The sequence below is a fragment of the Rhodococcus sp. SBT000017 genome, assembly GCF_003688915.1.
GTDB lineage: Bacteria > Actinomycetota > Actinomycetes > Mycobacteriales > Mycobacteriaceae > Rhodococcoides.
This window is the reverse complement of sequence record NZ_REFU01000001.1, coordinates 2410067-2634327: the sequence shown is the minus strand read 5'-3', so window position 1 is coordinate 2634327 and position 224261 is coordinate 2410067. Positions and strand designations below refer to the sequence as shown.

Annotated in this window: 225 protein-coding genes, 4 pseudogenes and 1 riboswitch (2 of these 230 running past the window's edge); of the genes and pseudogenes, 112 read left to right on the top strand and 117 right to left on the bottom strand. The window is 64.7% G+C overall.

Going from position 1 to position 224261, the window contains the following annotated elements; genetic code table 11:
- On the top strand, nt 1-161 hold the 3' portion of the coding sequence (locus tag AYK61_RS12140; RefSeq protein ID WP_094653559.1) for a hypothetical protein. The gene continues 67 nt to the left of window position 1, outside the view; 161 of the gene's 228 nt are visible here — the last part of the coding sequence; its start codon lies off the left edge, out of view; the stop codon is at nt 159-161.
- Here AYK61_RS12140 and AYK61_RS12135 read toward each other — a convergent pair.
- The 6 genes from AYK61_RS12135 to AYK61_RS12115 form a co-directional block, all read right to left on the bottom strand.
- A complete protein-coding gene (locus tag AYK61_RS12135; protein WP_141215153.1) occupies nt 137-1411 on the bottom strand; it encodes a hypothetical protein in 1275 nt (424 codons plus the stop codon). The two genes, AYK61_RS12140 and AYK61_RS12135, sit on opposite strands and share 25 nt — an antisense overlap.
- 125 nt (nt 1412-1536) lie before the next feature.
- Entirely contained in the window at nt 1537-1884 is a 348-nt protein-coding gene (locus tag AYK61_RS12130; RefSeq protein WP_032400201.1) for a helix-turn-helix transcriptional regulator, read from the bottom strand.
- Nucleotides 1884-2426 (bottom strand): tyrosine-type recombinase/integrase, encoded by a 543-nt coding sequence (locus AYK61_RS27840; RefSeq protein WP_255183324.1) that lies wholly within the window; start codon nt 2424-2426, stop codon nt 1884-1886. Before AYK61_RS27840 ends, AYK61_RS12130 begins: the two co-directional genes overlap by 1 nt.
- The gene (locus AYK61_RS27835; protein ID WP_230593440.1) at nt 2423-3016 is read right to left on the bottom strand and encodes a hypothetical protein; all 594 of its coding nucleotides are present in this window, start codon (nt 3014-3016) and stop codon (nt 2423-2425) included. Before AYK61_RS27835 ends, AYK61_RS27840 begins: the two co-directional genes overlap by 4 nt.
- Nucleotides 3017-3093: 77 nt before the next feature.
- Entirely contained in the window at nt 3094-3558 is a 465-nt protein-coding gene (locus AYK61_RS12120; RefSeq protein ID WP_052047650.1) for a VOC family protein, read from the bottom strand.
- A gap of 148 nt (nt 3559-3706) precedes the next feature.
- A complete protein-coding gene (locus tag AYK61_RS12115) occupies nt 3707-4030 on the bottom strand; it encodes a hypothetical protein (protein ID WP_037190622.1) in 324 nt (107 codons plus the stop codon).
- A 145-nt stretch (nt 4031-4175) separates the two neighbouring features.
- Here AYK61_RS12115 and AYK61_RS12110 point away from each other — a divergent pair, with 145 nt between their 5' ends.
- From AYK61_RS12110 to AYK61_RS12085, 7 genes are all read left to right on the top strand, one after another.
- Nucleotides 4176-4925, top strand: coding sequence for an ArdC-like ssDNA-binding domain-containing protein (locus AYK61_RS12110; RefSeq protein WP_230598247.1), 750 nt, complete (start codon nt 4176-4178; stop codon nt 4923-4925).
- A gap of 371 nt (nt 4926-5296) precedes the next feature.
- Nucleotides 5297-5533: a hypothetical protein gene (locus AYK61_RS12105; RefSeq protein ID WP_121870956.1), complete on the top strand. Its 237-nt coding sequence runs from the start codon at nt 5297-5299 to the stop codon at nt 5531-5533.
- A gap of 45 nt (nt 5534-5578) precedes the next feature.
- Nucleotides 5579-5878, top strand: a complete 300-nt coding sequence (locus AYK61_RS12100) for a hypothetical protein (protein WP_121870955.1) — start codon at nt 5579-5581, stop codon at nt 5876-5878.
- A gap of 67 nt (nt 5879-5945) precedes the next feature.
- On the top strand, nt 5946-6254 hold the full coding sequence (locus AYK61_RS12095) for a hypothetical protein (RefSeq protein ID WP_121870954.1): 309 nt from the start codon (nt 5946-5948) through the stop codon (nt 6252-6254).
- Nucleotides 6251-6415, top strand: a complete 165-nt coding sequence (locus tag AYK61_RS27300; protein WP_155288773.1) for a hypothetical protein — start codon at nt 6251-6253, stop codon at nt 6413-6415. Before AYK61_RS12095 ends, AYK61_RS27300 begins: the two co-directional genes overlap by 4 nt.
- 257 nt (nt 6416-6672) lie before the next feature.
- Nucleotides 6673-6876 (top strand): hypothetical protein, encoded by a 204-nt coding sequence (locus AYK61_RS12090; RefSeq protein WP_141215061.1) that lies wholly within the window; start codon nt 6673-6675, stop codon nt 6874-6876.
- A 77-nt stretch (nt 6877-6953) separates the two neighbouring features.
- Complete coding sequence (locus AYK61_RS12085; RefSeq protein ID WP_052061711.1) at nt 6954-7754, top strand: DUF6924 domain-containing protein; 801 nt, start codon at nt 6954-6956, stop codon at nt 7752-7754.
- 51 nt (nt 7755-7805) lie between these two features.
- Here the strand turns inward: AYK61_RS12085 and AYK61_RS12080 are convergent, their stop codons facing one another.
- From AYK61_RS12080 to AYK61_RS27035, 3 genes are all read right to left on the bottom strand, one after another.
- The gene (locus AYK61_RS12080) at nt 7806-8522 is read right to left on the bottom strand and encodes a hypothetical protein (RefSeq protein ID WP_052061712.1); all 717 of its coding nucleotides are present in this window, start codon (nt 8520-8522) and stop codon (nt 7806-7808) included.
- A gap of 115 nt (nt 8523-8637) precedes the next feature.
- Nucleotides 8638-9636 (bottom strand): NucA/NucB deoxyribonuclease domain-containing protein, encoded by a 999-nt coding sequence (locus tag AYK61_RS12075; RefSeq protein WP_032401328.1) that lies wholly within the window; start codon nt 9634-9636, stop codon nt 8638-8640.
- Nucleotides 9637-10139: 503 nt separating this feature from the next.
- Nucleotides 10140-10808: a hypothetical protein gene (locus AYK61_RS27035; RefSeq protein WP_141215302.1), complete on the bottom strand. Its 669-nt coding sequence runs from the start codon at nt 10806-10808 to the stop codon at nt 10140-10142.
- Between the two features lie 531 nt (nt 10809-11339).
- On the opposite strand from AYK61_RS27035, the gene istA reads away from it, so the two are divergent.
- Together istA and istB are read left to right on the top strand one after the other, a co-directional pair.
- Nucleotides 11340-12971 (top strand): IS21 family transposase, encoded by a 1632-nt coding sequence (gene istA / locus AYK61_RS12070; RefSeq protein WP_121869745.1) that lies wholly within the window; start codon nt 11340-11342, stop codon nt 12969-12971.
- The gene (istB, locus tag AYK61_RS12065; RefSeq protein ID WP_121869744.1) at nt 12968-13771 is read left to right on the top strand and encodes an IS21-like element helper ATPase IstB; all 804 of its coding nucleotides are present in this window, start codon (nt 12968-12970) and stop codon (nt 13769-13771) included. Before istA ends, istB begins: the two co-directional genes overlap by 4 nt.
- A gap of 151 nt (nt 13772-13922) precedes the next feature.
- Here the strand turns inward: istB and AYK61_RS12060 are convergent, their stop codons facing one another.
- From AYK61_RS12060 to AYK61_RS27295, 5 genes and pseudogenes are all read right to left on the bottom strand, one after another.
- The gene (locus AYK61_RS12060) at nt 13923-14732 is read right to left on the bottom strand and encodes a F510_1955 family glycosylhydrolase (protein ID WP_032401329.1); all 810 of its coding nucleotides are present in this window, start codon (nt 14730-14732) and stop codon (nt 13923-13925) included.
- A 383-nt stretch (nt 14733-15115) separates the two neighbouring features.
- The gene (locus tag AYK61_RS12050) at nt 15116-15955 is read right to left on the bottom strand and encodes a hypothetical protein (protein WP_094656082.1); all 840 of its coding nucleotides are present in this window, start codon (nt 15953-15955) and stop codon (nt 15116-15118) included.
- Nucleotides 15956-16193: 238 nt separating this feature from the next.
- A pseudogene (locus AYK61_RS12045) lies at nt 16194-18536 on the bottom strand (transglycosylase domain-containing protein).
- Nucleotides 18536-19366 carry an N-acetyltransferase gene (locus AYK61_RS12040; protein ID WP_128645572.1) on the bottom strand — a complete coding sequence of 277 codons (831 nt, stop codon included), beginning with the start codon at nt 19364-19366 and terminating at the stop codon, nt 18536-18538. The pseudogene AYK61_RS12045 and the gene AYK61_RS12040 overlap by 1 nt, the downstream one beginning before the upstream one ends.
- Nucleotides 19367-19457: 91 nt before the next feature.
- On the bottom strand, nt 19458-19835 hold the full coding sequence (locus tag AYK61_RS27295; protein WP_155288774.1) for a hypothetical protein: 378 nt from the start codon (nt 19833-19835) through the stop codon (nt 19458-19460).
- A gap of 115 nt (nt 19836-19950) precedes the next feature.
- On the opposite strand from AYK61_RS27295, the gene AYK61_RS27290 reads away from it, so the two are divergent.
- From AYK61_RS27290 to ccsB, 3 genes are all read left to right on the top strand, one after another.
- Complete coding sequence (locus AYK61_RS27290; protein ID WP_155288775.1) at nt 19951-20118, top strand: hypothetical protein; 168 nt, start codon at nt 19951-19953, stop codon at nt 20116-20118.
- A gap of 342 nt (nt 20119-20460) precedes the next feature.
- A complete protein-coding gene (locus tag AYK61_RS12030; protein ID WP_183130247.1) occupies nt 20461-22113 on the top strand; it encodes a cytochrome c biogenesis protein ResB in 1653 nt (550 codons plus the stop codon).
- Nucleotides 22114-22117: 4 nt separating this feature from the next.
- The gene (gene ccsB / locus AYK61_RS12025; protein ID WP_032375699.1) at nt 22118-23089 is read left to right on the top strand and encodes a c-type cytochrome biogenesis protein CcsB; all 972 of its coding nucleotides are present in this window, start codon (nt 22118-22120) and stop codon (nt 23087-23089) included.
- A 9-nt stretch (nt 23090-23098) separates the two neighbouring features.
- Here the strand turns inward: ccsB and AYK61_RS12020 are convergent, their stop codons facing one another.
- On the bottom strand, nt 23099-23230 hold the full coding sequence (locus AYK61_RS12020) for a DUF3703 domain-containing protein (protein ID WP_080733457.1): 132 nt from the start codon (nt 23228-23230) through the stop codon (nt 23099-23101).
- Nucleotides 23231-23384: 154 nt separating this feature from the next.
- Here AYK61_RS12020 and AYK61_RS12015 point away from each other — a divergent pair, with 154 nt between their 5' ends.
- Both AYK61_RS12015 and AYK61_RS12010 read left to right on the top strand, forming a co-directional pair.
- Nucleotides 23385-24017: a TlpA disulfide reductase family protein gene (locus tag AYK61_RS12015; RefSeq protein WP_080736598.1), complete on the top strand. Its 633-nt coding sequence runs from the start codon at nt 23385-23387 to the stop codon at nt 24015-24017.
- On the top strand, nt 24014-24835 hold the full coding sequence (locus AYK61_RS12010) for a cytochrome c biogenesis CcdA family protein (RefSeq protein WP_032375700.1): 822 nt from the start codon (nt 24014-24016) through the stop codon (nt 24833-24835). The genes AYK61_RS12015 and AYK61_RS12010 overlap by 4 nt, the downstream gene beginning before the upstream one ends.
- 316 nt (nt 24836-25151) lie before the next feature.
- On the opposite strand, the gene AYK61_RS12005 is transcribed toward AYK61_RS12010, so the two are convergent.
- The 3 genes from AYK61_RS12005 to AYK61_RS11995 form a co-directional block, all read right to left on the bottom strand.
- Nucleotides 25152-25718 (bottom strand): DUF305 domain-containing protein, encoded by a 567-nt coding sequence (locus AYK61_RS12005; protein ID WP_310886822.1) that lies wholly within the window; start codon nt 25716-25718, stop codon nt 25152-25154.
- A gap of 196 nt (nt 25719-25914) precedes the next feature.
- Nucleotides 25915-26337: a DUF6153 family protein gene (locus AYK61_RS28250; RefSeq protein WP_353806439.1), complete on the bottom strand. Its 423-nt coding sequence runs from the start codon at nt 26335-26337 to the stop codon at nt 25915-25917.
- 100 nt (nt 26338-26437) lie between these two features.
- On the bottom strand, nt 26438-27094 hold the full coding sequence (locus AYK61_RS11995; protein WP_121870953.1) for an NlpC/P60 family protein: 657 nt from the start codon (nt 27092-27094) through the stop codon (nt 26438-26440).
- Nucleotides 27095-27785: 691 nt separating this feature from the next.
- Between AYK61_RS11995 and AYK61_RS11990 the strand changes: the two genes are divergently transcribed.
- Complete coding sequence (locus AYK61_RS11990; protein ID WP_176457804.1) at nt 27786-28289, top strand: hypothetical protein; 504 nt, start codon at nt 27786-27788, stop codon at nt 28287-28289.
- A gap of 16 nt (nt 28290-28305) precedes the next feature.
- Here AYK61_RS11990 and AYK61_RS11985 read toward each other — a convergent pair whose 3' ends face one another.
- The 6 genes from AYK61_RS11985 to AYK61_RS11965 form a co-directional block, all read right to left on the bottom strand.
- On the bottom strand, nt 28306-29034 hold the full coding sequence (locus AYK61_RS11985; RefSeq protein ID WP_045841173.1) for a TVP38/TMEM64 family protein: 729 nt from the start codon (nt 29032-29034) through the stop codon (nt 28306-28308).
- A gap of 86 nt (nt 29035-29120) precedes the next feature.
- The gene (locus AYK61_RS11980; protein WP_032375786.1) at nt 29121-29459 is read right to left on the bottom strand and encodes a metal-sensitive transcriptional regulator; all 339 of its coding nucleotides are present in this window, start codon (nt 29457-29459) and stop codon (nt 29121-29123) included.
- Nucleotides 29460-29482: 23 nt separating this feature from the next.
- Entirely contained in the window at nt 29483-29650 is a 168-nt protein-coding gene (locus tag AYK61_RS27285) for a hypothetical protein (protein WP_155288777.1), read from the bottom strand.
- A gap of 108 nt (nt 29651-29758) precedes the next feature.
- Complete coding sequence (locus AYK61_RS11975; protein WP_032375703.1) at nt 29759-32023, bottom strand: cation-translocating P-type ATPase; 2265 nt, start codon at nt 32021-32023, stop codon at nt 29759-29761.
- Between the two features lie 29 nt (nt 32024-32052).
- Nucleotides 32053-32316 (bottom strand): hypothetical protein, encoded by a 264-nt coding sequence (locus AYK61_RS11970; protein WP_032375704.1) that lies wholly within the window; start codon nt 32314-32316, stop codon nt 32053-32055.
- Nucleotides 32317-32348: 32 nt separating this feature from the next.
- Nucleotides 32349-32552: a heavy-metal-associated domain-containing protein gene (locus AYK61_RS11965; RefSeq protein WP_032375705.1), complete on the bottom strand. Its 204-nt coding sequence runs from the start codon at nt 32550-32552 to the stop codon at nt 32349-32351.
- Between the two features lie 403 nt (nt 32553-32955).
- Here AYK61_RS11965 and AYK61_RS11960 point away from each other — a divergent pair, with 403 nt between their 5' ends.
- Entirely contained in the window at nt 32956-33195 is a 240-nt protein-coding gene (locus AYK61_RS11960) for a DUF4396 domain-containing protein (RefSeq protein WP_032375706.1), read from the top strand.
- A gap of 147 nt (nt 33196-33342) precedes the next feature.
- Here AYK61_RS11960 and AYK61_RS11955 read toward each other — a convergent pair whose 3' ends face one another.
- The 4 genes from AYK61_RS11955 to AYK61_RS11940 form a co-directional block, all read right to left on the bottom strand.
- Entirely contained in the window at nt 33343-34632 is a 1290-nt protein-coding gene (locus tag AYK61_RS11955) for an MFS transporter (protein ID WP_032375707.1), read from the bottom strand.
- Nucleotides 34629-35759, bottom strand: a complete 1131-nt coding sequence (locus AYK61_RS11950; RefSeq protein ID WP_121870952.1) for a PLP-dependent cysteine synthase family protein — start codon at nt 35757-35759, stop codon at nt 34629-34631. The genes AYK61_RS11955 and AYK61_RS11950 overlap by 4 nt, the downstream gene beginning before the upstream one ends.
- A 108-nt stretch (nt 35760-35867) precedes the next feature.
- Complete coding sequence (locus tag AYK61_RS11945) at nt 35868-36287, bottom strand: hypothetical protein (protein ID WP_230593569.1); 420 nt, start codon at nt 36285-36287, stop codon at nt 35868-35870.
- 46 nt (nt 36288-36333) lie between these two features.
- On the bottom strand, nt 36334-36534 hold the full coding sequence (locus AYK61_RS11940; protein WP_141215005.1) for a hypothetical protein: 201 nt from the start codon (nt 36532-36534) through the stop codon (nt 36334-36336).
- Nucleotides 36535-36776: 242 nt separating this feature from the next.
- On the opposite strand from AYK61_RS11940, the gene lnt reads away from it, so the two are divergent.
- Nucleotides 36777-38375, top strand: coding sequence for an apolipoprotein N-acyltransferase (lnt, locus tag AYK61_RS11935; protein ID WP_121870951.1), 1599 nt, complete (start codon nt 36777-36779; stop codon nt 38373-38375).
- A 163-nt stretch (nt 38376-38538) separates the two neighbouring features.
- On the top strand, nt 38539-39324 hold the full coding sequence (locus AYK61_RS11930) for a M23 family metallopeptidase (protein ID WP_259468023.1): 786 nt from the start codon (nt 38539-38541) through the stop codon (nt 39322-39324).
- A gap of 201 nt (nt 39325-39525) precedes the next feature.
- On the opposite strand, the gene AYK61_RS27825 is transcribed toward AYK61_RS11930, so the two are convergent.
- Complete coding sequence (locus AYK61_RS27825; RefSeq protein WP_259468022.1) at nt 39526-40704, bottom strand: M23 family metallopeptidase; 1179 nt, start codon at nt 40702-40704, stop codon at nt 39526-39528.
- 457 nt (nt 40705-41161) lie between these two features.
- Between AYK61_RS27825 and AYK61_RS11920 the strand changes: the two genes are divergently transcribed.
- The 5 genes from AYK61_RS11920 (at nt 41162) to AYK61_RS27280 (ending at nt 45143) form a co-directional block, all read left to right on the top strand.
- Nucleotides 41162-41788, top strand: a complete 627-nt coding sequence (locus AYK61_RS11920; protein ID WP_032375710.1) for a TlpA disulfide reductase family protein — start codon at nt 41162-41164, stop codon at nt 41786-41788.
- 97 nt (nt 41789-41885) lie between these two features.
- Nucleotides 41886-43385 carry a multicopper oxidase family protein gene (locus AYK61_RS11915; RefSeq protein ID WP_032375791.1) on the top strand — a complete coding sequence of 500 codons (1500 nt, stop codon included), beginning with the start codon at nt 41886-41888 and terminating at the stop codon, nt 43383-43385.
- Between the two features lie 121 nt (nt 43386-43506).
- Nucleotides 43507-43863 (top strand): BlaI/MecI/CopY family transcriptional regulator, encoded by a 357-nt coding sequence (locus AYK61_RS11910; RefSeq protein ID WP_032375711.1) that lies wholly within the window; start codon nt 43507-43509, stop codon nt 43861-43863.
- Complete coding sequence (locus tag AYK61_RS11905) at nt 43860-44822, top strand: M56 family metallopeptidase (protein WP_032375712.1); 963 nt, start codon at nt 43860-43862, stop codon at nt 44820-44822. Before AYK61_RS11910 ends, AYK61_RS11905 begins: the two co-directional genes overlap by 4 nt.
- 174 nt (nt 44823-44996) lie before the next feature.
- Nucleotides 44997-45143, top strand: a complete 147-nt coding sequence (locus AYK61_RS27280; protein WP_156516238.1) for a hypothetical protein — start codon at nt 44997-44999, stop codon at nt 45141-45143.
- Nucleotides 45144-45498: 355 nt separating this feature from the next.
- On the opposite strand, the gene AYK61_RS11895 is transcribed toward AYK61_RS27280, so the two are convergent.
- Both AYK61_RS11895 and AYK61_RS11890 read right to left on the bottom strand, forming a co-directional pair.
- Complete coding sequence (locus tag AYK61_RS11895) at nt 45499-45975, bottom strand: rhodanese-like domain-containing protein (RefSeq protein ID WP_231578189.1); 477 nt, start codon at nt 45973-45975, stop codon at nt 45499-45501.
- Nucleotides 45976-45992: 17 nt separating this feature from the next.
- Nucleotides 45993-47288 carry a prolipoprotein diacylglyceryl transferase family protein gene (locus AYK61_RS11890; RefSeq protein ID WP_230595438.1) on the bottom strand — a complete coding sequence of 432 codons (1296 nt, stop codon included), beginning with the start codon at nt 47286-47288 and terminating at the stop codon, nt 45993-45995.
- Nucleotides 47289-47584: 296 nt separating this feature from the next.
- Here AYK61_RS11890 and AYK61_RS11885 point away from each other — a divergent pair, with 296 nt between their 5' ends.
- From AYK61_RS11885 to AYK61_RS11875, 3 genes are all read left to right on the top strand, one after another.
- Complete coding sequence (locus AYK61_RS11885; RefSeq protein WP_032401334.1) at nt 47585-47836, top strand: hypothetical protein; 252 nt, start codon at nt 47585-47587, stop codon at nt 47834-47836.
- 666 nt (nt 47837-48502) lie between these two features.
- Entirely contained in the window at nt 48503-48796 is a 294-nt protein-coding gene (locus AYK61_RS11880) for a hypothetical protein (RefSeq protein ID WP_032375714.1), read from the top strand.
- Nucleotides 48793-50988 carry a heavy metal translocating P-type ATPase gene (locus AYK61_RS11875; RefSeq protein ID WP_032401336.1) on the top strand — a complete coding sequence of 732 codons (2196 nt, stop codon included), beginning with the start codon at nt 48793-48795 and terminating at the stop codon, nt 50986-50988. The genes AYK61_RS11880 and AYK61_RS11875 overlap by 4 nt, the downstream gene beginning before the upstream one ends.
- 106 nt (nt 50989-51094) lie before the next feature.
- Here AYK61_RS11875 and AYK61_RS11870 read toward each other — a convergent pair whose 3' ends face one another.
- From AYK61_RS11870 to AYK61_RS11795, 17 genes and pseudogenes are all read right to left on the bottom strand, one after another.
- Complete coding sequence (locus AYK61_RS11870; protein ID WP_008720034.1) at nt 51095-51739, bottom strand: DUF305 domain-containing protein; 645 nt, start codon at nt 51737-51739, stop codon at nt 51095-51097.
- An 85-nt stretch (nt 51740-51824) separates the two neighbouring features.
- Complete coding sequence (locus AYK61_RS11865) at nt 51825-52247, bottom strand: DUF6153 family protein (RefSeq protein ID WP_027494146.1); 423 nt, start codon at nt 52245-52247, stop codon at nt 51825-51827.
- Between the two features lie 73 nt (nt 52248-52320).
- Entirely contained in the window at nt 52321-52977 is a 657-nt protein-coding gene (locus AYK61_RS28245; RefSeq protein WP_397485469.1) for a rhodanese-like domain-containing protein, read from the bottom strand.
- A gap of 145 nt (nt 52978-53122) precedes the next feature.
- The gene (locus AYK61_RS28240) at nt 53123-53680 is read right to left on the bottom strand and encodes an MBL fold metallo-hydrolase (RefSeq protein WP_397484790.1); all 558 of its coding nucleotides are present in this window, start codon (nt 53678-53680) and stop codon (nt 53123-53125) included.
- A gap of 56 nt (nt 53681-53736) precedes the next feature.
- Nucleotides 53737-54006 (bottom strand): annotated as a pseudogene (locus tag AYK61_RS11855) (metal-sensitive transcriptional regulator).
- Between the two features lie 77 nt (nt 54007-54083).
- A pseudogene (locus AYK61_RS28165) lies at nt 54084-54551 on the bottom strand (TSUP family transporter); the annotation flags it as partial.
- Nucleotides 54552-56139: 1588 nt separating this feature from the next.
- Nucleotides 56140-57627, bottom strand: a complete 1488-nt coding sequence (locus AYK61_RS11845) for an SCO6880 family protein (protein ID WP_121870948.1) — start codon at nt 57625-57627, stop codon at nt 56140-56142.
- Nucleotides 57628-57692: 65 nt separating this feature from the next.
- A complete protein-coding gene (locus AYK61_RS27275; protein WP_121870947.1) occupies nt 57693-59258 on the bottom strand; it encodes a hypothetical protein in 1566 nt (521 codons plus the stop codon).
- The gene (locus tag AYK61_RS11835) at nt 59255-60124 is read right to left on the bottom strand and encodes a hypothetical protein (protein WP_241259768.1); all 870 of its coding nucleotides are present in this window, start codon (nt 60122-60124) and stop codon (nt 59255-59257) included. Before AYK61_RS11835 ends, AYK61_RS27275 begins: the two co-directional genes overlap by 4 nt.
- Nucleotides 60124-60798: a hypothetical protein gene (locus AYK61_RS11830; RefSeq protein WP_121870946.1), complete on the bottom strand. Its 675-nt coding sequence runs from the start codon at nt 60796-60798 to the stop codon at nt 60124-60126. Before AYK61_RS11830 ends, AYK61_RS11835 begins: the two co-directional genes overlap by 1 nt.
- Before the next feature lie 47 nt (nt 60799-60845).
- Nucleotides 60846-61082, bottom strand: coding sequence for a hypothetical protein (locus AYK61_RS11825; protein WP_032393575.1), 237 nt, complete (start codon nt 61080-61082; stop codon nt 60846-60848).
- Nucleotides 61083-61092: 10 nt separating this feature from the next.
- On the bottom strand, nt 61093-61374 hold the full coding sequence (locus AYK61_RS11820) for a hypothetical protein (RefSeq protein WP_121870945.1): 282 nt from the start codon (nt 61372-61374) through the stop codon (nt 61093-61095).
- Complete coding sequence (locus AYK61_RS11815) at nt 61371-62021, bottom strand: DUF6668 family protein (RefSeq protein WP_259468021.1); 651 nt, start codon at nt 62019-62021, stop codon at nt 61371-61373. Before AYK61_RS11815 ends, AYK61_RS11820 begins: the two co-directional genes overlap by 4 nt.
- Nucleotides 62018-62905, bottom strand: coding sequence for a ParA family protein (locus tag AYK61_RS11810; protein WP_147458314.1), 888 nt, complete (start codon nt 62903-62905; stop codon nt 62018-62020). The genes AYK61_RS11815 and AYK61_RS11810 overlap by 4 nt, the downstream gene beginning before the upstream one ends.
- Nucleotides 62902-63678, bottom strand: a complete 777-nt coding sequence (locus AYK61_RS11805) for a hypothetical protein (protein ID WP_094650848.1) — start codon at nt 63676-63678, stop codon at nt 62902-62904. The genes AYK61_RS11810 and AYK61_RS11805 overlap by 4 nt, the downstream gene beginning before the upstream one ends.
- Nucleotides 63679-63736: 58 nt before the next feature.
- On the bottom strand, nt 63737-65299 hold the full coding sequence (locus AYK61_RS11800) for a cutinase family protein (RefSeq protein WP_259468020.1): 1563 nt from the start codon (nt 65297-65299) through the stop codon (nt 63737-63739).
- Nucleotides 65296-66372 carry a hypothetical protein gene (locus tag AYK61_RS11795; RefSeq protein ID WP_143537089.1) on the bottom strand — a complete coding sequence of 359 codons (1077 nt, stop codon included), beginning with the start codon at nt 66370-66372 and terminating at the stop codon, nt 65296-65298. The genes AYK61_RS11800 and AYK61_RS11795 overlap by 4 nt, the downstream gene beginning before the upstream one ends.
- 1194 nt (nt 66373-67566) lie before the next feature.
- Here AYK61_RS11795 and AYK61_RS11790 point away from each other — a divergent pair.
- Nucleotides 67567-68019, top strand: a complete 453-nt coding sequence (locus AYK61_RS11790) for a helix-turn-helix transcriptional regulator (RefSeq protein ID WP_094650845.1) — start codon at nt 67567-67569, stop codon at nt 68017-68019.
- Nucleotides 68020-68117: 98 nt separating this feature from the next.
- Here the strand turns inward: AYK61_RS11790 and AYK61_RS11785 are convergent, their stop codons facing one another.
- Nucleotides 68118-69119 carry a GAF domain-containing protein gene (locus AYK61_RS11785; RefSeq protein ID WP_094650844.1) on the bottom strand — a complete coding sequence of 334 codons (1002 nt, stop codon included), beginning with the start codon at nt 69117-69119 and terminating at the stop codon, nt 68118-68120.
- Between the two features lie 54 nt (nt 69120-69173).
- A complete protein-coding gene (locus AYK61_RS11780) occupies nt 69174-69968 on the bottom strand; it encodes an SDR family oxidoreductase (RefSeq protein WP_237669138.1) in 795 nt (264 codons plus the stop codon).
- Between the two features lie 394 nt (nt 69969-70362).
- Here AYK61_RS11780 and AYK61_RS11775 point away from each other — a divergent pair, with 394 nt between their 5' ends.
- The 3 genes from AYK61_RS11775 to AYK61_RS27270 all read left to right on the top strand — a co-directional run bounded on the left by AYK61_RS11775 (nt 70363) and on the right by AYK61_RS27270 (nt 73224).
- A complete protein-coding gene (locus AYK61_RS11775) occupies nt 70363-71505 on the top strand; it encodes an integrase (RefSeq protein ID WP_249277103.1) in 1143 nt (380 codons plus the stop codon).
- Nucleotides 71506-71731: 226 nt separating this feature from the next.
- Nucleotides 71732-72595 (top strand): nucleotidyltransferase, encoded by an 864-nt coding sequence (locus tag AYK61_RS11770; RefSeq protein ID WP_147458313.1) that lies wholly within the window; start codon nt 71732-71734, stop codon nt 72593-72595.
- Complete coding sequence (locus tag AYK61_RS27270) at nt 72595-73224, top strand: hypothetical protein (protein WP_094650840.1); 630 nt, start codon at nt 72595-72597, stop codon at nt 73222-73224. The genes AYK61_RS11770 and AYK61_RS27270 overlap by 1 nt, the downstream gene beginning before the upstream one ends.
- 1046 nt (nt 73225-74270) lie before the next feature.
- Here the strand turns inward: AYK61_RS27270 and AYK61_RS11760 are convergent.
- From AYK61_RS11760 to AYK61_RS11735, 6 genes are all read right to left on the bottom strand, one after another.
- Complete coding sequence (locus AYK61_RS11760; RefSeq protein WP_121870942.1) at nt 74271-75269, bottom strand: DUF368 domain-containing protein; 999 nt, start codon at nt 75267-75269, stop codon at nt 74271-74273.
- Between the two features lie 235 nt (nt 75270-75504).
- Nucleotides 75505-76821 (bottom strand): CdaR family transcriptional regulator, encoded by a 1317-nt coding sequence (locus AYK61_RS11755; RefSeq protein ID WP_121870941.1) that lies wholly within the window; start codon nt 76819-76821, stop codon nt 75505-75507.
- The gene (locus AYK61_RS11750) at nt 76818-78251 is read right to left on the bottom strand and encodes an NAD(P)/FAD-dependent oxidoreductase (protein ID WP_121870940.1); all 1434 of its coding nucleotides are present in this window, start codon (nt 78249-78251) and stop codon (nt 76818-76820) included. Before AYK61_RS11750 ends, AYK61_RS11755 begins: the two co-directional genes overlap by 4 nt.
- Nucleotides 78248-80125, bottom strand: coding sequence for a DUF3556 domain-containing protein (locus tag AYK61_RS11745; protein ID WP_121870939.1), 1878 nt, complete (start codon nt 80123-80125; stop codon nt 78248-78250). The genes AYK61_RS11750 and AYK61_RS11745 overlap by 4 nt, the downstream gene beginning before the upstream one ends.
- Nucleotides 80126-80219: 94 nt before the next feature.
- The gene (locus tag AYK61_RS11740; RefSeq protein ID WP_121870938.1) at nt 80220-81695 is read right to left on the bottom strand and encodes a class I adenylate-forming enzyme family protein; all 1476 of its coding nucleotides are present in this window, start codon (nt 81693-81695) and stop codon (nt 80220-80222) included.
- A gap of 209 nt (nt 81696-81904) precedes the next feature.
- Nucleotides 81905-82819, bottom strand: coding sequence for an aldo/keto reductase (locus AYK61_RS11735; protein ID WP_121870937.1), 915 nt, complete (start codon nt 82817-82819; stop codon nt 81905-81907).
- A gap of 115 nt (nt 82820-82934) precedes the next feature.
- Between AYK61_RS11735 and AYK61_RS11730 the strand changes: the two genes are divergently transcribed.
- On the top strand, nt 82935-83357 hold the full coding sequence (locus tag AYK61_RS11730) for a phosphate acetyltransferase (protein ID WP_121870936.1): 423 nt from the start codon (nt 82935-82937) through the stop codon (nt 83355-83357).
- Nucleotide 83358: 1 nt separating this feature from the next.
- Here AYK61_RS11730 and AYK61_RS11725 read toward each other — a convergent pair whose 3' ends face one another.
- From AYK61_RS11725 to AYK61_RS11715, 3 genes are read right to left on the bottom strand one after another with little or no spacing between them, the layout of a single operon-like run.
- The gene (locus tag AYK61_RS11725) at nt 83359-84627 is read right to left on the bottom strand and encodes a triacylglycerol lipase (RefSeq protein ID WP_121870935.1); all 1269 of its coding nucleotides are present in this window, start codon (nt 84625-84627) and stop codon (nt 83359-83361) included.
- A gap of 37 nt (nt 84628-84664) precedes the next feature.
- The gene (locus AYK61_RS11720; RefSeq protein ID WP_121870934.1) at nt 84665-85657 is read right to left on the bottom strand and encodes a phytanoyl-CoA dioxygenase family protein; all 993 of its coding nucleotides are present in this window, start codon (nt 85655-85657) and stop codon (nt 84665-84667) included.
- Entirely contained in the window at nt 85648-86460 is an 813-nt protein-coding gene (locus AYK61_RS11715; RefSeq protein WP_183130246.1) for a bifunctional 2-polyprenyl-6-hydroxyphenol methylase/3-demethylubiquinol 3-O-methyltransferase UbiG, read from the bottom strand. Before AYK61_RS11715 ends, AYK61_RS11720 begins: the two co-directional genes overlap by 10 nt.
- Nucleotides 86461-86523: 63 nt before the next feature.
- Here AYK61_RS11715 and AYK61_RS11710 point away from each other — a divergent pair, with 63 nt between their 5' ends.
- From AYK61_RS11710 to AYK61_RS11695, 4 genes are all read left to right on the top strand, one after another.
- Nucleotides 86524-87384 (top strand): bifunctional 2-polyprenyl-6-hydroxyphenol methylase/3-demethylubiquinol 3-O-methyltransferase UbiG, encoded by an 861-nt coding sequence (locus AYK61_RS11710; RefSeq protein ID WP_147458312.1) that lies wholly within the window; start codon nt 86524-86526, stop codon nt 87382-87384.
- A gap of 159 nt (nt 87385-87543) precedes the next feature.
- Complete coding sequence (locus AYK61_RS11705) at nt 87544-89052, top strand: diguanylate cyclase domain-containing protein (RefSeq protein WP_259468019.1); 1509 nt, start codon at nt 87544-87546, stop codon at nt 89050-89052.
- 576 nt (nt 89053-89628) lie between these two features.
- On the top strand, nt 89629-90807 hold the full coding sequence (locus AYK61_RS11700) for an acyl-CoA dehydrogenase family protein (protein WP_121870931.1): 1179 nt from the start codon (nt 89629-89631) through the stop codon (nt 90805-90807).
- Between the two features lie 26 nt (nt 90808-90833).
- Nucleotides 90834-91277: a VOC family protein gene (locus AYK61_RS11695; RefSeq protein WP_121872688.1), complete on the top strand. Its 444-nt coding sequence runs from the start codon at nt 90834-90836 to the stop codon at nt 91275-91277.
- Nucleotides 91278-91298: 21 nt separating this feature from the next.
- On the opposite strand, the gene AYK61_RS11690 is transcribed toward AYK61_RS11695, so the two are convergent.
- From AYK61_RS11690 to AYK61_RS11675, 4 genes are all read right to left on the bottom strand, one after another.
- Nucleotides 91299-92804 (bottom strand): YdiU family protein, encoded by a 1506-nt coding sequence (locus AYK61_RS11690; protein WP_121870930.1) that lies wholly within the window; start codon nt 92802-92804, stop codon nt 91299-91301.
- 61 nt (nt 92805-92865) lie between these two features.
- Nucleotides 92866-93687 (bottom strand): ABC transporter ATP-binding protein, encoded by an 822-nt coding sequence (locus AYK61_RS11685; protein ID WP_121870929.1) that lies wholly within the window; start codon nt 93685-93687, stop codon nt 92866-92868.
- Nucleotides 93684-94682 (bottom strand): FecCD family ABC transporter permease, encoded by a 999-nt coding sequence (locus AYK61_RS11680; RefSeq protein WP_397484778.1) that lies wholly within the window; start codon nt 94680-94682, stop codon nt 93684-93686. Before AYK61_RS11680 ends, AYK61_RS11685 begins: the two co-directional genes overlap by 4 nt.
- A 65-nt stretch (nt 94683-94747) precedes the next feature.
- Nucleotides 94748-95794 (bottom strand): ABC transporter substrate-binding protein, encoded by a 1047-nt coding sequence (locus tag AYK61_RS11675; RefSeq protein WP_259468018.1) that lies wholly within the window; start codon nt 95792-95794, stop codon nt 94748-94750.
- 180 nt (nt 95795-95974) lie between these two features.
- Between AYK61_RS11675 and AYK61_RS11670 the strand changes: the two genes are divergently transcribed.
- The 7 genes from AYK61_RS11670 (at nt 95975) to AYK61_RS11640 (ending at nt 101835) form a co-directional block, all read left to right on the top strand.
- Entirely contained in the window at nt 95975-96394 is a 420-nt protein-coding gene (locus AYK61_RS11670; RefSeq protein ID WP_121870928.1) for a nitroreductase/quinone reductase family protein, read from the top strand.
- A 99-nt stretch (nt 96395-96493) separates the two neighbouring features.
- Nucleotides 96494-97606, top strand: a complete 1113-nt coding sequence (locus AYK61_RS11665; RefSeq protein ID WP_259468017.1) for a diguanylate cyclase — start codon at nt 96494-96496, stop codon at nt 97604-97606.
- 46 nt (nt 97607-97652) lie between these two features.
- Nucleotides 97653-98957 carry a hypothetical protein gene (locus tag AYK61_RS11660; RefSeq protein ID WP_121870926.1) on the top strand — a complete coding sequence of 435 codons (1305 nt, stop codon included), beginning with the start codon at nt 97653-97655 and terminating at the stop codon, nt 98955-98957.
- A gap of 293 nt (nt 98958-99250) precedes the next feature.
- Complete coding sequence (locus AYK61_RS11655; protein ID WP_121870925.1) at nt 99251-99715, top strand: hypothetical protein; 465 nt, start codon at nt 99251-99253, stop codon at nt 99713-99715.
- Nucleotides 99716-99731: 16 nt separating this feature from the next.
- Nucleotides 99732-100187: a nuclear transport factor 2 family protein gene (locus tag AYK61_RS11650; protein ID WP_121870924.1), complete on the top strand. Its 456-nt coding sequence runs from the start codon at nt 99732-99734 to the stop codon at nt 100185-100187.
- 62 nt (nt 100188-100249) lie between these two features.
- Nucleotides 100250-100846: a TetR/AcrR family transcriptional regulator gene (locus tag AYK61_RS11645; protein WP_147458311.1), complete on the top strand. Its 597-nt coding sequence runs from the start codon at nt 100250-100252 to the stop codon at nt 100844-100846.
- 122 nt (nt 100847-100968) lie between these two features.
- Entirely contained in the window at nt 100969-101835 is an 867-nt protein-coding gene (locus tag AYK61_RS11640) for an alpha/beta hydrolase (RefSeq protein ID WP_121870922.1), read from the top strand.
- 27 nt (nt 101836-101862) lie between these two features.
- Here AYK61_RS11640 and AYK61_RS11635 read toward each other — a convergent pair whose 3' ends face one another.
- On the bottom strand, nt 101863-102477 hold the full coding sequence (locus tag AYK61_RS11635; RefSeq protein ID WP_121870921.1) for an NAD(P)H-dependent oxidoreductase: 615 nt from the start codon (nt 102475-102477) through the stop codon (nt 101863-101865).
- Between the two features lie 80 nt (nt 102478-102557).
- Here AYK61_RS11635 and AYK61_RS11630 point away from each other — a divergent pair, with 80 nt between their 5' ends.
- Nucleotides 102558-103133, top strand: a complete 576-nt coding sequence (locus AYK61_RS11630; RefSeq protein ID WP_121870920.1) for a TetR/AcrR family transcriptional regulator — start codon at nt 102558-102560, stop codon at nt 103131-103133.
- A 9-nt stretch (nt 103134-103142) separates the two neighbouring features.
- On the opposite strand, the gene AYK61_RS11625 is transcribed toward AYK61_RS11630, so the two are convergent.
- From AYK61_RS11625 to AYK61_RS11615, 3 genes are read right to left on the bottom strand one after another with little or no spacing between them, the layout of a single operon-like run.
- Nucleotides 103143-103934 carry an ABC transporter ATP-binding protein gene (locus AYK61_RS11625; protein ID WP_121870919.1) on the bottom strand — a complete coding sequence of 264 codons (792 nt, stop codon included), beginning with the start codon at nt 103932-103934 and terminating at the stop codon, nt 103143-103145.
- A complete protein-coding gene (locus tag AYK61_RS11620) occupies nt 103931-104908 on the bottom strand; it encodes an iron ABC transporter permease (protein ID WP_121870918.1) in 978 nt (325 codons plus the stop codon). Before AYK61_RS11620 ends, AYK61_RS11625 begins: the two co-directional genes overlap by 4 nt.
- Nucleotides 104905-105894 (bottom strand): iron ABC transporter permease, encoded by a 990-nt coding sequence (locus AYK61_RS11615; protein ID WP_183130245.1) that lies wholly within the window; start codon nt 105892-105894, stop codon nt 104905-104907. Before AYK61_RS11615 ends, AYK61_RS11620 begins: the two co-directional genes overlap by 4 nt.
- Before the next feature lie 31 nt (nt 105895-105925).
- Between AYK61_RS11615 and AYK61_RS11610 the strand changes: the two genes are divergently transcribed.
- The 6 genes from AYK61_RS11610 (at nt 105926) to AYK61_RS11590 (ending at nt 111713) form a co-directional block, all read left to right on the top strand.
- Nucleotides 105926-106855: an ABC transporter substrate-binding protein gene (locus tag AYK61_RS11610; RefSeq protein WP_183130244.1), complete on the top strand. Its 930-nt coding sequence runs from the start codon at nt 105926-105928 to the stop codon at nt 106853-106855.
- A 108-nt stretch (nt 106856-106963) separates the two neighbouring features.
- Entirely contained in the window at nt 106964-107077 is a 114-nt protein-coding gene (gene amiA, locus AYK61_RS27815; RefSeq protein WP_254924168.1) for a streptamidine family RiPP, read from the top strand.
- Between the two features lie 52 nt (nt 107078-107129).
- Complete coding sequence (locus AYK61_RS11605) at nt 107130-107807, top strand: hypothetical protein (protein WP_121870916.1); 678 nt, start codon at nt 107130-107132, stop codon at nt 107805-107807.
- Entirely contained in the window at nt 107804-109135 is a 1332-nt protein-coding gene (locus AYK61_RS11600) for a CocE/NonD family hydrolase (RefSeq protein ID WP_121870915.1), read from the top strand. Before AYK61_RS11605 ends, AYK61_RS11600 begins: the two co-directional genes overlap by 4 nt.
- Nucleotides 109132-110490: a YcaO-like family protein gene (locus AYK61_RS11595; protein WP_121870914.1), complete on the top strand. Its 1359-nt coding sequence runs from the start codon at nt 109132-109134 to the stop codon at nt 110488-110490. Before AYK61_RS11600 ends, AYK61_RS11595 begins: the two co-directional genes overlap by 4 nt.
- Entirely contained in the window at nt 110487-111713 is a 1227-nt protein-coding gene (locus AYK61_RS11590; protein ID WP_183130243.1) for an MFS transporter, read from the top strand. Before AYK61_RS11595 ends, AYK61_RS11590 begins: the two co-directional genes overlap by 4 nt.
- Here the strand turns inward: AYK61_RS11590 and AYK61_RS11585 are convergent.
- Both AYK61_RS11585 and AYK61_RS11580 read right to left on the bottom strand, forming a co-directional pair.
- The gene (locus AYK61_RS11585) at nt 111663-112406 is read right to left on the bottom strand and encodes a SagB family peptide dehydrogenase (protein ID WP_121870912.1); all 744 of its coding nucleotides are present in this window, start codon (nt 112404-112406) and stop codon (nt 111663-111665) included. The genes AYK61_RS11590 and AYK61_RS11585 overlap by 51 nt on opposite strands.
- A gap of 71 nt (nt 112407-112477) precedes the next feature.
- Nucleotides 112478-112723, bottom strand: coding sequence for a hypothetical protein (locus AYK61_RS11580; protein ID WP_121870911.1), 246 nt, complete (start codon nt 112721-112723; stop codon nt 112478-112480).
- Between the two features lie 160 nt (nt 112724-112883).
- On the opposite strand from AYK61_RS11580, the gene AYK61_RS11575 reads away from it, so the two are divergent.
- The 4 genes from AYK61_RS11575 to AYK61_RS11560 all read left to right on the top strand — a co-directional run bounded on the left by AYK61_RS11575 (nt 112884) and on the right by AYK61_RS11560 (nt 116836).
- A complete protein-coding gene (locus AYK61_RS11575; protein ID WP_145977556.1) occupies nt 112884-113414 on the top strand; it encodes a hypothetical protein in 531 nt (176 codons plus the stop codon).
- Nucleotides 113415-113593: 179 nt separating this feature from the next.
- The gene (locus AYK61_RS11570) at nt 113594-115069 is read left to right on the top strand and encodes a PepSY domain-containing protein (RefSeq protein WP_259468016.1); all 1476 of its coding nucleotides are present in this window, start codon (nt 113594-113596) and stop codon (nt 115067-115069) included.
- The gene (locus AYK61_RS11565) at nt 115066-115620 is read left to right on the top strand and encodes a copper chaperone PCu(A)C (protein WP_121870908.1); all 555 of its coding nucleotides are present in this window, start codon (nt 115066-115068) and stop codon (nt 115618-115620) included. Before AYK61_RS11570 ends, AYK61_RS11565 begins: the two co-directional genes overlap by 4 nt.
- The gene (locus AYK61_RS11560) at nt 115613-116836 is read left to right on the top strand and encodes a Dyp-type peroxidase (RefSeq protein WP_121870907.1); all 1224 of its coding nucleotides are present in this window, start codon (nt 115613-115615) and stop codon (nt 116834-116836) included. Before AYK61_RS11565 ends, AYK61_RS11560 begins: the two co-directional genes overlap by 8 nt.
- A gap of 10 nt (nt 116837-116846) precedes the next feature.
- Here AYK61_RS11560 and AYK61_RS11555 read toward each other — a convergent pair whose 3' ends face one another.
- Both AYK61_RS11555 and AYK61_RS11550 read right to left on the bottom strand, forming a co-directional pair.
- Nucleotides 116847-117968 carry a TIGR03364 family FAD-dependent oxidoreductase gene (locus AYK61_RS11555; protein ID WP_121870906.1) on the bottom strand — a complete coding sequence of 374 codons (1122 nt, stop codon included), beginning with the start codon at nt 117966-117968 and terminating at the stop codon, nt 116847-116849.
- Between the two features lie 27 nt (nt 117969-117995).
- Nucleotides 117996-118709 (bottom strand): GntR family transcriptional regulator, encoded by a 714-nt coding sequence (locus AYK61_RS11550; RefSeq protein WP_121870905.1) that lies wholly within the window; start codon nt 118707-118709, stop codon nt 117996-117998.
- A 108-nt stretch (nt 118710-118817) separates the two neighbouring features.
- Between AYK61_RS11550 and AYK61_RS11545 the strand changes: the two genes are divergently transcribed.
- From AYK61_RS11545 to AYK61_RS11520, 6 genes are all read left to right on the top strand, one after another.
- Nucleotides 118818-119516 carry a phosphonatase-like hydrolase gene (locus tag AYK61_RS11545; protein WP_121870904.1) on the top strand — a complete coding sequence of 233 codons (699 nt, stop codon included), beginning with the start codon at nt 118818-118820 and terminating at the stop codon, nt 119514-119516.
- 61 nt (nt 119517-119577) lie between these two features.
- Nucleotides 119578-120546, top strand: coding sequence for a phosphate/phosphite/phosphonate ABC transporter substrate-binding protein (locus AYK61_RS11540; protein ID WP_121870903.1), 969 nt, complete (start codon nt 119578-119580; stop codon nt 120544-120546).
- Nucleotides 120546-121352, top strand: a complete 807-nt coding sequence (phnC, locus tag AYK61_RS11535; protein ID WP_183130242.1) for a phosphonate ABC transporter ATP-binding protein — start codon at nt 120546-120548, stop codon at nt 121350-121352. The genes AYK61_RS11540 and phnC overlap by 1 nt, the downstream gene beginning before the upstream one ends.
- A 104-nt stretch (nt 121353-121456) precedes the next feature.
- Nucleotides 121457-122941, top strand: a complete 1485-nt coding sequence (gene phnE / locus AYK61_RS11530; protein ID WP_397485467.1) for a phosphonate ABC transporter, permease protein PhnE — start codon at nt 121457-121459, stop codon at nt 122939-122941.
- Nucleotides 122917-123933, top strand: a complete 1017-nt coding sequence (locus tag AYK61_RS11525) for a zinc-binding dehydrogenase (protein WP_121870901.1) — start codon at nt 122917-122919, stop codon at nt 123931-123933. Before phnE ends, AYK61_RS11525 begins: the two co-directional genes overlap by 25 nt.
- Nucleotides 123934-123979: 46 nt before the next feature.
- A complete protein-coding gene (locus AYK61_RS11520; RefSeq protein ID WP_121870900.1) occupies nt 123980-124774 on the top strand; it encodes a DNA-formamidopyrimidine glycosylase family protein in 795 nt (264 codons plus the stop codon).
- 123 nt (nt 124775-124897) lie between these two features.
- Here AYK61_RS11520 and AYK61_RS11515 read toward each other — a convergent pair whose 3' ends face one another.
- Both AYK61_RS11515 and AYK61_RS11510 read right to left on the bottom strand, forming a co-directional pair.
- Nucleotides 124898-125617: a GAF and ANTAR domain-containing protein gene (locus AYK61_RS11515; protein WP_121870899.1), complete on the bottom strand. Its 720-nt coding sequence runs from the start codon at nt 125615-125617 to the stop codon at nt 124898-124900.
- A gap of 192 nt (nt 125618-125809) precedes the next feature.
- On the bottom strand, nt 125810-125980 hold the full coding sequence (locus tag AYK61_RS11510) for a CsbD family protein (protein WP_121870898.1): 171 nt from the start codon (nt 125978-125980) through the stop codon (nt 125810-125812).
- Between the two features lie 146 nt (nt 125981-126126).
- Here AYK61_RS11510 and AYK61_RS11505 point away from each other — a divergent pair, with 146 nt between their 5' ends.
- The 12 genes from AYK61_RS11505 (at nt 126127) to AYK61_RS11450 (ending at nt 137072) form a co-directional block, all read left to right on the top strand.
- On the top strand, nt 126127-127122 hold the full coding sequence (locus AYK61_RS11505; RefSeq protein ID WP_183130241.1) for a YihY/virulence factor BrkB family protein: 996 nt from the start codon (nt 126127-126129) through the stop codon (nt 127120-127122).
- A gap of 478 nt (nt 127123-127600) precedes the next feature.
- The gene (locus tag AYK61_RS11500) at nt 127601-128599 is read left to right on the top strand and encodes a substrate-binding domain-containing protein (protein ID WP_121872682.1); all 999 of its coding nucleotides are present in this window, start codon (nt 127601-127603) and stop codon (nt 128597-128599) included.
- 34 nt (nt 128600-128633) lie between these two features.
- Entirely contained in the window at nt 128634-129623 is a 990-nt protein-coding gene (locus AYK61_RS11495) for an ABC transporter permease (RefSeq protein ID WP_121870897.1), read from the top strand.
- A complete protein-coding gene (locus AYK61_RS11490) occupies nt 129620-130402 on the top strand; it encodes an ATP-binding cassette domain-containing protein (RefSeq protein WP_121870896.1) in 783 nt (260 codons plus the stop codon). The genes AYK61_RS11495 and AYK61_RS11490 overlap by 4 nt, the downstream gene beginning before the upstream one ends.
- Nucleotides 130383-131306, top strand: a complete 924-nt coding sequence (locus AYK61_RS11485; protein ID WP_121870895.1) for a PfkB family carbohydrate kinase — start codon at nt 130383-130385, stop codon at nt 131304-131306. Before AYK61_RS11490 ends, AYK61_RS11485 begins: the two co-directional genes overlap by 20 nt.
- On the top strand, nt 131296-131946 hold the full coding sequence (locus AYK61_RS11480) for a nucleoside/nucleotide kinase family protein (RefSeq protein ID WP_121870894.1): 651 nt from the start codon (nt 131296-131298) through the stop codon (nt 131944-131946). The genes AYK61_RS11485 and AYK61_RS11480 overlap by 11 nt, the downstream gene beginning before the upstream one ends.
- A gap of 54 nt (nt 131947-132000) precedes the next feature.
- Entirely contained in the window at nt 132001-133026 is a 1026-nt protein-coding gene (locus AYK61_RS11475; RefSeq protein WP_259468015.1) for a LacI family DNA-binding transcriptional regulator, read from the top strand.
- 8 nt (nt 133027-133034) lie between these two features.
- Complete coding sequence (fbaA, locus tag AYK61_RS11470; protein ID WP_121870892.1) at nt 133035-134057, top strand: class II fructose-bisphosphate aldolase; 1023 nt, start codon at nt 133035-133037, stop codon at nt 134055-134057.
- Nucleotides 134058-134152: 95 nt separating this feature from the next.
- Nucleotides 134153-134560 (top strand): YciI family protein, encoded by a 408-nt coding sequence (locus AYK61_RS11465; protein ID WP_121870891.1) that lies wholly within the window; start codon nt 134153-134155, stop codon nt 134558-134560.
- Nucleotides 134561-134568: 8 nt separating this feature from the next.
- Nucleotides 134569-135732, top strand: a complete 1164-nt coding sequence (locus AYK61_RS11460; RefSeq protein ID WP_121870890.1) for an RNA polymerase sigma factor — start codon at nt 134569-134571, stop codon at nt 135730-135732.
- Between the two features lie 61 nt (nt 135733-135793).
- On the top strand, nt 135794-136798 hold the full coding sequence (locus tag AYK61_RS11455) for an alpha/beta hydrolase family protein (protein WP_259468014.1): 1005 nt from the start codon (nt 135794-135796) through the stop codon (nt 136796-136798).
- Between the two features lie 58 nt (nt 136799-136856).
- Nucleotides 136857-137072 carry a DUF2945 domain-containing protein gene (locus tag AYK61_RS11450; protein ID WP_121870889.1) on the top strand — a complete coding sequence of 72 codons (216 nt, stop codon included), beginning with the start codon at nt 136857-136859 and terminating at the stop codon, nt 137070-137072.
- Between the two features lie 56 nt (nt 137073-137128).
- Here the strand turns inward: AYK61_RS11450 and AYK61_RS11445 are convergent, their stop codons facing one another.
- Together AYK61_RS11445 and AYK61_RS11440 are read right to left on the bottom strand one after the other, a co-directional pair.
- Entirely contained in the window at nt 137129-139135 is a 2007-nt protein-coding gene (locus AYK61_RS11445; protein ID WP_121872680.1) for a hypothetical protein, read from the bottom strand.
- 41 nt (nt 139136-139176) lie between these two features.
- Entirely contained in the window at nt 139177-140418 is a 1242-nt protein-coding gene (locus AYK61_RS11440; protein WP_121870888.1) for an acetyl-CoA carboxylase biotin carboxylase subunit family protein, read from the bottom strand.
- A gap of 215 nt (nt 140419-140633) precedes the next feature.
- Between AYK61_RS11440 and AYK61_RS11435 the strand changes: the two genes are divergently transcribed.
- From AYK61_RS11435 to AYK61_RS11425, 3 genes are all read left to right on the top strand, one after another.
- Nucleotides 140634-140975, top strand: a complete 342-nt coding sequence (locus AYK61_RS11435; RefSeq protein WP_121872679.1) for a GNAT family N-acetyltransferase — start codon at nt 140634-140636, stop codon at nt 140973-140975.
- 82 nt (nt 140976-141057) lie between these two features.
- Entirely contained in the window at nt 141058-141993 is a 936-nt protein-coding gene (locus tag AYK61_RS11430) for a pirin family protein (protein ID WP_121870887.1), read from the top strand.
- Between the two features lie 28 nt (nt 141994-142021).
- The gene (locus tag AYK61_RS11425; protein WP_121870886.1) at nt 142022-142597 is read left to right on the top strand and encodes a hypothetical protein; all 576 of its coding nucleotides are present in this window, start codon (nt 142022-142024) and stop codon (nt 142595-142597) included.
- On the opposite strand, the gene AYK61_RS11420 is transcribed toward AYK61_RS11425, so the two are convergent.
- The gene (locus AYK61_RS11420) at nt 142591-143526 is read right to left on the bottom strand and encodes a DAPG hydrolase family protein (RefSeq protein ID WP_183130240.1); all 936 of its coding nucleotides are present in this window, start codon (nt 143524-143526) and stop codon (nt 142591-142593) included. The two genes, AYK61_RS11425 and AYK61_RS11420, sit on opposite strands and share 7 nt — an antisense overlap.
- Nucleotides 143527-143606: 80 nt before the next feature.
- Between AYK61_RS11420 and AYK61_RS11415 the strand changes: the two genes are divergently transcribed.
- The gene (locus AYK61_RS11415; RefSeq protein ID WP_121870885.1) at nt 143607-144221 is read left to right on the top strand and encodes a TetR/AcrR family transcriptional regulator; all 615 of its coding nucleotides are present in this window, start codon (nt 143607-143609) and stop codon (nt 144219-144221) included.
- A 7-nt stretch (nt 144222-144228) separates the two neighbouring features.
- Here AYK61_RS11415 and AYK61_RS11410 read toward each other — a convergent pair whose 3' ends face one another.
- The 7 genes from AYK61_RS11410 to AYK61_RS11380 are packed head-to-tail and all read right to left on the bottom strand — an operon-like array spanning nt 144229 to nt 150762.
- Entirely contained in the window at nt 144229-144954 is a 726-nt protein-coding gene (locus tag AYK61_RS11410) for a YoaK family protein (protein ID WP_121870884.1), read from the bottom strand.
- 50 nt (nt 144955-145004) lie between these two features.
- A complete protein-coding gene (locus AYK61_RS11405) occupies nt 145005-145757 on the bottom strand; it encodes a TauD/TfdA family dioxygenase (RefSeq protein ID WP_121870883.1) in 753 nt (250 codons plus the stop codon).
- Nucleotides 145754-146776: a D-alanine--D-alanine ligase gene (locus tag AYK61_RS11400; RefSeq protein ID WP_121870882.1), complete on the bottom strand. Its 1023-nt coding sequence runs from the start codon at nt 146774-146776 to the stop codon at nt 145754-145756. The genes AYK61_RS11405 and AYK61_RS11400 overlap by 4 nt, the downstream gene beginning before the upstream one ends.
- Nucleotides 146776-148062: an ATP-grasp enzyme gene (locus AYK61_RS11395; protein ID WP_121870881.1), complete on the bottom strand. Its 1287-nt coding sequence runs from the start codon at nt 148060-148062 to the stop codon at nt 146776-146778. The genes AYK61_RS11400 and AYK61_RS11395 overlap by 1 nt, the downstream gene beginning before the upstream one ends.
- Nucleotides 148059-148838, bottom strand: a complete 780-nt coding sequence (locus AYK61_RS11390) for an O-methyltransferase (RefSeq protein ID WP_121872677.1) — start codon at nt 148836-148838, stop codon at nt 148059-148061. The genes AYK61_RS11395 and AYK61_RS11390 overlap by 4 nt, the downstream gene beginning before the upstream one ends.
- A gap of 17 nt (nt 148839-148855) precedes the next feature.
- A complete protein-coding gene (locus AYK61_RS11385) occupies nt 148856-150067 on the bottom strand; it encodes a sedoheptulose 7-phosphate cyclase (protein WP_121870880.1) in 1212 nt (403 codons plus the stop codon).
- Between the two features lie 29 nt (nt 150068-150096).
- Nucleotides 150097-150762, bottom strand: coding sequence for an HAD-IA family hydrolase (locus AYK61_RS11380; RefSeq protein WP_121870879.1), 666 nt, complete (start codon nt 150760-150762; stop codon nt 150097-150099).
- A gap of 262 nt (nt 150763-151024) precedes the next feature.
- Here AYK61_RS11380 and AYK61_RS11375 point away from each other — a divergent pair, with 262 nt between their 5' ends.
- From AYK61_RS11375 to AYK61_RS11360, 4 genes are all read left to right on the top strand, one after another.
- Nucleotides 151025-151930: a diiron oxygenase gene (locus tag AYK61_RS11375; RefSeq protein ID WP_121872676.1), complete on the top strand. Its 906-nt coding sequence runs from the start codon at nt 151025-151027 to the stop codon at nt 151928-151930.
- A gap of 38 nt (nt 151931-151968) precedes the next feature.
- On the top strand, nt 151969-153465 hold the full coding sequence (locus tag AYK61_RS11370) for an FAD-dependent oxidoreductase (protein ID WP_121870878.1): 1497 nt from the start codon (nt 151969-151971) through the stop codon (nt 153463-153465).
- A 99-nt stretch (nt 153466-153564) separates the two neighbouring features.
- A complete protein-coding gene (locus AYK61_RS11365; protein WP_183130238.1) occupies nt 153565-154662 on the top strand; it encodes a ferredoxin reductase in 1098 nt (365 codons plus the stop codon).
- 24 nt (nt 154663-154686) lie between these two features.
- Nucleotides 154687-156129, top strand: a complete 1443-nt coding sequence (locus AYK61_RS11360) for an acyl-CoA desaturase (protein ID WP_121870876.1) — start codon at nt 154687-154689, stop codon at nt 156127-156129.
- Between the two features lie 92 nt (nt 156130-156221).
- On the opposite strand, the gene AYK61_RS11355 is transcribed toward AYK61_RS11360, so the two are convergent.
- Entirely contained in the window at nt 156222-157574 is a 1353-nt protein-coding gene (locus AYK61_RS11355) for an MFS transporter (protein WP_121870875.1), read from the bottom strand.
- A gap of 110 nt (nt 157575-157684) precedes the next feature.
- The gene (locus tag AYK61_RS11350; protein ID WP_121870874.1) at nt 157685-158572 is read right to left on the bottom strand and encodes a DUF5996 family protein; all 888 of its coding nucleotides are present in this window, start codon (nt 158570-158572) and stop codon (nt 157685-157687) included.
- Between the two features lie 141 nt (nt 158573-158713).
- On the opposite strand from AYK61_RS11350, the gene AYK61_RS11345 reads away from it, so the two are divergent.
- Nucleotides 158714-159535 carry a class I SAM-dependent methyltransferase gene (locus AYK61_RS11345; RefSeq protein WP_121870873.1) on the top strand — a complete coding sequence of 274 codons (822 nt, stop codon included), beginning with the start codon at nt 158714-158716 and terminating at the stop codon, nt 159533-159535.
- Between the two features lie 4 nt (nt 159536-159539).
- Here the strand turns inward: AYK61_RS11345 and AYK61_RS11340 are convergent, their stop codons facing one another.
- A complete protein-coding gene (locus AYK61_RS11340) occupies nt 159540-159980 on the bottom strand; it encodes an SRPBCC family protein (RefSeq protein WP_121870872.1) in 441 nt (146 codons plus the stop codon).
- Nucleotides 159981-160003: 23 nt separating this feature from the next.
- Nucleotides 160004-160471 carry an SRPBCC domain-containing protein gene (locus AYK61_RS11335; protein ID WP_121870871.1) on the bottom strand — a complete coding sequence of 156 codons (468 nt, stop codon included), beginning with the start codon at nt 160469-160471 and terminating at the stop codon, nt 160004-160006.
- 190 nt (nt 160472-160661) lie between these two features.
- On the opposite strand from AYK61_RS11335, the gene AYK61_RS11330 reads away from it, so the two are divergent.
- Together AYK61_RS11330 and AYK61_RS11325 are read left to right on the top strand one after the other, a co-directional pair.
- Entirely contained in the window at nt 160662-162842 is a 2181-nt protein-coding gene (locus tag AYK61_RS11330; RefSeq protein ID WP_121870870.1) for a glutamine synthetase III, read from the top strand.
- Between the two features lie 199 nt (nt 162843-163041).
- Nucleotides 163042-164115 carry an alkene reductase gene (locus AYK61_RS11325; RefSeq protein WP_121870869.1) on the top strand — a complete coding sequence of 358 codons (1074 nt, stop codon included), beginning with the start codon at nt 163042-163044 and terminating at the stop codon, nt 164113-164115.
- A 61-nt stretch (nt 164116-164176) separates the two neighbouring features.
- On the opposite strand, the gene AYK61_RS11320 is transcribed toward AYK61_RS11325, so the two are convergent.
- From AYK61_RS11320 to AYK61_RS11310, 3 genes are read right to left on the bottom strand one after another with little or no spacing between them, the layout of a single operon-like run.
- Nucleotides 164177-165682: a tripartite tricarboxylate transporter permease gene (locus tag AYK61_RS11320; RefSeq protein WP_121870868.1), complete on the bottom strand. Its 1506-nt coding sequence runs from the start codon at nt 165680-165682 to the stop codon at nt 164177-164179.
- Between the two features lie 16 nt (nt 165683-165698).
- Nucleotides 165699-166235, bottom strand: a complete 537-nt coding sequence (locus AYK61_RS11315; RefSeq protein ID WP_121870867.1) for a tripartite tricarboxylate transporter TctB family protein — start codon at nt 166233-166235, stop codon at nt 165699-165701.
- Nucleotides 166232-167221, bottom strand: a complete 990-nt coding sequence (locus AYK61_RS11310) for a tripartite tricarboxylate transporter substrate binding protein (protein ID WP_121870866.1) — start codon at nt 167219-167221, stop codon at nt 166232-166234. The genes AYK61_RS11315 and AYK61_RS11310 overlap by 4 nt, the downstream gene beginning before the upstream one ends.
- A gap of 143 nt (nt 167222-167364) precedes the next feature.
- Here AYK61_RS11310 and AYK61_RS11305 point away from each other — a divergent pair, with 143 nt between their 5' ends.
- The 3 genes from AYK61_RS11305 to AYK61_RS11295 all read left to right on the top strand — a co-directional run bounded on the left by AYK61_RS11305 (nt 167365) and on the right by AYK61_RS11295 (nt 170267).
- Complete coding sequence (locus AYK61_RS11305; protein WP_121872675.1) at nt 167365-167727, top strand: universal stress protein; 363 nt, start codon at nt 167365-167367, stop codon at nt 167725-167727.
- Between the two features lie 120 nt (nt 167728-167847).
- Complete coding sequence (locus AYK61_RS11300) at nt 167848-169251, top strand: hemolysin family protein (RefSeq protein WP_121870865.1); 1404 nt, start codon at nt 167848-167850, stop codon at nt 169249-169251.
- On the top strand, nt 169248-170267 hold the full coding sequence (locus AYK61_RS11295) for a hemolysin family protein (RefSeq protein ID WP_121870864.1): 1020 nt from the start codon (nt 169248-169250) through the stop codon (nt 170265-170267). Before AYK61_RS11300 ends, AYK61_RS11295 begins: the two co-directional genes overlap by 4 nt.
- Nucleotides 170268-170610: 343 nt before the next feature.
- Here the strand turns inward: AYK61_RS11295 and AYK61_RS11290 are convergent, their stop codons facing one another.
- Entirely contained in the window at nt 170611-171090 is a 480-nt protein-coding gene (locus tag AYK61_RS11290) for a DUF6764 family protein (RefSeq protein ID WP_121870863.1), read from the bottom strand.
- 208 nt (nt 171091-171298) lie between these two features.
- Between AYK61_RS11290 and AYK61_RS11285 the strand changes: the two genes are divergently transcribed.
- Nucleotides 171299-171649 (top strand): VOC family protein, encoded by a 351-nt coding sequence (locus AYK61_RS11285; RefSeq protein WP_121870862.1) that lies wholly within the window; start codon nt 171299-171301, stop codon nt 171647-171649.
- Nucleotides 171650-171659: 10 nt separating this feature from the next.
- Here the strand turns inward: AYK61_RS11285 and AYK61_RS11280 are convergent, their stop codons facing one another.
- Nucleotides 171660-172034 (bottom strand): helix-turn-helix domain-containing protein, encoded by a 375-nt coding sequence (locus tag AYK61_RS11280; RefSeq protein ID WP_037194476.1) that lies wholly within the window; start codon nt 172032-172034, stop codon nt 171660-171662.
- Between the two features lie 113 nt (nt 172035-172147).
- On the opposite strand from AYK61_RS11280, the gene AYK61_RS11275 reads away from it, so the two are divergent.
- Nucleotides 172148-173002, top strand: a complete 855-nt coding sequence (locus AYK61_RS11275) for an SDR family oxidoreductase (RefSeq protein WP_121870861.1) — start codon at nt 172148-172150, stop codon at nt 173000-173002.
- 59 nt (nt 173003-173061) lie between these two features.
- Nucleotides 173062-173646 carry an FKBP-type peptidyl-prolyl cis-trans isomerase gene (locus AYK61_RS11270; RefSeq protein WP_121872674.1) on the top strand — a complete coding sequence of 195 codons (585 nt, stop codon included), beginning with the start codon at nt 173062-173064 and terminating at the stop codon, nt 173644-173646.
- A 58-nt stretch (nt 173647-173704) separates the two neighbouring features.
- On the opposite strand, the gene AYK61_RS11265 is transcribed toward AYK61_RS11270, so the two are convergent.
- Together AYK61_RS11265 and AYK61_RS11260 are read right to left on the bottom strand one after the other, a co-directional pair.
- Nucleotides 173705-174334: a lipocalin family protein gene (locus AYK61_RS11265; RefSeq protein ID WP_121870860.1), complete on the bottom strand. Its 630-nt coding sequence runs from the start codon at nt 174332-174334 to the stop codon at nt 173705-173707.
- Nucleotides 174331-176358 (bottom strand): MMPL family transporter, encoded by a 2028-nt coding sequence (locus AYK61_RS11260; protein ID WP_183130434.1) that lies wholly within the window; start codon nt 176356-176358, stop codon nt 174331-174333. The genes AYK61_RS11265 and AYK61_RS11260 overlap by 4 nt, the downstream gene beginning before the upstream one ends.
- A 207-nt stretch (nt 176359-176565) precedes the next feature.
- On the opposite strand from AYK61_RS11260, the gene AYK61_RS11255 reads away from it, so the two are divergent.
- Both AYK61_RS11255 and AYK61_RS11250 read left to right on the top strand, forming a co-directional pair.
- Nucleotides 176566-177045 carry a MarR family winged helix-turn-helix transcriptional regulator gene (locus tag AYK61_RS11255; RefSeq protein ID WP_121870859.1) on the top strand — a complete coding sequence of 160 codons (480 nt, stop codon included), beginning with the start codon at nt 176566-176568 and terminating at the stop codon, nt 177043-177045.
- Between the two features lie 215 nt (nt 177046-177260).
- Nucleotides 177261-177662, top strand: coding sequence for an STAS domain-containing protein (locus tag AYK61_RS11250; RefSeq protein WP_121870858.1), 402 nt, complete (start codon nt 177261-177263; stop codon nt 177660-177662).
- A 151-nt stretch (nt 177663-177813) separates the two neighbouring features.
- Here AYK61_RS11250 and AYK61_RS11245 read toward each other — a convergent pair whose 3' ends face one another.
- The 3 genes from AYK61_RS11245 to pruA form a co-directional block, all read right to left on the bottom strand.
- Nucleotides 177814-178002 carry a hypothetical protein gene (locus AYK61_RS11245; protein WP_121870857.1) on the bottom strand — a complete coding sequence of 63 codons (189 nt, stop codon included), beginning with the start codon at nt 178000-178002 and terminating at the stop codon, nt 177814-177816.
- A gap of 185 nt (nt 178003-178187) precedes the next feature.
- Entirely contained in the window at nt 178188-179132 is a 945-nt protein-coding gene (locus AYK61_RS11240; RefSeq protein ID WP_121870856.1) for a proline dehydrogenase family protein, read from the bottom strand.
- Nucleotides 179129-180778 carry an L-glutamate gamma-semialdehyde dehydrogenase gene (pruA, locus tag AYK61_RS11235; protein WP_121870855.1) on the bottom strand — a complete coding sequence of 550 codons (1650 nt, stop codon included), beginning with the start codon at nt 180776-180778 and terminating at the stop codon, nt 179129-179131. Before pruA ends, AYK61_RS11240 begins: the two co-directional genes overlap by 4 nt.
- Before the next feature lie 99 nt (nt 180779-180877).
- Here pruA and AYK61_RS11230 point away from each other — a divergent pair, with 99 nt between their 5' ends.
- Complete coding sequence (locus tag AYK61_RS11230; protein WP_121870854.1) at nt 180878-182449, top strand: CdaR family transcriptional regulator; 1572 nt, start codon at nt 180878-180880, stop codon at nt 182447-182449.
- Nucleotides 182450-182496: 47 nt separating this feature from the next.
- Here AYK61_RS11230 and AYK61_RS11225 read toward each other — a convergent pair whose 3' ends face one another.
- The 8 genes from AYK61_RS11225 to AYK61_RS11190 all read right to left on the bottom strand — a co-directional run bounded on the left by AYK61_RS11225 (nt 182497) and on the right by AYK61_RS11190 (nt 190821).
- A complete protein-coding gene (locus AYK61_RS11225) occupies nt 182497-183507 on the bottom strand; it encodes a LacI family DNA-binding transcriptional regulator (RefSeq protein ID WP_121870853.1) in 1011 nt (336 codons plus the stop codon).
- Nucleotides 183508-183598: 91 nt separating this feature from the next.
- Nucleotides 183599-184930: a multiple monosaccharide ABC transporter permease gene (gene mmsB, locus AYK61_RS11220; RefSeq protein WP_121870852.1), complete on the bottom strand. Its 1332-nt coding sequence runs from the start codon at nt 184928-184930 to the stop codon at nt 183599-183601.
- Entirely contained in the window at nt 184927-186465 is a 1539-nt protein-coding gene (mmsA, locus tag AYK61_RS11215) for a multiple monosaccharide ABC transporter ATP-binding protein (RefSeq protein ID WP_121872672.1), read from the bottom strand. Before mmsA ends, mmsB begins: the two co-directional genes overlap by 4 nt.
- An 8-nt stretch (nt 186466-186473) precedes the next feature.
- Nucleotides 186474-187610, bottom strand: coding sequence for a multiple monosaccharide ABC transporter substrate-binding protein (chvE, locus tag AYK61_RS11210; protein WP_121870851.1), 1137 nt, complete (start codon nt 187608-187610; stop codon nt 186474-186476).
- Between the two features lie 210 nt (nt 187611-187820).
- Nucleotides 187821-188624, bottom strand: a complete 804-nt coding sequence (locus tag AYK61_RS11205) for an ABC transporter (protein WP_121870850.1) — start codon at nt 188622-188624, stop codon at nt 187821-187823.
- Between the two features lie 32 nt (nt 188625-188656).
- A complete protein-coding gene (locus AYK61_RS11200) occupies nt 188657-188971 on the bottom strand; it encodes a multidrug efflux SMR transporter (RefSeq protein WP_121870849.1) in 315 nt (104 codons plus the stop codon).
- A 12-nt stretch (nt 188972-188983) separates the two neighbouring features.
- Nucleotides 188984-189046, bottom strand: a riboswitch (guanidine-III (ykkC-III) riboswitch).
- Between the two features lie 36 nt (nt 189047-189082).
- Nucleotides 189083-189820 carry a TIGR03943 family putative permease subunit gene (locus tag AYK61_RS11195; RefSeq protein WP_121870848.1) on the bottom strand — a complete coding sequence of 246 codons (738 nt, stop codon included), beginning with the start codon at nt 189818-189820 and terminating at the stop codon, nt 189083-189085.
- Nucleotides 189817-190821, bottom strand: a complete 1005-nt coding sequence (locus AYK61_RS11190; protein WP_121872671.1) for a permease — start codon at nt 190819-190821, stop codon at nt 189817-189819. The genes AYK61_RS11195 and AYK61_RS11190 overlap by 4 nt, the downstream gene beginning before the upstream one ends.
- Before the next feature lie 116 nt (nt 190822-190937).
- On the opposite strand from AYK61_RS11190, the gene AYK61_RS11185 reads away from it, so the two are divergent.
- Together AYK61_RS11185 and AYK61_RS11180 are read left to right on the top strand one after the other, a co-directional pair.
- Nucleotides 190938-191645 (top strand): response regulator transcription factor, encoded by a 708-nt coding sequence (locus tag AYK61_RS11185; RefSeq protein ID WP_237669507.1) that lies wholly within the window; start codon nt 190938-190940, stop codon nt 191643-191645.
- Entirely contained in the window at nt 191642-193054 is a 1413-nt protein-coding gene (locus AYK61_RS11180) for a HAMP domain-containing sensor histidine kinase (protein ID WP_272913881.1), read from the top strand. The genes AYK61_RS11185 and AYK61_RS11180 overlap by 4 nt, the downstream gene beginning before the upstream one ends.
- Here the strand turns inward: AYK61_RS11180 and AYK61_RS11175 are convergent.
- The 3 genes from AYK61_RS11175 to AYK61_RS11165 are packed head-to-tail and all read right to left on the bottom strand — an operon-like array spanning nt 193034 to nt 195975.
- The gene (locus AYK61_RS11175) at nt 193034-194152 is read right to left on the bottom strand and encodes an AbrB family transcriptional regulator (RefSeq protein WP_121870846.1); all 1119 of its coding nucleotides are present in this window, start codon (nt 194150-194152) and stop codon (nt 193034-193036) included. The genes AYK61_RS11180 and AYK61_RS11175 overlap by 21 nt on opposite strands.
- Nucleotides 194149-194559 carry a universal stress protein gene (locus AYK61_RS11170; RefSeq protein ID WP_121870845.1) on the bottom strand — a complete coding sequence of 137 codons (411 nt, stop codon included), beginning with the start codon at nt 194557-194559 and terminating at the stop codon, nt 194149-194151. Before AYK61_RS11170 ends, AYK61_RS11175 begins: the two co-directional genes overlap by 4 nt.
- A gap of 33 nt (nt 194560-194592) precedes the next feature.
- Nucleotides 194593-195975: a CitMHS family transporter gene (locus AYK61_RS11165; protein ID WP_121870844.1), complete on the bottom strand. Its 1383-nt coding sequence runs from the start codon at nt 195973-195975 to the stop codon at nt 194593-194595.
- A gap of 168 nt (nt 195976-196143) precedes the next feature.
- On the opposite strand from AYK61_RS11165, the gene AYK61_RS11160 reads away from it, so the two are divergent.
- Together AYK61_RS11160 and AYK61_RS11155 are read left to right on the top strand one after the other, a co-directional pair.
- On the top strand, nt 196144-197808 hold the full coding sequence (locus AYK61_RS11160) for a sensor histidine kinase (protein WP_121870843.1): 1665 nt from the start codon (nt 196144-196146) through the stop codon (nt 197806-197808).
- Nucleotides 197805-198461 (top strand): response regulator, encoded by a 657-nt coding sequence (locus tag AYK61_RS11155; protein WP_121870842.1) that lies wholly within the window; start codon nt 197805-197807, stop codon nt 198459-198461. Before AYK61_RS11160 ends, AYK61_RS11155 begins: the two co-directional genes overlap by 4 nt.
- On the opposite strand, the gene AYK61_RS11150 is transcribed toward AYK61_RS11155, so the two are convergent.
- Entirely contained in the window at nt 198444-199859 is a 1416-nt protein-coding gene (locus tag AYK61_RS11150; protein ID WP_121870841.1) for an MFS transporter, read from the bottom strand. The genes AYK61_RS11155 and AYK61_RS11150 overlap by 18 nt on opposite strands.
- Before the next feature lie 74 nt (nt 199860-199933).
- On the opposite strand from AYK61_RS11150, the gene AYK61_RS11145 reads away from it, so the two are divergent.
- On the top strand, nt 199934-200458 hold the full coding sequence (locus AYK61_RS11145) for a helix-turn-helix domain-containing protein (RefSeq protein ID WP_121870840.1): 525 nt from the start codon (nt 199934-199936) through the stop codon (nt 200456-200458).
- 20 nt (nt 200459-200478) lie between these two features.
- Here AYK61_RS11145 and AYK61_RS11140 read toward each other — a convergent pair whose 3' ends face one another.
- On the bottom strand, nt 200479-200904 hold the full coding sequence (locus AYK61_RS11140; RefSeq protein ID WP_121870839.1) for an HIT family protein: 426 nt from the start codon (nt 200902-200904) through the stop codon (nt 200479-200481).
- A gap of 124 nt (nt 200905-201028) precedes the next feature.
- Between AYK61_RS11140 and AYK61_RS11135 the strand changes: the two genes are divergently transcribed.
- From AYK61_RS11135 to AYK61_RS11120, 4 genes are all read left to right on the top strand, one after another.
- Nucleotides 201029-202282, top strand: a complete 1254-nt coding sequence (locus AYK61_RS11135) for a bifunctional glycosyltransferase family 2/GtrA family protein (protein WP_121870838.1) — start codon at nt 201029-201031, stop codon at nt 202280-202282.
- Complete coding sequence (locus AYK61_RS11130) at nt 202279-204303, top strand: glycosyltransferase family 39 protein (RefSeq protein WP_121870837.1); 2025 nt, start codon at nt 202279-202281, stop codon at nt 204301-204303. Before AYK61_RS11135 ends, AYK61_RS11130 begins: the two co-directional genes overlap by 4 nt.
- Before the next feature lie 78 nt (nt 204304-204381).
- Complete coding sequence (gene purD / locus AYK61_RS11125; protein WP_121870836.1) at nt 204382-205632, top strand: phosphoribosylamine--glycine ligase; 1251 nt, start codon at nt 204382-204384, stop codon at nt 205630-205632.
- Between the two features lie 177 nt (nt 205633-205809).
- Nucleotides 205810-206970 carry a pyridoxal phosphate-dependent aminotransferase gene (locus tag AYK61_RS11120; RefSeq protein WP_121870835.1) on the top strand — a complete coding sequence of 387 codons (1161 nt, stop codon included), beginning with the start codon at nt 205810-205812 and terminating at the stop codon, nt 206968-206970.
- An 18-nt stretch (nt 206971-206988) separates the two neighbouring features.
- Here AYK61_RS11120 and AYK61_RS11115 read toward each other — a convergent pair whose 3' ends face one another.
- Nucleotides 206989-207741 (bottom strand): low specificity L-threonine aldolase, encoded by a 753-nt coding sequence (locus AYK61_RS11115; protein WP_259468013.1) that lies wholly within the window; start codon nt 207739-207741, stop codon nt 206989-206991.
- Between the two features lie 74 nt (nt 207742-207815).
- Nucleotides 207816-207932, bottom strand: a pseudogene (locus AYK61_RS27810) (beta-eliminating lyase-related protein); the annotation flags it as partial.
- A 136-nt stretch (nt 207933-208068) separates the two neighbouring features.
- Here AYK61_RS27810 and AYK61_RS11110 point away from each other — a divergent pair.
- Entirely contained in the window at nt 208069-208707 is a 639-nt protein-coding gene (locus tag AYK61_RS11110) for a TetR/AcrR family transcriptional regulator (RefSeq protein WP_052048002.1), read from the top strand.
- Nucleotides 208708-208814: 107 nt separating this feature from the next.
- On the opposite strand, the gene AYK61_RS11105 is transcribed toward AYK61_RS11110, so the two are convergent.
- On the bottom strand, nt 208815-209465 hold the full coding sequence (locus tag AYK61_RS11105; protein WP_121870834.1) for a DsbA family protein: 651 nt from the start codon (nt 209463-209465) through the stop codon (nt 208815-208817).
- 125 nt (nt 209466-209590) lie between these two features.
- On the opposite strand from AYK61_RS11105, the gene purB reads away from it, so the two are divergent.
- Nucleotides 209591-211015, top strand: a complete 1425-nt coding sequence (gene purB, locus AYK61_RS11100; RefSeq protein WP_121872669.1) for an adenylosuccinate lyase — start codon at nt 209591-209593, stop codon at nt 211013-211015.
- Here purB and AYK61_RS11095 read toward each other — a convergent pair whose 3' ends face one another.
- The gene (locus AYK61_RS11095; protein ID WP_121870833.1) at nt 211016-211807 is read right to left on the bottom strand and encodes an HAD-IIA family hydrolase; all 792 of its coding nucleotides are present in this window, start codon (nt 211805-211807) and stop codon (nt 211016-211018) included.
- 68 nt (nt 211808-211875) lie between these two features.
- Here AYK61_RS11095 and AYK61_RS11090 point away from each other — a divergent pair, with 68 nt between their 5' ends.
- Nucleotides 211876-212301: an HIT family protein gene (locus AYK61_RS11090; RefSeq protein WP_121870832.1), complete on the top strand. Its 426-nt coding sequence runs from the start codon at nt 211876-211878 to the stop codon at nt 212299-212301.
- Here AYK61_RS11090 and AYK61_RS11085 read toward each other — a convergent pair.
- Complete coding sequence (locus tag AYK61_RS11085; RefSeq protein ID WP_121870831.1) at nt 212288-213403, bottom strand: ABC transporter substrate-binding protein; 1116 nt, start codon at nt 213401-213403, stop codon at nt 212288-212290. The genes AYK61_RS11090 and AYK61_RS11085 overlap by 14 nt on opposite strands.
- Before the next feature lie 346 nt (nt 213404-213749).
- On the opposite strand from AYK61_RS11085, the gene AYK61_RS11080 reads away from it, so the two are divergent.
- The 5 genes from AYK61_RS11080 (at nt 213750) to AYK61_RS11060 (ending at nt 218934) form a co-directional block, all read left to right on the top strand.
- Nucleotides 213750-215021, top strand: coding sequence for a lysine N(6)-hydroxylase/L-ornithine N(5)-oxygenase family protein (locus AYK61_RS11080; RefSeq protein WP_121870830.1), 1272 nt, complete (start codon nt 213750-213752; stop codon nt 215019-215021).
- A gap of 17 nt (nt 215022-215038) precedes the next feature.
- Nucleotides 215039-216091: an iron chelate uptake ABC transporter family permease subunit gene (locus tag AYK61_RS11075; protein ID WP_259468012.1), complete on the top strand. Its 1053-nt coding sequence runs from the start codon at nt 215039-215041 to the stop codon at nt 216089-216091.
- Nucleotides 216088-217155 (top strand): iron chelate uptake ABC transporter family permease subunit, encoded by a 1068-nt coding sequence (locus tag AYK61_RS11070; protein ID WP_121870829.1) that lies wholly within the window; start codon nt 216088-216090, stop codon nt 217153-217155. Before AYK61_RS11075 ends, AYK61_RS11070 begins: the two co-directional genes overlap by 4 nt.
- The gene (locus AYK61_RS11065; protein ID WP_121870828.1) at nt 217152-217958 is read left to right on the top strand and encodes an ABC transporter ATP-binding protein; all 807 of its coding nucleotides are present in this window, start codon (nt 217152-217154) and stop codon (nt 217956-217958) included. Before AYK61_RS11070 ends, AYK61_RS11065 begins: the two co-directional genes overlap by 4 nt.
- A gap of 82 nt (nt 217959-218040) precedes the next feature.
- Complete coding sequence (locus tag AYK61_RS11060; RefSeq protein WP_121870827.1) at nt 218041-218934, top strand: siderophore-interacting protein; 894 nt, start codon at nt 218041-218043, stop codon at nt 218932-218934.
- On the opposite strand, the gene AYK61_RS11055 is transcribed toward AYK61_RS11060, so the two are convergent.
- Nucleotides 218931-220130 carry an FAD-dependent monooxygenase gene (locus tag AYK61_RS11055; protein ID WP_121870826.1) on the bottom strand — a complete coding sequence of 400 codons (1200 nt, stop codon included), beginning with the start codon at nt 220128-220130 and terminating at the stop codon, nt 218931-218933. The two genes, AYK61_RS11060 and AYK61_RS11055, sit on opposite strands and share 4 nt — an antisense overlap.
- Nucleotides 220131-220248: 118 nt before the next feature.
- On the opposite strand from AYK61_RS11055, the gene AYK61_RS11050 reads away from it, so the two are divergent.
- The 3 genes from AYK61_RS11050 to AYK61_RS11040 are packed head-to-tail and all read left to right on the top strand — an operon-like array spanning nt 220249 to nt 223916.
- On the top strand, nt 220249-221292 hold the full coding sequence (locus AYK61_RS11050) for an iron ABC transporter substrate-binding protein (RefSeq protein ID WP_121870825.1): 1044 nt from the start codon (nt 220249-220251) through the stop codon (nt 221290-221292).
- 3 nt (nt 221293-221295) lie between these two features.
- Complete coding sequence (locus tag AYK61_RS11045) at nt 221296-222864, top strand: iron ABC transporter permease (RefSeq protein ID WP_259468011.1); 1569 nt, start codon at nt 221296-221298, stop codon at nt 222862-222864.
- The gene (locus AYK61_RS11040; RefSeq protein ID WP_121870824.1) at nt 222861-223916 is read left to right on the top strand and encodes an ABC transporter ATP-binding protein; all 1056 of its coding nucleotides are present in this window, start codon (nt 222861-222863) and stop codon (nt 223914-223916) included. The genes AYK61_RS11045 and AYK61_RS11040 overlap by 4 nt, the downstream gene beginning before the upstream one ends.
- Here AYK61_RS11040 and AYK61_RS11035 read toward each other — a convergent pair.
- Nucleotides 223913-224261, bottom strand: the 3' portion of a protein-coding gene (locus AYK61_RS11035) for a CG0192-related protein (protein ID WP_121870823.1). The gene runs 218 nt beyond the window's last position; only the last 349 of its 567 coding nucleotides appear in the window; the start codon falls outside the window, past its right edge — the gene reads right to left on this strand; the stop codon is at nt 223913-223915. The genes AYK61_RS11040 and AYK61_RS11035 overlap by 4 nt on opposite strands.

The window sequence follows — 224261 nt, the reverse complement described above, 5'->3', positions numbered from 1 at the left end:
TGCACACCTCGATCACCGACAAGGTAGCCGAGCTGACCAGCTCCGACACCTGGCGCGCGTACCTCGACCACGTGGCCTCGTTCCACTCCTACAGCACTGGCAGGGTTGCCGTATTCGACCCTGCGAATAGCGAGACTCAGGAGTGGCGGTCGGCGGCGTAGTTCGCCCATTGGCCGCTGGCTCGGAGCGTGTGCTGCGCGACGGTGTGTGCGTTCAGACCCAGCATCGCGGCGAGTGCGCTCGGTGGGAGCTCTCGGGTGAGGTGGGCGATGGCGGACAGTCTCAGGGCCTGCGGACTGATACCGATGCGACGCAACCGGTTACCGAGCGCCGTCGCCGTGAGTGGTATGTCAGCACGGTGACCGGGGAAGAGCCATGTCTGAGGTATCTGCTCGGCGGTTCCTGCGCGTCGTGGTCGGGGTAGTTGCAGTGCGATCTGGGCGAACGGATCCGGTAGCAGAAGCGTGTCGGCGCTGCCGAGCCGCAGTTCCACCCCGGCGTCGGTTTCGGTGACGTGGGCAGTGGTGAGTCCGGCGATACGGGTCAGTGGTTGGGCGAACAGCGCGATCAAGGCGCCGGCGAGCCGGTCGGCGGGGTCCAGAGACTCGTCGTGGACGAGGCGTCGGCAGATCTGCCACCTCTCGTCGTCGTCGGTGGGGACTTCCGCTCGGCCTCGGTAGCTCGAGGGGAGGGTGAGTGTGCGGGGTAGGTGCCGGTTGCGTCGTGCCCACGTCAGGAAGGACCGCACGCGCCAGTGGGCGGCTCCAGGCGCGCTGAACCAGGTGTCGATGTCGTGTTGTGTGCACTCGCCGAGCTCTGTCGAGCGCTGCTGCAGCAAGTCGAGGAACAGTGCCGATTGGCGAATCTGTGAGCGAGCGTTCTGGGCGCCGACATGGCCTTCCCGCTTCTCGGTCGCCGCGCGCAATCTGGGGAGTACGGCCCACTGTGTCCACCGGGTCAGGAGTGCGCGGTGGTTCGGGGTCAGGCTGCTCAGTAGTTGGGGGAGTTGGGCTTCGAGGCGGCGCAGGCTGCGGTCGAGGTCCGGGCCGAGGATGCCGGTGGCGACGAGGAGTGAGCGCAGGTGCTCGACCGACTTCGGGTGCGGGAGGGTGTCGAACGAGGTGTGTGTGAGGGCTGTGCTGCCGTCCTGGATGGAGAGCAGCAGGGGTGTGGTGCGGATCAGCCACCGGCGGGTGGTGACGGGTTCGGCGTGCAGGAGCGGCTGCCGCAGCGGTGCGAGGGGGCCGTCGGCATGAGGAGGGATTATCGCGTCGAGGCGGCGGGTCAGTGTGCACCGGTGACAGAGGGTGTCGCCTTCGGCGCCGGTGAGAGCTGATCCTGTTGCATCGCAACAGGTGCAGGTGCGACGCGCCTTCTGGCGGCACCACCGGCAGGTGTCGGCGTCGTCCAACAGTTTGTCCGGCTTTCTGCAGCCGGCGCACGTACCGCGGTGCTGCGTGGCTCGTTTTCTGCAGCGGTCGCACACCGTCATGCCGCGAACCTCGGCGGTGGTGCAGATGCGACACCGTCCTGCGATCACTGTCGCCGGATGTCGGCGCGTCGTGGTGTGCGGGTCTTGGCGCGGGTGGTCGCGGCAGCGGTGTCGGGGCGGTGTGTCGATGTTCCGGTCGCGGTCCCTGTGGCGGGTTCGGCGATCGGTTCGATGAGGTCGTTGGGTGTGCAGGTGAGGATGTCGCACAGTGCCATCAGCGTGCGCAGGCTCAGACGTTCGGGTGTCCCGGTGACCAGGCGATACACCTGTGCTTCGGAGAGTGTGATGCCCCGTTCGGCGAGGAGGGGTCCGAGTCCGGTGGTCGCGAAGATGCCCTGGTCGGCCAGGAGGCGGCGCAGATGCCACTGGTAGTTCAGCTGCGGGTGCGGCATCAGTTCTCCTCGTCGGTGCTCGCGGTGGTGAACGCCCGACTCAGTGCTCGTCGGAGGGCGTTGTTCTTGTAATCGGTGCCGACGCTGGTGTAGATCGCGGTGGTCGATCCCCAGGAGTGTCCGAGTTGTTGTTGGACGAAGAGGTGATCGAACCCGTCCTCGAGCAGATGTGTCGCATACGAGTGGCGCAGACAGTGCGGGCCGAGGTGCTTCTCGAGCCCGACGGCGTCGCGGTACTCGGCGAACCGTTGGGAGATCGACACCGCTCCCACCCGTGCGCTGCGCTCGGTGGGCCAGAGGGCGAGTTGGTCGGAGTCGTAGAGGGGCCGGATCTCGGTGACCCACTCGTCGACGGCCTCGGCGGCCCATTCCATGGTGGTCAGGACCGTGCGGCGCCGCGGCGGTCCGCCGGAGAGGGCTTTGCCGTGGCGCACCGACAGCGCCCCGTAGCGGCCGAACTCGGTGGCCGCGGGGTTGGCGGTCCAGTCGACGGTGTCGAGCATCGAGGCCTCCCGGCGGCGTAGGCCCCAGGCGTAGATCACCTTGAACAGCGTGGCGTCGCGATAGCTCGCCAGCCATCCTTTGCGGCCGGAGGCGCGCCGACCCGGTTCACCCGGGTGTCGCAGTAGTCGAAGAACGCCTGCAGCTCGTCGCGGGTCAGCGGCCGATTGCCGGGTCGCCCTTCATAGTCGCTGCGGTGCACGACCATGTTCCACTCGTGGAAGATCTGCACCGGGTGCACCCCGAAGTGCCGCTCACAGACCTCGTGCCACCGGTAGCGGACGTCGGAGATGTAGCTGCAGAAAAGCGATGCCGCCATCTGATACAGCCGCACCGTCGAATGCGCGGCTCCCGACTCCACCAGATGCGTCGTCCACTCCTCGACGTCCGCCGACGACCACTGCCACGGGTAGTCGTTGGTGAAGACCACCAACCGGCGCACGATCTGTGTCCGCCGCTCGATGGTCAGGTTCGCGAGCATCCGCGAGCGCTGCTGTTGCTCCCACCCTTCGATCATCGCCGCGAGCACGGTCTCCTCGGGCGCGAGCAGCGACAGACCGTCTCGCATCAGGTGATCTGCCGACCCCCCGGCGCGAGAAGCGCCGGACCCGACGGTATCCATGGCCGACATCGCATGAACGTATCATGCATCCAATGCAAGTTTCGTGATGACGCCGATGGATGCGTGGTGATCAACGGCTCCGCCGGTCAGGAAGTGGTGACAGCGTCACCGTCACCGTCGACGACCGGGCTTTCGGTCCGAATAGTGTTCGTGGAGAACGTGAGCAGGTTCCCATCGCCGTCGACGGTCGCGAATTCCGTCGTCCCCCAGTCCGTCGCGACGGGGTGGCCGGCGTCTGCCGGGTGCAGAACGCCCGCGCGCGAGAGTTCGTCGTACAGTTCCGTGATCTCGTCGACGGTGATGCGGCAACTGGCCGTTCCGGCGAGGAAGGTCTCCGCTCCGCTGCACACCGGCCACGGCGCAGGGTCGGTGCGGGTGGTCCAGCTGTCGTCGTCGGAGGCCCACAGGTGGATCTCGACGTCGTCTCGAGTGAGCTTGGCGAAGGTGGGATCGGAGTACTGCGCCGTGAAGCCGAAGGCGCGGGTGTAGACGGCGATCGCGGTCTCGATGTGCCGTACCGGCAGCGCGGGGACCGCTCTGGACATAGCCATGGGCAACACTAACGCCGGCGAACGCCACGAGGGAGTGAACGCTGCCGTGCCTTAGGGGAGTGCGTGCAGGTCGAGGTTCACTGGTCGCCGCGCGGGCGCTACCGCTCAGTGTTCGACCGGGGCGGCGGGACGCGACCCTTCGCTGCGTTCATCGTTGCAGCGCTTCGCCTTTCGATTGCAGCGACGCGGCGAGTTGGTCGACGGTCGGCAGACCCGCCAGGCCGCGGTCGGTCGAGTAGACGCGGCAGGCGAGTTCGGTCAGTTGCACGGCATCGTCGAAGGCATCGACGCCGTCGACAAGGATGGTCGGTGAGCCGGCGAAGGCCGACGCCGCTGCCTCGGCGTCGGACGAGATCAGCCGGTGACCGATCTCGATGTCCGACTGTCCGATCAGGCTGGCCGCAGCGCGAACCCGGTCCGCAGCTTCCTGCCAGTTCGGGCACCCGTCGAAGTACAAGATTTCCACCTTCATACGAGCGAGTCTGCCCTCGAATCGGATGGCGTGCCGGTGCGGCCACAACGGGCGTCGGTTCATGGTGAGATCGTGTCGGCTGCAACGGGCGGGGCGGCGATCGTGCATCTGATGCTATTCCGCATCCTTCTTCAACAACGTCCTGTTGATCCTCGCCCAGAAGCCCGAGGCAACGCAGGTCGCCGGATTCCGTGCCTGGCAGCAGCGTGGACGCCAGGTCCGCAAGGGCCAGAAGGCGATCCGGATCTACGGCTACAGCTCCCGCACCGTCACCGAGACCGACCCCGACACCGGCGACGAAGAAACCCGTAAGGTGCCGACGTTCCCGATTCTGTCGGTGTTCGACCACTCCCAAACCGACCCGATCGAGGGACACCCGCAGCCCGAGGAAATCGCCCAGCTCCTCACCGGTGCCGATCCGGACGCGATCTACGACCGCGTGGCCGCGATCATGACCGGGCGCGGCTGGACCGTCACCCGCGAAGCGATCGCCAGCAGCGCCAACGGCTACACCACCACCGACGGCTCCCACCGGATCGTCGTCGACGCAGCCCTCGAACCCGCAGCGGCCGCGAAAACGATGATCCACGAGGCAGCGCACGCGATCATGCACGCACCCGACCTCATCGGCCCCGAGGCCCGCAAGGACCTGCACCGGGGCCGGATGGAAGTCGAAGCCGAATCCGTCGCCTACGTCCTGGCCGGGATGCTCGGACTCGATACCAGCGCCTACAGCGTCGGCTACATCGCCGGATGGGCCGCAGGAGACCTCGAGCAGGTCACCGCCACCGCGAAAGCCGTGCTGACCGCCGTCCACGAGCTGGCCGACGCCCTCGATGACACGGCCGCCGGGTCGGACGAGGCCGAGGACACCGGGACCGGGGAGGCCGCGTAGCGGGTCGGGGATGGTCCGCCGGCCGAAATGTTCCGGCCGGCGGATCAGGCCACCTGCGGTGTCCACCGAATCGAGCTCCGCTGCGCTCCGCACCGTGGAAGAGCAAAGACGTTTTTTCACTCCGGTTCTGGCTACCGGCGAGCATTCATCACCCGTGCCCGCCGCCTCAACCCCTCGCTCCGCTGCGCTACGACCGAAGGCTCCGAACACTTTTCGTCCCGTGCTCGCTCCGCTCCCACGAAAACTGTCCGGCCGAAGGGTTGCCCCGTCGGCCCCGTGCGCTGCCTTCTCTCCTCACGCCAGAAACGGCGAAAAAACGGGGGGAGGACGCAAGACCGACCCGGCACCAGTTCCGAAGGGCAGCAACAGTTATGACTGAGACCACGAACACCGAGACCGCTACCTGCATCGCGGACGGACCCGACTGCACCGGCGACATCGAAGACCGGGACGCACTGTCCGGAACCGGAGTAGCGCACCCGAGATGCGACAAGCACTGGCAAGACCGCCTCGACCTCGAGGACGACCTCCGACGCCGCTACCCGGCCCACGCACCCGCCGACTTCGACCCCACCTACGCAGGAGAGCGGTGGGACGAGGACTACTGACCCGCCACGCCCACCACCGATCGACCAGACAGAGGAGCAAAAGCCATGACCACCAACGACAACGACGACTACTGGACCACCTACGACAAGGCCCTCGACGCGGCCGCCGAATGTCGGAGCGTCGAATCCCTGATCGACACCCTGGGCCGCTACTACCCGCCCTCGTCCGGAGTCGCGTTCTTCCCCAACGGAGCCGACCGCGACCTACTCGGCACCCTCACCGGCGCCGGACACTTCGATACCGTCTGGATCCAAGCGGACTACCACTTCGCGCTCCGTGACGGCCGAGGAGACGGATTCACCTACATCGAAGGCGACATCGTCCGCGGAACCGCACGCCTGTGACCACCCGCCCCGGTGCCTGACGGCACCGGGGCAACCAACCTCGCACCACCTGGAAGGAACGCCCCTGATGCCCGCTCAAGCAGTGAACACTGGACACAGGGTCGCCCTGACCGTCCGCCAACGCACCGTGGCCGACAAACGCGCCCAAGCCTGGCAACGGATCACCTGGTGCCTCGAACGCACCACCAGCGACAACGAAGCCGAAGCCGCCCTGGGCTGGGACATCTACACACCGGTGACCGACTCACCGCTCATCACCCGAACCGAACGAGACGTCCTGCGCGCTGTCGCAACCCGGGCATTGTGGCGAGCACTGGCGTCACCGGCACAAACCGAGGACACTGACAACCAGAACGAGCAGGAGGACCCACGATGACCACCACCGAGAAGCGCACCACCGCAGCCCGACCACAGGTCGCGCGGGCCGCAGCACGGGCATCGGTCGCGTTGTACGAACGCGACGGCCTCGAGGTACCCCAGTGGATCCGTGACGCCGCCGAAGGGCGCCCGACCACCCCACCAGCCGAACAGCCCTGACACCGGCTCACAGCCCGTAGACCGAAAGGCCCGCACCCCACACCGGGTGCGGGCCTTCTCCATTGCCTGGGATCGGGAAAGCGTGAGGGAGCAGGGTCGGGCCACCCTGCGGGCGTCCGCCGAATCGAACTCCGCTGCGCTCCGCACTGCTACACCCCGACCACAGCGCAGACGGGCCGCTCGTGCACGCGCGGTTCAGGCTTCAACCCGTTGCAGCGCAACACAATCTGTCGGTACCCGATGCCACACTCGAGGCCATGCGAATCCGAACCATCGACGGACCACCACTACCCGCCGAAATCGCCGAGATGACCGCCCGCGCAATCGCTCTGACGCAGCTACACCACGCCGCCAGACGTTCCATCAACGGGAACAACACCGCAGTGGGTGGTCTTGACGCGCTCACCAGCGCAGTTGAATATCCGTCCCCGTCAGCTGCCGAACGTATGAACGCTGACTAAAGCTTATATGTGCGGGTTACTCAGCGAGACAAAGCAACTGGCCGTCCGATGACAGGCCGGAGAGGTAGTGTCGAGCTATGCCTACTCTCCCGGAAGGTCAATCCCTGCTCGTTCGTACCCATTTCGCCGCCGACGATGTCTGGCAGCAGATTGCAGCTGATGCCCAAGCTTCTCACCGACAAGCCGACGGAACCGAGGCACAGGCTTTCCTTACCGTGGTCGACGACAGCGAGTTCAGTGACCTGACACCAACCGATCTTGCCGAATTGATCCCGTCACCACCGCCGTATTACGTGTTTGTGGTCGACCGACAAGCGTGTGAACAGCCCGAGCATCCCGTTCTCGTCCTCGATATTGCAGAAGGCGTCGCACCTGCCTCGTTCCGCGTGATTCCCAGTCGACTCGCGGTGGTGGAGAACAACCTGTCCATAGCAAACCTGAGTTTCGACGAGCTGCGCTCCCAGGCCGACCCTGACGGGGTGTACCGCGGTACACCCGCGGAGCCGCTTCCGGCGGAACGGAGCGTGAACCATGAGGATTTGGTCGGTGCTGCAAACCGCGCAGAGGAGACACCAGTCGTTCAGCAACTACGACAAGATCTCGAGGCGAACCACGCACCCACCCTGACCGCGAGACTCAATAATGATTTGTACGACACATACACCGTATTGGCTGGTCAAACCCACCGACCTGATCTAAAAGTCGGTCGCGACGAAATGTTGGAAGTCCTCGAGCACGGGGGGAGGGGGTATGGCATTCATCTGCCCCTGATCGACAGTTACTGGACGATCTTCTTGGATCCATCGAGTTTGGATCTACAGGCCGCGATGAAAGTCTTCTATCCGCCGCAACCCGCCCCACGGCGACGCCCGGCATAACCGCAGCTCGATGGCCGGCCCCGAGAACGCCGGGACCGGCCATCGACGGTGTCAGGAAATCGCGAACTCGCTGACCTGAGTCGTTCCGTCCTCCGCGTACACGGGAACAGTCTTAGGGGCAGATCCGAACACCTCGGTGCCGTCGATGTTCTGCTTGCGCAGCTTAGAAGCTTCGGCCGGCGACGTGGCTCCGCTGTCGAGGTCCTGCTTGAGGATGTATCCCTGCACTCCGTCGGTGCCGATCGCAGCGACGAGGTCGGGCAATTCCGCGTCGGACGGTGCGGTGTCGCCCGGTCCGAAGGATTGACCCGCTGCATTGGTTCCCGACTCGACAGTGGTCGTTTCGGACTCGGAGGTGGTCGCGGACCGGGCAGCCGGGGCGGTCCAGTCCAGCGGGTTGCTCGGGAAAGTCAGGGCTTCGCGGTATTTGCTTCCATCCCATACCGCAGTGAAACCGTGACTGTTGTACGAACCTGTCCCGCAGGTCGCGGTCGTGCCCAGTGTCAGTGAAGCTGTACCGGTGGAGCTGTACTTGTAGCCGACAGCCTCACACAATGCTCCGCTCTTGAACAGTCGAGCTCGCACGCCGATGTCACCGGGTGCGACCTGCTGGCCGAAGACAGAGTAGATCTTCGACTGTGCGGTCAGGTTGGGCGAATTGATGATTGTGGAGGTGTTCAGGAACTGAACACCTGCGCCGTTACTTCCTGCTGGGCCGACCCAACCGGTGACAACGTCCGCGCTAGCAGCGCCTGGAGCGGCGAGCACCAACGCTCCTAGCAGGGCGGCGATGGTAGCTGTTTTACGTAGTGGTCGAGTTCTCATGTTCGAGGCCTTTCCGTTGGGTACCTTTTATCGGATTCTGAAGATGAAACGGGCTCGTTCAGCCGATTGCCGAAACGAAGTAGTCGTCACCGGGCATCACTCTGTTCCCGCGGTAAAATTCGACCATAAGGGTGCCTTGTTTATTGTTCTCGGTAAGAGGGACCCATCGGACGGTCGACCCGTAGCCGCCCTGCACGGTCGATGCGAAAGGGTATTCATCGCAGGATGGGTCTTTCATGTTGAGAGGTTTCTCGCCGAGTAGATCCAACCGCTGTTGTGACGACCGTGGGCATGCGGCGTCCCGATTTGCCTGATTGTCAGCAGAATTTCCACGAGTCAGCGGCGCGCCAGTACCAGGAATTCCGAAACCAAAGGCAGCCTGGCCAGCCTTAACTGTCTGAGATATGTTCGGGAACGCTGCTTGGGTGTACTGGACAGTCGGCTTCTCGTTCGGGTTGACGCAGCCGGTGCCGTAGTTGACTGATTGAGCAGCATCACACCTGAATTGCTGGCCGGTGGTGCGCGTGCGAACGGGAGTACCATCCAAGTCGTTCGCCGGCGAGTCTCCAATGTATATGAATTGAAGCGTTCGCTTGTCGAACGCGTTTGTCGCGTTTCTCGTCACATAATGCTCGTACTGCTGGTACCCAGTCCCTCCGATGACCATCGGAAAAACGTAGGCGGGATAGGTAGTGGTGCTGTCGTTGGCGAGATCGAGAACAACGAGTTGGAAAGAGTACGTACCCGGAATGGTGGTTGTTGGAGAAGTCGACGAGACATCGCCGTAGAATTGGATCACGTTTTCTTTGGTCTGTGTCTGAAGAGGGCTACGGACCTGGAGAGTGACGTCGATGACCCAGTTTCCGATCGGCTCCAACGGGCCGTTAGGGAAATTGGGTTGAATGAATTGCTCGACGATGGTCGAATATGTTTTGCACGACTGAAAACGTGTTTGGAAACATATAGGACCGGATTGGCGTGCAGATATACCCGACTCCTCGGCATGCTTCTGTGTCAGCCTTTGTGCAATTTCCTCCGCTTCGGCAGGGTCGGTCACTTCGCGAGAACTCCGCTTTTCGACCACCTTCTGACCTGAGGTGGTCGTCGCTCCGGAGTCCGGTGGCACCTCGACTGGAGGCGCATTCTGGCCAGGTGGAGTGCCCTCTATGTCGCCCGGCGCCTCGTTTATCGACGGCACCTGAACCTCCACCGGAGCGGAGTCGCCCCCCGAGGGGCTGGGCTCGACTGGTTGCGCGCTGGCGGTGACGCTAGGTGCCGCGATGACGACCAAGCAGGTAAGACCAGTAGCCAACAACCTTGCGAACGAGCGAACTGCTGGCTTCTTCACGACTTTCTTCCGCACTGATTCCTCGTAAGGTCCGTCTGCCCAGACGCCATTACGCTTAAAAGCAGCGTCAGGCAGAATTCGGGCAGGAGAGTGGAACGTCCGAAAAAGACGTGGAGGCCGCCCCGACTACTACAAGGTGCGTGCCACAGGCGCTCGGTGAGCGTAGGCAAACGCTACCAACAGCTGGCTTGTCTTGGCAACGGAAACAGAAATTACGGAACCTGTGGTCGGAGCGTCACCAGGATTGCTCTGGAGCGGTCATCGAGGTCGATAGCTCTCGCAGACACCGACACCGCGACATAATCCGAATAGGGTGTCAGAAAACGAAATTCGGCCGATTCCACAGCCCCGGCTTGCGCAACTTTCAAGGATTGTCCGATTCGGATTGCATCAGGAATGTCACCGGGGTGTAGAACCGGTTTAGCGCCGGGTAAGTGGCTTGTTTGCCATGCAATGCCAGTCGGAGCGTCGCCATACCAGTACAAAAGCTGAAGTGAATCGGGGTCAGCGATCGCGCGATACTCCGAGGGATCGGACAGCGACCGTGCAACCAGCGTATCCAGACCCGCGTTACGTCGATCGATGTGTTCAGTACCCTCCGAAGGACCAATATCCACAGACACTCCCCGAACAACCCGATGAGGTTCACCAGTAGGGCCGATGCCGTCGTGGAGAAAGTGTGCCGTGAACTGCATACGCCGATGTGCACCCGATGGACGGCATTCCACACCGACCTCTTGGAGCACAGTTCCCGGCCCACCGGAAACGAGCTGCGCCAGCACCGATGCTGTGGCGTCCCCAAGATCCAGCTTCGCCAAACCATCCGGAATCGGCCGACTCAGATCAACGCCGAGCTCAGCCCACGTCTGAGTCGCGCTCACGATCGGGCTGCGCCGGGCCACCCCTGAGGTCAAGTCCCACTCGAATGCCCACGCCGAGGGCCGATCACGCAGAGGAGCCAGACGATTAGCAACCTGAACCCACACGCCATGAACGCGACCAGACACATCGTCGGCAATCGGATCAACGCCAACCGTCCGCGAACCATGACTACACCGAACAGGGCTCCCATTTCGGCACACCTGCATGACAGCATCCAGTACGGCCTCGGAATCTATACGCCAAGTATTTCGGTTGTCCTCATTCCTGGATATCTCGGAGTCGGACCCCGGTGTCATCGCGGGATCTCGTGGCGGGCCGAACCCCAGGGGAGGAAGAGGGAGTAAGCCGCTCAACAGCGGCAAGTGTCGTCTGCCATGAGCATGGGACCAGCGTGACCTGATTTCTGCCAGGGTGATGGGACCACCTGGATTGCCAGTTATGGGACCACCGGCGCGCCTTGCCGGTGGTCCCGTCGTTTGCTCGTTCGATCGTCTGTGACAGCACGAAGTCCGTCACGGAGGTCGGTGAGCATGGCTTTTCGGGAGATCAGTGTGAACGAAATCAGAGAAGTACTACGGCTGTGGCTCGGGACGGCGGCACTGCCGGCTCCGGGGCTGCGCACGATCGCCGAGCATGCCGGTGTGGATCGTAAGACGGTCCGCCGTTACGTCGAGGCAGCCCAAGCAGCCGGCCTGAGCAGAACCGACGATGCCGGCGCGGTCAGCGACGAGGTGATCGCAGCGGTCGTCGCCACTGTCCGGCCCGACCGGCCGCACGGTCACGGCGCGGCATGGGAGCAACTGGTGCCCCATCAGGAGCAGATCACCAAGTGGGTGGCAGGCGACGGTGAACGCAAGCCGCTCACGATCGCGAAAATCGAAGTCCTCCTTGCCCGTCAAGGATGCGTGGTGCCGTACCGGACGTTGCACCGGTTCTCCACCGAGATGTGTGGTTTCGGCCGCAAGAACCTCACCGTCCGCGTCGTCGACGGCGAACCGGGGATCGAATGCCAGGTCGACTTCGGGTATCTGGGGATGCTCACCGACCCCGACGACGGGCGGGCCCGCAAAGTCCACGCCCTGATCTTCACCGCGGTCTACAGCCGGCACATGTTCGTGTGGCTGAGCTATTCGCAGACGTTGGTGGCGGTCATTGCCGGCTGCGAAGCAGCATGGAAGTTCTTCGGCGGCGTGTTCGCGGTCTTGATCCCGGACAATCTCAAACCTGTTGTCACGAGGGCGGACCCGATCGCTCCGCGGTTGAGCGATGGATGGCTCGACTACAGCGCCCACGTCGGGTTCATCACCGACCCGGCGCGGGTGCGCTCGCCGAAGGACAAACCGAAAGTCGAACGCACCGTGCAGTATGTGCGCGGAAACTTCTGGGCCGGTGAACGATTCAACAGTCTAGAGCAAGCGCAGGAGGCGGCGGTTCGGTGGTGCAGCAGCACCGCGGGTATGCGTATTCACGGCACGACATGCGCCCGACCGCGCGAGGTATTCGAGGACTCCGAACTGCCGGTACTGCTTCCGGTGCCGCCGGAGTACGACGTGCCGATCTTCAAGGACGTCAAAGTCCACCGCGACTTCCACGCGGAGATCGGGCGGGCACTGTATTCGTTGCCGCAGCAGTGGATCGGCTCGACACTGTCGGTCCGGGCCGACACCGAGCTGGTCAAGTTCTATCACCGCGGCACCCTGGTGAAGATCCATCCCCGCCAACCTGCAGGTGGGCGCAGTACCGACCGCGCCGACCTCCCCGAACACAAGTCCGACTACGCATTACGCGATGTCACCTCACTGATCAGAACCTGCAACGGCCATGGCCGCAACATCGGGATCTACGCCGAACGGATCCTCGATGACCCACTGCCCTGGACGCGGATTCGTAGTGTCTACCGGCTGCAAGGGTTGGTGAGACGTTACGGAGCCGAGCGGGTCGAACAGGCCTGCTCACTGTCGTTGGATCTCGATGTCGTCTCGGTCACCAAGATCGCGTCCATGTTGGAGCGGGCCACCGAAAAGACAGCACCGTCCTTACCGGCAGCGGTCGGACAGGCATCGACGCGATTCTCTCGTGACCCATCCGAATTCCGTTCCACCACAACACCATCACTGACCGTCGTAGACGCCGGCTCCGCATCCACGGAAGGACACTCATGACCACCACTCGCACCCCAGCCACCACCGAACCGGTCGGCACAGACCTCGTCCGACTGCTCAAGGCCCTCAAACTCGGCGCGCTCACCGACACGCTCCCCGAACGAGCAGCCCTGGCTCGGCAACACAAACTCAGCCACATCGGGTTCCTCGAAGTACTCCTCTCCGACGAAGTCAACCGCCGCGACTCCCGTTCGGCGACATTGCGATCGACCAAAGCAGGACTGGATCCGGCGATGGCGTTCGAGGACTGGAACACCCACGACGATCTCCGATACGACCGGACCCTGCTCGGAGATCTGACCTCACTACGCTTCCTCGATGCTCACCAGTCCGCGATCATCCTCGGACCCGTCGGAGTCGGCAAGACGCATCTGGCAACAGCATTGGGACACATGGCCATCCGCCGTCGACACAGTGTCCTGTTCGCACGATCGGACAAACTGTTCACCCGACTCCGAGCGGCCCGACTCGACAACACCGTCGACGCCGAAATCCGGCGACTGACCGCCATCGAAGTCCTGATCATCGACGACTTCGCGCTGCGCCCACTCGATGCCACCGAAACCAGCGACTTCTACGAACTCATCGTCGAACGCCACCGCAAGAAGACCACCATCGTCACCTCCAACCGGGAGCCGGCGGAGTGGCTGACCATGACCGCCGACACCCTCCTCGCTCAATCCGCCATCGACCGACTGACCTCCACCGCGCACACCCTCGTCATCGAAGGACCGTCCTACCGCCAACGCACCCGACCCGGAACAGTTGACGCCACCACCGACAACGAGCATCCTCAATAACGCGCCACGGTGGTCCCTACCCACTGGCAATCAGGTGGTCCCATCACCCTGGCAAGCGACAGCAAGCGCCCGCATCAGCCGCGCGGGTGACCGCCTGCGGTCGCGTCGAAATGTCGCTATCTGTTGTCGGGCTGGTCTCGACCGGGCCGAGTTACGTCAGTGTGTACAACGCCTGGGGGCTGGCTGCGTAGGCGGTGTCGTAGTCGACCGCGGTCAATGCCTCGACGGACCCGGTTGCGGAACGCTTCTGCCAATCGGCGCCGTTGCGACTACGCCAGGCGTATCCGTCGGTGTCGATCCCCCACAGTGCATCGCCGGCACCGGCGAGCAATACCAAGTTCGGTGCGTCGAGGACAGGAGAGAATGTTCGGGCCGTGTCGGTGCTGTGCTGAAGTCCATCAGGTGTCACCGCCCATACTCCGGAGCTCGTAATCGCCAACGACGCCGCGGGCGCAGCGGCGCCGGGAGTCCAGGTGGAGCCGCTGTCGGCGGAGACGAGTAGACCGGTACTGCCATCGAATCCGACGAGGATGCGTCCATCGGCAGCCAGCGCGTGGAAGTCGACTTGTCCCTCCAGTGACCGATCCGACCACGACATTCCGCCGTCATTGCTGCTACGCAGTCCCAGTGGGTTCGCCGCCGTGCTGGATTCGCCGGGATGACCGGAGGTGAAGAGGGTATCGGTGGCCGGTACACCCGACAAACCCATGAAGTCATCGTCGGAAGAGCCGACCCTGGTCAGGTTTCCGGACGAACCGATGGCGAAGAGTCCTGTGTGGCTACCAGCGAGGACGGTGCCATCGGCGTTGACGTGCAATCCGTGCACATGAGCCAGTGAGGAGGTGAAGTCGACCACTGCCGGATCGGCCGCGCCGTCAGTCGCTGCCGGAGCGGAACATCCAACGAGGGACAGAGCTGCGATCAGAGACGGCAGCAGGATGCGGGAAAGCGAGATGGACATAAAGTGCGGTTCTCGTTCTGTCGATGAGGGCTCGGTGATGTAATCGCTTGAGCGTCAACGCCAAGTGATCTCCCGGTCAGGCGCGGTGAACATGACCGGATACGGCGGCTGAGGTGGACGTGACTGCTCGGGCGGTATGTGCGGGACGACGTAGACGCATCGACCTTCATCTCCATTCACTTAATCTCCAATCACTGAGGCGATGTACGAGCGCGGATCGTTCGGCGGCGAACAGCCGTGGCAGCGACATCGCACCGACGATCGGTATCGGCTGAGTGCGAACAATTCCGACACCTTCACCCGCCTCGCCGTGGCGAGCACTCAACTACTAACCAGCATAGTATTTCGGGCAGGTCAGGCCGAAGTGCCCATCCGGTTCGGTGTCATCGCAGATGCGCCGGTGCGTCGCCCGGGGTGATGCCGACGTGGACGTGGTCGCTGTGCACGTCGTCGGTGAAGAATCCTGGACGGTCACCGTTGAGGTCGGTCGGACCTCCGACCTCGGTTGCGCCCAGTAGGGCTGCCGCAGTGACGAATTCGGAGATCGTTGGGTTGTTGAAGGGATCGTCGACAACGCGCCGACCGTTGATTTCTCGGATGTCCACCGCTCGTCCCACTGCGTGGTTGGACAAGCGCGGGTGCGGGAAGACGGTCTGGATGTGACCGGTGTGCATCACCTGCACTGCGTAGGTGAATCGATCGGCAAGTCCGAGCATGATCTGGAGCACATTGTTGTTGATGCGTCCGGTTCCGATGTCGAGTCGTGCAGGCTCGGAGAGCGTGATGCGAGGGCTGCTCAGCACCGACGACGCAGCGGCGGTCAGTGGTACTGGGGACCCAAGAGAGGTCAAAGGGTTGATCTTTTCCACCGTCCAGGCCGCGCCAGCGGCGATGTCGCGCTTGAGCCGGATATCGAGTGCCATCTGCCGGGTCGTCTCAGCCGGCTGCGCGAGCGTGGGGCGTTGTAGGAGTTGGTCGAACAGCACGATCACTGCAGCACTCTCTGGACCGATTCCGGCGTACTGCGGATACACCACTCGCAGGGTGCTGGCGAGGGCCTCGTCGGGTTGAAGCAGTGCTGCCGTCGCCGCGACTTCGAGCGATACCCCTGCGGTGCGCAAGCTGTCGAGTACTCCTCCTCCCTCGCTCCAGCTGCCACCTGCTTCGAGGAAGCTCGTCGCTGCGCGTTTGATCTCGGGCATCACTTCGCCAGCTGTCGGCATCCACCGCCCCGGATTCACCGGGGCCGATGATCGACTGCTCGGTGCGCTCACGGCCGGGGACCGTGCGGGAGATGCGTTACTGCTCGGTGCGAGGCTGGGGGATTGTCTGTCGGCGGTGTTGATGGTGCAGCTGACTGTGAGCGGCAAAACCGCTGCGGCTGTGAGCAGTTGTCGACGGCTGACTGTGATGGCGTTTCCTTTCGTGCGCGGGGGTCTCAAGGGTGAGTGTCGTGGGTGATCACCGCGGCGGCGGTAGCGGCAGGCCGGGAATGTCGATACTGGGCGGCGCTGGCGTGGGCGTGCGGTCGGGGGCGGGGGAGCCGTCACTGATGTACAGCGTGATCAGCGATCCCGGGATCGCCGCGCCGGATGGGGATGTGCCGGTAGCGGTACCGCGAGCGCCCTGACCGGTGGTGGTGACGACGGTCACCTAGAATTCTGCTGCTTCCAATCTCGATGTGGCCGACGACTGGCTCATGCCGCTGACCTCAGGTACTTGGCCGTTGGCGGAGCCGCGGACGTATTTGTCGTCGACCGGTGGCAGCTCGATGGGGCCGAAGTTCGTGGCGATTGGGTCCATCGCGTCGTACCAGGTTCGTGCGGGTTCGTTACCGCCGTAGAGGTTCCCGGAGCTGCAGGGCCGCAGTGGGAAGGAGCAGATCTGGCCCGGTGTCGGTGAGTCACCGTAGGTGTAGACGGCGGCGGCGTAGCGGTTGGTGAAGCCGAGGAAGCCCGAGGATCGGTTGGATTCGGTAGTGCCGGTTTTCCCGGACATCGGCAGCGTCCAGCCCACGGACCCGGCCGCCGATGCCGAGGTTCCTCCGGGTTGGTCGTCCTTGCTCATCGCGTTGGCGAGTGTGTTGGCCAGGCCGGGTTCGACGACCTGCTCGCACGCTTGTTGTGTGACCGGTACAGCTACACCCTCGCGGTCGGAGATGGAGTCGATCGGGTTCGGCGGGCACCAAGTACCTCCCGAGGCGAGGGTAGCTGCGACGTTGGACAGCTCGAGCGGGTTGACCCAGGTAGGTCCGAGTGTGAACGAGCCGAGGCTTTGCTCTTTCTGGAGGTCGGCCATGCTCTGCTCGTCGAATCCAGACGAGCCGGGGAGGGTGTAGGAGCGAAGCCCTAGCCGCACTGCCATGTCGACTGTCGGTGTGACACCGACGGACTCGAGCAACTTCACGAACGCCGTGTTCGGTGATTGCGCCAGTGCGTCGGTGACCGTCAGCGCCGGTGGGTAGTTTCCGACGTTCTCCACGCAGTAAGCGCCCGCCGGGCAGTTACGCGCGCCGCCGTCGCCCAACCCCCTGACCTCGACGCGCCGGGGAACCTGCAGTGTGGCGTTGGTGCCGAGTCCGCGTTCCATCGCGGCGGCAGTGGTGAATATCTTGAAGATCGACCCGGCGCCGTTGCCTACGAGTGAATACGGTTGCGGCTGAACCGTTTCGTCGGCGTCGGCATCGAGTCCGTAGGTGCGACTACTGCCCATGGCGAGGATGCGGTGTTCGTCCTGTCCGGGTGCGACGACATTCATCACGGTGGCGACACCGTCGAGGTCGGGATCTGTGTTCGCGGTCAGTGCGGCCTGGGTCGAGTTCTGCACCGCCGGGTCGAGAGTCGTTTTGATCAGATAACCGCCCTCGTCGATCTGCTCGCGGCTGATACCGGCGTCCTCAAGATATTGGAGTGCGTAGTCGCAGAAGAACCCTCGATCACCGGCGGCGATGCATCCACGTGGGAGGGTGTTGGGCTCGGCCAGCACCCCCAATGGCTCGGATTTGGCGGCCTCGAATTCTGCGGCTCGGTTCGGGATGGTTTCGATCATGTTGTCCAAGACAAGGTTTCGGCGGCTTGTGACTCCCTCGACGTTGGTGTACGGGTTCAGTGCCGAACTGGACTGAACCATCCCTGCCAGCATCGCTGATTGCGTCGCCGTTAACTCGCTGGCATCGACACCGAAGTAGGTTTGCGCGGCGTCTTGGATGCCGAACGAGGCATTGCCGAACGGAACCAGGTTCAGATAGCGGGTCAATGTCTCGTCTTTGGTCAATTCTCTGTCCAAGGACAACGCCATTCGGATCTCGCGGATCTTGCGAGCCGGCGTGGTCTCGATCGCGGCACGCCGCTCGGCGTCGGTGTCAGCGACGACCAGTAATTGATAGTTCTTCACGTACTGCTGATCGAGTGTCGATGCGCCCTGCTCGACCTGCCCGCTGGTGGTGTTGGTCAAGAACGCTCGCAACGTTCCCTGCCAGTCCACGCCCTGGTGTTCTGCGAAGCGCCGGTCCTCGACGGAGACGATCGCAAGCTTCATCTCGTTGGAGATCTTCGCGCTCGGCACTTCGGAACGGCGTTGCTCGTATAGCCACGCGATCGGGTTGCCTGCCACGTCCGTCATCGTCGAGATGGCAGGAACTACGCCCTCGGCGAGTTCGCCGGAAACGTTGTCGTCGGTGTCAGCGGCGCGGTTCGAGACGTATCCCAGGCCACCGACGATGGGGAACAACACTCCTGCAAGCAGCACGCCTGCGAGCGCAGTGCATCCCACGAGTTCGAACACCGTTCGTCGGGTGCTTGACATCATCGTCTCGTTTCTGTCGACGGGGCAGTGCTCGCGGTCGTCCGGGTTGGTGGGACCGACAAGGGGAGCGGAGCACGGCCGCAGCGGCCGTCTAGCTCTCGCCGGTAGGTCTGCATGGTCCGGCCATCTCGATCGAGACGGTTTCCGCTTTTCTGCCATCCGAGGCGCTCGTAGAAGCCGCCTGCATTGTCGGCCACCCCGAGATCGGTGGACAGCTCGGCGCAACGTGCACCTGCCCGCGCAGAGTCGGATTCGAACCAGTCGAGCAACTGTGCACCCACTCCGATCCCTCGCACCCGTGGGCTCACCGCTATCGCAACGACGACGGCGACACTGTCGGCCGGGGGAGTCTCGGGTTCGCCGTTCGGCAGTGGGATGGGCCGAGCGCGCGCCACCGCTCTGCACCAGGGGCGAAGACGCGTACGAACGAACCGCATGGCGGTGCGCGGGCGGACTGCCATCGCCGCACCGGCGTGTGCAGCCAACGGCAGCACGGTCATCTTCTCGCGCAGTAGATCACCGATATGGGCATGGTGATCGAGGGTGCCGAGGAGGAATCCGACGACGGCGCCTTCGCTATCGGTTGCGACAAGAGCGATGGCGTGTCGTCGGTTGACGAAGCTGCGGTGCCACCGGCGCAGGAACCGTGCTCCCAGCTCGGGGAACAGGCCAATCGGTAGCTCGTCGAGGTGCAACTGCGCGCTCTGCGGTAGATCGTGCGGCCCGGCCTCGCGAAGGACGATCGCGACTCCGGGAGGAGGCGCGGCGGGGTTGGGATGAGGGAAACAAAGGTGCGGCGTAGACGATGAAACGTTGAAGAAGATATGCATGGCGTTGTCCTCGACGAGGCAGGCTCGCGCCCTCACCGCGGAGGCGGCGCGCGAGAAGAAAGGTGGACCGATCTGCGCAAACGCAGACCTCTCACACCCTCAGAAGGCATGCCGCGTCGAGCACGGACATCGGCGCAGGGGGAGAGACCGACCTCTCAGTTGGCGACGATCTCGATGCCTGTAGACCTCGAAGCTGGTGCAGTAGCACTGTCCATCCGGTCCGGCGCAGCAACATTGCCAGCCCTAGCGCAAGGATCGCCACCGCTATGTGGACGGACCCGATCAGGGATCCGTGATTGTCGTGATGACTGGACGCGCTACCGCCGATCCCCTCGTCCTGCTCCGGCGCCGACGTGTGCTCGATTTCCGGGACGCTCTCGATGACCGCAGCCAGCGGAGCGTGGCCGGGCTCTGCGGTGGTGTGTGCGACCTGCGACATCATCAGCACCGCCACTGCCGTGGCCGCCATGATGGACCAGAGCAGAATTCGGCGAATACACTCGCTCAACCGAATCGGACACACACGACGAAAATAGCAGATCCATGTCGCCGTCTACCCGCGCTAGCGACGAATACCGTGTGCGGTGACGCCTCCAGCGTTCCATGCGGGCCGCACCCTCAACTGCCAGGCATTGTTGGGTTCGACGTTGGCGCAGGGCCGTGGTGACCCAGAGGGCGGCGGGCCCGTCATCGAGCAGGTGCGCGGCGGCGCGATCCACGGTGACCAGTACATCCTCGTAGGCCAGTCGTAGTGGCGCTCGCTCATCGAGTTGGGACATCGCGACATCCTCGATCAACTGCAGAGGGAACCGCGCCGCTTCGTACTCGGCACGCAAAACAGCTAGTGCAAGTGTGCCTGATCTCACCGCACAGGTATTACTCCGCGGGATGAAACGCGTTTGGACGGCATGAGTAGAAGAACCGATCCGCGCCTACCGTGGGGCCGAAAGCGGCCTAAACCGAACCGCAGCCCGGCAGCGTTCCGGATGGACCAAGTACCACGTTTGTGGTTGCAGCACTTACCCTCTCGCCCAGGCGACTACCGCACACAACTGCACACGGCCCATCAACTACTATGTTGCATAGTAATTGAGATGCAATCGTCGAAAGGGTGTGGCGGTGTGACAGCTGATCAAACCCCGGCGCTCACATCGCAGGGACGGTTACGCAGAGCAATCGCTGCGGTGCGCAACAGGTGGCGGCAACTGACCTCGATGCGAACGGCACTGGTGCTGCTGTTTTTGCTCGCTATCGCAGCAATCCCAGGCGCCCTGCTGCCACAGCGCAATCTCAACACCCAGGCGGTTGATTCCTACATCGCAGCGCGCCCGGCTCTCGGGGCCGTCATGGACACGCTGGAATTGTTCGACGTATTCGGAAGCTTCTGGTTCACCGCCATCTACGTCCTACTGTTTGTGTCGTTGATCGGCTGCCTGACTCCCCGAATGATCGAACACGGTAAAGCCCTTCGCGCACAGCCAGTTCGCGTACCCCGAAACCTTTCGCGACTACCGCTTCATCATTCGGGCGCTCTCGCCGGTAGCCCGAAAACCGTCATCGACGACATCGCGCCCCACTTGAGAGGGTGGCGTACTGCCGTTAGGCCCGAGCCCGATGGGGCGCTCACCCTCTCCGCCGAGAAGGGCTATACCCGCGAAGCGGGAAACCTACTTTTTCATTTCTCGCTGATCGGTCTGCTCGCGGCCATCGCCATCGGCAAGCTCTCCGGTTACGAAGGATCGGTCATCGTCATCGCCGACAACGGGCCCGGTTTCTGCAACACCTCGCCCGCCATCTACGACTCCTTCCGGGCCGGCAACAGCACCGACGGAACCGGGCTGGAGCCGTTCTGCATCAGAGTCAAGGACTTCAACGCCGACTACCTTGAGAACGGCCAGGCAGAGATGTTCACCTCGAACATCTCCTACCAGTCCGCCGACGACATCGCCGCAGACACCTGGCGCGACTATCAACTCAAAGTCAACGAACCCCTCCGGCTCGGAGATGAACGCATCTACCTCACCGGCCACGGATACGCCCCGGAATTCACCGTGACCTTCCCCGACGGTCAGAGTCGAACCGAGGCCCTGCAGTTCCGGCCCGACGACGCCACCACGTTCCTGAGTAGCGGGGCGTTGCGTTTCGATCCACCCGGCGGGACCTATGCCACCGCCGATGAGCGACGCCGCGGCCAGATCGCCATCGAAGGCCTCTTCGCTCCCACTGCGCAATTCAACGGAACCCTGCTCTCCTCCCGCTTCCCGGACTTGGTCGATCCTGCTGTGGCAGTGGATATCTACAAAGGAGATACCGGCCTCGACACCGGCATACCCCAGTCGATCTTCTCCCTGGACCAGGAGATGATCAACCAGGGCCGACTTGTCAAGCAGGATCGGGTGAACCTGCGTCCCGGTGAATCGACGACCCTCACCGACGGCACCAACATTCGATTCAACGGCGCCAAGGAGTTCGCCAACCTGCAGGTCGGATACGACCCCGCACAGTTGTGGGTGCTCGTGTTCGCGATCACGATGATGACCGGACTGTTGGTCTCGCTGGTGATCAAGCGACGTCGAGTCTGGTTCCGTGTACTCCCGGCCGAAACAGGCCGATCGAGCGTGGAGATGGGCGGGCTCGCCCGTACCGATCACGCCGGATGGGGACCCGAATTCGAGACCCTCCGCACCGAAATCTGGACGCCGCGGACAAAGAACCACTCCGAGACCCTCGATACAGAAACGGTGTAGCGCCATGCCGATCGACGACAACCTCGCCCGCTGGAGCGACATCAGTTTCGAGACCGCCTTCGTGGTCTACCTTCTCGCCGCGATCCTGTTCATCGCACAACTCGCAACGACACGAACAGCGACTCTGAGCCGGGCCTCGAGTCTGCATCCGCAACTGATCGCAGCGACATCATCGACACCGGGATACGTGCCGGTCCCCGAGCGAAGAGCCCCGTCCGAACGCCTGGGCCGCACGGGACTCGCCCTGGTAATGCTCGCACTCACTTTGCATATCGGGTCGATCGTCCTGCGCGGGATCGCCACTGGCCGCCCGCCGTGGGGAAACATGTACGAATTCGTCTCCGTCACATGCGCGGCCGGCATACTTGCCGGACTGATCGTGCTGCGCTCGGAGCAACTGCGCACACTATGGTTGTTCGTCCTCGTGCCGACCTTGATCCTGCTCTTCATTGCCGGAACTGTGCTCTATGCCAACGCGGCGCCCGTCGTACCAGCCTTGCAGTCGTATTGGCTCCCCGTGCACGTCTCCGTCGTCTCGCTCGGCAGCGGGGTGTTCCTGATCTCCGGTGCAGCCAGCACATTGTTCCTGATCCGGATCCGATATCCCAACAACAACGCCGTCCCCGACAGCAGAGTGGGCCGGATCGTCGCTCGTCTCCCCTCGGCGCACTCGCTCGACGTGCTGGCGTACAAGACCACCATCTTCGCGTTTCCCCTGTTCGGAATCGGTGTCATCCTCGGCGCGATCTGGGCCGAGGCCGCGTGGGGTCGGTTCTGGGGCTGGGACCCGAAAGAGACGGTCTCATTCATCGCGTGGATCATCTACGCCGCGTACCTGCACGCCCGGGCCACCAGCGGGTGGCGTGACACCCGGGCCGCGTGGATCAACATCGCCGGATTCGTGGCCATGCTGTTCAACCTGTTCATCATCAACATGGTGGTCTCCGGACTGCATTCGTACGCGGGTTTGAACTGATGTCGCCTGCTAGCCGCCGCCCTGTGCTTCGGCGAGGTCATGCGGCACCGGTCGCGTCAATCCCGCGTCGACCCGGCCGGTGTTGCCGACCGGGTATCGACCGGACCAGGATCCAGGAGCCACGACCACGATCCGAATCAACTGACTGCCTCGTGTCCGTAGTGCATTCCGGAGAGGGAAGTCACAGTGCCCCGAGCTTCGTCACCGGCCAAGACTGGGGCATCGACCGCGTCACCGATCCCACGATGTTCGAGACATCGGCGCAGATCCGTACTGCAGCAAAGGCGTCGACTTCATGAGACTCGGCCGCCCTACGGGGGCTCGCACACGCGAACAGAGCAGTCTGCCCGCCACGGCAACGGCATCCATCCTTGCCGTTGTACTCCTGGTCTCCGGATGTTCCGCAGGCGCCGACGCCGTGCCCTCCGGAGGTAGCTTCGATTTCGTTGCACCCGGTGGTCAAACCGACATCGTCTACGATCCCCCCGAAACGCGCGGAACCATCGGTGAACTCGCCGGACCCGATCTGATGGAGGAAGGTAAGAACACCGCTCTGTCGGACTATGACGGCGAGGTGGTCGTGATCAATCTCTGGGGTCAGTGGTGCGGCCCCTGCCGCGGCGAAGCCGACGACCTCGAAGAGGTCTACGAAGCAACCCGCGAGCGCGGTGTGCAGTTCCTCGGTATCAATGTTCGAGATCCGCAGAAGGACAAAGCGCAGGACTTCGTTGTCGACAACAATGTCTCCTACGCCTCGATCTACGACCCCTCGATGCGGACGCTGATCGCCCTCGGCGGGAACTACCCGACCAGCGTGATTCCCTCGACGCTGGTACTCGATCGAGAGCACCGGGTGGCGGCAGTGTTCATGCGTGCCCTCCTCGCCGAAGACCTGCTCCCTGTCGTCGAACGGATAGCAGACGAATGACTGTTCTTCTTGCCCAAGGCGGCGTTGGCTCGACGTTCCAAAATCTGGCATCGAGCGGACCTCTGGTACTGGCGATCGCCGCATGTATGCTCGCCGGGCTGGTCTCGTTCGCGTCACCGTGCGTGGTGCCCCTGGTGCCGGGCTACCTGTCGTACCTGGCGGGCATCGCAGGTGCCGACGTGCCGTCGCTCGCCGCCGCCTCGACTGGTGAAGCACCGCCGAAGCTGGCAAGCCGCTGGCGCGTGGCAGGTGCAGCGGGGTTGTTCGTCGCCGGCTTCACCATCGTCTTCGTCCTCGCCACCGCCTCGATTTTCGGGGTCATCGGCACCCTGCGCATCAACGAACAGGTGCTTCAGCAGGTCGGCGGTGCCATCACGATCATCATGGGCTTGACGTTCATCGGGTTCATTCCCGCATTCCAACGCGACACTCGATTCGCGCCGCAAACCATCTCGTCTCTTGCTGGAGCGCCGCTGCTCGGTGGCGTGTTCGCGCTCGGCTGGACGCCGTGCCTTGGCCCCACGCTCGCCGGGGTGTTGTCCGTTGCCGCTGGCACTGAAGGCGCAACCGCAGCGCGCGGCGTCACTCTCATCGTCGCCTACTGTCTGGGACTCGGTCTACCGTTCGTGGTCCTCGCGTTCGGCTCGAGTTCGGCGATGCGCGGTGTCGGCTGGCTACGGCGGAACTCGCAGAGAATCAAAGTGGCAGGCGGAGTGATCATGATCGCCGTCGGTGTCGCCCTGCTGACGGGGGTGTGGGGTCTGTTCATTGCCTGGATACGCAATGAATTCGTCAGTTCGGTTGTATTACCCATCTGAGAAGGAAACCGAGCAGCCGCACGTGCAAGACCACGCCTCCCCAACTGCCAGTGCCGGTGGTATCGAACCCACTCTCTGTCGACGGCGCGCCCCCGCCGGGCCGCGATGACCCGATCCGAGAGCCGCCCCCTGTCCCTACCGCGGATCTGCGTGTCCCAAGGACCCCGCAGGCGGGTGCATCAGCAGGGGAGGGCATGTTTCCGGGGCCGTGTTGATCGGTGTGGCAGCTAAAAGGGCCAGGTCCTTCGAAACCGAAGGGCGGGGCTCGGTATTAGCCGAGCCCCGCCCTACGGTTGATAGTTCCCAGAATTGAGAGTTACTGGGCGAGCAAACTTTCCATTGTGGAGATTTCGCTCTGCTGCGCATCGATGATTGTGGAGGCAAGCTCCTTGGCATCAGCATTGGAGCCGTCGGCCAACTCGATCTGAGCCATCTCGATTGCCCCCTTGTGGTGCTCGATCATCATGGTGAGCCACATGGAGTCGAACTCCGCTCCGTTAGCGGCCGACAACATGTCCATGTCTTCCTGGCTCATCATGCCGGTCATGCCACCGCTCCCCATGTCCATACCGCCCATGTCCATTCCGCCCATGTCCATTCCGCCCATGTCGGCGGACGCTGCGGGCTGTCCCCATGCGGTGAGCAGGGCATTCATCTGCTCCATCTCCGGTGCTTGAGCTGCTTCGATGGCCTGGGCCAGCTCGATGACCTGAGCATTCTCGGTTCGGCCGTCGACAAGTGAAGCCATCTCCACCGCTTGTGCATGGTGGGGGTACATCCCTTCGACGAACGTGACATCGGCATCGTTGAATTCGGCCGATGCTTCGGCGGAATTCTCGGAGGACGACGAGGCCGGTGTATCGCTGCTCGACATGCCGGGCATGTTCATTTCGCCGTCGTTACTGCTGCAGCCAGCGAGAACTGCGGCGGCGACAGCGGAAGCCGCCGTTATCGCGATCGTGAAACGGGTAGATCGATTCGAACGCATAACAAACTCCTGAAATTATGGTGGGGTGGTTCGGATCGACAGGCACACTGACCCGTCGACATCTGTGTCTCACACAACGGTGAGTCACCTGTCAGATCCGAAGCACAGACAATTCGGAGAGAGTGAAAATGGTCCAGGGCGGCGGGTGCCCGGTTCGACGACGAACTGCCGACAGCCGCGCAGCGTGGACGAGAGAACCGGCGAAGCCCACAACGATTGCCCGTAAGACGGCCAACGCCGCGACAGCACCGATGATAGCCAGACACAGATGCATGACCGAGCTGTGATCGCCACAGCCGTTCCCGCAGTGTGCTGCGGAACCACTCTCCGATGCTGTCGCAGATGATGCTCCCGAATGCTCGTCGACGGCAGGTGGAGCGCTCACCGTCGAGGTCATCGAGTGTTCGCCGATACTCGTCGCCGTTGCGAACGACATCGGCGCAGAATGCATGAGAAGGACTCCGAACAGCACTATCGAAGCGCAAACAGCACCTAGGAGCCACTTCTGGTTCATAGGTTCCGTGGCTGAAGTCCTCACCGGTTCGATCTTACCGGTCTGCCACACGGGCATCCGGTCTCCTCGCAGTCGCGGCGTCCGGACCGTGGACATCGAATCAGGTGGCGATGGGCCGGTTGATTGCGGTCACTTCATCCCAGGGAACGGGCGCGACTTTGACGACGTCGCCGCCGGTGGGGGCGTTGACGTATTTCCCGTCGCCGATGTAGATCCCGATGTGTCCGATCGGTGAGTAGAGAGAGATGAAGTCACCCGGTTGCACTGATTCGCGGGAGACAGGTGTGCCCGCTCGTGCTTGGTCTGCGGCCACGCGTGGAACGGTCAGTCCCAGTTGTTTGTAGGCGAAGTAGATCAGTCCGGAGCAATCGAAGGACCCCGGCCCGGTAGCTCCCCAGGAATAGGGTTTGCCGAGTTGGTCGAGGGCGATGCGCATCGCCTCCGCTGATGTTCCACTCGCAGCCGAGACGGCGGCGGGTAGCTCGGAAGGATTCGTGGTGCCGGGGCTGACGATGGCAGCTCGATCCGCATCGGTGAGGGCGGCGAATTGGTCGGTGATTTTGGCGATCTGATCGGCCAGGTCGGTCTGGCGTTGCTCGAGGTCGCGTTGTGTACGTGCGGCGTCCGCCTCGGCTACCGCAGCGGACGCCTGTGCTTGCCGGGCTTGTTCGAGCTGGTCTCGCGCTTCGTCGTCGATCTGTGTCGAGTCGGCGAGTGCAGCGGCTCGATCGGCGAGGATCCGGTCCAACAACACCATCTGATCGAGTAGTTGCTGTGGGCTGTCCGCGACCAGAACGGCCCGAGAGGGGACTGCGGTACACCTTTGTACGCGGCGTCGACAGCTGTGGCCAGTGCTCGACGGTTGGCAGATGCGGCCACTTCGGCTTCCCGAGCCGCCGCCGAGGTCTCGTGGGCGAATTGAACTGCGGTACTCAGTTCGCCGCGGCGACGATCGAGGGTGTCCTGCGCGGCGTACATGCTCTCGGTGAGAGTGAAGGCGGTCGCATTGAGTTCAGCGAGTTGTCGTACGGCTTCGGATGCGTTCACCGGGGGTGCAGCAGGGTCCGCCGAAGCTGGAGCATTTACCGAAAATGCCGCGGCAACAACGATGATCGAGGCGATCAGGGTAGCGCGGACACGCCGCGTCGGGCCTGAAAAAGAATGCACAGAAGAAATCCTCTGGGGTCGGTGTGGGTTCCCTGCGTCACCAGCGAAGGAAACGGAGCGCGGCGAGAGCCGCATGGGACTGTGTCCGGCCTCGCCGGTCACCATTGTCGGGTATCGGCAGTCGTAGACGGTTCCTCACGGTCGGCTGAGGCTCGCGTCGACGCTCGACGCCTGTGCCGTATGGGCGGCGAGTCGGCGTCGATTGACGCCGACTCACCGCACCTGCAAACTACTATCATTCATAGTAGATGGTGGGGTGGTATCCGCTGACCGGGAGAGGGATGACGACTGTGACGATGCGTGACTGGCCGGCGCGGCGTTGGGTGGCCGCGTTACTGGGCGCGACGGTGGCCGCGCTGGTCGTGGCGATCCCCACCGGGATCATCCACACTGCGTTCTACGTTCGAATGACCCCGGTGTTGTGGTGGAACTATCCGGTGTGGATTGCCACCGCAGTTCTCAGTGGCCTCATTCTTGCGACATACGTGAGCACTGGGCTGGCGTCGTCGGTTTCTTCCCGTGTAGGGGTCAGTGCGAATGCGTTGTCGTTGTTGGCAGTCGGATGTCCGATATGCAACAAACTGGTAGTGGTGGCGGTCGGGGTGAGCGGTGCTCTGGATCTATGGGCACCCGTGCAGCCCGTAATCGGAGTGATGTCGGTGGGGGTGATGGTGTGGGCTCTTCGACTGCGAATCCGCGGGGAACGCGCGTGCCCTACTTCTCGCGTAGGTCAGGAGTTCGGCAACTCCGCTGGCTTTGGCGGTGCAGGCGCAGCAAAATTGTAGGATTTCTCGCCACGTCCTATCCGCGGTCCGGCAGCAACAGACGACGAAGGCGACCGCTTCTCGATGCGCCATCTGCGGTGTTGGGCTGTGCCTGCGACACCGGCAGGCGGGCGTCGGCCAGCAATCCTGCCACCCCGGCGGCCACGCAGGCCGACGTCACCACTATCAATGCCGGATTCGTTCGCCCGGTCAAAGCGTCCCCGAACAGCACCGCGGCGATCGTACCGGGCAGAATCCCCACGACAGTGGCCGTCGTGTAGGGCAGCAGGCGCACCGCGGAGAGTCCGGAGCAGTAGTTGACCAGGGCGAACGGTGCCGGGGCAATGAGCCGTAAGGACCCGACGGCCAGCCACCCCCGCCGAGCCAACCGGGCATCGATGGACTTGACCGCAGGATTCGTCAGCCGCTCCTGCACCGCGGTGCGCCCGAGCGCGCGCACCAGCAGCAACGCCAGCACAGCGCTGACAGTTGTGGCGGCGATCGTGACGGCGACCCCGGTGGCGGGACCGAACAACAGTCCGGCGCTGAGGGTGAACACCGTGCGCGGTACCGGGGCAATCGTCAACACCGCCTGGGTCAGAAAGAACACCACCACGAACGACGGGCCCATCGACTCCGCCCACTCGCGCACCACAATGATCGACGGGCGGGGTACGAGGGCGGCAGCCACTGCCAGTATTGCCAGCGCTGCCACGGTGGCGAGGACTCGGCGATCGCGCAGAATCGCCGATACGGTTTCGGTCATGACGGTCTCTGCCTGCGCCGCCTCGCCGAGGTTTCCGACAAGCACGCGGGAGTGGACGGCGAGGAATGGCTTCGCACTGCCGGTGCTCAGGAGCGGACGAGCCGTGAGATCGCGTCGGTGGCCTCTTTGATCTTCGCGTCGGCTTGGGGACCGCCGGCGATGGCGGCGTCGACCACGCAGTGGCTGATGTGAGCTTCGAGCAGGCCCATGGCCACCGCCTGCAAGGCTTTGGTCATCGCCGAGACCTGGGTGAGGATGTCGATGCAGTACTTGTCTTCCTCGACCATGCGCTGCAGTCCTCGGGCCTGGCCTTCGATGCGCTTGAGGCGTTTGAGGTAGGCGTCCTTTTCGGTGATGTAGCCGTGCGCGGCGTGATCATGGCCGTCGGTCTCGGCGGGTGCCTGCGCGGCCGCGGGAGTGGCCATGGTGTCCTCCTGGAATCCGAGTGTCATGCCGAGCATCCTCGATTATGCCCGCCCGGGGTATGGCGCGAGAGGGTCGGTCCGTCGAGTCGTCGCTGGGCCGCCGCCGCAGCGCACATCACCGCGCAGCGGGCCACCGCTCGGGTCGCCGGGTGCCGGGTGATCTGCACCAAGGTCGTTGTCACGAAGGACATGGCCCTCTCCTTTCGTAGGCTGCATCGGGGTTGTAGCGGTGGGGTGGGGTGGCGCGCCTGCATGCCACGCCCACCCCAGCCTTTTGGGTGCTTGTTCTACCCGCGCGGTTATCCGGTGAGGGACTTGAACCGGCGCAACCGCAAGCTGTTGCTGACCACGAACACCGACGAGAACGCCATCGCTGCACCGGCCAGCATCGGATTGAGCAGCCCGGCCGCAGCCAAGGGGAGGGCGGCCACGTTGTAGGCGAACGCCCAGAACAAGTTGCCCTTGATGGTGCCCAACGTTCGGCGGGACAGGCGGATAGCATCCGCTGCTGCGCGCAGATCACCGCGCACCAACGTCAGATCGCTGGCTTCGATCGCAACGTCGGTACCGGTGCCCATCGCCAGACCGAGGTCGGCCTGCGCCAACGCGGCGGCGTCGTTCACGCCGTCGCCGACCATCGCCACTACCTTGCCCTGCTCCTGCAGCCTTTTGACGACGTCCACCTTGTCTGCGGGCAGCACCTCCGCGATCACTTCGTGGATGCCGACCTGGTCGGCGATGGCACGCGCGGCGGCTGCGTTGTCGCCGGTGAGCATGATCGGCGTCAAACCCAGGCCCCGCAGCTGCTCGATCGCCTCGGCGGAGGTGGGTTTGACCGCGTCGGCGACGACCAGTACTCCGCGAGCCCGACCGTCCCAACCGACTGCGACGGCGGTCTTGCCCTCGGATTCGGCTGCACGCATCGCACTTTCGAGTTCGTCCGGCAGCTGCTGCGCCCGGTCGGCGAGGAGGCGGGCCCGTCCGACGATCATTGCGTGGTCGTCGACTATGCCCTGCACCCCGAGGCCTTCGATATTTATAAACTGCTCCACCGGTGGCAGGGCTCCGACCTTCTCGCGGGCACCTTTGGCGATGGCCTGGGCGATGGGGTGCTCGGACGAATCTTCGAGTGCACCGGCCAGGCGCAGCACCTGCGCGGTGTCCTCGCCGTCGGCGGTGATCACGTCGAGCAGAGTCATCTTGCCGGTGGTGACGGTGCCGGTCTTGTCGAGTACCACGGTGTCGACACGGCGGGTCGATTCGAGCACTTCGGGACCCTTGATCAGGATGCCGAGCTGAGCGCCGCGGCCGGTGCCGACCATCAGCGCGGTCGGGGTGGCCAGGCCGAGGGCACACGGGCAGGCGATGATCAGGACGGCGACGGCTGCGGTGAACGCGGCCGCGATCCCACCGCCGGTGCCGATCCAGAAGCCGAGTGTCGCCGCGGCAAGGGCGATCACGATCGGGACGAAGACTCCGGAGATCTTGTCGGCCAGACGCTGAGCTTGGGCTTTACCGGTCTGAGCGTCTTCGACGAGTTTCGCCATCTGTGCGAGCTGGGTGTCCGAGCCGATGCGGGTCGCCCGGACCACGATTCGGCCACCGACGTTGACCGTCGCGCCGACGACCAGATCATCGGGTCCTACCTCGACGGGCACGGATTCGCCGGTCAACATCGAATTGTCGACCGCGGAAGAGCCGTCGGCGACCACGCCGTCGGTGGCGATCTTCTCCCCGGGGCGGACGACGAACTCGTCACCGACGATGAGTTGATCGGTGGGGATGCGCTGTTCGACACCCTCGCGCAGGACGGAGACTTCCTTGGCACCGAGCTCGAGCAGGGCACGCAGGGCGGCACCGGCGCGTCGCTTGGAGCGTGCTTCGAAGTAGCGGCCGGCGAGGATGAAGGTGGTGACTCCGGCTGCGGCCTCGAGGTAGATGTTGCCGGCCCCGTCGGAGCGGGAGATGGTCAGCTCGAACGGGTGTGTCATGCCGGCCGTTCCGGCGGTGCCCCAGAACAGGGCATACAACGACCACCCCAGTGCTGCGATGGTGCCCATCGAGATCAGGGTGTCCATCGTTGAGGTGGCGTGCCGCAGATTGGTGAAGGCGGCCTTGTGGAACGGCCATGCCCCCCACACCACCACGGGTGCGGCGAGGGTCAGGGAAAGCCACTGCCAGTTGGTGAACTGCAGTACCGGAACCATGGCCATCGCGATCACCGGCACGCTGAGCACCAGCGATATGAGCAGGCGTTGGCGCAGCGAGGCGGTGGGGTCGATCTCGGCTGGCCCGGCCGCGTCGGGGTCGGTGGAGGAGGCGGCGGGCGCGGGGACCGTGGCGGTGTAGCCGGCCTGCTCGACGGTGCCCACGAGATCCTCGGTCGAGACATCACCGACGTAGTCGACGCGTGCTTTTTCGGTGGCGTAGTTCACCGTCGCGGTGACACCGTCGAGCTTGTTGAGCTTTTTCTCGATCCGGTTCGCGCAGGAGGCGCAGGTCATACCACTGATGTCGAGTTCGACCCGGCCGTCGGCGGTGGGGTGGTGCGTGACGGGATTCATCGTCGCTCCTCTCGGGGTGTGGTGGTGTGTCAGTGTCCGTGCCCGGCGGGCATCGGCTCCGAGGCGGCGGGCACCGCGGCGTATCTGCTGTCGGTGACCATCAATCCTCCAGGTCTCTGATTGGCGACGGGCCCGCCCGCAGTGGACACCGCGGCGGCGTCGTGAGTCGAGGTGTCGTGTGTGTCGGGTGGTGCGGCACCTTCGGGGCCGAAGGCGTCCCCGGCTCCGAAGGCGAGCCCGAAGACCGCGGCTAGGGCGATGGTGAATCCGACGAACTTCGATGATGCGTTCATCGTGCGAATCTCCTGTCCGGGTCTGGTGTCGATCAGGAGGCGAGCTGGTAGCCGGCCTCGTCGACTGCGTGGGCGATGGCCGTCTGCTCGATCGGGGTGTCCGAGTCGATATCGACTCGGCCGCTCGCGAGGTCGACATTCACGGCGGTCACACCGGGGATGCCGCTGATCTCCTCTCGGACCGAGGAGACGCAGTGCCCGCAGGTCATTCCGGTGACGGTGACGGTGGTGTTCATCGATGCCCTTCTTTCTTCGATTCGGAATGTGATCGAGGTCGTCGCGACCCACTTACAGATTTACCATACCCCCCTACGGTATGCAACGAGATGTGCCGCACCGGTGCTACGGCATGACCCTGGGCACTGACCGGAACACCGCCCTCGGATGCGGGAGCGGCACCCAGAATCGAACGTCGCACCAGAGCCTGCATCGGCGGGCGTCCTCGACTCCGGCTACTACGAACGCGGATTACGCGCGCGCAGAGATGCCCACAATCTTCTCGATGATGTCGCTTCCGTCCTTGCCGACGTCGAATCTCGTGCGGACAGAGTGTTCTTTGGGTGATGATCATCGTCATCGCCATACTGGCCACGATCATGCTCTTCGTATACGAGCGTTCGGCCATCACACCAGTAGTCGGTGCGCAGGCAATCCATTCGGCGTTCTGTCCTGGCTGCGGTCGGCGTCGCTGCGTTGACCGTACTGGCGTTCGACCTCGGGATGGGTGGTTGGATGCTGCTGCTGTACTACACCGAGACCATGCCACCGGCCACCGATGCTGCGTTCTGGATGCTCATGCAAATCGGTATCGTCCTCGGGGTGGTCACGGGTTACCCCGTCGTCCGTCGCCTCCAACGTCACCGCAGTACCCCCGCCTGAGGTGTGGGTGGCCCGCATTCGTGTGAATGCGGGCCACCGGTCGGTGGATAGTCGTGAACGGTGCCGCGTCGATACCCTCGTGTTCGGCAATCATCGTCGAGGTCTCGGGTGTGGGCAATGCAGGCCACTTCTCGGCGTGCACTGCCGCTAGCCGGTGGCCGGTACCTCGCCGCTTTCGGTCACCGTGGTCTCGGTGGGGGGTGGGGTGAGCCGGTCGGATCGATCGAGCGCATAGAGAGCGGCCACAGATGCCGCCCCGACCAGGGTCAGTATCGCCCAGATCAGTGCACCCAGATGCGCGTCGCTGAGAAGCCCGAAGACGGCTCCTGTACCCAGGTTGCCGAGCAGGATGCCGACCCCGACGATGGTGTTGTAGAACCCGTAATGGGTGGCCACCAGCTTCCCGCCCGACAGGGTCACCACCGTGTCCATCTCGAACGGAAACACCGCGGCGGTGCCGACCGCCAACAGTGCAGCGGTGAACACCAGGGCACCGGCGGCGGCCCACCCGCCCAGCGCGGCCGGGCTCGGCAGCACGATCAGCGGGAGGAACGCCAGCGCCATGATTGCCATACCGACCACCACGCTTCGCCCCGAACCCCACCTGCGGGACAACCAGGACGTGATCCGGAACTGCCCGGCGATCGCGACCACGCCGGAGACCACGAACAACGAGGTCACCAGAGCGGTGTCGGACCTGCCGTTACCGACTACCACCGCAGCCTGCAGCGGCAGCGCAAGATAGATCTGGAACGAAAGCACGTAGGATCCGATCATCGCCAGCGCGAACAGCACGAAGGGTCGGTTGGCCATCACCACCCGCCAGTCCTCGAGTACCGATGTCGTGGCCCCGGTCGTCTCGGCCCGGTGCGCGGGGAGCGTCCAAATCTGCACGATCGTCAGAACAGCAAAAATCGCGGCCGCTGCCAGTGAGGTGACTCGGAAGTCGAGGGTGGTCAGAGCGAGACCGATCAACGGGCCCAGCAGAATCCCGGCCTGATAGAACACGTTGAACACCGCGAACGCCTCGACCCGCCGTGGCCCTGCGTCGGCGGCCAGATACGCCCGCACGGCCGGGTTGAACAGCGCACCGGCGAACCCGGTCGCGGCCGAGGCGAGCAGGATCGCCGGCAGCGATTCCACGGCCGCGAGCAGTACGAAACCGGCAACTCGCAGCAGGCAGCCGGCGACGATCAGGGGTTTGTATCCGAGGCGGTCGGCGAGGGTGCCGCCGAGCAGGAACATCCCTTGCTGGGAGAAGTTCCGCATCCCCAGCACCAGCCCGACCGCCCACGCCGCCAGGCCCAGGGAACCGGCCAGATACCCGGCCAGGTACGGCATCAGCATGTAGAAACCGACGTTGATGGAGAACTGGTTGACCATCAACACCTGGCTGGGCCGGTCGAAGCTACGGAACTTGGTCAGAAAAGTTTTCATCGAACGCTCTCGGTGGGATCGACGACGGTGGGATCGACGACGGTGGCGCACCGCGTCCACGACGTCACAGTCTCATCGGTGGGGTGGGCGATGGTCGTCGGCTCGGTCGGCGGGTCAACGTCGAGCAGGCCGTGCTCGGTGCAGTAGTCGTCGTTGTAGATGGTGTCGAAGTAGCGCTGCGGTCCGTCGGGGAAGACGGCCGCGACCCGGGTCTCCGGCGGGCTGGTGCGAGCGATCCAGCCGGCCGCGAGGGCGACGGCCCCGACGCTCCAGCCGCCGCTGGCGTGGTGCGTCGCCGCCAGGGTGCGGCACGACCACACCGCTTCGTGCGGGGCCACCCAGTGCACCTCGTCGAAGGCGGGATAGTCGATGTTGTCGGGATAGATGCTCGAACCCAACCCGCGCATGAGCCGAGTGCTGGCGGGTTGCCCGAAGATCGTCGATCCGATGGTGTCGACACCGACCAGTTTCAGGTCGGGGCAGAACTGCCGGAGCACCCGGGCCACCCCGGCGGAGTGCCCTCCGGTGCCCACCGAGCAAACCAAGGTGTCGACGCGTCCGAGCTGGGCGATGAGTTCGTGAGCGAGCGACTCGTACGCCTCGACATTGTCCGGGTTGGTGTACTGATCCGGGCACCACGACCCTGGATGTGTATCGAGGAGCTCACGGACCTTCTCACGCCGGGCCTGCTGCCAGCCGCCGTCGGGGTGCGGTGTGGTGACCAGTTCGACGCGGGCACCGTACGCGGCGAGCATCCGGTGCACGATCGGTTCCAGTCCCGGGTCGGCGACGAGGGTGACGGGGTGGTGATGGGTGATCCCGGCCAGGGCCAGACCCAGGCCGAGGGTTCCGCTGGTGGATTCGATGATCATCGCGCCGGGAGCGAGGTCGCCGCGGGCCTTGGCTTTTTCGACCATGTGCAGCGCGGGGCGGTCTTTCATCCCACCGGGATTGCTGCCTTCGAGTTTCGCCCAGAAGCCGCGGCCGGAGTCCGCGAACGGTTCACCGATCCACAGAACGGGCGTGTTGCCGACCATTGTGCCCGGTTCCGGGCAGTTCTTGGCGGTCGCCAACATGTGGCCGGCGGAGGACGGTGGCACGAGTGTGGAGCGAACAGCACTGTTCATGATGAGTAGTCCCTGTATGTGATCTGCGAGGAGCGCAGTAAGTGAGTGATGGGCAGCACGAACTGGGCCATGAGAGGAGAAGTCCTCGGATGGCCCGCGGGCTGCTGATCAGCACCTGTTGATACAGAGTTCGTTCAAGACGGTTCGGCCGTGCCGGATCGGAATGGGTAGATCCGGTGGGGCTCGCGAAATGCGCGGGGCAGACATCGCCACCAACACCACAGCGAAGGCCATCGCTGCGACCGCGGCGATGGTCGATGGGCGGGGCGGGTTGTCGGATCGGGGCATTGCGATGACGGTGTTCGTATCGTGCGCCATGTGGGGCGATCCGTCGTCGATGTGCGCGTGGTTGGGGGAGAGTTCCGCGGCGGCCTGAGACGAGGACGAAACGATGTGTACGCCGTCGCTGTGATGGTCCTGTTCCCAGGCGATGCCGCATTGAGCGATGGTGTGAGCCAACAAATACAGGACAGCGGCGACTGCGATAACCGTCCGCAGGCGCGGCGGGCCCAGCGCAGAGATTCTCACAACGCCTCGACGGTAGCAGCCGGAAACTGGGTTGGCCCAAACCCATTCAGGGTGCCCCTGATGTGCCGCCGCCGAATCGGGCGGTCACACCGCCCGCCCGCAGGCACCACATGTTTCTGGTCACGTCGAACACGGCCAGGACGATCGGGGCGGTGATCATGATGGCCGCCAGAGCAGATGCACCCGCATATGTCGGCGTGCTGCGGCGCGGTAGAAGCCAGTCTCCATCCCGGGGTCCAGCACGCATCTTGTGCGAGCCGAGGGTGGTCCGTGCACCGGTCGATGCCCGGCCACGAAGGGCACCGCGAAGGACAAAGGGCACAGCGAAGGTGCGCGGTCGATATCCCGGGGTATGCATCGACGTCGCAGAGGCGCGGTGTCGGCGGGGGAGCCGGTCCGGGCTCACCGCTGTTACTACTATCGTGCATAGTAGTAACCGAGGGTGGTCAGGTGGCGCTATGCCGTACATGAGAAAAGAGCCATGCAGGCATGCTCGATATCGAGTCCAGCGCAACAACAGTGAACCGTCACCGACGAACCCGACGTCGCCGTGTGTTCACCGCGATAGCAGGCAGGTCATCGTGTGCGGTATCTGCTGGTGTGCTGTTGTACGCGGGCTTTCCACCTCGGTCGCTGTGGTTCCTCGCGCCGTTGGGTGTCGGGGTTCTTGTTCTCGTCATCCGCGGCCGTTCCATCCGGGCGGCATTCTTCTATGGGTATCTGTCGGGGCTTGCGTTCTTTCTGCCTCTGCTGCCCTGGGTGGGTGTCTACGTCGGTGCCCCGCCGTGGCTGGCGCTCGCGGCGATCCAAGCGATAGCAGTGGCACTGTTCTGCGCTGCAGCGGCCGCAGTGTCCGGGTTGCGCTTCGAAGCGCTGTGGATCGCCGCGATCTGGACCGCCACCGAAGGTCTGCGCGCACGGATTCCGTTCGGGGGATTTCCGTGGGGGAAACTAGCTTTCGCCCAAGCAGACGGCCCTCTGCTCTCGCTTGCCGCGTTCGCCGGTGCGCCCGGTGTATCTTTTGCAGTCGCAGTGATCGGCGCGGCACTGGCCAGTGTGGTCCGCCAGGTACGCTCGCCGACGTCGCGATTCGCAGTCGGGTCGGTGGCCACTGTGGTGATCGTGCCGGCTCTGGCTTTCGCGCTCACTCCCGCTGACGATGCAGGCGCAGCGCGTGCGACGGTCGCCGTTGTTCAAGGCAACGTTCCGCGGTCGGGTCTGGACTTCAACTCGCAACGTCGAGCAGTTCTCGACAATCACATCGAGCGAACAATGCAGCTCGGGGACGACATCACCGCCGGCAGGGTGCCCGCTCCCGACCTGGTGATCTGGCCGGAGAATGCATCCGATATCGACCCACTGCGCAACGCCGACGCCACTGCCGGGATCGACGCTGCAGCGCGGTCGGTCGGGGTGCCGATTCTGGTCGGAGCTGTGCTCGGTAACGACGACGGCACCTCGATGAATACCTCGATCGTGTGGGATCCGGTACTCGGACCGGGGGAGCGACACGACAAACGCAAACTTGTTCCTTTCGGAGAGTATCTCCCGATGCGATCTGTGATGACGAGGTTGTCCTCCTACGCCTCGCAGGCCGGTAACTTCGTTCCCGGGTCGGGCGACGGTGTCGTCGATATCGCCGGAATTCCGACGGCCGTCGCCACGTGTTACGAGGTCGCGTTCGATGACCTGGTCACTGAGTCCGTGCGTGCGGGGGCGCAGCTGATCACGGTCCCCACCAACAATGCGACGTTCGGGCGCACCGATATGACCTACCAGCAGTTGGCGATGTCGCGGCTGCGGGCGGTCGAGCACAACAGGACTGTTCTCGTTGCGGCGACCAGTGGGGTCAGTGCCGTCATCGACCCACAGGGGAAGGTCGCAGATCGTTCGGGCTTGTTCGCTGCGCAGACGTTGGTCGCTGATGTTGCCCTGGAAACGAGATCGACGTGGGCGACAAAGCTGGGACCGCTTCCGGAGTACGCCGCGGTCGTTCTTGCTGTCGTGGGGTGTGCTCTCGCATGGAGAAGGCAGCGTTCGCCGGCCGATGGTCTCCGACCGTCGACGTCCGGTGCTACCGCGCTGTGAGGCACGAAACCACTGCGGGGGACATCGAACTACTAACCATGATAGTAATTACCCCACTCGTCGTGTATCTTTTCGTTATCGCGTCGTGATCCGTTCGATACATCAGTGAGGTGCGCACGTCGATGACTTCGCCTCGCTCCATTCGATTACCGAGGACTCTGCTGTGGCACAACACCGTATGACCCGCATGACCGACCGACGTCGACAGTTGATGGACTGTGACGTGCCGGGAGTGGCGGTGACGCCGAGAGGGCGGCATCGCGCTCGGGCGCGCGCCACCGAGCGCCGCGGCAGTGTCGCTGTCGGTATTGCGGTGGCAGCGGGCGCTCTGGTCACGGCGGGTGCCCAATATGCGAGTCCCGCCCAGGCGCAGGCAGTCCCCGTGCACGAAGCGACACCGATGCAGGACCCGGTGGCCGAATACTTGCCTCAGATCCTCGCCATACCGGAGATCTCCAATATCAACGATGCGATCGAGCAGTTGGCGAAGGGGCAACGAAGGGCAGAGGAGAGCGCTGCGCGTGATGCAGCGGCGCTGCGACCACTCGTCGTTCGTCCGGTCGCCGGGACCCTGACCTCGGATTTCGGTCCACGATGGGGGACTACGCACACCGGGCTCGACATCGCCAACGCTATCGGAACTCCCGTCTACGCGGCAGCCGACGCTACCGTGCTCGACTCCGGTCCTGCAGACGGATTCGGCCTCTGGGTACGTCTTCAACATGACGATGGAACGACAACGGTCTACGGGCACATCGATCAAACCTTGGTGACCGTGGGGCAACGAGTACAAGCCGGTGAGCAGATCGCCACCGTCGGCAATCGTGGCCAATCGACCGGGCCTCACCTGCATTTCGAGGTCGTCGACGCGGCGGGGAGCAAGGTCGATCCTCAGGAGTGGCTCGCCTCTCGGGGTGTCGCGCTGTCCGACGCGGCTGTTCGGTCGTAGGCCCCCGTTTCACCTCTCGGGCTCGCAGTAGGTACGGCGAACTTACCGGAATGCGGGCGATCGTACTGCGCGCCCGCTGAACATGTCGAGGCACCGAGGGTTCAGGTCTGATGGTGAAAACGAGACCGCAGAGACGCATCCGAAGTCAGTGCAACAGTGCGGAATTCGTTCCCATCGGCGGGCCGTGCGGTCGAGGCTCGACTACGAGTCACGATCCGAACCGGTGATGGTGGCTCCGCGTTCCGCGAGCCAAAGTCTGGGGTCGACCTTGTTGCCGGCGGGTGTGTCGACCTCGAAGTGCAGATGTGGACCGGTGGAGATACCCCGGTTTCCTACCGTCGCAATTTCTTCACCAGCAGTGACGCGTTGACCTACGGTCACGAGGTTGTCGTTGTTGTGCCCGTAGGTCGTTACGGTGCCGTCATCGTGGCGTATACGCACCCAGAGTCCGAAGCCCTGGGCCGGTCCCGCGCTGATCACCTCGCCGTCCGCAACGGCGACGATCGGTGTACCGGTGGAGTTGGCGATGTCGATTCCTTGATGGGCGCGGCCGTCGCCGAAGGTCGAGGTCAACGTTCCTGTTGTCGGCGCACGATACTTTCCGTTGCTCGACCCTGTTGTGCCGGTAGGGGATTGCGGGGCGGCCGACGAATGATCGCCCGCCTCGGGTGTCGTGGTTTCGGGTGTCGTTGTTTCAGATGACGTGCCGGGTGCCGACGTTTCAGGCACAGTGGCGTCGGGTTCGAGCGCGGGCAGTTCGGGCGTCGCCGAGTCGGCCGACTCGGCGGCCGACTCGGGGTCCTGAGTGTCCTGGGTGCCTTGGGCGGTCGGTTGTTCGGTCGAGGGCTCGGCGTTCGACCTGCCGGGTGGGACCGCCGCATGTCCGCGCGACGAGGTGTGCGGGGTGGCCGGATCGTGGGGAGTCTCGGCGGCCGCGAGTGTGGATGCAAGTGTGGCGACGTCCATCGACGACACCAGTCGGGGGAGAACTGTGGGGTCGATGTCGTCGATCGGCGCGAGACAGGGGATCAGTCGCGAAAGGGCTCCCGTTGGTCCGTCAGCTGTATCGGTGGCTCCGATCGTGCCCACGAGGCAGGAGACGATGCGGCTCTGTGGGCCGGCCAGGTCGTCGAGAGCACCGTTGGCGCGAATCTCGCGTAGTGCGCCGACGACGAGATCGAGGACCTCCTGTTGGACGTGCGGGTCCGATTGGGCCTGCGCGGGGAAGGCAGGCGGCGGCGCAGCCGGATCGGCGTCCGGGGCTGCAGACGCCGTGGGTGCCAGCGCGAGGATGCCTCCCACGAACGCGGTACCGACGAGGATGCGAGTACCCCACCGAGTTCGGTGCGCCATGTACGAGGACGAGGGCAGAGGTCTCATGTCGGTGGTCCTCCTGGACGGCAACTGCATACCTGGCAGTAATTCAGGTCGCCTTCGAGTCAAGGCGACACGCCGCATCACTATTACACCCTTTCCGCACAAGCACCATCAGTCACAGTGAATTACATCGGTAACATTCGCACCCTGCGACCCATTTCGATCGTCGGGTTGTTTCTCGGGAGCCGAAGTTCATGTACGTAATATCTTCTGCGCCAGAAGGACTCGGCGTCGCTGGACGGCCTTCATCGTGCGCCTCGATGGGGACGGTCGTCTTCGGCGAACGGCCGGAGAGCTGTGTGCTGGCACTGTGAGGCCCGAGGGTGAAGGGGCCGCGAAAGCGTTGACGGCGTGCAGGATCCACGTTGCTACTATCGAAGATAGTAGATCGTGTAGTATGACGCTGACAGACCGGAAGACATCGTCGAGGTGAACGAGACAGAGGTGCAGGGTGCAGCGGGTGACGACACGCTGGTCCCTACTTGCGATCATCGTCATCGTGACAGTTGTTGGAGCGCTGGCATTGTGGTCTCGAGATCCCTCGACCCAGTCGGTGGGGTCCGCAGGATCGGCACCTCACGTCGAGGACGAGGATCTCCCGTCGGCAGTGATCGCTACCCGTGCTGCCCTCGAGCCGTGCCCGACCTCGTCGCCGGTTCCGTCCCCCGTAACTGGCGAGCTCGTCGGTACGTCCGCACGATGCTTGGGAACGTCGGACTTATCCGATCTGGGGACCTCCCTGGCTGGGCAACCCACATTGCTCAATGTCTGGGCGTCGTGGTGCGGTCCGTGTAGACAGGAGATTCCGGTTCTGGCCCAGTACGCCGCAGAACCGGATGCGGTTCGGGTCGTCGGTCTCAACGTCCAAGACGATGCCGATGCGGCATTGAGCCTGCTCACCGAGCTGGGAGTGCACTATCCCTCGTTCGATCAGGCCGACGCGGCGTTGCAGACACTTGACGCGCCCCCTGTCCTGCCCCTGAGTTTCTTGGTCCAGAGCGATGGAACGATCGAGCGCATCACCTCGACGCCGGTGTTCTACGACCCGAGTCAGGTGCGGGAGGCGGTAACAGCGCTTGTGCGCTGATCTCAGCACGAGCACGAGCACGAGCACCAGCACCAGCAACGCGGCGAGGATCGAACGCCCGCCGGCGGACGGACTTCTACAGAATTGGGAGATGTGTATGACCAGGCAGCGGGCAGGTGCGTTCTCGCTCACGCGCCGCAACTTTCTCGCGCTGAGCGCGGCCGGAACGAGTGCCGTCGTGTTGGCGGCATGCGGCAATGGCTCGTCCGCAGCGACAGTTGTCGGACCGGACTCCGATGTGGTGGGACAGGCCGAGGACGCGCGGCGCTCGGCCGTCGGCAGACAAGTCGATATTTCCTTGAGAGCTCAGTCGAGCACGATCGACCTCGGCGGAGTGCAGGTACAGACCTGGACTTTCGGCGACAGACTCCCCGGTGCCGAGATTCGCCTGAGCCGAGGTGATGTGTTGCGCGCACAGCTCGACAACCGCCTCGAGCAGGAGACGACGATCCATTGGCACGGAATCGCCTTGCGCAACGACATGGACGGAGTGCCGGGCCTGACTCAGCCGGCTGTGGCTTCCGGTGACTCGTTCGGCTACGACTTCACCGTGCCCGACGCGGGCACGTACTTCTTTCACCCTCACGTCGGTACCCAACTCGACAGAGGACTGTATGCACCGCTGATCGTCGAGGACCCCGCCGACGGCTCGGACTACGACCTCGAAGCCGTCCTGGTCCTGGACGACTGGCTCGACGGGGTAGCCGGCGACCCCGATCGAGAACTCGAACGGCTGCGCAGCGAGGGCATGTCGATGGGCGGCATGTCGATGAGCGCGCCCACCGCCCAGTCGCCTCTCGGTGGCGACACCGGCGACGTGAGCTACCCGTACTACCTGATCAACGGCAAGATCGCCGCCGACCCCATCGTGCTCGGCGGACGGCCGGGCCAGCGGCTGCGCCTGCGCATCATCAACGCAGCTGCCGACACGGCCTTCCGTTTCGCAGTGGGGGGGCATCCTCTCACTGTTACTCACAGCGACGGATTTCCGGTTCAGCCCGAGCAGGCGCAATGCTTGTTGATAGGGATGGGAGAGCGTTACGACGCAATCATCACCTTGCAGGACGGGGCGTTTCCGATTGTCGCCGCCGCGGAAGGTAAGGACGGGAGCGGGTTCGCTGTGTTGCGTACCGGGCCAGGCGCCGCGCCGCAGTCCTCAGTCCGGCCTGCCGAACTCTCTGCAGCCCCGGTGATGGCTGATCAACTGATGTCGCTCGATACGGTCCGCTTGTCCGCACGCGAGCCGGATCGCACGTACGACATCGCTCTCGGGATGGAGATGGGCGGGTACACCTGGACGCTCAACGGTGAGACGTACGAGCAGCACACCCCCCTCGACGTTCGCGAAGGCGAAAGAGTACGACTTCGCTTCGTCAACGCCACCACGATGTTTCATCCCATGCATCTGCACGGACACACCTTCGAGGTTGTCAACGGTGCCGGATCAGGCCCCCGGAAGGACACCTCGCTGGTCTTGCCGAACCAAACTGTCGAAGTCGACTTCGACACCGACAATCCCGGCCAGTGGCTTCTGCACTGCCACAACCTCTATCACGGGGAAGCGGGAATGATGACATCGGTGTCCTACCTGGCGTGAGCCTACGGCCGCATTCGTATTCGAGGCATGCAAACCTCTCGGACCAGGGTGCTCGCTACCGAAGGATCACGTAGCTGGCTCGTTCGACGGGATAGAGTGAACACGCGCCTAGGAGGCACTCATGCAGGGTTTGGGAGAGCTCGAAGCTCTGGTGATGGACGTGGTGTGGAATACCAGCGCCGCAGTCCGGGTTCGTGATGTCATCGATCAACTCGAGGACGGTCGAGAACCGGCGTACACCACGATTCAGACGGTGCTCGACAATTTGCACCGTAAAGGCTGGGTACACCGACAACGCAACGGACGGGCATATTGGTACGAAGCCACCCGAAGCAGGGAAGAAGCCGCCTCCGACGCCTTGCGAATACTTCTCGAATCGACCGGCGACCCGACGAGCGTGCTGCTGCACTTCGCCCGCGGCGCTTCCGATGACGAATCGAAGGTGCTCACCCGCGGTCTGAAAGAGCGTCAGAGGTGACTGCCGTACTCCTGTGGGCCCTCGGTGGGCTGTTGGTTGCGGCTGCCGCGCCATTGCTGATGAGGTCGATGATCGACAGAGGTATCGATGCGCACGTCACGCTCTTGACGTGGTCGGCGCTCGTTGTGGGCACCTTGGTCAGCATTGCGGTACCGGTCGTGCTCAGTGCGATCCCCAGTCATGGGGGCGTGACGACCCTGGTCGACATCGCACACCAATGCTGGCTCGCCCTTCAGGGCGACATACCTGCCCGCGTCGAGGCCATCGTCGGGGTTGTCGGGATTGCGATGTTGGGCTGCGGCGCAGTCCGCTGGATCGTCCACCTGAGGCGCGCAGTGTGTGAGCGACGGCGAGTGTACGAGCGGCACATCGATCTGCTGCGCATCATCGCTGGAGGCGTCGGGTTTTCCGGTTCGAATCAACCCGCGTCGACCTTGTGGCTTCCGTTGGACAGTCCTCTCGCGTACAGCGTCGCGGGACGACCGGCGATGGTCGTGGCCAGCGAGGGGCTGCGTACGCAGTTGACGCCTGCTGAAGTCGAGGCGGTCCTCGCACACGAACGTGCACACATCGATGGCCGGCATCATCTGCTCGTAGGCATTGCCGAGTCGGTGGCCTATGCGTTTCCGTGGCTACCGATCATGCGAGCGTCACCTTCGCTCGTGCGCGCTCTGGTCGAACTCGACGCGGACGCCCGCGCAGCCCGCTCGCACGGACGAGACCCCGTGCGGCGCGCTCTGACTTCGCTGCGCCCGCACCCTGTTCCTCTGCCCGCCCTCGGTATGGTTTCCGATGCCACCGTTGTGCGGCTCGATCGTCTCGCCGTGGACCGAGTGATCCCGCATGCTCCCCTCCGGTGGGCGCGGGCGTTCGTAGCGTGCACCGCCGTTGCCCTGCCTGCGTTACCAGTAGTGGCCCTGCTGGGGGCCATGACGTTGGCATCCTGCGCGGTGGGATGAAATGCCCCGCGCGGCACTACAGATCACGGGAGCGAGTCCGCAATACTCGCCCCTCGGCTTTCGGGTGCGGGAAGCGATCATCATGAGACCGACGAGCGCGAGGACCATCGCCATCGGATAGCCGACCGCGAGATCCTGCCATCCGGCGCTCGGAAGAAACCGAAGCTGCCCGAGATGAATTACGACGTGGGTCGCACCGATCACGACACCCGCCATCAGGACCACCCAACCCCGACCTTGACGGCGGCGCTCACGCTTGTACGCCTCGGTGTAGGGGCCGCCCGCGTCTTCCGACGACCGGCCGTCTCGTTCTTCGCCTGACATCGCGCGCTGCCAGCACGTCCATACGTTGTCGATCGTGAGCGAGTCGGCCGACGGAGCCGAACCACCGCCGAGGAGAAGGCAACCTGGGGCGAGGGCACGCCTGCGCTGGTAGCACTGAGCGGGACAGCATGCGCGAGAGGTTCTGATTCGGCGGTACGGGGAGGGGGCCCGTTCGACTCCGTTGCGCCCGGTGGCAAACCGATATCGACTACTTCCCGGCAGCAGCGGGAACCATCGGCGAATTGTCCGGTCCCGACCTGGTGAACCCTGACCAAGACGATCTCGGCATTCGATTTCATCGGACACGTTCTGGTGCTCGACCTTCGGGGGCGGTGGTGCGGAACGTGCGTGATCATTCTCCGATGGTTCGTCCGGTGTTTCGCCACGCGAGCATGCCGCCTTGTAGTTCGACGACATCGGTGTAGCCGAGAGAGGCCAGTTCTTTCGCAGCGGTGGCGCTCATTGTCCCGGTACGGCAGTAGATCGCCAGCGGCGTGGTCCGGTCGGGCGGCAACGTCGCGGCCTGTTGTCGGATCTGGTCGAAGGGAAGGCTCGAGTCGGTTCCCGGGAGCTGGCCCTCGTCGGGGGTATGGACGTTGATCGTGACTCGGGCGGGATCGGCGATTGCGGCGGCGAAGTCAGCGGGATCGAGCAGTTCCGCCCGTGTAGCAACGGGCATCGACGCGGTGGGCTCAGAGACCTCGCCGCCGGTACATCCAGCGAGTGCAAGGACGAGGACAGTCAGTATCGATGCCGGACTACGGAGCGTCGATCGGGACACCGAATGCGGTGCCATCGCATCGAGGTGATCACCGAAAGGCACACGCATAAAAATACGTTCGGTGATCACGAGAGCACCTGCGACGCTGCGAGGACGCCGATGAGGACCGCGCAGCAGATGAGCGAGACAGTGAGTCGGCCTCGACGAGTGTGCGCGTCCACTCGAAACAGAAACAGGCCTTGCCGGACCAATGTGTATGCGGCAATACTCCCCAGGAAGACCAGCCCTCCGACGGGAAGGTCGACCTGAAGTACCGCGGCGAGCGCAACTCCCGCGATCAACAGGGCTGCAGCGGCCTCGTAGAGCTGAACCGGAATCCTCCTCGTCGCCAGGGTGCGATCGGACGAAAACAGGCCCCACCGAGATCGAGTCGGACGCCCCGAACAGCAGCCCGCCAAGAAGCATCCCGGACGACCGATCGCCATGCCGAGAAACAATCCCGGGGTGGTTGCATCCAGGACTGCGCCGACGTCCATACCCCCGAGTGCTCCGCCGATGACCAAGGTGCCGAGCGAAACGAGGAGGAAGCCTTGTATGCACGCTCCTGCGCGGATGAAAGTAGATATCGGTCGACGGTGCAAGATCAAGTACCAAACCTTGGCACCGATATATCCCAAAACGCAACTCAGAGCTGAAATTGCAACAGCAGCAGCAACATTGGCATCCATGCGTGAGAGCAGGAATCCCTGAACAATCAATGCAACCACCGCTCCCGCGGCTACCAACGCCGGCCAACTCCACACCCGCACAGCGGGACCGTATGTCAGTAGCGCAGTGCGCGCGGTGAGCACAGAGTTCTGCTGCCGTTCGCTACTGTCTGCGCCCCCGTCGATGCGTCGCGCACTCACCTCCCACTCCCCGCTGGCAATGCCCTGAATACGGGTGGTCGCGGCGAACCGGCCTCCAGCGGCAGGACGTGATTTCACGACCAGAGTCCGATCGAAACCGACCTTCTCGGTCGATGCATGGCCCTCGACTTCCACCCGCGATCCAGTGAAGCGAATCGCCACGTCGTGGCTGGGCTCGGCATCGGCCCCGCCGACACCCCAGTACGTCACCGCAAGCCCCAGCGGCTCGACCTGGGAAATCTCATCGGTACAACTGGTGGCTGGTGAGCGCTTGGGTGCGTAACTCTGCGGTGCGGGCGCAACAGCTTCAGGCGTGCGGGCACGTGGGCGCTCCGGCGGCGCTGCAGTATCGATCGTCGGTTCTGCGGCCTGGGCCGACGCTCGCGGTGGGGTAGTGGAGTCCGGCGCGAAAGCCCGGGCGACAGTGGGATGGAGTGCACCGCTGCCGGGCGAGTGGCCCCTGCTTCGAAGATAATCGGCGGCGGCGACGCTGACCGCAGAATGTGGGGCCACCGCTGAGAGGGGATGCCTTGGCTGGGGCTCAGTACGTATGGCACCGGGGTGGGGAGCCGGTGGGCCGCCCCCGGATCGTGTCGCCGTGGTTCGTCGTTTGTGCGCTTTCGATCGCGACTTGCTGGATTTCTTTCCCACAGGTTGCCTCCATCATCGCCTGTCCGGGCGACGGCGTCTCGACAGCAGTCAACTACTATGCTCGATAGTAGCTGAACTACTAAGCGTTATAGTAGGAGCTGCGGGATGACCACACTCCGCAGGTCAGCAGGTGGCTGGTGCGAGAGTGAGGAGCAGCAATGATGAATATGGGCACCATGAGTGGCGGATGGACGATGATGGCAGGAATGGCCGCGTTCTGGCTGGTCGTGATCGCTCTGTTGATCTGGGGTGCGGTTCGGCTGATGTCCGCTCGCCCGCAATCGGGGGAGGACGCGCAGGAAATCCTCGATCGTAGATTCGCGGCCGGGGAGATAGATCGAGATTTCTATCGCGCAGCGGTCGCAGAATTGGCGACCGCTGCGCTGCGCAAGCGTGCCGACACTCGGTAAAGAGCAACTGCGGTGTGACGGGCAGGCATTTTCACCGCATGTGACCGAGTTTGCGGACTGGATATGTCGGTGCGCGCCGGCTGGCCGGTAGGGCAGGGCTCGCCCGGGGCCGGTGAGCGGCAACTGTCGGCGCGTTCGAAGGCGCACCGAAACGATCAGATCGAAAGTGGAACCGAACGTGAGTGATACACCCATCTACGACTTACTCAACGCTACATCGGCGGCGCCGCAGCCCCATGGTGAACGAGACAGTATCGCTCCACCGTCCGATCTGCGGCGTCAGCGATCGACCGAACGAGCAGTTCCGCGATCTTCGAGAGTCGACACGCGGGCTCGCCATGCGCGCCGTGACACGGCGTAATTCGCCCTGCCCTGCCTCCAGTCGGTGAGAAGACTCGTAACGGAAATCGCAGCGAACGCCGATGATCCACGCGCGTGTGCAGGTACGCCCGTCGCTGTAAGGCTCAGCTGTGCCGCGGATGCATGCGCCCCTTGACCGAATCGGTATCGACATCCATGCCCGTCCGTGAGCATGACAGCGACCGCGGGTGCACCTGGTGGCCAGCCGACTGGCGCTCACGCGTTGACAACACCCTGACGGTTCTTCCCAATGGGATCAGGAAGGGGTATGGTTCGACTTGATCAACATATACCCCTATGGGGTATATGTTGTCCGAGATGTCGAAAGCTACGCATGATCATCACGCACTGTCAGTTACGCCGGTATTGATGTACGGCCACTGTGAGCCGTCGGTCCGCAACGACGTCAACGCCGTGATCGGAATGGACACTGTCGCGTTATCGGCGGCGGCAGGGACATTCACGGTCACCAGTGCAGCCGCGCTCGTCCAGGCGCAGATCATTGTCGCCCTCGACGCCGAATACACAGCCGAACCAGAACCCACGAGTTCATGGGATGAATGGATATCGAACTCGATGGATGAGAGGACTGCACGATGAACGATCACACACACTCCGACGTCGACTCCGCGCGGACGGATCCGCCGAACAGACTGCAGCACAGCGGGCATGAAGAAGGACCCGAAATGCACACGGACGGGGCAGAGAAGGCGACTCCGCAGTCGGACCACGACACCGGCGGGCACAACGCAGAGCACGGCGGGCACACCGGTCACGGTGATCACGTCGGTATGTTTCGTCGCCTGTTCTGGGTCATGCTGGTCCTTGCCGTTCCGGTGATCGTTGCCTCGAACATGTTCGCGATGCTCCTCGGCTACTCATTGCCCGACGCAGCGTGGATTGCCTGGGTCTCTCCGGTGTTCGGAACGGTGATGTACGCCTGGGGCGGATCTCCCTTCCTCTCCGGAGCAGTCAGCGAAATCCGTTCCCGTGCACCGGGAATGATGCTGCTCATCGCCCTGGCGATTACCGTCGCATTCATTGCGTCGATGGGAGCGAGCCTCGGCCTGCTCGATCATCAGCTCGACTTCTGGTGGGAACTGGCCCTGCTGATCGTGATCATGCTGCTCGGGCACTGGATCGAAATGCGATCCCTCGCGCAGACCACCTCCGCTCTGGACTCGTTGGCGGCGTTGCTCCCGGATGTCGCCGAACGCGTCGAGGGCGACGATGTGGTGCCGGTGCCCCCGTCCGAGCTGCAGCTCGGTGATGTCGTTGTCGTCCGCCCCGGCGGCCGCGTACCGGCGGACGGCACCATCGTCTCCGGATCGGCGAGCATGGACGAATCGATGATCACCGGGGAATCACGCACCGTCCGCCGCAGCGACGGCGATCAAGTCGTCGCCGGCACTGTCGCCACCGACTCAGGTCTGCGCGTCCAGGTCACTGCAGTAGGGGAGGACACCGCCCTCGCCGGCATCGGCCGCTTGGTCGCCGACGCCCAGAACTCGACCTCGCGCGCTCAGCGCATCGCGGACACCGCCGCTGGCTGGCTGTTCTGGTTCGCTCTCGGTGCCGCGATCATCACCGCTGCGGTGTGGACTCTGGTCGGGATGCCCGACGACGCCGTCATCCGCACCATCACCGTGCTGGTCATCGCCTGCCCGCACGCACTCGGACTGGCGATTCCGCTGGTGGTCTCCATCGCCACCGAACGCGCCGCCCGCGGCGGTGTTCTGGTCAAGGACCGGCTCGCACTCGAAACCATGCGCACGGTGGACACCGTGCTGTTCGACAAGACCGGGACCCTCACCAAGGGTGAACCCACCGTCACCGCAGTCGAGGTGACCGGCGGGCGCACCGCCGACAACGTTCTCGCGCTGGCCGCTGCCGCAGAAGCAGATTCCGAACATCCACTCGCCCGTGCCATCGTCGAGGCCGCACGCGCGCGGAACCTGACGGTCCCGGCTGCAGCCGGCTTTCAGTCGTCCCCCGCCGTCGGGGTCGCAGCCGACGTCGACGGCGTCCGGATCCAGGTCGGCGGGCCGGCACTGCTCGAGCAGGAACACGGATCCGAACTCGCTGTCGCCGACCGGTGGCGCGGGGACGGGGCGATCATCCTGCACGTCCTCGCCGACGGGGCCGTGATCGGTGCCCTCGCGCTCGCCGATGAGATCCGGTCCGAGTCACGCACTGCGGTAGACGCGCTGCACGCGCGAGGAATCGCGGTCGTGATGATCACCGGTGATGCCGACGCCGTCGCGAAGTCCGTCGCCACCGAGCTCGGTGTGGACCGCTACTTCGCCGGGGTGAAACCGGAAGACAAGTCGCACAACGTCGCTGAACTCCAGAGCGAAGGCCGTACGGTGGCGATGGTCGGCGACGGAGTCAACGACGCCCCGGCTCTGGCGCAGGCCGATGTCGGTATCGCGATCGGGGCCGGCACCGACGTCGCAATCGCATCGGCCGGAGTGATCCTCGCCAGCGACGACCCGAGGTCGGTGTTGTCGGTGATCGAACTCTCGCGCGCCTCGTACCGAAAGATGAAGCAAAACCTCTGGTGGGCAGCGGGATACAACCTCATCTCGGTTCCGCTCGCGGCAGGAGTGCTCGCGCCGGTCGGGTTCGTGCTGCCGATGTCGATCGGCGCGATCCTGATGTCGCTGTCGACGATCATCGTCGCTGCGAACGCACAATTACTGCGTCGACTCGACCTCACACCCGACACCATCACCGGAGCGGTGAACGAGGGGAGTTCCAACCCTCCGTCGCAGCGCACACCGTCACTGTGAGAGCTGATCTCGTACCGGGAACGCAGCCCTGACAATTGTGGAACGTTGATGGCCGCACCTTCTCCGCCGGAGAGGATGCGGCCATCGTTGTCTATAGCGGGCCGGGTCAGCCGAGCAGCCGCTGCATGGTGTCGATTTCCTGCTGCTGGGTGGCGACGATGGTGCGGGCCATCTCCAGGGCGTCAGGATTGGAACCGTCTGCGATTTCGGTGTTGGCCATCTCGATGGCGCCGGTGTGGTGGGCGATCATCATCGTCAACCACTGGCGGTCGAATTCCGGTCCCGACGCTGCCATCAACGCGTCCATGTCCTGAGCGGTCATCATGCCGCTGCCGGAGCTGTGGTCCATCCCGCCCATGTCACCCATGTCACCCATGTCACCCCTGTCCATGTCGGGCATGGGCTGGCCCCACTCGGTGAGCCAGGTGGTCATCTGGTCCATCTCGGGCTGTTGCGCGGCGGCGATCGCCGATGCCAGCGACAGCACCTCCGGGTTGTCGGTGCGGCCGTTCGCCATGTCGGCCATCTCGACTGCTTGGGCGTGATGCGGGTACATCATCTGCGCGAACATCACGTCGGCATCGTTGAACTCTGCGGACGCGCTTGCTTGGGCCGAGGACATCGGTGCCGAGGACATCGATCCCATCGCATGGCCGTCCATCGACGAATCGGCCGCGTTGTCGCTACAGCCGACGACGAGGAACGCGCTCGCGGCGGCAGCAGCGATCGAGGCAATGACTTTGGTACGCATGAGGAAACTCCTTGCAAGAGTGGGTAGTGCAGAGAATTGGATGTCGTTCGATCCGCCGACAGACACGCGTCTGCCGGGCTCCCTGTCACACTCGCAAGGTCACCGATCTGTCCAACTCCCATAACGTCCACGGCGGCGCACGCTCAAGCGTGGAGTCGGCCCGTCCAATGATCCGGTTCACCGATGTCGGCGCCAGGTCGAGGGCTGCGCTCATCGCCGGGACCGTCAGCGCGGGCCACGACACCGTCGTGCCGACGCAGGGATGCATCATCTGGTGCCCCGACGGGCAGTCATGTTCCCCGGTCATCACCGGAACCGTGGCGTCCGTGTGGGACGGTGCTGCGAACGAGGCATGGCCGCCGCTCATCGATGTGGACATCGAGCCGGTCACGGGCATCGACATCGGTGTCACCGAATGCATCAACAGGACACCGAACACCGTCAGTGCAATCAGTAAAGCTGCCGTCGGAGCTGTGCCCCGTCGACCGTGCCGATTCACTGAGTGCATGCGGCCGATGATACCAACATATACCCCCTGGGGGTACGCCTGTCTCGTCGCGTTCGGTCGTCGAAGCATTTCGTCATGTCTTCGAGGTGTCGAGTCCGAGATCTGTTGCGCGGTTGTAGTCGTCGTCGATGAGCACCACGCTGCGATGTTCCCGGTCGAGTAGTGAGGCCGCGATCGAGGCGCGATAGCCGGAGGCGCAGTGCACCCACACTTTGCCGTCGGGAACTTCTGCGAGTCGGTGCGGCAGTTCGTGGAGGGGAATGTTGATCGCACCGGGGATGTGGCCGTCCGCGTATTCGGACTGTTGACGGGTGTCGAGCACTGCAATGTCCGAGTCCTCTGCGGCGAGTCCGGCGAAGTCGGACACTTCGTAGGACCGTACGCGCCCGTCGCTGGCGAGCGAATGAATCTCTCCGACAGCGGAGCCGGAGGGGTGGTCGATGCCGATACGTGCCAACTCCCTTGTGGCCTCGTCGATTTGATCGGATGTGTCGCCGATCAAGGTCAGCGGCGCACCCCACTGGTAGAGCCAGCCGAGGTAGGTGACGAATGTCGTCGACAGCTCGAAGCCGAGGGAACCGTCGAGATGTCCGGCAGCGAAGGCGGTGCGTGCGCGGAGGTCGACGACCCATTGTCCGTCGTCGATGCGGCGGCGTAGTTCGTCGGGGTCGACGGGTTCTGGGGTGGACAGGTCGATCGGTGCGGGGCCTTCGGTGTTGATGACGCCCATGTGGGCGTAGTACGCGGGGTAGGCCGACAGTCCTGCGATCAACTCGTCGACGTAGGTTTGTTCGTCCTGGGTCAGCGCGGGATTGGACTGTTGCTGTTCACCGATGGTCGACGAGTCGCCGCTGGTGGGGGTCGCGGAGCAGAAGCTACCGAATCCGTGGGTGGGGTAGACCTCGACGTCGGCGGGGAGTTCGGCGGCGATTCGACGGACCGAGTGGAACTGGGCATGGGTGAGCTCGTCGGTGTGTTCGGAGCCGAGTAGGTCGGTGCGGCCGGTGGATCCGTAGAGCATCGAGCCGCCGGTGAAGATCGCGATCGGTTCGTCTCCGAGTTGCAGTACGTAGCTGACGTGATGATGTGTATGGCCGGGTGTGCATGACCTGAAACGTCGCCGATCCCGCGTCGACGACATCGCCGTCCCCCACTGCCCGTCGCTCGAATTCGACCGGGTCACCCTCGGGCACAACGTATTCGGCTCCGGTGGCGCGTGCGAGTTCGAGGCCGCCGGTGACGTAGTCGTTGTGGATGTGGGTTTCGAGTACGTGGGTGATGGTGGCGTTCTTCTCCGCTGCCAATGCCAGGACGCGGTCGATGTCACGTTGGGGATCGATCACAACGGCGATGCCGTCGTGGCTGACCAGGTAACTGCGGTCGCCCAGGCTCGAGGTTTCGATGATGGCGATATCTGGATCGGTCGTGCTCATGGGGTACTCCTACGGTGTTGTCGGGTCGGCCTCGTTTCTGACGTGAAATGTGTCGTTCAGGCCAGTGCGAGGAAGAGTTTTTCCAGTTCCGCTTCGGTCATGGGTTCTTTGTTGTCGGCGGTCTCGCCGGTCATGCATTCGCGGAGGCCGGTGGCGACGATCTTGAAGCCGGCTTTGTCGAGGGCGCGGGACACTGCGGCGAGTTAGGTGACGACGTCTTTGCAGTCGCGTCCGTTCTCGATCATGCCGATCACTCCGGCGAGCTGGCCGTGTGCGCGGCGCAGACGGTTGAGTACCAATGCGATGCTGTCTTCGTCGCCGACCATTGCGATCTCCTGATGGTGTGAGGGTGGTAGTCGTTCCAGATTACCCCTGGGGGCATCGGGTCGGTGTGTGCGTCCGGTCATGAAAGAAAGAGTGTGTCGACAAGTACGTAGCCTGCGACGGCGAACACCAGGTAGGCGAACCACGTGCGCAGCTTGTCGGTGTCGATGCGTGTGCTCAGTCGCCCGGCGACCAGCGAGCCTGCGATCGCCGCACCGGCGAACGCGGCTGTCAGCGGCCAGTTCCCGCCGAGCCCGTCGGCCTGAGCGATCAGTCCGGCGGCGGAGTTGGCGACGATGACCACCAGCGATGTTCCGACGGCGACACTCATCTCGATTCCCAACAGCAGCACGAGTGCGGGGATGATCAGGAATCCTCCGCCGACGCCGAACAGTCCGGTGAGGACTCCGACGCCGAACCCGGTCGGGATGGACCGTGGTGCGCACCGCCGCCAGTCGATCCCGGAATTCCCTGTTTTGCAGGCAGTTCCGACATCGTCGTGGATGCCGGCGTCGATCTCGGCGGCGGAGAAGATCAGCTGTACCGGGATGCCGGGGCTCAGTTCGCTCTCGCCGATCTTGATCAAGAACTTGCCGAGTCCGGATGGGGGCTCGATCGGCTCGTCGTGTTTGCGGCGATCTCCGGTCATGGGCGGCGGCGCGGACCATCCGCTGACCATGTCGGATTCGGTGGCCGTGAACTTGACGATGCCGGCCAGGCGTTCGACTTCTTTTTCCGGGATCGGGCCGATGACCTTGACGCGGGCGCGTTCGAGGAAGCCCAGGGCTTTGTTCGCCGATCCGGTCGTCGACTGCGATTCGAGGTCGGTGATGGTGTGGGTGATCATCCACAGCGCGGTGGCGATGGCTCGGTTCAAGCGGGTGAGGGCGTTGACGCGGTCGACCATGAAGTCGCCCAGTCCCAGGACCTGCCAGAGCTCGTCCATGATGGCCTGGAAGTAGCGCTGCGGTCCCAGGCCCGCGTCGGCGAGGGCGTGTGCGGCTTCGATGGCGGCGAAGCCGTCGGACCAGCACACGAGCATCACGGCCGCTTTGAGTTTGGTGTCGCCTTCGGCGATGTGCGAGACATCGATGCAGATGGCGACGGCGTCGATGTCGATTTCGGTGGTGGTGTGTCCGTTGAACACTTCACCGAACCGTCCTTTGATCAGCCCGCGCAGTGATTGCCGGAGGCGTTTGGTCGAGCGTCGGTACTCCTCGACGGTGTCTTCGCCGGCGTCGGCGATCAGTTCGGGGTGTCCGTCGATGACGAGGGCGAGCAGGTCACCGAGTAGGGGCGGGCGATCGGGGGTGTAGCCCATCTCGCCGTAGAGCAGGTTCAGCGAGGTCGCGAGGATGGTTTCCTCGAAGTCCTGCACCTGGCCGCCGCGGGAGAGTTCGATCAGTCCCGAGACGACCTGGACCTGGCGGCCGCGGAGCTCGGCGAGCATGCGGCGCTGCAGGTCGGGGAACGCCGAGAGGGTGGGGATCACCGATCCCAGGACCCCACCGGCGAGCGGGTTGATGCGTCCGTATCCGTAGCCGAGATCGATCACCTGGCCTCCGACGGCTTCGATTTCCTTGCGGTAGTCGGGCTTGACGTCGGCCAGGACGAGGGTGGTGACGTTCTGTGCGATACCGCCCAGGACCACGCGTCGTACGAACGAGGACTTGCCGTAACCGTTGAGTCCGAGCACGAAGCCCACCGGTGCGGTGATCAGACCTTCGATGAACCAGTTGAGCAGGTCGAAGCAGACCGCGGCGCGGGTGAGCAGGTGTTGCCCGATCGGGGTCCCGATCAGTGGTGCTCCGGCACCGACCGACCACGGCCACAGGCCGGCAGCTTGGACGGAGGTGGCGCGGTATTCGATCTGTCGGCCGACGGTGTTGGTGCGCCCGCCCCCTGGGCCGGCGAATCCGCGGTCGGTCAGGCGCAGGGTGGAGCGGGCGAAGCCGTCGGCCGAGGACGAGTAGTCCGCGGCGTCGCGGTTGCGGCGGCGGCGGTCGTCGGTGGCGAGCCTGTGTTTGGCCCACATGCTGCGCACGCCGGGACGGTTCGCGGCGACGACCAGGGCCGCGCGGGCGGTGTCGTCGAGGATCTTGACCATGGACGGGTCCTCTTCTCGTCTCGGGTGCTTATCCGGCGAGTGCGCCGGGGAGGGTGGCGTGTTCGGGCAGCACTGCACCGATGCCGAGGGAGCCGTAGAACCCGGCGGCCTGCCAGCGGTAGGCGCGGCGGATCTTGAGACGGCACTGCACCGACAGATCGCGGACGATGGCTTCGATGGCCGGGATGTCGCCGGTGAGGGGCTCGGTGACGGTGATCAGCACCCCGAAGCGCACGAGTCCGTGGCCACGGGCCTGCTCTTCGCGGGCGCGGGAGGTCGATTCGACCTTGATCGAGGCGGTCACCGATCCGATGCCGCGCCCGCCTTGCTCGGCGATGAGTGCGTTCTTGTAGTCGGTGTCGACGATCTTGACCGCATCCGCCGCGGTGTGGGGTCGGTAGATGATCGCGACACGTTTGCGAGGCACGTCGGGATTGGGAGCGAGGATGCGCCGAAGGACGCCCTCGTCGACGGCGCTGGCGGGAGCGGAATCCATTTCCCAGGTCACCGACCGGCCACCGTCGTGGACGTACTGGTCGAACTTCTCCTCGTGCGAAACCGGTCCGGCGTCGTCCCAGTGAAGTCCGTGTCCCGCCGAGCTCGACGACGCGCGTTCGAGATCTGCCTGTGAAGCGGGATCGGTGGAGCGCCGGACGAAGGCGACGATGTCGGCCGCAGGCATGGGCCGGACCATCACCGACGCCGATTTGAGGGCCGCGCACAGCCCTGGTAGTCGACGGCTGATCTCGACGGCCTGCTCGGACGGGTCCTTCTTGCGGGCATCAGTGGTGGCGCGGAATGTCACTGCGATCCGGGCCTCGAGCTGGACCTGTTCGGTGGGCAGCGACTCGGCGAGGTCGTACATCGAATGCTGAGCCAGGGCAGGTGCATTCGGCGCGGTGTTGCGGTCGACTTCGGCGAGCAACCGGTTACCGGTTTCGGGGACTGTGTCGATGACCGGGACGACGGCCACGATGTCGGAAGTCTGGCCCATCGCGGCGAGTACGACTCCCCATTCGCCGACCCAGTTGTTGATCAGGGACTGATCGACTGCTTCGTCGCCCTGCGGCCAGGCGCGCAGCACCACGGTGTAGCAGTGCTTGGCGGGCATGTGGATCATCCCGAACCGGAACCCGGCGGCGTCTTCGCCTTCGTAGAGTTTGGTCGGGGCCATGATGCCCGGGAGGAACGCTTTGCCTCCGGGTAGTTCGGAGAACAGCCCGCCTCGGTAGATGTTCTCTTTCCTGCGTCGTGCTCGTATCCACTGCATTCTCAGCACCGTCATTTCGTATCCGGATCGACCATCTCTGCTCCACACCAGCGGTGCGGCAACAACTGTCGCGATTGTTGCGACGACCACGCCTGTGCCGAAACCGGCGAACATCATGGTCACCATCACCGAGATCACCAGGACGAACCCGATGATCGTCGCTGCCCATGTCGCACCGAACAATCCGGTGTTTCGGGGCTTGGTCCACCCGTGGTAGAGCAGACCTGCTTCGGTTCTCGTCGCCATCTACTCACTCCTCGGATAGGAAAGAACACGTTGCGCCACAACCGGTGTGGCCGATGTCGGGGTGGTCATCGCGGTATCGCGTGTCGGTTACCGCTGCTGCTGTTGTTGTTCGAGGTTCGGCCACCGGCGAGGTCGTCGGCCGAACGTCCTGCGCCCGCAGCTCCGGACCCCACCGCCTTGGCTGCCTTCGATCCCGATCCGCCGCCCGATCCTCCGCGAGATCCGTTGGCGCTCTGACTCTGTCGGCCTGATGCCGAGGACGGCGAACCGCCTGGCGAGGGTGGGGTCAGGTTCGGTCGTGGGCTCGGGCGACTTCCGCCGCCGCCGCCGCCACCACCACCACCACCACCGCCACCGCCGGCGAGTCGTCCGGCACCACCGGCCCCTCCGGAGAACGCTGCCGCGCCTGCGCTGCCGCCACCGACTGCTTTGCCTGCAGCCATGGACTTTCCGCCCGTGGCGACCGCAGCTCCGGCCATCAGAGCTGTTCCTGCTGCGGCGGCACCGGATCCACCCGAGCCGACGGCCGCGACCGCCGGCACCAACAGGCGCATCATCGCGGGCAGAACCGCCGCGGCCATGGTGAGCATGACGATGCCCAACAGCGATTGTTGGAGCTGGTCGATGTCGGGGATCTCGCCCTCGGTGACGTTCGCCGAGTTCTGTGCGGTCAGGAACGCCATCGCGTAGACCAGTGCGCCGACGGGCTTGAAGAGCAGGAACGCAATGATCCAGGCCACGATCTTCTCGTAGGACTGTGAGCCGACCGAGGTACCTCCGGCCGCGGCCGCGAGCGGTGCGGCCGCGACAGCGGCAATGAGAAGCACCTGGCGGGCCACGAGCATCACTGCCTGCGCGATCGCGCCGAGAAGTCCGACAAATCCGATGATCAGCATCAGCCCCGGGGTGGCGCTGCCGTAGGAGTTGATCGAGAGCATCGAGTCGACCATGCCCACCGGGTCACGGTTGGAGGTATCGGTGATCAGCCAGTCCGAGAACGCGTCCCCGGCACGGGTTCCCGCGGCGACGACGACGGAGAACATCGTGGCGGCAATGACGGTGCGGGAGAGGGCCTTATAGGTTTCTTCGGCTTCGTTGAGCAGTGCGTGACGACGCGCAGCCGCCAGACGCAAGGCCAGGAAGATGATCGTCGCGACCAGCAGTGCGAGTTGTATCCAGCCCGTGTACTCCGAGATCGTCTGCAGCGGAGTGAAATTCTGCAGATCCGGGTTCGGGATCTTGATCCACCAGGTCATCGCCATGGTCAGTACTTGCGCCATGCCGGTGAGGATCGACTGCACGATCTCCCCGAACTGCGATTCCCACATCTCCGCGAACTGGCTGGTGGCGAAGTTTTTGGCTGCGTCGAGGGGGTTGCCATCGGCGGCGCACAGTGCGCCGCTCGCGCCGCCGATCAGATCGCCGATAACCGGCAACTGCGTGCCCAATACGTCTCCGACGACGTCGCCGGCGGTGTCGCACGCGGTGGTCTGCGCCGAGTCCGTCTGTGCCGTGTCGTCCGGGGTGGGTTGCTGCGCGGCCGCGATCGCACTGCCGGTCAGCATCACCGCAAGCGCGATCACCAGTGCCACTGCGGTCGACCGGAGGTACCGGAGGGCGAGGGTCGTCATTTGCCGGGCCATTGCGTCCACCCCGCCAACGTCGGGGTGTTGCCGACCTTGCCCGCCTCGGCGAGCTTGAGGGACCAGTCGCCGCCGCGCCAGAGCAGCTCGATCGGCACCGTGGTCCAGCCGTTGCCGGAGACGTTCTTGCCGGCGTATTCGATCACCGCGTAATCCGAGGAGTAGTAGGTCAGGCGGTAGGCCTCCTGTCGAAACAATGGCTTGGCCGGCGGCGCGGTGTTGCCGGCCGCGATCTGACGTTGGGCGTTGGCGAGATTGCGGTCGAGCTCGGTCTGCAGCTCGGGGGTCGAGGCGACCGCTCGGGTACTCATCACTGCCGCTGCACCCTCGAACGTGGATTGGCTGCGGTTCACCAGCTGCAGTCCCGCCAGGGCCGCGCCTTGTGGGGTTCGAGCGAAGCCGGTGGCGAGGGCACCGTCGACTGCGGTGGGCCCGTCGGAGGCGGAGAACGGGAGGGGATAGTTCTGCACTTTCTGCCAGATCACCCCGGCAGGCGGGGCGCTCTGGTAGTCGGCGGAGCTGGGATCGGGGCGAGAGCCGGGGTCTTGGTCGAGGGCGATGCCGTTCGGGTTCGGGGGCACCTCGACGCGGAAGCCGAGTTCGTCGAGGTAGGGCAGTCCCCAGTCGGCGCGGTTGCTCTGGGTCGGCTGCGGCGCGGCGGGACTGGCGGTGTCGGGTTGCGACGCGGCGCTCTCGCGGGCGCTGCGGTTGATCAGGACGGCCGCGGTGCCGCCGACGACGACGAGAACGATCACGATCACCGACAGCACCAGCGTCCACCGGCGTCCGCCCAGGACCTGTCCGTCGTCACCCGGGGACGACGGCACGGGATTGTGTCGCGGGGCTGTGCTCATCACGATTTCTCCAAGGGTGTTGCCTCTGCCGGTACTTCGGTGATCGAGCGCACTCTGACGGTGGTGTCGCCGGGCTCGGGAAGCAGTAGCCGCCAGTCCTCGCCCGACCAGAGAACTGCGGTGTCGGATGCGGCGATCGATTCGTCGGGGAAGGTGGTGTAGATCGTCAGAGCCGCCCGCTCGGCGGTGTAGTCGGTGATCCGGTACCCGGCGATCGAGGGACGCTCGTCGGCGGCAGGGGGTGCGGTGATCGAGATCAGCTGCCGGTTGACGGCGAACGAGTCACGTGCAGGTCCGGGAGCGACCGCGGCATTGACCACCGATGGCCATTGGTAGTCGGGAGCGACCGAGATCCGCACGGTCTGTTGCAGTGCTGCCAGGGCCGCACCCTGCGGGTCGTGAGTGAATCCGCCGACAGGGCCGCTTCCCGGATTGCGGGCCGGGCCCTGATCGCCGACAGGCAGTGCGATGCCTTGGTAGTCCTGCCAGCGCACCCCGGTCGGTGGTGCGGACGGATCCGGGGCCGTCGAGGTGGTCGGAGCCGCCGTATCGGTGGCTTCGGTGCCGCCGGAGCTGCAGGCCGTGGCCAGTGCCGCTGCGAGCAGCCCGACGGCTATCCATGCTCGTGCCCCGCGGATGCGGGGTGCCCCGTCGTCGGGTGTGGATGCGGTCATGGTCGGAGATGCCTCTTTCGTTACGCGATGCTGGGGCGCTCGCATGGTCAGAACGTCAACAGGGCTGCGGCGATACCGGTTGCGGCAGAGGCGAACACGGCCGAGATGAGCGTGACCACGATCGATTGAGCGGCGTCGGTCTCGTGGGGGGACTCTCGTCGGGTGTAGGCCAAACGTCCTGCGGCCCAGATCAATCGGATGGTGAATATCGCGAAGGCGAACCAGAGCAGGTATTGCAGCAACTGCACCAATGGTTCGGTGACCTCGGTCGGTGGTGTCTTCACCTGTGCACGCTCATCCGGCGACGCTGGTCATGATGGTGCCGGCGCTGGTGGCGATGACACCGCCGATCAGGGCACCGACAATGATCTTCGGCGATTCCAGTGCCCCGCCGTTGTACTTCTCCCAGCCGAATTTTCCGCCGCCGTAGACCAGTGCACACACCCCGGCGAGAAGGACAAACCAACTGAGCCAGCGGCCCAGGCGTAGGAAGCCGTCGGACTTCGGGGGCGCTTCGGGGGTGAGCTCGATCTGGGCGAGGATGTCGATTCCGGTGTGCAGGCTGTGCAGGATCATGGCTTTCCTTTTGTCGGGGTGGTGGAGCGTTGAACGTCGAGGAGGATGGCCTCGCGTAGTTCCGATCCGACGGTGGCGATGTCGGCGGGAACGTCTGTGGCACTGCGCTTTTTCTCCGGTTGCGGATCGAACGGTGACCAGACCGCCAGGCCGCTGGGATCTCGCGCGAGTGGGTACTGCTCGATCCAGCCGATGCGCCAGTCGCGGCCGACGAGTGCGGTGACCACGTCGCGGGTCTGCTGGATCTGTTTGGGCAGCTTTCGACCCGGTCGGTCGGCCACGGTGATCAGGCCGATGATCGTGGAGGGTCCACCGTGGCCTGCGGTGTGTTGACGGAGCAGTTCACCTGCTTTGACCAGTCCCGAGACGGTCTCGCGGGCAACGATCGCGACGTAGGGACTTTGCTTTCCGTACCCGCCGGGCCAGCGGTCACCGCAGTCGCCGGCGGGAGCGAGGACGTGGGCGAGGGTGCTCACGCCTGCGCCGCCGTGTGCGCCGAGCAGCCAGAGCATCGGGGACGGGGAACGATCCGGTAGTGGTATCGGCCTGTCCCAGATCGGGAGCTCGCGTTCGGGTAGGCGCATCGAGAGATCTCCCGACTTGCGGGGTGTCTGGTTGCTGGAGGTCGCGAGGTGGGGAATGCTCACCGGTCCTGCCCTCCGGCGGCAGCGCGGACGGTGTTTGCCCGCAGCTGCTCGTAGGCGGCGGACGTCGCTGGGTTCAGCTCGTCGGCCGTAATCGGCAGCCCGGTGGCCAGGTGAGGGTCGTAGGGGATGTCGAGGACGGCGAACACTTTGCCGTGCAGGTGGTTTCGGAGTTCGTTGAGGTCGATTCCAGGTGTTCCCGGGAGCTGGTGGGATATCGCGATGATGGTGCGCAGTGGGCCTGCATCCGTGGCGGTGTAGCGGATGGTTTCCAGTGCCGCGCGCATCCGATTGACGGCATCGGCGCGGGCATGGACGGCCAGGACTATCGCCGCCCAGGGCTCGGACCGCAGCGGATCGGCTGCGGCGCGGCCGAACCCGCGGTGTCCGAGGTCGTAGATCGAGGTATCGACTTGGCTGCGGAGGTAGCGATCGATGCCCCGGTATGCCGGCTCGGCCGACTGCAGCCAGGCGCGCCCGAGTATGTGTGCTCCTGCCGAGGTCGCAGAGGTGCAGTCGGCGACCGAGGCCGGCACGTTGTCGGGGTCGGAGCTGTCGAAGGCGGTTTCGATGACGGTGTCGCTGACCATGGAATCTGCGCCGCGTTCGACCAGATCACCGCCTGCAGGTGTTGCGTCGACGACGACCACGTCGTGGCCGCGGGCAGACCATGCGTTGCCCAGTCCGAGTGCTGTCGTGCTCGCTCCTGCGCCCCCGCAGGCACCGAGGACCAGAGTCATCGGTGGTATCGGTTCGGGGGCGGGCACCGGTTCGGGGTGAGCACGTAGGGGAAGGACCCGTGCGCCCTGGTCCGCGGGGTCGGGTAACGGACTCTCTGGGGGCGGGGTGAGCCATTCGCTCATCCATTCGGCGCGCTCTTCGGTCACTGTGCTGCTCCGATCGAGGTGATGAAGGTGCGGCCACCGGCGTCGGTGGTGCTGATGGTCTGTTTGTCCGTGGTGCGAGTGCCGTCGCTGTACCGCTGTTCGAGGGTCACGGCGTAGGTGTTCGGGGCGGCGGCCCGGATGCTCACGCAGTGCTCGGTACCGGCGGGAATGGTGTCGATGCCGCGTTGGAGCTCGTCGGCGGTTGCAGACTTCAACTGCGCGTTCGGCGCGAGGATCTCGCGGGCGGCCGCGCCGCTGCGTTCGACGTAGTAGGCGTGCTCGAACGCCAGGATTGCTGCGCTTCCCGAGGTGGTACCGCCTGGGCCCGCGCCGGTCACCACGCCGTCGGTCACCGATTCGGGGCACCAGGAGTGGGCGAGCGCAGCGGTGGTGGTCGTGGGTGCGGGCAGCTCGGATGTCGGGGCTGGGGTCGACACGGCCTCGATCTCGGGCGTGGTGTCCGGGTCGGAGGTGAAGGCAGAGACCGCAAGTGCTCCGACACCGATCGTCATCGCGACGGCCGCCGCGGTGATGCCGAGCGCGCGGGCGTTGACGGGGCGGCGTCGAGCGGGGCGTGGGGTATCGGTCGAGACGGGCTGTGGGGGCGCGAGAAGCCAGTGCGACCCGTCGTCGGCGGAGCGGGTGTCATCGGTCTTGTCTGCTGGAACGTCCTGTGGCGGTGTGGGATCAGCCACCGGGGTGGCGTCGAGGGGATCGAAGGGTGGAAACCAAGAGTCGAGGGAGGTCGATGCTTCGTTGTTGTATGTCATCATCTTTGGTTCCTGTCTTCGAGAGTCCCTGGCGCACAGCAGGTGTGCGCCAGGGGCTTTCTCAATTCGGCAGAGCGGCCGGGGTCGTCGTGGTCGGCCTGCTGCTGGCCGGTGGTGTGACGACGGCGGTGGTGGTGATCGCAGTGCTCGGGAGTGGGGAGCTGGGGTCGGCGTCGATGCCGCCCGTATCGGTCGAACCGTTAGCCAGGTCCTTGGCAAGCGCGACGAACCAGTCGGTCACGAACGCCGTCGCCGATTCACCTGTCGGGGTGGTCGGTGTCGACCCGTAGGAGCCGTGTTGAGCGATGGTCGACGAGTACTTCGTCAGGGTCGCCAGGTTCAACAGGTCCTTGTTGTCGGTGATGTTGTCTTTGACAGCGGTGAAGGCCTGGTTGGTCAACCGCGATGTCGTGGCCGGGGGAACGAGCTTGGCGGCCGCGCCGAGGAGCTTGGTTCCGAGCAACCCGACCGCGGCGACGGGGTTGGACATCCCGACTGTGGCGAGTTCGGCGATATTCGCCGGCGTCAGGATCTCTTTCGCGACCGTTTTCACGGCGTTGAACCCGATCGTCCCCACCTTGAGCAGAGCCGAGATCGCCTGGTCGGCAGTCGGTAGCGGGGTATTGGGATCCGATGCCACCGCGAGACGCTCGGACAGGGACTTCTTCGGAGCGATCGACAGGTTCGCCAGCGTCGTTCCCTTGATGTCCTCGTTGACCACCGTCACTGCCGTCTTGATCGAGGTCATCGCCAACGCTTCCGCGACCGAGGACAGGGACCGAACCGGGTCACCGGCCGAGAGCTCGGACTGACCGGCGATGTTGGTCACCACCCGCAGGATCGGCGAATCCGACGGTGCGTCACACGCGAGATCTCCGGACTGGCAGAAGCTCGCGACCCGGCCGGTCAACGCGCCGTAGTTGCTCACCGTGTCCGACGTGGGCGCGATACCTCCACCGGTCGGCGCGTTCTGGTCGAGGGCCTCGATCTTCGAGACCTCTGTCCCTGCGGTGCCCGGTGCAGGCTTTGGGGTCGTCTGCCCTGGTGCACCGGGAAACAGCGGTGCACCCACGGCCCGAGTCGGGTCGCCGAAGGTGGCGACCCCGACGAGCTTGGCGGCCGGAATCGACCCCTGACCGGCTCCGACTTTCTGTGCCCACGTCGAGACCGCGTGAGCGCCCTGGCTGTAGCCGGCGGCGGTGAATTTCGTTTCCGGGCATGCGGCAGCGACCTCCGCAGCCATGGCGTCGATGCTGGTCTCCGCACGCTCGACCGACTGTGTGTAGGGGACGTTGCCGCCGGGCACCGCGCCGCCGAACCCGGCGTCGTACGGCACGTACGCCCGCCCAGCGAGCTCGGTACCACCGGATACGGCTTTGGCGAGCAGAGGCATGAAGACCTGCGAGAGCATCCCGGTGTCGGTCGTCGGCGCGGCATCGGGGGCGGACTCCCCGGTCCCTTGCACGCCGAGGGCGAACAGCGCCGGGCACGGACCTGTGATGAGGTCCGTGCCCGATTCGCTCGGAGCAGCCAACGCCGGCGACGTGGCATTGACCACGACCGCCACAGTGGCGGCCGCAGCCAACGCCACGCGAGCAACGCGGAGTCGAGGACGCGAGGTCACAGGTGCCATCCAGCAGGGGCAACCGAATCCAGGAACGATCCCGCCTGCGCTGCAACGTTGTCGGCAGCGGCGAGTGCATCGGCACCGCCCGGCTGCGCAGCGACGATCTCCCGCACCTCCAACGGATGCGCGGGTGCGATGCTCGCTGCCTCCGGAGGAGTCCATACCGGGGCCGCGACTGGCGTGGGTGCCGGGGCAGGTGCAGGTGCAGGTGCTGGGGCGGGCGAAGGTGCTTCACCGAGGTTTTCGCCCGCACCGTATGCGCCGCCGACGACACCGCCGATGACCGCTCCGGCTGCGCCGACACCGGCCGCTGGAATCAGCGCTGCAGCAGCGCCGACCGCTGCACCGATCGCTGCACCACCGGCTGTGGCGGCGACACCCACCGGGACAGCTCCGACACCGGGGATCAGAACCGACCCGACTCCTGCGCCGGTGATGCCGCCGATGGTGCCGCCGATCAGGCCGCCGGCCAAGATCGCCGCTGGTGCTACGACTGCGTAGGTCGTGACAGCGGAGGTCGTTCCTCCGATGAGGACGCCTGCCGAGGTGCCGGCAGCCATCCGGTCCGAGCGTGTCGTCGGGATACCGAGGTTGTTGAAGTACGTCGCGCCTTGGGCTTCGAGCACAGCGGCGGTGTTGTTGACACGGTCCGCGTCGTCCTGGCTCAACCAACCTGGCTTCTCGCCGGAGATAGCACCGAAACGAACGGTGTTGTCCGGGGCCTGAATCGGAGCAACCGGCGTACCCGGTGCTACGACCGTCTCGTCCTTGGAAGGTTCGGGTACAGCGTCGGTCGAGGGCTGTGGGGCAGGCGTCGGCGGCGTCTGCTCGACTTTGGGTTCGCTGTAGTAGATCGGCGCGTTGTAGTTGGGAACCGAACGGGTCGGTGCGTTGCGGTACTCCGCCGGTGGCACGTAGGGGCCGACGTACTGCCAGTCCGCCGTCGTGCCTGAATCTTGCTGCGATACCGACGGGGACGGTGCAGTGACGCTCGGCTGGCCGCCGGGAACTTCTGTGGTTACCCCGGGCTGCCCTGTCGCGGCAACGGCGAATCCAGCGCCGGTGAACATCGCGGCCACCGTCAAAGTGAGCGCTGCTGTCGCTGACGCTGCGACAGGACGAGGGATCGCACGGTGGCGTGCTTTAGTTGAAGAGCGAGTCGGCATGGTGATATATCTCCTTTGAGATTTGTTGACCTACAACAAATTTGGATCTCAGATCGGTCGAGCAATTCAGCTATTGACCAGCAGGGAGGCTATGTGGGGCAATCGCATCGGCATGTGTGGATGTCGATCCGATTGCCTCACTTACTCATTTAGATCTAGCCGAACACCACCGACCAGAACCAAGGCTGCTGAAAAATCCACATCGGGTATCGGAATCCTTTCTGTGCGGACGGGTGTGATCTCGAGGAGTGATGTCCCGGCGGGGTCGCGCAGCGCTGAACATGATGAATGCGCTCACTGCGCGACCCTCGCGCCGGTCCACCGGTCGAGCTACAGGGCGCGGGGGAGCTCCTGTAGCTCACGAGTGGGACTATCAGCGAAAGCCCACCCGAGTCGGGTTGCAGTCCGGACTGTCAGGTCTAGGGCTTACGGGTAGGAATGGACCGCTCCTTGCACGATGTGGATGGACTCCACTCGGCTAGCAGGGCTCCGTCGTCACCGATGTATTGGTGGCGACCGGAATGCCCGTGGTCGAGCGAGCAGGCAATCAAGTCGCCATGTGTCCGATTTACGACGATTGACGCGCAGAACTGTTTCTGCGGGAGGAAATTTGGCACCATCGCATCCCGTGCGGCACTCACCTTGATTCGCCCCCGTAACCCCGGCGAAAGCGGCGATGTCGGGCGAATGCACCTGCCGTCGCACTTTGTCCGTAACGGCCCAACGCTGAACTTCGACGACGGCAATTGCTGATCTCAGCCGTCGATGGCAATTGCGATGCGGCAAGGGCGAAAGACGCGAACATGTGGAACTCCCGACAGGAAAGATCGGACGGAACCTGCGAACAGACCGACCTGATGTCCCGCGCTACAAGCAGTGCTGAGAACGACAAGCACCGAGGAATCCCTTTTGGGCGCGCATCAGGACTGTAGAACAGGTTAGGTGCACCGCGCAATCCGTTCTGCTTCGTGGAACTCAAATCGAATAGGTGCATGGATGCAACAGTAACGCGCAACTATAAAACGCACAAGAGTTCGAGGCTGCGGTGGATCGAGCAAGATGGGACTGTCTTGTAGGTTCGACAGGGAGTTGGGGACAGTGCCGCGAAGCGGAGTTCGTGGGTTTCGCGCCGACCGGTTGCGTGAGCTGCGGGTACGTGCGGGGTTCAGTGCTGACGACCTTGCGGCCAAGGTGGGCGCGACCAGGCAAGCAGTGTCGACCTGGGAAACGGGGCGCTCGACGCCACCGCCTGCGACGCTTGGCCGAATTGCGAACGCACTGCACACGTCGGTCGCAGCGCTTGTTCCGATCCCGGAGTCTCAGCTGAAATTGTCCGACCTTAGGGTGCACGCCGCGCTGTCTCAGGGCGACGCTGCGCAGCTGCTCGGGATGTCGAACACCGTTCTCGCCGACATCGAGCGTGGGCGTAAGCCCGAAACCGAGGAGCGCATCGAGTCGTTTGCCGAAACGTATGGGGTGTCGACGCGTACGGTGGCAGCTGCATGGAGTCGAACGCGCGATGCTCGCACGACACGCGCGCAGGTATTGTAAATCACGCAACTATAAAACTGATCTGGGTCCCAATGGTTCCCATCTTTCTCGGTCCGCAGCGGTCTCTGTGGATCCATATGAATCCGCGAAATTATTTACTACTTGCACAATTCGGTCAGAGTGACGAGTGCGGCCGTGGTGTGCTGATCGAGTGAAACTAAAACCGCGTCGATTGTCATCGGCTTCCAATTTCCGTCAAGAGTTCTGAAGCGAAGCACGCCGTTGGCGCGTTCGCGTGCGAGTGCGTTCGACATTTGCTTCGCAATTGGTACGTCGTCCGGATGAATCGCAGGTACCGGTTCGCCAGGAAGGTTTTCCCAGCAGATATCCGGTGCGGGTTCAGAGTTGTACCAGCGCAACAAGTTGAGTGTTCTGAGGTTCACCAGTGCGCGGTACTCGCCTTCTTTGGTGGAAGCCTCCAGAACGCGATGCTCGAGAATCGTAGGTGGGGGAGCGATATTGATTTCCCCTGCGGGGCCGATGTCGTGGGTGATACCCCTCAGGATGACTTCGGTTCCCGAAACCCCGTCTTCGGCAATCATCCGGCACGAGAAGTGCGCGGCCCGAAGTTCACCGTCGTCCCGCCTCACTGTCCAGACCGCTTGGTGAGTGGTGCCCGGCGCTGATTGCACGATCTTCGCCATTGCTTCGCTCTCGTCACGGTTGGTGACCAGTCGGGTGAACGCGCCCGCGAGTGCGCGCTGGGTCTCGCGCTCGTCTTGCGGAACGCGATACAGGTCGAGTAGATCGTCGCTACCGCTTGCCGTGCTATTCGTGAGGTTGAACTGCCACGCCCCCGCGGCGTGGCGTGGAGGTGGAGTCTCGTCACGCTGGCCAAGCCATACCCACGCGCCATGCGTACGGGCAGCAAACGTTTGTAGTGGTTCGGCCACTACTCGCCTGACTCGGTCTTTGGATAGCCGATCCACTACGGCTCCTGTAGAAAGCGCCTCCGCTACCGCGGCGACTGCCTCTTCGCGGCTGGTGGAGCTACGGAGAACTTTACGAGGTGGAACAAAGGATTTGGGCGAAGACCCAACCCCGATGACCGACGGCTCCCCGTCTCCGAACGTCTCAATCAGGATCCAGCTATTCGACATGGTTGACCGACCCCCGCAGGTCTGGTGAGTGAAATGTTAATTGGTGACGGCTTCTCAGCGCCGCCGCAGTGCTTGGAGCGCAGGCAGCAGATGTTGATAATGAGAGCCGAGTAGGCGCGTGGTTACGTCGATGAGGCGGGCGTCATTTCCGATTGTCACCTGCGACTTACCCTTCCATGCGCCCGCAATGATCTTCTGGGCTGCCACTTTAGGGGCGGTTCTGGCTACGCGGGTGTCGAAAAAATTCGCCGTTCGCGCGCGATCAACGCCGGGTGCCGCCCGTGCCGTCCGTGCGATCGGCGTTTTGAGTCCACCAGGGATAACGCACGTCGCACGCGCAGTTCGTGATGCGAGCCGCAGCTCTTGGTTGAGGGCCTCGGTGAAACCTCGTACGGCAAATTTCGACGAGTTGTACGCCGAGTAGCCTGGTGCGGACATAACCCCAAATGCAGACGACACGTTGACGATTCGACCTCGACGTGAATTCAGGATGTCTGGAAGGAAGGCGCGAGAGCTATTCACCACACTCTCGAAGTTGGTTGCCATCACGAGATCGAAGTCAGCTGTGGGAGTGTCGATGACGTCACCCCTGTAGAGAACGCCCGCGACGTTGAAGATCGCATCGAGACCGCCAAGCGCTCTACGTGATGACTCGGCCCACGAGTTGATCTCGGTCCGGTTGGCGACGTCGACTTGGGTCGCGCGTGCGACGGTGGTCATAGCAGCACATCGGGACTGCGTGTCCAGCAGTGCGTCGTAGTTGTTGTCCGCGAGAGCAAGTGACCATTTCTGGCTTGCTAGCTGCAACGCAATTTCGCGGCCGACCCCAGAACCTGCGCCGGTGACCACTGCTCTCCATTCCCCTGGCATCTAACGCCGCCTCCCGCACCTCGCTGCCCTTGGTAACTAGGCACAGTAACGAATGACTGAAGGTCGCGCTAGCAACCAGCTGGTCTGTATTCCGGTTTGTACCCAGTGGTTGGATGCGTTCGTACGGAGATGCTCGAAGATACGATGAAACGTCGGCGTGAAAATGACTTCGGGCCGGAAGTCTCGCCACCGCATTGCACGACGGTCAGTATCGAGCAACGTCTATAAGTACATCGGATGTCCCCGCGGTAAGTTGCATTTTCCGCACCGTTTTGGCTGAAACGCCAGTTCAGCACAGTTTTCGCTCCGCAGCTCTGTCGGTGACCTGCGCTAGGCTGCCGTTATCGACTTCCGGCCAGGCAGAACACCCGCGGTGAGCACATCGGTCGGCCGTGTGGAACTTGCAACTGCGGCCGTGGAGCCGGAGATCCCACCGGCCGTCGCGAAGCGGATCGCGAGAGCGGTGGAATCTTCGCGGTCGGAGGGGACGCGGCGCACCTACGCCGCCGGGTGGCGACGCTTCGCCCGCTGGTGCGAACGCGAGGGACATGCCGCATTGCCGGCGCACCCGGTCACCGTTGCCGCGTATCTCGTCGACGCCGCAGATACCCGCACCGAAGCGGGGGAGCGGTCCTACGCCGTCTCTACCTTCGGGACCTGGATCGCCGCGATCAACCACCAGCACCGCACCACCGGACACCTCTCCCCGTCCGCACACGAACTCGTCACCGCCACCCTGTCCGGGATACGCCGGGAGTACGCCGCCGCGGGGGACCGCGCCCGCACCCCGCGAGACCCGTTGCTTGTCGATGACATGAAACTCCTTGTCGAGACGGCCCGGAAGCGGTGTCGCGGGTGGGCCGACGAGGTCCTCGAACGCCGTGACTCGGCAATTCTGCTCCTCGGCTTCGCCGGCGCATACCGCCGGAGCGAGTTGTCAGAGATGGCGTGTGGGGACGTCACTGTGCATCGGTACGACGGCCTCCACATCCGGTTGCGGAAGTCGAAGACCGACCAAGAGGGCAGAGGAGCGGTGAAAGCGCTGCCGTACACCGACTCTCACGAGACCTGCCCGCCATGCGCGTACGTTCGCTGGGTCCAGATCGTCGGCGCATTCGACGTCGGCGGCAGGCCGTCGGTGATTAGGCTGCTCCGTAAACGGGAGTTGTTCGACGCGCACGTGTGCCGTGGGGGAGTACCTCGCACCGCCGCTCGCGCGCCGCTGTTTCGCGCCATCGCCAAGAACGGAAACCTGGGGGACACTGCGTTGTCCGGAGCAGCAATCCACCAGACCATCCGTCGCCGTGCTGACCACGCGGGCTTCGACCCAACCGCTCTCGCCAAGCTCGGAGGTCATTCCCTGCGCGCTGGGTTTGTCACACAGGGCACCCGCAACGGTGCCGACGGATCCGCCATCGCCCGCCAAACCGGCCACGCCAGCCTCGACTCGGTCGAGGTGTACCGCCGCGAGCACACCCCACTCGTTGGGAATGCCGTCAACGACATCGGCTTATAGCCAGTCTGCCTGGAGGTGACGGTCTCGCGACCCTAGAGCCGCCGGGTCGCCCTCGTTGATTCGCATCACGTACGTGCTCGCAATTTCGTTGTCGCCTGTCAGAGGCTTTTGGAGTCACGGGCTCCATCGCATAGTTAGAACTGTCGGTGCCCAGCTGTAGCCTCCTGGTGAGAAACCGGGAGCAGATATGAACCTTGTAGAACGCCAAGCGATTCTTCGTCGTTGGGTGATGCCGTCGAGCGATTACGAGAAGGACAAGCAGGACCGCGCTCTACGGATGGTCAAGAGCGCCATTGACGCGTGGCCGGCCTTCAATGGCGTGGCGTACCACATCTACGCGAAAGGCTCCTACGCCAACAACACGAACGTCCGCCTCGACAGTGATGTCGACATCGCGGTGCAAAACCGAGAGTGCCTTTACTACGAGTACAACGGCTGCGAGCAACCGTCGAGTGAAGGGACCCCTACATATGACGGCGATTGGACACCGCCACTCTGGCGCGCCGAAATCTTGGCGGCGCTAGATGCAAAATTCCCAGGCGAGGTTTCCGGGTCCGGAGTCGTCGCCATCACCATCGACGAGCACGACGGCACCCGCCCCGACATAGACGTGGTCCCAAGTTTTGACTACGTCCGCTACGACTCGTCCGACCAAACCCGGCAGCATAGAGGCAGCAAGGTGTTCCCGAAAACTGGATCGCCCATTGTCAACTACCCGCAACAGCAACTCGACCGCGGCACGGCCAAGAACGGACGGACCAACGGCCGATACAAGAGATTCGCACGTGCTCTGAAGAGTGCAGAGAACCAATTGGTCGCAGACGGCACCATCAGCGACCTGCCGTCCTACTTCATGGAGTGTCTTATCTGGAATGTGCAGGACGAGATACTCACGGGTGGGTCGGATCTCAGCGCCGGGTTCAAGTCCGTGCTCGTGTGGCTGTGGAACGGATTGAAGGAAGAGAACTACGTGCGGACAGACTGGGAAGAACCGAACGGGTTGAAGTATCTCTTCCACCCCGGAGCCAAATGGACTCCGGGCGATGCACGTGAACTCGTGCTCGCGACCTGGCAGTACCTGGACTACTAATGTCTAAGGACCAAGCTCGGCTTGTCCGGATCGTCGCCGTTGCAGTCAGCGCGGTTTGGGGCGCTGGGCTTTACCTCAGCGGCGTCGATATCGATGACTCGATGCGACGACTTCTCGCCTACATTCCGTCCGCCTCCGTGTTACTCGCTGTCGCTTTCGACCTCTGGATCTGGAAGTGGCCAGGGGTTCATATATTGGTAGGGCGACCACGTATGGACGGAACCTGGCGCACGACCATCCGGCCGCACCAGAAGAGTCGAATTCCGAAGGGTGGGAACTGGGGGCCGATCACAAGCGCTGTGGTCGTTGAGCAGACGTTCTGGACGATCAGCGTGCGACTGCTGACGGCCGAGAGTTCTTCGATGTCGGAGATCGCATCATTGCGCAACCACGGCGAAAGCAAAGAGCAAACGCTGCTGACCTACACGTACCGAAACGAGCCGCGGGCGGAACACCGCCCGCGGAGCGCTCCGCACCGAGGGGCATGTGAGTTCACTGTGGTCGGAAGACTCCCCAAGTACATCACCGGCACGTATTGGACCGACCGCTTTACGGTCGGAGATATGGACCTGACCTACGTCGACCGAAAGAAGGACCGCCAATCGCTGGCCGATCTTCCCCTGTCCTGACTAAAGGAGACTTCGGCGGAGCCGTGCAAAAAAAGTTCGACCCGTGAGACACTCGACACTCTGAATTGCCCCGAGTTTTCTTGCCGCTTCCACGCTTGCGACATCTCCGGGTAGAGGGTCGATTCTTGACTGTAGTAGACCTGCTCGACCGACGGGGCGCCGTCACGATCGCTTGCGTAGGTCAAGATGCGTTGACGGTGCGGTAACTGAGGTTTATGCCTCTGGCGTGCCAGAGGCCGTCGTGTTCACATGTCGAAAAAGGTGAGGATCTGTGCAGTCACCTGCTCCATGGTCGGACATACGTACTTGTCGCTGCAGCGACCGGTCGGAACCGCCCAGCCCAGGTGGCAACGGTCCTTGCCTACCGGGTCGACGTCGATTGACTTCGTCGGACTTCGGAAGACGCTCGACCCCGGAACTCGCTCAACACTTTGATCTCGGTTCGGATGTTCCCACCTGAACTCGGGCGGGCACTTGAACTCCCGAATCGTCAGCTCAGGGGGTGTATATGGATCCACACCGGTCCGCGAAACCGTGTGAGTTACTACCAGGAGGTTAGGGGTTCAAATGCCCGTCCGAAAGGCGAGTTCTACACTGTAATGATGAATATGTCGTGGCTCGAGAGCAACGACTTGCAGCGCTCAGAGCGCTCCAAATCAACGTGCATTCAGGCGGATCCACCACGGTCCACACGGTTTTACCAGACGAATCTCGGTGTCACGAGCGTGTCACATGTCGGTACGAACGAGGGTGGATTCGGGTGGTACGGACTGGACGATTGACGCAGGTCAGAGTATCTGTGATGGTTCCATGCGGACGTATCTGGTTGTCTCGCAACATACTTGTAAGCGAGCGGTCAACGGTTCAATCCCGTTAGGAGGCTCCACTGCTCCGATCCCGCTGCTGGGGTCGGAGTTTTTGTGTCTGTGCGGGCCCGGTGTGGAGGGTTCGCGCGCGAATACGCCCCTCGTGGGAATTCACGGTGCCTGCAGGCGGTGCGGATTTCGACGAGGTGCGTGGATGGCCGGCAACGCCTGCCGTTTCGGTCAGGGCGTACGCGTGGTTGCCAGTCGCCTCTGAGCGATGGCGACCACAGCCACGACCGCAACTCCGATGGCGAACAATCCCAAGGCAGCGGGCCATTCGTTGCCGACGGCCAGCAGCTCTCTGTTCTCGCCCTGCCACGGCCACAGTGCACGCAACGATCCCAACAGCAGACCGGCAGCGGCGACCATCGCCAGATTGTGGTAGTTCGCCAGCAACCACTCGAGCACTCGAACGAAGCTGACCAACCCCACCAGAGCGCCCAGGGCGAATACGGCCAGGTACGTCAGGTTCCGCTCGTCGACGGCCGTGAGTGTCGGCGCATACAGGCCGATGACCAGCAGGAAGAACGACCCCGATACGCCTGGCAGTACGAGCGCACAGATTGCGATCGTCGCGGCGAAGAACACCAGGATCAACGACGGATTCGACGCCTCGGCCCCGGGTAACGACGTGAGAACGACGACCCCGGCAGCGAGAACGACGAACAGAGCCACGGCAGAGAGTCGGGACCGGGTGGTGGGGAACGCACCACGCGTGATCTCCATGAACGGGATCGCCACCGACATAGCGATCATGCCCATGAACAGTGCTTTGGAGTAGACGGGCTGATTCGTGACGAAATCCGCCATGATCCCCGCCACCGAGAACACCATCAACAGCATGCCGACGCCGACCGTGACGAGCAGCCACCAATCGACCTGACGGACCTCGGCGCGCACGTCGGACCGCGTCACCACGGCCTTGGGGATGTCCGTCAGATGTTTCGCCGACGCGATGGCCCGGGTGTAGATGCCGGTGACCAGGGCGACCGTGCCGCCGGAGACCCCGGGGACCGTTTCCGCCAGACCGATCAGACCGCCGCGAACGACGTTGACCGCCAATTCCGTCGCAGGCGGCCGCCCCCTGGCAACTTCATCGAGTTCGGGTCGCTGGTCCAGCCCGGGGCGACCCTGGTCCTTGTCCCCATGGTCGGAGGGCGTCTGCCGGTTCGTCGTCATGACCGAATCGTCCCAAACACTTCTATGCCGCCTGACACCGGCTCGACAAGCTCGGGTACAACCCATCTGCACGGCCCGTACGGCGTGCAGCATCCACTGTGCCTCACCAGCCACACCGCCGCTGCGGATCAGCTCCTCGCATTCGTGAATCCGACGCCGATCGGAGTCAGATATTCGAATGTGAGGGGCCGATTCGGCTCAGACAGCCGAGGCGGCTGTCGTGGCTGTCCAGGGGTCACATCGGCTTGAGCACCGATGGGCCGAGGAATTCGCAGACTTGAAGTGCGAGGGCGAGGTCGAGTTTGTCGGCGCTCACAGTGTGTTGGTCCAGGGCTTTGTTGATTCGGTACTTGACGGTGTTTCGATGCAGGTTGAGGTGCTGTGCTGCGCGCAGGTGGCTTTCGTCGTGCGCGAAGTATGCGTTCAGGGTTGTCCGCAGAATGGCGGCAGCCGGTGTGTCCTCGGCCAGTGGACCGAGTCTCTCCCACACCCACGCTCGGGTCGAGTCCAGATTCTGGGCGAGCAACGACACGATCGCCACTCCCTTGTCGCCGAATCCGACGATCGATCGAGTGGGGGTACCGGGGACGGTTGCGACCGAGTACGCCGCGCGGGCTTGCTCGTGCGAGCGACGAAAGCCCTGAATTCCGTAGGCGGGAAGACCCGCGGCAAGGCGGGTCGAGTCATCGAGGTTGAGGACGGAGGACAACTCCGAGGTATCGAGTGCGGATGTTCGTGAACCGAGTGGAATCCATGCCCACACTGTTCGCCGATCGATCGCCGTGATGATCGGAGGATCATTGGACTTGGCGAAAGCTGCAGTGCGGCGAGCAATGTCATCGATCGATCCGAGTGTGGTTGCGGCGTCGGGTGCGCTGTCCCAGACCACGACCGCAAGGTGTTGTTGATCGAGCCGGTAGCCGGTCTGATTCTCGAATGCTGTCGAGTTCTCGCTCGTGTCGGCCAGCAAAGTGTGAATGGTGGAGGAGTGCACGTTGCCTTGGGCGCCGATCCACCGTCTTCGCTCGCTTTCGTATGCGTCGAAGACGAACAGGGTGATCCAGTCGATGTAGTTGTAGATCACGTCCGAAATATGCTCCAGCACAGGTAGTTCGAGGCTCGAATCGAGTTCGAGCTTGTGGATCTCCTCGAAACACTGGCGCATCATGTCGTTCTGTCCCATGTGGTAGGCCCGCACCAGGGAGTTCGACGGTACATCCCGTTGCGCGAGGCGCAGAGCGTACTCGACAGCGGCTGTGGTGGGCTGAAGATGGTCGACGGGTATGTCGTTGGCCAGCACGTGGATGATGGTCGAGACATTTCCGTGCACGGATGCTTCGAGGAGCTCGACCAGGACGGGGTCCTCGTCGAGTTGATCGATGTCGTGTGCGAGAAGACTGGTCATCGAGCGCACGATGTCGCTTTCCCTGGCCGCCAGCGACCGGGCGATGCCGGCGGAGGCGACCAGAACATCGGCGGCGGCCGTTGCAGGCACGCGCGCCAACCGCCCACGCGCCACCGCCCGGCGGTCCTGGGAGCCAGGGCTCGTCATCGGAGGACCCTCGTGGACTTTCTCAGATACTTCAACGCAGATTCGGCGGCGTTGAAGCCGCACATGCCGTGTGCGCCTGCTCCCGGTGGGGTCGACGCCGAGCAGAGGTAGACCCCAGGGACGCCGATACTGTAGGGATCGAGGGCGATTCGGGGCCTGAGCACCACCTGCAGCTCGGTGTTCGCGCCTCCGATGATGTCTCCACCGACGTAATTGGGGTTGGAGCGCTCGAGGTCTGCCGGTGACGTCACGGTCGTTGCGACGATGATGTCGCGGAAACCCGGTGCGAACCGCTCGATCTGGGCGATGACGGCTTCCGTTGCATCACCGGTGTACCCGTTGGGCACATGGGCGTAGGCATACAGCGGATTGATCGTTCCCGCGGACCGCGTCGGGTCGGCTACATACTGCTGACCGACCAGAACGAAGGGGCGCGACGGCATCCTGCCCTGGGTGATGTCCTTCTCGTTCGCTGCGATCTCCTCGAACGTTCCGCCGAGGTGGACGGTACCGGCACGAGCGCAGTCGGAGTTGGTCCAGGGAACGTCACCGTCGATGGCGAAATCGACTTTGAAGGCTGCTGGGGCTTTGCGGAACTTACTGTAGGCCTTGGCAACACGGTTCGGTACGGCGTCGCCGTAGATCTTCAGTGCAGCACTCGGTGACGTATCGAGAAGAACGATATCGGCCCGGGGAATGTCGGAGGCAGTCCGAACGGTGATCCCCGTGTCGATCTTGCCGCCCCAGTCGCGCAGCATCGATGCCAGCGATCGGGAGATCGCCTCCGAGCCGCCCTCTGCCACCGGCCAACCGTAGCGATGCCCGGACGCGGTGATCATCAGTCCGACTGCCGAGGTGGCGGGTCGGTCCAGCCGGTAGAACGTATGTGCCGCAACACCTCCGAACAAGGCCCTCGCTTTCTCGGTGCGCCACCACCGCGCTGCGACCGTGGCAGGCAGCAAGGCGCGGGGGCCGAAAGCGACGAGAGGCAAGGGGTGTCGGGGAACGTTCGCTATCGGGCGCATCAGGTCCGCCGCAAGGACATCGAAATTGCGTGCGATATCTCCGAACATTCGCTTCCAGCGAGTCCCATCGGGACCGAGCCCGTCTGCGGTGGCGTCGATGGAGCGGTAGATGAGCCCGGCGTCACCGCCGTCGAGCGGATGGGCGCAATCGACCTCGGCCCACTTCCAGTCGAGGCCGTAGCGCTCGAGATCGAGAGTGGCGAGGTACGGAGAACCTGCGCCCATCGGGTGAATCGCGGAACACAGATCGTGAATCACACCGGGCACCGTCAGCTCGCCGCTGCGAGTGCCACCACCGATCGTGTCGGCTGCCTCGAGTACCTGGACATCGACTCCGGAGCGGGCGAGGTGTACCGCGGCAGCGAGCCCATTGGGCCCGCTGCCGACGACTACGGCGGTGGTCATACTCGGTGACCGCGCTGTGATGTGGGTGCGACGACGGAGTCGCCGGACTCGGTTGCGGTGGTGTCGCGCATCTTGGGTTCCTCTACGGTGCCGGGGTCGGTGGCGGCGCGGTTGGCGTCGATGTCCAGTGTCCATGTCACATCGACCGGAATGGGGCCGTTGGGCAACCACGGTTGTTCGTTGATGGCATCGGCGACCTTGTACGTGCCGCGTTCGATGACTCCCAGCGCGGCGTCGATGACTTGATATTCCTGATAGTTCTTGTGAATCGGCTGCGATTCGATCCACACCACCAGGAATTCTCCCGGGGCGAAGTTGCATCGGCGCTGGATTGCGGCGATGAGCTTGTCGTCGTGCAGGTGCCCGTCGCCGAAGTTGAACGCGACGACCGAGTTGCAGGAGAACTCTCCTTCGCGGAGCGTGTAGGTGTCGATGTCGTCCCCGAGATGGTTCATCATCAGTGAGAACAGGGCGCGTCCCTGGCTGTGCAGCGAACGCCATCCGAGAAGCTGGTGCATCACCACGTCGGCGACCTCGGGTGGGTAGCTGGCCAGGAGCTGGGTGCGAGTGTTTTGGCTGGGACGCTCGATGAACTGATCGAGCTTGTCCTCGCATCCCGGGGCGAACGCCCACGTCGCCGAGGCCCAGTTGCCGGCGTACTGCCGCATCGAAGGCAGGAACGAGACCAGATCGGGTCGAAGATTGCCCAGGATCGGAAAGAACACCAGACCCGCGACGATGAGTGCCAGCAATGCGGGCGACGAGAAGTCCCACACCGCGTAACCGCCGGCGTTGGGGAAGCCGAGGAACAAGAACACCGCAGCGAAGGCGAAGAGCAGGTTCCACTCGAGGGGAACAGCCAGTGGGAACGTGGAGGTGATGAACAGATGGAACGCCACCATCAATCCGGCACCGGTAAGTGCGACAACAGCATTGGTGGTGAACAGAAGAACCAGAGGGGTAGCGATCTCGACGAGGGTTCCCAGGACGTGGCCGACCCCGCCGGCAACTTTGGAGGGGCGAAGGTCGTGGGGGAAGTTGCGGTAGTGCGCTCGCTTGAGGGCCTTCGACGGAATCCAGGGCGTGTTCGAGAGCATGGGAGGGATGACCATGGAGAAGTGGTGGCCGAGCTTGGAGATGCCGGCACAGACCCACACGGTCACGATGAGCAGTTTGAGGGCGATGATCATGTCGATGAAGGGCAAGAACGCGAAGAACAAGAGTGCGGGGAAGTACTGCTCACCGCGGGCGGCGATGAAGATGACCTTGTCTCGCAGTCCGATCACCACCAGCAGGGCTGCGAGTGACATCATCAGTGCGGGGCGCACCAGGCCGTTGTTGTCCGCGAGCGCGGAGTCGATCGAACTGGTGTGTACGCCGGGAAGTGTAAGCGCAACAACGATATTGACCAGTACGGCGTCATATACGACGACGTCGAATACGGTACGGCTGTCACCTGTGGTCAGGGGCACCTTGCCCGGCCACGGTGGCAGGCGAATGGTTCCCGGTCGAAGCCAGAACAGCGCACCGCCCATCATCGGTTTGAAGTGTCCGGCAAGCGGACCCCAGGATCCGCCCAGTCCTACGGTTTCGAGTAGCAGAGTCCAGAGCAGCAGCTTCTGGTAGACGATCGGCTCGTTCCACCATGCCGAGATGTCGAGCGGATTGTGGCCGGAGGTCAGGGTGGCCACTGCCACTCCTGCGCCGATGTAGAGGACCAGCAGTTTGAGGAGGTAGATGGTGTGGACCATCTTCGGGGTGCCGAATCCGTGGTCGGCCCAGTGGGTGGACATGGCCCGTAGTCGTTCGCGGAACGGTAGATCGAGAAATGTCGCAGGGTCGACCTGCGGGAAGTTTCCTTCTTTGAATCCCATGAGTGCTCCTGTTCGGGAAAGGATTTGGGCAGCAACGATCACCTCGTCCGGTAATCCGGACCAGGAGTGACGCGTGTCGTACGGCGAGTGGAGTTCAGCCCACGGGCGTGGCCGAGGGGGTGCGGCGCAGGCCGGGTTTGTCGATCTTTCCGACGGGGTTGCGTGGCAAGGCGTCCACGACGTGGATCGCAACGGGCAGTTTGACTTTGGTGAGGCGGGCGCGCAGATGATCGAGCAGATCGGTGGACGTCACATCCGAGTTCGGATAGGTCACGACGTAGGCGACAGGCACTTCGCCGTAGACGTCGTCGGCTGCCCCGACGACGGCGGCTTCGAGGATCTCGGAATGAGTGGCGAGTGCGTTCTCGATTTCTTTGGGGTAGATGTTCTCACCCCCGCGAATGATCATGTCCTTGATGCGGTCGACGAGAGTGAGGTAACCGTCCTCGTCGAGGCGGCCCACGTCGCCCGTGTGCAGCCATCCATCGACGACCGTTCCCGAGGATTCGTCGGGGCGATCGAGATACCCGCGCATGACGTTGGGGCCGCAGATGAGGACCTCGCCGACGCCACCCACCGGCAGTAGCGTTCCGTGTTCGTCGGCGATCGCGATCGATTGGCCGGGGAGGGCAGGGCCTACGGTACCCAATTTACGAATACCGTTGGGGGGATTGCACGCCGACGCACATGTTCCTTCGGTGAGTCCGTACCCTTCGACGATCGTGTAGCCGAATCTCGTTTCGGCCCGATCCAGCAGTTCCTTCGAGATGGGAGCGGCACCGCACACTGCGAATCGAAGGGACGAGGTGTCGGAGACGATGTCGTCGGCCTGAGCGGTCAGTAGCGCGTAGATCGTCGGGACGGCCGAGAAGTACGTCGGGCGCAGCCGCGCGACGTCGTCGAAGAATCTCGACGGCGAGAAGCGGCCGGTGATGCTGACCTGACCGCCCACCGACAGCGGGGCGAGCACGCTGACACAGATCGCGTTGACATGGAAGAGCGGAAGAATGAGCAGGCTGTGGTCGTCACTGGTCAATCCGAAGTGCGTGGCCATCGCTCCGGCCATGTACTGCAAATTCGAGTGGGTCAGTTCCACACCCTTCGGGCGTCCAGTGGATCCCGATGTGTAGATCAGCAGCGCCAGATCCTCCGGAGCCGGGCCGACCGGCTCCACATCGACGAGTCCGACTGTGCGAGAGGTGATGTCATCGATCGAACGGATGACTTTTCCTTCGATCGGAGACGCACCGTCCTCGACGATGGTAATGGCCGCGCGTGCGTCGTCGATCTGATAGCCGGCCTCGGTGTATGTGAAGGTGGGGTTGACCGGCGTCGCTGCTGCACCGATCCGCCACGCTGCCATGATGGCAATCAACAACTCCACGCGATTGGGCAGCATCACCGCGATCACATCGCCCGCCGTGATTCCATCGGCCAGCAGGCAGGAAGCGAAACGATCTACACGCGTTGAGAACTCGGCGTACGTCAACTCTTCGTTGTCGTCGCGAATGCATGGTAGGTCCGCTCGTTCTGCGTCTGAGTTCCACGGTAGATAGTCAATGCCGGACACGATGTTCGATCCCCTCGCTAGTGCTGTGACTCACGACACTAATGACCCCCGTCATGGGGCGATACGGCCCGCGAGGCCAGACTTTTCGGACTCCGTTGTCACCGGAGCACAACGACCCTGTGAACGCGTCGTGGATTTCGACTCACCGTCCGGCACGGCGGTCGGTCGCATCGCTTCGTGAACTCGTCCTCGAGAGCCCGTTCAGGGGATCACGTCCACGCCAGGCGAGAGCGGTTGTCCCAGTAGCTCTTCGGGTTCTCTGCAATGTCCGAACCGGCCGCTGCGATCAGTTCGCGGTCGATCGACAGTGCAGCGACATTCTGTTCGAGTTGCGCCGCGGTGGCAGCGCCGGAGAGCACGACATCTGCCCACGGTTGCGCGAGTGCGATCGCCAATGCGAGGGCGTCACGGCCGACCCCGGCCGAATCCGCGACCCGGGCAAGTGCCGAATCTTCCGCGACGAGTCGGCCATTGGCCATCGCCTCTTTGACGACAACGAACCAGCCGGCCTCGTGTGCGCGTGCCAAGGCCGGGCCGACGGACGGCTCGAGGGGGTTCCACGTCGACTGTACCGAGCTGAACACCCCGATCTCCAGCGCTGCATGCACCACGTCGGCTTGATGCGGCCCGCTGGTGCTGATGCCGATTCGGGTACCGCTCTCGGCTATTGCACGCAGGTCGTCCAGCAGTGCAGTGTCGCCGAGAGCTGGACTGTCCGGGGTGACGCTGTGAATCAGGTAGTGGTCGGGCGCACCGCCGAGGTCGCGCAGGGTCTGGGGCCACTGTTCGGACAGACGGGCAACGGAGTGTTCTTTGACCTCGTGAACTTCGGCTCCCCGCTGGAATTCGGCGACGTAGGCGTATCCCCATTTGGATCCGATCACCAGGTCTTGACGCCTATGCGGCTGTCGAGTCAGCCAGCTGCCGAGAAAGCGCTCGGCGAAACCGTAGGAGCGCGCGACATCGAAGTGCCGAACTCCGTTCTCCCACGCGGCGTCGAGTACTGCGTGGCAGAGCTGCTCCAGGGCTGCCGGATCGAATCGGCCGTCCACGGCGTCGGAGTGTCCGACAGTCAGGTATTCGGGGCGTCCGAGTGCGGCAAGGCCGAGACCGAGTTGCGTCATGTGGTGGATACCTTCGTTCTGTCCGGGTTGGAAATGCGCGCACGCTCCTCAGGTATGGATACCATTGCCCTCGGGTGCTGGTTCAGGAGTTCCTGCGGTAGGGCATCATGGGTCGATGAGCGATCTCGAGTACCTCGCCACTTTGCTTGCTGGACTGGATGCTGAGATCTCGCGACTCTCCGCTGCCGAATCGGGTTCCGACGAGCAGTCGTCCGCCGTCGATGACGCGGCCGATGCGGTCCTGCGGCTTCGCTCGAAGGTCAAGGCCGGTTACTCGGGCAAGAAGGCCTACTACCTCGCGGTGTCGACCGATCCGAACGGAATCAGGGTCGAAGGGATTGCAGCGTTGCAGGGCAAACGGCCCCATGAATTGGTGCGAGACGGCGGTTGGATGCATGCGGATTCCAGCACGGTGCTCGATCTTCTCGATGACGATCAGATCAGTCGGTACCGAGCTATCGCCGGGCGCGGCGTGGCGCAGACGTATCGAGACTCGCGTGAATATCTTGCTACGGCAACAGGTCTGGCCGAAAAGTAGATCACGGCCGGGATCGATCGACCAGGATTTTTCGCATCCAGCCGTACACTCTCTCGTCGTTGAGCAAAGTGAAGTGATGCGCGCTGTTGATGGCCAGACCGTCGTCGGGACGAAGTCCTATGTTGCGCAGTTTGTTCCGTCCGCCGGCGCTGTCGGTGCGTACCAGGCCGTCGCCCACGAAGATTCCGACCGGGTGTCGCGGGTTTCCGGTGACGACCGCGGACGCGTGATGATGCCGTACCCCCTCCTGTACCGAGATGTCCGCGGCAACTCCGACGTCGAATCCGTCGGCGTAGCTGGCATGTCCCTCGTCTGCGGTGATCGATCCGTAAATGAGGTCGCGGACTCCGGCGCTTCGACGCGCCAGTAGGTTTGCGAACGGCCGGGTCTCGGGCGCGAGTGCCAGAGCTGCTGTGGCGACGTGAACGCCGCGTGCGAGCGGCGCACCCAGATGTGGTGTTCCCAAGGTGAATACGTCCGTCAACAGGTCCACCCATCGGCGGCCGCTCTCCGCAGCGTGGTGTGCTGCGCTGCGCGACACCAGGCCTCCCATGGAATGACCGACCAGGGTGATTCGATGAACCCGTACGGGCCATGCCGGCACGAGCTGTTCCAGAAGGTCCGACAGGTCCGCGCCGTTGGTGGCGATGCGACGTCCGGTGTTGTAACGCAAGAAGATCGAGGTGGTGTCGGCTTCGGAACCCAGCCGCTCCCCGTACGTGGGTCGCCCCCCGAGCCGCCATGCCGATTCGGTTTCGACGAGCCCGTGGAGGAACAGCACGAGGTGTGCTCCCGCCTCGGGAAAAGCGGTGGCCAGAGCGCGGTACCTCGGGGGCACAGGGCGTCCGTCGACGCGTATCGACATCGGGTAGGCGAGGACTCGGGCGGTGTGCTCCATGTCGTCGCCGATGAGACCGTGCAGGATCGCGATGGTCTGTGCGCCGTACGTGGTGTGCGACGGCGACGGCCGAGGGTCGTCCTCGGTCGCTTCGTCGTCGGCCACTTCGGAACTGCCGGTCAGCGCACTGACTGTTTTGGCTGCGCCGGTGCAGGCGGCCGCGATGGTCGCGTAGGTGCCGGCGGCGATCGCGTCGTGCATCAGCTGTGTCGGTAGGACGGCGGGGCCGACGCCGAGTCGCACGGCAGCGAACGTGCGTCGTGCGATGGCCGAGTGCACTTTGCGAACACCACCCGCGGCCGACGCCAGCTCGCGAAGAGCGAGCTCACCGAGCTCGCCCCACTCCTGGGTGCTCTGAGATGTGGTCCCCACGCAATCGAGTGTACGTGTGTCCACTGAAACGGTCGGCTCAGTCGCGGCGACCGACCACCGGGTTGAGTTCGGAGGCCGCGAGACCGCCGGGCTCGACGCCGGGAAGGAACTCGCGCCACGTGCCGCTGATCAGCGTCGGCGATTCCACGACACGAGCCCCGTCGGCGAAGTAGGTGGTCGCCAACGCTCGGCGCGGCTGTGTCGTTCGGTTCGGCCCGGCAGTGTGGAAGCACAGCGCGGAGTGGAAGGACACGTCTCCCACTTCGAACGGCTCCGACGACACCGCGACGTCACGCTCGACGAAGCGATGGGCGACGGCCTCGTCGTACGACGTGCCGACCTTGTCGAACTCCAGGTCCGCGACCTCGGCCAGCACCTCCCGGCCGCGGGCGAACGACAGCGGACCCATTCGGCCGGGGATCGCCGACATCGGCATCCACGCGGTGACCGCCTGGACGGTCTGCAGCGGGAAATGCTCCGCGTCGTGGTGCCAGGGTGTGCGGCCGCAACCGGGCTCCTTGGACAGCGCATTGTCGTGGTAGAGCCGAACGGCCGGTTCTCCGAGCAGGGCTGCGGCCAGGCCCCCGATCCGGGGAGACAGCGCTACGGCGCGCATCAGGTCGTCGTGGAGCCACATCTGCTCGAGCGCGGTGAACCGGCCTGCGACGTTCTCACCATGCTCGGCGCGCAGCAGATCCTCCAGACGCTCGGCGAGGCGTCGTACCACCGCAGGCGACAGGACGGCCGGCAACTTCACGAACGCTTCCCGAGCGAAGGATTCGACCGCGGACGAGTCGAGCTCGTACGGCTCGGCGAGCTCACGCTCGACCTGCTCGTCGGATGCCGCCGGGGCGTCGGGTAGGCCGGGCCCGTCGACCAACTCGGTGGGTGCCTGGTCGTTGGCAGCAAGCGTGACGTACCAATCCCACCAGTCCTGATCGTCGCCGGCCCAGTCCTGGTCGATACCGCCGGCGCGATTCTGCTCGGGGAGCCGTTCGTTCGTCAGATCCACAGGTTCGTTCAGAGCCACAGCAGGGCTGCCTCGTGGGAGAAGGTGTAGGAACCCGACGCGTCGCGGCAGGAGGCGAGGTAGTCGCCCAGCACCGGCGCTGCTTCCATCTCCTCGAGCGACACGGAGTCGTCGAAGGCGCAGCGTTGCAGAAACCCTTCGACGACAACGCGATCGGACGTACCGGTGGTGTACGTGACGCGCTGGTCGCGCACGTCCGCGCCGGCTCGGATCAGCGCGTCACGCACCTGCTCGGCCGTCGTGTACGGGGTCGCTTCGCGGACGCCTGCCCGGAAGGCGTCGTAGAACGCCAGGTAGTGGGAGGCCGCCGTGGCCTGCGCGACCAGACCGAGGCCGCCGGGGGCGAGCGCAGCCACGAATCGTTCGGCTGCGGCGTCCAACTCGGCGGGCGGAAGGGCGTAGAGCGCGTGGGTGGCCCACACGATGTCGTACCCGGTCCGATCGGCGGGCAGGTCCTGCAACGTCATCACCAGCTCGTCTCGGGGTACGAACGGCGCGTCGAGCGCCCCGCGTGCCTCGGCCACCGAGAACGCAGACGGGTCGAGCAGGTCGTAGGCCACCTCGGGAACGCCGGACAGATCGGTATAGCGACGCAGCGCGGTGGGAAACTTGCCGCTGCCGCAGGCCACGTCGAGCAGCGACCAGCCGTCGTGCGCGTGCTCGGCCAGCAGGGCGGGCCAGTCGGCTGCCAGTGCCAGTTGGTGGTAGTCCTCGGTGGCCAGGGCGTAGAACGCCTCCATGCCCGTTCGGCCGGCCTCGCTCCAGTGGTCGAGACTGCGCTCGGCTGTGTCTCCGTTGCTCATGGCACTCCTCTCGGGAAGCCAACCGCAACGCATTCCTGGCTGCGTCGTGGTTCACTCGATGTGGTGTCCAACATAGCTCCGACTTCGTCGACCGACACCGCGGCCGGGTTCCTCGACGCGTTACGCGCCCTGCGGCGTGGCACCGGGCCCGTGGCCGGTCTCGAGCCCGGCTCCTACGCCCGAGACCACGCCGCTGTCGAGCGACTGTCCGACCAGCGCAGTCTGATCGCCGAACACCTCGCAGCCAGGCTGGTGCGGATGGGGGACCGGCCGATCTCGGTGCTGTCGGTGGGGTGCGGTGACGGGTCGCTGGACGTCCGGCTCGCCGCTGGTCTCGTGCAGCGAAAGTCCGGCCGACCGGTCCGATACGTCGGCATCGACCCCTGGCCCGGGAGTGTGGAGCTCTTCACCGCCACGATGGCTGCGCTGGGGGCCGACGAGCTCAGCGTCGGGGCGCACGTCGCGTCCTTCGACGACGCCCCGGTGGACGAGACCTTCGACGTGGTGCTGTTCGTGCACTCGATGTATTACGTCGCCGATGTCGGGGCAACATTGCGTGCCGCGCTGAACCTGCTGCGGCCCGGCGGTGAGCTGTGGGTGGCCATCGCACCGTCGGCGGCGCTCAACGCGCTGGTCGGGGTCCTTGCCCCGCCTCTGGAGGGCCACCGGCAGTGGTTCAGCGCGGATGTCGAGAAGGCCTTCGTCGACGGCGGGATCGCGGTCGACGACGTGGTCACTCTGGACGCGCTGGTCGACCTCGCCTCCGCGAGCGACGAGGTTCTCGACTTCGCGGTCCAGGCCCGGCTCACTCCCGAGTTGTACGGCCCCGTGCGGGCCTATCTCGCCGCGGTCTCGGTGCCGGGCACCGACGGCAGACTTCGGGTGCCCCATCCGGTCGACGTGTTCGCCGCAACCCGTCGTTGACCGGTCGAGCGAAGAGCGGGCCCGACGACGGTCGTGTAGTGGTCGGGCTGTCCGGATGCTCGGTGTCGTCCGCACCCTCGTCGTGTACGAGCAGGAAATAACCACGGTATCCGCAGCCAATGAAGAGACGGCCCACCGTTGCTGCTGGACAATGACCGCATGACCCGACGACTCACCCTCAGCGGCGACGCACTCCTGAAGATGATGAACGTCGCGCATCAGCTGGGTGGTGGCCGTGACCTCGACGACATCTTGCACATCGTTGCTCGCACTGTGATCGAGGTGATCGGTTTCGACGCAGTCGCGGTCAACGTCCGCCGCGACGACGGCGACCTGGAAGTGAGGGCTGTTATCGGCCCACCCGAGGTAGAACAAATACGCGGGGGGCGCATGTCGGAACTGCAGTGGCGTGAGTTGCTCGGGTCCTGCGAACGATGGGGTGGACTGTTCTTCTCACGGGTCCTGGAACTCTCTCCCGACGTCCCGAGTGCCGACCCGTGGCGCGAGCGATTGTCCGGCCCCGACCAGCGTGGTGTTTCGTCGTCGACAGTCGACGCGTGTGAGCCCTGGCAGGCGGAGTTCGCTCTGCTGGCACCGATATGGTCCGAGGGTCGAATCGATGGAACGCTGCAAGGCGTGATCAGCCTCGACCTGCCTCGGAGCGGCCGTACTCCCGACGCCGAGCAGCGGATGTTGCTCCACCTCTTCGCGATTCAAGTCGGAATCGCCCTCGACCGGGTGTCCGAGGCAACCCACGCCTCCGACCGTGTCAGCCTCTACCGCTCGGCATTCGCCGAGTCGCCGCTCGCAACGGTGCTGTTGGACGCGCAGTTTCGCTTGACCGACGTCAACGACGCCTTCCTTCAGTTGGCCGACGCGGTACCCGGCGAGTTGGATCAGCGACACCTGGAGGATCTCCTCGACATCGGTTCGGCGGAGTGGGCAGCGCGACTGGGCCGACTCGAACCGGGGAAGGCGGTATCTGTGTCGAGCGAGCTCCGCCTGCACCATCCTCGCGGTATCCAATGGGACCGCTGGGTGGAAGTGACGGTCCGTCGGGTGGACAGCATGAACGACGAACCCCGGTACGTATGCACTCTCACCGATCGCACCGACGCCCGTAACGAGATCATGGCGATCCGTCACCGAGCCGACCACGACGCGCTCACCGGTCTCAGTGCCCGACCCGTCTGGTTGTCGGATCTCGAGAATCGACTGATTCGGCGTACCGCCACGAGACCGGACGTTTTCGAGGTCGTGGGAGTCTTGTTCTGCGACCTCGATTCCTTCAAGCGGGTAAACGACATCGCGGGACATCACGCCGGTGACGAGACTCTCGTGACAATCGCTGGACTGCTGATGCAGGTGACCGAGCCCGCTGATTCGGTATGTCGTTGGGGCGGTGACGAATTCGCGATAGTGACCACTCGTGACTCAGTTGCCGCACTGACCGACCTGGCCGCGGCGATCACCTCTGCCATCGACGACATGGCAGCATCGGCTGATCCGGCGGACCCGGTTGCCGGAGTATCGATCTCGATCGGAATCGCGGCCACGCACGATACGACACGCGTCGAGTCGGCCACGATGTTCACCGAACTCGCAGACAGAGCTCTGTACCGCGCCAAGAGCGACCCGCACAACCGGATACGGATCACCGAGATCTGAGATCAGCATCTCGAGTGCTGACGACGTTCATGTCCTGTCCCCTTGCCGCGTCCGACGGCGAATCAACTCCTCGGATTCGGACAACTGCCGCCGAACGGTGTCGGACATCCAAGAGTGAGGAGCCGAGCCGATGATGCAGGCCCGCGACCGATGCGGTGTTCGGAGGGCTCAGATACGCACCGGCATGCCCGGTCGGCGAACTGCTCACTATCAGCCGGTGCAGCGAACCCGATGGGACGCTGTGCAAGGACGTGGCGCTGGACCGGCTACTCGGTCCGGATCGTCGATCTGGCAGATGAATATTCGATCTGCTTCAATTTTTGATGTCCGATACTCGCGTGACACTTGCGGCGCAAGCTGATTTCCGAGAAGTACGCGTCCGAGATCGATGAACTGCACTCGGCGTGGACCGTGCAGACCCTGGACAGCTTGGGCGGGCACTGACGGCGGTTCCCGCCTCCGGTCGGGTCAGGACGATGCCGGCGAATCGATCGACGCGAGGAAGTACGTGTCGCTGAACCGAAAGTCTGACCCATCCAGTGGACGGAGGAGCTCGCCCTCCTCGATAGTGGTCTTATGGACACGCTGAATCCCGATGTACCGGATGACGTCTTCGCGGACGTGTTGAAGCAGATCTCGCAGTTCGTGCGATCGCGTGTCGTGCCTCGCGAACTCGAGATCATGAACACCGATTCGATTCCCGAGGATCTGCGGAGGCAGGCTGCGGAGATGGGCCTGTTCGGCTACGCGCTTCCGCAGGAGTGGGGTGGGCTGGGCCTGAACCTGATTCAGGACGTCGAGTTCGCGATGGAGCTCGGGTACACCTCGCTGTCGCTGCGATCGATGTTCGGCACCAACAACGGGATCGCCGGGCAGGTGCTCGTCGGATTCGGAACCGAGGAGCAGAAGGCGACGTGGCTGCCGGGCATGGCAACCGGCGATATCGTCGCCTCCTTCGCGCTGACCGAGGATGGGGCAGGGTCGAATCCGGCAGGCTTGAAGACGACGGCGACGGTCGACGGCAGCGGCTGGATCATCAACGGCAGCAAGCGATACATCACCAACGCGCCGATTGCGAACATGTTCGTCGTCTTCGCCAAGTTGGATCCGAAACCGCAGAGCGGAAACGGGATCGCGGTGTTCCTGGTTCCCGCCGACACCGCCGGGATCGAGGTGGGCGTGAAGGACGCGAAGATGGGCCAACAGGGGTCCGGCACCGCTGATGTGACGTTCACCGACGTGAAGGTCGAGGCCGACGCACTGGTCGGCGGCAACAGTGACATCGGTTACAAGGCAGCGATGACGTCTTTGGCGCGGGGACGGGTGCACATTGCCGCGCTGGCCGTCGGTCAGGCGCAGCGCGCGCTGGACGAATCGGTGTCGTATGCCGCGGCGTCCACTCAGGGCGGCGAGCCGATCGGGAATTTCCAGTTGGTGCAGGCGATGATCGCCGATCAGCAGGTCGGTGTCATGGCGGGGCGGGCGATGGTGCGTGAGGCGGCGCGGGCGTGGGTGCAGGAGACCGATCGGCGTATCGCGCCGTCTGCGGTGAAGCTGTTCTGCACCGAGATGGTGGGCAAGGTCGCTGATCTGGCCGTCCAGATCCACGGTGGCGCAGGGTACATGCGGGATGTGCCGGTCGAACGAATCTATCGCGATGTGCGACTGCTGCGCCTGTACGAGGGGACGAGCGAAATTCAGCGACTGATCGTCGGAGGCGGCTTGATCCGCGCCGAACAGAAGCGGACCTCGTGAACGCGCCAGGTGGAGGCACTCCGGGCATGTCCTTCCGAATCCTTCGCTCCGACCACGTCGGCTTCGCCGTCGGTTCCCTCGATGACGCCCTTCGGTTCTGGACCGACGGTCTCGGCGCGACCCTCGAACGGACGGGGGAGATGGGCGGGGAATTTCTGGGAGAGGTCACCGGAGCGCACGGGGCGGCAGTCCGAATGGCGGTGGTTTCCGTTGCAGGTCAGACGATCGAGCTGCTGGAATATCGCGATGTGGAGGGGGCGCGGGGGTCGTCTCGACCCTATGATCCGGGTTTCGCGCATCTTGCCTTCGAGGTCGACGACATCGATGCGGTCCTGACACGAATCGCGGACTTCGGTTGGACGGCGCAGGGAACTCCACAACCTATTTCCGGCGGTGCCAAGGTGGGCACCCGCGTCATGTACGCGGTGGGGCCGGATGGAGAAACCATCGAATTCATGGAGCTGCCATAGTGACGATCAATTGCCCAGGAATCAGGTACCGCAGAAGGTCTGAAAGCCGGCACTGAAGTTCTCGGGCGCAGGCAGGGCGTAGTCCGACCTGTCCTCGCGTCGGTCGAACGGTGACGTGACGACCTCGAGCAGACGCTCGAAGGGTCCGAGATCGCCGTTCGTCGCAGCCTGGAGCGCAGCGTCGACCAGGTGGTTGCGGGGGATGTATGCCGGGTTGACGCAGTCCATACCGTCGGCGACCGATGAAAAGTCCTGTCCTCGAGCCGAAACCGCGGCCCGCCAAACCTCCAGCCAATTCCTGGACGCATCGGGTGGGACCAGGGAGTCGAACGGTGCCGAGTTCCCGCGTAGGTTCTCGGCGAGGGCGCGGAAGGTCAGGGTCCAGTCGGCGCGGTGGTCCGTCAGCAGCCGGTGCAGGTCGTCGACGAGCGCCGCGTCCACGGCGTCGTCTTCCAGGCCGAGTTTGGCAGCCATCGCGGCAGAGTAGTGCTGCCGGTAGCGATCCCCGTACGTGTCCAGGATCGCGGTCAGGGCGGAGATGGCGTCGTTCGGCTCCGAATTCACCAGTGGCAGTAGTGTTTCGCCGAATCGCGCCAGGTTCCATCCGAGAACGGCGGGTTGGTTGCCGTAGGCGTAGCGTCCGCCGTGGTCGATGGAGCTGAACACCGTGGCGGGATCGTAGGCGTCCAGAAAGGCGCACGGCCCGTAGTCGATCGTCTCGCCGGAAATCGTCGTGTTGTCGGTGTTCATGACACCGTGTACGAATCCGACCGACATCCATTGTGCGACAAGGGACGCCTGAGCCTCGACGACGGCCTCGAAGAATGCGAGGTAGCGATCCTCGGGTGCTCGCTCGACGAATTCGGGGTAGTGGCGGGCGGTCGCGTAGTCGGCGAGGGTCTGCGCGAGTCCTTCCCGCCGAGCAGCGAACTCGAAGGTGCCCACCCGCAAATGGCTCGACGCGACCCTGGCGAGTACCGCGCCGGGTTGCGGGCCTCCCTCTCGCACGACCTGTTCCCCGGTCGTGACGACTGCGAGTGAGCGGGTGGTGGGGATGTGCAGCGCATGCATCGCCTCGCTGATCAGGTACTCGCGCAGCATCGCTGCCACCACCGCGCGTCCGTCACCACCACGTGAGAACGGTGTTGCGCCCGACCCTTTGAGATGTAGATCGACCAGGCGGCCCCGATCATCGCGAAGTTCGCCGAGGAGCAGCGCTCGGCCGTCGCCCAGCAGTGGCTGGAAGCTGCCGAACTGATGACCCGCATAGGCCATCGCCACGGCGCTTGTCTCGGCCGGAGGAACGGACCCGGACAGCACGCCTGCCCCCTCGGCGGTGGCCAAGGATGCCGGGTCGAGCGCGAGTGACCGGGCCAGGCCGTCGTTGAGGACCAGCACGCGAGGATCCGGTGCGTGGGCACCCTGCCACGGCACGGTGACGCCGGGAACCTGGTCGACCAAGGTCGACTCGAACCCGAATGCGGGCAGACTCGTGGTCGAAACGCCCGGTCCGGAAGATTCGCTCATTGTTCAGGGGTACCACGAATCGTGGCACCCAATCCCCTGGGGCTCTGGAGTCCGAGGCCGATCAGGGACGAGAGACTGCCGTCGCGCTGGAGTTCTGCTTCCCCTCGACGGTCTCGTACCCGGCCGCCGCGTCGAAGCGGATGTGCACCCGTCCGTTGTCGCCGTCGACGGATACACGCGCCCGCACTCGATACACCTCGGCGATGAGTTCTTCGGTCAGCACCTCCGCAGGTGTGCCGCCTGCGACGACCTTGCCGTCCTGGAGCACCAACACCTCGTCGCAGAACATCGCGGCCAGGTTCAGGTCGTGCAGCGCGACGATGCTGGTGATCGGCAGACGAGCGACGAGGGCCAGCAACTCGAGCTGGTGATGGATGTCGAGGTGGTTGGTCGGCTCGTCCAGCAACATCTCGCGGGGATGCTGAGCGAGTGCGCGTGCGATATGTGCCCGCTGCTGCTCACCGCCGGAGAGTGTGCGCCACAGTCGATCCGCTTTGTCGGTGAGTCCGGTCTGCGCGAGCGCATCGTCCACTGCGTCGTCGTCCAGGTCGCTTCCCCCGAAGGTCCCGCGATGCGGGATGCGTCCCAGACGCACGACATCGCCGACCGTCACGTCGACGTCGGTGTGGGCGTGCTGTCCGACGACCGCGACGGCGCGGGCGATGTGTTTGCGTTTGAGCGAACCGAGCTCGGCACCGTCCAGTTCGACGACGCCGGAGGTGGGCGACGCCGCCCCGGCCAGCAGGTGGAGCAGCGAGGACTTGCCGGAACCGTTGGGCCCCAACAATCCCACCGTTCGGGCGGGCGCGGGGTGCAGCGTCACTCCGTCGACCACCAGAGCGCCGCCGCGCTTCCAGGAGACGTTCGACGCGCGCAGTGTCATCGAATTCCTCTCTTGCGGGCCATGATTGCGATGAAGGCGGGAACGCCGACCAGTGCGGTCCCGACGCCCACCGGCAGTGGGGTAGGGGCGAAGGCGACTCGGGAGACGGCGTCGACCCACACCATGAAGATCGCGCCGATGATGGCAGTGGTTGGCACGAGGCGGCTGTCGTTGGGTCCCACCAACAGTCGCGCTGCGTGCGGAAGAATGAGGCCGACGAAGCCGATGGCACCGGCCACGCTGACCAATGTCGCGGTGATCAGGGCGGTACCGACGAGCAGTGCCAGGCGCACCGTCTTGACGTCGAAGCCCAGCGAGGATGCCACCGAGTTGCCGAATGCGAAGGCGTCGAGCACGTACGCGTAGTAGCAACACACCACCGCGCCGATACCCGCCACCGTCACGCACAGCACGACGTCGTTCCATCGCACCCCCTCGAACGATCCGAGGAGCCAGAACATCACGCCGCGGGTCTCGTCGGAGTCCGCGAACGCGAAGATCACGAACGAGGTGAGCGCAGAGAACAATTGGGTGGTCGCGACACCGGCGAGGATGACGCGGTCGTTTCCGCTGCCGGACATGCGGGCGAGGAAGAGCACCAGAGCGAACGCGACGAGCGCGCCGATGAACGCGCCTCCCGACAGTCCGAGTGCGGCACCTCCGACACCGAGAACGCCGACCACGACGGCTCCCGTCGACGCACCCGAGGACACCCCGAGAACGAACGGGTCCGCCAGCGGATTGCGCAGAAGCGACTGCATGATGACGCCGCAGATTCCGAGCCCGACGCCACTGGCGGCGGCGACCAGCGCTCGGGGCAGCCGTTCCTCCCAGACGATCGCGTTCTTCGACACCTTCACCGGGACGTCGGTGACGCCGAGGTGATTGAGCACCACATCGCGGACGTTGACCAGCGAGATGTTCGCCGGCCCGAGCGTGATGGCGACGAGAATCGACACCACGCACAGCACGACACCGCCCAGCAGGGCCAACACCCAACGCCACAGGTGGCGGGAGGTCTGCGATCGCTTGGCGGTGCGCCGGGGGGTGATGGTCGCGGTCAGGACGACAGTCCCAGGTCGCGCAGTCCGGCGGACACCTTCTCGACGCCGTCGACGGCCCGGATCGACGGGTTCATCTCCGCACCGTGCAGCGAGATGTAGCGCTTGTCGCGGACGGCGGCCATCGTGCTGGTGACGGGGTCGGACTCGAGGAATGCGATCTTGTCGGCGAGCAGGTCACCGGGAAAACGGTTGCGCGCCAGGTCGCCCAGAACCAGGACGGTCGGATCTCGATCCACCATGGTCTCCCATCCGACGGCAGGCCAGTCGTCGTCGGTATCGGCGAAGACGTTCGTCATCCCGACCGTTCGGGCGAGCAGATCGGCCGAGCCGCGTCCGCCTGCGATGTACGGGCTCTTGGTGTCCGCGAACCAGAATGCCACGGAGACATCGGATTTCGCCGTGGTTGCGGTGGCGTCGGCCATGCGGGTCTTCAGTTCGTCGACGAACTCGGCACCGCGGGCGTTGACGTCGAAGATCGCTGCGAGTTCGGTGATCTCCTGGTACAGGGACTCCATGGTGAGCGGCGTCGTTCGGGTGTTGCCCCCGTTGACGCTACGACCGGCGTCGCAGTCGGTGGGGGAAAGATACGTGGCAGCACCGGTTTCGGTGAAGCGCGAACGCTGCGCGACGCCGCCCTGCTCGAAGTGGCGTCCGAACGATGCGGTGACGAGGTCGGGTTCTTTGTCGACCACGACCTCGTAGGTGGGAGCATTGTCGGCCAGCCGGGGAACCGATGCGTTCGCGTCGGCGAGGTTCTCGCGGACCGGATCGGTCCAGGACGCGGTGCCCACCATACGGTCCTGCACACCCAGTGAGAGAAGAATTTCGGTGGAGTTCTGATCGAGCGAGACCACTCGCTGCGGGGCGGAGTCGAAGGTGACCGACTCGCCGCAGTTCTCGATCGTCAGCGGATACGACGTCCCGCCATCGGTGGCTTCCGCGGCCGCGTCGGGTACCTCTTCGGATGCCCCGCACGCGACGAGCGATCCGACCAGGGCAGCAGCGACGGCGAGGGTGCCTGCGCGGCGACGAACGTTGAGCACGTGAAATGTCCTTCGGGGTTCAGACAGCAACGAGCCGCCGGGGATTACCCGACGGCGCAGCACGCCCGTGGCGCGCATGAGCACAGGCTAACCTTTGGTCGACGGTGATGGAAATCGTCTGCTCCGGGGCACCGGCGAGGAACCGGCCTGCGCACGCGATGCCCGCGGCACAATAGCGATGTGACCGACTTCAACCAGATGATCATCGAGGAGTTCCGCGGAAACGGCGGACGCGTATCCACGGCCGGCTTCGGCGACTCCCTCGTCGTCGTGCACTCGATCGGTGCCAGGAGTGGCGAGATCCGGCTGAACCCGCTGATGGCAATTCCCGAGGAGGGCAGCTGGTTGATCGTCGGCTCGGCAGCCGGTTCACCCAAAGACCCTGCCTGGGTTCACAATCTGCGCGCACACCCTGCCGTCGACATCGAGGTGCCGGTGGACGGCGCGGTACAGACCGTCGCGGTGAAGGCCTCGGAAGTCCCCGATGTCGAATGGGACAGCAGTTGGCAGAAGTTTCTCGATGCCTCCTCCGGATTCGCGAAATACGTCGAGACCGCTGAAGGCCGTCGATTCCCGATCTTTCGGCTTGCTCCCGCTTGAACTGATGCAGGCGCTACATCGTTCCGCTTTCAACGAGCATCGCGCCCCCTGGCAGAATGAACCCGTCGCCACGGGACTCGGGGTCGGCTCGGTGCACGAGTGTCGAGTCGTGGTGGCGTCACCCTCGTACCCGAAGGCCACATCCACATGCATCTGCTTCGACGATGGTGGTCGTTTCCCGCCGATTTCGCCTGGTCGGCCGCCTACCATCGGATGAGTCCGCTGCTGAGCCACGTCCACGTCGCGGTGGGCATCTGGTGCGGGTTCTTCGCGGCTCTGTGCGTCGCCGCTGCTCATACTCCTGCAGGGTTCGACTCCGGTACTTCCGAGAAAGCCGGCTATGCGATCGCTGTGGCGAACACGGTGGTCGGAGTCGCCTGGGTCCGCGGACCCTTTCCTACCGAGAAGGTGTCTCGGTTGTTCGTCGCCTACATCGAGGTGGCGATCGCAGCCGTGTTGTTCCTGTTGGCCGATCCGTTCGTCGCGCTCCCTGGGGCAGCGGCCCTCGGGATCATCGGCAGCTACATCGCGGTCTTCCACAGTCCGAAGTTGTTCGTGGCTCATCAGACCTGGTCCGTTGCGGTGACCGGAGCCCTGTTGTTCAGGGCTGTCATGGAGCCTTCGGCCGATGTGGTCCTGGCGTACGCCTACCTGATTCTTCTGACCTTGATCTTGTTCTCTGCGCCGATACTGACCCAGTCACTTCTGTTGTTGTTGCGCAGCGACGCGGCCACTGCCTTCTACGATCCGCTGACCGGGCTCAGAAACAGGCGAGGATTGGACGCTGCGATCACTCAGCGAGGCAACGACCCGGACGGGCACGGCAGCACAGCGGCTGTGCTCGTCGTGGATCTGGATGGATTCAAGCTCGTGAACGACCGGTTCGGGCACGCACACGGTGACGTAGTACTTCGAGTGACCGCCGAGGCGATCGACGCGGCATTCCCGCCGCCCGCCATCACCGCGCGCACCGGCGGCGAAGAATTCGCGATCCTCACCTACGTCGACACAGACGCGGCGATCGAACAGGTCGCCGCGCTACAGACACGACTGGCAGCAGACCCGGAGGTGGGTGTCACAGTGAGCGTCGGCGTTGCTCACCTCGAGGCGACGTCCGTTGCTCGTGACTTCCGCGAAGCCTGGAGCCGAGCGGACGTTGCGATGTACGCCGCGAAGCGGGCGGGCGGAAACTCGGTGTCGTTCGACCTGTGAACGTTCGAGGAGTCAGTCCTTCGGAAGTTCATGACATGCTCGATGAATGCCCATGCCCGACTGGCAGGACCAACCGGCAAATCGCGAGTACAAACGGAAGCTGCGCGATCTGCAGATTCCGATTCCGCGATGGTGGCCGGGTCGGATGAACATCGAGATCGTCGGCGGCGACCTCGAGACCGGTGCGGTGGTTGCCCATCTTCCGGTCGAGGGCAACCCCTACTTCGCCCGAGTGCCGGCCCACAGCCCGACTGGTGGCAACACCGATGTGACGCTGGCCGATCTCGACCGCAACCACGTACGAACCGAATGGGTCGACGGCGACTGGAAGTACATCGTGTTCGGTCGCGAGGAACTCGACGCGGTCGATGTGGGACACATCAGGATCTCGATGCGTTCGATCTCTCTGGAGGTGTCCAGTAGGGCAGTCACTTTCGATCCCACCGATCACGAACTGTTCGTCGTACAGGCCCTTCGGTTTCGATTGGCAACTGCTACAGAACGGCTCCGTCCATCGGTATGGAGACCGTTTCGGACTCGACACCGCGAGCGCACACCTGGCAGATCTCGACTATGTGGTGCACTCCCTCGATGCCGGCCTCTGGCTCGATACTGCCGATATGCATACGGCCCTCGCTACCGCGTTGTCCTTTCCTGGCTACTACGGACAAACCTCGACGCACTGAACGATTGTCTCGGTGACGTGGGGCGGTACAGCTACGGAAGCGAATCGAACAGTGCCGGAACAGTGTTGGCCATCGCCGGCTTCGATTCTCTTCTCGATATCGATCGACCGACGGCGCTGGGGGTGCTCGACGTATTCGCGCGCCAAGCTCGGCTGTCCGCGCTGTACGGGCACGCAATGTTGTGCCTTGTCGAAACCGCCGGTGACGAACTCGGAAAAGTAGGCGGCACGGACGTCTCGCAGGCGACGGTGACGGGGTTCCCGCCCGACCCGCCCGAGCCGTTCGACGAGTCGACCATCATCGAGTTCGGGTTTCAGTTCTACGCAACGGCAGATGAAGCCGAAGATCTCGCCCTTCGGTTGGAGTCGGCGACGGCTCCGATTCTCGACGAGGTCGGGCGATACTGCACTCGTGTCGATCTGGCGTCGGAACGTGCGGGGCAATCCGATGAGCGACACTCGAGCTCGTTCAAGCTTCGTGGACCCGGACAGGACCTTTACGAGATATGCATTGCCACGCGGGGAACAGGAGATCGCAGCGTGCTCGGCGAACGGATTTTCGAGGCCGTCACCGGGCGCGGGCTGCCTTTCGAGCAGATGAGCGAGACTCCGTTCGGTGGTCCATTTCTGGCCGATGCGTTCGAGAAGTACCCGTCGCTCGGTTGACTTCCGATCCGCGCAAGCTCACGGCCGCGGAATTCTCGCCGACCCGCAGGTGAACAACCGAGAACGGTTGGCGTAATAGACTTCGACACCGGTTGGCGACCTCGATGCCCGACGCGTTGCCACGCAGCAGATCCGCTGCGACCCAAAGTCGGAAGGTCCCGAATCGGACACGACAACCGTGAGTTCGCGGGTTTCGGATATCGGTTCAGGACTTGTGGACCGGAAGGTGCCAAACGGCTTCTGTTGGGGCACAATGCTCCTCGAACGGCACAACTCGACGACGGGGACGAGATATGCGAATCTTTGCGCGAACCACCGGTGTTGCCGCAGCAGCGGCCCTTCTGCTACTCGTATCGCCTGCGTCCGCGCTGGCTGCCGAACCCGGGGACGTCACCTACTCGTTCACTGCTGTCGGTTCGAGCGTCGAGAACACGATCACGAACAACTCGGGCAGCGTGATCACCTGCGGGACGTCGCTCGCGCCGGCACCCGACGGAGTGCTTCCCCCGGTCGGTGAAGTGATCGGAAACGGACAGTCCCTCTACAGGGGCGGGGAGGTGCCGGCAGGCACCACCACGCAGGTGGTCACCGACGTGCCGGCAGGCACGTACGTCGCGTTGGCGTCGTGCACGCTGACCGAGGGTGACTCGACGACCGCGTGGATCTCGGACTACCCAGGTCTCGACGAGTTCTTGGCGCAGATCCCCTGGACGTCGTACACGGTGGAACAGGCCTCCGCCATCGTCACCGTCCAATAACGCACAGGGATTCGACGTGGCCGCAACCCTGGAGCAAGCCTCCTATGTCTTTCGTGAATGGCACAAGCGCATCGAGGAACGCGACGCGCCCGCTCTGTCGGAGCTCTACGCGGCAGATGCGGTTCTCGAAAGCCCCCTTGTGCCAGTGCTGTTCGATCTGAGATCCGGAATAGTCCAGGGAAGAATCGCACTCGACAGCTTCCTGCAGGAAACGACGCGAAAGCGATTCGACGAGAACACATCGCCGTCGCCCCACGGCAGGGACATCTTCACGTTCGACGGGCACCGCCTGGTCTGGGAACACCCACGCCAGACGACGAACGGCGACAAACTCGATCTCGTCGAGATCGTGGAACTGGACGGCCCCCTCATCTCGAGGCACCGAATCTATTGGGATTGGCACGGTATCGCGCACATCGATACCTCCGACCGATCTCGAGTCACTCGAAGGGATCGAGTCAGCCCGAGCTGAGGGTGTCCCTCACCCCGATGGCGTTATCCGATTTCGGCTCAGTTCTCCATACACTGAAGCCCGTGACTCGGGTGAGCGGTTCCCACGGCTCCGATCGTCGTCGTCTTCTGGCCGACGGGGCTATCGAACTGCTGGCGACCGACGGTGTGCACGGACTGACTCACCGTCGTCTCGACAAGGCGCTCGGGATTCCTGCCGGTTCGACCTCGAATGTCTTTCGTCGGCGCATCGATCTGCTGCGGGCCGCGCTCGATGCGCTCGTAGAGCAGGAAATGGTGGTCGTGCACGACGCTCTGGGCGACCGTGAGCCCGGTCCGTGGAGTGGGTCCACCGCCGCCGATGTATTCGCCGACGTGGTCGACGCGTGGCTGTTGCCGGTCAATCGCACGTTGCTCGTCGCGCGCTACACGCTGATTCTCGAGTCCTCACGATCCGACGAATTGGCACCGTTGTTGATCGCCGCGCGCGGCCGCTTCACGGCGTTGGCCGAGTTGCTCTGCGCCGCAGCCGGTGTCGGTTCCGAGGACGCCTCTCTCGACCCGGCGATTCAGCTCGTGGCCTGGGCGGACGGTGTGCTTCTCGCGCACGTCACCGCGGGAGTCCGGGCACCGACGCGCGCCGACGTCCAGCAGGTAGTTCGTAGGTTGCTCGAGCCCTGACGTCGATGTCGTGTTCTGGTCTCGAATCGCTCTGCGGGTCGTCCGCGTACGGTATCGGAAAACTACGATCGTAGTTTCCGTCGAATCCGACGGGGGGGGATCCTGGGGCCGAGGGGTGGACGATGATCGAGGAACGAACGACTTTCACGGTGGACGGTGTCGAGGTAGCCGCAGTGATGACTTTGCCCGAGGGCGAGCAGGTGATGCCGTGCCCGGCCGTGTTCACGGCTCCGGGATTCGCCGGAGTCAAGGAGATGCTGATACCGAACTACAGCGCCGACCTCGCCGCCGGTGGGGTGGCGTCACTCGCATTCGACTACCCGGGATTCGGCGCGAGCGGAGGCGACGTACGCCAGCACATCGATCTACCTCAGCAACTGCGGTCCTTTCGTGCCGCGCTCGACGTTCTGGCGCGCGACCCACGCATCGATTCCGAGCGAATTGCCGTGTGGGGAACCAGCATGTCCGGAGGACACGCCATTGCTGTGGCCGCGGAAGATCCGCGAGTGAAAGCGGTGGCCGCGATCATCCCGTTCATCCACCTCACTCCCACCGGCAATTTCGAGCTCGCACCGGTCATCGTTCGGGACGCACTACGACGTCTGTTCCGCAGGCCGGGACTGACCATCCCGGCGGCGGGACGGCCGGGTGAGGTGGCGACGATGAATTCGGACGGAGCCTACGAATGGTCTCTCGAGATGGCGCGCGGAGCGGAGAACTACCGCAACGAGGTGACCGTTGCTTCGCTACCGGCCATGTTGCGGTGGTCGACGCGCAAGGCGGCAGCCCGTCTCACCGTTCCGGTTCTCGCGATACTCGCCGAATCCGACACCATCACTCCGCCCGTACGGGTGCGCAAGGCACTGTCCCGCGTCGACGGTGTCGAATATGTTTCCTACCCCGAATCGCACTTCGAGCTGTTCACCGATCACGCTGAGGCAGTTCGTAAGTCGACGGTGAAGTGGTTGGTCTCGAAGCTGGGAGAATGACTCGCAGCGCGTGACGTGCTGGGGTTGTCAGTGCGCGAGGGCCTGCTGTCGGTCGGCTACACGGGCGGCAACGGCAGAAGCGAGATCGGCGACCTCTGTAGCGAGTTCATCGCGACTTCTGGTATCGGTTTCATGCAGGAAGGTCGTCGATCCGACTGTGGCACCGCAGTATTCGACGATGCCCCGTTCGATCTGCGTTCGGAACGCGTCGTACACGCCGTGGCGTTCGAAGCTGTCGGCGTCGTCGCCGGCAAGGGGGACCAGGTGAACGGTGAGTCGATCAAGCTTCTTGACGATGCCGTATTCGGCAGTGAGATCGTAGGCCCATCCGCTGACGAAGACGCGATCGATCCACCCTTTGAGCAGTGCCGGCATGGACCACCAGTACATCGGGAAGACCAGAACCAGGTGATCGGCGCGGTCGATTCGTTCCTGTTCGGCACGCACGTCAGCGGGCGTGATTCCCTTGCCTCGAAACAGATTCAGGTCGCCACCGGCGAAACGTGGATCGAAGTTCTCCACGGCGAGATCGGCCGTCTCGACGGTGCCACCTGCGGTGCGGATCGCGTCCGATACGGATCGGGCGACGTGGTGGGTGAGGGAGTCGGGGTCGGAATGGGAGACTACGACGAGTGCGGTCATGGCTGATTCCTTCGGGTGAGGTGAAACGGCTATGTACCAAGAGTAGGTTACTATTCGTATATAGCGCAAGGAGGTGCCCGATGGCCCGGACGCGACTGTCTCGTTCCGACCGATACGACCAGTTGGTGGAGGTCTCGTGGGCTCTCGTGCGAGCGGAAGGGGCCGACGCTCTGACGCTCGGCCGACTCGCCGAACATGCCGCCGTCGCAAAACCCGTGGTGTACAGCCACTTTGCCTCGCGTGCAGAACTCCTGGCCGCACTGTTCACAGAATTCGACGACCGGCAAACGGTCATGCTCGAGGAATCCCTCCGCTCCGCGCCCACCTCGTTGAACGGACGCGCACAGGCCATCGCCAACTCGTACGTGGGATGCGCGTTGGCGCAGGGACGTGAGCTGACGGGTGTGCTGGCGGCACTGGAGGGCTCGCCCGAACTCGAACAGGTCAAGAGAACGGCCGAACGGGCGTACTCCGATCGATGCCGGTCGATTCTCGAGCCGTACAGCGCCTCCGGCGGGATCTCGGCATCGTCGATCACGGCGATCTTCGGTGCAGCGGAAGCACTGTCACAAGCGGCGGTTTCGGGCGCAATCGCACCCGAGGAAGCGACAGGCGAACTGGCCGAGTTGATCATCGCCGTCGTGGGGAAGCTCTGACCCCGCAGCTCACTCGGCGATGAACATCGGCCTACCGACAACCGGATCTGCCACTACTCGGGCGCGGATCTCGAATACGTCCTCGAGCAGCGTCGGTGTCACGATGTCGCGGGGATGACCGTCGGCAACGATGACACCATCCCGCATGGCCACGATTCGATCGCAGTACCGCGCCGCTTGATTGAGGTCGTGCAGCACCATCACCACGGTCTTCCCGCGATTCGCGACCAGATCGGCGACCAACTCCATCACATCGATCTGATGACGCACGTCGAGATACGTGGTGGGTTCGTCCAGTAGCAGAATTTCGGTTTCCTGCGCCAAAGCCATTGCTATCCAGGTGCGTTGACGCTCCCCGCCGGAGAGTGAATCGACAGTGCGGTCGGCGAGGTGGAGGATTCCGGTCGAGGACATCGCTGTGTGCATGGCCTCGTCGTCGTGCCGTCTGAGCATCGACAGTGCCCCGAGCCTCGGATATCGCCCCTGTTCGACGAGCTCTCGGACGCGCAGTCCCTGCGGTGCGATGGCGGTCTGGGGCAGGATGGCGAGTCGTCGGGCCGTCTCGATCGACGACCGATCACGCAGAGGGGTGCCGTCCAGTCGTATCTGTCCGTGCAGAGGGGCCAGTACCCTGGCCAAGGCCATCAGCAACGTCGACTTGCCCGATCCGTTGGGGCCGACGAGCGCGGTGACCGTTCCCTTCTCGATGGCGATCTCGAGGTGCTCCGAGACCGTCCGATTGCGATACCCGAGCCCGAGGTCGACGGCCTCGAGAATCGGTGTGGTGCCGTACCCCGTCATCGGGCATCCTTTCTGATCAGCCAGATGAGATAGGGAGCGCCGACGAGTGCCGTCACGGCCCCGACCGGGAGCCCTGATACATCGGGTCCGCTGCCTGGGATGTCGATCGACGCACTGAAGGCGAGTAGGTCTGCGGAGGACAGCAACACGGCACCGCCGATCAGGCTGACCGGAATCAGTCCCCTGTGGTCGCCGCCGAGCGCGGCCCGCGCGGCGTGAGGTGCGATCAAGCCGACGAACGCGACGGCACCCGCGGCCGTGACGGCCGTTGCCGTTGCCAGTACCGCGATGGCGAGCAGCAACATTCGAGTCCTGTGGGGGCGAATCCCGAGGCCGGTGGACGTCGCGTCGCCGAGCACAAGCGCATTTGCGCGCGACGCACACAGCAGCCCGGCCGGTATCAGTACGATTGCCCAGGGCCACAATCGATTCCAATCGTCCATCGTCCTGGCATTGAGAGAGCCGATCAGCCATCGAAGGACCACGCCCATCGGTTGTGCATCGACGACGAGCAGCAGTGAGGTCGCCGCGGACAGGACAGCGCCGATGAGGATTCCCGCGACCGCCAGTGAGCGTCGGCCCAGGAGGTACAGAGCCAGTCCGGCACCTGCGGCACCGAGTAGTGACGCCAGGGGTGCGGTACCGGGGGCGGGCAGCACCAGAATCGACACCACAACGCCCAGTGCCGCACCGGATCCCACGCCCGTCGTCGACGGTTCGGCCAGTGGGTTTCGCATGACCGCCTGCAGCAACACTCCGGCCAGTGCCAGGAGTGCGCCGGCAACCAATCCTACGAGCACTCGTGGAAGACGGTAGTTCCGAACGATGATCTCGTGTGCTCGCACCTCCGACGTGCCGGTCAGTACCCTGATCACTTCGGTCGCTCCGAGCTCGCTGCGCCCCGAGACGAGGTGAAGTATCAACAGGCCTGCGATGCACGTCATCCCGATCGCCACGAGGTGTCGAGCCTTCATCGCGTGGCGGACTGTCTGTGCAGAGCGATCAGCAGTGCCGGAACGCCCAGAAGCGTTGTCGTGATACCCACGGGAATCTCGATCGGATACAGCACGATTCGCGATGCCAGGTCGGCGGCGGCGAGCAGGAATGCGCCGACGATGGGCGTGAGCAGGAATATCCGCCGCGAACTGGTCGTGTGCAGAGCCCATCGAGCCAGATGTGGGGACAGCAACGCGACGTAGGCAACCGGACCGCACACCGAGGCCACCGCGGCGGTGAGCGCAGCGGCGCACACCAGTGCGGTCAGCCGTGTCGGTACCACGGAGATGCCAAGTCCCGCAGCCACATCGTCCCCGAGTGCAAGGGCAGCGACTCGATGCCGCATGAGCAGAGCGAGCGGGATGAAGACGGCAAGCCAGGGTGCCGCGACACCGAGATGGCTCCACCCTCGCTCGCCGAGACTGCCGAGCAGATACCGAAAGAGCAGGGGCAGGTTCCCTTCGGTGCCCAGGCTGACCAGCGCAATGACCAGTCCCGACGCGAGAGCGCTTACCGCAGCGCCGAGCAGTACCACCCGGTGCGGGTCGCTGGTCGGTCCGACGGTGGTGATCACCGCGATGCCGGCGACAGCTGCGCCGCACAGTGCCAGATAGGGAAGTGCTGTGAGCGGCAACGGAATGGCAAAGACGGCAACGGCCGTCATCGCGACAGCCGCGCCGGAGGACACACCCAGAATCTCCGGACCGGCAATCCTGTTGCGCAGTACATCCTGCATCAACGCTCCCGCCAGTCCGAGGGCCGCACCGCTCACCAGGCCCAACAACACACGCGGCAGTCGAATGAGCGCAACGTGCGGATGGAGGGGATTCGACGGGTCGAGCACGGCGTCGAGCGCGCGCACCGGATCGAGGGTCGGCTCACCCAGGCACAGAGCCAGCACGATCACGGCGATGCAGGCGCAGGTACCCGCAGCGCGAACCCCTCTATCGGTAATGGTTATCATTTCGGACACATCATTCTGGAAAGGAGTTCCCATGCGCAAGTTGTCCGGCTCTTCTCGATTGTTCGGCGCACTCGCAATCTCGGTGTTCGCGCTCGCGGCCTGCAGTACTGCCGATGCGGGCAACGCTGACTCAGTGCCTGCGGTCACGGTCACCGACGACAGCGGAACGGTGATCGAGCTCGATGCACCCGTCGAGCGAATCGCGTGTCTGACGCTCATCTGCGTCGACGCGTTGAAGGAGGTGGGCATGACCCCCGTCGCCTATCGTGAGGAACTTGCGGCCGATCCCCGCTATGCCGGCCCGGATGCCGACATGCGCAAGATCACGGGCGGATTCGGTGAAGAGAACGTCGAGGACATCGCGCTCTCGGAACCGGACCTCGTTGTCGGACTCGGAGGAGTGCAGGACGGGTTGCGCAGTGCCGTCGAGGAAGTGGCACCGATGTACCTGGTGAACCCGACTTCCTGGCGAGATTCGGTCGAATTCCTCCGCACGATAGGCCATGTGACGGATCGGCAGCAGCAGGCAGACGCCGCTGCCGAGGCGTTCACCGCCGAGGTCGATGCAGTCGCGGGCAAGTGGAGTGGCCTCACGACGCTGTCGATGTACGGCGAACCGGGCAGTCTCGGCGTCGATTCCGTCGACACCCCCGTCGGCTCGCTTCTCGCGGAGGTCAGTGACTATCCGTGGCAGGCGGGAACCGATGCCTTCGCGACGGTATCGGTGGAGCAGATCGCGTCGGTGGATCCGGATGTGGTGTTTGCGCAAGCATTTTCATCGGGCTCCGACAGTGAGCCTCTCTCGGACCGGCTGGCGAGCAATCCGCTGTGGTCGGGTGTGGCGGCGGCCCACAACGATCGGGTGATCGAGGTGGACGCCGGGGTATGGGCGACGGGGCGCGGAACGATCTCGTTGCGCATGGTGCTCGCCACTGTGACGAATGAGCTCGAAAGTTCGTGATCCTTATTGAAAATGATTATCACTTGACGTAGGGTTGGACACCTCGACGATGTCGAGTCCATGGATCGGTTGCACCGCAACCGATTTGCCCATCGAAGAAGGAGAACCATGAACGACAACGAGCTGTTCCGTTCGATCCAGTCACCGGTGTCCCTGGCTACGCACTCCGCGGGCCACAGCAACGCCCTGGTCGAGAACCCCTTCGAGGAAGCCGAGGACTGATCTCGGTGGGGTCTGCACACCACGATGTGCAGACCCCGGCCGGGCCGTCGCCATGGAACTTGCACCCAGAACCGAACTGTACGAATCCGATTCGGGATTCGTGCTCCGCACCGCCGACGACGAACACTTCGCTCTCGCGCTCGGCCACGACGAATTCGACCAACTGGCAGGAGCTTTGGCCGGCGCCGCGGCACCGGTGTCTGCGAAACCGAAGACGGCGCTGTCCCAGCTACTCGCCGCAGGCCATGTCGTTCCCGATCCGTCGACCGAGAAGGTTGCGGTGCTCGGCTGCGGCTCTGTCGCTGCTGCGCTGGTGGGAATGCTGGGACGCGTCGGTATGTCCACAGGGCATGCGGCGACTCGATCGATCACCGTCAGTGACGACGGCGTCGAGACTCTGGGGTCCGATGGGTCGATCGCGTGTTTCCGTGACGGCAATCTGTACGTCGTCGTGCCCGAGGGGGTCCGACCGACCGACGTGTCGATGCGGCGCGCCGCCTCCCGTCGGAACAGGCAACGAATCGAGGACGGCTACGCCCCTCGCGCCGGCGGGCGACGATTGACGTCGCCGATCCATCCGGTGTCCGACGCGGCGGCCGAATTCGTGGCGGCTCAGGTTCTGGCGGAGGTCATCGATCCCACGGCCGACCATTGCGTGACGGCGATCGACCTCCGTAGGCTCCGGGTGACTCGGCATCCGATTCTGCCTGTACCGGAACCGCCCCGATGACGGGGCGCGAGTACATGATCGGGGGACTTCGTACCTTCGTCGTGAAGGCGCGGAGCCCGCGTGCCGTGCTGTCGATTCGTACTCCGTACAACAGCGAAGCTCACCTCGCCGAGGCTGCGGGCTGGTCCGAGCGCGGATTCACCACCGTCGTACAGGACGTGCGCGGCCGATACGGCTCCACCGGGTCCTTTCGCCCGTATCACGGTGAGGGGGCCGACGGCCTGGCCTGTATCGAGTGGATGACCGCGCAAGCGTGGTGGTCGCGGGCCCCCTTCCTGTTCCTCTACGGCACGTCCTACGGGGCGCACTGTGCCACCGAAACAGCCTTCGTCGCAGCCGAATTCGAGGGAATTGCCGGCGTATCGGTCGTCGTGCCCGCTCTGGGGAAGGGGGAGACGGCGCGAAATCGAGACCGGGCCTTCTACCTGCAGTCGCGCCTCGGCTGGTGGTCCGAGCAGGGCGATGCTGCCCACTCTCGCGAGAGTTCGGCATCGGCGGATCTGCTCGAGACGCTGCCGGTGTCCGACATCGGAGGCTCGTCGAGCCCCCCGATACCCTCGTGGCACTCCGTCCTGGAGGCAGGCAGGTCGGATGCGGAACGCAGGAACCACGCTGCAGCACAACAGTGTTCGCTTCTGGCGCAGGGTGGGACGGCGGACTGGTTCACCCAGGACACCGTCGACATCTGGTCGTCGTGGGGTGGCCCGTCGGCACTCGCCCTCGGACCGTGGGATCACTCGATGCGGGGATCGGGTCGCGCCGAGCGCATGAGCGCATGGCTGGGTGGGGTGCTCGACGGTCGGCCGTGGACCGGAGCGCAGCTGTACGGCCACCCCGGTGGTCCGCTGCGGCTGGAGGCCTGGCCGAGTGCCCGAGCGACGATCGAGCTGCCCGGTGGCACTTTCGTCGCAGATCCTCTGCAGCCCTTCCCTTCCTGTACGCCCGGCACCGATGTTCGAGGGCTGGCGGAACGCTCGGACTGCCTTGCCCGTCCGGTGCCGTGGCGCGCTGGAGCCGTTGTCGGAACTCCCGTGGTGCGCGTCGACAGCGGCGACTGCGACCGGCACTGGGGCGCGATGCTCGTCGCCCACCGGCGCGGCGGCGGGGTGGAGCAACTGACCCACGGCATGTCCCTCGACTCCGTCGTGCACCTCGCGCCGTTGTCCACACACATTCACGAGGGAGAGGAACTGACACTGATGATCTCGGCCCACGCCTTCCCACGATATGCCCGCGATCTGCACACCGACGAAGACCATCTGTACGGAACCCGCACGGTGCCGATGCGACGCATCGTGCGCGGCATCGAGTTGGAGATGCCCGTATGAGCGAGGTCTCCTTCAGCGCAGACGATCTGGTCGACCCCTTCACCGGATTGATCCGTGCGCTGCATCCGGTCGAGAGGCTCGACGGGATGCCGGAACGGTACGTCGGACTGACGGCGGAGATCGCCGATACCCGTGCGCTCGGACAGTGGCCGTGCGACCTGGTGTCGCTCGGTACCACCTTCGCGGATCCCGCAGGGGCCAGGATTGCGGCGATCGGCGAGGCAGTGGAACGGTACTGCGGAAACTACGTACCGAACACGCTGCGCTACGCAACGCCCGCAGAACTGCGCGCCGAGGGTGTCCGCCATTGGGGGAAACAGACATTCGAGTTCTTCGCGCCCTGGCAGCTGAACTCGGAAGGCTTCCCTTTCGAACGTTTCACCGAGAACTCGCGAGTCGCCTGGGTCGACGGGGTATCGGACGACGGGGCTCTTGTCGCGATTCCGGCCTCGTACGTGTACCTCAACTGGCGCGGCGGATCTCGCAGGAAGGACCCGCGGATTCATCATCTGAACTACGCAGGCATCGCCACCGGACAGGGGCTCGACGACGCGGCCACACGTGGACTGCTCGAGCTCGTGGAGCGAGATTCGCTGTCGCTGTGGTGGCACTTGAACCTGCCTGCGCGGGGGATAGATCCGGCATCGGTGCCCGGACTCGCGGCAGACCTCGGCGACTCACGACTGCGGTGTCATCTCCTCGAGCTGCCGTCGTACTTCGGAGTTCCGGTGGTAGCGGCCGTTGTTCACGATCTCGAACTCGGGATCGTCGCAGGCGGCTTCTCGGCGAAGCTGGACCCGGTCGACACGGCACGCAAGGCCGTTCTCGAAGCGATCCACAGTTGGGTCTTCACCCGAGGACTGGTCGAAGCAGACGGCTGGGTGTTCGGATCGATGCGCGCCGGGGTGCTGTCGCCGGGTCTCTACCTGGACCACCGCGCCGATCGCAGCTACCTCGATGCCGCCGGAGCGCGCAGTGAACACATCCGCGACCTGGGTGCACAAGCCCAGGTGTGGCTCGATCCCCGTACTCAGGCCGCATATCTTCCCCGCTTCACGAATCCGGCGGAGACGATATCGATCGACGAGCTTCCCCACGGTGCCGCCGACGGTATGCGGAGCGCGCTCGCTGTAGCGGGCCACGAGGTGGTCGTCTGCGACATCACCACCTCGGACGTGGCGTCGACGCCACTGCGGGTGGCCCGGGTCTGTGCCTCCGGCTTGATTCCCAACGCCCCGGCCGCATTTCCCTACTTCGGGCTACCTCGGTGGCGCGACATCGCTCGACAGCACGCACCCGATTGCGACCCGACCGATCCGAACACGCTGCTGCTCGCTCCGCCCCCGAGCCTGTGACCGCCTTTCGACGCTTCGTTCTGGCGCGTGCGGTCGCCTGGATCGGTAACGCGATGTCCACGGTGGCCGTGCCGATGCTCGTCTATCAGTTGAGCGGCTCGCCGTTGCTGTCCGGCGTCGCTTTCGCGGTGGAGTCGTTGCCGTACTTGATGTTCGGACTGATCGCAGGTGCGCTGGCCGACAGGTACGACCGTCGCGCAGTCCTGCTCGCCACTCAACTCGGCAGTGCTCTCGCTCTGGCTTCCATCCCGGCGGCCCACCTGATCGCGTCGGTGACCGTTGCACACCTGATGATCATCGCGTTCGTCGTTTCGACGCTGTTCGTGTTCTTCGATGCCGCGTCCTTCGGCGTCGTACCGGCCTTGGTGGGACGCCATCGAATCGCCGACGCGACAGGCACACTCGTCAGCGTGGGCACGGTCATCGGGATCGCGGGCCCGTTGCTCGGTGGCGTTGCCGCGACGACTCTGGGTCCGCCGGGTGCCATCGCGATCGATGCACTGTGTTTTCTCGTCGCGACGGTGGTCACCTCGACGACCGCGCTACCCGTGAGCGCCGCGTCGGCTCCGGGCGGTTCCGGTCTGGGCAGGTCGATCGTAGAAGGGGTGTCATTCATTCGGCGTCACCGCGTGGTGCGGGCACTGACCGCGGTCGGCGTCGGGGTGAGCATCGCCAACGGTGTGGTGGTGGGACTGATGGTGGTCGTCGGCGTCCGGCAGCTCGGTCTGGCCGCCGAGGATGGGAGAATCGGATCACTCTATGCAGCAACGGCTCTCGGGGCATTCCTGGTCAGTCTGGTCAGTGCGCGCATCCAACGGGTGGTCGGGACCGGCGTGATCACGTGCCTCGGCTTGGTGGTGGCCTTCCTGTCGATGCTGGCGTGGTCCGTCACGGGAGTACTCGCTGTATCTCTGCTGGTTCTGATCGTCTATCAGGCCGCCAACACGATGATCGTCGTCAACGGCATCGTGGTTCGTCAGTCCGTCACGCCCGACCACCTGCAGTCCCGGGTGAACACCACGGCACGGATGATCGCGATGGGTGGAACTCCCTTCGGCGCTGCGGCAGGCGGGGCCGTTGCCGGTATGTTCGGCGTGACCGCGGCCGTCGTGCTCGGAGCGGGCGCGCTCGCTCTTGCGGGGGCGGTAGCCCTGTGGCTCGGGGTGCCGCGGCTACCGTTGCTTGCCGTCCTCACCGAGTCCGCCGAGCGCGAAGGCCAGTAGCGGAACGGACAGTCGGTCCAGGCGGAGCAAGTGCGAGAGCTCCTCGTCGTAGAAGCCCGAGATTGCACAGCACGCCGATTCGAGTGCGGTCGCGACCAAGTACAGGTTCTGCGCGGCGATGCCGGCGTCGATGTGCAGGGTGCGATAGTGGCGTTCGCTGTATTTGATCAGGGTTCGGTCGAGGCGTCCGACGAGAATCACGACGAAGGGTGCCCGCCGCGCGAATTGTGGCTGCACGAGGCATGATTCGAGCGCGTCGACGCACGGTCCGGTGCCGGTTCTGCTCAGAACGTGTCGATCCGGATCGAAAAGGTAGGTCCCCGAGTCGATCTCACCTGTACCGCGGAGGACCACGAGATGCAGGTCGATCGAATCGAGTCCGCCTGCCGTCGGATTCATCCGGAAGGTGTGCGGCGTGCCGTCCGGCCGCTCGGCAGTCCGACCGGGCCCCGCTGCCGACCGGAGAAGAGTCGAGAGCTGCAGCGCATCCATGTCCGCGAATCGATAGTGCGACCGTCGGTCGCGCAGTGCGGTGTCGAGGCGCATCGGTGGGAGTGGCGGTGGCGACGGCAGAACACATGTCCCGTCGGCTGCGGGGACGGTCGGAAGGCCCTCTCCGGTGCCGCGATCGAGGAGGCGTCGGTGCACATCGTGGACGCGCGCTACCGTGGAATCGAACGGATCTTCAGCCATGGAGTTCGACCTTAATCGAACACGGTAACCAGTGTCGATAAGGGATCGGGTATCTCGGTCGCGAGTCGCTCCTACTGGCAGTGAACGGTGGGGAATCGATTTCTCAGTGCGTCCAGCTGGCGATACAACTCGTACAGCGCCTGCTTCTGTGTCTGCGCTTCATCGCTGTGCCACACATGACTGCGTGAATCCCGGACTCTCAACGCCTTGCGCGCGAGCTGCTCGGACTCCTCGACGCGACTCGACGCGGCTGCGATCTCGGCGGTCAGCATGTCGTCGAACACCCGCGCCTGAGCCGCGTCCGAATTCTCTGCCATGTGGTCCACTCTCGATCTCGTGGCTCGACCGTTGATGGTTCGAGTACCGAAGATCAGGATAACCAACCGCAAAAAGACCGTCGGACCGGCTTCGGGGTTCGGAGACCTCGTTCTCGCACCTGGGCTACTACGCGGTGTAGTCGGTAGTAAGCTCCCGTCCATGCCGATGACCACGGATGGATCCGCGCTCCTGCGCGGTGCCTCCGTGGGCGGGCTGTCCGCGCTGGTCACCGTCGCAGCACACACGTTCGGTGGCGGGATGCTTCCATCCGACGCAGCGATGGTGCTGTTGGCCGTCGTATCCGCGGCGATCGGCTACGCGGCCGCTGCGGCACCGACGCAGGTGGCACCGCGCGCACAGTTGCCGATGATTCTGACCGCCGCGCAGTCGATCGGACACCTGCTGCTCACCGCCGTCGACGGTCACCATCACGGTCCGCTGATCACCCAGCAGATGTTCGCGGCCCACGCGGTTGCCATCCTGGTCGGCGCTCTGGCCATCCGCGGAGCCGAGCACGGCATCCGGCGCGCGGTGACCTCGCTACGCAAGGCTCTGCCCCTGTTGGCAACTCTGGTCGTCGACGAGTCCCGCGTCGCCCCCGAACTCCCGGTCTACCGACTCCCGGGATCTCCGCGGCTACTCGACCTGTCGGGTTGCGGAAGCCGCGGACCGCCTGTTCGAGCTGCCTGAGCACAGCCCACCGTCGCACCCGCCCTGCTCGTCAGGCGTCGGGTGGTGGGTTCTTGCCGCATTCGATTCCGCACATCGCACTCTCGGTGATTCACGCTGCTTCCGCGCGGCCTGGTCCCGCAGGCGATGCCACTTCGCGCATCCGCGCGCCCACTCATGCCTTCACGAAACGAGTCCTCGTGTCCACACCGGAAATGGAACGCGTCGCCGATCCTTCCCCGCCCACCCGTCCGACAAGCCCCCGCAGCTGGCGTCCCCTGATCCTGCGCCTGCACTTCTATGCCGGCATTCTCGTTGCACCGTTCATCCTGATCGCCACCATCAGCGGCGGGCTCTATGCCGTCGCACCGACCATCGAGCAACTCGTCTACCGCGACTACCTCCACGTGGATGCAACCGGCCCGGCCGTCCCCGTCGCACAACAGATTCGGGCTGCGCAGGCCGAACGACCCGATCTCACCGTCGCCGCCGTCCGCCCCGCAGCCGAGGCCGGCGACACCACCCGAGTGATGTTCACCGATCCGAGCCTCGGCGAATCCGAGCGGCTGGCCGTCTTCGTCGACCCCGCCACCGCGACGAACGTGGGTGAGCTGGCGGTCTACGGATCGTCGAGCGCCCTACCGTTGCGTACCTGGATATCCGAGCTACACCGGCACCTGCATCTGGGGGAGCCCGGACGCCTCTACAGTGAACTCGCCGCCTCGTGGCTGTGGGTGATCGCGCTCGGCGGCCTCTACCTGTGGTTCGAGCGCTATCGACGCAACCGCGACAAGGCAAGACTGCTCACCTTCGATCGAAAGTCGAAGGGGCGCAATCGGTCTTTGAACTGGCACGGAGTGGCGGGAATCTGGATCGCTGTTGGTCTGATCTTCCTGTCCGCCACCGGTCTCGCGTGGTCCACTTACGCGGGCGAGAACGTCACCGACCTACGCACGGCGCTGAGCTGGACCACCCCAGCCATCACCAAGACCATCGGTACCTCCGAGGCGACGACGACAGGTGACCACTCCGGTCACGGCGGTCATTCGATGGACATGTCGGCCGACGCGTCGATGACCGACGACAACGTCGGACGCATCGATTCGGTCCTCGACATCGCGAAGGCCAACGGTATCGACGGAGCGGTGGAGGCGTCGATACCCGCGTCGGACGACGCAGCGTTCGTCGTCGCCGAAACCCGTCAGCCCTGGGTGATGTCGAACAACTCCATCTCGGTCGACGGTGCCGCAGGCACGGTGATCGACACCCTGTACTTCTCCGACTGGCCCCTTGCCGCGAAGCTCTCGGCCTGGGGTATCCAACTGCACATGGGGACGCTGTTCGGTATAGCCAATCAGCTTGCCCTGCTCGCTCTTGCGGTCGCTCTGGCATCGGTCATCGTCCGCGGCTACATGATGTGGTGGAAACGCCGTCCCACCAGGGCAACCGGACTCACCGCGGGGCGGCCTCCGCTGCGCGGCGGCATTCGGCGAATCTCACCGATGGCCGTCGTCGCGCTGTCGGTCGTCGCGATCGCTGTCGGCTGGTTCGTTCCACTCCTCGGGCTGAGCCTGGTGGCGTTCCTCGCCGTCGACGTGGTCCTCGGGTCGATCCGCCGAGCACGGACCAGAACCGCCAATTCCGCTGCTTCCCAACACGAAAGCGAACTCGTATGAATCTCACCCGACGTACCTCGACGCTGTTGGCCGCACTGTCGGTCACCGGTCTGATCCTCACCGGATGCTCCGGCAAGGAGCCGGCCGCCGCGGCGAAGGAGTCCGATTCCGTCGTCGTCCGCGAGCAATGGGTCAAAGCGGCCGACGCCGGTATGACGGCGGCGTTCGCCGAACTGCAGAACACCGGCGACGCCGATGTGCACGTGGTCGGTGCGTCGTCGCCGGCGTCGAGCCGAATGGAATTGCACGAGATGGCAACCGGAGCCGACGGAGCGATGGTGATGCGGCCGAAGGAGGGCGGCTTCGTCATTCCGGCGGGCGGCACACACGTGCTCGCCGCGGGCGGTGACCACCTGATGTTGATGGACGTCACCTCGCCGCTGACCCCCGGAGCCGACGCGGAGTTCACCCTCGAGTTCGAGGATGCGTCGAGCACGACATTCACCGCGCAGGTACGGGACTTCCCCGGTGCCCAGGAGAATTACGAGCCCGGTGCCATGAACATGGACATGGACGGGTCGGCGACCCCTGCGCCGGCACACGGTGGCTGACAACGAAAACCGGTCCCCACGCTCGCTGAGCCGGCGACGCCTCCTCGGTGGAGGCGTCGCCGCGCTCGGCGTCGCGGGCGTGGGAGCGGCGACCGGTTACGGAATCATCGGCAACCGGGCCGAGGAGACGGCCACCGGGAGTGAGACGGTGCCGTGGCGGGGCCTGCATCAAGCGGGAATCGATACCGTTCCGCCACAGGCACACTCGACGTTCGTCGGGTTGAATCTGCAGGATCGTGTCGGGCGCGACCAGCTGATCGGAATCCTGAAGGTCTGGACCGAGGACATCGGACGGCTCACTGCCGGTGCGCCCGCGCTGGCCGATACCGAGGCCGAACTGGCGCTTCGGCCCGCACGCCTGACGGTGACCGTCGGACTCGGCCCCGGTGTGTTCGACGCGATCGGTCTGCCGGATCGGCGGCCGTCGTGGCTGGCACCCCTTCCTGCCTTCGGAATCGACCGTCTGGAACCGGAATTCACCGGTGGAGATCTGCTGCTGCAGGTGTGCTCGGACGATCCTGTCACCGTCGCACACGCCCTGCGGGTACTCACCAAGAACGTTCGCTCGTTGGTGACGATCGCCTGGACACAGCGCGGATTCCGGCGCTCGCGGGGTACCGAGGAATCGGGCACCACGATGCGCAATCTGATGGGGCAGGTGGACGGCACAGTCAATCCTGCGGCCGGAACTACGGACTTCGACACGTTGGTCTGGGACGACGGTAGCGATCAGCCCTGGATGCAGCACGGAACGTCGATGGTGTTGCGGCGCATCCGAATCGAGATGGACACCTGGGACGAACTGGACCGACCGGGCCGGGAACTGACGGTGGGGCGAACCCTCGACACCGGAGCCCCGTTGACCGGAACCGCAGAGTTCGACGTGGCCGATTTCGAGGTGACCGATCGATTCGGCATTCCGGTCATCCCACCGTCCTCGCACATCGCGCGGGCACGGCACCTTCACGACGGCGAGCGAATCTTCCGGCGGGCGTACAACTACGACGATCCGCCTGCTCCCGGTTCGGTGTCGAACTCCGGGCTGCTGTTCGCGAGCTATCAGCGCGATGTGCTCACCCAGTTCCTACCGATTCAGCAGCGCCTCGACGAATTCGATGCCCTGAACGAATGGACGACGCCGATCGGGTCAGCGGTGTTCGCGATACTGCCGGGAGTGGTCGGCGACGGCTATCTGGGGCAGAGCCTGCTCGGGTAACCAGGTGCGCTCAGGCCGGTACCAGAACCCTGTCCACGTTGGAGAGCGCCAGGCCCATGCTGGTGGTCATACCGATCCCGGTGGTGACGGTGGCGATGTGCACGCGATCGACCGGTTCTTCCAGCAGGAACTCCGAACCCGGTGCCGAGCAGTAGGTTCCCTGCCACCGCTCGGTGACGTCGATGCGGTCGACTCCGAACAGCGCCTTGGCTTCGGTGAGGAGCACCTGGAATCCCTCCTCGCTCTGGAACGGCGACGTGGTGATCTCGCGAACGTGTGTGTCGCCGAGCAGCATCGACCCGTCCGGTTGGGGGGTGTACATCTGATGCAGATCGAGCTCGACGTACCCGGGATACTCGGCCTGCAGGCGGGCGGCGACGTCTGTCACGGCGGGCAGATTCTCGAAGCCCGAGTACCGGAGCAGGGACCAGCCGGTGAACAGCGGGGTGGGTAGTGGAGCGCGAAGGGGCAGCGTGGCGCGCAGCATGTGCAGCCGACACCGCACCAGTCCGCCGCGTTCGGCGTACTCGGGAAACAGGCGATCGATGTCGTGGTTGACGGTGACGAACGTGGTGCCGGCATGCAGGTCACCGCGCGAGGTGTGGACGATGCCCGGTGCGAACGAGGTTGCAGCGGTGCGCCAGTGGAAATCCACCCCGGAGGTCTCGAGCCAGCGTGCGATGGCAGGCGCAGCAGCACGTGGGTCCACTTGGACGTCCAGCGGCAGGTACATGCCGCCGACCACATCGGTGTCGGCAATGGGGAGTCGGTTCAGCACCTCGGCGCGGTCCAGCAGCTGAACCTGCTCCTCACCCCGCAGTTCGGCGAACTGCTCGAGCACCGCGAACTCGTCCTCGTGCCGGGCGACGCAATGCGTTCCCGTTTCGGCAGCCCAGAAGCTCGCTGTGCGGGCGAGGTCGAGCCAGTGACTGCGGCCGACGCGCGCATAGTCCAGTGCAGTACCGGATTGCGCTGTGATGCAGGCGTGTCCGAAGTTCTGCACCGAGGCGCCTGAGACGCGATCGGCATGATCGACCACCGCCACGGTGAGCCCGCGCCGATGAGCGTGATAGGCGTGTGCAAGGCCGACGATGCCGGCCCCGACGACCACGACGTCGTAAGTGGAGGTCATGAGAAGTGTCTTTCTCGAGAGGTCATGTCAGGCGTTCATGACGGCGGTGAAGGTCATCCGGTCTCCGCGATAGAGCGACCGACGGTGTTCGATGGGAACCCCGTCGGTGTCGTAGGAGACACGGCCGAGCAGAAACATCGGTGTGCGGGTGTCGACGGTGAGTAGTGCAGCTTCCCTGGCATCGGGGAGGACGGTTTCGATGGTGTCGACGACGCGCCCGAACACGACTCCGCGCGTCCGCAACTCGGCATACAGCGACGAACGGTGATCGAAACTGTCCTGCAACCCCGGAATTCGATACGCGGGGATGCGAGTCGTTTCGAGTCCGACTCGGACGTCACCGGTGGTGAAGACGCGTTCGAGTTGTACCACTTCCGAACCGATCTCGATTCCGAGTAGATCCGCCAGCGCTGCGTCGGCTCGGAACGTGTCCCAGCCGACCAGGATTCGGGTAGCGCTCATGCCCTTCTCGCGCGCGGCCTCGGTATACGAGCCGATGGCCAGCGGCAGCACCACTTTGGGCTCGGCAACCACCGTCGCACGCCCCCGTCGTTCGATTCGACCGGCTACCAACAGTTCTCGGATGGCTTGACGCAGTGTTTCGCGAGACACGTCGTATCTGTCGGCGAGATCGCGCTCGGAAGGAAACGCGTCGCCCGCCGACATACCGTCGAGCATGGCGTCGAGACTTCTGCGCACGATCTGGTGCTTGAGTACGCGAGGTTCGGTGTCCACAACCATGGACCAACCATAGCACCAATTGGTCTAGACCTATTCGTCGTTCGACGTTCACAGTCCGTTCACTCGAGTTCCATGCAATGGTCTATACCAAACGGCAGTCTCTTCCTCATGTCGAACTCCACCAGCCCGAACACCAGCACCGCCATCGAGCTCGTCGTCCTGGACATGGCCGGAACCACCGTCACCGACGACGGTCTCGTGCTCGAATCGTTCGACGCCGCAGCCACTGCCGTCGGACTCGCCGACAGAGGACCGGAACGCGACGACGCCCGCCGCTACGTCCTCGACACGATGGGGCAGTCCAAGATCGAGGTGTTCCGCGCACTCTTCGGAACAGAGGACCGAGCCCAGGCTGCCAACCATGCGTTCGAGTCGGCCTACGACGCCCGCATCGACGACGGAATCGCGCCCGTTCCCGGTGCAGCCCAGGCCATCACGAAGCTCCGTGAATCCGGAATCACCGTCGTCCTGACCACCGGCTTCTCGGCACCGACGCAGAAACGCATCATCGACACACTCGGCTGGCAGGATCTGCCCGACGCGTTCCTCGCACCCGGCGATGCCGGTCGTGGCAGGCCCCACCCGGATCTCGTCCTCTCGGCTGCGCTGCTCGCCGAGGTCAGTGACATCGCTGCGGTCGCGGTCGTCGGAGACACGTCCAGCGACATTCTGTCCGGTCGCCGAGCCGGCGCATCTCTGCTGGTCGGGGTGCTCACCGGAGCTCACTCCGAGGACCGACTGCGTGAGGCCGGCGCCACCCACGTGCTCGACAGCGTCGCCGACCTTCCCCCCATCGTTCTGCCTTGAACAGCTTGCCTTGAACAGCTCTGTCCTGAACATCCACCACACCCCGAACGGAAACCACGCCATGATCACCACCTCTCGCCGTCGTGCCGGAACCGCCGCGGCCATGCTCTCTGCTGCGGCTCTGGTCGCAGCCGGTTGTTCGAGCTCCTCCGACGGAGCCACCACCGAGCAAGGTTTCCCCGAAACCATCACGCTCGCTGCAATTCCCGCCGAGAACTCCACCGACCTGAAGGCCAGCTACGACCCCGTCATCGAACGGCTGGAGAACGAGACCGGAGCGAGCGTCGAGTTCGTCCAGGCCTCGGACTACGCCGGTGTGGTCGAGGGCCTGATCGCCGGCAACGTCGACATCGCGTTCTTCGGACCCTTCGCCTACGTTGTCGCGGGCATCAACGGTGCGGACATGACACCACTGGGTGCCGTCGTCCAGGACGAAGGAACTCCTCCCGGCTACCAGTCGTACGGAATCGCTCGTTCGGACAATGCAACCGTGAACGGTCTCGCCGACTACGCAGGCAAGAAGGTCTGCTTCGTCGACCCGAGCTCCACTTCCGGATTCCTCTACCCGACAGCGGGACTCATCGAGGACAACGTCATTTCCTCCGGTTCCGAGGCCGACATCTCCGCCGCCATGAGTCCGATCTACGCCGGCGGTCACGATGCATCGGCACTTGCAGTCAAGGCCGGAGACTGCGACGCCGGATTCGCCTTCGACACCATGGTCGACCGGACGATGATCGACAACGGCGAACTCGCACCGGGTGAGCTCAAGACGGTGTGGAAGTCCGAGATGATCGCCGGCTCGCTCTTCGCGGCCAACAACGAACTCGGTGCCGACGCCATCGCCAAGCTCGAAGACGTCTTCAGCGAGGGCATGAACTCGGATGCCTTCGTCGCCGACGGCATCTGCGCCGAGGAATGCCGCATCACCGACGAGGACGCCTGGGGCGTCGTCCCGGCGCAGGACAGCGACTACGACGGCGTGCGCACCGTGTGCGAGGTCACCGGCTCCGAGAAGTGCCAGGGCTGATGATGTCCGCACCGATGGACCGAGGCGATATGGTGGTCAGCGTTCGCAACGTCACCAAGACGTTCGGATCCACCACCGCGCTCAAGGACGTGAATCTCGATGTCCACCACAGCGAGATGTTGGTTCTGCTCGGGCTTTCCGGCTCCGGCAAGTCGACGCTGTTGCGGTGCATCAACGGCCTGCATCCCGTCACCTCGGGTAGCGTCACCGCCCTCGACATTCGCGTCGACCTCGCGAACCGGCGCCGGGTACGCGAACTGCGCCGAGATGTCGGCTTCATCTTTCAACACTTCAACCTCGTGGGCCGGTTGAGCTGCCTCGAGAACGTACTCGTCGGAGGTATCGGCCGCCTGTCGATTCCGCGCTACGGCGCAGCCACCTACCCGAAAGCGATGCGCGAGGAAGCGCGGGCGTGCCTCGACCGAGTCGGGTTGGCGGACTTCGCCGAACGGCGCGCCGACACACTGTCGGGCGGGCAGCAACAACGGGTGGCGATCGCACGCACCCTGATGCAGCGTCCGCGGATCGTGCTCGCCGACGAGCCCGTTGCGTCCCTCGATCCCGAGAACGCGGGCGTGGTGATGGATCTGTTGCAGCGAGTGTGCAGCGAGGAGAAGCTGACCGTGGTGTGCACCCTGCACCAGGTCGATCTCGCGCTCGGCTGGGCGCACCGCCTCGTGGGTCTACGAGACGGTCGGGTGGTGCTCGATCGCCCGGCCGCTGGTCTTCAGCGCGAGGACATCATGCCGATCTATCAGCGGATCGCGCCCGACCCCGGGAACAGAACCACGGTGGCACCGACATGACTGTCACCGTCGAACCGAAGCCCGCAAACGCTGCTACACAGAACGATCCGCGGCGACGACGATGGCTGTTCCCGGCGCTGGGCGTCGCCGCGCTCGTTCTCACAATGCTCTCGGCGGGGTACATCGACTTCGCGCCGACGACGTTGATCGACGGTCTCGAGGATGTCGGCAACCTGCTCGAGCGGATGCTGCCGCCTCGCGTCGACGACACCGGCAGGATCGTCTCCCTCGCACTCGACACCTTGCTCATGGCAGTACTGGGCACCGTGCTCGCAGCGATCGTCTCGGTACCGTTGGCGTTTCTCGCGGCGCGCAACACCTCGCCGCATCCGGTCCTCTACAGCATCGCTCGCGCCGTCATCACGTTCTGCCGGGCGATGCCGGACCTGCTGTTCGCAGTGCTGTTCGTCAGGGCGTTGGGAATCGGTGTGCTACCCGGAATCCTCGCCCTCGCACTGCATTCCATCGGTATGCTGGGCAAGCTGTTCGCCGACGCCATCGAAGAGACCGATGTCGGACCACGAGAGGCCCTCCGTGCCGCTGGGGCGGGCTACTACAGGGAAATGATCAACGCCGTTGTTCCGCAGGTCGTTCCGGCGTGGATCGGAGCCTTCGTCTATCGAATCGACATCAACCTGCGCATGTCGGTGGTGCTCGGCTTCGTCGGGGCAGGCGGTATCGGTTTCGCGCTGCAGGACGCCCTGCGGGGCCTGATCTACCCGCGTGCCCTCGGAATCGTGCTGGTGATCCTGGTGATCATCGCCGCGATGGAACTGGCAGCGATGGCTCTTCGTCGCATGTTGCTGGTGCCGTCCGCGGCGGGCCCGCAGCGCGATCGATTGATGCGAATCGGGGCGTCGGCCGTGCTCGTCCTCGCGATCGTGGCGTCGTTCGTGGTTCTCGAATTGGATCCACGCTCGCTGCTGACGTGGATCGGGCCGTCGATCGAGGTGTTCGGGCGAATGGTCCCACCTGACTTCTCTGCGCTGGGAGCGGACCTGTTCGACGCCGCCGTACAGACCGTCGCCATCGGAGTCGTGGCCACCGCAATCGGTATCGTATTGTCGATACCCGTCGGAGTCCTGGCCGCGCGCAACGCAACTCCGCATCCCTCGGTGTACTGGATCGCGAGATCGTGGATCCTGCTGGTTCGCGCCGTCCCCGAACTCATCCTGGCCGTCGTGTTCGTCGCAGCGCTCGGACTGGGCCCGGTGGCGGGAACGTGCGCACTGGCCATAGGATCCGTCGGATTCCTCGGCAAACTCGTCGCCGACGCGATCGAGGAGATCGATCCCGGTCCCCTCGAAGCTGTGGCGTCGGTCGGTGGCGGTTGGTGGAATCGGACGCTGAGTGCCGTTGTTCCTCAGGCCATTCCGTCGATGGTTGGCTCGAGCTTGTATCTGCTCGACGTGAACATTCGTACCTCCACCATCCTGGGGATCGTCGGTGCAGGCGGTATAGGCTTCCTGCTCTTCGAGTCGATTCGTACCCTGAACTTCGACGTCGCCGGTGCCATCGTTCTCGTCATCTTCGTCGTCGTGTACATCGTGGAAAGGATCTCCGGATGGATCAGGTCAATGTTGGTCTGACACGGGCCGCTGTCTGGACCGGCGACGGGATCGACATGTGGGACATCGAGATTCCTACCCTCGAGCCGGAAGATCTGCTGGTGCGAGTCGATCTGGCGACGGTGTGCGGTAGCGACTTGCATACGGTGTCGGGTCGACGGAACGGAGCGTGCCCATCGGTACTCGGTCACGAGGCCGTGGGCCACGTCGTCGCCGTCGGCGATGCCACGTCCATTGCAGCAGTGGGGGATCGGATCGTCTGGTCGGTCACCGTGTCCTGTGGTCGGTGCGACCGATGTATCTCCGGGTTCACTGCCAAGTGTTCGGCTGTGCGCAAGGTGGGGCACGAATCGGCTACGAGCGCATGGACGCTCAGTGGTTCCTACGCCCGGCACATCGTCCTTCCGCATGGAACCGCGGTAGCCCGGGTTCCGCACTCCATGCCCGACGCCGTCGCCGCGCCTGCTGCGTGTGCGACGGCCACGGTCATGGCTGCTCTCGATGCGGCAGGTGCACTCGAGAGCAAGAGGGTGCTGATCGTGGGTGCAGGAATGCTGGGGATCACTGCCGCTGCAGCGGGAGCCGAGCGAGGAGCAACGGTCCGCGTACTCGATCGAGACCCCGAAAGGCAACGGCTCTGTCGTGCATTCGGTGCCGATGAGGACGACGGTGCACAGACGGATGTGGCGATCGACTTCTCCGGATCGTCGTCGGCAGTGCAGGCCGCATTGGGCAGGCTCGACATCGGCGGACGGCTCGTGCTCGCCGGTTCGGTCGCGCCAGGTCCGCCGATCACCGTCGACCCAGAAGCGGTCGTGCGGAATTGGTTGACCGTCACCGGCATCCACAACTACGAGCCGCGGCACCTCCATCAGGCCGTTGCCTTCCTACGCGACACCGGTGAGAAGTATCCGTGGGAATCCCTCGTCGAGGCGCCGGTGCCCCTGGCCGAACTCGCATCGGTGTTGCGGCCGACGCCGTCGGGAATTCTTCGGTCGTCGGTCGCTCCGTGAAGAGCGCAATTGGATTGCGTTTTCCGTAGCCGGGATACACCCCTATATGCCCGAAGGTGACACCGTGTTCGTATTGGCCGCGAGGTTGCGTCGAGCATTGGACGGCGCATCGTTGCGCGCCGGAACGCTGCAGGTGCCCGCGCACGCAGTGGAGAATCTTGCCGGGCGAATTGTCGTCGCCCATCGGACCCACGGCAAGCATCTGCTCACCGATTTCGATGACGACACGACGGTGCACACGCATCTGCGGATGAGCGGATCGTGGACGGTGGTGCGGGCCGGTCGGTCGATTCCGCAGCGGGTCCGACCCGACGTGCGGGTCCGGCTCGCCGTGGTCGACGGGCCAACCGCCTACGGAATTCTGCTGCCGGTCGTCGACTACGGATACACGCCGGACATGAACGCGCTGATCGCGCATCTCGGACCGGACCCGCTGCATCCGGCGTTCGACGCCGAGCGCGGTGTTGCCAACATCGCCGCCCAGGGAAGGCGGCCGATCATTGCGACGTTGCTGGACCAACGGGTGATCGCCGGGCCAGGAAATCTGTGGGCCAACGAGCTCTGCTTTCTGCGCGGGCTGTGGCCGTGGACGCCGTCGGGTGATGTCGACGCCCAGCGTTTGGTTGCGTTGCTCGAGCGAGCGATGCGTCATTCGGCGACAGTTCCGGGTGCGATGCAGGTGACCACGGGGGACACTCGCCGGGGCCGTGCGCACTGGGTCGCCGGTCGTGCCGGACAACCGTGCCTGCGGTGTGGAACGTCGATTCGGGTGGTCGCCGAAGTGGACGGTGACCCGGACAAGCGTCGAACGTGGTGGTGTCCGAGCTGTCAACCAGAGTAGTAGCGACGAGCGGTCGATCGCTGTTGTCTCAACGACATAACCGCCCGCGGGTACCGCGTGTTGCCTGCCGATACCACTGACAGCCATTCCTCGTGAGCTGCGAATCGAAACCCCGTCGGGTCGTCAGAAGGTCGAGTTCGTCGGGTGATCGGTGTCGATCAGGTCCTGAGCCACCTGGCGCAAAGGCTGATTCTGTTGCTGCGACAGCTTCGCGAGCAGCTCGAACGCCTGGACTGCATCGAGATCGTAGCGCTCCATGATCATTCCCTTGGCCTGACCGATCAGGTCGCGACTGGCCAGACCTGTCCGGAACTGCTCGTCGTCGCGGGCACTGAGCATTGCGATGGCGGCATGCGCTGCGAGGGCTTCGCCGATCGCGACCGCGTCGGTGTCGAAGGCCGCCTGCTCATCGCTGTAGAAAATCAACGCACCGAGGTCATCGGCATTGCTGTAGAGCTGAAACGCCGCCAAGGACTTGAATCCCTCGTTCACGGCCAGAACCGCGAACTCCGGCCATCTCGGCTCTGCTGTGAGGTCGTGCGATACGACGACGTCGAAGTGGCGAACCTCGGTGGGAATCGGGCCCTCGTCGAGCTCGTACTGCAGTCGACACAGCTTTTCCGCGAGGGGGTCGGTGGACGCTACGACGGTGCGAACACCCTTGCTCACAGTGGTGATGCAGCCGACGGTTGCCCCCGGGATGAGCCGGATGGCGGTGCGCAGAATTTCGCTCATCGTCTCGGGCACCGACCGACGGGTATCGCGCAGGGATCGCGCGAATTCGGCGAGCGAGGATGCAGGGGACGTTCCGGGAAGGTGTACATCGGTCGATGGTCGCGACATCACACGGTCCTCTCGCACAGGACCCCTGCCGTCGTTCGCCGGAGAGATCCACGATCATGCGCCTTTTGCTGGACGCCCGTACCGGCCGTACAGCCAGCGTTGTGCACTGTATACGCCTCCGCCGAGGGGTTGTTCGTCGAACAGCGTGAGGGCCGCCGATCACCTGATCGACGGCCCTCACCGGAATGCGAATTACTTGAAGGTGTCCTTGATGTTCTCGCCGACCTTCTTCACGCCTGCCGAACCCTGGTCCTTCTTACCCTCGGCCTCGAGGTCCTTGTTGTCGGTGGCCTCGCCGACAACTTCCTTGGCCTTGCCGATAGCGTCTTCTGCTGCGTTCTTGGCCTTGTCGATGAAGCTCATGTGAGTCCCTTTCTCGTTTCGTGCGGTGTCAGAGATTGGTCGAAGCTCGAACCGAAAAGCGCACGCCGAGTCGTTGAGATCTGAGTCACACCGGATGCGCACTCGGGCGACGTTTCCAGCAGCGTCGTGGCGGATACATTCGATCGATGGTGGTCGGCAAGGTGGACAGCTTTCAGCGCAGGCACCCGTCGGCGGGTTTTCCGCTCGCGGTCGTGTACAAATTTCTCGACGACAGAGGTGGGTATCTCGCGGCTCTCATCGCGTACTACTCGTTCCTCTCGTTGTTTCCGTTGTTGCTGCTCTTCACCACCGTGTTGGGAATCGTGCTGGCCGGCGACCCGGAACTGCAGACCCGCATCATCGATTCGGCAATGAGTCAGATCCCGGTCATCGGTGATCAACTCGGTCAGCCGGATCGACTCAGCGGCGGAACAACCGCCATCGTCATCGGCGTGGTGGGGTCGCTCTACGGCGGACTCGGAGTGTCACTGGCCGCGCAGTACGCGATGAACACCGCATGGTCCGTCCCGCGAAACGAACAACCGGATCCGATCAAGGGTCGGCTGCGCGGGCTGGTGCTGCTCAGTACCGTCGGCACCGCCATCATCGGCCTGACCGTTCTCAACGGCGTCGCGTCCTCGGGCGTGTTCGGCTTTGCCGGCGGTGCACTGGCACTCGTCGGAGCGGTCGTGGTCAACGCGGTGGTCTTCACCGCTGCGTTCCGAATCGGAACCGCTCGCACCCTGAGCGTGCGCGAGGTTCTGCCCGGCGCTGCGATCGCCGCGGTGATCTGGCAGGCGCTGCAATCGTTCGGCGGCATCTACATTCGCTATGTCGTCGGCAATGCCAGCGCCAGCAACGGGATCTTCGCGATCGTCCTCGGCCTGCTCGGTTTTCTCTACGTCTCGTCGGTGCTGATCGTGCTGTGCATCGAAATCAATGCCGTGCGCGTCGACCACCTGCATCCCCGGGCACTGCTGACTCCGTTCACCGACAACGTCGAGCTCACCGAGGGTGACAAGAACTCTTACACCGGGCAGGCAGAAGCGCAGCGTAACAAGGGATTCCAGGACATCACCGTCACATACGAGGAACCGGATTCCGTGACGGGGGAGGGCTCTCCGAGTAAGGAAGCCGAGTGATCGGGGCGGCGCAAACGCGCGCGCATTCGTCAGGTGCGCGCGGATTCGCCAGCCCGTCGGGCACTATTTTGCGCGCGGATGGCAAGTGCGCGCGCGTTTGCGAGGGCTGGGGGTGTGCTGGCTTCTCCGCGAGTGGGTAACGGTCAGGGGGACGTGTTGGGGTCGGTCGGTTCGCTGAAAGATCGGGGCGGGGCAAACGCGCGCGCGTTCGTCAGGTGCGCGTGGATTCGCCAGCCCGTCGGGCACTATTTCGCGCGCGGATGGCAAGTGCGCGCGCGTTTGCGGGGACTGGGGGCGGAGAAGGCCAGGGCGGTGCCGCGACTGAGGATTGCGTGACCCCCGTCACGAACCGGCTGACCGGTCGGTGAAAAAGAATCCTGGTTTGTTTCGGCGAAAGCGCATGCGCAAGCGCTTGTATCGGTCTTAGGCTCCTGCAATCGAGCGACGCGACCGCGTGGCCGGGGACAAGGGAGTCCACATGTTCAATCACCGTCGGAAGTCCGCGCTGACGATCGGAACCGCGCTCATGGCCGGTTCGCTCGTGCTCGGACTGACCGCCTGCAGCAGTTCGGATTCGGACAGCGTCAAGGTCGGGCTCATCACCAAGACGGATTCCAATCCGTACTTCGTGAAGCTGCGCGAGGCAGCGCAGGCGCAGGCGGATTCCAGCGGAGCCGAGCTGGTGGCTCTGGCCGGTGCATTCGACGGTGACAACGAGGGCCAGGTCGCGGCGATCGAGAACCTGGTCGGCCAGGGTGTGAAGGGAATTCTGATCACCCCGAACTCGTCCACCGGAGTCCTGGACGCGATCGAGAAGGCACGTGACGCCGGTGTCGTCGTCATCGCCCTCGACACCGCAACCGACCCCGAGGACGCGGTCGACGCCACGTTCGCCACCGACAACAAGGCTGCCGGAGTGAGCCAGGGCGAATGGGTCAAGGGCACGCTCGGAACCACCGCACCCCAGGTCATCATGCTCGACGGCACCGCGGGCGGCACGGTCGACACCTTCCGTCACGACGGGTTCCTCGAGGGCATGGGCCTGACCGACAGTTCGCCGGAGATCGTCGGCCAGGAGAACACCAACGGCGATCAGACCAAGGCGCAGACCGCCATGGAGAACCTGCTGCAGCGCGCGCCGGGCGTCAATGCGCTCTACACGATCAACGAGCCCGCAGCAGCGGGTGCGTACCAGGCGATTCAGTCTGCAGGCCGCGCCGATCAGATCACCATCGGCTCGATCGACGGCAGCTGCACCGGCATCGCGAACGTCAAGTCCGGCGTCATCGGCGCGACGGTGCTGCAGTTCCCGGCAAAGATGGCAGAGCAGGGCGTCGATGCAGTGGTGAAGTTCGCCGAGGACGGCACCAAGCCCAGCGGCTTCAACGACACCGGCTCGCAGTTGGTCACCGACCAGCCCGTCGACGGAATCGATTCGCAGGACACCGCATGGGGCGAAGAGAATTGCTGGGGCTGATCGCGACGCACCGGCGAACACAGGGATCTGATTCGTGAGTACCGATACCGCAGCCGAGCCCAAGACTCCGAGCCGGTTCAACGTGGGGACCATTCTGCGTGAACCGCTGCTCGGGCCGATGGCCGCGCTCCTCATCGCCGTCATCGTCTTCAGCTCGATCTCGAGCTCGTTTCTCAACCCGCAGAACGTTTCTCTGATCCTGCAGCAGTCGGTGGTCGTCGGCATTCTGGCCGTCGGCCAGACGCTGATCATCCTCACCTCCGGTATCGATCTGTCGATCGGCGCGGTGGCGGTGATGGGTTCGATCGTGATGGCGCAGTCGGCCGGCGCGAACGGTCCGGTGGTCGCACTGGGTTCGACGCTTGCCGTCTGCGTTGCGTTCGGTGCGATCAACGGCGGATTGGTGACGGTTCTGCGACTTCCACCGTTCATCGTCACACTCGGCACGTTCACCGCGATCCAGGCGGCCACCAGGTTGCTGGCCGGCTCCGAGACGTACCAGGTGCCGAGCGGGCCGCTGACGCTGTTGGGCAACTCGTTCAAGATCGGTAGCTTCTCCACGACGTACGGCGTGGTGGTGATGCTGCTGGTGTATGCCGTGATGTGGTATGCGTTGTCCCAAACCTCATGGGGCAGGCACATTTACGCGGTCGGCGGTAGCCCGCAGGCTTCGGATCGCTCCGGCATCAAGTCCGGTCGCGTGCTGTTCTCGGTGTACATCGCTACGGGAGTCATCGCGGCGATCGCGGCGTGGGCAGCGCTCGGACGGATCCCCAACGCCGATCCGAACGCGTATCAGAATGCGAACCTCGAGTCGATCACCGCGGTGGTCATCGGTGGAACCAGTCTGTTCGGTGGACGCGGCACCGTCATCGGCACTCTGGTCGGAACACTGATCGTCGGTGTTCTGCGCAACGGACTCACCCAGGCAGGCGTCGACAGTCTGTACCAGAACATCGCGACCGGCATTCTCGTCATCGTCGCGGTGGCCGTCGATCAATTCGCACGTAGGAGGTCACAGTGAATGCCCCCCTCGCTCTGGAAGCGCGTGGTCTGGTCAAGACCTACGGCAGCGTGACGGCCATCAACGGTGCAGATTTCGAGTTGCGGGCCGGCGAGGTGCTGGCGGTGATCGGCGACAACGGTGCCGGAAAGTCCAGTCTCATCAAGGCTTTGGCCGGTGCCGTGATTCCGGATTCGGGTGAGATCCTGATGAACGGATCGCCGGTGTCGTTCAAGAACACCCGGGATGCACGCGCGGCCGGCATCGAGACCGTCTATCAGGACCTGGCCGTCATTCCGGCCCTCGACATCGCGTCGAACGTGTATCTCGGACGGGAGATCAAGCGCAAGGGGCTCAGCGGCAGTCTCTTTCGGCGTCTGGACATGCCGAGGATGCGGGAGGAGTCCTCGAAGCATTTGCAGGACTTGAAGATCGGTATCAAGTCGGTCAATCAGGCCGTCGAGACGCTCTCCGGCGGTCAACGTCAGGGTGTGGCCGTAGCGCGGGCAGCAGCGTTCGGACGCGGAGTGATCATCATGGACGAGCCGACTGCCGCACTGGGTGTGCGGGAGTCGGGCATGGTGATCGATCTGATTCGCACGATCCGCGACCGGGGCATACCGGTGGTGCTCATCAGCCACGACATGCCGCACGTGTTCGAGGTCGCCGACCGGATTCACATCCACCGCCTCGGAAAGCGGGCGGGCGTCGTGAATCCGAAGAACCGCACCATGTCCGAGGTCGTCGCGCTCATGACCGGCGCGGAGGAGCCGACCGACGATGAACGCGCCGGCGTCTGAATCGACAAGTCCGGTCGGTGTTTTCGTCGGGCTGGCGACACTCGACGTCATCCATCGAGTGTCGGCAGCGCCGGCACCCAACCAGAAGATCACCTCGAGCGCACAGTTCGTCGCGGCGGGAGGTCCTGCTGCCAACGCGGCAGTGACGTTCGCCGCGCTGGGTGGAACGGCAGTGCTCGTCACCGCGCTCGGAGACGATCCGGTGGCAGCGCTGGTCAAGGCCGACCTGGCGGCTTTCGGAGTGCGGGTGATCGACGCCGCCGAGGGCTCCACCAGGTCCGTGCCCGTCTCGGCGGTGACGGTGATCGAAGCGACCGGCGACCGATCGGTCGTATCGGCCGACGCCGTGAATTCCGACGCCTCGCCGCCGGAGGATCTCGAGGCCGTCGTTGCCGGTGCCGACGTCGTTCTGGTCGACGGGCACCACCCCCTGATCGCCTGCGCCGCCGCGGAACATGCGGCGGCGCGGGTTACCACGTTGGTCGTAGACGCCGGTCGCTGGAAACCGGTGATGAGCGAGTTGATTCCGCACGCCACGGACATGGTGTGCTCGGCGGACTTTCGCGCCCCCGGGACCTCGGACACGGCTACGACTGCCGCGGACCTCGTTGCATCCGGTGTGCGTACCGTCGTCACCACCCACGGCGGCGAGCCGGTCGAGTGGTGGTCCGAGGGTTCGTCGGGATCGGTCGATGTGGAGCCGGTTGCAGTGGTCGATACTCTGGGTGCCGGGGATGCGTTCCACGGCGCGTATGCCTACTACTCCACGCAGCCAGGCTCGCTTTCCGAGCGCATCGACAGGTCGGCTCACGTTGCCGCACTGCGCTGCTCGGTGATCGGCCCCAGAGCGTGGCTACACGAACTTTCCATCCGCGGACTCGAAAGCGACAACGGTGAGCATTGACCAGGACGTACAGGAAGCCACCCTCCCCGAACTCGTGGAGCTGGCGCGAACGCTGGCCGTACCCGGTGAGCGGCGGATACTCGGCCTGACCGGTGCGCCGGGTGCCGGAAAGTCGACTGTGGCACAGCAACTCGTCGATGCGCTCGGGCCGGAGCTCGCGGTGCTGGTTCCGATGGACGGATTCCACCTCGCCAACGAGGTGTTGATCGAGCTGGGCCGGCTCGATCGCAAGGGTGCCCACGACACGTTCGACGACGGTGGTTACTCGCGGTTGATCGCGGCCGTTCACGATCAGCAGCCCGGTGGTCCCATCGTGTACGCGCCGAGATTCCGCCGAGAGATCGAGGAGTCGATCGGTTCCTCGATCCCGGTCCCGTCGACTGTCCCCCTGGTCATCACCGAGGGCAACTACCTGCTGATGGAGTCCGACGCGTGGCCGGCGGCGCGGGCGATGATCGATGAGGTCTGGTTTCTGGCTCCACACACGAGGGTTCGGCACGAGCGGCTGGTGGCCAGGCACGAGGCCTACGGAAAGTCGCACGAGGACGCGGAGTTCTGGGCACTGGGATCGGACGAACGCAACGCAGAATTGATCGGGTCGACCGCACGCCGCGCCGATCGAATCCTTCGGCTGACATGACGATTCCGCAGAGCCACGAGACCCGACAGCGCTGGGCCGACTGATATGCCCACTATGGACGATGTCGCACGCCTGGCAGGGGTATCGGTTTCGACCGTCTCGCACGTGCTCAACGGAACACGCAACGTCAACCCCGCCACCCGGCAACGCGTCGACGCGGCGATTGTCGAGATCGGGTACCGCCGCAACGTCGTCGCTCGATCGCTCGCGGCAGGTCGGACTCACACCGTGGGACTGTCCATCGCCGCGCTCACCAACCCGTACTTCGGCAGCCTGGTCCATGCCGTCGAGGAGCGGTTGTCCGAGGCCGGATACGTGCTGATCCTCGGTGATTCGCACGACGAGCCGCGGTCCGAGCGCAGGGTGACGGACTCGTTGCTGGACCGTCAGGTCGACGGCATGATTCTCGCGCCCGCGGCGGGCTCCGAATTCTCGACGATTCCCGAGATCGTGCGCAGTGGAACGCCTCTGGTGTTGATCGACCGGATGCTGGACGTCTCCTGTGATCAGGTGGGTCCGGAGAACGACGCGTCGGCGTACGAGCTCACGACTCACCTCCTCGACGCCGGACATCGACGCATCGCGATCGTCCGCGGCATCGAAGGGATCTCCTCCACGACAGAGCGATTCGATGGCTATACCCGCGCACTGGCGGATCGAGGAGTAGAACTCGATCCTCGACTGATTCTCGACGGTCGGTCCAACGTCGAGGTGGCCGAGTCTCGGGTGCGTGAGCTCATGTCGGGTCCTGATCGGCCGTCGGCTCTGGTGTCGATGAACAATTCGATGACCATCGGATCGCTGAAAGCGGTTCGCGGCCTGGGTTTGTCGATTCCCGCCGACCTCGCCTTCGTCTGCTACGACGACTTCGAGTGGTCGGATCTGTTCGAGCCCCGGCTCACAGCGGCGGCTCAGGACGTGCAGACGATCGGCCGAACCGCAGCCGACCTGGTTCTCCGGCGCATCGAGGGGCACGAGGACGAGCCCCGATCGATCCGAGTACCGACCACCTTCACCCACCGAAATTCCTGCGGCTGCACTGCACCTCGAGCCGACATGCCGGCCGCACCCGAAAGATAGGACAGCTCATGCCGATTGCCAGTCCGGACCAGTATGCCGCCATGCTGGATCGCGCCAAGGAAGGTGGGTTCGCCTACCCGTCGATCAACGTCACCGGATCGCAGACACTCAACGCAGCCCTTCAGGGATTCGCCGAAGCCGAGAGTGACGGGATCATTCAGGTGTCGGTCGGTACCGCGCTCTATCTGTCCGGCAACGCCGTGCAGAACCGCTTCGCCGGCTCCAAGGCTCTCGCGCAGTACGCCCACGAAGTGGCGCAACACTATTCGATCTCGGTGGCGCTGCACACCGATCACTGCCCCGCCGAGAATCTGGACGACTGGGTTCGGCCCCTGCTGGCCGACGCGATCGAACGACGCGGCCGCGGGCTCGACCCGCTGTACCAATCGCACATGTGGGACGGTTCGGCTGTGCCGCTGGACGAGAACCTGCGTATCGCACGCGAATTGCTCGATCTGTCGATGGAGGCGAACACGATCCTGGAAATCGAAGTGGGAGTGATCGGCGGCGAGGAGGACGGGGTGTCGCACGAGATCAACGAACAGCTGTACTCGACGGTCGACGACGCGCGCGCCACCATCGCTGCGCTCGGCGCGGGGGAGCACGGTCGCTACATGACAGCCTTGACCTTCGGCAACGTGCACGGCGTCTACAACCCCGACTCGGTGCACCTACGACCCGAGATCCTCGACGAGATCCAGTCCGTCCTCGGAGCCGAGACCGGTAAGGACAAGCCCTTCGATCTGGTGTTCCACGGCGGATCGGGATCGAGCGCTGAAGACATCGCCTCCGCCGTCGCCAGCGGGGTGATCAAGATGAACATCGATACCGACACCCAGTACGCGTTCACCAGATCCATCGCCGGTCACATGATCGGCAAGTACGACCAGGTCCTCAAGGTCGACGGCGAGTACGGAAACAAGAAGGCGTACGACCCCCGATCCTGGGGCAAGCCGGCCGAGACGGCGATGGCGGCTCGGGTGGTCGAGGCGACACAGACGCTGGGCTCGGCCGGGCGCACGATGCGCTGAGAATTCACTTCGCCGAGTGTGTCGAAATCTGCGGACCGGTTCCGTCCCAGGGTCGAATGCGGCAAGAATGGCCGCATCGAACGTCAGGAGACACCATGGCCAAGTACCTCATGCTCAAGCACTACCGCGGCGCTCCGGAGCCGATCAACAACGTCCCGATGGACCGGTGGACCCCTGCGGAGGTGCGCGACCACATCCAGTTCATGCAGGATTTCGCCGCCGAGCTCGAAGCCACCGGTGAGTTCGTCGACGCCCAGGCCCTTGCCCCCGAGGGAACCTGGGTCAGCTCCGGCGGTGAGGGCAAGCCACCGGTCACCGACGGTCCGTTCGCCGAGACCAAGGATCTCATCGCAGGCTGGATGATCATCGACGTCGATTCGTACGATCGAGCGTTGGAATTGGCCGGACAGTTGTCGGCTGCGCCCGGGGCCGGCGGGGAGCCCATTCACGAGTGGCTCGAGCTGCGTCCGTTCATGGAGGCTCATCCCACCATCGCCGACTGACGATCGCCATGGACCCCCGGGTGCTGCGGGCACTGACACCCGCCGTGATCGGCGTCCTCGTCCACCGCGGAGCCGACTTCGCGTCGGCCGAGGACGCCGCAGCGGAGGCGATGCTCGAGGCGACCTCCACGTGGGTCGCCGAAGCGCCGGCCGATCCGAAGGGTTGGCTGGTGACCGTCGCGTGGCGAAAATTTCTGGACGCGCAACGCTCCGAGAAGGCGCGACGAGCCCGTGAGGATCGAGTCGCTGCCCAGCCGGATCCCGGCAGTGTGGGCGGCGTCGACGACACGTTGCAGTTGTTCTTCCTGTGCGCGCATCCCTCGCTCGGTCCGGCGGCGGCGGTGGCACTGACGCTGCGTGCCGTCGGGGGATTGACGACGCGGCAGATCGCGCAGGCGTATCTGGTGCCGGAGAAGACCATGGCGCAACGCATTAGCCGAGCCAAACGCACGGTGCGCGACGTGCGATTCGACGCCCCCGGTGATGTGGGGACGGTGCGACGGGTGCTGTATCTCGTCTTCAACGAGGGGTACACCGGGAACGTCGATCTGGCGGCCGAGGCGATTCGGTTGACCCGGCAGTTGGCCGGGCTGTCCGACGACGAGGAAACGGCCGGGCTGTTGGCGCTGATGCTGCTGCACCACGCACGGCGTTCGGCCAGGACGGGGCCCGACGGTCACGTCATCCCTCTCGCGGAGCAGGACCGATCTCGTTGGGACACAGCGCTGATAGCGGAGGGCGTGCGGATTCTGCAGGCTGCGCTCGCCCGGGATCGGTTGGGTGAGTTTCAGGCGCAGGCGGCCATCGCCGCTCTACACGCCGATGCGAGCTGTGTGGAGGAGACCGACTGGCCGCAGATCGTCGAGTGGTACGACGAGTTGCTCGCTCTCACAGACAGTTCCGTGGTGCGACTCAACCGAGCGGTGGCGATCGGGGAGGCCGAGGGTCCAACGGCGGGGCTTGTAGCACTGGGCGAGGTCGATCCGGCCGTCCCGCGGCACACGGCGGCGGCCGCGTACCTGTACGAGAAGGCCGGTGATCTGCAGTGTGCCGCCGAGTTGTATGCGCAGGCAGCGGAGAAGGCGTCGTCGATTCCCGAGCGGCACCATCTGACGATGCAGGCCGCGCGAATCCGCTCTACCGACCAACCAACGGACCGATCGGTTTCGTAACCCGATCGTTAGCGGTAGAAAGCGGAATTCGTGCGACCCTCGTGTGGTGCTGATGTTGCGTGTGGGACAGAAGAGAAAGAAGCGAACTCGATCCGCTGCGGTGGTGACCGCCGCCGCAGTGGCGTCGATGCTGATGACCGGAACGTCGGCGCAGGCGCTGCCGGGGAACTCGGGATCGGCCGACGCGGCTGCGGGAGCCATCGGCATCCATCAGGTGTCGGCGACCCGAGCTGTGCTGAACGTGTTCTCCCCGTCCATGAATCGCGTCATCTCCAATGAGGTGCTGCATTCCCCCGAGGGTGGTCCCGCGCCCACTCTCGTGCTGCTCAACGGTGCGCTCGGCAACGAGGACGGCGTCGGGTGGCTCAACAATTCCGGCGTCGAGAAGTTCTTCCTCGACAAGAAGGTCACCGTCGTGGCTCCGATCGGCGGCCGCTTCAGCTTCTACACCGACTGGCAGACAACGGATCCGGTGCTCGGCAGCAACATGTGGCAGACCTACCTCAGCCGCGAATTGCCTGCCGCCGTCGACGCAGCTTACGGATCGACCGGCAGGCGCGGCGTGGCCGGGCTGTCGATGAGTGGGGGTCCCGCACTCGACCTCGCGATCCAGGCCCCGGACGTGTTCGACGCGGCCGCATCCTTCAGCGGATGCCCGGCCCCGTCCAACCCGCTTGCCACCGCAGGTATCTCGGCGATGATCGCCGGCGGGCTCAACAATCCCTTCAATATGTGGGGGCTACCGGGCAGCCAGGGATGGCGCGACCACGACCCGTCGCTCAACGTCGAGCGGCTACGCGGAACCGCGGTGTACGTCAGCTCGTCCCGCGGACTCCCGGGACCGGTGGATCGCATTCCCGACGGCGCGATCCCGCCGTTCGGCGGCATGGCGGTCGAAGCAATGGTCAATCACTGCACGTCGATCTTCGTCGACGCTCTGCGCCGAGCCGACGTACCGGCAACGGTGTCCATGCGCGAGGAGGGCGCGCACACCTGGCCGCTGTTCGAGGATCAGCTGCGCGAGGCCTGGTACACCACATTGGCACCGGCCCTGGGAACCAGCTGATTGCAACGAGACTCCGGCGGGTAAGCAGGGTTCACACCGGAGAAAGGACCACCCGAACATGTCGAAAGACGAATTGCACAAGGGCGACAAGGTCGAATGGCAGACCCACGGAACCACGACCGAGGGCGAGGTGGTGGAGAAGATCACCTCCGAGACCGAAGCTGCAGGCCGTACCGTGAAGGCGTCGAAAGACGACCCGCAGTACCGCGTCGAGAGTGACAAGTCGGGCAAGGACGCAGTGCACAAGCCGGACGCGCTCGACAAGAAGGACTGACCACGCGGACCTGCGATGCGCCTCCGATCCGTGGACTGGAGGCGCATCGGAAGATCTCAGGCCTGAGGCACCGAACGTTCTGCGCCCCAACTCCGTTCGATGTAGCCCCGAATCCGCTCGATGTCCTCGGCCGGAATTCTCTCGGGCTCGCCGTTCTCGAGCGGATCGGTGTGGAAGATGTAGAGCCGTGAGGCGAACTGGTCGAACGGAAGCGAACCTTCGCCCGCGCGTTCGCCGTTGCCGGCCGTACCCACCACGACGCCGTCGCCCCAGTCCTGCCCGCTGTCGTTGTTCGGGTTGAAGAAATACACCCGCATGACGCCGTCGGGATCGGGGGCGACGCGCAGGATCGTGATGGCGTGCCACCCCACATAGCGTGCGGCACTGTCGGTTACGGCCACCCCCGCCGGTTGGGGATGGATCAACGGCTGGTGCCCGTTGTACTCCGGATGGTACGCCGCGTGGAACTGCCGCAGAAAGGCGTCCAGGTCGACGAGATTGCCGGTCGCGACATCGACGTCGATGTGGAACTCGCGCGCCGACCACCACCCGTGGAACTCGGGGTTGACCCAGCGGTGCGGATCACCGGGACGATCGGCGCACCGTCGCACCATCTCGGCGTAGATGCGATCGAGGTGCGGAACCAGCAACAGCGACGCGGGATCGAGGTCCACCGGATCGGACGTGGCGACGCCGCTGACGCTCTCGGTCGACGAGATCGACTGCCCCTCGAAATGCATGACGATCTCCTCGTCACGTGCCGCCCACACCACCATCTGCAGCAGGTAGTCGGGATCGTTGTAGGCCCACATCGACAATGCCCGGGCCGACTGACACGTCGGGTTGTCTCCCTGGCCGACGCCGAGGGGCTGCCCGAGCATCGAGAGCAGACCCCCGAGCAAGCGTGACTCGGGAGAGGGGACCGGCCCGAACGTGGTGATCAGTCGTTCCCGCACCGCCGGAGCGAGTTTCAGCGACATCTGCCGCCACAGGGACGGCACGATCGGCGGCTGATGCAGAATCCCGCGATCGAGGAGCAACGCCAGTCCGTAGAGGCACTGCGCAGTTTCGGGGAACACCGTTTCTTCGATGAGGCGATGGACCAGTTCCGGATACCGCGTCAGGCAGGTCCGGCCGGTATCGGACAGACCGAGCGCTTCGGGCAGAACGTACGAGTAATGGTCGACGAGATACTGCGTCAGCGTCGCGTGGTACGGAGAGACCAGCCCGGTATCGTGCATGGCTCGCGCGAATCCGCGGGCCTCGAACTGCAACGCCTCGACGTCCATCGCCTCGAGCCGAGACCGGTACACCTCGACGCCCGGATCCTCGCGGCATGCATCGGTTGTGCCGAACAGCGCCGTGATCAACCGATCCAGGCCCTGCCCGGACGTGCCGAGGTCGACGGTCGGATCGTCACGATAGATCGCGATGCGGGTGACCATGGCCTTGATGGTGTCCACCTGAATCGGACGCTGCCGTAGAATCCGCCAGATTTCCTCCACCAATTCGTCGAGCACACTGTCGTAGCCGATCTGCCCAGCCACGTACCCGAACAGATCACGGATCAGATGCGCAGTGCGACCCAATCGAACTCGCTCCGACTCGGACGGCGGTGTGAACAGAACGTCGAGATTCACCGCCAGAACCTGGGAAAGGAACCGGCGGGCATCCTCGGCGGTCACCGCAGCATGCTCGTACTCGCCCGCGACGATGGCGATCATGCGCAGTTCGCTGGTCGCCTCGAGCACGAAGGTGTCGTCGTTGCCGCTGCGCAAGCTGGGCCCCACGAACCCTGGAACGAGAATGTCCGGCTGCGCCCAATCGGTGCCCGCGAACAGCCCCGCCTTCTCGAGCACCTCGGCGCGTTCGCGAATTGCACCGCAACCGCCGGGCTGCAACAGGACTCGATGCACACCATCCAGAACTCGTCGCACCTTGGTGTTCTTGCTGAACTCAGGTGCATCGGCCAAGGCGTGCACCGCATGGTCCAGTTGCGCCAACCGTGATGCCAACGCTTTGTCCACGGCGGTAGTCGCGTTCGTCGGTGCAGGCTCGTGCATCGTCTGCGACGGTGGGTTGGTGTCGTCCCCGAGTTGCTGTTTCACACGTAGAAGTCCAGTTCTTCCTGATGCTTCAGCAAGTCACGCATGACATAGGAATCCTCGCCGAAGAAGTACAGCAGTCCCCAGTGGGTGCCGAACGCTGTTCTCTTGGTGACGGTTTCCTCGACCGGTGCGGACAGATCGTTGGTCTCGTAGTAGTCGTGCCCGGTCGTCTCCTCCGGAATTTGCAGATGGCTGACGACACGGCGTCGTGGATAGACACCGAAACATCCGGCCACACCGGTTGCATCGACGACCTCTTTCGGGAAGAAGGCGTCGATCTCCTCCTCGGTGGTCTTCGGGTCGAACGCCAACGCCAGGCCCTGGTAGGCGTTGAATCCGTAGGCCCGCTCGAGGAGCTCGAACACCTTGAAACCCGGTGGGCGGTAAGCCACTTCGCCGAAGTACATTTCACCGTCGCTGGTGACGAAGTATTCGGGGTGAATGAAACCGAACTCGATGTCGAAGGTCTTGATCAGCTTCTCGATCTGCACCGTGATCTGCTCGCGGTACTTCTCCAGTTCCGGTGTGGCAGGGACGAACACCGAATAGCCGAGCGTGACGTACTCGGAGATGTTGAGGAACTTGATCTTGCCGTTGTGGATCCACGCTTCGACGGCGAACTCCCACCCGTCCAGGTGCGATTCCATCAGCACCGGGAATTCCTCGTCCGGGATGGAGTCGACCTCGTCGGGTGTACGAATGACTCGATGACCCAGGCATCCTGCCTTGTCGAACGCCTTGAGGTGAATGGGGTCGTTCGGATCGCCGTCGAGCTTGAGCAGTGTCTGATTGACGCGGCGGAGGAATCGAATGACGTCCTCGCGGTCGTGAGCCTCCTCGAAGATGCCGACGCGGATGCCGCCCAACTGCGCTCGACGCTTCATCAGCGCCTTGTCGCGCAGCAGCATCGCCTGCCCGAACAGCCGAGGGTTGCCCAGCAGCACCGAGTTGATGGCACCGGCCCACTCGACCGTCTCCTCGTAGAGCGGTATCGCGACGTCGACGCCCTTTGCCTTGAGGGTCTCGGCGATTTCCAGTGAGCGATCGTTGAGTCGCTCGAAGTTCCACGGGAGGTAAGGAATGTCGTGCTCGGTGCAGTACGCCTCGGCCCATTCGGGGGCGACGACGACGTAGCGCCGATCGAACTTGTCCAGTGCTTCCACTGCGGCCAAACTCCAGCCCAGCAGGGCCACGAAACCGTTGTTCGGGTCTTTCTCCAGCCTGTCTGGCTGAGCCATGAAGTTCCTTCCCCTAGATGATTCATCGGTCGAGGTCCTTCGCTCCACCGTACAGAGGCCCTGTCGGTCACTCGTCACCCTGTCCGTGACGGTGGATCACGGACCCGCCGTACGCAGGCGTTCGGTATCGATCACGATCGACAGATTTCCGCCGATCGTGCACGATCGTGAACAACGAGGTGCGGCGCGCGCCCACCGGAAACGAGGAGTGCGGAATGACGGTCGACAAAACCGGTGCCGAGGTCGAGATCTCCCGACAGGCGGACCGTTTCACTGTCTCGGTGGAGGGTTCGCAGGTCGGCTTCACCGAGTTCGTCGACGACGAACACGGCCGACGTGTCTTCTTCCACACCGAGGTCGACGCAGCCTACGGCGGACGTGGTCTGGCAACGGTTCTCGTGCAGCAGGCACTCGACGCCACCCGCGCCGACGCCAAGCGGATAGTTCCGATCTGCGAGTTGGTCGCGGCCTTCGTCGGCAAGCACTCGGAATTCGACGACATCGTCGAGCAGCCCACCGACGAGATCCGGCAGTGGCTGGCCGACCGGCAGGGCTGACGGCGGGAATACCGTCGAACACCGTCGGGTTGAGGTCGATAGAGTAGTTGCAGAGTCAACTACATTGCCGAAAGGGACGCCCATGCCCGCAGTGACGGTCGACAACATCCTCGCCTTGCCCCGAATCTCCATGCCCGACGCCACCGCCGTGCCTCGGCCGGTCCGGTCCGTCACGACGGCACCGACGGGATACGAAGGGGAAGGCTTTCCGGTCCGCAGAGCGTTCGCCGGACTGGACATGTCGTCTCTCGATCCGTTCATTCACATGGATCAGATGGGTGAGGTGAACTACGCGCCCGGTGAGCCGAAGGGGACGCCGTGGCATCCGCACCGCGGGTTCGAGACGGTGACCTACATGATCGACGGCATCATGGAGCACAAGGACTCTCACGGCGGCGGCGGAATCATCAGCGGTGGCGACACCCAGTGGATGACGGCAGGCGGTGGCATTCTGCACATCGAGGCTCCGCCGGAGCATCTGGTGATGTCCGGCGGGTTGTTCCACGGAGTTCAGCTCTGGGTCAATCTGCCGCGCGAGAACAAGATGGCGCACCCGCGCTATCAGGACATCACCGGGAGCAAGGTGGCCTTGGCGTCGAGCCCTGACGGGGGTGCATTGGTCCGCGTCATTGCCGGCGAGATCGCGGGGCTGCAGGGACCGGGTTCGACCTACACCCCGATTGCGCTCTCGCACAGCACGATCGCACCGGGCGCGGCGCTGACGCTGCCGTGGAATCGTGAATTCAACGCACTCGTCTACGTTCTGGCGGGTGAGGGCACGGTGGGCGCGGAGAAGCGTCCGATCCGGATGGGGCAGACGGCTCTGTTCGGCCGCGGCGACACGATCGACATGTCCGCGTCTGCGGTGGGGGAGTCGCTCGAGGTGTTCGTTCTGGGCGGCAAGCCGATTCGGGAACCCGTCGCGATGGCAGGCCCGTTCGTCATGAACACCAAGTCCGAAGTGCTGCAGGCGTTCGAGGACTACCAGGCCGGGCGGCTCGGCGTACCCGTCGAATGATCCCGCCTGCCGTGCAACGATCTCCTGCATGAGCGACGCAGAACCCCGTATTCGGAGAACACGGCTGTATCGCCGACTGGTCACCCGCGCGGACGGCCCGCTCGAGCCCGCGCGGGCGGCCAGGCGGCTGTCCGCCTACGTCTACGGAAACATCCTGGTCCTCGCAGCGGTCGCAGCATCGACGCCCAGCTCGATCGAGCACGGAACGGCTGCCGTTCTGGTTCTGGCCACTGCGGTGACGACGTTTCTGGCGCATGTGTTCGCGGATTTCGTCGCGAGCAGTCAGATTCCCGAAGCGCACGGTGATGCCACCGACGAGCAACGCACCTTCAAGGCCTTCGAGGAGCTTCGCGACGCGGTGCCCATCCTGAGCTCCGGCACCGTCCCCGCCCTGATGCTGGCCCTCGGCTGGTTGTCGGTACTCCCGGGGCAGTGGTCGGAACTGCTGGCCGGCGGCGTGATCGTGGTGCGCATCGCCACGATTCAGATGGTCACGGAGCGAATTCGCGGCAACCCGTTGACCTTCCGCGCGATTCTCGGTGGGTTGGCCACCGCCGCAGTCGCCGCGCTCATCGTGCTGGCGAAGGTCTTTCTGGGTCACTGACCGCCGAACTCCTCGTACAGCTCTGGCAGGAACCCGGCGAGGTGGTTCATCTCCTGCCCGCAGTGCAGCAGCAGATCGCGAGCGAGATCGATCCCGAGCACGAGATCCGTCGGGTCCACCGACGCCCCACGGCGAACGGCGCACGCGGCCTGCTTCACGTCCGGTACGTGCAGCCCTCGAAGGTTGAGAAAGAAGCGGCTACGCATCTCGGCACCGCCGTCCACGGGGCGCACCTGGTGGGCCAGCCAGCCGAGGTCCACCGGTGCGATGGAGCTGCCCACTCGGCCGAAGACGATCGTCTGACCTGCGGGGACGTCGAAGCCGTGCGCAATGGGATCGCGAAAAGCGATGCCCAGCTGCTGCAACTTCGGACCGACGTACTCGTCCACGAACGTCGTGTTGCCGATGTATTTTGCCTTGTCGGGAATGTCGAGTGCCGTTCGATCCTCGGCGAGGTCTGCGTAGAGGTGGGCATCGGGATGCCACAGCTTGTAGCGTGCAGCCTCGACGGAATGCCAGCCGAACCACCAGTCCCACATCGCTGCCGTCACGCGCGGCATCACCGTGCGGACCGCCACGAACGTCACTCCGTCGGCGCGTCGACCGTATCCGGTTTCGACGCTGGAGTATCCGGTGGGCGCGAGATCGGTTGTGATCGAATCGAATCCGGGAATCGAATCGGGCACGAGAGCTGGGCCCGCACAGGTGTCCGTAACGACGGCCGGTGCGGGCACCGTGCGCTGTGCCATGTATCGGGCGTACGGCAGATTCCGATCGGCGTCACGATAGCCCTGATAGCGCTCGCCGCACTCGTCGCCCGAACCGGTCGCCGGTGCCGCTACCGCCTCGGCTACCGGGCCGACGACGGCGACCGTGGCCGCGGCGGCTGCTCCGATCAGGATCCGGCGTCGCGTCGGTCCCCGGCTCATGTCCCCACCCTGCTCAACATCTGTTGAGGCTAGGTCGTGGAATCGGCGAATGTCAACGGCCTGGCACTACACTGCGCGGTATGAGTCCGGCACACCCCAAGGACGATGAGTCGAGAGTGCGTCGGCGCGACGAGATCGCCACCGCCGCGATCGAGGTGCTCGCCAACCGAGGGCTTCGCGGCTTGACGCACCGGGCGGTGGACGCTGCAGCAGGTCTCGGCCCCGGGTCGGTCAACTACCATGCGCCCACTCGAAGTCGACTGCTTCACCTGGCGCTCGGCCAACTGTTCGTCCGTGACTTCGAGGTGGCCGGAGCGACGTTCGGCAGTCTCGTCGACGTCAAACCGCTCAACGTCGACGTCGTGGTGTCCCGCATCATCGATTTCATCGACGCCATGACGTCCGGGGATGCCGTCAAGCGGGTGATCGCTCGCCACATCATGCTCGGCGAGGCGCAGCACGACGACGAAATCCGCGAGCTGTTCGACAGTCAGCGAGCAGCATTCGTCACCTACACCCAGTGGATTGTCGCCTCGCTGGACTCCGAGGATCCGCCGTCCGACGCCGAAACCCTCGTGGTGATGATCGAAGGTCTGGTGCAGCGGCAAGTGCTGATCGGATCACGACTTTCCCCGACGTTCATCGAGCAGATGTTGCGCAAGATCGTCGTGGCCTCACCTCTGGTCGAGGACTGAGCGGACGTCATCCCAGTAGCGACCGACGCTCGGTGTGGGTGAACGTGAAGATCGTTGCGCCGAAGCTGATCAGCGCGGTGAGGAGCAATACCTGCGGGCCGGTGATGACGACGCCGATGAAGGCGCCGATCGCACCTCCCAGTGCGAAGGATCCGAGAAGAGCTGTGTAGCAGAGCCAGTCGTAGCGCGTTCCGCCGCCGAACATGTGCCGTTCGATACCCTGGCCGAGTTTGACCATGGTGCCGGTGACGTAGCTCAGGGGAATATAGGTTTCTTCCTTCTTCGTGAACGCGGTGTTCAGTGCACCGAGTGCGAAGGCCACCAACAGAATCGGGTAGAAGTTCACGGTGGCCGACGACCATCCGGAGATGGCGATGTCGATTGCTCCCGCGCCGGCGAGCGCGATCGTGGTCAGCACCGTCGCTCCGTGGGGATGGTTGGACCAGTAACGACGCCGGCAGATCGACGAGATCACCACGCCGGCCAGAAAGGAGCCCATGAGCGCGAGAGCCGCGATAGGTGAGGCACCCGGGGTAACTTCCTTGCCCTCGGGATGCCCGAAGTGTCCGACGACCGCGCGTTCGGTGTTGCCGGTCATGAAGGTCACGAAGTAGCCGGCGGAATGCAGGAACGCCACTGCACCCACCATCCCTGCCAACCCGGACAATATCCAGGACAGACGAGCTTCGGCACCGACGGCTGTTTCGCGGCTGATCGTCAATGGGGAAGTCATGACTCGATTCTCCTGGCTACGGGCGAACCGGCAAATCTTTGAGTTGTCAGTCACATAACCGACTGCGATTCAGCGTTCGCCACCATTCCGCGATGCATCACCCTGTTTCCCACGACTCCGCTGTGATCGGCTCGATGCATCACACATCGGTTGTCCCACATCACCACATCGTCGGGTGCCCACGCATGTCGCAGCACATTGGTTTCGCGAGTGGAGTGCTCGAACAGGTGGTGCACAGTCTCGTGTGCCTCCTCGGTGGACATTCCGCTGATCGCGACGCACCGCGCCGGTGCAGACAACGCCAGTGCGGTGCGCCCGGACACGGGATGTACTGCGAACAAGGGGTGTTCGGCACAGGAATCGGTGTCCGATGCCACCCCGGTCACTCGGTGTGTCACCGTTCTTCCGGCCAGGCTCGCTTTCAGACCGGCAGGCAATGTGTCGTACGCCGCGTACTGGTCGCTGAACAACGTGCTGCCACCGACCTCCGGCACCTCGACCGCACGTAATGCGGTGTAGGCAGGCGGATTCGGGACATACGTGGTGTCCACGTGGAAGGTCGATTTCGGAGGTGTGGTTCGGCCGACGTTGCTGATGACGTTCAGATCGGGAAAGCCCGGCACAGGTGTCTCGCCCTCGGTGAACATCATGTCGCCGAACCGCCGGAGAAACGCCAGGAAGCCTGCATCGTCCACGGGCTGATTCCGCAGAATCAGCACGCCGTGTTCGGCCAACAGCATTCGGAGTTCGTCGGTCGCAGTGGAGTTCAGGTCCAGATCGTCGATCTCGATTCCCAGCGTCACGAGGACATCTCCTTCACCGACAGTTCGTCGAGCGATCGTGCGAACAGTTCGTCGACGGCGATGCCTGCCGCAGAGGCCATCACCGCGAGCACGCTCGACGGTGAGTACGAGCAGTACAGGCCCGCCTCGAGGAACCACGGCTGCCCGTCGGGGTCGATCCGGAAGTCGAAGAGTCCGTAGTGTCGGCAGCCGAGGGATCGATAGCACGATCGTGCTGCGGCCCAGACCTTCTCGGTGACCGGATCGGAAACGTCCACTATCCACGCCTTGGTCTGTTCCTTCGCGACCAGGTACAGATCTCCGTCCGAGGTGCGATTCAATTTGTCGGCGCTGGTGCGAATCGACTCGACGGCATACTCCTCGAGGGGCAGGCAGATCAGTTCACCGCCTCGTTCGACGATGCCGCAGCGGACTTCGCGGCCGAGTTCGATGTACGACTCCACCAGCGCCGCAGACGAGTAGGTCAGAGCCTCGCTCACTGCGGTTGCCAGACGGTCGGATTCGCGAACGAGTGTGACGCCCATCGAATTGTCCGAGTCCACGGGCTTGACGACGACCGGCAGATCGACGTCGACGTCGTCGCCGCAGCGGACCACGACACCGGCGGGAACGGCGACCCCGGCCGCCGCGACGACGGCTCGGGCGCGAGCCTTGTCCGCGGTCATCGCCATCACGTCCGGACCGTTGCCCACGTACGGCACGCCCAACAGATCGAACAGGCTGCGGTATGTCGTCATGCCGGGCAGGCAGAACATCTGCGGCACCATGACATCGAAGTGCCACGACGACATGACCTCCACTGCCTGTGTCAACGACATCTGATGCGCCGCAGATACACTGGCAGCGTCGATTCCGCCGGGAAAGCTCCAGAGACCGCCGGGGGAGACGAACGCCACCTCGAACCGGTAAGCAGGATCCCCACCGAGCGCGTCGAGGAATCCGCCCGCGTACACCCGCGACAGATCGCAATGGAACTCGTCCACCGATGATCCGACCAACACTAGTACCGACAGGGCCATCAGTCGCCTCCGTTCTCCACGAGCTTGCCGATATTGAAGTCGATGCGGGACCAGCCGCGTCGCGCCAGAAGATTTCGCACCAGGAGCGACGGAATCTGGAGGTGGTGCACCAGCAGATAGGGCAGTGGATCCCAACCTGTGAGGATGGCGTCCTTTCCCTCGAAGATGCTGCGAAAGCGAGCCTTTCGGTTGCCCTCGGTGAGCAGACGCCACACCTCGTGGTAAATCCAGTAGGTCGGGCGAGCCGAGGAGAGCGGCACAACCTCGGGGTGTCCGTCGTCGAGATACGCGGCAGCCAGGTCGGGATGGTCGTAGAACATCGTGATGGCCGAATGGGTGCGAGGGTTGCATTCGATGGCATAGATGTGGCCGTCGGCGGCGGACTCGATGAAGTCGAACGACAGCTGGCCGGTGACGTCCAGCGAATTGACGAAAGTGTGCACCCAACTCAGGATTTCGGGTTTGTCCACCATCTCGTAGTTGACCTGGAACGCCGACGATTCGCAGCAGCCGTACACCTGCAACCGTCCTCCACGGACGGTGCCGTGGGTGCAGTACTCCTGCCCGGCGACGAACTGCTGCAGGATCCACGGATCGTTCTCGGAGATCCCGAGACCGCGTGCGAATCGCAGGTTTTCGGCGGGCGTGTCGCGGGTCAACCGCGTCAGGTCCATTCGGCCGACCGGGTTGTAGGAGATGCGTTTGAGGATGTATTCGCGGCCCGGCGGGAAGTCGAACTCCTCGATCTGCCGCACGTCGGTGATGCGCCGCCAATCGGGAACGCGCAGGCCGAGCGATGCAGCGCGCTCGGAGAATCGGGACTTGTCGTCGAGCATGCGAACGGTGTCGCCGTCGCCGTGAATCACCTCGCAGTGTGGATCGAGGAGTGCCCGTGCGTCGGCATCGTGAATGCTCGCAGCGGGGCTTGCCACTGGGACGAAGACGTCGACGCCCTCGCGGAGCACCACATCCAGAAGTGCTCTGGCGTAGCCGGATTCGGTCGGTTCGGGTATGCAGTGAAACCGATCGACTGCCCGGGAGAACCGGTGGCCGGAGAAGCGATACTTGGCCGATTCCACCAGAACGACGCGATGGCCGGCGAGATGGAAGGACCGCGCGAGCTGCAGTGCCTTGGTCATCTTGCCGCCGCTGATCAGGACCGTCTTGGGCGAGTCGGTTCGGTGAGTGGCGGGCCGACCGCCGCGTACGGCGGCCACCCCCGCCGCCACGAGATCGACGGGGAGGGTGGCCGCGAGGCCGACAAGCGCGGCAACCGTACGAATCATGTTCGACGGATCAGCGTCACGCCGTCGCGCAGAGGAAGCAGAACCTGCTCCACGCGAGGGTCGTTCGCCACGTAGTCGTTGAATTCGGCGACGGCACGGCCGTTCTCGGACGGCTGTTCGCTGTACGGCTCGCCCTGTAACAGAGTGTTGTCGACGGCGATCACGGCGTTCTCGGCCAGCAACTCGCTATCGAGCAGATGTTCCACGTAGGCGCGGTATCCGGTCTTGTCGGCGTCGACGAAGACCAGATCGAACTTTCCGTCCAGCCGGCGCAGGGTGTCCAGTGCAGGCCCCACCTCCACCGTGATGGACGAACCTGCAGGTGATTCTGCGAAGCAGGACTGCGCGAACTCGGCCACATACGGATCCACCTCGCACGCGACCAACTCGCCGCCTGCGGGCAGAGCCTCGGCCATCGCCAGTGCCGAGTAGCCGGTGAACATACCGATCTCGAGCACCCGCTTCGCCCCGGTCATGTGCACGAGGAACGCAAGGAAGCGTCCCTCCACGTGGCCGGAGAGCATCTCCATCTCCAGGGGCCCCGAGCCGGAGACGACGTCACGTGATCTCCAGTCCTCGGTGCGGGTCCGCGACGCCAGAGTCGCCAGCGCTGCGGATTGGGAGGTGGTGCAGGTGTCGAGATACGGGTCGAGTCCCGCGGCGAGATCGCGGGCTCGATGAACACGGGTGGTCAGCTCGTCGGTGACCCCGGCGCCGGCGTCGAGCAGATCGGCTATCTCGCTCAGCTCGCGCGCCAGAATCGTCGTCGGGGTCACCGGTCGCGGGGCCTTCGTCACGGCGTCGGCGCGGTGAACATGTCGAGGCCCTCGCCTGCCCGGGGGAAGTCCAGGCAGATCTTCTTGTGCAGCGTCAGAACGTCGGCCAGCTCGGCTGCGTCGAGGTCGTTGAGGAAGCGGCACGTACCGATCGGATCGGGAACCGCGGCGCGCAGGATGCCGTCGCGGGTCTTGAGGATCGATGCCGTTGCCTCGGAAAGCAACTCGGGTGTCAGGTACGGGCTGTCCAGGGCCAGGCCGATGCTGGACATCACGCCCAGTACCCGGTCGCGGTCGGCCGTGGACAGGTGTCCGCGTTGCTCGGCGACGGTCGTCGAGAGCGCCATGTCGATGTTGATCGCGTGGCCGTGGAAGAACGGGGCAGGCGGGGTCAGCTCGAGGGTCGGGCTCCACGTGTGGCCGAAGGCGATGACGCGATCGAGATCGATCTCGTGGAGATTGGGTGCTTCGAGTTCGAGCATCGTCGCGATTGCCGAGTAGGTCAGTCTGTCTGCGACCGAACGTAATTCCGCTGTTCCGTCGAGATGGCCGAATCGGGTTCGCAGCAGTTCAGGACCGTATTGTTCGAGCATCTCGAAGATCTCCAGATTGCCGACGACGGAGATCTTGATCAGCTCGGCCATGCCGTTGCGCACCTGATCCTCGGGCAGCGTGCCGAGGAACGAGAAGTCCAGCAGCACCTTCTGCGACGCGTGGTAGGCACCGAGGCGGTTCTTGTGCTTTCCGTAATTGACGGCCACCTTGATGGACACGCTCGCGTCGATCAAGCCGATCAGTGTGGTGGGAATCCGAATGTACGGGGTGTTGCGACGGTAGCTTGCGCACGCGAAACCTGCTACGTCCGTGGTCAGTCCGCCGCCCACCACGAGCACCGGCTCGGTGCGGACCAGACCGAACGCATCGAACTCTCCCACGATGCGCTCGAACGTCTCCAGCGACTTCGCGGTCTCCGCAATGTGAACCGGAACCACCGTCAGTGCGATCTCGTGGTGATCGAAGTACGCGCTGATCCGGTCGCCGTAGATGTCGTGCACCGATTCGTCGACGACCATCAGCGCGCGACCGTACGGCCGGTAGCTGTCGGCCAATTCGGTGTTCTCGATTGCGAACACTCCGTCGACATAGATCAGGTCGTATTCGATGCGCTCGTATCCCTCGACGCGAAACGACCTGTCCCCGGCAACGACCTGGGCCTGAAGATTGCTCACTGGTTACTCCTGGAGGTTTGTATGGAAGGTCAGACTGAGAGCAGAGCTCGGACGCGCTCGGGATCGAGTGCATCGACGGTCTCGGTGGCCGAGACGAATTCGGTTCCTGCGGTGTTCTCGTTGGGGAATGCCACACAGGTGATGCCCGCGGCGACGGCGGCCTGGACTCCGCCTGCATTGTCCTCGATGGCCACACTGTCGGACGCGCTCTCTCCCAGCGTCTTCAGGGCGTATTCGTACGAGGCGGGATCGGGCTTGCCGGGCTCGACCGAGGTCGCGTCGACGATGATGTCGAACGAGTCGGCCGTCAGCTCGGGACTGAGAGCGGCCAGCAGCGCGTCGATGTTCTCTCGCGAGGTCGTCGTCACGAAGCCGACTTTGAGGCCGTTCGCTTTCGCGGAGTCGATCGTGTCGGCGACGCCCGGACGCGTCTTCACGTCCGATTCGCCGATCAGCCGTTGGAAGATCTCCGACTTGCTGGCGTGTATTGCGGCGGCGTCCACCTCGGTACCGGCCTCGGACGCGTATTCGCTGATGCGGTCGGCACCACCGTTCGATCCGAGCATGGCCCGGTAGTCGGCGCGGGGCCAGTTCCAGTTCAGATCGTGTGCTGCGAAGGCCTCGTTGAACGAGCGGCGCTGCAGTTCGGACGTGTCGACGAGTGTGCTGATCGAGCCGAACAGAATTGCGGGCATGGTTGCCTTTCGGAGCGAGAGACGTTGTACCAGTCAACGTCTCGCGCATGCGCGATGGGGTGAGTTGGTTGCGGGGGTATGCCCCACCGGAACCGAATCGGAAACCTTCGAATTATTTTTCGTCCGGCTACGAGAGCGCGCGTCGCGAGGCGAGGAGAACGAATTCAGGAAATTTGCCCGAGCGACTACCTGTGTCGCTGAGTACCTGGTAATCTCCGTAACAGTTACCTACAGCTTTTCGACGATGGAAGGAACCACGGCGATGACCAGCACACTCTCCAGGAACGACGTTCTCGAGCCCGAGGACGTTTCCGCTCGTTTGCTCGATTCCGCCGCCCAGCTGTCGTACGACCCGTCCGAGGAGGTCGACTGGGAAGCCGATCTCGATCCCTCCCTCTACGGACTCAACCCGGAGTGGAGCACCCTCTACGGCACGAAGCTGTGGGACGAGATGAGCGAGGAGCAGCGCATCACGCTCACCCGCCACGAGGTCTGCTCGATCATGAGCACCGGCATCTGGTTCGAGATGATCCTGCAGCAGATGGTTCTGCGCGATCAGTACTGCAAGGATTCCTCGGGATCGGACTTCCAGTTCGCGCTCACCGAGATCGCCGACGAGTGCCGTCACTCGATCATGTTCGCCCGCGCCTGCCAGAAGATGGGCATCAAGGCATACCTGCCGCGTCGATCCAGCATCGAACTCGGCCGCGGCTTCAAGGCCCTCGCGTCCGCCGAGATCGCCTACGGCGGCATCCTCGTCGCCGAAGAGGTGCTCGACGTCATGCAGCGCGACTGGATGCGCGGCGAGAACGTACTGCCGCTCGTGCGCACCACCAGCAAGATCCACGTCGTCGAAGAGTCGCGGCACATGACCTTCGCGCGCGCTCAGATGCGTGAAGACATCGCGGGGAAGAGCCCGGCTCGCCGCAAGGCCAGCGCGCTCGTCGTCGCCATCGCCGCCCGCATGATCGTGTCCAACATGGTCAACAAGGAGGTCTACGCAGCAGCGGGCCTCGACGTCGACCGCGCAGTGAAGGAAGCGAAGAACAACGCTCACCACCACACGATGATGCGCACCTCGAGCGAGCACCTGATGGCATTTCTTCTCGACTGCGGTTTGGTCACCAAGCCGGCCGAGATGATCTACCGTCGCCTGCACATGCTCTGACAAATACCGCTCGAGGCCGTGAAGGACATCTGAGAACAATGCCGTTCGCGATCACGCAGAACTGTTGCAACGACGCATCCTGCCTGTCGGTGTGCCCCGTCAACTGCATCCATCCGACGCCGGACGAGCCGGATTTCGGCAAGACCGAGTTGCTCTACATCGATCCGCGCTCGTGCATCGACTGTGGGGCTTGCGCCGACGCGTGCCCGGTGGACGCGATCACTCGCGTCTCGAGATTGACGCCCGATCAGCAGATCTACGCCGACATCAACGCCGATTACTACAAGGACAAGCCCGCTGTGGCGGAGTGGGGCGCGCCCCGATTCCCGGTGGCGACGGTCAACGACCTGCCGCCGATCGACATCGCCATCGTCGGGACCGGACCGGCCGCCTGCTACACCGCCCAGGCGCTGCTGCGCGTGCCCGGCACCAACGTCACGTTCTACGATCGGCTGCCCACCGCAGGCGGTCTCGCCCGCTACGGCGTCGCTCCCGATCACCTGGGTACCCGACGCATCAGCGAGCACTTCCGTGGGATTTTCGTCCATCCACGGGTGACGATGAAGCTCGGTGTCGAGGTCGGTAAGGACATCGACCACGTCGAACTGGCCCGAAAGTTCGACTCGGTGGTCTACGCCGTCGGTGCCGACAAGGACCGAGCACTCGAGATTCCCGGCATCGACCTCGACGGATCCGTCAGCGCGCGCACCCTGGTGGGCTGGTACACCGGCCACCCCGACGTGCCAGCCGACGCGATCGACCTCACCGGCGTCGACCGCGTCACCATCATCGGAAACGGCAACGTCGCACTCGATGCCGCACGCATCCTCACTGCCGACCCGGACGGGCTCGACGGAACCGAGATCGCCCCGCACGCTCTGGCCGAGCTGCGTCGCCATCGGGTGAACGAGGTCGTCGTCCTCGCCCGTCGTGGTCCGGAGTACGCCGCTTTCACCCGTTCCGAATGCAAGGCGCTGGTCGACCGCGCCGGCGTCGATGTCGTCGTGGCAGGACCGGACGGAATCGTCGACGCCATCGATCGCCTGCCGTTGTCCGCTCCCGCATCGGCTCTGGCCGGGGCCACGCGAGTCGAGCTGGGATCTATTGCGCAGGGCCGGCGTATCGTCTTCGCGTTCGGCCGGGCACCGTCCGCCCTGCACGGCAGCGGCTCGGTGCAGTCCATCGAGGTCGGCGTCGGTGAGCAAGCGGTGTCGCTCGAGACCGAGCTGGTGCTGCTTGCCATCGGCTACCGCGGAACCCCGTCGCCGGGTATTCCGTTCGACGACATCACCGGCACCATTCGCAACGTGGGCGGTCGCATCACCACTGCCGACGGCACTCCGGTGCCAGGGTGTTACGTCGTCGGGTGGGCCAAGCGAGGTGCCACCGGTGGCATCGGCGACAACAAGATCGACGCCGAGGAAACCGCCGAGGCACTGCTTGCCGATGTGCCGACCCGGGGCCCGGCTCGTCCACTCGGATGGTACGGAAAAGTGAGCGCGGCGCTGGGCGACAGGGTGTCGCGAGCACGCTGACCGGTCGGTATCGGCAGGTTCTGTTCACCTTGTGTAGCAGTCTCATTCGAGTCTGAGCAATTTCGGTGCACAGCTGTCCACGCGGGGTTACCGTTGAGTATGGCTGAACGGGGGGCCAAGCCCCAGGTTTCTTTTGTGAGACGGACGATGCTGCGCGCAGTCCGATCTTTGTTCAATCCGCTCCGGCCCGACGACTACCTGTCGATGATCAATCCGCTGTGGACCACCCGCGAGCTTCGGGGGAAGGTCGAGCGGGTGACACCGGAGGGCTCGGAGGCCGTCTCGGTCTACATCCGGCCCGGCTTCGAGTGGCAGGGCCATACGCCGGGACAGTACGTGCGGCTCGGGGTGCTGATCGACGGCCGCTATCACTGGCGGGCGTATTCACTCACCTCCGATCCGGACCCGGTGGACGGATTGGTCAGTGTCAGCCCCAAGCTCGTGCCCTCCGGGACGGTCTCGCCGTACCTGGTGGGAACGATCAGGACCGGAGACATCGTTCGGCTCAGCGAGGTGGAGGGTGAGTTCACCCTGCCGAGCCCGATTCCGGACAAAATGGTCTTCATCAGCGCGGGCAGTGGAATCACGCCCATCATCAGCATGTTGCGCGCCCTGGATCACCACGATCAGGTGCGCGACGTCGTGGTGGTGCACTCGGTGCACGACCGCAAGCAGTTGATGTTCGCCGAGACGCTCGACGAGTTCGACGCCAAACACGACGGTTTGACGGTGAAGTTGCGGATCACCAGCGACGAAGGTCGGATGAAAGCATCCGAACTGGACGAGTTGGTCCCGGATTGGCGTGATCGCGAAGCATTCTGCTCCGGACCGGGTGAACATCTGGACGATCTGCGTTCCTACTGGAAAGACCAGGGGGACTACGACAAGTTCCACCACGAGAGTTTTCAGCCCGTCATCGGCGGCGGAGACGATGCAGGTGAGGGCGGCACGGTCAAGTTCATCAACAGCAAGAAGGACGTCGAATGCGACGGTGGCACAACGATTCTCGCCGCAGGTGAGGAAGCCGGACTGGATCTGACGTTCGGTTGCCGCATCGGCATCTGCCACACCTGCGTGGGTACCCTGAAAAAGGGGCGTTTACGTGACCTACGTAACGGGGATATCTCCGAACCTACGGGGCAAGCGGTTCGGATCTGTGTCAACACTGCTGAGGGCGACATCGAAATCGAACTCTGATCAACACATCGAACAGGGGAATTCATGACGATCGACGAAACCACCAGGCGCACCACGACCAGTGACGAGCCGGTGAACCCACTGGCGCACCTGAGTGACGAGACCATTGCCGAACTCGCCAAGGAGTTCGACGCCATTCACGACGAGGTGTACGCCAGCCTCGGCGACAAGGACCGCAAGTACATCACCTCGGTGATCGCCGCCCAGCGTCAGTTGCTGGTCGCCGGACGAGTGTTGTTGCTCGGATCCACCAGCAAGCCGGCCTGGCTGGCGGGCACTGCGTGCCTCGGGATCGCGAAGATCCTCGAGAACATGGAGATCGGCCACAACGTCATGCACGGTCAGTGGGACTGGATGAACGATCCGGAGATCCACTCGTCCGTGTGGGATTGGGATACCGCCTCCACCGCGAACTCGTGGAAGCACTCGCACAACTACGTCCATCACACGTACACCAATATTCGCGGCAAGGACAAGGATCTCGGGTACGAGATCATGCGTATCGATCCGCGGCAGAAATGGCACCCCGCGTACTTGGCCCAGCCGTTCTACAACGTTCTGTTGATGGCGTTCTTCGAGTGGGGCGTGGCGCTGCACGACCTGGACATCGAAGCCATCCGACGCGGCGAGAAGCCGGTCAAGGATCTCGTCGAGGACCTCAAGGGCATCGGCGTCAAGGCACGCAAGCAGTTCGTCAAGGACTACGTGGGCTGGCCCATCATCAGCGCCGGTGCGTTCGCGCTGGCGCAGCTGGCCTCGGGTGGCCGGTTGCCCGAGAGCAAGAGGTCTCGTCTGGCGTCCAAGCTGCGTGGCTCCGCACGTTTCGGCAAGAACCGTCGCACCGCGGCACTGCTGGACAGCCGGTTCAGCGGGGTCGAGAGCACGTTCCTGTCGACGGTGGCCGCGAACTTCACCGCCAACATCATTCGTAACGTCTGGTCGAATGCCATCATCTTCTGCGGTCACTTCCCGGATCAGGCATACACCTTCAGCCAGGAAGAAGTGGAGAACGAGACTCGCGGCGGCTGGTACGTCCGTCAGCTCGTCGGTGCCGCCAATATCGACGGCGGACCACTGTTCCATCTGATGAGCGGCAACCTGAGCTACCAGGTGGAACATCACCTGTACCCGGATATGCCCAGCACTCGGTACTCGGACGTCGCGCCGAAGATCAAGGACATCTGCGAGCGCTACGAATTGCCCTACAACACCGGGCCGTTCTTTCAGCAGTGGGGAATGGTCCAGCGGACCATCGCCCGTCTGGCGTTCCCGGGCGGCAAGACTCGGCCGAAGCCGGGCCCCTACCGTCCCGAGGAGAGCTGGCGTCGCAAGTTCGCCGAGGGAGCCACCAAGGACAGCGAGGCCGCCAAGACGCGTGGTCGCGTTCCCGCCGGCCATCCAGCGGCCGGACCGGAGCACAACTCCGGCGGCGTCGACGTTCAGCCACCGCCCCGCGGCGACGACTAGAGATCGACCGCTCGAACCGACGAAGTACCGCGGCCACCCGATCATCGGGTGGCCGCGGTACTTCGTTGTCGGGGTTCCGTCGTTGCGGTCGATCAGGTCATGTCGACGTCCTTGGTCTCGATCAACCGCTTGGTGCACACCAGGCTGAGCACCGACAGCAGGGCCAGCATGACGCCGATGGAGATGCTGCCGAATGCAGCCGTGAGCGGTGCCGCGAGCATCGGCGGAATCGCGCCACCGAGGACGCCGGCGAGGTTGTAGCCCAAACCTGCTCCGGTGTAACGGAATCGAGTCTGGAACAGCTCGGGGAGCAGGGCTCCTGTCGGTCCGTAGGCCACTCCGAAGATGGCGAGCGTGACGCACATGCCGATCACGAATGCTGCGGGTGACCCGGTGTCGAGAACGGGGAACAGTGCGATCGACCAGGGAATCGCGAGCATGCACGCTCCCATGATCACTCGCCGTCGGCCGACGCGATCGGAGTAGGTCGCCGAGACCGCGATGGCGATTCCGAAGATGACCGCGGCGCCGATTCCGGTGATCAACACGAACGGGCGGTCGAATCCGAGGGTCTTGGTGCCGTAGCTCGTCAGGTACGCGGTCCCCATGTAGAAGAAGGCGAACAGGGATGCCAATGCGCCTGCAGCAGTGATGATTTCACGCTTCTGGATGCGCCAGGCGTCGAAGATCGGCAGTTTCGTCGGAGCCGCATTCGCCGGGGCCTGCTCCTCGGCGAGCTTGTTGGCGCGGAAGACCGGGGTCTCCTCGATGGCCAACCGCATGTACAGGCCGATGAGCACCAGAACGGCGCTGAGCAGGAACGGGATTCGCCAACCGTAATTGAGGAACGTCTCGTTGGTATCGCCGAGCAGCAGACCGGTCGCGAGGAATGTCGCACTGGAGAAGATGAAGGCTGCCGACGGTCCCAGCTGGGGGAACATCGCGTAGAAGCCACGTTTGCCGGGCGGTGCGTACTCGGCCGTGAGCAGGGTCGCGCCGGCCCATTCACCGCCGACCGCGAACCCTTGCCCGAATCTGAGCAGCACCAGGATGATCGGAGCGGCCACGCCGATCGTCTCCGCGCCGGGGAGCAGACCGATGGCGAACGTGGACACCCCCATCAGCAGCAGCGTCGAGATCAGGGTCTTCTTGCGACCGATACGGTCACCGAAGTGTCCGAACAGCACTGCGCCGACGGGCCTGGCGATGAACGCGACCGCGAACGTCGCGAACGAGGCCACAGTGCCTGCGGTGGAGCCGAGAGCCGGGAAGAAGATCGTCGGGAAAACCAGCGCGGCTGCGGTGCCGTAGATGAAGAAGTCGTAGAACTCGATCGTCGTGCCGATGCCACTGGCGACAGCGACCCGGCGGACACTGGTCTTGGTCTGCACCGCAGGTGGCGTCGCTGCGGACACACCCGGGTCGTCGGGTGAGACAGTGGTCATGGTTCCTCCGTTTTGTCGGGTATCGGGTAAATGTGCGATACCGAGTGCGACGAACGGTAGTGACCCGGGTCACCCCACGAATACCCCCGAATGGGGGGACCGGTCGAGGACTACTCCCAATGGGCGGTTTCGACGGCCGCTCGGTGGGTCTGCTCGAGAAAGGCCCTGAGCACGGCGTCGGGATCCTCGGCGGTGCGCACCGACCGATAGGGCAGGACGTATTCGCCGAGATCGCGATCGAAGTACGCCGGGGCAGTGACGGCCGGATGGCTGTCGTACCCCTCCGGATCGGGATACGCGTAGGCGTAGAAGACGCCCTCTGCGGCACCGCCCGGCCAGAAGCCGGCGCTGGAGACCTCGTCGCTGTAGGCCTCGTGCATCACCCAGTCCGGACAGTTCGGAATTCCGCCCGGGTGCTGTGGTGCGGGGCGACCCGAGAATCGAGTGACCGCGAGATCGAAAGCGCCCCAGAAGAAGTGCACCGGACTGGACTTTCCGCGGAAGTCGGCTCGGAAGGCCGAGAACACCCGATGTGCGCTCACGAGCGATCGCCAGAACTTCTCGATCGCGGCCGCGTCGTACGACGCATGCGAGACGTCCTCCGCGAACGGCGTGGCGTGCGTCAACTCGACGGGCACGCCCACCATCGGAGCGTCCACACCCAGTTGCGTCAGCAGGTCGAGGTACTCGGCGTAGAAGTCGGCGACGGTCCGCGGTTCGAGCTTCATGCTCCGTCGCTCACCGTCGGTGGTGGCGAGTATCAGCCGGTGCTCGAGGAAATCGAAGCGAATCTCGAGCCCCCGATCGCCGAGCGGCATCAGCGACGTCGTCAGGCCCGACGCGTCGACGTACAGCGCAACGCCCCACCAGTGATTGATCGAGGGCGACAACGCCATTCGTGTCTTTCCGACGATCTGGGTCCACAGGTGCACGGTGTCGCGAGTGTCCACCCAACTGTCCACCTCGAGTCGAGGCCATGCGTCGTGAGAATTTGTCATGTGTCGATGATGCACGCTCGGCGGTGGCGGAGGCCACACTCGGTGCCTACTCGGCCTCAGGCGCACCTCAGGGTTCGCCGGTACCGTCTGCTCCAGGGGCGGGGCGCCTGTGTCTGCGGTCGGTGAAGCGGAGGTGATCGTATGTCCATAGACCACAATCGAGACGTGTTCGACAGCGCGCGGGTAGCCGCTGCATACGTGGAGTACGCCGGTCCCACCGATGGGTTTCTCGACCGTGGGGAGGCAGCGGCGCTGGTCGCGGCAGCCGGGGTTGCTCGCGGAACGCCGGTACTGGACGTGGGCGTCGGAAGTGGCCGAACCACGGCGCTGCTGCGATTGCTCAGCGACCGCTACGTCGCGATCGATTACGCACCGAACATGATCGAGGGCTTTCGGCGGAATTTCCCCGACCTGCCTGCGCACGTTGCCGATGCGCGCGATCTGGCGGACTTCACCGACGGCGAGTTCGGCTTGGTGGTGTTCAGCAACAACGGAATCGACACCGTGACACATGACGAACGGATTCGGGTACTCGCAGAATTCCACCGAGTTCTGGGCGAGTCCGGAATTCTGGTGTTCTCCACGCTCAACCGCAACGGACCGTCGTTCGGGGAGAAGCCGTTTCAGCTCAGCCGACCTACCCAGAAATTCCGCTTCTCACCGAGAACTCTGGTGGTGTCGCTGGGTCGCCGCCTGCTCGATCCTGCGAGTGTCGTTCGGAGCCTTGCCAATTGGTGGTCTGCGCGCACTCGAGTCGTCGATCGCGGAACGTGGGCAGTCGCTCCGCTCGCTGCGCACGACTTCGCTCCGTTCATGCACTTCACCACTGTGGCGGACGTGCGACGACTGGTGACCGATGCCGGGTTCACCATCTCCGAGATCTTCGCCGACGACGGTTCGATCGTGGCACCCGATGCCCTGGCGAGCTCGGCGGACAACTTCACCGTCGTCGCACGCAAGTAGGGCCTCAGCCCAGTCGCTCGAGCGCCTCGGTCATCTTCTCCACCGTCTCCGGAGCAACTTTCGCTTCGAATCCCGCTTTCAGAAACGGTCCGGCTACCTTGGCGGCACCGTTGAATTCGACCTTCGCGTGGTAGTCGATTCGGGTCGAGTGTGATCCTTCGGCGGTCAACGTGATGTCGTCGACGCTGGTGGCCGTCTTGTTCTCACCTTCGAGCACGATGTGATGGGGCTCGTCGGTGACCAACGTGTAGGTCAGTTCGGTCGTGATACCGAACAACTTCGAGACATTGTGCCACTGCGTGCCGACGGCAACCGGACCGTCGGAAATCTGTGTGCAACTCTGCGTCCCGGGGTCCCGCGCTGTCGCGTTGGAGAAGTCTCGGAGAAAGGCCGCGGCCTTCTCGATCGTGACTTCGGCGGTGAATGTTCTGGTGACGTCGACCATGAAGCTCTCTCTTTCTGTGCGGATCAGTCTTCGAGGCGGACGCCGAGATGGTCGGCGAGGCGGCGCATGGTGTCGACTATCTGGTCCTCGGTCACCCGAGGAAATCCGGCCATCTTCCGAAACTCGGGGTCGGTGACGCGAGACCAGTCGTAGACCTGAGTCAGCGCGGTGCGATCCTCCGAGACCGCGTCGAGCTCCCAGGACCACCGCGTACCGCGAGGCTCCATGCCCTGACGACGAGGAATCCAACCGATGCGCCGGTCCTGTTCGAATGCGAACACAGTGTTCTCCATGACGTACTCGCCGAGCTCCGGCTGGTACATGTCCATTGCGAAGGTGTCGCCCACGGCTCCCAGCGGCGTCGGGTCGATCGCGCCGCGCAGCATTTCCGAGCCGTCGACAGCGGCCTGAACCTCGGGGTTGGCCAGTGCGGTGAACACCGAGGCAGGGGGAGCGTCGATCTCGCGGCGGACGGTCAGCTGGTCGGTCATGGGGCTCGCTTTCGGTTGTTTACGCTGGCTACGGAGTTACCCCCGTCTGCGCGGAAAGAAACTCCGATCGCCGTTTTTGCCTCGCAGTGGACACAACGACGAAACACGACCGCCACGTCGCATTCGTACAGTCGCCGAGTCGGACTCCGCAAAATCCAGCTGCGGAGCAGCACCTTGTCAAGGGGTAGCCATGAGTGGAAATACCGTCCGCCTGCAGGCGATCAAAGACGTCGAGGCGTATGTACCGCCTGCGGTCAGCTTCGTCGGAGACGAGAAGCCGGGCGAGATATTCGGTGAGAACGTCTTCAGCAAGGTCGTCATGCAGAAGCGTCTGCCCAAATCGGTCTTCAAGTCGGTGATGGCGACGATCGACAAAGGCAAGAAGCTCGACCCCATGGTCGCCGACGCTGTCGCGTCGGCAATGAAGGACTGGGCTCTCGAGAAAGGCGCGACGCACTACGCGCACGTCTTCTACCCCCTCACCGGATTGACGGCCGAGAAGCACGACAGCTTCTTCGACCCGGTCGGTGACGGCAGCGCACTCGCGGAATTCGCGGGCAAGACTCTGATCCAGGGCGAGCCCGACGCCTCGAGCTTCCCCAACGGCGGCCTGCGCAACACGTTCGAGGCGCGCGGATACACCGGCTGGGACGTCACCAGCCCGGCGTACGTGCTCGAGAACCCGAACGGCAACACCCTCTGCATCCCGACGGTGTTCGTCTCGATGACCGGTGAAGCCCTCGACCACAAGACGCCGCTGCTGCGCAGCCAGCAGGCGATGGGCGGCCATGCCGAGCGCATCCTGAAGCTCTTCGGCCACGAGAACATCGAGAACATCGTCTCGTTCTGTGGTCCCGAGCAGGAATACTTCCTCGTCGACCGACACTTCTTCCTCGCCCGACCCGACCTGCTCAACGCGGGCCGCACCCTGTTCGGCTCGAAGCCGCCCAAGGGCCAGGAGTTCGACGACCACTACTTCGGTGCCATCCCCGAGCGTGTGCTCGGCTTCATGATGGACACCGAACGCGAGCTGTTCAAGCTCGGCATCCCGGCCAAGACCAGGCACAACGAGGTCGCACCAGGACAGTTCGAGATCGCCCCGATGTTCGAGCGTGGAAACATCGCGGCCGATCACCAGCAACTGCTGATGACGACCTTCAAGACCATCGCCAAGAAGCACGGCATGGAGTGCCTGTTCCACGAGAAGCCCTTCGAGGGCGTCAACGGTTCCGGCAAACACGTCAACTTCTCGCTCGGTAACTCCGACCTGGGATCGCTGCTCGTTCCCGGCGACAACCCACACGACAACGCGCAGTTCCTCGTCTTCTGTGCCGCCGTCATCCGCGCGGTACACAAGTACGGCGGCCTGCTGCGCGCCTCGGTGGCGTCGGCGACCAACGATCACCGCCTCGGCGCGAACGAGGCTCCGCCCGCGATCATCTCGATTTTCCTCGGCGATCAGCTCGCCGACGTGTTCGATCAGATCGCCAAGGGTGCGGCCACGTCGTCGAAGGGCAAGGGCACCATGATGATCGGTGCCGACACCCTTCCCGTGCTGCCGACCGATCCCGGCGACCGCAACCGAACCAGCCCGTTCGCCTTCACCGGCAACAGGTTCGAGTTCCGCGCCCCCGGTTCGATGCAAACCGTCAACGGCCCGATGGTCACGATCAACACGATCATGGCCGAGGCTCTCGACTACATGGCGACCAACCTCGAAGCGGCCGTCGCCGACGGCACCGATTTCGACACGGCCGTGCAGAATCTGTTGACGGAGATCATCACCGAACACGGCGCGGTGGTGTTCAACGGCGACGGCTACTCCGACAACTGGCAGATCGAGGCCGAGTCACGCGGCCTACCGAACCTGCGTACGACGCTCGACGCCTTGCCGGAGCTGATCTCGGACTCGGCGATGGAGCTGTTCGAGAAGTACAAGGTCTTCAACCACCGAGAAATGCACTCGCGCTACGAGATCGGGCTCGAGCAGTACGCGCTGACCGTGTTCGTCGAAGCGCGGCTGACGCTCGAGATGGGTCAGACGTCCATCCTGCCCGCTGCGGTGCGCTACCAGACCGAGTTGGCGCACAACGTCAGCGCGCTCAAGGGCGCAGGCGTCGACGACGTGGACATGACTGCGCTACAGGCAGTCTCGGCTCCACTGTCGGAGTTGCACGCGGCTCTGGCGACGTTGAAGTCCGCTCTCGAGGCGGATCCGGGCGGCGACGCTCTGGCCGAGGCCACACACGCCAAGGACGAACTGCTGCCCGCGATGGCCGCCGTTCGATCGGCAGCGGACACCCTGGAAGCGATGGTGGCCGACGATCTCTGGCCGCTGCCGACTTACCAGGAGATGCTCTACATCCTCTGAGTGCGCTGCGGGCAGGAGTGGAGCCTGCGGAACGACCAGATAGGGCAGTGGTGTGGCTGAGTGCCGTCTGTGGCACTCGGTCACACCACTGTTGTTTTCGGGGTGAGCAATGTCTCGGACCGGAATAGCTTCGTGGAACTCCGTCGTTTCGAGTGAGCAGTGGCAAAGACTGTGCACGCACTCGTGAGGAGAGAGATCCATGAAGTTGTTTTCCCCGTTGACGCTCGGTGACCTGAAGCTCGACAACCGGCTGGTGATGGCCCCGCTGACGCGGGTGCGTTCGGGACGTGACGGAGTGCCGGGCCCGTTGGTGGTCGAGCACTACAAGCAGCGCGCATCCCTCGGTCTCATCGTCACCGAAGGCACCTACCCGAGCCACGCGGGCCAGGGATTTCCGGGCCAGCCCGGGCTGGTGACGGACGAGCAGATCGCCGGCTGGCGCAACGTCACCGACGCAGTGCATGCCGACGGCGGATCGATCGTCGCTCAGGTGATGCACGCAGGTCGAGTGACGCACGAGGCGACGACAGGTGGCCACGAGGTCGTCGGACCCAGTGCCATCGCCATCGACGGCGAGACCCGCACCTACGAGGGCAAGAAGCCGTACCCCACCCCTCGTGCGCTGCGTGAAGACGAATTGCCCTCGGTGATCGCAGATTTCGTGCAGGCGTCGAAGAATGCCATCTCGGCCGGAATGGACGGCGTCGAGGTCCACGGTGCCAACGGGTACCTGCTGCACGAGTTCCTCTCGCCCGCCTCCAATCAGCGCGACGACGCGTACGGCGGCTCGCCCGAGAACCGGGCACGCTTCGTGGCCGAGGTGGTCGAAGCAGTGGCCGACGCGCTCGGAGCGGGCAAGGTGGGAATTCGCATCTCACCCGAGCACAACATCCAGGATGCGCTCGAGACGGATTCCGACGACGTGCGTGCCACCTACCGTGCCCTGGTCGAGCGGCTCGCACCGCTGGGGCTGGCGTACCTCAGCGTGCTGCACAAGGATCCGGCGGGCGAGCTCGTTCAGGATCTGCGGCAGGCATTCGGTGGTGCAGTGCTCGTCAACAGTGGCTTCGGTGAGATCACCACCCGCGACGAGGCTCTGTCACTGATGGAGGACGGTATCGGCGACGCCGTCGTCGTCGGGCGTCCGGCAATCGCGAACCCCGACCTCGCCTACCGCTGGCGTGAGGATCTGCCGTTGAACGAGCCGGATCAGAGCACCTTCTACTCCGAGGGTGCCAAGGGCTACACGGACTACCCAGCGTTCAGTGCCTAGCGGCAGTGGTGCGGTTGAGTGCCCCAGGGGGCACTTGAACACACCACTGCGCGGAGCGCACTCAGAAGTCCGCGGTCTTGCGGGCGCGGACCTTGCTGACGATCGAGAACACCACGGCGATGATCATCAGTGCGTACAGCACGATGGTGATCGCGCTGCCGACCAGGATCGACGGGTCACCCTCGCTGACGGCCAGTGCGCGTCGCAGCGACTCCTCGGCCAGTGGGCCGAGGATCACCGCGATCAACACCGGTGCCAACGGAATGTCGTAGCGGCGCATCATGAATCCGACGATGCCGAGCCCGAGCATGAAGATCAGATCCACTATCGAGGCACTCGATGCGTACACGCCGAGGGCGGCGAACACCGAGATGCCGGCGTAGAGGTAGTTCTTCGGGATCTTGAGCAGCTGCGCCCACAACGGTGCGAACGGCAGGTTGAGGATCAGCAGCACGATCATCGCCACGAACAGGCTGGCCAGTAGGGCCCAGACGATGTCGCCGCTGCGCTCGAACAGCAGTGGTCCGGGCTGCATGCCGTACTGCTGGAAGGCAGCCAACATGATGGCCGCCGTCGCCGAGGTCGGCAGACCCAGAGCCAGTAGCGCTCCCATGGCCGTTCCGGCCGTGGAGTTTCCCGCGGCCTCCGGTCCAGCGACACCGCGAATGGCGCCCTTGCCGAACATCGGCTTCTCGCGCTTGCGATCGAGCCTGCGCTCGGTGCCGTACGCCAGGAAGCTCGGCACTTCGGCACCGCCCGCGGGGATCACACCGAACGGCACACCGAATGCCGTGCCGCGTAACCAGGCCGGCATCGCATCGCGGAACTCGGCCTTGCTCAGCCAGGGGCGTCCCTGCGACTTGATGAGGCTGCGGTCCTCGGGCCGACCGATCTTGGACGCGATGTGGATGACCTCACCGAGCGCGAGCATCGCGACGGTGATCACGACGATGTGAATGCCGTCGAACAGCGCAGGTACCTCGAACGTGAATCGTGAAGCGCCCGAGGGTCCGTCGATACCGATCACGGCCAGGGTGAGGCCGATCAGCAGTGCGGTCAGGCCCTTCAATGCGGAGTCCGAGACCACCGCCGAGGTTGCGATGAACGCGAACACCGCGAGGGCGAGGTACTCGGCCGGGCCGAAGTTGGTCGCCAACGACGCGAGCGTGGGAGCGAAGAACACCACCAGGGTCGTGGCGACGATGCCGCCGATGAACGCTCCGATGGCCGAAGTGGCCAAAGCCTGTGGGGCCCGGCCGTTCTTGGCCATCCGGTGCCCCTCGAACGTCCCGGCGATCGCGGTGCTGTTGCCGGGGGTGTTCATCAGGATGCCGGAGATCGAATCGCCGAACAGACCACCGAAATACACTCCGGCGAACATGATCAGCGCGGCGGTGGGGTCGAGGGTGAAGGTGACGGGCAGCAGCAGGGCCACCGCCATGGCAGAGCCGAGACCGGGGAGGACGCCGACGGCTGTGCCGAGCAGCGCGCCGACGAATACCCAGACCAGGTTCATCGGTGTCAGCGCGGTGCCGAACCCGTCGATCAGATTGCTCAATGAATCCATCGTGAAGTCAGCTCCGTCAGAAGATCTGGGCGAGAACGCCGCCGGGCAGGGTCAGGCCGAGGCCCGCGGAGAATGCAATCTGAATCGCGCTCGAGACCAGTAGCGCGATGGCCGCGTCGAACACGTACCGGCGGCCACCCAATCCGACCGAGACACCCCAGAACAGGATGGCACCGGCAAGAACCCAGCCGAGCGGATCGAGCAGAGCGATGAACACGGCCACCGATCCGACGGTGATCGACAGCGTGCGCCAGTTGCTGACGGTGCCGGTGTGCGGCTTGCCGTCGGCGTCGACACCGCGGTCGATGGTGTCGGGTTTGACCAGCAGCTGAATGGTGACCAGCAGGGCGACGACGAAACAGCCGCCCGCAACGATGGCCGGAAAGACCTGTGGGCCTGGTGATGTGGCGGTCGATGGAACGTCCATCGTGATGGTGCCGTAGACTAAGAAGGCTCCGAGTGCGACGAGCAGCGCCGGAACGATCAGTCCACTGCGGCCCGTCCAGAACGATCGGGATGTGCCGGTGTCCGTATCGGTAGTCGTCGTTGTCATACCAGCCCCAACTCCTCGAGAAGTCCAGTGATGCGTGTCTGCTCGACCTCGAGGAACTCACCGAACTCGTCCCCGGTCAGAACCGATTCCTTCCAACGGTTGCGTTCGACGGCCGTCGCCCACTGCTCGGTTTCGACCATCTCGGAAACGATGTCGATCAGAGTCTGTCGGTCCTCGTCCGAGATGCCCGGCGGGGCAACGATTCCGCGCCAGTTGACCAGGTCGACGTTGTAGCCCTGTTCGATGAACGTGTCCACGTCGAATTCTTCGAGCGGTTCGGGTGAGGCCACGGCGAGCGCTCGCACGTTGCCGGCCTCGATCTGATCGCGAAAGTCGTTGAAGCCACTGACCGCAACGCCGACGGTGTTGGACAGCAGGGCAGTCAATACTTCACCGCCGCCGGAGTAGGCGATGTAATTGATTGCGGCGGGGTCGATGTCGGCTTCCTGTGCAAGCTGACCCGCGACGATGTGGTCGATTCCGCCGAGGGAGCCACCACCGATCGGCAGTCCGCCGGGGTTGGCTCGCCACGCCTCGATCATGTCCTCGAGATTCTGGATCGGTGAATCCTTCGGGACGACGAACACCTCGAAGTCCTCGGCGAGTTTTGCGATCGGGACCGTGTCGGCCAAAGTCGTCTCGGAGTTGTTGATCGCGATACCGCCGAGCATGACGGTGCCGGTGATCATGACGGTGGTGGGCTGCCCACTGAGGTTGTCGAGCTGGCTCAGGCCGATGGTGCCGCCTGCACCGGGGACGTTGACGACCTGGGCGTTGTTGACGATGCCGTCGCTGCGCAGTGCCTGCTGCGATTCACGTGCGACAAGATCCCAGCCGCCGCCCGCAGCGGCCGGTGCGATCAACGTGAGCTTGGCGCGGGCATCGGAGCCGCTGGCGCTGTTGGCGGCGTCGATTCCCGCGACGGTCACCGCTCCCACCACCACCAAGGCTCCGGCCGTTCGTAACAGTGTGGGCGATATCGCCATCAGAGACCTTTCGTGTGGTGTGTCACAGCGTCAGGTTAGATACAGTCTGTCGGATTAGTCCAGTTCACAACATCGAGGACGATCTTCGATGGATTCGAGCAACGGGAGACACCGTGTCGGTAGCGAGCGCAGTGGCAGTAGCGATGAGCAACACACCGGAGGGGCAGGAAGCGTTGCGACGTGGTGCCGCCGAGGCCGAGCTGCGTCAGGCCGAGCTGATCGTATTGTCCGTGGTGGACCGCGATTCCGTATCGGCGGAGGACCAGAGCGCGGCTCAGGCGGAAGTGGAGCGAGCCCTTCCCGGGAAGGCGACGACCGTGCGCGTCGAACCGGACGGCGGCGACCCGGCGGGTGCGTTGGTGGACCTCGTTGCCGACGTCGGTGCAGGCATGGTCGTCATCGGCTCGAAGCGTCGATCCGCGGTGGGCAAGTTCCTGATGGGCAGCACCGTGCAGCGGGTGCTCCTGGACTGCCCGGTTCCCGTACTCGTCGTGAAGGCACCGTGACCCGGTAGTATCGGACAAACTTCACACCATACGACCCCGAGGAATCATGGACAGCGATAAACCCGGGCCGGACACGGCTCCCCGCACTACGGCTACTACGTGCGAGGCGGTGTCCGGCGAATGAGCGTTCTGCTCACTCTTCTGCTCGGCCTGCTCGTCGTTTTTCTCATCACCGTCGCGACCGGCTACTTCGTAGCCCAGGAATTCGCGTACATGACCGTCGACCGGTCCCGTCTCAAGGCTCGCGCCGAGGCCGGCGACGCAGTCGCCGCGCGCACCTTGACCGTCACCAAGCGCACGTCGTTCATGCTGTCCGGTGCCCAGTTGGGTATCACGGTCACCGGCCTGCTGGTCGGCTACGTGGCCGAACCGCTGATCGGTCAGTCGTTCGGCGCAATACTGGGCGGCGTCGGAGTTCCGACGGCAGTCGGTGTCGGCCTGGGCGCAGTGCTGGCGATCACGTTCGCGACGTTCGTGCAGATGCTGTTCGGCGAGCTGTTCCCCAAGAACTTCGCCATCGCTCGTCCCGAGCCGGTGGCCCGATGGCTGTCGCTGTCGACGACCATCTACCTCAAGCTCTTCGGCTGGTTGATCACCATCTTCGATCAGTCGTCCAACCTGTTGCTCAAGGCGCTCAAGATCGAGCCGGTGCACGACGTGGAGCATTCGGCCAGCCTGCGCGACCTCGAGCACATCGTCTCGGATTCGCGCGAGACCGGCGATCTGCCCGACGAGTTGTCGACGCTGCTCGATCGCATCCTCGACTTCCCTACTCGCACAGTCGAACACGCGATGATTCCGCGTTCGCGCTCGGCGACGGTCCGCGATACCGACACCCTCGCCGAGGTCGCTGCACTGATGGGGCAGGAACACTCTCGCTATCCGGTGCTCGACGACGACGACGGCATCGTCGGCGTGGTCCATCTCGCGGACGTCCTGTCCGCGACGGTGCCGGGTTCCACCCCGATCTCCGAGCTCACGCGTGATGCGTTGATTCTCCCGGAGATCCAGAGCCTGCCCGACGCGATGCGCGAGTTGCGCTCGACGAAGAACCAATTGGCTTGTGTGATCGACGAATACGGCGGTCTGACCGGCGTCATCACGATCGAGGACCTGGCCGAGGAACTGGTCGGCGAGATCACCGACGAGCACGACGACGACCTGTCCGATCCGAGCCCGGTCAGTGCCGACGACGGCAGCTGGACCATGGCCGGCGAGGTGCACGTCGACGAGGTCGAACGCGCCATCGGTATCGATCTGCCCGAGGGCGATTACGAGACCATCGCCGGTTTCGCCATCGCGCACAACGGATCTCTCCCCGACGTCGGGGAACGGATCGAAGTGGACCTACCACCGGACAACGCCGATCTGGCGAACGACGAGGAGAGTCCCGTTCGCTTCGTGATCCTCGAGATCGAGGAGATCGACAGCCACGTCCCGTCCCTGCTGACCCTGACGCTCGGCGAGCGTGACCCCGAGCACGACGACGAGTCGGCCGAGACGAAGGAAAGTGTGCACCGATGAGCAACATCTGGGTCTTCCTGGCCGTCACGATCGGCCTCATCGCTGCCAGTGCGTTCTTCGTGGCCGTCGAGTTCGCGCTGTTGGCAGCCAAGCGGCATCGGCTCGAAGACGCGGCTCCCAATTCACGCTCTGCGCGTGCAGCGCTGCGCAGCTCCTCCGAGCTGACCGTCCTGCTCGCCGGCTCCCAACTCGGCATCACGGTCTGCACCCTCGGTCTCGGTGCTACGACCAAACCGGCCGTGCACTACTGGCTCACGCCGCTGTTCGAAAGCGGTGGCCTGCCGTACTGGTTCGCCGACGTTCTCGGCTTCGTGCTCGCGCTGATCGTCGTCACCTTCCTGCACCTGGTGGTCGGTGAGATGGCTCCGAAGTCCTGGGCCATCGCCCATCCGGAGAAGTCCGCGACGATGCTCGCAATCCCGATGCGCGGGTTCATGTTCCTCACCCGTCCGGTGCTGACTGCGCTGAACAACATGGCCAACTGGTGCCTGCGGCGGGTCGGCGTCGAGCCGGCCGACACCGTGGGTACGGGCCAGAACGCGGACGATCTGCGTCAGCTGGTGGAGCATTCGGTGAACGTCGGTGCTCTCGACGCCAGCTACCAGGCGCAGATCTCGAGTGCGCTCGAACTGCAGGAACTGACCGTCGGCGACCTGGTGCGCCAGTTCGGCAAGCCCACGTCGGTGCCGTCGTCGGCGACCATCGCCGACGTGCGCGAGGCCTCGCGTCGCTCGGGCCATCTGCGGATCCTGGTGAGCGACGCGGACGTGGTCAAGGGCGTGGTGCACGTGCGCGACACGTTGACCTCTCCGCAGACCCTGGCCGAGATCACGCGTCCGGCATACACGCTGGAGGCGACTACGCCGGTATACGTTGCCCTGCAGTCGATGCGCGAGACCCGGCATCACCTGGCACTGGTGGTCGACGGTTCGGCGGCGGCGGACGATCCGGCGCGCAGCGTCGGCGTCGTGACCTTGTCCGATGTGTTGACCCGGTTGTTGCCCCAGCCCGTCTGATTCGGTTCCGGTTTCGAACGAGGCATCCCCGCCCGGCCTGCGTGGCCGAGCGGGGATGCCTTTGTCGTGTCGGGTCGTAGATTTCAGACCGGGGCGACAACCAGCAGGTGTGCCCAGTACGACGCGACGTCGTGGCCGAGTTGGGGGAGCAGAACGTCGTAGAGCAGGTAGGACATCATTGCCGTCGAACTCCTTGTTCAGCGGGCCGTTGCCGACTCGCGTTCCGAGACTGTGGGTGACCGAGACTGTAGGTCACCCAGACTGTAGATCACGCGGCCTTCGGTGACATCCATATCGCCCACTCGGCTCACCCCACTTCGCGGAGTCCCCCCGGGGGCACACGTCAGCCGATGCAGCCCTGCAGGGTGGTGAAGCTGCCGGCAATTCCGGCACCGTCGCACACTGCGCCGGTCGGGGTGAGGGTGATGGTGGAGCCGGGTGCTGCCACCGCGATGGAGAGCCCGAGGCCGGCCGCGGTGTTCTGTGCGACGGCACCGGGGCCGAAGGCGATCGCTGCAGGCGCGCCACCGAAACTGCCGTTGCTGACTGCAGTTCCACCGTTCAGTCCGAGTGCCAGGGCTGCTGCGTTGTTCATTGCCTCGGCCGAACCCCACCCCTCGAGCCCGAGGCCGGCTGCCGCGCTCGCGACGTCTGCCGAGCTGTCGCACTGCGATCCTCCGACGAGCGCAGCGATATCGGCCCCTCCCGGTGCGGTGGTGCAGGCGACCGGCGCTGCGGATGCAGTCCCGGGTACCAGTGCCGCGAACGCACACGCGAATCCGAATGCTGCAGCTCCGCCGACAATCCTCTTGGTGTGGAACATGGTGAATGCCTCCCCAGATCAGTGCGTCGGCACCGGTGTGCCGAGCGTGTCGGTCGCCGGGCCGATGTTGCGGACGGCCCGCACGTCCTGGCGTCGAGTCTCGACGGGTCCGAACGCGGCGCGGGTTCATCGTGATCTCGAAAACGTCTCGGTAAAGTAACGCTGCGATAACGCAATCGGATGACGCGCCGGTCTCTACGATGAGGCCATGATCGGGCGCATCGACGAGGTCGTTTTCGACTGCAGAGAGCCGGCGTTGCTGGCGCAATTCTGGGCCGGGGTGCTTGGCGGACAGCCGAGGGTGCGCGACGACTCGTGGCATTTCGTCGACGTCCCCGGGTTCACTCGGTTGGCGTTTCAGCGAGTCCCGGAGGGCAAAGCCGGCAAGAACCGACTCCATCTCGACGTCGACGTATCGGATATCGACCATGCCGTCGGGCAGGCTGTGGCACTGGGTGCGAGGGTGCTCGGCGACCGACACTCCGACGCAGCGGGAACCTTTCAGGTGCTCCTCGACCCCGAGGGCAACGAGTGGTGCCTGGTGACGCCTCCCGCGTGAAGCCGGCCGATCAGCGGGCGTCGTGTTCGGCGCGTGATTCGAGGACGGCAGGCATGTTGCCCTCGATGAGTTCGATGAGACCGCTCAATCGGGTGCCGACGTCGCGGCCCAGCGGGGTGAGGCTGTACTCCACCTTCGGTGGGATGGTCCCCTGCACGGTGCGCACCACGAGGCCGTCCCGCTCCAGGGTCTGGAGGGTCTGCGAGAGCATGCGTTCGCTGACGCCGTCGACGCGACGGCGCAACGCATTGAATCGGTAGTCGCCCTCGGTGAGGGCGGCGAGCGCGAGCACACCCCACCTGCTGGTGGCGTTCTGCAATGTCTGCCTCGATGCACAGTCACGCGCGAAGACGGACGCTTCGAGTGATTCCGTGGGCTCTGGCATATCGCCATGCTAGTGCATGCGAAAGAGTGAGTGATGACTTCGGGGGTTGCACTGCACGAAAAGTAAGTGCATAGTGAGCGAGTACTTGAAACCTCAACCTCAGGAGCTCGATCATGACCACAGCGGTAACCGGAGCAACGGGCAACCTCGGCGGACTCGTCGTCGACGCACTCATCGAGCGTGGCGTCGCACCCGCCGAGATGGTTGCGATCGTCCGAAACGCAGACAAGGCCTCGCCGCTGGCCGAACGAGGCGTCGAGGTTCGGGTCGCCGACTACTCCGATTCCGTCGCGATGACGGCGGCTCTCGCGGGAATCGACAAGCTGCTGCTCGTCTCGGGTTCGGAAGTAGGTCAGCGAATTGCGCAGCACACCAACGTGATCGAGGCAGCGGAGGCCGCCGGAGTGGGCCTCATCGCCTACACCAGCCTGCTCGCCGCCGATACGTCCGGAGTGAGCCTCGCGCCCGAGCACAAGGCCACCGAGGAACGCCTCACCGCGTCCAGCATTCCCGCGGTATTCCTGCGCAACGGCTGGTACTGGGAGAACTACCTCGGCTCGCTCGCACAGACCATCGAGGGCGGAGTGCTCCTCGGTGCGGCCGGCAACGGCAAGCTCGCCGCCGCGTCTCGCGTCGACTTCGCCGCCGCGGCCGCAGCCGTACTGACACTGGACGATCAAGGCGGAAAGATCTACGAGCTCGGCGGCGACGAACGCCTCACCTACGCCGAGCTCGCGGCGGTCATCAGCGAGATCTCCGGCAAGTCGATCGTCTACAAGGACGTCTCCGAGTCCGAGTACACCGCGATTCTCCAAGGCGCGGGACTGCCCGACTTCGTCGCAAGCATGTTGGCCAGCGCGGACGCAGGAATCGCTCGCGGCGAGCTCGACACCGATTCCGGAGACCTGCAGGCCCTGATCGGTCGAGCATCCACCCCGGTCGCAGACGTACTCCGCGCCGCAGTGTGACGGGCATCGGAGGCGGTACTTGTAGCGTGGGCGCGGTGAATCACTCCTACACCCGCACCATGTTCCTGGCCGCCTCCGTCTCGCTCGTCCCGCTGACGGGTGCCTGCAGCTCGGACTCGGACGACTCGTCCCCGGCGACCTCCACGTCCTCGGCTTCGTCCGACGCTGCTGCCCCGGCCGCCTCGAGCACCTGCCCCACGGCGACACCCGACGCCGCAGCCACCCCCGAATGGACGCTCGACGGGGACTCCGGCAGCATCGCCGTCGTCGGATCCACCGACACGGCCGCGCCCGCGGTCACCGTCGACACACCGTTCAGCGTCGCCGAGACGCAGGTCGAAACACTGACAGCGGGGGACGGGCCGGTCATCGCAGCCGACGCCGAGGTGTCCGTCTGCTACATGGGCGTCAACGGACGCACCGGGGAAACGTTCGACAGCAGCTTCGATCGGGGTGCACCGGTCGAATTCCCACTCGACGGCGTCGTCGCCGGCTTCCAGAAGGCCATCGCCGGACAGACTGTCGGCTCGACCGTCGCCGTGGCGGTCACCTCGGCAGACGGATACGCGACCGGCAATCCGGCAGCCGGAATCGAGCCGGGAGACAGCCTGATCTTCGCGATCTCGATCCTGAGCGCGGCGTAGCCGCAGTGGTGCGGTTATGTGCCCTCTGCGGCACATAACCACGCCACTGCCGCAGGCATTATACCGTCGAGAGCTGCTGAATCGTCGTCGCGCCGCCCGGGGTGGGCGTCGTGGTGACGAAGTTCGAGTCGTAGCCCAGCGATTCGACGACGCTGCGGATCTCACGGAACTGCTCGACGCTGACGTCGGGCGTGCGCTTGAGCACGAACCCGGACGTGCGGTTGGGGCTTCCCACGAACGCCCACGAGTAGTCGTCGGCGATGTAGGCCACGATGTAGTTGGTCGGCCCGTCGAGGCTCTCCTGGGTGGGCACTCCCGGGAAGCTCACGTGCAGTTGGGCATTGGTGACGGTGTCGTTGACCCGAGCGTTGCCGACGATGCGGTTCTCGCCACCGGTCCAGGTGGTGCAGGTGTTCTCGACGCGAATGTTGGACTCGTCGATCATCTGGTAGTTCGCCTGGGTGTCGCGGGCACAGATCAGGTTGAACGGCTGCGGCACCGCGGCAACCTGGTTCCAGGTGCCCAGGTAGCGCTCGACATCGAGTGACGGGATCGGAGCCAGTGGCTCGAGTCCGACCGATCCCAGGGGCCCGACCGGCTGAGCCTGAGCCGGGGCCGCGGTCAGCAGCGCGCCTGCGGCGAGGGCACCGACAAGTGCGGTTCGGCCGAATGCGTTGCGGATCTTCATGAATTCGCTCCTTGTGTTGTGTTCTTGCTCGAGTCGATCCTGTTCGGCCACCAGATCCCCGGGCCGATGAGGGTGAACAGGGCGGGAATCACGACGGTACGTACCACGAAGGTATCGAGCAGAATACCGAGTCCGACGATGATGCCGAGTTGGGTCAGGGTGATCAGCGGTAGGACGCCGAGCACGCAGAAGACGGCTGCCAGAACGATTCCCGCGCTCGTGATGACACCTCCGGTGGCCGACACGGCCCGCACGATGGCAGACCTTGTGCCGTGCTCAGGCGTCTCCTCGCGGGTGCGAGTGACCAGGAAGATGGTGTAGTCCACGCCGAGAGCGACCAGGAACAGGAACGCGAACAGCGGAGTGTTGTCGTCGAGGGCGGGGAATCCGAAGACGTGCAGGCTCACCCAGCTGCCGATCCCGATCGCGGCCACTGCGCTCAATACCGTTGTGGCAACCAGGATCACGGGTGCGACGAGGGCGCGCAGCAGCACCAGAAGCACGGCGAGCACGACCGCGAGGATCGCGGGAATGACCACGAGGCGATCGCGGGCCGCTGCGTCGGTGGTGTCGAGTGCCTTGGCGTCGCTGCCGCCTACCACAGGAGTGGAGCCTGCGGAACGACCCTCGGGCGCTGCGCGGTCCACGCCGGTGAGTGCGGCGCGGAGGTCCTCGACGACGGCGAACGACTCGTCGGATGCGGGGGCCGCATCGGTGACGACCGACAAGCGGGTGAGCCCGGTATCGGAATCTGCGACGCGATCGACCGAGACGACTCCGTCGATGCCCTGAGCGGTGCCGATGACGCTGTCGATGTCAGCGGTGGGAGCGAGGACCGTCATCGGATCGGCGGACCCGGCCGGGAAGTGTTGGGAGAGAGTGTCGAAGCCTTCGACGGACTCGGCGGTGACGCGGAACTGCTCGGTTTGCGAGAGTCCGATCTGGGTCCCGAACAGTGCGGCGCAGCAGGCCAGTAGCGCGACGATCGTGACCGAGGCGGTCGCCACGGGGCGTCGGGCAACGCCTGCGGCGATCGAGTGCCACACGCCTTCCGTGGTGGTGTCCCGGTCCGATTCCTTGGGAACGAACGGCCAGAACAGCTTCGGGCCGCACAGTGCCAGCAGGGGCGGCAGTACGAACAGGACGAACACTGCTGCGACGACGAGTCCGGCCGCGGCCAGCGCCCCCAGGCTGCGGGTGCTCGGCAGCATCGCCAGGAGCAAGGTCAGCAGAGCCAGTACGACGGTTGCGTTGCTGGCGAGGATGGCGGGGCCGGCCTGGCGAACGGCGCGGTGCAGGGCGAGGCGATGATCGGACTCGCGACGCAGCTCCTCGCGGTATCGAGAGATGAGCAGCAGTGCGTAGTTCGTGCCTGCACCGAACACCAGGACGCTGGTGATTCCGGAGGTCGAACCGTCGAAGGAGAGGCCGGTGGCCTGGGCGAGCACGGTGCCGACGGTGGTGGCGAATCGGTCGGCGAAACCGATGACGGCCAAGGGCACCAACCACAGGATCGGTGATCGGTAGGTGACGATGAGGAGGACGGCGACTACCAGTGCAGTGACGGCCAGAAGCGTGATGTTGGCACCGGAGAAGGAGTTCGCGATGTCGGCACCGAACGCGGGTCCGCCGGTGACCTGAGCAGTCAGATCGGGCGAGAGGCCGTCGGTTGCAGCGGACCGCAGTTCGGTGATGAGTTCGTTGAGCGTGAAGCCCGACAACTCGGAATCGACCTGGACCAGCGCAATCGCAGCTTTGCCGTCGGGTGCGACGATCGGGGGCGGGCCGGGCTCGTCCGGCACCGAGCGATCGACGGCGAGCAGCCTGCTCTGTGCGGCAGCTGCGTCATCGATATCGGCCGGTGTCAGGTCGCCACCGTCGGCGCGGCTCAGAACCAGAATCACGGGTGCGGTGTCGGAGTCGGGGAACTGGGAGAGAAGCTCGTCCACCTGGTAGGACTCGGCCGACGTCGGCAACGAGTTGGGCGATTGGTCGGCGGAATCGTTGCTGCCCACCAACCCCATCACGGCGACCGCGAGGATGAAGATCGCTGCCGCCAGGGCGCCGGATCTGCGCCCGGTGGCCGCAGCCGCGACGCGGTCCCAGACGGTCTTGTTCTCGGTTCGAGTGCTGTCCACGGTCAAACAATCTCATTTACTTAGATATTAAGCAACTGAATCTCTTGCGGGCAGTAGTCTGACGATGACCGCAGCGAAGGAGTTACCACCGACATGGCCGACCGAAACCACCTCGAATCCGCGATTGCTGCGGATCTACGGGCGATGTCGTCGGTCTCCGAACAGATCGGCCAAGTGTTCGGTGCTCTGCACAGCCTGCGGCCCAACGACTTTCGTGCGCTTCTTCACGTCATGGTTGCCGACGTCGAGGGTGCGCCGCTGACGGCGGGGGAGCTGGGCACGATGCTGGGGCTGTCGTCCGCGGCGATGACCTACCTCGTCGAGCGCATGATCACCTCCGGTCACATCCGCCGCGAATCCGACGCATCCGATCGACGCAAGGTCATTCTGCGATACGACGAGCACGGGATGGAGGTCGCTCGCGGGTTCTTCGGGCCCCTCGGCAGGCGCACGAGCACCGCGTTGGCGGACCTTCCCGATGCCGATCTCGCCGCCGCGCATCGGGTGTTCGAAGCGCTCATCGGAGCCATGCGAGAACACCACGCCGACCTGGGAAACAGCGGTCGAGCGTAGGGGCGCACCTGGGTTCAGTGTTCGAAACGCTGGTGGGCGGCCTGCTCGAGCCGATGCTGGACTCCGAGCGTGCAGTTGCCGTAAGGTTGGCCGCGGTTGAGCTAACAGCCGGTCACGGGGAAACGCAGCGAAGTCGGCGTCCGGGTCAGGCAACATTCTGCTCCCGCTGCGTCAATCGGTTTCCCCCTCAGTTCGACCGATCGATGGGATCTGCCATGAGTGTTGAATCTTCAGGCAACAAAGTTCGAACCACCCCGGTGACGGTCGCGGAGAAGTCCGTGTCCGTCGCAGCAACCGGAGCAATCTTCACCGCGCACGACGGCCCCGACGGCTCGCTCGTCGTCGCCGTCCACGGCGACATCGACATGCGCAGCGCGCCGATGTTCTCCGATTTCGTCTGCAGCCGCGTGTCCAGCAAACGGCATGTCACCCTCGACCTGTCCGATGTCGAATTCTTCGGCATCGCAGGTCTCACCGTCTTCGATGCAGTCCGTGAGTACACGGCAGGCATCGGTGCATCATGGTCGATCGTCGCAGGACGCTCGGTCTCACGTCTGATCCAGGTCGCCGACCTCGAGTCCACGATTCCGACGGCTCGTCCTTCGAACGACCAGTAATACTCCGGCGATCATCGCCGCGACAAGAGGTGGGCAGCTCCAGTACAGGGGCTGCCCACTGTTCGTTCACTACCTCGGGTAAGAGCGGACGGCCCCGCACTCGGCTGAGCCGACCTGCGGAGCCGTCCGAAACCCCTGCGGTGCAACCGAACTAGTCTTTGGTTCCCTCGGAGTCGCTGAAGAACGCCCACTCGCCGTCGTGCTCGACCTCGAGTCGCCACCCCAACTCCTCGTTGTCGGCGCGGCTGTCCTTGAACCAGGCGTGCGCGTCCTCGGAACTGGAAATGTCCTTGGTCGCGGCGACGGTTCCGTGCGGATCGATAACTCTGTAATTTGCCATGCAGATAGGGTGCCCCGATGTCGCAGAACCTAATCCACGGTGGAACGCGGTGGCCGACTCCTGGGATCCGCAAACGCGCGCGCATTCGTCGGATGCGCGCGAAATCGCCTCGGATACGACGCGATACTGCGCGCACCTGGCAAACGCGCGCGCGTTTGCGGCGACCGGGTGGGGCGGTGCACCCGCTACGTGCGCGAGAGCACCGATCGCGCGAAGAACATCAGGTTCGCCGGACGCTCGGCCAGTCTGCGCATGAAGTAGCCGTACCACTGCGATCCGTACGGGACGTACACGCGTACGTTGCGCCCGGCGCCCACGAGTCGCCGCTGTTCGGGATCGCGGATTCCGTACAGCATCTGGAACTCGAACTCCTCGGACGACCGTCCTGCAGCCGACGCCAACCTGTCCGCCGCCTCGATCATCTCCGGGTCGTGCGAGGCCACCATGGGGTAGCCGCGGCCGTTCATCAGGACCTGCAGGCACCGGAGATAGGAGTCGGAGACCTCCCGTGCACTCTGGAACGCCACCGACGACGGTTCGTTGTACGCACCTTTGCACAGTCGGATACGAGATCTCGGCCCGGACAGGTCGTGGCAGTCGGCCTCGGTGCGCCGCAGGTACGCCTGCAACACGGTGCCCAGATCGGGGAAGTCCGCGCGCAGTTCGCGGACGATCGACAGGGTCGAATCGGTGGTGGTGTGGTCCTCGGCGTCCACCGTCACCCACACCCCGGCCGCGGCGGCGGCAGTGCAGATCGTTCGTGCGTTCTCCAGCGCCAGACTTCGGTCGATTCCCTGGCCGAGCGCGGACAGCTTGAGCGATATCTCCAGTGCGGTTGCATCGGCATCTCGCGTCGAAAAGCGTTGTATCAGTGAGAGGTATGCGTCCACGGTTGCTCTCGCCTGGCTTCGGTCGGTGGTGTCCTCACCGAGGTAGTCCACCGAGACGAACCGGCCCGACGCCAGCAGGGCGTCGACTGCGCTGACGGCAGCGGGCTCGGATTCGCCAGCAACGAAGCGGTCGACGAGGGACCGGGTGGCGCGTAGACGTGTCACCGTCGCCTGCAGTTTCGGCGAACGTGCGGCCGCCAGCAGTGCCGGCCGCAGCGGGTTGCTCAGCAGAGTGGTCATCGCGTGCCCTCACCTTCCTGATGCGGGTAGCCGTGAGTGGTCGGCGGGACGAACGTTTCCTTCACGGTGCGGGCCGAGGACCATCGCAGCAGGTTCTGCGGCGATCCCGCCTTGTCGTTGGTGCCCGAGGCGCGGGCTCCGCCGAACGGTTGCTGTCCCACCACTGCGCCGGTCGGTTTGTCGTTGACGTAGAAGTTCCCGGCGGCGAATCGCAATGCCGCATGGGCTTGTTCGACGGCGGTGCGATCGGTGGCGATGACCGCTCCGGTCAATGCGTACTTCGATCCGGAGTCGACGGTGCGCAGCGTTTCGGCATAGGCGTCGGGCTTGGCGTCGTCGTACACGTGCACGGCAAGGATGGGGCCGAAGTACTCGGTGGTGAAGGCCTCGTCGGTGGGATCGTCGCCGAGAAGGACGGTGGGGGCGACGAAGTACCCCTCCGAGTCGTCGCAGGTACCACCGGCGGCGATGGTCAGGCTCGAGACGGACTTCGCTCGATCGAGAGCAGCTGCGTTGCGGTCGAACGCCTTTCGGTCGATGACGGCTCCGCCGTAGTTGGCCAGGTCGGTCACGTCACCGTACTTCAGCGCCGAGACCTGCTCGATGAACGTGTCGCCCATCGAAGCCCACAGCGATTTCGGTACGAAGGCCCGGGACGCTGCCGAGCACTTCTGTCCCTGGAAGTCGAACGCGCCGCGAATCATGGCGGTGGTCAGCACATCCGGATCGGCGGAGCTGTGCGCGACGATGAAGTCCTTGCCGCCGGTCTCGCCCACGAGCCGTGGATACGAGTTGTAGTTCGAGATGTTGTTGCCCACCTCGCGCCACAGCGTCTGGAATGTCGCCGTGGACCCGGTGAAATGGATCCCGGCCAGACGCGGATCGGCAAGGGCCACTTCGGATACCATCGGCCCGTCGCCGAGAACCAGGTTGATCACCCCCGGTGGCAGACCTGCAGCTTCGAGCAACTGGAGTGTCAGATACGCGGCCACTGCCTGGGTGGGCGAGGGCTTCCACAGCACGGTGTTGCCCATCAGCGCAGGTGCGGTGGGGAGGTTGCCTGCGATGGCGGTGAAGTTGAAGGGGGTGATGGCGTAGACGAAGCCCTCGAGCGGACGGTATTCGACGCGATTCCACACTCCCGGTGCCGAGACCGGCTGCTCGGCGAGAATCTGCCGAGCGAACGCGACGTTGAACCGCCAGAAGTCGATCAGCTCGCAGGGTGCATCGATCTCCGCCTGGTATGCCGACTTGGACTGGCCGAGCATCGTTGCAGCAGCGATTCTTTCGCGCCACGGACCGGACAGTAGATCGGCGGCCCGCAGGAACACCGCGGCGCGCTCGTCGAAGGGGAGATCGCGCCACGCGGGGGCTGCTGCCGTTGCGGCGTCGATGGCGTCGCGCACGTCCTGGTGGGTGGCACCGGTGAAGCTGCCGATGATCGACGAGTGCTTGTGCGGTTCGACGACGTTCTCGACCGGGCCGTCGGCCTGTCGGTGAACGCCGCCGATGACCTGACGGATCTCCACCGGGGAACTCCGGAGCTCGCCCAGACGGCTGCGCAAGCGGGCCCGTTCCGGGCTACCCGGGGCGTAGGTGTTGACCGGCTCGTTGGTGGGGGTGGGGACGGATGTGACGGCGTCCATGGCTGCTCCTCGTATTCGGTGTGTGCTGCTCATTGAAGTCCCATCCGCAGCTCGTTCAATCAGCCCGTCGGCCAAAGAATTCGTGATCTACTTGTCCGTATGGCCAACACGGTGTCGCTGCGTTCGATGCTGACCTCGCTGCACAGCGCCGTCGTCGAACTGGTCCTGGCGCCGGCCGGAACGGAGATGGCAGTCGAGTCCGTCGCGTTGCTCGATGCCGACGACCTGCGGCTGCCTCCGGGAACGTCCTCCGATCTGACGCTGCTGGTGGGCGTGACCGAGGCCGATGTGGTGCGGTGGTTCGACGATCTCGCGTTGCGCCCGGTCGCAGACCGACCGCTCGCGGTGCTGACCAAAGTTGCCGGCTCGACTGCGCTGTCCCACGGTGCGCGGGAGACAGGTATCGCATTGGTTGCGGTGCACCAGCAGACACGGTGGGAGCTGCTGCTGTCGATGATGCGGGGAGTTCTGGATCAGGTTCGCGCCCAGGGCCCGGACGACGGATTGTTCGGAGCCGACACCGACCTCTACGAACTCGCGCAGACGGTGGCGTCACTGTCGAAGGGCATGGTGAGTATCGAGGACGAGCGCTCACATGTGTTGGCGTATTCGGCATCCGACGACGCGGCCGACGAACTGCGGACCCTGTCGATCCTCGGACGCGAAGGGCCGGCCGACTACCTGCGCAGACTGCACGAGCGAGGCGTGTTCGATCGACTCCGCCGCACCGACGACGTGATCGACGTGCCGGCCGATACCGAACTGGGAATTCGTCGACGCCTCGCCGTCGGAATCCGTCGGATATCCGGCAGCCCGACGACTCTCGGGACGATCTGGGTGCAGGAGGGTGCCGCCCCGCTCGCCGCCGACGCCGACGCGGTGCTGCGTGGTGCCTCGGCCGTCGCGGCCCGACTGATCACCCGCATCGCGAACGCCCCGACCAACGAGGCCCTGCAGATTCAGCGCCTGCTCGGGGCCAGGGGCGGCGGTGTCGACGTCCCGTCGCTCGCGTCGGCGCTGTCGATACCCACCTCGGGATCCGCGGCTGTCGTCGGATTCGCTGCCTGCGGGGAGTTCGAGATCACCGCCCTGGCACCGTCTGTTCGACTGCATGCCAGCGCTTTTCGACGAGACTCGTTGGTCACCACCATCGGTGAGAGAATCTACGCACTGTTTCCAGGGGTGGCGTCGGGCACGGGGATTGCGGCGTGGACCGCCGATGCCGTCGGGCGGATCGAGACGCGTACCTCGCTGGCACTGCGCGCCGCGGTCGCGGCACCGATCGCCGATCTCGACGGGGTGGCGGTGGCCAGATTCGAGGTCGACCGAGTGCTCGACGGCACCACCGGCGAGGTGCGCGTCACGACGCTGGAGGAGTCGAGAACCTCTGTGTTGCTGGGCGAAATCCTCGAACTGATCGCCAATCACGAACAGCTGCGAGACCCGCGGATCGCCGCCCTCGACCGATACGACGCCACGAACGACTCGAGAATGCGCGAGAGTCTCGAGACGTATCTGGAGTGCTTCGGCGACGTTCGGGCCGGTGCCGAGCGACTGCACATCCACCCGAACACCCTGCGCTACCGTATCCGCCGCGTCGAGCAGATCCTGGACCTCGATCTCACCGACGCCGACGCACGCCTCCTGGTCGAGATCCAACTGCGCATATGAGCGGCTCCGCCGCACGTGCACGAACACTCGTAGCAGGCTACGAGGTTCTATGCACGTGCGGCACCGGTGCTCGCTCGGATCACCAGGCTCGGCTCGATGCTCGAACGTCTGGTGCTTCGGTTTCCGGTGTCGATCTGGTCGAGCAGAATTTCGACGCTTCGTACGCCGACGTCGGTGAATTCCTGGCGGATGGTGGTCAGCGGCGGCGAGAAGAATTCCGCGTCGGGAACATCGTCGAAGCCGACCACGCTGACGTCCTCCGGTACTCGCTTGCCGTGGACCTCCAGTGCGCGTAGCACCCCGAGTGCCATGGAGTCGTTGCCCGCGAACACTGCGGTGACGTCGGCGTTCCCGGCCAGTTCGCTGCCGGCCCGGAATCCCGATTTCGCGGTCCAGTCGCCGCTGAGAGTTGCCGGTGGTTCTATGCCGGCATCCTCGTGGGCCATCCGCCATCCGGTGACGCGGTCGGCAGCCTCGTACCACCCCAGCGGGCCGGCAACGTGCCACACGGCGCGGTGTCCGAGCGAGAGCAGGTGCGCGGTTGCGGCCCTGGCTCCGGCGATCTGGTCCACCGAGACGACGGCCAGATCACCGGCAGGCGAACCCTCGACGGCGACGAGCGGTAGCTCCCCGGCCAGATCGGCGATGTCGCCGCCGTCGGTTCGCAGTGGCGCGATGACGACGACGCCGTCGACACCCTGCTTCTGCAACCGGCGCACACAGGTGATGATGGCCGACTCGTCGAACGAGGTGGGGACGCCGACCACCACGGAGTAGCCGGCGTGGCGGGCGGCGTATTCGACGCTGTAGAGCGTCGACACCGGACCGTAGAGAGCGTTTCCGGTTCCCACGATTCCGATGGTCTTGCTGCGGCCGGTGACCAGAGCGCGAGCAGCAGTGTTCGGCCGGTAGCCGAGTTCCGAGATCGCTTGATCCACCTTGGTTCTCGTCGCTTCGGTCACGTTGGGATGACCGTTGATGACGCGGGAGACGGTCTGATGGGACACGCCCGCGAGCCGGGCGACATCGGTCATGGCGGGTCCGCGAGTCGGTGTCATCTTTTCCGAGCCTCCCTTCGTGGTCGAAGACAATCACAGCATGCCCGGGCCTGCGGTGCCCGCGACTGCGACGTTTACGTGGGTGTGTGGTTCACGTGGGTGTGGTCACCGCCGAACCGGTCGTGGTGGGCGCGGGCTTACCGGGCTCGGTACCGGAGAACATCTCGGCAGGCACGGGCACCCCCAGATAGCTGCTCGGCGGCGTGGCTTTGTCGCCCTTGCTGCCCTTTCCGCTCGCTGCTTGGCGCTTGGTCCAGATGTCGAACGCCACCGCGGCGAGGAGTACCAGGCCTTTGACCAGCTGAACGCGTTCGCTGGGCGAACCGATGAGCGACATTCCGCTGTTGATCACGGCAATGATGAGTCCGCCGGTGAGGGCCCCGACGATGCGGCCGACGCCGCCCTGCACTGCCGCGCCGCCGATGAAGGCTGCGGCAATGGCGTCGAGCTCGAAGCCGTTGCCCGCGGTGGGTCCGGCCTGATTGAGGCGGCCGGCGAAGATGATTCCGGCGAGTGCGGACAGCACGCCCATGTTCACGAAGATCCAGAAGGTGACCGGCTTGACCTTGATGCCGGACAGCGACGCAGCGTGAATGTTTCCACCGATGGCATACACGTGCCGACCGAACACCGTCCGACCTGCCACCGTGGAATAACCCATCACCAGTACGGCCAGGAGAATGAGCACGTACGGCAGGTTCTTGAAGCGCGCCAGCTGGACGGCGATGGCGAGAACCAGACCGCCGGCCAAAACCATCTTGAGCAGGAACAGCGGCATCGCGTCGACGGCCTGACCGAACTTCTGCCGTCCCGTTCGAGAACGCCACTGGCCGAACACGATTGCGGCCACTGCGAGGATCGCGACGAGCAGGGTGAAGATGTCCGCACCGCCGAGCGGCCCGAGACCCACATTTCCCAGGAAGCCGGGGAGGAAGCCGTTCGCGAGCGTTCGTACGGGTCCGGGGAACGGTCCGATGCCCTGGTTGCCGAGCACGATGAGGGTGACTGCGCGGAAGATGAGCATGCCTGCCAGGGTCACGATGAACGCCGGAATGCCGAAGTACGCAACCCAATAGCCCTGCCAGGCTCCGATCAGACCGCCGATGATCAGCGTGATGAGCACTGCGAGCGGCCACGGCACGTTCTGCTGGACCATCAGCACACCGGAGATCGCTCCGGTCGCCGCGACGACCGATCCGACGGACAGGTCGATGTGGCCCGCGATGATGATCACGACCATGCCGATGGCCAGGATGAGGATGTACGAGTTCTGCACCACCATGTTGCTGATGTTCTGCGGCACCAGGAGTTGGCCGCCGGTGAGAACGGTGAACAGCAGGATGATCAACGCGAACGCGATGAAAATCCCGCTCTGGCGGAGGTTTCGCGTGAGCAGCCCCCGGACGGTGATGAGCTGATTCATCGAAGTACTCCTGTTCCACGGGTCATGAGATGCATGAGGGATTCCTGTGTCGCGTCCTCGCGAGTCACCTCATCGGTGATCCGGCCTGCGGACAGCGCGTAGATCCGGTCGCACAGCCCGAGCAGTTCCGGTAGCTCGGAGGAGATCACCAGAACTGCCTTGCCCGCGTCGGCGAGACCGTTGATGATCGAATAGATTTCGAACTTCGCGCCGACGTCGATTCCTCGCGTCGGTTCGTCGAGGATGAGCACATCGGGATCACTGAAGATCCACTTGCTCAGCACGACTTTCTGCTGATTGCCGCCGGAGAGCTTGCCGACCACGGCGGAGACGTTCGGTGCCTTGATGTTCATGCTCTTCCGAAAGCCCTCGGCGACCTTGTACTCCTGGTTGTCGTCGACGAAACCACCGGTCACCAGTTTGTCGAGCGCCGCAGTGGAGATGTTGCGCTTGATGTCGTCGATCAGGTTGAGGCCGTACCGCTTTCGGTCCTCGGTGGCATACGCGATTCCGTGATGAATGGCGTCGCTGACGGATTTGACGTGAATTTCCTTGCCGTACTTGTACAGTCGCCCCGAGATGTCGATGCCGTAACTGCGTCCGAAGACACTCATGGCCAACTCGGTGCGTCCGGCACCCATCAACCCGGCCAGGCCGACGATCTCACCACGGCGCAGCGTCAGATTCGCCCCGTCGACGACGGTTCGGCCGTGCTGGGTGGGGCTGTGCACGGTCCAGTCCTCGATGCGCAGAACTTCCTCTCCCACAGTGGATTCGTGGGGAGGGAACCGGTGCTCGAGATCGCGGCCGACCATCAGCGAGATGATGCGATCCTCGGTGACCTCCGGGTTGCGCATGTCCAACGTCTCGATGGTTCTGCCGTCGCGAATGATCGTCGTCCGGTCTGCGATGGCGGCGATCTCGTTGAGCTTGTGCGAGATGATCACGCATGTGATTCCCTCGTCTCGCAGACCGCGTAGCAGGTCGAGGAGGTGAGAAGAATCCGAATCGTTCAGTGCCGCAGTCGGTTCGTCGAGGATGAGCAGCGTCACGTCTTTCGACAGTGCCTTCGCGATCTCGACGAGTTGCTGCTTGCCGACGCCGAGATCGCCCACCACGGAGACGGGGTTCTCCCGCAGCCCTACCCGGTTCAGTAGGGCTGCGGCCTCGGAGTTGGTGCGGTTCCAGTCGATGAACCCGCGCCTGGACCGCTCGTTGCCGAGAAAGATGTTCTCGGCGATGGACAGATGCGGACTCAGCGCGAGTTCCTGGTGAATGATGACGATGCCCTCGGCTTCGCTGCTCCTGATGTCGGAGAACGCGCACGGCCGACCGTCGAACACGATCTCGCCGTCGAAGGTTCCGTGTGGATACACACCCGACAGCACCTTCATGAGGGTCGATTTTCCCGCGCCGTTCTCACCGCAGATCGCGTGGATCTCGCCGCGCTCCACGGCGAGCGTGACGTCCTGGAGCGCCTTCACTCCCGGAAACGTCTTGGTGATGCCGTGCATCTGGAGAATCCGGCTCGTCATCGCAGAACTCACTTCAATTGATCGTCGGTGTAGTAGCCGCCTTCGACCAGCAGCTGCTCGTAGTTGCCCTTGTTGACGATCTCGGGCTGCAGCAGGTACGCGGGAACGACCTTGTCGCCGTTGTCGTAGTCCGTCGTGTTGTTCGTCTCCGGCGTCTGGCCGTCGAGCATGGACTGAGCCATCTGAATCGTGACCTCGGCCAGCTGGCGGGTGTCCTTGTAGATCGTGGAGTACTGCTCGTCGGCGATGATCGACTTCACCGACGGCACCTCGGCGTCCTGGCCGGTGACGATGGGGTACGGCTGACCGGCCGTACCGTAGCCGTTGCTCTTGAGCGCGGAGAGGATTCCGATCGACAGGCCGTCGTACGGAGAGAGCACGCCCTGCACCTGCTGGCCCGAGGAGTACGTCTTGGTGAGCAGATCCTCCATGCGCTTCTGTGCGGTTGCCGGATCCCAGCGAAGTGTCGCGGCCGTCTCGAAGTCGGATTCGCCGCTGCCGATCTTCAGGGTTCCGGCGTCCAGGTACGGCTGCAGAGTCTCCATCGCGCCGTCGAAGAAGAACGTGGCGTTGTTGTCGTCCGGCGATCCGGCGAAGACCTCGATGTTCAGCGGGCCCGCGGGGGCGTCGGCCTTGTCCGAGCCGTCCTCGTTCTTCAGCCCGAGGCCGACGAGCAAGGATGTGGCCTGGTCGACGCCGACCTTGTAGTTGTCGAACGTCGCGTAGTAGTCGACGTTGGGGGAGTTGCGGATGAGGCGGTCGTACGCGATGACGCCGATGCCGTTGTCCTTGGCTTCCTGCAACTGCGTGGTGATGGCCGTGCCGTCCACCGACGCCACGATGAGAAGCTTTGCGCCCTGGGTGATCTGGTTCTCGATCTGGTTGACCTGAGTGGGGATGTCGTTCTCGGCGTACTGCAGATCGACCTTGTAACCCTGGCCCTCGAGCGCGCTCTCGAGGTTGTCTCCGTCGGCGATCCATCGAGCCGAGGACTTCGTCGGCATCGTCACGCCGATCAGTGCGCCTGCCGTGCTCCCTCCGTCGGCCGGCTCGACGTCTGCGGTCTTGGTGCTCGATCCGCATGCGGTGACCGTGATGGCCAGTGCCACCGCGGCCGCGGCCATGGGTAGATGTCGAAACTTCATCGTTTCTCCCTGCTCGGTGAAATCAGATCTCGAAAGTCGTGGGTCGAGGCTTCATATGTGCCTCACATCACATCAAGACAAAAGTGTGAGCGATAACATCAGCAATGTCAAAGACTATTTTCCACAACCCCGCCGACCAGTGTGAGCGCTAACAACCAAGCCTGCTCGGCAGACCTGAGAAGAAGAATTCTCAGGGGTCTGCCGGAGACGTCAGTGCAACTCGTTAACCGACTGCTTGCCGCTCTTGAGCCAGCGACTCGGGAGTCGTCCGACCAACTCGCCCAGCGGGTGAACTGCAGCCGAGAGGATCTCCACGGAATCCTGCAGGATGTCGATCGAGATGCTCATCCGCTCGATGTTCGGGGCCACCGATGTCAGCGTTTCCGAGAGCTTGACCAACTGATCGAGCGGACCGTCCTTGGCCGTCAAACGCTCGACGGCACCGTCCTCGGCGAGAAGCGTTTCGAGGATGCCCTCCTCGGCGATGGCCCGCTCGATCAGGCCGTCCTGACGCGTGAGCACCTCGAGCGGGCCGTCCTTTGCCGTCAGTCGTTCGAGCGGTCCGTTGGTGGCGGTGATGCGGTCCAGTAGGCCGCCCTCCGCGAGGAGTCGTTCGAGCGGTCCGTCCTCGGCGAGCAACCGGTCCAGGGGGCCGCCGGGAGCAAGAATGCGTTCGACCGGGCCGCCAGGAGACAGCAGGCGCTCGAGGGTGCCGTCCTCGGACGTGAGTCGATCGACGACGCCACCCTGGGCGAGCAGGCGATCGAGTGGCCCACCCTCCTTGAGTGCGTTGCCCAGGGCGCGGTCGTCGGAGGTGAGCTGACCGAGCTGAGCGAGAAGCTGCATCGTGCCACCGCGAGGGTTGGCGAGCGAGGCCACCCCTGCGGTGCCGGACGCGCCGGTGGCCAGGGCCATTCGAGTCGTCGCCAGTGCGACCTCCGCGACGCCGATCGCCTGTTCGGCGATGGCGATTCCGGCGCGCGCGGGCAGTGTGATCGCTGACACCCAGTTCATCGTTTTACTGTAACTGCTCGTAGCTCGGAAAATCAGTGAAGAACCTTCAGCCCCACGACGCATCCGACGATTCCGACCAGAAGCGCAATTTTGAGAATCGACGCGGCTTCTTCGCCGGTGATCATGGCGTACGAGACGGTGAGGGTGGCACCGATTCCCACCCAGACGGCGTAGGCGGTTCCGGTGGGCAACGACCGCATCGCGATCGCGAGACCGATCATGCTGAGCACCACCGCGACGCCGAACACGACGGACGGTCCGAGTTTGGTGAAGCCCTCGGACTTACCGAGTGCGGTCGCCCAGATCGCTTCGAGGACGCCGGAGACGACGAGAATGAGCCAAGCCATGAGAAATCACTCCTTGCACCGTCTTGTCGCTGTTCGGGTACGGTGCGCTCGTCCGATTGTCGGAAGTGACTTGTACGATCGTACCAATTTTGGCTGACAGTGGCCACGGTGTCAGTACGCGTACGTGTTCGCCGGTGCTTCGATTCGCTCGACCGTCGACACCGTCATCGTGGGTGTGAACGCGGTGTCCTCCGTCGCCGTGGCAGCGTCGACGGTTCCCGATATCTGCAGCCAGGTGCCGTCCGGAATGTCGTCGAGAGCTGCGCTACCTGCGTCGAGGTGGATGCGAACGGACCTGGCGTCGGCCGCGCAACAGATGATGAGAATGCGAGCGAGGTCGATGCCTTCTCTCGTTCCGTCGGCGCGCGGCGAGCCTCCGTTCGCGGTCGCGACGGCGAATCCGGTGACGCGAATCTCCCGTCCGTCGAGGCTGCCTTCGGTGTCCCTGACCGCGCGTTGCACAACATCGAGCAGCGGAACCTCGGGCGCGAGCTCGTCCGGCAGGGGTGGAAACGCTGTCCTCTGACGATCGGCCGCCGAGGTGACGGATCGATCGCCGACCGCCGAGACTCCCAGCGCGGGTGGTGCGATGAACAGGATGACCGCGAGCGGAACCAGGAGCAGCCAGTACGGACGCGAATCGTGATCATGACCGTCGTCACCGGGCCCACCGCGGCGGATGTCGGCGACGATCGACGCGATTGCCAGGGCGACGATCAACACCCCGGCGGTCAGCAGATACGGATGCAGCGACGGTTTGACGTATCGCACAAAGCTGCCGTCCCACGAGATCTTGACCATCGCTCCGCCGAGGAGCAGTAGCAGCAGATTCTGCACCTCGCGTTTCATCGCGCACCCAGAAACAGGTAGCCGCTCACCGAGGCGCACGCGATCGCGACGACGAAGGTCAGGGGAGCGAAGCGAGCCACGAAGCCGCGCCCGAAGCTGCCCGCCTGCATCGCCATCAGCTTCACATCGACAGCAGGTCCCACCACCAGAAAGACCAGCCGTGGTAGCAGCGGCAGCATCGACATGCTCGCCGCGACGAATGCGTCGGCCTCCGAGCACAGCGCGAGAATCACCGCGAGCACGGCCATCACCAGGATCGACAGCAGCAGCTGCCCGGCGAGATGGGCGAACACCCAGTCGGGCACCACCAGGTGCAGCAACGCGGCGGCCGCTGCTCCGAACACGAGGAAAGCTCCGGCCTGGAGCAGGTCCGTACGCGCCGACTCACGGAAGGTCTCCCACTTCGAGGTTCCGTGGCGGTGTTCGCGATCCGCGAGTCGAGCGGTGATCCACTCGGCCTTGCCGAACCTGGTCCACAACCAGCCCATCACCAGTGCGGTGGCGAGCGAGCCGAAGAACCGCGCGAGAACCATCGCCGGCTCGCCGGGAAAGGCCACTGCGGTGGAGACCAGGACGACGGGGTTGATCGCCGGTGCAGATAGCAGAAACGCCAGAGCTGCAGACGTCGGCACACCCTGATCCATCAGCCGACGCGAGACGGGAACGGCTCCGCACTCACAACCAGGCATGGCCATTCCCGCGAGACCGCTCACTCCGACAGCAGCGGTGGCGTTCTTCGGCACCACCTTCTGCAGAACAGCGGGTGAGACGAACGCGGCGATGCCTCCGCTCACGAGCACACCCAGCACCAGGAACGGCGTTGCCTGCACGAAGATCCCGGTGAACACCGTCGCTCCGGTCTGCAGCGCGGGGGACGAGTCGACCCACCGGGTGACGTCGGCACCGAAGACGATGCCCAACACGAGCAGAGTTGCGAATACGTGCATGGATGACACGGGAGGCCGAGTCCTGAATCGGCCGTCCGTCTTCGCGTCGAGCATCGCTGCCATCATGCCTCCTCCGGGGTTCCACCGTGCTCTCGGTGACTCACAGCTGTCGGTGGCTCACAGCAACCTCACAGCGAGAGTGCAGCGGACGAGCAGCTTCCCGCGCGATGATGGACACCGTGAGCGAGACACCCGAGGCACGAGTCCTGATCGTCGACGACGAACCGACCATCGTCGAGCTGCTGTCGGTCAGCCTCCGATTCCAGGGGTTCGAGGTCGCGACGGCGTCGTCCGGTCCCGAGGCTCTGGACAAGGCCCGCAACTTCAGGCCCGAGGCGCTCATTCTCGACGTGATGATGCCCGGAATGGACGGCTTCGGTCTGTTGCGCCGGCTCCGAGCGGACGGAATCGATGCGCCCGCCCTGTTCCTCACCGCGCGAGATTCGGTGGAGGACAAAGTGACCGGCCTGACGCTCGGTGCGGACGACTACGTCACCAAACCGTTCTCGCTCGAAGAGGTGGTGGCCCGGCTCAGGGTCATCCTGCGTCGATCGGGCAAGAGCGAGGACACTCAGCCGTCCCGAGTTGCGTTCGCAGACATCGAACTCGACGACGACACCCACGAGGTGTGGAAGGCAGGCGAGCCCGTCGCGCTCTCACCCACCGAATTCACGTTGCTGCGGTACTTCATGGTCAACGCGGGAACCGTGCTGAGCAAGCCGCGGATTCTCGACCACGTGTGGCACTACGATTTCGGCGGCGAAGTGGGAGTGGTGGAGTCCTACGTCTCGTACCTGCGCCGCAAGGTCGATACGGGTGATACCCGATTGATCCACACACTGCGGGGAGTCGGCTACGTCATGCGTCAGCCACGGTGACGGGCATTCGAGCTCGGATTCGGAATCTGCCGCTGCGTTTCACCTTGGTCGCAGCGCTGCTACTCCTGGTCGGGCTCGGTCTGCTGGCGTCGGGGGTTGCAGTGACCTCCTCGCTCGAGACCTCGCTGATGCGTCGTCTGGACAGTCAACTGATCGAGGCGTCCCGCGGGTGGGCACAACCCGACGCCCGACCGCTCCCACCCGTGGACGAGCCGAATCCGAGCCGTCCGCCGTCCAACTTCTTCGTTCGCTCGGTGGCCAACGACGGTACCGTCCGCGGCCCCATCAACGATGTGGCGGAGGATGTTCCGGATCTGTCGGGCACGCCGTCGGCCATCCCGACGACCGTCGGTTCCGAGGGGGACCCGTCGAAACAATGGCGGGTGATCACGGTGACCAACAACGAAGGCTCCACCACCGTGGGAATGTCGCTCAGCGCCAACCAGCAGACCGTCAGCAGGCTCGCGGTACTTCAGTTCTACATCGGAGCAGCGGTGTTGCTGGCCCTGGCCGTGATTGCGTATTTCGTGGTGCGGCGCAGTCTGCGACCGCTGCGTGAGGTGGAGACCACTGCTGCGGCCATCGCCGCCGGGGATCTGCATCGCCGAGTCCCCGAGTGGAGCGAGAAGACCGAGGTGGGCCGGTTGTCGGCGGCCCTGAACGGGATGCTCTCGCAGATCCAACGCGCCTTCGCGGCCACCGCGGCCTCGGAGGAGGCGGCGCGTGCATCCGAGGATCGGATGCGCCGCTTCGTCGCCGACGCCAGTCACGAACTACGGACGCCGCTGACGACGATCCGCGGGTTCGCCGAGCTGTACCGGCAGGGTGCGATGAGCGACATCGCCGTGCTGATGAACCGAATCGAGGGCGAGTCGGCGCGCATGGGACTGCTCGTCGAAGACCTGCTGATGCTCGCGCGCCTCGACGCCCAACGACCCCTCGAAGTACGCCGAGTCGATCTGCTCACCATCGCCGCCGACGCCGTGCACGACGCGAAGGCGGTCTCGCCCCAGCGCGACATCTCGCTGAAGGTGTTGGCAGGACCGGGAATTCCCGAGGTCGACGGTGACGATGCCCGGCTGAGGCAGGTACTCGCGAACCTCGTCGGAAACGCGGTTCGGCACACGCCCGAATCCGCGTCGATCACCGTGTGTGTCGGGACCACCCGGTCTTCGGTGCTGCTCGAAGTGCAGGACACCGGGCCGGGTCTGCGAGAGGAGGAGGCCGCACACGTCTTCGAGCGCTTCTATCGAGCCGATTCCTCGCGAACCAGGGAGAGCGGCGGCAGCGGGCTGGGGCTGTCGATCGTCGCGGCGTTGGTCGCCGCTCACCGAGGCACGGTGCGAGTGCACAGCACCCCGGGGCAGGGCGCGACCTTCCGGGTCGAATTACCCCGCGCCGACGGTTGATTCGGTCGCCGCCCTGGCCTTCTTGCGTTCGGCCAGCCTGGTGTACGCGGCTGCGGCGAGTGGCGCGGCGACGAGCATCGACACCAGCCGAATCACCTGAACGCAGGCCACGAAGGTGACGTCCGATCCGGTCGTCGCAGACACCGCGAGCACAGCGGCCAACCCGCCGGGTGTGGTGGCGAGGTAGCCGGTCAGCATGCTGACCCCGGTGACGGCGGAGAGCGCCCAACCGAACAGTGCGCACACCAGGCCGATCGAGAGGACCAACAGCGCCGCCCACGGAAAGATCCGTCCGATGGCCCGCAGGCTCGCGGTCGTGAAGGCAAGTCCCGCTTGCCATCCGATGACGATGAACGCCACCGGCAGCAGGACCGTGGGCACCGAGATGTCCACGGGCCACCCGAGCAGCTCGCATGCGCCCGCCACGATCAGCGGTCCGAGCGTTGCCGGTGCAGGCAGTCTGATCAGACGCGCGAGCACGATCCCCGTGACGACGGCTCCGAGCAGAAACGCCGTGCCGAGATACCAGGGCGTCGAGATCTCCTCTCTCGCCGCACCACTGCCGGAGTCGGCGTGGAAGGCGAACGTGACGATCAAGGGCATCGTGACCACCACGAGTGCAACGCGCAGGTACTGCACCACGGCGACGATGCGCTCGTCGCCGCCGAGCTCCCGGGCGATGGACACCAGACCCGTTGCGCCACCCGCGATCAGGGACAGTGCGCCAGTAACCGGGTCGACATCGCGATGCAGGGCGAGCAGCGCGCCGCAGCCTGCGCTGACAACCAGCGTTCCCGCGCCGACGAGAACGGCGGGAATCCAGTTCTCGCCCAACGCACCGAGTGTCTCGGTGTCGAGCATCAGCCCGATCGTCACCGCCAGGGTCCCCTGCGCCGCCATCGACAATGGACGGGGGACGGCCGCGGGTCCGAGACCGGTCAGTGCGAAGACCACGGCGACGACGAGCGCCGCGAACAACGACGGTGCCGTGAGCCCCAGCGCCGCGAAAAGGGCCCAGCCCCCGACGGATACGGCTGCGAGGCCGATCCATCGGAGGCTGTGCCCCACTACTTTTCCGGCGCGGTCGGAGACACTCACACTCCGGACTTGACCAGCAGAACCGGAACCGGGATCTCGAGCAGCAGCCGCTGAATCGTCTGTCCCATCAGGAACTTGCCGACGGCCGAACGGTGGCGCGAACCGACGACGAGGATCTCGGACTTCTGTTCCTCGACCAAAGTCAGCAGGGTGTTGACGGCATCGGGATCGGGCCTACCCACTGCCACGGTCCAGGTGACGGCGTCGGCGTGGTCGATGTCGGCCAGAGCGGTCTCCACCGAAGTGGACACTGCCTGCGTCTCGGCCGCCTCGGCGGACGGTTCGGCCGATCCCGACAGCGCGTGCAGGACGACGAGGTCCGTCTCTCGGATGCGTGCTTCTCGAACGGCGGCCGCCAGTGCTGCGCGGCCCTCGGGTGAATTGTTGTGCAGTACGCCAACAGTCATGACGGTTTCTCCTACGCGAGATGAGGTGGGGGATCAGCCGAACGGGATCTGGCCGAGGACGATGCCGACGGCCAGCATCGCGAGGGAGACGACCACCGCTCGCCAGAGCACCTTCTTGTGGTGATCGGCCAGCGACACTCCGGCGAGAGTGACCAGCAGCAGGATGGCCGGAACCAGCGGGCTCTGCAGGTGGACGGGCTGACCGGTGATCGATGCACGGGCCATCTCGACCGGGTCGATGCCGTATTTCTCGGCGGTCTCGGTGAGCACTGGGAGGATGCCGAAGTAGAACGCGTCGTTGGTCATGAAGAACGTCAGCGGGATGCTCAGGATGCCGGTGATGACGGCCAGGTACGGGCCCATGCCGGGCGGGATGACGTTGAGCAGCCACTCGGCCATGGCCTCGACCATGCCGGTGCCCTGGAAGACGCCGGTGAGGATTGCCGCGGCGAGCACCATGGCGACCACGGAGACGATGGAGGACGAGTGCCGTGCGATCGCGTCGCCCTGCTCCTTGACCTTGGGGAAGTTGACCGTCAGGGCAATCGAGGCAGCGATCATGAACAGCACCGGGATGGGCAGGATGTCCATGACGAGAACGACGAGCAGGATGACCGTCAGAGCAGCGTTGAACCACAGTAGCTTCGGGCGCAGGGTGTCGCGGTTGGGGTCGAGGCCGTCGAAGAACTGGCCGGATTCGCTGTCGTCCGATCCGCCAGTGCCTGCTCCGCCGGTTGCCTTGCCGCCCTTGCGGATACTGCCGCCGCCACCGGAGGCCACCAGTTCGGGTTCGTAGATCAGCTTGCCGATGCGTCGGCGTTCCATGATGCCCAGGTGAACGGCGAAGAGCAGCACGATGATCAGGCCGACGATCATCGAGGGAACCATCGGAACGAAGACGTCGGACGGGGAGATGCCGAGGGCGGAAGCAGCGCGAACCGTCGGGCCGCCCCACGGGATGATGTTCATCGTGCCGTTGGCGAGACCGGCGACGACCGTCAGAATCACCGGGCTGACACCGAGTTTGAGATAGAGCGGCAGCAGTGCGGACGTCACGATGATGAATGTGGTGGAGCCGTCACCGTCGAGCGAGACGACCATGGCCAGAATGGCAGTTCCGACAACGAGTTTCATCGGGTCGTTGCGCACCAGGCGGAGAATTCCGCGCACCAGTGGGTCGAACAGTCCGACGTCGATCATGATTCCGAAGAAGATGATGGCGAAGAACAGCAGGGCCGCGGTGGGGGCCAGGGACTTGATGCCGTCGGTGATCATGTCGCCGATGCCGAGCCCCGCGCCGGCCAGCAGACCGAAGATGACGGGTACGAGGGTGAGTGCGACGACGGGCGTGGCTCTCTTGGTCAGGATCAAGAACATGAAGGCGGCTACCATGAGGAAGCCGAGTATCACCAACATCGTGCACTCCTTCTCGAATGTGTGAGGTGGGTCCGGTTGGACTGCGTGTGTGACTGAAGTTACGTAACCGGCATCACATGGTCGCCGTTGTGCGCACTACCCGCGCTAGCAACGTAAAGAGCCTTTTGCGCATTGTGCTCGAGCCCGCCCGGCGCATAGCCTGAGTGGGTGCGATTGAGGACCCAGGTGCTGTTGTTGCAGGCAGCGCTGGTGGCGGTGGCCCTGGCAGTGGCGTTCGGGGTGTTCGCGATCAGCAGTGGCAGGCAGGCGAGTGAGGAGTACGGCGAACGTGCGCTCGCGGTCGCCCGGACGGTGGCGTCGGACCCGGAGGTGCGCTCGCTCGTCGAGCAGTTCTCGGCAGTCGACACCGCCGGCACCGATGCCGCGCCCGCGGGTGTGTTGGCGGGTGGGGCGTTGCAGCGCGCGGCCGAGGGTGCCCGCAATCGCACCGACGCCCTGTTCGTCGTCATCACCGATGATCGGGGTCTGCGGTTGGCGCACCCCGATCCGACGGTGCTGGGCCAGCGGGTGAGTACCGATCCTTCGGGTGCGTTGGCGGGCAACGAGGTGGTCGAACAGGAGCGTGGCACGCTCGGCGACTCCGTACGTGCGAAAGTGCCTGTGCTGGCGCTCGGTTCGACCGACATGGTGATCGGTGAAGTGAGTGTCGGTATCTCGACCACGGCCGTGCGCACCGAGTTGGTGAAGGATCTGGTCAACGGCGGGTTGGTGACCGGTGCCGTGCTGTTGCTCGGGCTGGCCGGCTCGACCCTGTTGGCGCGCAGGTGGAAACGACTGACGCTGGGGCTCGAGCCGGAGGAGCTCGCCGAATTGGTCCGTGAACAGGAGGCAGTGCTGCACGGGATCGGTGAGGGTGTCGTCGCCATCGATCCCGACGGAGTCGTCACGGTCGTCAACGACGAGGCGCGTACGTTGCTCTCGATCGACGGCAAACCGGGAATGCGCATCGAGAACATCGGTCTGACCCCCAGATTGCTCGAGGTCATCCGATCTCCGACGGCCGAGCCGGTGCTGGCCGCCGTGGACGAGGTGGTCGTCATCGCCTCCGCCCGAAAAGTGCTGCGCGACAATCGCAATCTGGGTACGGTGCTGACCGTGCGAGACCGGACCGACGTGGAGACACTGACGCGTCAGCTCGACGCGGTGCAGTCGATGTCTGCCGTGCTGCGCGCCCAACGCCACGAGTTCGCAAACCGAATGCATCTGGTCAGTGGACTGCTGCACGAGGGCCACCCCGATCGAGCGTCGCAGTACATCGACGAAATACTCGGTGTCGGGCCGAGATCGGAAACCGTCGAGGGTATCGATGCCGTGTCCGACGCCTACCTACGGTCGTTCCTGACCGCGAAAGCCGCGCACGCCCGCGAGAGCAGCGTCCGAATGGTGTTGGGCGAGAACACCTGGGTCGGGGGAGAGGTAGCCGTTCCGGTCGACGTGACGACTGTGCTGGGCAATCTGGTCGACAACGCGATCGATGCCGCCAGGCTGGGAGTCAGGCGGCCGGCCGAGGTGGAAGTGGAACTGGTGCAGGACGGTTCGACCCTGCACATCGTGGTCGTCGATTCCGGCGACGGGGTGGACCTGGAAGTCGATCAGGTGTTCGTGGAGGGAGTCTCGACCAAGTCGACGGCGGAATCCCCGGGCGGCCGAGGAGTGGGGTTGGCGCTGAGCCGGCAGATCGCGCGCACCCGCGGCGGCGACGTGACGCTGGCCGATGCCGGCGGGCAGATCACCGAAGAGAATCAACGAGGAGGCGCAGTGTTCATCGCGTCGATACCGGATGCACTACTGACCGACGAGGTGACCCAATGAGAGTACTGGTCGTGGACGACGACTTCCGAGTCGCGGATCTACATGCGGCACTGGTCAATTCGCTGGACAACTACGAGGTGGCCGCGGTGGCGACGAGTATCGCCCAGGCGCGGGAGTTGGCGTCGACCCACTCGTTCGATCTGGCGCTGGTCGATGTCTATCTGCCCGACGGATCCGGAATCGACCTGGTGCGCGAACTCGAGTGCGACGCCGTGGTGCTCTCTGCTGCGGCGGATCAACAGACGGTGCGCTCGGCGATGACCGCCGGTGCCTGGACGTACCTGATCAAACCGTTTCCGCGTTCGGCGCTGGTCGATCGCCTCACCGGATACCTGACGTACCGCAGCGCTCTGGACCGTTCGGAGGAGCTGAGCCAGGCCGACATCGACAGCGGACTCGACGCGCTCCGCCCGCGCGCTGCGGCACCGTTGCCGTCCTCGCAGTCCGTCACCCGTGATCTGGTGCTCGACGCGGTCCGCACGACGGCCGAGCCGATGTCCGCGGGTGAAGTTGCTGCCGCCATCGGTATTTCACGTGCGACGGCGCAGCGCTACCTGGCAACCCTGGTCTCCAAGGGGCGATTGCGCATGCAGCTGCGCTACGGGTCGACCGGGAGACCGGAACAGGAGTACTCGCTACCGCCGGGAGCGTGAGGCCGCCACGACCACCGCTCCGATTACGGAAATCGCTGCGGTGACCAGAGCTGCGGTGTTCCATCCTTCGGTCAGCGCAGTCGCGCTGTGGCTGCTAATCGATTGGGTCATTCCGCGGGCTCCACTCCCGGCAGGAACGGCCACCACCGCAACGACGGTGACACCGATGGCGGATCCGACATAGCGCGCGGTGTTGTTCGCCCCGCTGCCCATGCCGCCGCGTCCGGCGGGCACGCTGGCCACGGCCTCGCGTCCGAGAGCGGCGTTGAGCACTCCGCTCGCAAGGCCTGCCACGAGCAGTCCTGGCAACAGTCGCGGCCAGGATGCGTTCTCGGACAACCCCGTCAGCATCAGCATGCCGATCGCGACGCCGACCAGGCCGACGGCAAGTTGCGTTCGGCCACTGAGCGACGCGGGCAGCCTGCGGGCGAGTAGGGCAGTGACCACGGACGTGGCCGACCACCCGAACAGCAGCAGGGCGGCACCGAGCGCATCGATTCCCAGTACGGTTCCGAGAAATCCGGGCATGTACGACATCAGCGCGATGATGCCGCCGCCGTTGGCCAGCGCGGCGACCGTGGCGGCCAGAAACGGTGGGTGCCGGAAGAGTGTGAGATCGAGCATCGCTGTGGCGCTGCGTAATTCGATGATGGCGAACGCGGCCAGCAACAATACCGCGAGCACGAAGAGAACGATCGGGCTCACCTCGGTCCAGCCCTGTCTGCCCTCGACCAACGCGGCCAGCAGTGCGGCTATGCCCGTCGCCAACAGCAGCGCGCCGATCGGATCGAGGCCACGCGGGGCGTCGGACCTGGATTCTTCGACGAGCCGGTGCGCGGCGACGGCCAACGCGACCGTGGCAATCGCGAGAACCACGTAGGCCTCGCGCCAGCTCGCCCAGCGATCCAGTGCGGCGGCCAGCAGCGGGCCGAGAGCGATGCCGGCACCGACGCTCGCGCCCCAGACTCCGCTCGCCTTCGCGCGTACGGGACCGGCCGGGTGGGTGTGCGCGATGATGCCCAGGCTCGACGCGACGACGGCCGCGCCGCCGAGGCCCTGAAGGATGCGCGCCAGAACGAAAATCAGCGTGTTGGGCGAGACTGCGCAGACGATCGCGCCGACGGCCAGGACGGCGGCTCCGAGTGCGAACGTGCGGCGACGGCCGAAGTCGTCGGCGACGGTGCCGGTGGTGAGCAGCGCGGCGGCGAGGCCGATGCTCATCGAGCTGAGAATCCAGGTGCGTCCTGCTGCGTCGGACATCAGATCGGCCGCGGTGCTGTTGATCGTCGCGAGCGGTGCAGTGAACGCCATCAGGGTCAGCAGGGTGCCGAGCGCTGCGATGGTGAGCGCTCGGGTGCTGTTCGTGGTGCCGGCGGGCGAGGGTGCAGTGTCGGTCATCGTCGTCCTTTTGGTCTGGTGATCGAACTGTAAACGCCCAACTTGGTTCGGTCAACAGACTGTACTATCGCGTCATGGCACTCGGAATCGACTACGCCCGTCAGGACTGCTCCCTGGCCCGTGCCCTCGAACTCGTCGGCGAGCGCTGGACCATGCTCATCGTGCGCGACTGCTTCTTCGGCGTCCGACGCTTCGGCGACTTCCAGGTCCACCTCGACATCTCCAAGGCCGTTCTCGCGCAACGACTCGGCGCGTTGGTCGACGCCGGGCTGCTCGAACGACGAGCTCGGGCCTTCGAGGGCGGCCACGATGATTACGTTCCGACGGCCGCCCTCGAACGACTGTGGCCCGCCGTCTTCGCCCTGAGCTACTGGGGCGAGGAACAGACCGCGAAACCCGCAGGGAAGCGTCGACGATTCATGCACGCGCCCTGCGGAACCGACCTCGGACCACTGGGGATGTGCCCCGAATGCGGAGTTGCACCCGGGCCGCACGACATCGACACCGACATCGGCCCGGGCTACGACCCCGACACCCGATCCGACGATGTGTCGATGCACCTGCGAACGCGTCGACGACTGTTGACGCCCCTGCGCTGAGGCTCTCGGCTGCAGAGGTGTCAGTTCGGGACGTATGCCTCGTGTCCGAGGTCACGCAACGCCGCCCGGAGCTTGGTCGCCGCCTCGTCCTGTGACTCCGCGGAGGGATTCGGATCGGCACCCGAGATGTCGAAGTTGCCCATGTCGTAGGCCGGAAACACATGCAGGTGCAGGTGCGGCACCTCGAGCCCGGCAATCAGCAACCCGGCGCGGGGAGCGTCGAACGCGGTCCTGACCGCCTGGCCGATGATCTGAGCAACGGCGGTGATCTTGGCGAACGCGGCACCGTCGACGTCCTGCCACTGGTCGATCTCCTCACGCGGAACCACCAGCGTGTGGCCCTGGGTGACCGGTGCGATCGTCAGAAACGCAACCACGTCGTCGTCCTGCCAGACGAAACGTCCCGGGATTTCGCCGGCGATGATCTTGCTGAAAATGGAAGCCATGGGAACAGGATGCCCTATGCGGCTCCTGCGCATCGGTCGCTCCGCAGGCTCCGCTCCTGTCCTCCCAGGTGATTGCCAGGTTCGTCGCAGGGTGGGTCCAGCTCAGAGGCCGATTCTGGTCCACATGACAACGAATTCCCTCGCACGAGCAGGCCAGCGGCCCGGCTCGAACGCCACGGCCACTCTCGAGGTGGTCATCCCGGTATACAACGAAGAGGCGGATCTCGAACAGTGCATTCGTCGTCTGCACGAGCATCTGGACGACCGGATCCCGTTCCGGTCGCGAATCACCATCGCCGACAACGCCAGTACCGACGGCACCCTCGCGGTGGCACATCGGCTGGCCGACGAGATCGAGGGAGTTCAGGTTCATCACCTGGACGAGAAGGGTCGCGGACGGGCACTCAAAGCCGTCTGGCTGGCATCGGACGCCGATGTCGTGGCCTACATGGACGTCGATCTCTCCACCGACCTCAACGCTCTGATGCCGCTGATCGCGCCGCTGATGTCCGGTCACTCGGACCTCGCCATCGGATCTCGGCTCAACCGATCGTCCCGGGTGGTCCGCGGTGCGAAGCGTGAATTCATCTCGCGCAGTTACAATCTCATTCTGCGCACTTCGCTGCGCGCACGCTTCTCGGACGCGCAGTGCGGTTTCAAGGCCATGCGCACCGATGTGGCCCGGCAACTGCTGCCGCTCGTCGAAGACACCGGATGGTTCTTCGACACCGAACTGCTCGTCATCGCGGAGAAGGTCGGCCTGCGTATCCACGAGGTACCCGTCGACTGGGTCGACGACCCGAACAGCAGCGTCAACATCATCGACACCGCCGTCAAGGACCTGCAGGGATGCTGGCGCGTCGGCCGCGCCCTGGCAACCGGAGTGCTTCCGGTCGCCGAACTGCGTCGAAGCCTGGGACGGGAGCCGCTCGTGCCGGGAGTACCGCACGGAATGATCAGCCAGATGGTGCGATTCGGCATCATCGGCATCGCCAGCACCGTCGCGTACGCGTTGCTCTACCTGGTGCTGCACTCGTTGATCGGTGCGCAGGCCGCGAACTTCTTCGGACTGCTGATCACCGCGGTGCTCAACACCGCGGCCAACCGCGCCTTCACCTTCGGCGTCCGCGGATCGGACGGCGCAGGCAAGCATCAACTGCAGGGACTGGCGATCTTCGGTTTCGCCCTCCTCGTCACCAGCGGATCGCTCGCCGTGCTGCACGCGTGGGCACCCGATGTGTCCCGGCACGTCGAACTCGCCGTCCTCATAGTCGCCAATCTCGTTGCCACCGTGTGCCGATTCGTCGCCCTGCGGTGGGTCTTCCGTAGCTCTCAGTCGGGCGATTCCCAGTCCGCCGGTTCGGAGAAAGCTCTGTGACGACGACGATCGAACGCCCCTCGGCGGCTGCGCCGTCCACGCCTGCGACCTCCCCACGGTGGGAATGGATCGGGCTGATCGCGCTGTTGGTCGGCACCGGTGTCGCCTACATCTGGGGACTCGGCGCCTCGGGGTGGGCGAACTCCTTCTATTCCGCTGCGATACAGGCGGGTTCGGTGTCGTGGAAAGCGTTCTTCTTCGGATCCTCCGACGCCGCCAACTCGATCACCGTCGACAAGCCTCCGATGTCGCTGTGGCTGATGTCGTTGTCGGTGCGCATCTTCGGACTGAACACCTGGGCGATGCTCGTGCCCCAGGCTCTCCTCGGAGTCGCCTCGGTGGCACTGTTGCGAGCCACCGTCAAGCGGCGCTTCGGTGGCGCGGCCGGTCTGCTCGCAGGCCTGGTACTGGCCGTGACTCCCGTTGCCGCACTGATGTTCCGGTTCAACAATCCCGACGCGCTGCTCGTGCTGCTGATGATCGCATCGGTATGGGCGCTGCTGCGAGGCGTCGAGACCGGAAAGACCAAGTGGCTGTTGATCACCGGCATGTTCGTCGGATTCGGCTTCCTCACCAAACAGCTCCAGGTGATGCTCGTGGTGCCGCCGCTGGCACTGACCTACCTGATCGCCGGGCCGCCGAAGTTCCTCACCCGGCTGTGGCAGCTGTTCGGAGCTCTGGGCGCGATGATCGTCGCGGCCGGATGGTGGCTGCTGATCGTCGAATTCTGGCCGGCGTCCTCCCGTCCGTGGGTCGGCGGCTCGCAGAACAATTCGATTCTGGAACTCACGCTCGGCTACAACGGATTCGGCCGCCTCAGCGGTGACGAGACCGGAAGTGTCACTCCGGGACGCGGCGGTATGGGCGGGGACGTCGCGGGTGGGATGCCCGGTGGTATCTGGGGAGAGACCGGCATTCTCCGTATGTTCGACGCCTCCCAGGGCGGCCAGATCGCCTGGCTGATTCCGGCTGCATTGATCCTGCTCGTCGTCGGACTCGTGTTGCGCGGCAGAGCCCCTCGGACGGACGTACAACGAGCGTCGCTGATCGTCTGGGGATCGTGGTTGCTCGTCACGGGTCTGACGTTCAGCTTCATGGCCGGAATCTTCCACTCGTACTACACCGTTGCGCTCTCGCCCGCCGTCGCAGCTCTCGTCGGCATCGGCAGTGTGGTGCTGTGGCGGCAACGCGAGAGGTACTGGGTGCGCATCGCAATGGCCGTCGCGGTGGCGTCTACCGTAGCCATGGCGTGGGTGCTGCTCGGTCGCAGCGAGAGTTTTGTGCCCTGGCTGAAGTGTGCAATTCTCTTCGTCGGAGTTCTCGCGGTCATCGCACTGCTGATCCCGGCGCTGACCCGCGGCAGATTGGCTGCGGCGTCGATCCTGGCGGTGATGTTCGCCGGACTAGCAGGCCCGACTGCGTACGCCGTCGACACGATCGGCACCCCGCACAACGGATCCATCGTCTCGGCCGGACCCAACACCGGCATGCGCGGATTCGGCGGCATGGGCGAGGGTCGACGAGGCCAGGGCGGTATGCCGGGCGGAATGCCCGGTGGGATGCAATTGCCGGCCGGGGTGCAGCTACCGGCGGGCGCTCCCGGCCAGATGCCGGGTGGTGACGGTGCGGCTGGTGCCGAGATGGGTGGCGGTATGGGCGGTGGAATGGGTGGTCTTCTGGAAGGCAGCACGCCGACCACCGCGATCACCGAGATGCTCGAGCAGGACGCCGACTCCTACACCTGGGTGGCAGCGGCCATAGGGGCCAACACCGCGGCGGGCTACCAACTGGCCACCGAGGAACCCGTCATGCCCATCGGCGGATTCAACGGCACCGACCCGTCGCCGACCCTCGCCGAATTCCAGCAGTACGTCGCCGACGGAGAGATCCACTACTTCATCGGCGGCGGAGGTATGCCGGGAATGGAGTCGGGTACCTCGGCCGCGATCTCGGCGTGGGTCACCGAGAACTTCACCGCGACCACCGTCGACAACGTGACGTTCTACGACCTCACGCAGTAACACCGAACCACCACGAAAGAGCCCCGCACCATGACAGGTGCGGGGCGCTTTCGCGTCGAGCAGATAGTCTGATGCACTGTGCGCGTACTCGTCATAGGTTCCGGTGCTCGTGAGCACGCCCTTCTACTTGCGTTGAAGGCCGATCCGTCGGTCGAGAAGCTCTTCGTGGCTCCCGGCAACGCAGGTACCGCAAAGCTCGCCGAGCAGCACGCCGTCGATGTGGCGTCCGGCGAAGCGGTGACTGCACTCGCGAAGAAGGTCGAAGCCGATCTCGTCGTCATCGGACCGGAGGTGCCGCTGGTCCTCGGCGTGGCCGACGCCCTCCGCGAAGCCGGTATCGCCGCATTCGGCCCGTCCGCCGACGCCGCCCGCATCGAAGGGTCCAAGGCTTTCGCCAAGGACGTGATGGCAGCGGCCGGTGTGCGAACCGCGCACAGTGAAATCGTAGATTCGCCCGCCCTGCTCGACGCAGCCCTGGACCGTTTCGGCCCCAACTGGGTGGTCAAGGACGACGGCCTGGCCGCAGGCAAGGGTGTCGTCGTCACCACCGATCGGCTCGTCGCCCGCGATCACGCCGCCGAACTCCTCGAGAACGGCCACCCGGTGCTGCTCGAATCGTTCCTCGACGGCCCCGAGGTGTCCCTCTTCTGCCTCGTCGACGGCGAGACCGTGGTGCCGCTGCTGCCCGCGCAGGACCACAAACGCGTCGGCGACGGAGACACCGGACCCAACACCGGCGGCATGGGTGCGTACACCCCGCTGCCGTGGTTGCCCGAGACCGCAGTCGAGGAGATCGTCCGCGGCGTGGTGAAACCCGTTGCCGCCGAAATGGTGCAGCGTGGTGTGCCGTTCTCCGGTCTGCTGTACGCCGGTCTGGCGATGGGTGCCGACGGCCCGGCGGTCGTCGAATTCAACTGCCGCTTCGGCGATCCCGAGACTCAGGCAGTGCTCGCGCTGCTCGATTCACCTCTCGGTGAGGTGCTGAACGCGACGGCAACCGGCACGCTTGCTTCACTTCCACAGTTGCGCTGGAAGGACGGCGCGGCCGTCACCGTCGTCATCGCCGCCGAGAACTACCCCGGTCGACCGCGTACCGGTGACGAGATTCTCGGCTCCGAAGGCGCAGGCGTCCTGCATGCAGGCACCGCGGTGAAGGACGGCGCGGTCGTCTCCGCGGGCGGACGCGTGCTGAGCGTGGTCGGCACCGGATTCGACCTCACCGCCGCCCGTGACGACGCCTACTCCCGTATCGCGGGAATTCGGTTGCCGGGCAGCCACTTCCGCACTGATATCGGCCTGGCTGCGGTGGAGGGTCGGATCTCGCTGTAGATGTGCTGCGTCGGCCGGGTTTGTCGAGGCCGGTCGTCGGGGCAAACGCGCGCGCATTCGTCGGATGCGCGCAGAATCGCCTCCGAAACGACGCGGTTTTGCGCGCGCATGGCAGATGCGCGCGCGTTTGCGAAGGCCTGAGGTACCGAGCGTCCCAGGATCAGTAGGGTCGAGCCAATGCACAGTGAATCGCAGCGATCGATGGTCGAGCCGTTCCACGTGATGGATGTGTTCGCCGCGGCGGCCGAGCGGGCGCGCACTCACGGCGACGTGCTCTCTCTTGCTGCCGGTCAGCCCTCCACACGAGCGCCCGAGCCGGTATTGCGGGCCACTCGCGAGGCCCTGGATGCGCACCTGCTCGGGTACACCGAGACGCTGGGGATTCTGCCGCTGCGTCGCGCGATCGCCGAGTATCACAGCGCGCGGTACGGCATCACCGTCGACGCCGACGACGTGGTGATCACCACCGGCTCGTCGGGCGCGTTCACGTTGCTGTTCCTCGCTGCGTTCGACGCGGGGGACACCGTCGTCATGGCCAGGCCGGGATATCCGGCGTATCGAAACACGTTGGCAGCGTTGGGCTGTCGCGTCGTCGAGCTCGACTGCTTGGAGAGCACGCGATTTCAGCCGACCGTCGCGATGCTCGAGGACCTGCCCGATCCGCCCGCGGGGCTCATCATCGCTAGCCCGGCCAACCCCACCGGCACGATCATCGACTCCGACGAGTTGGCCGCAATTGCGCGTTGGTGCGACGAGCACGGAACTCTCCTGATCTCGGACGAGATCTACCACGGAATCGCCTACGGGGACGCGCGTACGTCGAGCGCCTGGGAGACCTCGAAGGAATCCGTCGCCATCGGATCGGTGTCGAAGTACTTCTCGATGACCGGATGGCGGCTGGGTTGGATGCTGCTGCCGACCCGATTGCGCAGAGCCGTCGAACGATTGGCGTCGAACATGACGGTCTGCCCACCGGCGATCTCCCAGGTTGCCGCCATCGCGGCGTTCACCGAGGAGTCCCGCGTCGAGCTGGATTCACATGTCGAGCGCTACGCTGTCAACCGTCGAATTCTGCTCGACGGTCTGCCGGCCATGGGTATCACCGACCTCGCACCGGCCGATGGAGCCTTCTATGTGTACGCCGACATCGCGCACCTGACGGACGACTCGCGGAACTGGTGTGCGCGAGTGCTTTCCGAGACCGGAGTCGCGTTGGCACCGGGCGTCGATTTCGACACCGAACGCGGGAACCACACCGTGCGCTTCTCGTTCGCAGGCACGACCGCCGACGTCGAGGAGGCATTGGAGCGCCTTTGGGTCGTGAGCGTTTCCTCGTAGCAGGCTACGAAGTGCCGCTCACGTGCGGCGCAGCCGCTCCAGCGCCTCGGAGATATCGGCGGCATCGACGTCGCGGTGGGTCACGAAGCGCACCTTGCCCGCGACGGTCACCGCGGCGATGCCCAGCTCGGCCAGCTCCGCGACCGTCGACGCCGGGTCGGGAACCGTTGCGAGCACGATGTTGGTCTCCGGCTCCAGTACCTCCCAGCCTCGCTCGCGCAGCCCGGAAGCGAGGGTTGACGCGTTGGCGTGATCCTCGGCCAGATCACCGATGCGATCCAACGCCACGAGCCCGGCGGCAGCGAGGACGCCACCCTGACGAACGCCGCCGCCCAACATCTTTCGGACTCGTCGAGCCTCGTGGATACGCGCGGAATCCGAGACCAACATCGAGCCGACGGGTGCACCGAGGCCCTTGCTCAGGCACACCTGCACCGTGTCGGCACCGGCAGTGAGCGACGCGATCGGAACATCGAGGGCGACAGCGGCATTCCACAGCCGCGCGCCGTCCAGGTGGACCTTCAAGCCGCAATCACGCCCGGCGGCAACGAGATCCGACCACTCGTCCGCTCCGATCACAGCACCGCCGGCGAAGTTGTGGGTGTTCTCGAGCGACAGCAGCGCCGTCCGTAGCGCGAAATACGGCCCTGCGCCGCCGGCCTTCGCGCGCACCGTCGACGCGAGGGGACGGCCGGGGCCACCGTCGTGGGGGAGGGCGTCGGGCATTCCGCCCGCCAGCCATGCCGCGGTACCGAGCTCGGAACCCAGCACGTGCGCGTGCTCGGGGCCAGGAAGCGATCGCCGCGTTGCAGATGCAGCATCAGCGCGATGATGTTGCCCATCGAACCCGACGGCACCCACAGTGCCGACTCGAACCCGAGCAGCCCTGCCACCGCTTCTTCCAGCGCCGCCATCGTCGGATCGTGATCGAGGACGTCGTCGCCCACTTCGGCGTCGGCCATGGCTTTTCGCATGACCGAATCGGGTCGGGTGATGGTGTCGGAGCGAAGGTCGATCGTTCGATGTGCCACGAGTGACGACAATTCCATAGCGCGAAAGCAGTCCGACGAACGGCCTCGAGCTGGCACGATGACTTGAATGTCCGCAGGTCCGACCGAGTCGCAGCACAAGGTGTCGGGTGCGACTCCGAAGGGGGTGCGCCGCCGCCAGGCATTGGCGTCGGCCGCTGCGGACCTGCTCGTCGAGGGCGGATTCGACGCGGTGCGGCACCGATCGGTGGCGGCACGAGCCGGGTTGCCGCTGGCGTCGACCACCTACTATTTCGAGTCCCTCGGAGACCTGGTAGCCGCGGCGGTCGACGTCGTCGGGACGCGCGAGATCGACGTCATGCGCGGTCGCATCGACGACGAGGGCAAGTGCTCGAACGAAATGGAGTCGACGGTCGATCTCATCGTCGACCTGCTCATCGGGCCACAGGACGGCCACGAGCAGCTGATCGCGAGATACGAACGCTTCATCGCCTCGGCACGGCATCCCGAACTGCGCGAGGTGCAACTGCGGCTGCGCGCCCAGATCGACGACCTGCTCACCGACGTGCTGCGCAGATCGGGCCGAACCGTGCAGGAAGAGCAGCTCAGGCGGCTCGTGGCAGTGGTCGACGGTGCCGTCGTCGGGGCGCTCAGCGAAGTGGACCCCGACCCCCGTCACATGGCCCGAAGCATGCTCCTGGCCGTCATCGACATCGTGGCACCGGCGGAACAGGTGCCTGCCGATTGACTGTCAGTCGGTCTCGCCGGAGTCTGCGTCGTGAATCTGTGGCACCTCGCACACACCGTCCTCGCAGACGGGGCCGTTGTCGTCGCCGACGATCTCCAAAGGACCGTTCATGAGCCGGTAGCGGCCTTCTGCAGGACGTCGGCGAACACCGACGGGGCCTGCGCGCCCGACACACCGAGCCGTCCGTCGATCACGAAGAACGGCACACCGCTGATCCCGTAGGCGATGGCCTGCTCCTTGTCCGCGCGCACTGCCGGCAGGAACTCCTCGGACTTCAGCGCCCGGGCCGCCTCTTCACGGTCGAGGCCGACCTCCGCGGCCAGGTCGGCGAGGTCCTCGGTGCGGCCGACGTGGCGGCCCTCCTCGAAGTAGGCCGCCAGAAGACGTTCCTTCATCTCGCCCTGCTTGCCCTTCGACTTGGCGAAGTGCAGGAGTTCGTGCGCTTTGACGGTGTTGGTGTGCTGCAAGGCGTCGAAGTCGTACGCGAGCCCCTCGCCTGCGGCCAGCTCGGTCATCTGCCCCAACAGCTGCGTGACCTGGTCGGCCGGCATGCCTTTGTGGGAGACGAGAAAATCGACCTCGCTGCCGTCGAAGTCGACCGGTGTGTCGGGTGCCAGCTCGAACGAGTGGAACTCCACCTCGAGCGTCCCGCCTCCGGCGGTGAACTCCGCAGCGCCTGCCTCGAAACGGCGCTTACCGACGAAGCACCACGGGCACGCGATGTCGGACCAGATGTCGACCTTCACTGTTCGGCTCACGGCGGCTCCAACATCGAAATGCGCTGCGGTTATTCCGCGCCGCGGCGATAGTCTCGATGCTCGGTCCGACGGCCGAATTCGAGTCCGACCTCATCCGAGACCGACAACTGCGCCACGTAAGCTGGATGCTCGTGAGCATCCCGAATGTCCTGGCCACCCGTTACGCGAGTCCCGAACTGGTGGAGCTGTGGTCTCCGGAGCACAAGATCGCCCTCGAACGTCAACTGTGGATCGCCGTGTTGCGCGCGCAGTCCTCCCTCGGAGTCGACGTCCCCAACGCTGCCATCGCCGATTACGAAGCCGTCGTCGACCAGGTCGACCTCGCGTCGATCGCCGAGCGTGAGCGCGTCACCCGCCACGACGTCAAGGCGCGCATCGAGGAGTTCAACGCCCTCGCCGGCCACGAGCACATCCACAAGGGGCTCACCAGCCGCGACCTCACCGAGAACGTCGAGCAGCTGCAGATTCTGCGCTCACTCGAACACGTCCACGCGCACGGCGTCGCCGTCGCGAAGCGGTTGGCCGAGCGCGCCGCCGAGTACTCCTCGCTGGTGATGGCCGGCCGCAGTCACAACGTCGCAGCTCAGGCCACCACGCTGGGCAAGCGTTTCGCGTCTGCCGCAGACGAGCTGCTGTTGGCTCTGTCGAGGGTGCAGGAACTGATCGCGCGCTACCCGTTGCGCGGAATCAAGGGCCCGATGGGCACTTCTCAGGACATGCTCGACCTGTTCGGCGGCGACTCCGCCAAACTCGTCGCGCTCGAGCGCATCGTCGCCGATCACCTCGGCTTCCGGCACACCATGACCAGCGTCGGCCAGGTGTACCCCCGATCGCTCGACCACGAGGTCGTCTCCGCGCTGGTCCAGGTCGGTGCCGGACCGTCCTCGTTCGCGCACACCGTTCGCCTGATGGCCGGCCATGAACTCGTCACCGAGGGCTTCCAAGCCGGCCAGGTCGGCTCGTCGGCGATGCCGCACAAGATGAACACCCGCTCGTGCGAACGTGTCAACGGCCTGCAGGTGGTGCTGCGCGGCTACGGCTCGATGGCCGCCGAGCTCGCCGGAGCGCAGTGGAACGAGGGCGACGTCTTCTGCTCCGTCGTGCGCCGCGTGGCGCTGCCCGACGCCTTCTTCGCCATCGACGGACTCATCGAGACCTTCCTGACGGTTCTCGACGAATTCGGCGCGTACCCGGCCGTCATCGCGAAGGAACTCGACCGCTACCTGCCGTTCCTCGCGACGACCAAGGTGCTGATGGCTGCCGTGCGCGCGGGCGTCGGACGCGAAACCGCACACGAGGCGATCAAGGAACACGCCGTCGCCGTCGCATTGGCCATGCGTGAGCAGGGACTGGAACCGGACCTGGTCGACCGTCTGGCCGCCGACGATCGCCTGCCCCTCGATCGGGCTGCCCTCGATGCTGCACTGGCCGACAAGACGGCATTCACCGGGGCGGCCGACGCTCAGGTCGCTGCCGTCGTTTCGGCAGTGGAGCGACTGATCGCGAAATTCCCGGCCGGGGCGTCGTACACGCCGTCGCCGATTCTGTAGTCAGGAGAGGACGTCGGGGAGGTCGGCCACCGAGTCGATCACGTGGTCGGGTTCCATCGCGAACTCGTCGGTGATGCGTCGATCGAGCACGTCCTGGCGGAACTTCCCGGTGCGCACGAGCACTCCCGTCATTCCGACGACCTGGGCGGCCAGGACGTCGTTGTCGAGATCGTCACCGACCATCACGACGTCGTCCGGGTCGACGCCCATCCGCTCGGACGCCGTCCGGAATCCCAGCGGAGCCGGCTTTCCGATGGCCTTCGCGGTGTGTCCCGACGCCTGCTCCATGCCGCCGAGGTACATGCCGGTGTCGATGCGTAGTCCGGCCCCGGTGCTCCACATCAGCGATCGATGCATCGCGACGACGGGTATGCCCCGGCACAGCCAGTCGTAGACGCGACTGAGGCGCTCGTGCGTGAACTCCGGGCCTGCACCGCCGACGACCACGACATCGGGATCCTCGGACGTCTCGTCGACGAATTCGATTCCCGGCATGTCGCCTGCGATCTCACCGTTGTTGATCAGTACCACTCGCGCATCCGGATAGTTCTCACGCAGATGGTCCGCGGTGAGTGACGCGGCCGTGACGATCTCGTCCGAGTGCACGTCCAGCCCCACGTCGCGCAGTGCCGTAGCGATCTGCTCACGCGTCTTCGACGTCGTATTGGTCAGGAACGCGCGAGCAATGTCCTTGCTGTCCAGGTACTTCAGAGTGTCTGCTGCCCCTGGCACCGCCTGCCACGACGTGACAAGGACGCCGTCGATGTCGAAGAGAACCCCGCCGATGCTCATCGGCAAACAGTAGTCTCCGGCTCCGGGCCCCGCAGCGTCAGTGCACCGAGCGCCTACGCTCGGAGACTGTGAACCCCTACACTATTTTCGCCGAGATCATTGCCGGGACGGCCGAGGCTTCTCGCGTCCACGAGGACGAGACAGCGATTGCGTTCATGGACATCAGGCCGCTCACCAGCGGTCATGTGTTGGTGGTGCCCAGAGAGCAGTTCCGGACTCTGGCGGAGTTGCCACCCGAGATCGGGGCGCATCTGTTCGTGGTGGGGCAGAAGGTGGCCGCCGCTGTGCGAGCGAGCAATCCGCGTGTCGCCGGCGTCAACTTCTTTCTCGCCGACGGCACGGTGGCCGGTCAGGAAATCTTCCACGTGCATCTGCACGTCATCCCCCGGATGATCGGCGACGGCTTCGGGTTGCAGGCTCGGCCGTCGTCGCCGCAGCGATCCGAACTGGACCGGCAGGCCGGGGAGATCGCAGCGGCTCTCACTCGGTCGTGACCTTCTTCGCCTTGGACAGAGCGTCGGCGTAGATGTCGATGGTCTTGGTGTAGCGGCTGTAGCTCTTGTTGGCACCGTAGTCCCACAGCACCATCTGTTGGTTGTCGACGGCGGCAATGGCGTCGAAGCCGGGGTAGCGGCTGGGAATGTCTGCAAGCTCGACGTCGGCGGCGTTGGCGACGTCGTGATAGACGAATGCGACATCGGCGTCGACGGTCGACACGTTCTCCCACGACACCTTCTTCCAGTACCCGTCATCGGTACCGTCGGGGGTGTACATCTTCAGTCCCCAGCGCTGGTAGTCGCTGAAGTCTGGGTCGGCCGACGGATCGAGTACGTAGGCGACGTCGAGGGGCCAGACTCCCACGCCGATGAGGTCCTGGCGTTCGGAGGCAACCTTCTCGAAATTCGCGACGGCGGCGTCGTAGTCGGCTTTGATGTCTGCCAGTTGCGGGGTGTCGAGGTCGACTCCGAGTGATGACGCAAGACCGGCATAGTTCTCGATCGTCTTGGCCGTCGATGTCGTATCCAAGGTGACTCCCAGGGTGGGAGCGAGCTGATCGATGGTGTCGGCCTTGGACGAATCGGCCGTGGTGGTCAGCTTTCCGAATTGCCCGAATCTCGGATTGAACTCGCCGATGACGAGATCCGGGTCGAGGCTTGCCGCCTTCTCGAAATCGAATGTGCCCCAGCTTTCGCCGACCGATTCGATGCCTGTGAGATCGGAGCAGCTCAGAATCGGGCTGCTGTCCATGGGAGTCGTCGACCAGATGGCAACGGGCTTGATTCCGTACGACATCAGCGCTGCGGCCGATTCCTCGTCGGCGATGATTCTGTTCGGTTGCGAATCGAGGGAGATGGTCCGTCCCCGGCCGTCGGTGTACGTGAACGGTCCTGATTCTCGGTCGACTGTGTCGACGCGGTCGTTCTCGCCGCAGGCGGCTGGGTTCGCGTTCAGGTCGACGACCTGGGTGCCGGCGTCGTCGGTGGTGCCGCTGCCGCACGCTGCCGCAGTGGCGAGCACGAGAACCACGATGCCTCCGGTGAGGGCGCGGGGTGCGGTTCTGTATCGCCGTACGGTGCGGTTTCTTCGTGGGGACATGCGCTCACTTTCGTGTTCGACGATGGACGGTGGAACCGAGGAAGTCGAGAGCCACGGACCTTGCCGGGCCCACCCGGTGGACGACGGAGCCGTTGTACCCGAGGAAATGTTAGGTTAGCCTACCGTAGGCGCGTAGCGTTGCCCGTGGCATCGAGCCACGGCGAAGGGCAGTGCCGAGACGGCCATCGACGGCCCCTCGCCGGCGTCCCGTATCTCGTCCGCAAGAAGAAGGAAGACGCCTGATGCATCGCACCAAGCTGGGTGGAACGATCCACCGTGCAGGTCTCGTCCATGCCGAACTGCACAACCTCGGCTCCACCGATCGGTTGCCGGGGGCGAGCGTTCGATGACCTCGGACGACAACTACGACATCGTCGGAGTCGGATTCGGGCCGTCCAATCTGGGACTGGCCATCGCGATCGAGGAGCACAACCGAAACTGCTCTCCCACAGAGCGATTGACGGCCTGCTTCGTCGAGTCCAAGGACGAGTTCGCCTGGCATCCCGGCATGTTGTTGCCCGGGACGTCGATGCAGATCTCGTTCCTCAAGGACCTGGCGACTCAGCGCAATGCCAGCAGTGAGTACACCTTTCTGGCATACCTGTCGGAGCAGGGTCGGCTCAATCACTTCATCAACCTGCAGACGTTCTTCCCGAGCAGGCTCGAGTTCCACGACTATCTGGCGTGGGCCGCCGGAAAAGTCGACGCGACGGTGCACTACGGCACCCGGGCGGTGGACGTCGTCGACACCGGCGACGGCTACGGCGTTCGAACCGAGGGCCGGCGAACCGGGACCGTGCGAGGGCGCAACATCGTGCTCGCCGGAGGACTGACCGCCACCCTGCCCGACGGGGTCACGGCGTCGACGCGGCAGTTCCACAATCACGATCTTCTCGGCCATCTCGATCGGTTGCCGTCGCGGACGCATCGCACGTTCGTCGTGGTCGGTGCCGGGCAGAGCGCCGCCGAGGTGGTGGACTACCTGCACTCGACGTACAGCGACGCGTCGGTGCACGCGGTGCTGCGCAAGTACGGGTACAGCCCGGCCGACGACAGCCCCTATGCCAATCGCATCTTCGATCCGACGGCCGTCGACGACTTCTATTCGTCCTCGCACACGCTGCGCGAGCAGCTGTTGCAGTATCACCGCGGCACCAACTACTCCGCCGTCGACCTGCCTCTGATCGAGGAGTTGTACGCGCGCGAGTACGCCGAGCGAGTCAGCGGGCAGCGCCGGTTGTTCGTGCACGGAGCATCCCGGTTGATCGGGGCCACCGAGGAGCCGTCGGGCGTGCGTGCCTCCGTCGAGCACGGCCCGACGGGGCTGGCCGAGGACATACTGTGCGACGCTGTCGTCTATGCCACCGGCTTCACGTCCCTCGATCTACCCGAGATCCTCGGTCCGCTGTTCGACGCCGTCGAATACGACTCTCGCGGTCCTCGCGTGACACGTGACTACCGACTCGTGACGCGTGAACAGAGTGCGGGTTCGATCTACCTGCAGGGCGGCACCGAGCACACGCACGGTCTGACCTCGTCGTTGCTGTCCAACATCGCTGTCCGCAGCGGTGAGATCGTGAAGTCCGCTGTGAGCGCGAGGGTGCGATCGGTGGTGTGAATCGGGTGAGGACGAGCGTGGGCGACGAGCCGGAACAGCGAGATGTTCCGGCTCTCGCCGGTGGTCTCGCTCGCACCGATGCGCGTCGCGCCGGGGGGTTGTTCGTCGTCGTCGGTGTTCTGGCAGTGCTGTGCCTGGTGAGCATTTCGGTGGGCACCGAGTACATCCCGATCGGTCAGGTGTGGCACGGGCTGCTGCACGCCGACGGATCCACCGAATCCGTGATCGTCCGCGAACTGCGGCTCCCGCGTACGGTTCTGGGGTTGCTCGTCGGGATTGCCCTCGGGGTGGCCGGTGCGCTGATTCAGGCGATGACGCGAAATCCGCTGGCCGACCCGGGAATTCTCGGCGTCAATGCCGGGGCGGCGTTCTTCGTCGCGTTCGCCGTCGGCGTGCTGGGTGTCACCGGCATCGGGTCCTACATCTGGTTCGCGTTCGCGGGGGCGGTGGTCGCCACGATCGTGGTGTACGCACTGGGGTCGCTGGGGCGAGCAGGAGCTACTCCGATTCGCTTGACACTGTCCGGAATTGCGCTCGGTGCGGTACTGGGCGGCGTCACCTCGGGCATGCTGTTGCTCGATCCGGATGCCTTCGACAGGATGCGGTTCTGGGGAGCCGGGTCGTTGGCCGGTCGAGGTCTGGACATCGCGTCCGAGGTCGCCCCGTTCATCGCGCTCGGAGTCTTCCTGGCTGCCCTGATCGCACGTCCCCTCAATGCGATTGCGCTCGGCGACGATCTGGCCCAGTCGTTGGGGGCGAATGTGATTCGTACGCGAATCGTCGGTGTCGTCGCAGTGACTCTGCTCGCCGGCGCTGCGACGGCGGCGGCCGGGCCCATCGGATTCGTCGGACTGATGATTCCGCACATGGTGCGGTGGTTCGTCGGACCGGACCAGCGTTGGATTCTGATCTACACGGTGTTCGCGGCACCGGGCTTGCTGCTGCTCTCCGATGTGGTCGGACGCATCGTGATCAGGCCGGGGGAGCTGCAGGTCGGTATCGTCACCGCGTTCGTCGGCGCACCGGTGCTGATCGTGCTGGTTCGCCGGAAGAAGGCGAGCGGACTGTGACCCGTGAACAACGCGGCGGCGACATCGATTTCGGCCGAAGGCTGTGGGTCGTGCGAGTGCGGGACCGAGTGGACGGCCGCATCGACATCCGAACAGTGGGCGTCTGCGCGGCCTTGCTTCTCGTGACGGTGATGGTCTCCGTCGTCGCGGTCGGTACCGGCGACTACTACATTCCGCCGAACGAGGTGCTCGCCGCGGTGTTCGGCGACGCGCCGCGCCTCACCGAGATCGTGGTGATGGAGTGGCGCTTTCCCCGAGTGGCACTGGCCTTCCTGTTCGGAGCCGCCCTCGGCGTATCGGGAGCGGTCTTTCAATCCTTGACGCGAAATCCGTTGGGCAGCCCGGACATCATCGGATTCGGCACCGGTGCCTACACCGGCGCTCTCGTGGTCATCCTCGCCCTCGGTGGCGGCTACTACCGGACCGGAGCGGGCGCGCTCGTCGGCGGACTCGCGACGGCGGCCGTGGTCTACCTGCTCGCGTACCGGCGCGGGGTGCAGGGCTTTCGGTTGATCATCGTCGGGATCGCCGTCAGTGCCGTCCTCGCCTCGGTCAACACCTGGCTCGTGATCAGGGCCGACCTGGACGACGCGATCGCGGCCGCCGTGTGGGGTGCGGGCACCCTCAACGGGCTTGGATGGTCGCAGGTGGGGCCCGTGCTGGCCGTGTCGGTCGTCATCGCGTCGGGCTTGGCGGTGCTCTCGCGTCGGCTGCCGATGTTGGAGATGGGGGACGATGCAGCGAGGGCGCTCGGTGTGCGCGCCGAGCCGACCCGTCTGATGCTGGTGTTCCTGGGTGTTGCGCTGATCGCGATGGTCACCGCGGCGGCGGGGCCCATCTCGTTCATCGCCCTCGCCGCGCCGCAGCTGGCGCGCCGCCTCACCGGCACCTCGTCAGTGGCGATGGTGCCCGCCGCGTGCATGGGAGCGCTGCTGCTGGTCGTGAGCGACGTTGTTGCGCAGCGCGCCTTCGCTCCCACTCAGCTGCCGGTGGGTGTGGTGACCGTATCGGTCGGCGGCGCATACTTCGTGTGGTTGTTGGCGCGGGAAGGCAGGAAGCAGTGACGAAGCCTCGGTTGCACACCGACGACATCACGGTCGGATACGACAAGAGCGTCATCAGTGAGAACCTGACCGTCGAGATTCCCGACGGCAAGTTCACCGTCATCGTCGGACCGAATGCCTGCGGTAAGTCGACTCTGCTGCGGGCACTTTCGCGGCTGCTGAAGCCCTCGCACGGAACCGTTCTGCTGGACGGGAAGGCGATCTCGTCGTATCCCGCGAAAGAAGTTGCCCGACGCCTCGGCCTGCTTCCGCAGACTTCCATCGCACCCGACGGTATCTCGGTGGCCGATCTCGTTGCGCGGGGCCGCTATCCGCATCAGAAGCTGATCAGGCAGTGGTCGACGACGGACGAAGCCGCGGTGATCGAGGCCATGAACGCAACGGCGGTGACATCACTGTCGGCTCGTCCGGTGGACGAACTGTCCGGCGGGCAGCAGCAACGCGTCTGGGTGGCAATGGTTCTGGCGCAGCAGACGCCGCTGTTGCTGTTGGACGAGCCGACCACCTTTCTCGACATCGCCCACCAGATCGAGCTGCTCGACCTGTTGGCCACTCTCAACCGCGAGAACGGCCGCACCCTCGTGGCGGTACTGCACGACCTCAATCACGCCTGCCGGTACGCCGACCACATCATCGCGATGAAGGACGGCGCGGTGGTCACCGAGGGCGCGCCCGCCGACGTCGTCACCGCCGAGCTGGTCGAGGCGGTCTTCGGGCTGCCGTGTCGCATCATCGATGATCCGGAATCACACACTCCGTTGGTGATCCCCAAGGTGGTCGGTCGCAGGCTAGGCAAGGCTTAGTTTAGAGTCGAGGAAGAACGGCTCCGAGTCAGCCTGAGGGTTTCTCGCAGGAGTTACGTCGAGATATGTATCGAGGACGAAGATGAGTGAACAACCGCGTGGCTTCTACTACGCCGACGTCGTTGCGGTGGAACGACTCACGGTGCACATGGTGCGCGTGACGTTCGGCGGCGAACATGTCGCCGGCTACCGCACGCTCGGTGTGCCCGACGAATGCGTCGGAGTCTATTTTCCCCGGGCAGGCGAAGCTGTCCCGCCGCCGATGACCGAGGTGGACGGGTTCTGGTGGTTCCACGGTCTCGACGACGCCCCAGAGGGTCGCAACTACACCATTCGTCGTCTCGATCCGGAGCGCGGTGAGCTGACCATCGACTTCTTCGCACACGAGGGCGGTGTCGCATCCACCTGGGCCCAGCAGGCCGTCCCGGGGCAGACCGTGCTGTTCACCCGCCCGCGATCCTGGTATTCACCGCCCGCCGATGTCGAATGGCTGCTGCTGGTCGCGGACATGACCGGGTTGCCCGCGCTCGGCCGACTCGTCGAGCAGTTGCCCGCAGGAATGCGGGCGCACGCGATTGTCGAGGTTCTCGAACGCGGCGACATCCAATCCTTCGAGACCCTGGCCGACGTCACGTTCGACTGGCGCATCGGATCCGGAAACGGCGACAGCGCAAGCGTTCTCGACGACGCGGCGCTGGCCTACCCCGTGCCCGAGGGACGTGGGTACGTGTGGTTCGCCGGCGAGGCGTCGTCCTCGCGTCGGGTGCGCAAGCATTTCCGCAAGGAATTGGGTTACGAGATCGCGTATTTCGACATCATCGGATACTGGCGCGCCGATTCGGAGAAGTGGCTCGAGAAATACAAGCAATATCAGGAGGAGGCGCTGGCGGTGTACAACGGCGTCATCGAATCCGGCCGTTCCGAGCAGGAGGCCAGCGAGGCCTTCGACGCGCTGCTCGAGCGGGTGGGGCTCTAGCCTGCGTTGTCGAACTCGTAGTCCGGCAGCTCGAGTGTCGCCGCGTCGGGACCGAGGAACTTGCTGCTCACGGACTGCACCGGCTTGGATCCGGCCAGGCGCAGTACGGTGCGGAATGCGGCCACTCCCACCGAGGTCTTCGGATGCGCGACGCGAGGAACGCCGGGTGGGAGTTTCTGCGCCTGATCGACGAACGGACGCATGCGCGCCTCGAAGGCCTCGAACCCGGCGCGATGATCACTCGCCCGTGCGAGTTCGCCGGCGAGCACGTACGCGCCGGTGACCGACAACGTTGTGCCCATGCCGGACAACGGAGTTGCGCACCAGGCGGCATCGCCGAGCATGCCGATTCTGCCTTTCGACCAGCGCGGGGCCTTCACCTGCGCCAGATAGTCGACGTACAGTTCCGAGTCCGGTCCCAGCGAGTCCAGGATCCGGGGCACTTCCCAACCGACACCGGCGAACTGCGCTCGTAGCGCAGCAAAGACCTGTTCGTCCGACGCTCCCTCGTACCCGCCGGCGTCGGACACCCAGGAGAGGCTGAACCGCGTCGTGCCGAGGTTGTCCGGTCGTAGATTCGCCACTCGGGATCCGGGCGCGTTGTACCAGCGCCACCAGCCGTCGTCGCTCGGTCCCTTCGGCAGTACGCCGTAGGCGGTGTACAGGCCGACGGGTGTGGTCGTGGCCTCTCCGGAAAACACCAGTTCCCTGCTGCTGGAGCGGATTCCGTCGGCAAAGAGAACCAGATCGAATCGCTCGGACGGTCCCGCCGCGAATGTCACATCGACTCCGTCGGCATCTTGGGCCACGTCGACGACGCGATCGCCGTAGCGATACTCGGTTCGCGGTCCGGCGGATTCGACCAGAATCCGCGCGAACTCGCCGCGCAGAATCTCCAACTCCGCCGTCGGGCCGTCGTGGGATCCGTCGCCGGCCGGGAAGGCCGCGATGGTGGCGTCGGCGTCGTCGACGAAGCGGGTGCCCTTCTCGGTGGTGCCGTTCGCGAGGAGGGTTGCATCCAGGCCCATGCGCCGCAGCACCTCGCGGCCGGAGCCGCGAACGTCGATGTTCTGGCCGCCGAGTCGCAGTTGCGGTGAGCGTTCGAGGACGGTGACCTCGAAGCCTGCCCGGTCCAGCCAGAAAGCCACGGTGGGACCGGCAATGCTGGCACCGGTGACGAGTACGCGAGAAGTCATGGGGCGCGAATGCCCGGGCGGCCGGACGTTCAATCCCGGAGGGAAAGTAGCTGAGCCTCACCTTTGTGGTGTACTTTCATCGAATTGTCTTCAATGACCCGTTTTCGTCAGGAGAACCGTGTTCACCGTTCGCCGTTTGGCGCTGCTCTCGTTCAGCGCAACCCTCGCCCTCGGTCTCGTCGCATGCAGCTCGGAAGGCTCGTCCGACGACGGCACGTCCACCTCCGAGTCCGCCACCGCCGAGTCCGCACTCGTGGTGTACTCCGGCCGCGGTGAAGAGCTCGTCGACCCGCTGATCGAGCGCATCGGTGGCGGCATCGAGGTCGACTACTCGGGCAACACCAACGCCCAGGCCGCAAAGATCCTCGAAGAGGGCGACGCGACCCCGGCTGACGTCTTCTACGGTCAGGACGCAGGAGCACTCGGTGCCCTCGACGAGGCGGGCGCTCTCGCACCGCTGCCCGAGGACATCCTCTCCCTCGTTCCCGAGCAGTACCGCGGTGCCGACGGCACCTGGGTCGCCACCTCCGCCCGGGCCCGCGTGCTGGCCTACAACTCCGATTCGGTGCAGGCCGGCGATCTGCCGACCGGTATCGACGGTCTGCTCGATCCCCGCTGGCGCGGACAGATCGGCTACGCACCGACCAATGCGTCCTTCCAGGCATTCGTCACCGCCCTGCGTGTGCAGCGCGGCGAAGACGGAGCCCGCACGTGGCTCGAAGCCTTCGTCGCCAACGAGCCCGTCGCCTTCGAGGGCAACGGCCCGCTGCTGACCGCCGTCAACGACGGACAGGTCTCCGCCGGTCTGACCAACCACTACTACTGGTACCCCTTCAAGGAAGAGAACGGCGACGACGCCCCGGTCGAGCTGCACTACTTCGAGCCCGGTGACCCCGGCGCGCTGATCAACGTCGCCGGTGCCGGTGTGCTGGCTGATTCGGACAACCAGGAAGCGGCATTCGACTTCGTGCGCGAGTTGCTCTCGACCGAATCGCAGACCTACTTCGCGAACGAGACCGCCGAATACCCCGTCATCGACGGAGTCACCTCCGATTACGACCTGCCGCCGCTGTCCGAGCTGGGCTCGACCGATCTCGATCTGGGTCAGCTCTCGTCCCTCGAGGCCACCCAGACTCTCCTCACCGACGTCGGAATCATCTAGTCGGTGCCCACGTCTGCACTCCAGCCGCTTCGGCGGCGCCACTTCGGCGGTCGTCCCGTTCTCGGGACGACCGCGTTGTGCGTGGGAGTGCTGACGCTGACACCCCTGGTGTACCTGTTCGTTCGAGCGTTCGACGGCGGAACCGAGAAGGTTCTGCGACTGCTCCTGCGGCAACGCACGCTCGACCTCGCGATCCGTACGGCAACACTCACTCTCACCGTGCTCGTCGCGTCGGTCGTGGTCGGGACTCTGCTGGCGTGGCTGACCGTCCGTACCGATCTACCGGGACGACGCTTCTTCGCGATGGTCCTCGCCGCTCCACTCGCCATCCCGTCGTACGTGTCCGGGTACCTGTGGATCGCCGAGTTCCCCTCGTTGGCAGGGTTTTCCGGTGCAGCCCTGGTGCTCACGTTGTCCTGCTTCCCGCTGGTGATGCTGCCGGTGTCCGCGGCGTTCGCCACCGCGGACCCATCGTTGACCGAGGTCTCTCGAACCCTCGGTCGAGGCGCTGTGCGCACGGCGCTGACCGTCGAGTGCCGTCGCGTGGTTCCCGCCGCGGCAGCAGGCGCGCTGCTGGTCGCGCTGTACACCATCAGTGACTTCGGGGCGGTGGCTCTGATGCGCTACGACGCCTTCACCCTCGGCATCTACAGTGCGTACCGCGGGGGACTCGATCGCACCGCTGCCGCAGTCCTCGGACTGGTCCTCGTGGTGGGCGCGTTGGTGCTCACCCTCCTCGAACGGCGTGCCCGACGCGGCGCTACGGCGAGGGTGGGATCGGGAACCGACCGGCAGGCCGAGCCGATCGTCCTCGGCCGGTGGCGCATCCCGGCTCTGGCCGTTGTCGTTGCGGCACTGACTCTCTCGGTGGTGGTACCGATACTGGCCTTGGCGCGATGGCTGAGCCGGTCGTTGCGGTTCACCTTCGATTGGGTGGACGTGCTGGCCGTCACGGCCAAGACCGTTCAGTACTCCGCGACCGCCGCGGTGGTGGTGGCCGTGCTGGCGCTGCCGGTCGCACTGTTCGCGGCCCGATCCACGTCGAGGGCCGCCCGCGGTGCCGAGTTGTCCACCTACATCGCGCACGGACTACCGGGTATCACCGTCGGGCTCGCCACGGTCTTCCTCGGAATCAGGTTTCTGCCGTCGTTCTACCAGACAGCGGTGCTGCTGGTATTGGCATACGTGGTGCTGTTTCTGCCGCTGGCCGTCGGCAGCACGAGAGCGGTCGTCGACGCCACTCCCGTTGTCCTCGAGGATGTCTCACGGACCCTGGGCGCGGGTCGGATGCGTACCGACCTTCGAGTGACGATTCCGATCGCGGCCCCCGGCATCGCCGCCGGTGCTGCTCTGGTGTTCCTGACCGTCGCCAAGGAGCTACCTGCGACGTTGATGCTGCGCCCTCGGGGAGTCGATACGCTCGCCACTACGCTGTGGTCCACCACCGAGGCGTTCCGATACGGCGAGGCGGCTCCCTACGCCCTGGCCCTGATCCTGATCTCGGTGGTCCCTACGGTCGTCCTGACACGGGCGCTGGGGCGCACGACGCGGAAGCGAGTAGCACTGCCATGAGCATGGTGATTTCCGGACTCGTTGCCTCGTACGGCAGTACGGCCGTGCTGCACGGCATCGATCTCGACCTCGGCGACGGCGAGATGCTCGCCGTTCTCGGCCCCTCCGGCTGCGGCAAGACGACCCTGTTGCGATCCATTGCGGGGCTGCACCGCATCGACGCGGGCCGAATCACCTCGGACGGGCGGGACATCTCGGTGGCGGGCCAGATTCAGGTGCCACCGGAGAAGCGGGAGATCGGCCTGATGCCGCAGGAAGGTGGGCTCTTCCCGCACCTGACGGTACGGAGGAACATCGAATTCGGTTTGCGTGCAGGGTTTCTGCGGCCATACCTGTCCGGTCGCGGAGAGCGCGCACAACGCGTGGACGAGATGCTCGAGCTCGTCGGACTACCCGATGCCGGTGGGGTCAAGCCCAGCGAGCTCTCGGGTGGTCAGCAGCAGCGCATCGCGTTGGCGCGTGCGCTCGCGCCGGCTCCGTCGGTGGTGTTGATGGACGAGCCGTTCGCCGCCCTCGACGCGGGGCTGCGTACCTCGATTCGTCAGGACGTACGAGAGCTGTTGCAGTCCAGCAAGACCGCGTCGATCCTCGTCACCCACGACCGGGCCGAGGCCCTCGGAACTGCCGATCGAGTTGCCGTGCTGCTGGGTGGTCGCTGCGCCCAGATCGACACCCCGCGTGAGGTGTACGAGCGACCCGCCACACCCGCGGTCGCGCGCTTCGTCGGCGACGCCTACTTCGTCGACGCTGCGGCCCAGGGCGGCCACGTCGACACCGTCCTCGGGCGTCTCGAGTCCACCACCCGAGCGACAGGAAACGGGCAGGCGTTGCTCCGGCCCGAGCAGCTGGCGGTCTCGGAGCGCAAGGACGGCGCATTCGTCGTCGAACACGAGTTCTTCACCGGCCCCGAATCCTCGGTGACCCTGCGGCACAGCGTCACCGGGCTCCTGCTTCGCGCTATCGCCCGAACCGCCGACCGATTCGCTCCTGGTACTTCCGTGGAGGTCTCCGTGACATCGCCGGTGCACTGGTTCGCGGGTTCGTCGGACTAGTTTCGCAACTCCACCAGCACGATCGGCTCGTCCTGGCCCGGCCAGGTACCCAGCAGATGGGGCAGCTCGGTCGGAGTCGCATCGATCACGCGCCGGACCTGCAGGTGGGGTGACGTCAAGGCGCTTCCACCGGAACCCCGCACCTGCGTGGTGGACTCGCGCACCGATCGAGAACCGTCGGCCGCCTGCACCACCAGCTCTGCCTGACCAGCGGCCTCGACGATGGCCGCGGTGGTGACCGCCACATACACCGGATCGCCGACGCCGTCGTACAACCAGCGTGTGCCGAGCACCGAATGTTCCAACGTGGCAACGAGATAAGCGTCTGCCCCGGCCAGCGGTGCG

What these genes read in the sequence shown, in the direction of transcription:
- AYK61_RS12130 (WP_032400201.1), bottom strand. Translation starts at nt 1,884, where the DNA reads ATGCCGCACCCGCAGCTGAACTACCAGTGGCATCTGCGCCGCCTCCTG.
- AYK61_RS27835 (WP_230593440.1), bottom strand. Translation starts at nt 3,016, where the DNA reads ATGTCGGCCATGGATACCGTCGGGTCCGGCGCTTCTCGCGCCGGGGGG.
- AYK61_RS12120 (WP_052047650.1), bottom strand. Translation starts at nt 3,558, where the DNA reads ATGGCTATGTCCAGAGCGGTCCCCGCGCTGCCGGTACGGCACATCGAG.
- AYK61_RS12115 (WP_037190622.1), bottom strand. Translation starts at nt 4,030, where the DNA reads ATGAAGGTGGAAATCTTGTACTTCGACGGGTGCCCGAACTGGCAGGAA.
- AYK61_RS12105 (WP_121870956.1), top strand. Translation starts at nt 5,297, where the DNA reads ATGACTGAGACCACGAACACCGAGACCGCTACCTGCATCGCGGACGGA.
- AYK61_RS12100 (WP_121870955.1), top strand. Translation starts at nt 5,579, where the DNA reads ATGACCACCAACGACAACGACGACTACTGGACCACCTACGACAAGGCC.
- AYK61_RS12095 (WP_121870954.1), top strand. Translation starts at nt 5,946, where the DNA reads ATGCCCGCTCAAGCAGTGAACACTGGACACAGGGTCGCCCTGACCGTC.
- AYK61_RS27300 (WP_155288773.1), top strand. Translation starts at nt 6,251, where the DNA reads ATGACCACCACCGAGAAGCGCACCACCGCAGCCCGACCACAGGTCGCG.
- AYK61_RS12090 (WP_141215061.1), top strand. Translation starts at nt 6,673, where the DNA reads ATGCGAATCCGAACCATCGACGGACCACCACTACCCGCCGAAATCGCC.
- AYK61_RS12085 (WP_052061711.1), top strand. Translation starts at nt 6,954, where the DNA reads ATGCCTACTCTCCCGGAAGGTCAATCCCTGCTCGTTCGTACCCATTTC.
- istA (WP_121869745.1), top strand. Translation starts at nt 11,340, where the DNA reads ATGGCTTTTCGGGAGATCAGTGTGAACGAAATCAGAGAAGTACTACGG.
- istB (WP_121869744.1), top strand. Translation starts at nt 12,968, where the DNA reads ATGACCACCACTCGCACCCCAGCCACCACCGAACCGGTCGGCACAGAC.
- AYK61_RS12060 (WP_032401329.1), bottom strand. Translation starts at nt 14,732, where the DNA reads ATGTCCATCTCGCTTTCCCGCATCCTGCTGCCGTCTCTGATCGCAGCT.
- AYK61_RS12050 (WP_094656082.1), bottom strand. Translation starts at nt 15,955, where the DNA reads ATGCCGACAGCTGGCGAAGTGATGCCCGAGATCAAACGCGCAGCGACG.
- AYK61_RS12040 (WP_128645572.1), bottom strand. Translation starts at nt 19,366, where the DNA reads ATGCATATCTTCTTCAACGTTTCATCGTCTACGCCGCACCTTTGTTTC.
- AYK61_RS27295 (WP_155288774.1), bottom strand. Translation starts at nt 19,835, where the DNA reads ATGGCGGCCACGGCAGTGGCGGTGCTGATGATGTCGCAGGTCGCACAC.
- AYK61_RS12030 (WP_183130247.1), top strand. Translation starts at nt 20,461, where the DNA reads ATGCAATCGTCGAAAGGGTGTGGCGGTGTGACAGCTGATCAAACCCCG.
- ccsB (WP_032375699.1), top strand. Translation starts at nt 22,118, where the DNA reads ATGCCGATCGACGACAACCTCGCCCGCTGGAGCGACATCAGTTTCGAG.
- AYK61_RS12015 (WP_080736598.1), top strand. Translation starts at nt 23,385, where the DNA reads ATGAGACTCGGCCGCCCTACGGGGGCTCGCACACGCGAACAGAGCAGT.
- AYK61_RS12010 (WP_032375700.1), top strand. Translation starts at nt 24,014, where the DNA reads ATGACTGTTCTTCTTGCCCAAGGCGGCGTTGGCTCGACGTTCCAAAAT.
- AYK61_RS12005 (WP_310886822.1), bottom strand. Translation starts at nt 25,718, where the DNA reads ATGCCCGGCATGTCGAGCAGCGATACACCGGCCTCGTCGTCCTCCGAG.
- AYK61_RS28250 (WP_353806439.1), bottom strand. Translation starts at nt 26,337, where the DNA reads ATGAACCAGAAGTGGCTCCTAGGTGCTGTTTGCGCTTCGATAGTGCTG.
- AYK61_RS11995 (WP_121870953.1), bottom strand. Translation starts at nt 27,094, where the DNA reads ATGGTGTTGTTGGACCGGATCCTCGCCGATCGAGCCGCTGCACTCGCC.
- AYK61_RS11990 (WP_176457804.1), top strand. Translation starts at nt 27,786, where the DNA reads ATGACGACTGTGACGATGCGTGACTGGCCGGCGCGGCGTTGGGTGGCC.
- AYK61_RS11985 (WP_045841173.1), bottom strand. Translation starts at nt 29,034, where the DNA reads ATGACCGAAACCGTATCGGCGATTCTGCGCGATCGCCGAGTCCTCGCC.
- AYK61_RS11980 (WP_032375786.1), bottom strand. Translation starts at nt 29,459, where the DNA reads ATGGCCACTCCCGCGGCCGCGCAGGCACCCGCCGAGACCGACGGCCAT.
- AYK61_RS27285 (WP_155288777.1), bottom strand. Translation starts at nt 29,650, where the DNA reads ATGTCCTTCGTGACAACGACCTTGGTGCAGATCACCCGGCACCCGGCG.
- AYK61_RS11975 (WP_032375703.1), bottom strand. Translation starts at nt 32,023, where the DNA reads ATGAATCCCGTCACGCACCACCCCACCGCCGACGGCCGGGTCGAACTC.
- AYK61_RS11970 (WP_032375704.1), bottom strand. Translation starts at nt 32,316, where the DNA reads ATGAACGCATCATCGAAGTTCGTCGGATTCACCATCGCCCTAGCCGCG.
- AYK61_RS11965 (WP_032375705.1), bottom strand. Translation starts at nt 32,552, where the DNA reads ATGAACACCACCGTCACCGTCACCGGAATGACCTGCGGGCACTGCGTC.
- AYK61_RS11955 (WP_032375707.1), bottom strand. Translation starts at nt 34,632, where the DNA reads ATGAAAACTTTTCTGACCAAGTTCCGTAGCTTCGACCGGCCCAGCCAG.
- AYK61_RS11950 (WP_121870952.1), bottom strand. Translation starts at nt 35,759, where the DNA reads ATGAACAGTGCTGTTCGCTCCACACTCGTGCCACCGTCCTCCGCCGGC.
- AYK61_RS11940 (WP_141215005.1), bottom strand. Translation starts at nt 36,534, where the DNA reads ATGCGTGCTGGACCCCGGGATGGAGACTGGCTTCTACCGCGCCGCAGC.
- lnt (WP_121870951.1), top strand. Translation starts at nt 36,777, where the DNA reads ATGCTCGATATCGAGTCCAGCGCAACAACAGTGAACCGTCACCGACGA.
- AYK61_RS27825 (WP_259468022.1), bottom strand. Translation starts at nt 40,704, where the DNA reads ATGAGACCTCTGCCCTCGTCCTCGTACATGGCGCACCGAACTCGGTGG.
- AYK61_RS11915 (WP_032375791.1), top strand. Translation starts at nt 41,886, where the DNA reads ATGACCAGGCAGCGGGCAGGTGCGTTCTCGCTCACGCGCCGCAACTTT.
- AYK61_RS11910 (WP_032375711.1), top strand. Translation starts at nt 43,507, where the DNA reads ATGCAGGGTTTGGGAGAGCTCGAAGCTCTGGTGATGGACGTGGTGTGG.
- AYK61_RS27280 (WP_156516238.1), top strand. Translation starts at nt 44,997, where the DNA reads ATGAATTACGACGTGGGTCGCACCGATCACGACACCCGCCATCAGGAC.
- AYK61_RS11895 (WP_231578189.1), bottom strand. Translation starts at nt 45,975, where the DNA reads ATGCGTGTGCCTTTCGGTGATCACCTCGATGCGATGGCACCGCATTCG.
- AYK61_RS11885 (WP_032401334.1), top strand. Translation starts at nt 47,585, where the DNA reads ATGATGAATATGGGCACCATGAGTGGCGGATGGACGATGATGGCAGGA.
- AYK61_RS11880 (WP_032375714.1), top strand. Translation starts at nt 48,503, where the DNA reads ATGTTGTCCGAGATGTCGAAAGCTACGCATGATCATCACGCACTGTCA.
- AYK61_RS11875 (WP_032401336.1), top strand. Translation starts at nt 48,793, where the DNA reads ATGAACGATCACACACACTCCGACGTCGACTCCGCGCGGACGGATCCG.
- AYK61_RS11870 (WP_008720034.1), bottom strand. Translation starts at nt 51,739, where the DNA reads ATGCGTACCAAAGTCATTGCCTCGATCGCTGCTGCCGCCGCGAGCGCG.
- AYK61_RS11865 (WP_027494146.1), bottom strand. Translation starts at nt 52,247, where the DNA reads ATGCACTCAGTGAATCGGCACGGTCGACGGGGCACAGCTCCGACGGCA.
- AYK61_RS28245 (WP_397485469.1), bottom strand. Translation starts at nt 52,977, where the DNA reads ATGGGCGTCATCAACACCGAAGGCCCCGCACCGATCGACCTGTCCACC.
- AYK61_RS28240 (WP_397484790.1), bottom strand. Translation starts at nt 53,680, where the DNA reads ATGAGCACGACCGATCCAGATATCGCCATCATCGAAACCTCGAGCCTG.
- AYK61_RS11845 (WP_121870948.1), bottom strand. Translation starts at nt 57,627, where the DNA reads ATGGCGACGAGAACCGAAGCAGGTCTGCTCTACCACGGGTGGACCAAG.
- AYK61_RS27275 (WP_121870947.1), bottom strand. Translation starts at nt 59,258, where the DNA reads ATGACGACCCTCGCCCTCCGGTACCTCCGGTCGACCGCAGTGGCACTG.
- AYK61_RS11835 (WP_241259768.1), bottom strand. Translation starts at nt 60,124, where the DNA reads ATGAGCACAGCCCCGCGACACAATCCCGTGCCGTCGTCCCCGGGTGAC.
- AYK61_RS11830 (WP_121870946.1), bottom strand. Translation starts at nt 60,798, where the DNA reads ATGACCGCATCCACACCCGACGACGGGGCACCCCGCATCCGCGGGGCA.
- AYK61_RS11820 (WP_121870945.1), bottom strand. Translation starts at nt 61,374, where the DNA reads ATGATCCTGCACAGCCTGCACACCGGAATCGACATCCTCGCCCAGATC.
- AYK61_RS11805 (WP_094650848.1), bottom strand. Translation starts at nt 63,678, where the DNA reads ATGATGACATACAACAACGAAGCATCGACCTCCCTCGACTCTTGGTTT.
- AYK61_RS11795 (WP_143537089.1), bottom strand. Translation starts at nt 66,372, where the DNA reads ATGTTCACCGGCGCTGGATTCGCCGTTGCCGCGACAGGGCAGCCCGGG.
- AYK61_RS11785 (WP_094650844.1), bottom strand. Translation starts at nt 69,119, where the DNA reads ATGTCGAATAGCTGGATCCTGATTGAGACGTTCGGAGACGGGGAGCCG.
- AYK61_RS27270 (WP_094650840.1), top strand. Translation starts at nt 72,595, where the DNA reads ATGTCTAAGGACCAAGCTCGGCTTGTCCGGATCGTCGCCGTTGCAGTC.
- AYK61_RS11760 (WP_121870942.1), bottom strand. Translation starts at nt 75,269, where the DNA reads ATGACGACGAACCGGCAGACGCCCTCCGACCATGGGGACAAGGACCAG.
- AYK61_RS11755 (WP_121870941.1), bottom strand. Translation starts at nt 76,821, where the DNA reads ATGACGAGCCCTGGCTCCCAGGACCGCCGGGCGGTGGCGCGTGGGCGG.
- AYK61_RS11750 (WP_121870940.1), bottom strand. Translation starts at nt 78,251, where the DNA reads ATGACCACCGCCGTAGTCGTCGGCAGCGGGCCCAATGGGCTCGCTGCC.
- AYK61_RS11745 (WP_121870939.1), bottom strand. Translation starts at nt 80,125, where the DNA reads ATGGGATTCAAAGAAGGAAACTTCCCGCAGGTCGACCCTGCGACATTT.
- AYK61_RS11735 (WP_121870937.1), bottom strand. Translation starts at nt 82,819, where the DNA reads ATGACGCAACTCGGTCTCGGCCTTGCCGCACTCGGACGCCCCGAATAC.
- AYK61_RS11730 (WP_121870936.1), top strand. Translation starts at nt 82,935, where the DNA reads ATGAGCGATCTCGAGTACCTCGCCACTTTGCTTGCTGGACTGGATGCT.
- AYK61_RS11715 (WP_183130246.1), bottom strand. Translation starts at nt 86,460, where the DNA reads ATGAGCAACGGAGACACAGCCGAGCGCAGTCTCGACCACTGGAGCGAG.
- AYK61_RS11705 (WP_259468019.1), top strand. Translation starts at nt 87,544, where the DNA reads ATGACCCGACGACTCACCCTCAGCGGCGACGCACTCCTGAAGATGATG.
- AYK61_RS11700 (WP_121870931.1), top strand. Translation starts at nt 89,629, where the DNA reads ATGGACACGCTGAATCCCGATGTACCGGATGACGTCTTCGCGGACGTG.
- AYK61_RS11695 (WP_121872688.1), top strand. Translation starts at nt 90,834, where the DNA reads ATGTCCTTCCGAATCCTTCGCTCCGACCACGTCGGCTTCGCCGTCGGT.
- AYK61_RS11690 (WP_121870930.1), bottom strand. Translation starts at nt 92,804, where the DNA reads ATGAGCGAATCTTCCGGACCGGGCGTTTCGACCACGAGTCTGCCCGCA.
- AYK61_RS11685 (WP_121870929.1), bottom strand. Translation starts at nt 93,687, where the DNA reads ATGACACTGCGCGCGTCGAACGTCTCCTGGAAGCGCGGCGGCGCTCTG.
- AYK61_RS11660 (WP_121870926.1), top strand. Translation starts at nt 97,653, where the DNA reads ATGCCCATGCCCGACTGGCAGGACCAACCGGCAAATCGCGAGTACAAA.
- AYK61_RS11655 (WP_121870925.1), top strand. Translation starts at nt 99,251, where the DNA reads ATGCGAATCTTTGCGCGAACCACCGGTGTTGCCGCAGCAGCGGCCCTT.
- AYK61_RS11640 (WP_121870922.1), top strand. Translation starts at nt 100,969, where the DNA reads ATGATCGAGGAACGAACGACTTTCACGGTGGACGGTGTCGAGGTAGCC.
- AYK61_RS11635 (WP_121870921.1), bottom strand. Translation starts at nt 102,477, where the DNA reads ATGACCGCACTCGTCGTAGTCTCCCATTCCGACCCCGACTCCCTCACC.
- AYK61_RS11630 (WP_121870920.1), top strand. Translation starts at nt 102,558, where the DNA reads ATGGCCCGGACGCGACTGTCTCGTTCCGACCGATACGACCAGTTGGTG.
- AYK61_RS11625 (WP_121870919.1), bottom strand. Translation starts at nt 103,934, where the DNA reads ATGACGGGGTACGGCACCACACCGATTCTCGAGGCCGTCGACCTCGGG.
- AYK61_RS11620 (WP_121870918.1), bottom strand. Translation starts at nt 104,908, where the DNA reads ATGAAGGCTCGACACCTCGTGGCGATCGGGATGACGTGCATCGCAGGC.
- AYK61_RS11615 (WP_183130245.1), bottom strand. Translation starts at nt 105,894, where the DNA reads ATGATAACCATTACCGATAGAGGGGTTCGCGCTGCGGGTACCTGCGCC.
- AYK61_RS11610 (WP_183130244.1), top strand. Translation starts at nt 105,926, where the DNA reads ATGCGCAAGTTGTCCGGCTCTTCTCGATTGTTCGGCGCACTCGCAATC.
- amiA (WP_254924168.1), top strand. Translation starts at nt 106,964, where the DNA reads ATGAACGACAACGAGCTGTTCCGTTCGATCCAGTCACCGGTGTCCCTG.
- AYK61_RS11605 (WP_121870916.1), top strand. Translation starts at nt 107,130, where the DNA reads ATGGAACTTGCACCCAGAACCGAACTGTACGAATCCGATTCGGGATTC.
- AYK61_RS11600 (WP_121870915.1), top strand. Translation starts at nt 107,804, where the DNA reads ATGACGGGGCGCGAGTACATGATCGGGGGACTTCGTACCTTCGTCGTG.
- AYK61_RS11595 (WP_121870914.1), top strand. Translation starts at nt 109,132, where the DNA reads ATGAGCGAGGTCTCCTTCAGCGCAGACGATCTGGTCGACCCCTTCACC.
- AYK61_RS11585 (WP_121870912.1), bottom strand. Translation starts at nt 112,406, where the DNA reads ATGGCTGAAGATCCGTTCGATTCCACGGTAGCGCGCGTCCACGATGTG.
- AYK61_RS11580 (WP_121870911.1), bottom strand. Translation starts at nt 112,723, where the DNA reads ATGGCAGAGAATTCGGACGCGGCTCAGGCGCGGGTGTTCGACGACATG.
- AYK61_RS11575 (WP_145977556.1), top strand. Translation starts at nt 112,884, where the DNA reads ATGCCGATGACCACGGATGGATCCGCGCTCCTGCGCGGTGCCTCCGTG.
- AYK61_RS11565 (WP_121870908.1), top strand. Translation starts at nt 115,066, where the DNA reads ATGAATCTCACCCGACGTACCTCGACGCTGTTGGCCGCACTGTCGGTC.
- AYK61_RS11555 (WP_121870906.1), bottom strand. Translation starts at nt 117,968, where the DNA reads ATGACCTCCACTTACGACGTCGTGGTCGTCGGGGCCGGCATCGTCGGC.
- AYK61_RS11550 (WP_121870905.1), bottom strand. Translation starts at nt 118,709, where the DNA reads ATGGTTGTGGACACCGAACCTCGCGTACTCAAGCACCAGATCGTGCGC.
- AYK61_RS11545 (WP_121870904.1), top strand. Translation starts at nt 118,818, where the DNA reads ATGTCGAACTCCACCAGCCCGAACACCAGCACCGCCATCGAGCTCGTC.
- AYK61_RS11540 (WP_121870903.1), top strand. Translation starts at nt 119,578, where the DNA reads ATGATCACCACCTCTCGCCGTCGTGCCGGAACCGCCGCGGCCATGCTC.
- phnC (WP_183130242.1), top strand. Translation starts at nt 120,546, where the DNA reads ATGATGTCCGCACCGATGGACCGAGGCGATATGGTGGTCAGCGTTCGC.
- phnE (WP_397485467.1), top strand. Translation starts at nt 121,457, where the DNA reads ATGCTCTCGGCGGGGTACATCGACTTCGCGCCGACGACGTTGATCGAC.
- AYK61_RS11525 (WP_121870901.1), top strand. Translation starts at nt 122,917, where the DNA reads ATGGATCAGGTCAATGTTGGTCTGACACGGGCCGCTGTCTGGACCGGC.
- AYK61_RS11520 (WP_121870900.1), top strand. Translation starts at nt 123,980, where the DNA reads ATGCCCGAAGGTGACACCGTGTTCGTATTGGCCGCGAGGTTGCGTCGA.
- AYK61_RS11515 (WP_121870899.1), bottom strand. Translation starts at nt 125,617, where the DNA reads ATGTCGCGACCATCGACCGATGTACACCTTCCCGGAACGTCCCCTGCA.
- AYK61_RS11510 (WP_121870898.1), bottom strand. Translation starts at nt 125,980, where the DNA reads ATGAGCTTCATCGACAAGGCCAAGAACGCAGCAGAAGACGCTATCGGC.
- AYK61_RS11505 (WP_183130241.1), top strand. Translation starts at nt 126,127, where the DNA reads ATGGTGGTCGGCAAGGTGGACAGCTTTCAGCGCAGGCACCCGTCGGCG.
- AYK61_RS11500 (WP_121872682.1), top strand. Translation starts at nt 127,601, where the DNA reads ATGTTCAATCACCGTCGGAAGTCCGCGCTGACGATCGGAACCGCGCTC.
- AYK61_RS11485 (WP_121870895.1), top strand. Translation starts at nt 130,383, where the DNA reads ATGAACGCGCCGGCGTCTGAATCGACAAGTCCGGTCGGTGTTTTCGTC.
- AYK61_RS11475 (WP_259468015.1), top strand. Translation starts at nt 132,001, where the DNA reads ATGGACGATGTCGCACGCCTGGCAGGGGTATCGGTTTCGACCGTCTCG.
- fbaA (WP_121870892.1), top strand. Translation starts at nt 133,035, where the DNA reads ATGCCGATTGCCAGTCCGGACCAGTATGCCGCCATGCTGGATCGCGCC.
- AYK61_RS11465 (WP_121870891.1), top strand. Translation starts at nt 134,153, where the DNA reads ATGGCCAAGTACCTCATGCTCAAGCACTACCGCGGCGCTCCGGAGCCG.
- AYK61_RS11460 (WP_121870890.1), top strand. Translation starts at nt 134,569, where the DNA reads ATGGACCCCCGGGTGCTGCGGGCACTGACACCCGCCGTGATCGGCGTC.
- AYK61_RS11450 (WP_121870889.1), top strand. Translation starts at nt 136,857, where the DNA reads ATGTCGAAAGACGAATTGCACAAGGGCGACAAGGTCGAATGGCAGACC.
- AYK61_RS11445 (WP_121872680.1), bottom strand. Translation starts at nt 139,135, where the DNA reads ATGCACGAGCCTGCACCGACGAACGCGACTACCGCCGTGGACAAAGCG.
- AYK61_RS11440 (WP_121870888.1), bottom strand. Translation starts at nt 140,418, where the DNA reads ATGGCTCAGCCAGACAGGCTGGAGAAAGACCCGAACAACGGTTTCGTG.
- AYK61_RS11435 (WP_121872679.1), top strand. Translation starts at nt 140,634, where the DNA reads ATGACGGTCGACAAAACCGGTGCCGAGGTCGAGATCTCCCGACAGGCG.
- AYK61_RS11430 (WP_121870887.1), top strand. Translation starts at nt 141,058, where the DNA reads ATGCCCGCAGTGACGGTCGACAACATCCTCGCCTTGCCCCGAATCTCC.
- AYK61_RS11425 (WP_121870886.1), top strand. Translation starts at nt 142,022, where the DNA reads ATGAGCGACGCAGAACCCCGTATTCGGAGAACACGGCTGTATCGCCGA.
- AYK61_RS11420 (WP_183130240.1), bottom strand. Translation starts at nt 143,526, where the DNA reads ATGAGCCGGGGACCGACGCGACGCCGGATCCTGATCGGAGCAGCCGCC.
- AYK61_RS11415 (WP_121870885.1), top strand. Translation starts at nt 143,607, where the DNA reads ATGAGTCCGGCACACCCCAAGGACGATGAGTCGAGAGTGCGTCGGCGC.
- AYK61_RS11410 (WP_121870884.1), bottom strand. Translation starts at nt 144,954, where the DNA reads ATGACTTCCCCATTGACGATCAGCCGCGAAACAGCCGTCGGTGCCGAA.
- AYK61_RS11400 (WP_121870882.1), bottom strand. Translation starts at nt 146,776, where the DNA reads ATGGCCCTGTCGGTACTAGTGTTGGTCGGATCATCGGTGGACGAGTTC.
- AYK61_RS11395 (WP_121870881.1), bottom strand. Translation starts at nt 148,062, where the DNA reads ATGATTCGTACGGTTGCCGCGCTTGTCGGCCTCGCGGCCACCCTCCCC.
- AYK61_RS11380 (WP_121870879.1), bottom strand. Translation starts at nt 150,762, where the DNA reads ATGCCCGCAATTCTGTTCGGCTCGATCAGCACACTCGTCGACACGTCC.
- AYK61_RS11375 (WP_121872676.1), top strand. Translation starts at nt 151,025, where the DNA reads ATGACCAGCACACTCTCCAGGAACGACGTTCTCGAGCCCGAGGACGTT.
- AYK61_RS11370 (WP_121870878.1), top strand. Translation starts at nt 151,969, where the DNA reads ATGCCGTTCGCGATCACGCAGAACTGTTGCAACGACGCATCCTGCCTG.
- AYK61_RS11365 (WP_183130238.1), top strand. Translation starts at nt 153,565, where the DNA reads ATGGCTGAACGGGGGGCCAAGCCCCAGGTTTCTTTTGTGAGACGGACG.
- AYK61_RS11360 (WP_121870876.1), top strand. Translation starts at nt 154,687, where the DNA reads ATGACGATCGACGAAACCACCAGGCGCACCACGACCAGTGACGAGCCG.
- AYK61_RS11355 (WP_121870875.1), bottom strand. Translation starts at nt 157,574, where the DNA reads ATGACCACTGTCTCACCCGACGACCCGGGTGTGTCCGCAGCGACGCCA.
- AYK61_RS11350 (WP_121870874.1), bottom strand. Translation starts at nt 158,572, where the DNA reads ATGACAAATTCTCACGACGCATGGCCTCGACTCGAGGTGGACAGTTGG.
- AYK61_RS11345 (WP_121870873.1), top strand. Translation starts at nt 158,714, where the DNA reads ATGTCCATAGACCACAATCGAGACGTGTTCGACAGCGCGCGGGTAGCC.
- AYK61_RS11340 (WP_121870872.1), bottom strand. Translation starts at nt 159,980, where the DNA reads ATGGTCGACGTCACCAGAACATTCACCGCCGAAGTCACGATCGAGAAG.
- AYK61_RS11335 (WP_121870871.1), bottom strand. Translation starts at nt 160,471, where the DNA reads ATGACCGACCAGCTGACCGTCCGCCGCGAGATCGACGCTCCCCCTGCC.
- AYK61_RS11330 (WP_121870870.1), top strand. Translation starts at nt 160,662, where the DNA reads ATGAGTGGAAATACCGTCCGCCTGCAGGCGATCAAAGACGTCGAGGCG.
- AYK61_RS11325 (WP_121870869.1), top strand. Translation starts at nt 163,042, where the DNA reads ATGAAGTTGTTTTCCCCGTTGACGCTCGGTGACCTGAAGCTCGACAAC.
- AYK61_RS11320 (WP_121870868.1), bottom strand. Translation starts at nt 165,682, where the DNA reads ATGGATTCATTGAGCAATCTGATCGACGGGTTCGGCACCGCGCTGACA.
- AYK61_RS11315 (WP_121870867.1), bottom strand. Translation starts at nt 166,235, where the DNA reads ATGACAACGACGACTACCGATACGGACACCGGCACATCCCGATCGTTC.
- AYK61_RS11310 (WP_121870866.1), bottom strand. Translation starts at nt 167,221, where the DNA reads ATGGCGATATCGCCCACACTGTTACGAACGGCCGGAGCCTTGGTGGTG.
- AYK61_RS11305 (WP_121872675.1), top strand. Translation starts at nt 167,365, where the DNA reads ATGAGCAACACACCGGAGGGGCAGGAAGCGTTGCGACGTGGTGCCGCC.
- AYK61_RS11300 (WP_121870865.1), top strand. Translation starts at nt 167,848, where the DNA reads ATGAGCGTTCTGCTCACTCTTCTGCTCGGCCTGCTCGTCGTTTTTCTC.
- AYK61_RS11295 (WP_121870864.1), top strand. Translation starts at nt 169,248, where the DNA reads ATGAGCAACATCTGGGTCTTCCTGGCCGTCACGATCGGCCTCATCGCT.
- AYK61_RS11290 (WP_121870863.1), bottom strand. Translation starts at nt 171,090, where the DNA reads ATGTTCCACACCAAGAGGATTGTCGGCGGAGCTGCAGCATTCGGATTC.
- AYK61_RS11285 (WP_121870862.1), top strand. Translation starts at nt 171,299, where the DNA reads ATGATCGGGCGCATCGACGAGGTCGTTTTCGACTGCAGAGAGCCGGCG.
- AYK61_RS11280 (WP_037194476.1), bottom strand. Translation starts at nt 172,034, where the DNA reads ATGCCAGAGCCCACGGAATCACTCGAAGCGTCCGTCTTCGCGCGTGAC.
- AYK61_RS11275 (WP_121870861.1), top strand. Translation starts at nt 172,148, where the DNA reads ATGACCACAGCGGTAACCGGAGCAACGGGCAACCTCGGCGGACTCGTC.
- AYK61_RS11270 (WP_121872674.1), top strand. Translation starts at nt 173,062, where the DNA reads ATGTTCCTGGCCGCCTCCGTCTCGCTCGTCCCGCTGACGGGTGCCTGC.
- AYK61_RS11265 (WP_121870860.1), bottom strand. Translation starts at nt 174,334, where the DNA reads ATGAAGATCCGCAACGCATTCGGCCGAACCGCACTTGTCGGTGCCCTC.
- AYK61_RS11260 (WP_183130434.1), bottom strand. Translation starts at nt 176,358, where the DNA reads ATGGGGTTGGTGGGCAGCAACGATTCCGCCGACCAATCGCCCAACTCG.
- AYK61_RS11255 (WP_121870859.1), top strand. Translation starts at nt 176,566, where the DNA reads ATGGCCGACCGAAACCACCTCGAATCCGCGATTGCTGCGGATCTACGG.
- AYK61_RS11250 (WP_121870858.1), top strand. Translation starts at nt 177,261, where the DNA reads ATGAGTGTTGAATCTTCAGGCAACAAAGTTCGAACCACCCCGGTGACG.
- AYK61_RS11245 (WP_121870857.1), bottom strand. Translation starts at nt 178,002, where the DNA reads ATGGCAAATTACAGAGTTATCGATCCGCACGGAACCGTCGCCGCGACC.
- AYK61_RS11240 (WP_121870856.1), bottom strand. Translation starts at nt 179,132, where the DNA reads ATGACCACTCTGCTGAGCAACCCGCTGCGGCCGGCACTGCTGGCGGCC.
- pruA (WP_121870855.1), bottom strand. Translation starts at nt 180,778, where the DNA reads ATGGACGCCGTCACATCCGTCCCCACCCCCACCAACGAGCCGGTCAAC.
- AYK61_RS11230 (WP_121870854.1), top strand. Translation starts at nt 180,878, where the DNA reads ATGGCCAACACGGTGTCGCTGCGTTCGATGCTGACCTCGCTGCACAGC.
- AYK61_RS11225 (WP_121870853.1), bottom strand. Translation starts at nt 183,507, where the DNA reads ATGACACCGACTCGCGGACCCGCCATGACCGATGTCGCCCGGCTCGCG.
- mmsB (WP_121870852.1), bottom strand. Translation starts at nt 184,930, where the DNA reads ATGAATCAGCTCATCACCGTCCGGGGGCTGCTCACGCGAAACCTCCGC.
- mmsA (WP_121872672.1), bottom strand. Translation starts at nt 186,465, where the DNA reads ATGACGAGCCGGATTCTCCAGATGCACGGCATCACCAAGACGTTTCCG.
- chvE (WP_121870851.1), bottom strand. Translation starts at nt 187,610, where the DNA reads ATGAAGTTTCGACATCTACCCATGGCCGCGGCCGCGGTGGCACTGGCC.
- AYK61_RS11205 (WP_121870850.1), bottom strand. Translation starts at nt 188,624, where the DNA reads ATGAACTGGGTGTCAGCGATCACACTGCCCGCGCGCGCCGGAATCGCC.
- AYK61_RS11200 (WP_121870849.1), bottom strand. Translation starts at nt 188,971, where the DNA reads ATGGCTTGGCTCATTCTCGTCGTCTCCGGCGTCCTCGAAGCGATCTGG.
- AYK61_RS11195 (WP_121870848.1), bottom strand. Translation starts at nt 189,820, where the DNA reads ATGAAACGCGAGGTGCAGAATCTGCTGCTACTGCTCCTCGGCGGAGCG.
- AYK61_RS11190 (WP_121872671.1), bottom strand. Translation starts at nt 190,821, where the DNA reads ATGCTCGACGCGAAGACGGACGGCCGATTCAGGACTCGGCCTCCCGTG.
- AYK61_RS11185 (WP_237669507.1), top strand. Translation starts at nt 190,938, where the DNA reads ATGGACACCGTGAGCGAGACACCCGAGGCACGAGTCCTGATCGTCGAC.
- AYK61_RS11170 (WP_121870845.1), bottom strand. Translation starts at nt 194,559, where the DNA reads ATGACTGTTGGCGTACTGCACAACAATTCACCCGAGGGCCGCGCAGCA.
- AYK61_RS11165 (WP_121870844.1), bottom strand. Translation starts at nt 195,975, where the DNA reads ATGTTGGTGATACTCGGCTTCCTCATGGTAGCCGCCTTCATGTTCTTG.
- AYK61_RS11155 (WP_121870842.1), top strand. Translation starts at nt 197,805, where the DNA reads ATGAGAGTACTGGTCGTGGACGACGACTTCCGAGTCGCGGATCTACAT.
- AYK61_RS11150 (WP_121870841.1), bottom strand. Translation starts at nt 199,859, where the DNA reads ATGACCGACACTGCACCCTCGCCCGCCGGCACCACGAACAGCACCCGA.
- AYK61_RS11145 (WP_121870840.1), top strand. Translation starts at nt 199,934, where the DNA reads ATGGCACTCGGAATCGACTACGCCCGTCAGGACTGCTCCCTGGCCCGT.
- AYK61_RS11140 (WP_121870839.1), bottom strand. Translation starts at nt 200,904, where the DNA reads ATGGCTTCCATTTTCAGCAAGATCATCGCCGGCGAAATCCCGGGACGT.
- AYK61_RS11135 (WP_121870838.1), top strand. Translation starts at nt 201,029, where the DNA reads ATGACAACGAATTCCCTCGCACGAGCAGGCCAGCGGCCCGGCTCGAAC.
- AYK61_RS11120 (WP_121870835.1), top strand. Translation starts at nt 205,810, where the DNA reads ATGCACAGTGAATCGCAGCGATCGATGGTCGAGCCGTTCCACGTGATG.
- AYK61_RS11110 (WP_052048002.1), top strand. Translation starts at nt 208,069, where the DNA reads ATGTCCGCAGGTCCGACCGAGTCGCAGCACAAGGTGTCGGGTGCGACT.
- purB (WP_121872669.1), top strand. Translation starts at nt 209,591, where the DNA reads ATGCTCGTGAGCATCCCGAATGTCCTGGCCACCCGTTACGCGAGTCCC.
- AYK61_RS11095 (WP_121870833.1), bottom strand. Translation starts at nt 211,807, where the DNA reads ATGAGCATCGGCGGGGTTCTCTTCGACATCGACGGCGTCCTTGTCACG.
- AYK61_RS11085 (WP_121870831.1), bottom strand. Translation starts at nt 213,403, where the DNA reads ATGTCCCCACGAAGAAACCGCACCGTACGGCGATACAGAACCGCACCC.
- AYK61_RS11080 (WP_121870830.1), top strand. Translation starts at nt 213,750, where the DNA reads ATGACCTCGGACGACAACTACGACATCGTCGGAGTCGGATTCGGGCCG.
- AYK61_RS11060 (WP_121870827.1), top strand. Translation starts at nt 218,041, where the DNA reads ATGAGTGAACAACCGCGTGGCTTCTACTACGCCGACGTCGTTGCGGTG.
- AYK61_RS11055 (WP_121870826.1), bottom strand. Translation starts at nt 220,130, where the DNA reads ATGACTTCTCGCGTACTCGTCACCGGTGCCAGCATTGCCGGTCCCACC.
- AYK61_RS11040 (WP_121870824.1), top strand. Translation starts at nt 222,861, where the DNA reads ATGAGCATGGTGATTTCCGGACTCGTTGCCTCGTACGGCAGTACGGCC.